Raw genomic sequence first — 227,121 nt, 5'->3', positions numbered from 1 at the left:
CGAGTCCTACCTGATCGGCCCGGCGGTCGACCTGGACATCCCCGGCTTCGACTACTTCCAGCTCAACACCTACCTGCGTACCACCGATGGCAGCCGCCCTGGCAGCAACGTCTGGCAGATCACCCCGGTGTGGAGCTACACCATCCCGGTAGGCGAATCGGACATTCTCATCGACGGTTTCATGGACTGGGTGGTGGACAACGACAGCAATCGCCGTGGCGACTACCACGCCAACCTGCACTTCAACCCACAGATCAAGTACGACCTGGGCAAGGCGCTGAAGTGGGGCGAGAAGCAGCTGTACGTGGGTATCGAGTACGACTACTGGAAGAACAAGTACGGTATCAAGGACGGCGGTTTCGTCAGCGACAACTTCGTCGGTTCGACCGACCAGAACACCGCCAGCCTGTTAGTCAAGGCACACTTCTGAGACGCGCCTGCGCGCTTACTGGCCAAGGTCGCAGCAACTTGCGACCTTCTGCCAATGCCATCGGGCAGCCTGACGTGATTAGCTGCCCAGCATCACCAGACCTTCACCCAAGGATGGACGATGCCACCGCGTATCCTGCTGCTTACCTGCCTCGCCATGCTGGCCTTCGCCGGCAACTCGCTACTGTGCCGCCTGGCGCTGCGTGAAACGGAAATCGACGCGGCCAGTTTCACGGCTATCCGCCTGCTCGCCGGCGCCCTGACGCTGTGGCTGCTGCTCAAGCTGAGGCAGACCGGGCAACCCATCGCCGGCAATTGGCCTGGCGCGCTGGCGCTGTTCACCTATGCGGCGGCCTTCTCCTTTGCTTACCTGCAACTGGATACCGGCGTCGGCGCCCTACTGCTGTTCGGCGCCGTGCAGTTGAGCATGCTGCTGTGGGGCTTGCTGCGTGGCGAGCGTCTGGGGCTGGGCACCAGTCTCGGTACGGCGCTGGCCACGGCCGGCCTGCTGGCGCTGCTGCTACCCGGTGCCAGTGCGCCCCCGCTGCTGGCGGCCTTGCTGATGCTGCTGGCCGGCGTGGCCTGGGGCGCGTACTCGCTGCTCGGGCGCGGCCAGGGTGATCCGCTGGCCGTGACCACCGGTAACTTTCTGCGTGCGGCACCGCTGGCCGTGCTGCTGGCGCTGGTGCTGTTGTCGCAACTGAACTGGGATGGGCCTGGCCTGTTCTACGCGGTGTTGTCCGGCGCCCTGACCTCGGGTGTCGGTTACGCCATCTGGTACAGCGCGCTGCCCGGCCTGCGCGCCAGTCAGGCCGCCACGGTGCAGTTGAGCGTGCCGATTCTCGCCGCGCTCGGCGGCAGCCTGCTGCTGAGCGAAGCGCTGTCTCTGCGCCTGACCTTGAGCGCCGTTGCCGTGCTCGGCGGTATCGCGCTGGTACTGGGCAGTCGGCAACGTGCCGGGAGCTAATGGCGCGTGCAGTGGTCTTCTATCCTGAACTCATAACGTCCAGGGAAGATCACCATGCACCGTCTGCTTCGTCTTTGCCTCGTTGCCCTACTTGCAGCAGGCCTGAGCGCCTGCGCCAGCCTGAGCAATCGTGATCCGCTACGGGTCGACCTGGTCGGCCTGGAACCGTTGCCCGGTCAGGGCCTGGAGGTACGCTTCGCGGTCAAGCTACGGGTGCAGAACCCCAATGACAGCGCGGTGAGTTTCAACGGCATGGCACTGGATCTGGATGTGAACGGCCAGCCGCTGGCCAGTGGCGTCAGCGACCAGAGCGGCAGCGTGCCACGTTTCGGCGAGACGGTATTGAGCGTACCGGTGAGCATTTCAGCGTTTTCAGTGATGCGTCAGGCGTGGGGCGTGGCCGGTTATCAACCTGGCCAGGAGGTGCCCTACATGCTGCGTGGCAAACTCGCCGACGGCCTGTTCGGCACCCGCCGCTTCAGTGACAGCGGTATCCTGAACTGGCCGCAACCGCCAAGCCCCTACTGAAGCAGGAGCCGGCGGTTACACGGCGATCAGGCCGCCTGACGACTGCTGCGCGAAGCTACTCGGCGGTGACAGGCGTCACCGAAGGCCTGGAAGATCTTCACCGAATCCGGGTTCTTCGCCGCCTGCCATTCCGGGTGCCACTGCACCGCGAACAGGAAGGGGGACAGGCTCGGCGCGTGGATCGCCTCGATCAGGCCATCCTCGGCGGTGGCCAGCACTTCCAGTCCCTTGCCCAGGTTGCGAATCGCCTGGCCGTGCAGGGAGTTGACCTGAATCTCGTCCTTGCCCATCAACTCGGCGAACCAGCTGCCAGCCACCGGACGCACGCTGTGGCTGGCTGCGTACTGCACCTCGACCGGATCATCGGGGTTTTCGCGATGGTCGTTGAAACCAGGCTCGGCGTAGACCTTCTGGTAGATGTCGCCGCCCAGCGCCACGTTGATTTCCTGCATGCCACGGCAGATGCCGAAGATCGGCAGACCGCGAGCGATGGCGGCACGAATCAGCGGTAGATCGAACAGGTCGCGGTCGCGATCCTGGCCCTTGTTCGGTGTTTCGTTCTCCTGACCATAGAGCGCCGGGTCGATGTTGCTGCCGGCACCGGTGAGGTAAACACCATCGGCCATATCCAGATACTGCTCGAGATCCTCGATGCCGCAGCAGGTGGGCACCAATACCGGCACGCAACCGGAGAACTCGACCAGAGGCTGGATGTATTTGTGAGTCATTACTTGATAGTCGTGGCCCTTGCGCTCTTGAGCGCCCATGGACATCAACACGACGGGCTTGCGGAGATTGTTCTTGCTAGGAGTGCTGCGGATCTTGTTGTCGGACATACGTCACCTTGGGACAGGCCGGGCCTATCGTTGCTGTGCAGACCGGTAGCCAGCAGAACACTCTGCTGTAGCACCTCCGGCCTGTTTGGCTAACCCCGTGCACCGAGACTCATCCTGAGCCTGAGTGCCGCCTTCCGACGGCGGCTCGAACCGGGTCAACTCCATCCAGAGAGGGGGCTGCAGCGACGCTGCCCGCTACCCGGTTCGGCAACGGAATCTGCAGCCAGTCTGCCCGAGCCGTAAAATATGTCAAACAAATCTGCTCAAGATTTTCTGGTAAGCCATTTATCGCACAACAAGTGAACGCCCATTAAAAGGCGCTCTAAGGGCAATCCAGGCAAACTACCGCCTGGCAAGAAGTCCAATATTTAAAACACCCGTATCTCAAGGGCTGCAGGTCCTAGAGCGACGCCAGCGAACAAAACCCTATATAATCTGCGGTTTCTCACTGCACCGAGGACACCCCTTGACCGCTCTGCCGCCCTGCCCCAAATGCAACTCCGAATACACCTACGAAGACGGCGATCAACTGGTCTGCCCCGAGTGCGCCCATGAGTGGAAAGCTGGCGAGAATACCGACGGCGGTGATGACGCGCGGGTGATCAAGGATTCGGTTGGCAACCTGCTGCAGGACGGCGACACCATCACCGTGATCAAGGACCTCAAGGTCAAGGGCTCGTCACTGGTGGTCAAGGTCGGCACCAAGGTGAAGAACATTCGCCTGGTCGACGGCGATCACGACATCGACTGCAAGATCGATGGCATCGGCGCGATGAAGCTCAAGTCCGAGTTCGTACGCAAGGTGTGACGCTCCGCCGCCGCTCGCAACGGGTGGCGGCCCGCTCACTGCACCGGCAGGAAATTCAGCAGAAACAGGCTCTGGGCGTAGTTGGCGCCCATCCGCCGGTAACGCTCTTCCAGCACATGGGTGAGCAGATCGAGACGCGCCACCATCTTGCCGAACTCCACTGCATAGCTGAGGTTGTTGCCTTGCTCGGAGAACTCGTTGGATAGCAGCATTGGCTGGCCCGTGGCGTCACGCCGTTGCGAGAGCATCCAGCCGGCCTTCTCCAGATTGCGCGCGGCGTTGTGGATGAACTGCGCATTGAAGCTGTCGGTCAGGTAGAACTCGGTGCGGCCACCGTGAGCCGTCACCAGCATGCTGCCAATGGCATAGGTGAAGGCTGCCACGCGGTCGCCCTGAAATGCCGGGCTCAGCGAATAATCCAGCGCAGCGACATCACGTCGGCCGCCCAAGGTTGGCCAGTCCTGGTTATGTTCGATGGCGTACTGGATAGCGCGCTCGGCAGCAGCGGCGTCGGGCAGGGAATTCTTGCGCCACTCGCGTGGGTTACGTTGATACAGCTTGTTCATCAGCCGATAGAGGCTGTTGAGGTTGTTACGCATGGCCAGGGTTGCCATGCGATCGACGTCCGTCTGCAGCACCTCGGTGGGTTTGAGCGGATTGCGCGTGTGCAGGATGGAATCGTTATCCAGACGACCACTGCAGCCGCTGAGCAGCAACAGCACAGCCAGCACCGGCAGCACTAACCGCTGCAAACATACCGAGTTGTTGATTGGCCTGCCGTGTGCAGCAGACGCTGGCCTCGCTCCCATGCAGAGGTTCCCTGGCTGGCACGCGCCCCAATGGCGCGTGCAACACTCAGAACCTCAGTAAAGCGCAAAAATTCCACGTTGCCTGTGCCCTGGCGCATAAATCGTGCCGATCAACGCACGACACGGCAGGAAAATGCGCCTGCTCAGGCTGGATTAGCGGCCCATTGCTCCAACCGCGTGACGCTTTCGCGATAGGGCTTGAGGCTCTTGGCCAGCAGGATGATCGACGTCGACACTGCCAGGGTGGTGATGATCAGCAGCGAATAGCGCAGCGCGGCGTCATCGGCGAAGACGAAGTCTGTGACTAGCGCCACGGCGGTCGGCCCCACTCCCAGGCCGATCAGGGTGATGACGAACAGATAGATGGCCGACGCCTGGCCGCGCATCGAATTGGGCATGATTTCCTGGATCGCCGCAGGCGCCACGCCGAACGGCATGCTCAGGCAAAACACCGTGGGGGCCATCAGCACACTGGCCCAGAATGCGCTGTCCATCAACGGATACAGCACCACCATGGGTAAGGCCCCCAGGGCCGCGTAAAGGCCGACACGCATATTGGCATCGCTGCGCCCGCGCTTGGCCATCCAGTCAGCCAGTCGCCCACCGAAGACGATCCCCAGGCAACCGAACACGGCGACGATACTGCCGTAGACAATGCCGACCTGGCCGGCATCCCAACCGTGGGTACGGATGAAGAAGGTCGGTATCCAGGCGGCGCTACCGTAACCGGCAAAGGCCAAACCGGCGAAGCCGAAGTTGTGCAGCAGCACGGTACGTCGATTGGCACGAATGTAGCGCCCCACTTCACTGAGCGGCACCGCCACCCCAGCACCGGCGCCACGCCGAGCAGGCTCCTTGACCGCGAACATCAACAACGTGAAGAGCACGCCGGCACCGCCAAGAATGAGGAAGATAAGCTGCCAGGGACGCACTTCACCCAGCACCGGCAACGTAACGTCGCCCTGCGCAGAGGCAAACTGAATGACTAGGCCGCCAACCAGAAAGGCCAGGCCCGAGCCGAGGTAGACGCCCATGGAATAGACGCTGATGGCCGTGGCCCGGCGCTCGGCGGGAAAGCTGTCGGCAATCAGCGAATAGGCGGCGGGCGACAACGCTGCCTCGCCCACACCCACGCCGATGCGGCACAGGAGGAACTGCCAGTACAGCTTGGCCATGCCGCAGGCGGCGGTAGCGGCGCTCCAGAACAGAATGCCGACAGCGATCAGCCCGCGCCGGCTGCGGGTGTCGGCCACACGGCCCAGCGGAATGCCGCACACGGTATAGAACAGAGCGAACGACAGGCCCATCAGCAGGCTCATCTGCGTGTCATTGATCGCCAGATCGCGGCGAATGGGCTCGACCAGCAAGTTGAGAATCTGCCGATCAACGAAGGACAGGACATACGCCACCATCAGGATGGCAACAGTGGTCCAGGCTCGGGCACTGGAGGGATAGCCGTTATTGTTGTTATGCACGGACGCTCTCCTCGGCACCGCAGAACGCGATGCGCGACGGTTGAAAGAAGCGCCAGCTTAGGACGATATAAACGGCAGTGAGTATCGCTCGAAGGTGTTATCAGGCCGACGAATGCTTCATACCTGCCGATACGAATGCTTTGGCACCGGGATTCAACAGCCGCGTCAAAGCACGATGCCTGTCAGTCAAGCGTGTAGGAGCCGGCCTGCCGGCGATGCTTTTTAGCGGATCGCCGGCAAGCCGGCTCCTATGGTTCAGTCTCTGAGCGGTGTTGGCTGCTGCACCTGTTCTACCTGAACAAGTACTCAGATCATCAACGGCGCGCGCTCGCACAACACCTTCAACGCCGCCGCCCAGTCAGGATGATCGTTCAGACAGGGCACCAGCTGCAGGCTTTCGCCACCGGCCTCGACGAACTGATCGCGGCCACGGTCGCCGATCTCCTCCAAGGTCTCGATGCAGTCGGCGACGAAGGCCGGGCACATCACCAGCAGCTTCTTCACGCCCTGCGCCGCCAGCTCGTCGAGACGCGTCTCGGTGTAGGGCTCGATCCACTTGGCGCGCCCCAGGCGCGACTGGAAGCTCACCGACCATTGTTCCGGGCGCAGGCCCATGCGCTGAGCGAACAACTCGGCGCTGCGCAGGCATTGCGCGCGGTAACAGTTGGCGAGTACCGCGGGCGAAGCGCTGCGGCAGCAGTCGTCGCCTTTCAGACAGTGACCGCTGGGATCGAGCTTGTGCAGGTGACGCTCCGGCAGGCCGTGGAAGCTCAGCAACAGGTGATCGAATTCCTGCTCCAGGTAAGGCTTGGCACTGGCCACCAGGGCGTCAAGATACTCCGGCTGATCGTAGAACGGCGGCAGCGTGGACAGACGCATCTTCAACCCACGCTCACGCACCACCCGCTTGACCTCCTCGATCACCGTGGTGGTGGTGCTGTCGGCAAACTGCGGATACAGCGGCGCCAGGGTCACCTCACGAATCCCCTGCGCGGCCAGACGCTGCAGGGTCGACTCGATGGAAGGCTCGCCATAACGCATGGCCAACTCCACCGGGCCCTGAGTCCAATGAGCCTTCATCGCTTCCTGCAAACGGCGACTGATCACCACCAGCGGCGAGCCATCGTCCCACCAGATCGAGGCATAGGCATGTGCCGATGCGGCAGGACGCTTGATCAGAATCAGCGACACCAGCAATCGACGCAGCGGCCAGGGCAGGTCGATCACGTAGGGATCCATCAGGAACTGATTGAGGTAACGGCGGACATCGGCTACTTCGGTGGACGCGGGCGAACCCAGGTTAACCAGCAACAATGCGTGATCGGTCATGCGAAATCCTAGTCATTGATGGCCCAGCAGATCCGCCAGGGCCACATCCAGATGGGTAAAACGAAAACTGAAACCCGCCTCCAGCAGGCGCGCCGGCACGGCACGCTGGCCGCCGAGCAGCAACTCGGACATCTCGCCGAGTGCAGCGCGCAGGACGAAGGCCGGCGCCGGGAAAATGGTCGGGCGGCTCAGCGCCTGGCCCAGCGCCTTGCTGAACTCGGCATTGCGCACGGGTAATGGCGCGCAGGCATTATAAGGACCGCGAGCGTCGCCCTGCTGCAAGAGAAAATCGATCAGGCCGATTTGATCGGCGATATGAATCCAGGGCATCCACTGCCGACCATCACCGATGCGACCACCCAGGCCGAGCTTGAACGGTAGCAACAGGCGTTTGAGCATGCCGCCATCCGGGCTCAGCACCAGGCCGGTGCGCACCAGCACCACGCGAATCCCCAGGTCCTCGGCGCGTTGTGCAGTTTCTTCCCAGGCCCCACACAGCTGCGCGGCGAAATCATCGGTGACCTGCGGCGTATCTTCACTCAGCTCACGTTCACCGCCGTTGCCGTACCAACCCACTGCCGAGCCCGACAGCAGCACTGCGGGGCGCTGCTGGCGCCGTTGCAGCCAGGTCAGCAACTGCTCGGTCAGACCGATCCGGCTCGACCACAGCAGCGCCTTGCGCTTGCTGCTCCAGGGACGGTCGGCGATGGGGGCACCGGCCAGGTTGATCACCGCGTCCAACGGCTCTTCAGCCAGCTCCTCGAGCCGGGCAATGCCTCGAACACTGGCCCCACAAAGGCGCGCGACCTTGCTTGGCTCACGGCTCCAGACGGTCAGGTGGTGGCCCTGCTCGGCCCAGTGTGCGCAAAGCGCTCGCCCGATCAGACCGGTACCGCCGGTCAGCAGGATATGCATGGCATCGTCCTCGCATGGCAATGGAAGAAACTTCACCTTTAGTCTGGTTCATGACGCGCACACGTGCCTTTATTGATTGCCGTGTTTGTCCTAAACCTAAAGCAAGGGAGCGCCACTTTCGGCGACATCTATACATGAAAACACTCTTGTATAGCTTTTGTCCAAGCCTTAGCCTGTAAAGCATTCAGCGCTGACGAGGTAACCATGAACGCACCCATCGCCATCATCGGCACCGGCATCGCAGGGCTATCCGCCGCCCAGGCCCTGCACGCCGCTGGCCGGGACATCGAACTGTTCGACAAGAGCCGTGGCAGTGGCGGGCGCATGGCAAGCAAGCGCAGCGACGCCGGCAGCCTGGATCTTGGCGCGCAATATTTCACCGCACGTGACCGCCGCTTCGTCGAGGCGGTACAGCAATGGCAGGCCCGCGGCTGGGTCGCCGAATGGCAGCCGAGCCTGTACAACGCCCAGGACGGCCAGCTCAGTGCCTCGCCGGATGAGCAAGTGCGCTGGGTCGGCTGCCCACGCATGAGCGCCATCACCCGCGCCATGCTCGGCGCGCTGCCGGTCAAATTCAGCTGCCGCATTACCGAAGTGTTCCGTGGCGACCGCTACTGGAGCCTGCTCGATGCCGAAGGCAACAGCCACGGCCCTTACAGCCACGTCATCGTTGCCACCCCCGCCCCACAAGCCAGCGCCCTGCTGGCGGCCGCACCGAAATTGGCTGGCGCCGCAGCGAGCGTGATCATGGACCCTACCTGGGCGGTCGCGCTGGGTTTCGACAGTCCCCTGGACACTCGCGTCGAGGGCTGCTTCGTGCAGGACAGCCCGCTCGACTGGCTGGCGCGCAACCCGAGCAAACCTGGCCGCGACACCCATCTCGACACCTGGGTGCTGCACGCCAGCAGCGTCTGGAGCCGGCAGAATCTCGATCTGCCCAAGGAAGCGGTGATCGAACAGTTGCACGGTGCCTTCGCCGAGCTGATCGGCTGCGCCGTGCCGCCGCCGAGCTTCACCCTCGCCCATCGCTGGCTGTATGCACGCCCGGCACAGGCGCATCAGTGGGGGGCACTGGCCGATGCCGATCTGGGCCTGTATGCCTGTGGCGACTGGTGCCTGTCGGGGCGAGTCGAAGGCGCCTGGCTCAGCGGCCAGGATGCTGCGCGTCGCCTGCTCGAGCACCTGCAATGAGCCAACCCAACAACAGGCCTGAAAAACGCCGCCTCAACCCGCGCAAACTGCTGCTGTCGAAATGGACAGCCGCGCAGCCGCAGAACCGCGAGCGTCATTTCCTGGTGACCGAACTGATCCGCGACGAGCAAGACAACATCCTCGGCGTCGAGCTTCAGGCGGTCCTCACGCAACGCAGCCAGCAACTCGACTGGCGCCAGTTGCAGGACAGCGAACGCTGGCTGCAAGGCTGGCGCTGACCCTCCCGTGATACCTGGCGGCAGCACCCTCGGCTGACGCCGCCTGCCTGCACAGCAAAACCAATACCAAACCTATACAAAGTATTTGACTTGTATAACTGCGCACCTATGATAGACACAAGTTGTACATGGATTACTTCATGTACAAGGTCTAATGAGGTCAGGTTATGCAAGCGAGCAAAGCCAAACTGGGCATCAGCGCCTGCCTGCTGGGCGCCGAAGTCCGCTACAACGGCGGCCACAAGCTGTCACGCCTGTGCAGCCGCAGCCTGACCGAACACTTCGATTTCATCCCGGTCTGTCCCGAAGTCGGCATCGGCATGTCGATCCCTCGGGAGCCGATTCGCCTGGTCGGCGATCCACAAGCGCCGCGCGCCGTCGGCACCGTCGACCGCTCGCGAGACGTCACCGATGCCCTGGCCGCTTATGGCGAACGCATGGCCACTGAACTGCAGGGCATCAGCGGCTACATCTTCATGCAGCAGTCACCGTCCTGCGGCCTGGAACGGGTCAAGGTGTATCAGGAAGGCGGACGCCCGAGCGAGCCGGGGCGCGGCATCTTCGCTGCTGCCTTCTGCGCGCGGCATCCGGATCTGCCGGTGGAAGAAGACGGCCGCCTCAATGATCCGGTGTTGCGCGAGAACTTCATCACCCGCGTCTATGCCCACGCCGAATGGCAGCGTCTGTTGCAGCAAGGCCTGACGCGTCGCGCGCTGATCGCCTTCCACTCGCGCTACAAGTACCTGCTGATGGCCACCGACCCGGTGCGCTACAAGACGCTCGGGCGCATGCTCGGCGACCTGAGCCAGCACGATCTCGGCGAGCTGGCGCCGCGCTATTTCAGCGAACTGATGAGCGCGCTGAAGAAATGCGCCACCCGTGGCACCCACAGCAACGTGCTGCAGCACCTGAGCGGCTACCTCAAACGCAGCCTGAGCCCTGAGGACAAGCAGGAGATGCAGCAACTGATCGGTCAATACCGCGAGGGCATCGTGCCGCTGGTGGTGCCGCTGACGCTGCTCAAACACCACTTCCGCCGTCACCCGGATCGCTACATCGCCGAGCAGGCGTATCTGCAGCCGCACCCCGAGCCACTCAGCCTGCGCAATGCACTGTGATGCCATGACCAGCGAAACCATCGCCGACGACGAAGTCGGCCACGACTACCGCCAGGCACTCGATGAGGGCTACCTGCCTATTCGCGAGGTGGCCCGCAGCACCGGCATCAACGCCGTGACCCTGCGCGCCTGGGAGCGCCGCTACGGGCTGATCGTGCCCTACCGCACACCCAAGGGACACCGCCTCTATTCACCAGCCAATCTCGCACGCATCAACGCCATTCTCGCCTGGCTGGCTCGCGGCGTTGCCGTCGGCCAGGTCAAGGCGCTGCTCGACCACGAGCAGGTGCCGCAAGCAACCCACACCGACAACTGGTCACGTCAGCGCAACGAGCTGCTCGGCTGCATCGTTCAGTTCAACGAGCGACGCCTGGATGATCGCTTCAACTCGGCACTGGCGCTCTACCCGGCCAGCACCCTGGTCGAACAACTGCTGTGGCCGCTGCTCGGTGATCTGCGCCAGCGCTGGCAAGGCCAGTTCGGCGCACGCGCCGAGCAGGTGTTCTTCCTCTCCTGGCTGCGCAGCAAGCTGGCCACGCGCATCTATCACTGCAATCGCCAGGTCGGCGGCGCACCACTGCTGCTGATCAACCTCGGTGAAGCGCCAATGGAGCCGGGCCTGTGGCTGTGCGCCTGGCTGGCCAGCGCCAGCGATTGTCCGGTGGAGGTCTTCGATTGGCCGCTGCCGCCCAATGAACTGCTGACGGCGCTGGAGCACATCGCCCCGCGCGCCGTGCTGTTGTATGCCGAAGAAGCGCTGGATGGCGCCCTGGTGCGCCGCCAGTTACCCCGTCTGGCCGAACAATGCCGGGTGCCGCTGCTGCTCGCCGGCCCCGCCGCTCACATTCACCGCGACTCGCTGACTGACCTGGAGTCGGCCAGCGACCCGCTAGCCGCGCACGCCTGGCTGCTGCGCCATGGCTTGCTCGGCACCCAAGAGGTAACCCCATGCAGCAACTGATGTGGTTTCGCAGCGACCTGCGCACCCAGGACAACACCGCCCTGAGCCGCGCCATGAGCAGCGGCGCGACCATCGCCCTGTATCTCGTCACGCCCGGCCAGTGGCAGCGCCATGACGATGCCGCGAGCAAGGTGGACTTCTGGCTGCGCAACCTGGCGGAGCTGAGCAAGGCCCTGGCGGCGCTCAATGTGCCGCTGCTGGTACGCCACTGCCACGACTGGAGCGAGGCGCCGGTGCAGGTCGCCGAGGTCTGCCATGAACACGACATCAGCGCCGTGCACGTCAATGAGGAGTACGGCGTTAACGAAAGCCTGCGCGATCAGCAGGTTTGCGCCTACCTCGGCCAGCAGGCTATCGCCTGGCACAGCCACCTCGATCAGCTGTTCTTCAAGCCTGGCAGCGTACTGACCCGCTCCGGCGGCTACTTCCAGGTCTACAGCCAGTTCCGCAAGGTTTGCTACGAGCGCCTGCACACGGCCCTGCCGGCATTGATCACCCCACCGAAGGCGCAAACGCCGCTGGCCATCGGCAGTGAGACGATACCCGAAACCGTAGAGGGTTTCGCCACACCCAGCGCCAGCCTGCGCCTGCTCTGGCCCGCCGGAGAGGAGGCGGCCCTGCAGCGCCTGCAGCGCTTTAGCGACGAGCAGATCACCTACTACAAGGACGAACGCGACTTCCCCGCCAAGCCTGGCACCAGCCAGTTGTCAGCCTACCTGGCCGCCGGCGTCGTATCGCCGCGCCAGTGCCTGCATGCCGCGCTCGCGGCCAATCAGGGCGAGTTCGACAGTGGTAACCCAGGCATCGTCACCTGGATCAACGAGCTGCTCTGGCGTGAGTTCTACAAGCACACACTGGTCGGCTACCCACGGGTATCGCGCCACCGTGCCTTCCGCCTGGAGACCGAGGCGGTGCCATGGCGCCACGCCCCGGAAGACCTGGCCGCCTGGCAAGAGGGCCGCACCGGCCTGCCGATCATCGATGCGGCCATGCGCCAACTGCTGGAAACCGGCTGGATGCACAACCGCCTGCGCATGATCGTCGCCATGTTCCTGACCAAGAACCTGCTGATCGACTGGCGCGAAGGCGAGCGCTTCTTCATGCGTCACCTGATCGATGGCGACCTGGCGGCGAACAATGGCGGCTGGCAGTGGAGCGCCTCCACCGGCACCGATGCGGCGCCGTACTTCCGCATTTTCAACCCGATCAGCCAGTCGCAGAAGTTCGATCCCGAAGGCCAGTTCATTCGCCAGTGGGTGCCAGAGCTGGCCGGGCTGAACAAGCGCGATATTCACGACCCATCCGCACTGGGCGGCCTGTTCGCGCCCGCCGGTTACCCACGCCCGATCGTCGATCTGTCGCGCTCGCGTGAACGCGCGTTGGCGGCGTTCAAGAACCTGTCTGCGCGGGAGGTTCCGGCATGAGTGCATTCCTTCACGACTTCGCCGAGCGCTTCGCCGCGCTGAACAAGGACAACCTCGATCTGCTCGGCGAGCTGTACAGCGACGACGTGCTGTTTCGTGACCCGCTGCATGAGGTGCACGGCCTGACGGCGGTACGCCGCTATTTCGCCGAGCTGTACGCCAATGTGGAAGCGCTGCATTTCGAATTTCACGGCTTCGATCAGGTCGCCGAAGGCGAAGGCTACCTGCGCTGGACCATGCGCTATCGCCATCCGCGCCTGCGCGGCGGCGCCGAGATCGCCGTCGAAGGCTGCTCGCACCTGCTCTGGCGCGAGCGCGTCTATCAACACCGTGATTATTTCGATGCCGGCGCACTGCTCTACGAACACCTGCCGCTGCTCGGTAGCGTGATCGCCTGGCTGAAACGGAGGCTGGCATGAAACGTATCTGGCTCACTGGCGCCAGCAGCGGCATCGGCGCCGCACTGGCCGAAGAACTACTAAAGGCCGGCCATCAGCTGGCACTGAGTGCGCGTAGCAGTGGCCCATTACAGGACTTCGCAGCGCGCTATGGCGATCAGGTGCTGGTCGCCCCAGGTGATCTGACCGACGCTGAGCAGGTACGCGCGATTGGCGAGCGCATCGCTCAAGAGTGGGGCGCGCTGGATTGCGTGATCCTCAACGCCGGCACCTGCGAATACGTCGATGTGCGCCAGTTCGAGGCGGCGATGATCGAACGTGTGGTCAGCGCCAACCTGTTTTCCGCCAGCTACTGCATCGAAGCAGCCCTGCCCCTGCTGCGCCAGGGCGAGCGCCCACACCTGGTCGGCGTTGGCAGCTCGGTGACCTTCATGCCGCTGCCGCGCGCCGAAGCCTATGGTGCCTCCAAGGCCGCCATGCGTTACCTGATGCAGGCACTGCGTATCGACCTGGCCAGCGAGGGCATCGACGTCACCCTGGTCAGCCCCGGTTTCGTCGACACCCCGCTGACGCAGAAGAACGACTTCCCGATGCCCATGCGCTGGCCGGTCGAACGCGCCGCCCGGCACATCGCCGAGCGCCTGGACAAGCGCCCGCACGAGATCGCCTTTCCCACTCCCTTCATCGCCGTGCTGAAACTGCTCGGCAGCCTGCCCAGCAGCCTGCAACTGGCCATAGGTCGCCGCCTGGCGCGCAACGAGGACAACGCATGAAAATCGCCATCGTCGGCAGCGGCATCGCCGGCCTGACCTGTGCCTACCTGCTCAATCGCCAGCACGACATTCAGGTGTTCGAAGCCAGCGACTGGATCGGCGGCCACACCCATACCGTCGACGTGCAGGTGGAGGGGCGCAGCTACGCCATCGATACCGGTTTCATCGTCTTCAACGACTGGACCTACCCCAATTTCATCCGCTTGCTGGAGCAGATCGGCGTCGGCTTCAAGCCCACCGAAATGAGCTTCTCGGTCAGCGACCCGGCCACCGGCGTGGAGTACAACGGCCACGACCTCAACACCCTGTTCGCCCAACGCAGCAACCTGCTGTCGCCGGCGTTCTGGGGCATGCTGCGCGACATCCTGCGTTTCAATCGCCAGTCGCTGGACGACCTGGCCAACAACCGCATCAGCGCCGACACCACGCTCGGCCAGTACCTCGACAACAACGGCTATGGCCGCCGCTTCATCGAGCATTACATTGTGCCGATGGGCTCGGCCATCTGGTCGATGTCCCTGGCCGACATGCTCGGCTTCCCGCTGCAGTTCTTCGTGCGCTTCTGCAAGAACCACGGCCTGCTCTCGGTCAGCGACCGGCCGACCTGGCAGGTGATCGAAGGCGGCTCGCGCAGCTACGTGGCGCCCTTGACCGCCAGCTTCGCCGAACGCATTCGCCTCAACTGCCCGGTCAGCCGCGTCGTGCGTGATCAGGATGGCGTCACCCTGCACAGCGCGGCCGGAGCGGAGCGCTTCGACAAGGTGATCTTCGCCTGCCACAGCGACCAGGCCCTGGCCCTGCTTGATCAAGCCAGCGAGAAGGAAAGTGAAATCCTCGGCGCAATGCCCTATGCCAACAACGACGTGGTACTGCATACAGACACGCGCCTGCTGCCCAAGCGCAAGCTGGCCTGGGCCAGCTGGAACTACCGCCTGGGTGGGCCAAGCGGGTCGCTGCAGAGCGTAGCGAGCGAAGGCCAGGCAAGGCGAAATCCGGCGAGGGAGCGCAGTTTACTGGGCGTAAATGAGCATCCCGAGCCGGATTTAAACGCAGCATGGCCGAGCGCAGTAGCTCTGCAGCGATCCGCCGATCAGATGGCGGCCGTGACCTACAACATGAACATCCTGCAGGGCATCGACAGCGATACCACCTTCTGCGTCAGCCTCAACCAGACGGCCGCCATCGACCCGAGCAAAATCCTCGCACGCTTCCAGTACGCCCACCCGCAGTACAGCCTGGCCGGCACGGCGGCGCAAGCGCGCTGGGAAGAGCTGCTCGGCGCGCAGCACACCTACTATTGCGGCGCCTACTGGGCCAACGGCTTTCATGAAGATGGCGTGGTCAGCGCACTGCGCGTAGCGCGTGCCTTCGGAGAGACGCTCTGATGCACAGCGCCCTGTACAGCGGCTGGGTGCAGCATCGCCGCTTCGCCCCGCGCGCCCATGCCTTTCGCTATCGCATGGGTCTGCTGTACCTCGACCTGAGTGAGCAGGCGCAGCTGTTCGCCCTGTCAAAGCTGGCCGGTTCCGGCCCAGAGTGTGTAAAAACGCCCCCGGTAAACCCTTGCTATAATTTCCAAGAGTCTCATCGCAAGGGATGCCCATGAAACGGTTTATCCAGGGTGAACACCGAGGTCAAAGCACCTTACTTCCCGAAAGCCTCGACGACTACGTCAGCGATACCAATCCGGTTCGGGTGGTTGACGTTTTCGTCGATGAACTCGACTTGGCCAAGCTAGGTTTTGATGGCGTCATTCCAGCCGAAACCGGCAGACCTGCTTACCATCCCGCTGTCCTGCTAAAGATCTATATCTACGGCTACCTGAACCGCATCCAATCGAGTCGCCGTCTTGAGCGAGAAGCTCAGCGCAACGTTGAACTGATGTGGCTGACCGGGCGCTTGACGCCCGATTTCAAGACCATCGCCAACTTCCGAAAAGACAACAGCAAGGCCATTCGCGGCGTCTGCCGCCAGTTCGTTTTGCTCTGCCAGCAGTTGGGGTTGTTTGACGAAAACCTGGTTGCCATCGACGGCAGCAAATTCAAGGCAGTGAACAACCGTGACCGCAATTTCACCAGCGCCAAACTGAAGCGGCGCATGGAAGAAATCGAGGCGAGCATCAGCCGTTATTTGGCTGCGCTCGATGCGGCTGATCGACAGATTCCTAGCGCCTCCGCGCCAGACATTGCCAGCCTGGAAGATAAAATCGCCAAGCTCAAATCGCAGATGAAAGAGCTTGAGGGGATCGAAACTCAGCTCAACGATTCCCCTGACAAACAGGTTTCGCTGACCGACCCGGATGCCCGTTCGATGATGACGCGCGGCAGCGGTATCGTTGGCTACAACGTGCAGACGGCTGTCGATACGCAGCACCATTTAATAGTTGCTCATGAGGTCACCAACAGCGGTTCAGACCGTGACCAACTCAGTTCAATGGCGAAGCAGGCTCGTGAAGCTGTCGGCGCAGAAACGCTGTCCGTGGTGGCTGACCGAGGCTACTTCAAGGGTGAAGAAATCCTTGCCTGTCACGACGCAAACATCACGGCCTACGTGCCTAAGCCAATGACTTCAAGCGCCAAGGCTGATGGCCGATTCAACAAAGATGCCTTCGTGTATGACTCGACGAAAAACGAATACACCTGCCCGGCGGGAGAGGCACTGATCTGGCGATTCTCCAGCGTTGAGAAAGGCATGAATATGCACTGCTACTGGAGTTCAAAGTGCCAGAGTTGCACGCTGAAAACCCAGTGCACGCCAAGCACAAATCGTCGAGTAAGGCGCTGGGAACATGAAGCTGTGCTGGAGGAAATGCAACGCCGGCTGAACCAAGCACCGGAGATGATGCGGGTTCGAAAGCGGACTGTTGAGCATCCATTCGGGACGCTCAAACAATGGATGGGGGCAACGCACTTCCTGACTCGAAAACTGAACGGGGTGAGCGCAGAAATGAGCTTGAATGTGCTCGCCTATAACTTGAAGCGGGTGATGAAAATCATCGGCACCGAAGGCTTGTTGAAGGCGATGGCGGCGTAAAAGCCCGGCTTTTACTGCCCCAAAGAGGTGCCAAAGCGCTTCATACGCGCTCTGAAGCGTTACCGGCGCTGATCCTGGTAAATAATCGGGAAGTCGCCACGCCCAGGAGCAATGGGCTGAAGCACGCACGATAAGAAAGAGTTTTTACACACTCTGGGCCGCTGGGCGCCATTCGCCTTTCGCGAGAGCGACTACCTACCCGAGTCCACCCGCCAGGGCGTGGCACTGCATGAGGCGGTGCGCGATCGCGTGGAGCAGGCACTGGGCACACGCCCGCAAGGTCGCATCTGCGTGCTGACGCAGCCGCGCAGCTGGGGCCTGGCCTTCAATCCAGTGAGCATCTTCTACTGCCATGACGCCGACCAGCGACTGATGGCGATTCTCTGTGAAGTCAGCAATACGCCGTGGCGTGAGCGTTATCACTACGTGCTGCCGGCAGAGGGTGAAGGCCGCCATCAAGTCAGCGTGGACAAGGCCTTTCACGTCTCGCCTTTCCTGCCGCGCGAGCTGGAATACCGCATGAGTTTCAGCGCCGTCGGCGAACGCCTTGGCGTGCACATGGCCGACTGGCAAGCCGATACCAAGATGTTCGATGCCAGCCTCAGCCTGCACCGCGAAGGCCTCAACCGCGCCAGCCTGCACCGCTATCTGCTCAGTTTCCCCTGGATGACCGGCAAAACCCTGGCCGCCATCTACTGGCAGGCGATGCGCCTGCTGTTCAAGCGCATCCCGATTTTCGACCACAAGCCCGCGGAAGGCAGCTTCCGTGTCGCCCGCCCGCAAGTGAAGGACATGCACCATGAAGAGCTCTAGCCTGAATCCCACCAGAAGTCTGGTACGCAGTGGCAACGGCATTGGCGCCGGTCTGTTGCGGCGCGCCGTGATACGCCAGTTGCAGAGCCTGCACCACGGCCTGCTGGTGATCCACGAGGCGGGTGACAGCCTGCACTTCGGTAACCCCCAGGCTCATCTGCGCGCCGAAATCACCGTGCATGACCCTGCGGTCTGGGGTCTGGTGGCGGGCAATGGCTCGATCGGCTCGGGTGAGGCCTACATACATGGCTACTGGAGCACGCCGGACCTGACGGCGGTGATCCGCATCTTCGTCGCCAACCTCGACGTGCTGGACGCCATGGAAGGCGGCCTGGCGCGCCTCGGCAGGCCGCTGATCCAGGGCCTGCACTGGCTCAATCGCAACACCCGCAAGGGCTCGCGCCGCAATATCGCCGCGCACTACGACCTGGGCAATGACCTGTTCGAACAATTCCTCGACCCTACCATGATGTATTCGGCAGCCATGTTCGCGAACGAGGACGACAGCCTGGAACAGGCGCAGCTCAACAAGCTCCAGCGCATCTGCCAGAAACTTGCACTGCAGCCTACGGACCACTTGCTGGAGATCGGTACCGGCTGGGGCAGCATGGCCATCTACGCCGCTACTCATTACGGCTGCCGGGTGACCACCACCACCTTGTCGCGCGAGCAGCACGCCCACACCGAGCGACGCATTCGCGAGCTGGGCCTGGAGGATCGCGTCACCCTGCTGCTGGAGGACTACCGCGACCTCGATGGCCAGTACGACAAGCTGGTCTCCATCGAGATGATCGAAGCCGTCGGCCATCGCTTCCTGCCCACCTATTTCGAGCAGTGCGCGCGCCTGCTCAAGCCCGACGGGCTGATGCTGCTGCAGGCCATCACCATCCGCGACCAACGCTACGAGCAGGCCTGCAAGTCGGTGGACTTCATCCAGCGCTACATCTTCCCCGGCGGCGCCCTGCCCTCGGTGCAGAAGATGCTCGACGTGGTCACCCGGCATACCGACTTCAACCTGCATCACATGGAAGATTTCGGCCTGCACTACGCGCGTACCCTGCGCCTGTGGCACGACAACCTGCGTCACGCGCGGCAGCGCCTGGAGCAGTTGGGCTACGACGATTACTTCTATCGCCTGTGGGAGTTCTACCTCTGCTATTGCGAAGGCGGCTTCCTCGAACGCACCATTGGCACCGCGCAATTGCTGCTGGCCAAACCGGCCGCACGCCCTGCGCCTCTGTTAGGAAACTTCGATGCCTAAGCTGATCGCCAATGCCCTCCTGTTCCAACTCGGCTGGCTGGTCTGCGTCTTTGCTGGCGACAGCCCCTGGCTGCTGGTGGTGGCAGTGATCATTGGCGTGCACCTGCTGTGGGTCAGCAGTTGGGCGGCCGAAGGCAAACTGCTGCTCAGCGTGTTTCTTGCCGGCAGTGCACTGGACAGTTTTCTGCTCAACCTCGGCGTGTTCGATTTCGGCGAGGAGCGCCAGCTGATCCCCCTGTGGCTGGCCTTGCTCTGGCTGTTGCTGGCCAGCACGCTCAATCACTGTCTGGCCTGGACTGCCCAGCCCTGGTGGCGAGCCAGCCTGCTCGGCGCGGTTGCGGCACCGCTGTCCTACTACGGCGGCGCCAAGATTGCCGGCGTCACCCTGCCACTGGGTACCTGGCCAACCCTGGCCATTCTGGCGCTGGTCTGGCCCATGGTGATGCCGGTGCTGCACGGCTTCGCCAAACTCTATCGTGCGCAATACGAGCAGAGCCTGCGCAGCCGCCGCTCGGCCTAGCCGATAGCCTCCGTAGGAGCGGCGCCTCGCCGCAAACCACTTCGGCTCGGGTTCGAAAAGCTTCGCCCCGGGGCGGGGCTCCTACAAAAAGCACAAATGCCCGCATGTGTAGGAGCGGCGCCCCGCCGCGAACCGCTTCGGCTCGGGTTCGAAAAGCTTCGCCCCGGGGCGGGGCTCCTACGAAAAGCGGCTTGCGGCCTGCTGAACTGACGGCACTGTCCGCTGCACCCTGTCAGCCCAAGCCCCGCGTATCCACTGCATGGCGTACACTGCCGCGCCATGAGCCAGACCATCCCCCATACCCAACTGCCAACCGAGCCCGAGATCAGTTGCAGCACCTGCGCGGCTTGCTGCTGCCAGCTGGAAGTCATGCTGTTCGGCGATGAAGGCGTGCCGCAACGCTTCATCGATACCGACCAGTGGGGCAGCGAAGTGATGCGTCGCCTGGACGACAACTGGTGCGCAGCGCTGGACCGCAACAGCATGCGCTGCACCATCTACGAGGTGCGCCCACTGATCTGCCGGGAGTTCGAGCTGGGTGCGGCCGAATGCCTGGAAGAGCGCCGGGGCATCGCTCAGGCCTATCGCTAGCGGAGCGCGCCGCGCAGGCCAGAGGCACAATGAAAAAGACCGGGGCTTGCCCGGTCTTTTTATTCAGAAGCTCATGCGGTAATGCACGGTGTAGGCTTCCGCGCCGTCATTGGGGTTCTTCAGGCCCGCGTTGGAATAGTGAATGGCACGCAGACCAATCTCCTGTCCCGCGAAACGCAGGCCGACGCCGATACGGTCTTCGAACTGAAACGACGAGCCCAGATCGTTGCTCTCCAGCTCGGTGCTGGAGAACGCCGCAACGCCGATGCCGGCTTCGATGTATGGACGCACGTTCTGCCCGGCGAACTCGTAAACGAATACCGGCGCGAAAGAAACGCTGTGGTTACTCGCCGTGTCGTCGCCATCCCAGTAGGTGTAACCGAGGTCCCAGTAACCAGTCAGACGTCCATAGCTGCTCTCCAGCCAGCTGTGGTTCCAGTCCCACTGCGCGCCCAAGCGATAAACCATGGTGGAGTCGCCACTCTGACCAATAGCCGCGGTTACGTCCGCAGCCTGCGCAGCACCCATGGTTCCAAACGTCAGGGCCGTAGCTGCGGCAAAGGCATATAACTTCTTCATGAGTCATTCCTTGTATAGCGGGAAGTTTTTATCAGGCTCGTTACAAAAATATAGAAGTATTCGATATCAGAGAAAGCCCAAACCGAAAAAAATTCACTATATCGAAAGCACTTCGGCCGTTTCACTCAACAAAATCGGCAATACTCGGCAAAGTTGCGCAGTGTTTCCGCTGCTCCAGTAGCGAGTGGCCCGAGTGGGCGCAGTTGCCAGCATGTCGTGCTGAGTGAGCAAACGCTGCAGCTGCCGCGCCACTGCCGCGCCGGTATCGATGAGGGTCACCGAAGGTGGCACCAGCTCGACCAGCAGCGGACGTAGGAAGGGATAGTGGGTGCAGCCGAGAATCAGCGTGTCACAGCCCTCGGCCAACAGCGGCGCCACATAACCTTGCAGCAGTTCGCGCGTGGCCGGTGCCTGCAGCTCGCCGGCCTCGATGCATTCCACCAACCCCGGACAGGGCTGGGTGATCACCCGCACATCATTGGCGAAGCGATCGAGCAGTGCAGCGAACCTGGCGCTCTTGAGCGTACCGGTGGTTGCCAGCACACCGACCACGCCACTGCGGGTCGCCGCCGCCGCCGGTTTTACCGCCGGCTCCATGCCGACGATGGGCAAATCCGGATAACGCTCGCGCAGCTCGGCGGCAGCTGCGGCCGTGGCGGTATTGCAGGCCAGCACCAGGGCCTTGGCACCCTGCGCCAGCAGGTGCTCGGTGATTAGCACGCAGCGTTCGCGAATGTATTCCGGGCTTTTCTCGCCGTAAGGCACGTGGCCGCTGTCAGCGACGTAAAGCAGCGACTCGTTCGGCAGCAACTGGCGAATCTCGCGCAGCACCGACAGGCCGCCGACGCCGGAGTCGAAAACGCCAATCGGCGCCTGCGACTGACTCATTTCAAATCATCCCCACGGCTACGCAGCCTATCGTTAGCGCCCACCGCACACCTCGCAAACCGGATCGCGCTTGACCCGCAGTTCGCGAAAGCGCGTGCCCAGCGCATCGATCAGCAGCAGGCGGCCTACCAGCGGCTCACCGAAACCGGTCAGCAGCTTGAGCGCCTCCAGCGCTTGCAGGCTGCCGACCAGCCCCACCAGCGGACCGACCACGCCGGCTTCGCTGCAGGTCAGCTCGGCTTCGCTGCCGTGGCCGTACAGGCAGTGGTAGCAGGGACTGGCGGCGTTGCGCGGATCGAACACCGACAACTGCCCTTCCAGGCGAATCGCCGCACCGGAGACCAGCGGCTTGCCCGCCGCGACGCAGGCGGCATTGACCGCTTCGCGGGTGGAGAAATTGTCCGAGCAGTCCAGCACTAGGTCGACGGCGCTCACGGCGGCGGCCAGCGAGTCGGCGTCCAGCGCCTGGCGATGCGGCACCAACGTGATATTCGGATTGATCGCCGCCAGCCGCGCCATGGCCGAATCCACCTTGGCCTGACCGATGCTGGCGGTGTCGTGGGCGATCTGCCGCTGCAGGTTGGTCAGGTCCACCGTATCGAAGTCCGCCAGGTGCAGCTCGCCGACGCCAGCGGCCGCCAGATACAGCGCCACCGGCGAGCCCAGACCGCCCATGCCGACGATCAATACACGGCCCTGTTTGAGCCGCAGTTGGCCTTGCACATCGATCTGTTTCAGCAGGATCTGCCGGCTGTAACGCAGCAGCTCATCATCGCTCAGCATCTGATCACTCACGGTCGAAACGTCCCAAACTGATGCGCTCATGACCACCCAGGTCACGCCGGCTATTGACCTCGACGAAGCCGCCCTCGCTGAGCAAGCTGCGCACGGCCTCGGCCTGATCGAAGCCATGCTCCAGCAGCAGCCAGCCACCGGACAGCAGGTGCTGCGGCGCGGCCTGGATGATCGCACGAATATCGTCCAGACCGTCGCTGCCGGCGATCAGAGCGCTGCTCGGCTCGAAGCGCACGTCGCCTTCGTTCAAGTGGCGGTCATCGGCGCGGATATAGGGCGGGTTGCTCAGGATCAGGCCATAACGTTGTCCGCTCAGGGCAGAGAACCAATGGCTATGCAAGAACGCTGCGTTATCCAGTTGCAGGCGCTGGCGATTGCGCTCGGCCAAGGCCACGGCGTCCTCGACACGATCCACGCCGGTCACCTGCCAGGTCGGACGTTCGCTGGCCAGAGCCAAGGCGATTGCACCAGTGCCGGTGCCCAGGTCGAGTACGGCCAACGGCGTGGCCGGCAGCAGCTCGAGGGCGGTCTCCACCAGCAGTTCGGTGTCAGGGCGAGGAATCAGGGTATGTGGCGCCACTTCCAGATCGAGGCTCCAGAAGCCCTGATGACCGAGGATATAAGCGACCGGCTCGCCCTGGCGACGGCGTTGCAGGTGGTTCTGAAACAGGGACAGTTGCTCGTCATCCAGCTCGCGCTCCGGCCAGGTACGCAGGTAACTGCGCGGCTTGTTCAGCGCGGCCGCCAGCAGCAGCTCGGCGTCCAGCCGTGGCGTGGGCGAGTCGGGCAGGTCAGCGGTGTCGAGCAGGGATTCGATGGTGGCCATGTCGTTCTCGTAGCCCGGATGCAATCCGGGAAATCGGTCCCCGGATTGCATCCGGGCTACGGTGCGCACGGCGCACCCTACGCGGCGCCAGCCATGCGCACCGCTGCAATCAATCGCCCAGCGCCGCCAACTGGTCGGCCTGGTACTCGGCCAGCAGCGGCTCGATGATGGCGTCGACGCCGCCGGCGATCACGTCGCTCAGCGAATACAGGGTCAGGTTGATGCGATGGTCGGTCACCCGGCCCTGCGGGAAGTTGTAGGTGCGGATGCGCTCGGAGCGGTCGCCCGAGCCCACCAGCAGCTTGCGCGTTTCGGAGATTTCCTTGTGCGCCGCCGCTTCCTGCTGGTCCTGCAGCTTGGCCGCCAACCAGGCCATGGCCTTGGCGCGGTTCTTGTGCTGCGAGCGTTCTTCCTGACATTCCACCACGGTGCCGGTGGGGATGTGGGTGATGCGGATCGCCGAGTCGGTGGTGTTGACGTGCTGACCACCGGCGCCGGAGCTGCGATAGGTATCGACGCGCAGGTCGGCCGGGTTGATCTCGATGGCCGCCTGTTCGTCCGGCTCAGGCAACACCGCCACGGTGCAGGCGGAGGTGTGGATACGCCCTTGGGATTCGGTTTCCGGCACGCGCTGCACGCGATGAGCGCCGGACTCGAACTTGAGCTTGGCGTAGACGTTGTCGCCCTCGACACGGGCGATCACTTCCTTGAAGCCGCCGTGCTCGCCCTCGTTGGCCGACAGCACCTCGACGCGCCAACCCTGCCTCTCGGCATAGCGCGAATACATGCGGAACAGGTCGCCGGAGAAGATCGCCGCCTCGTCACCGCCGGTGCCGGCGCGCACTTCCAGATAGACGTTGCGCCCGTCATTGGGGTCTTTCGGCAGCAGCATGCGCTGCAGCTTGTCTTCCAGGGTGACCAGCGCTTCCTTGGCCTGGGCCACTTCCTCTTCGGCCATCTCGCGCATGTCCGCGTCGCTGTCCTTGAGCAGCGCCTGAGCACCTTCGAGGTCGCTCTGCACCTTGCGCAGCTCGCGGAAGGTGGCGATCACCGGCTCGATCTCGGCATATTCCTTGGAATAGGCGCGAAACTGCGTCTGCTTGGAAATCACCTCGGCATCGCCGAGCAGCGCCGTCAGTTCCTCGAAGCGGTCGCTGAGGTTGTCCAGCTTGTTCAACAGTGAAGCTTTCATTGCAGACCTTTGTCCTGCGGCGCGCTCTCATCGAGGGCGAACAATTCCTGGGCCAGGCTGAGCGCGTCGACGCGCCCCTCGGCGGTAAGTTTCTTCATGCGCACGCTGGGCGCGTGCAGCAGCTTGTTGGTCAGGCCTCGCGCCAGTTGCGCCAGCACATCGTCGGGGTTGCCGCCGTTGGCCAGCATGCGCTGGGCCTTGGCCAGCTCATCGTCGCGCAGGCGCTCGGCCTGCTGACGGTAGGCCTTGAGCACGTCGACCGCGGCCAGCTCGCGCAGGCGCTGCATGAAGTCGTCGGTGCCGGCAGCCACCAGTTCCTCGGCAGCCTGCGCTGCGCCCTGGCGGCTCTTGAGGTTTTCCTCGATGACCTCATGCAGGTCATCGACGGTATAGAGGTAGACGTCCTCCAGCTCGCCCACCTGCGACTCGATGTCGCGCGGCACGGCGATGTCGACCATGAAGATCGGCTTGTGCCTGCGTTTTTTCAGCGCACTTTCCACTGCGCCCTTGCCGAGAATCGGCAGCTGGCTGGCGGTGGAGCTGATGACGATGTCGCTGTGCGCCAGCACGTCAGGGATGTCCGAGAGCAGCACGGCATGCGCGCCGAACTGCTCGGCCAGCTGACTGGCACGTTCCAGGGTCCGGTTGGCAACGACGATACGCTTGATGCCCTGATCGTGCAGATGGCGCGCCACCAGGCTGATGGTCTCGCCGGCGCCGATCAGCAGCGCCTGGCTGCGATGCAGGTCGGCGAAGATCTGTTTGGCCAGGCTGACCGCGGCGAAGGCCACTGACACCGGGTTCTCGCCGATGGCGGTATCGGTGCGCACGGTCTTGGCGGTGCTGAAGGTGGCCTGGAACAGACGGCCGAGCAACGGCCCGACGGTGCCGGCCTCACGCGCCACGGCGTAGGCGGACTTGAGCTGCCCGAGAATCTGCGGCTCGCCCAGCACCATCGAGTCGAGCCCGCAGGCGACGCGCATCATGTGCCGCACCGCGTCCTCCTCGCTGTGCACGTAGGCGCAGGCGCGCAATTCGTCGACGCTCAGGCGGTGATAGTCGGCCAGCCACTGCAGCACTTCATCGCTGCTCAGCTGATCCTGCTCCAGGTACAGCTCGCTGCGGTTGCAGGTAGAGAGGATCGCCGCCTCGCGGCTGGGCGTCAGCCGACACAGCTGCTGCAGCGCCTCGACCAGTTGCTCCGGGGTGAAAGCAACGCGCTCGCGCACCTCTACCGAGGCGGTCTTGTGGTTGATACCGAGGGCGATAAAGGCCATGCAGGGTCGCTGAGGGGCAATACGGGAGCCGGCAATTGTCCTACTTCGCCCCCGAGAGAACAACTCCCGCGACCTATTGTCCCAATAGACAGTTCGCCGCATCGTCCTGGCCAGTGGGCTTGCTCCAAGGCTTGTGTCATGATGCCGCGAACGTCGCAGGGCACGAGCCAGCACGGCCGTCGCCCCGGAATAACGCACGACAAGGCACTATGAACAGACCCCTCGCGTTGCTCACCGCATTCGCCTTCCTCAGCGGCTGCCAAACCTTCGCCCCCAGTGAGCCGGACGGTACGCCGCCGGTACAGGAAGCCGATCAGACCACCCAGCTGGAACCGAGCGAATACGGCTCGTTCAGCCAGGAAACCCTGTTCGCCCTGCTCACCGCCGAGCTGGCCGGGCAGCGCAATCGCTTCGACATCGCCCTCGGCAACTACGTGCAGCAGGCCAACGCCACCGGCGATGCCGGCGTCGCCGAACGCGCCTTCCGTATTGCCGAGTACCTCGGCGCCGAACAGGCCGCGCTCGACAGCGCACTGATCTGGGCCAGGAACGCGCCGAGCAACATCGACGCCCAACGCGCCGCCGCCGTGCAGCTGGCCCGCGCTGGCCGCTACGATGAATCCATGACCTATATGGAGCAGGTGCTGCAGCGCCAGGGCGATACCCACTTCGACTTCCTCGCCCTGTCTGCCGCAGAAACCGACCCGGATACTCGCGCCGGCCTGCTGCAGGGCTTCGATCGCCTGCTGAGCAAGAACCCGGACAACAGCCAGCTGCTGTTCGGCAAGGCCATCCTCCTGCAACAGGACGGCCGCGCCGAAGAGGCCCTGGAGCTGCTCGAAGACAGCGCAGCGAGCAGCAACGAGGTATCGCCGATCCTGCTGCGCGCCCGCCTGCTGCAGAGCCTCGGCCGTGACAAAGAGGCCATGCCGATCCTGCAGAAAGGCATCCGCAACAACCCCGACGACAAACGCCTGCGCCTGACCTACGCGCGCCTGCTGGTCGAGCAGGATCGCCTCGACGACGCCAAGGGCGAGTTCGCCAAGCTGGTGCAGGAAAACCCCAACGACGACGACCTGCGTTTCTCCCTGGCGCTGGTGTGCCTGGAAGCCGAAGCCTGGGAAGAAGCCATCGTCTACCTCGAAGAGCTGGTCGAACGCCGCAGTCATGTCGATGCCGCGCACTACAACCTCGGCCGCGCTTACGAGGCGCTGAGCGACAACGACAGCGCTCTGCAGGAATACGCCCTGGTCGGCCCAAGCAACGACTATCTGCCGGCCCAGCAACGCCAGGCCGAACTGCTGTTCGCCCAGCAGCGCAGTGAAGAAGCCAGCGCACGCCTGGCCCAGGCACGCAGCGCGCAGCCCGATTACGCCATCCAGCTGTACCTGATCGAAGCCGAAGGCCTGAGCAATCGCAGCCAGGTCGAGCCGGCCTGGAAGGTGATCAACGAGGGACTGGAGCAGTACCCCAACGACCTGAACCTGCTTTATACCCGCGCCATGCTCGCGGAAAAGCGCGATGACCTGGCCCAACTGGAAACCGACCTGCGCTATATCATCCAGCGCGAGCCGGAACACGCCATGGCGCTCAACGCCCTCGGCTACACCCTGGCCGACCGCACCACCCGCTATGAAGAAGCGCGCGAGCTGATCGAGAAAGCGCACCTGCTCAACCCGGATGACCCGGCGATTCTCGACAGCCTCGGCTGGGTCAACTATCGCCTGGGCAACCTCGACGAGGCCGAGCGCCTGCTGCGCCAGGCCCTGGAGAAATTCCCCGACCACGAAGTGGCCGCCCACCTCGGCGAAGTGCTCTGGGCCCAAGGCAAGCAGCGCGACGCCCGACGCGTCTGGCGCGACGCCCTCAGCGCAACGCCCGACAGCCCCATTCTGCGTGACACGCTGTTGCGCCTGACCGGTTCCGAGACTCTTTGATGCTTCGTCACCTACTCGTATTCAGCCTTATCGCCCTGCTCGCTGGCTGCGCCGGCCTCACCTCGCACGAAGCGCTGGAAGGCCAGGGCGACCCGGCCCAGTGGAAAGCCCACAAAGAGCAGATCACTCAGCTCGACGGCTGGCAGATCAACGGCAAGATCGGCATCCGCGCCCCGCAGGACTCCGGCAGCGCCACCCTGTTCTGGCTGCAGCGCCAGGATTACTACGACATTCGCCTGTCCGGCCCGCTGGGTGGCGGCGCCGCCCGCCTGACCGGCCGCCCGGGCGACATCCTGCTGGAAGTATCCAACCGCGGCCGTTTCCGCGCCGAATCGCCGGAAGCGCTTCTGCAAGAGCAACTGCGCCTGGACCTGCCGGTATCCAACCTGCTCTGGTGGATTCGCGGCCTGCCCGCCCCGGACAGCCGCAGCCGCATCACCCTCGATGGCCAAAGCCGCCTGGCGCAGCTGGAACAGGACGGCTGGAAGGTCGAATACCAGCGCTACACCGAGCAGAACGGCTACGCCCTGCCGGAGCGCCTGAAGCTCTACGGCCAGGACCTGGAAGTGACCCTGGTGATCAAGGACTGGCAACCGCGTCAGTTGGGGCAGTAAGCGGCCACATTCTCTGTGGGAGGGGCTTCAGTCGCGACAGCTTGTCCAGCGCCTTCCTCAGCACACAGCTGGTGGATGGAAAAGCGGCATCCCCAGCCACACCGAACTGATCCTGCCCGCCCCGGCCAAGCTCAACCCGATAAGCGCCAACCGCTTCGCGAGCAGAGCTCGCTCCTACAGGTTTCGCGCACGCAGCCGTAGCCCGGATGAAATCCGGGAAGCATCGTCACCACGCCCCGGATTGCATCCGGGCTACGAACTGCTCTGGTGGATTCGCGGCCTGCCCGCCCCGGAAAGCCGCAGCCGCATCACCCTCGATGGCCAAAGCCACCTGGCGCAGCTGGAACAGGACGGTTGGAAGGTCGAATACCAGCGCTACACCGAGCAGAACGGCTACGCCCTGCCGGAGCGTCTGAAGCTCTATGGCCAGGATCTGGAAGTGACTTTGGTGATCAAGGACTGGCAACCGCGTCAGTTGGGGCAGTAAGCGACCACATTCTCTGTGGGAGGGGCTTCAGCCGCGACAGCTTGTCCAGCGCCTTCCACAGCACACAGCTGGTGGATGGAAAAGCGGCATCCCCAACCACGCCGAACTGATCCTGCACGCCCCGGCCAAGCTCAACCTGATAAGCGCCAACCGCTTCGCGAGCAGAGCTCGCTCCTACAGGTTTCGCGCACGCAGCCGTAGCCCGGATGAAATCCGGGAAGCAGCGCCACCACGCCCCGGATTGCATCCAGGCTACGAACTGAGCATTTCGCGGCTAAAGCCGCTCCTACAGGGGAGGCAGCGTTTTTGTAGGAGCGGCTGGGCGGCATCCGTTTCAGCCGCGATGCTCCTCTAGACGCACCTGCCGATGCATTTCCCGAATACAATCGCCACATGCCTCACGACGATGCCCCTGCCCCGACCATGACCGCCATCCCCAGCCACGCCGAACTGATCCTGCCCGCCCCCGCCAAGCTCAACCTGATGCTGCATATCCTCGGCCGCCGCGCCGATGGCTATCACGAGCTGCAGACGCTGTTTCAGTTTCTCGACCACGGCGACGAGCTCGGCTTCAGCCTGCGTCAGGATGGCGAAATCCGTCTGCACACGCCCATCGACGGCGTGCCACATGACAGCAACCTGATCGTGCGCGCAGCCAAAAGGCTGCAGGAAGCCAGCGGCACCCAGCTCGGCGCCGATATCTGGCTGGACAAACGCCTGCCCATGGGCGGCGGCATCGGCGGTGGCAGCTCGGATGCCGCCACCACCCTGCTCGGCCTCGATCACCTGTGGCAAACCCAACTGGGCGAAGAGCGCCTGGCCAAACTGGGCCTGGCCCTGGGCGCCGATGTACCGGTATTCGTGCGCGGTCGCGCGGCCTTCGCCGAAGGCGTTGGCGAGCGCTTGACCCCAGTCGAACTCGACGAGCCCTGGTTCCTCGTCGCAGTACCGCAAGTCTTTGTCAGCACAGCAGAAGTTTTCGGCTCGCCCGAGTTGACACGCGATACGCCGCCCATTAAAGTTCGCAGCCTTCTTGCGGGGGGTGGTCGAAACGACTGCCAGCCGGTTGTAGAGAAGCGTTACCCTGAAGTTCGTAACGCTTTGATCTTGTTGAACAAATTTGTTTCAGCTAGATTGACCGGCACTGGAGCTTGCATATTTGGGAGCTTCCCAAATCGGGACGATGCTGATAAAGTCGCCCGCCAACTTCCAGGCACTCTGCCGAGCTTTGTCGCTCAAGGTCGCAACATTTCGATGCTGCACCGCAGGCTCCAAGCATTGGCCAAGAAGTGAATGCTCAGCATTCGGTTATACGATACAGGGGCGTCGCCAAGCGGTAAGGCACCAGGTTTTGATCCTGGCATGCGTTGGTTCGAATCCAGCCGCCCCTGCCATAACCTCCCTCGGGAGGCATCGAGAACCGAGTCAACAAGCATTCAACACAGAATATAGGGGCGTCGCCAAGCGGTAAGGCACCAGGTTTTGATCCTGGCATGCGTTGGTTCGAATCCAGCCGCCCCTGCCATTTTCCATACCCATCCAGGTATACCCCCAGCCGGCAGGTACTGCGCGTGTCCAAGATGATGGTCTTCACGGGGAACGCAAACCCCGATCTGGCGCGACGGATCGTTCGTCAGCTGCACATTCCCCTCGGCGATGCTTCAGTCGGTAAGTTCTCCGACGGCGAAGTCATGATCGAAATCAACGAGAACGTTCGCGGTAAGGACGTCTTCCTGATTCAGCCGACCTGTGCACCCACCAACGACAACCTGATGGAACTGGTAGTGATGGCCGACGCCTTCCGCCGTTCCTCGGCGACTCGCATCACTGCAGTCATCCCCTACTTCGGTTATGCCCGCCAGGATCGCCGTCCGCGTTCCGCGCGCGTGGCAATCAGCGCCAAAGTGGTTGCCGACATGCTCACCGTGGTCGGTATCGACCGCGTGCTAACCGTCGACCTGCACGCTGACCAGATCCAGGGCTTCTTCGACATTCCGGTGGACAACATCTACGGCTCCCCGGTCCTGGTCGATGACATCGAAGACCAGCGCTTCGACAACCTGATGATCGTCTCCCCCGATATCGGTGGCGTCGTACGTGCTCGCGCCGTGGCCAAGAGCCTGGGCGTCGACCTGGCGATCATCGACAAGCGTCGCGAGAAGGCCAACCAGTCCGAAGTGATGCACATCATCGGTGACGTCGAAGGCCGTACCTGCATCCTGGTCGACGACATGGTCGACACCGCCGGTACCCTCTGCCACGCCGCCAAAGCGCTGAAAGAGCGCGGCGCCGCCAAGGTCTACGCCTACTGCACCCACCCGGTGCTGTCCGGCCGCGCCATCGAGAACATCGAGAATTCCGTCCTGGACGAGCTGGTGGTCACCAACACCATCCCGCTGTCCGCTGCGGCGCAGTCCTGCTCGCGTATTCGCCAGCTCGACATCGCCCCGGTCGTCGCCGAAGCGGTTCGCCGCATCAGCAACGAAGAATCGATCAGCGCCATGTTCCGCTAAGCGGAACTGGCCAGATCACACTGCCCCGCCTCGTGCGGGGCTTTTTGCCCTACCGCCCGAGGCTGGTCGCAAGCCACAAGGCGGTTTGGTTATTTTGGAGAAGTGAAATGACTGTTGAATTTGCCCTGAATGCCGAAGTGCGTTCCGACCTGGGGAAAGGTGCGAGCCGCCGCCTGCGTCGTAACGTGTCCATGGTTCCTGCCGTGATCTACGGTGGCGACAAAGCCCCGCAATCGATCAGCCTGCTGGCCAAAGACCTGGCCAAGCTGCTGGAAAACGAAGCGGCTTTCAGCCACGTTCTGAGCCTGGACGTTGCCGGTACCAAAGAAAGCGTCGTGATCAAAGCCCTGCAGCGCCACCCGGCCAAAGGCTTCGTACTGCACGCTGACTTCCAGCGCGTCGTTGCCGGCCAGAAGCTGAGCGCTCACGTACCCCTGCACTTCATCAACGAAGCTACTTCCGTTGGCGTAAAGCAGCAAGGTGGCGAGATCTCCCACACCATCAGCGAAGTCGAAGTTTCCTGCCTGCCGAAAGACCTGCCGGAATTCATCGAAGTCGACATGGCTGCCGTAGAAGTTGGCCAGACTGTCCACATGTCCGACCTGAAGCTGCCGAAAGGCGTTGAGCTGGTTGCTCTGGCTCACGGTAACGACCTGGCTGTCTCCAACATCCACGCCAGCCGCGTTAAAGACGAAGAAGGCGCTGCCGAGTAATCACAGCGCGGAACCCGCCCGGCAGGCGATCACGCCGGGCGATTTCCTCAAAAGGGCTCCTGTATGACTGCCGTACAACTGATCGTTGGCCTGGGTAACCCCGGCCCCGAATACGACCAGACCCGGCACAATGCAGGGGCCCTTTTCGTTGAGCGCGTGGCCGAGAGCCAGCGCGTCAACCTCTCTGTCGATCGCAAGTATTTCGGCCTGGTGGGCAAGTTCGTTCACCAGGGGCGCGAAGTTCGCCTGCTCATCCCCACCACCTACATGAACCGCAGCGGCCAGTCCGTGGCGGCCTTGGCCAATTTCTTCAAGATCAAACCCGAAGAAATCCTGGTGGCCCACGACGAACTCGACATGCCACCCGGCGTCGCCAAGCTCAAACAGGGCGGCGGCCACGGCGGGCACAATGGCCTGCGCGACATCATCGCCCAGCTCGGCAACCAGAATAACTTCCATCGTCTGCGGCTCGGCATCGGCCATCCGGGGCACGCCAGCCTGGTCTCCGGCTACGTGCTCGGACGCGCCCCACGCAGCGAACAGGAACTGCTCGACAAGAGCATCGACTTCGCCTTGGACGTCCTGCCGGAAATACTCGCCGGCGACTGGACCGTGGCCATGCGCAAACTGCATAGCCAGAAGGCCACCAAGTAACCATCTTTTACCGAGGGACACATCATGGGATTCAACTGCGGCATCGTCGGCCTGCCCAACGTCGGCAAGTCCACCCTGTTCAACGCCCTCACCAAATCCGGCATCGCGGCGGAGAACTTCCCCTTCTGCACCATCGAGCCGAACAGCGGCATCGTGCCCATGCCCGACCCGCGCCTGGATGCCCTGGCCGAGATCGTCAAGCCCGAGAAGGTCATCCCCACCACCATGGAATTCGTCGACATCGCCGGCCTGGTCGCGGGCGCGTCGAAAGGTGAAGGCCTGGGCAACAAATTCCTCGCCAACATCCGCGAGACCGACGCCATCGCCCACGTGGTGCGCTGCTTCGAAGACGACAACGTCATCCACGTTGCCAACAGCGTCGACCCCAAGCGTGACATCGAGATCATCGACCTCGAACTGATCATGGCCGACCTCGACAGCTGCGAGAAGCAACTGCAGCGCGTTGCCCGTACCGCCAAGGGTGGCGACAAGGAATCCGTGGCGCAGAAAGCCCTGCTGGAAAAGCTCATCCCCCACCTCACCGAAGGCAAGCCGGCGCGCAGCCTGCTCAAGGACCTGGGTGACGACGAGAAGCGCCTGGCCAAGACCTTCCACCTGCTCACCACCAAGCCGGTGATGTACATCGCCAACGTCGCCGAAGACGGCTTCGAGAACAACCCGCACCTCGACGTGGTCAACGCCATCGCCGAAGCGGAAGGCGCCATCGTCGTGCCGGTGTGCAACAAGATCGAAGCCGAGATCGCCGAACTGGACGATCTCGAAGAAATGCAGATGTTCCTCGAAACCATGGGCATGGAAGAGCCGGGCCTGAACCGCGTGATCCGCGCTGGTTACTCGCTGCTCAACCTGCAGACCTACTTCACCGCTGGCGTGAAGGAAGTACGTGCCTGGACCGTCAAGGTCGGCGCCACCGCCCCGCAATCGGCTGCCGCGATCCACACCGACTTCGAAAAAGGCTTCATCCGCGCCGAAGTCATCGCCTACAACGACTTCATCCAGTACAAGGGCGAAGCCGGCGCCAAGGAAGCCGGCAAATGGCGCTTGGAAGGCAAGGACTACATCGTCAAGGACGGCGACGTGATGCACTTCCGCTTTAACGTTTGATCGTTGGCAGCAGCGCATAAACAAAACCCCGCTTCGGCGGGGTTTTGTTGTTTTTGGGGTTTGGAATTGTTGGGTTGGGGATGGTGCGGGTTGGGGATTATGAATCCGCTACGAACCGCCCCGCTGAGCCAGCCCCCCCATAAACCGAGGCTTTCAGCCCTCCCGCATACTGGCTACGCCAGTCCTTTCCAGAACATTCGACTAATGTAGTCCCCCAGCTATTTACGTCGAGCATGTATCGCGATAATTTAGACTCATATTTTTCTCCCTACCTTTATAAGCACTAGGTAACTATATGCGTTTTAGAAGCACACGGAAGTGGGATGACATTACAAGCTCCAAAGGCCTGCTCTACTTTGCTCAGTTGATTGATGAACTTCTTTTTGACTATACGATCGATGCGTATAAACCATCTGCAATGAATACTGCACTACTGGCTAGCGAAGCTTATTCTACTTTCAAAAAAGTAGAAGAAGGCATCATCATGAAACCTAATCTGGAGCATGTCACAAGAGAATTTTGTAGTAACCTGAGCCGCGACATGGTTGCTCAGTCCCTACTACATGTTGACGTAAAAGGTATTATTAACTCCCTTTCAAAGGCCCCCACTAGTCACGACTCATTTATCACGCTTGATCTTGTAAGAAAACAAATACCAATACATCTATACAAAAAACGAAATGAGGAAATGCTCATTTCCGAAATCACTGGAACGCAAAACCTTAGCGCCATCCGATCCTTAACCAGAAGCTACATTACCACACTTCTAAATTTCGGATATTCCTCCAAGTATATTGAAAGAGAATCCCAACAGTTTTTCTTCTACTCTTCCGACCGAATCTCCAACGGCGATGCTATAAGAGAATATCTTAAGATATTTTCCGGCACACTCAAGAAATACACGGCCTTCTATAAGACACCTGAATATTTTGCTGAGTTCTCAGAGGCTGCCAAACGCCTAGATATAGATATTTACAATGACAGCAGGGATTTCACTGAACTTCTCATAGACAATAATTTTGAACTCAAGAACGGACAGAATTTACTTCGTGTCAAGGCTATTGACTCACAAGACCCCTATTCTGCCAAGGTCGCGGCAGACAAAGGCATAGAGTTATTACAGACTCTTATTGGCTTGTATCACCACAAAGAACCTCCCAGACTTAGCTTTGAATGCTTAATTATTGAAGAAAATAGTAACAAGCCACTTAGATCAACAAAAAATCTTCACCCAATGCATAAATGCGTGGATCTAAAGCGAGGCCCCGCAGCCAAGAGACTAACTAAATTTGTTGCTGGCTTCTCAATGAAGAGAGAGTCCTTTAGAAAGTTTCATCGCAGCGCAGAGCTTCATGCGCTAGCTTTAAGCAGTGACTCTGTCGAAAATCAAATGATTAATTTATGGATTGCCCTGGAGTCTCTCATCCCAAGCAAAGGATCAGACAAGGCATCTATTGAGCACGTGGTTGATTCTGTAATCCCATTCCTAAACTCCTCCTACATAAAAAAACTTCTACTATCTCTATGCCGCGATCTATTCCGGTGGAATGGTCGTTTTATGAAAATTCTTTTAAAGGATATAGAGGGAAAAGATCTAGTTTCTCGACTGGCTGGTCTTTTATCTTTACAAAAGCACGAATCAGCTCGCAAGAGACTCGAATCTTCGTTTGGGGAATTTATACTTCTTTCAGAGCGATACAACTACATCAAGGGTTTTCTCAGCAGCCCAGACCTTGTAGCCGAAATACTTGATCGCCATAAAGAAAGAGTGTCCTGGCAAATTAGACGAATCTATCGAGCAAGAAACCTTATCGTACATGAGGGTACGACTCCGACTTTCGCCAAAGTACTTATTGAAAATATTCACGACTACCTAGATACCGTTGTAAACGCTTTAATGACAATGGCATCCGAAGGAAAAATCAATACAATTGAACAGGGATTCAAACATGTCGAGCTTAATTACACTGCCTATCATTCTGCTCTAAGGACCAAAGGCTTATCTTTTGACGAAGTCAATTTTGAGAAACTTTTATTTCCCCGTTAACGATGCCTTAATCGCTTCAAAAACCGATTAATCTACGTAACTCCCTGCCGAGGGTTCAAGCAGTATCCTCGGCACATACCTTTTCAAAATTTATGATTGCGGCATCAGCCCATATCCTAGTCCTTGCTGCTTATCCTTCGGGCGTACCAGAACAATAGGGGACAGACCCTGAGGAATCCCCCAAAATATCCATGCAGATCAGTCGAAACAATAGGGAAACAATAGGGGACAGACCACGATTAATTGTATGCGCCACCAAGCAACCACCACTCAAACTACTAATCCCTCACCCGTTTTCTACGCGCCGATACCGCTCCGGCGGTCGCAAAGATAGCTGTGCACGCGCCGATCAGTAGCTTGTGGCCTAGCTGAGGCACGTTGATGGTCATGAACCAAGCCACCGCAGCCACGATAGGCCAATCGAATAGATAGAGCTGCTTCACACCTAGCAGCGGATTCCAGTGCGTCGATACAAGGCTTAGCCAGATAGCTGAGACAAAACACGCGACGGAGAAAAAGCCAGCGTCGTTATTCTCGTAGAACCTCAGCCCTACATAAGCCAGGGCGCCTAAAGCGCCGCCAGCCCCCATTGAACAGGCCAGGGCTTTGCTGCGAGGGAGCTTTTCGAGGGCTTCGAGTGTGATCATTGCTTGCCATCCTTGAGCTGCTTGCGGGCGTCCCACCACTTAGCGGCATCCTGCGTAATCACTACCCGGCGTTTGGATTGGTGAGATCCCGGCTGGTCTATTCGCCGTCAGGACTGATCTCGCCATTGGCGGGATCGACCCGGCCCGTTCTCAGCCACAGAGAGTATTCAGGATAGCGCTCTGCCATCAAGTCCAGTTCGCTCGTCCTCAGGTTCGCTCTCTTATCGTAACAATAGGGGACAGACCACGATTAATTGTATGCCCCACCAAGCAACCACTACTCAAGCTACTAATCCCTCGCCCGCTTTCTACGGGCCGATACAACTGGGGCGGCCATACATACCGTCATCCACACACCGACCAGTATCTTGTGACCAGGCAGCATCACGCTATTGGTCATAAACCAAGCTATAGACGCTACCACCACCCAATCGAATATATAGGGCTGCCTTAGCCCTAGAAGCGGATTCCAGCGTTTTGACGAGAGGCTTAGCCAGATAATGGATGTGAAACACGTGAGGCAGTAGAAGCCCGTGTAGAGGCTTCCGTAAAAGCTGAACCCGATATAGAGCAAGCCGCTTAGAGCGCTGCCTGCCACGATTGAGAAGCCGAGGTTGTTACGCTTTTCGAGAGCTTCGAGTGTGATCATTGCTTGCCGTCCATGACCTGCTTACGGGCGTACCAGCGCCTAGCTACTTCCTGTGTGTTCGCTATCCCGCGTTTGGATTGGCCAAGTTTCAGTTGGCTTCGTCGAATTCGGGGCTGGTCTGGCCTATCTCTGGCGCAATCTTGGAAAAAGGGGACAGATTTATTTTCTGTCCTACCCTGCGTTTGAGCCACTCTGGTTTCGGTTGGCTTCGTCGTAATCAGGGCTCGTCTGGCCATGCTCCGGCATCGCTTCGCCAGTAAGCAACCACCACCTATAGCTAGGAAATACTCGCCCGAGAATCTCGATCTCGTTCGCCCCGATGCGGGCCTTGCCTCTCTTTATGTTCTGCCAGCGTACGTAGGCAGTGCTTCCGGCTTCAGCCAGGGCCTTGATGCTGGCAATTTCCAGCAATCTAAGACCTCTATCGGTAATCCCTTCGCTCATTAGAAAAAACCATAAATGTTCTATGTACATTTAGCGAGCGAAATGTATTATGCACACATGTACCTAGTACATTTAAAGCGCAGCGCTGTTGGTGGCCCGATTATAGGAGTAATCACATAGAACATGCCTGTTCTGGTGTGCCCTCGATTCTGGGCTATGTCCAGCCTGTAGCGGGTTTCCGCAAAGCGACACGCAGCAAGAATGCATGCCGGCTTAGCGCTTGGCATGGCACCAATCAGCGAAGACGCGAACCTGCCTGAATCCACGGAGGCCTTTATGGAAGAAAGCTATGTCCCCTTGCTGCTGATGCGCCACAACCGCCCGCTGCGTGGCGTGATGATCGACCGCCAGCCCTGGGTCTGCGCCAAGGAGTTCGGCCTGTTGATGGGGCACCGCCACCCGGAGCGGATCTGCCGGCTGATGGATGACGACCAGGTACGCACGGTGATCTTCCGCACTCACCAGGGCGATGCGGAGCCTGTGCAGGTGCTCAGCGAATCCGCGCTTTACCGCGCCCTGTGCCGTTTCAGCCATCCCGAGAATCGCCATCTGCGCCGCTGGCTAACTCATGAGGCACTGCCCGCCCTGCGCGACGCCTGGGAGCATCGCGCACAGGAACCCAAACGCACGCTGATGGCCTGGGATCGCCAGCGCATCAGCCTGTTGGAATGGCAAGGCGATCTGTGGATCGCCCTGCGCGATATGCCGCGCTTCGCCCCGCCGCCGGCAACCGGCGAACGTTCGTTGCGTGCTCTGCTCAATCGCTGGTGGCGTTGATGGCTAGCCTGACCATCCGCATGGACGACGACCTCAAACAACGCTTGCGCGCCCAAGCATCCCGCAATGGGCGCTCGATGGCATAGGAAGTGCGGCAAATCTTGCGGGATGCGCTCTTAAGCACTACCCAGCACGGCGCGCAGGTAACCTGCGCACGGCAGCATCGCTCGCTCAATTCCCCTTGTGCTATCCATCCCGGCGAACTGCTGCGCGAAGCATTTCTGAAGGAGCTCGGGATGACGCACTCCGCGCTTGCTCGTGCGCTGAATGTGTCAGCCTCGACCATCAGAGACATAGTGCGGGAGCGACGGAACATCACTGCTGTCATGGCCATACGGCTTGGCCGCTACTTCGGGACCTCAGCCCAGCTCTGGATGAATCTGCAGAGCGTGCACTCTCTGGCCAAGGCGTACGCTGAGTGCGGCGATGAGATTGAAAGGGAAATAAAGCCTTTTCGAATGACCAACCAATCTCCCCCCTGACGTGGAGCCGGATCGATAGCACCTCCGAGGCAACGCCAAGGCCTTCCAATGGCGAGCCTCGTCAGCCCTCACCACAAGCTTCATGTTCTCCCCTTGTGTGGACGACGCCTCGCATAAAGACACCTAAAAACACTTTTAAAGGCGTCTTTATAGGCGCTATTCTACGAACGCTTACCCCGTGTTCGCACAAATGACCTTATGAAGAAAAGACCTGAATAGAGATAGCTCGGCCCATAGCGAAAGAACCAAGATCAGCTCAGTGAAGCTTGAAGGTTCGGCCCTTTGAGATAGAGCTCAGGCACGATGAATTGCAGACAGCAGAGAACAGGTGGATATGGCGATGACTTATGCGGTTTTGGCTGACGTTGCCGCGTCAGTTACAGAACTCAAAAAAGATCCTATGGGAACCATCCGCGAAGGCGGCGGTGAAACGGTTGTGATCCTCAATCGAAACGAGCCTGCATTCTATGCTGTGCCCCCCGCACGCTATGAAGCCATGCTGGAGCTGATTGACGATCTACAACTGGCTGAAATCGTACGCGCTCGGGCTGGTGAACCTACTGTACGAGTAGATATCGATGACCTCATCGCGCAAGCCGGCGGAGCCGACTGAGTACGCCCTGGAGTTCAACGCCCAAGCACTCAAGGAGTGGGGCAAGCTGGGCAAAACCATACAGTTGCAGTTCGCCAAGAAGCTCAAGGAACGCCTTGAGAATCCTCGGATCGAGGCCGACAAGCTCCGGGATATGCCCAACTGCTACAAGATCAAGCTGCGCTCCATCGGTTATCGCTTGGTCTATGAAGTGATCGACAGCCGTCTGGTAGTTACCGTGATCGCCGTAGGTAAGCGCGAGCGCAGCAAGGTCTATGGCAGCGCCGCCAGCCGCTTGTAAGAAACCCGGCCGGATGCCTGTAAAAACGGGGCTTCCGTACATGAGGGTCATTGGCTAGTATCCATTGCATGTGTTGAGTCCTGCCCCCTTGGCCTGAAGCGTGGTGCTCCTGGGACTGCCAGCACGCCCTCCCCTGCATGGAAGCTGCCCGCGTGATCCGACTCATTCTTGCCCTGATCGCCATCCTGCCGCTGATCTGCTCTGCGGAAATCTACAAGTGGACGGATGAGAGTGGCCGCGTTCATTTTGGTGACAAGCCGAAGGACAAGGACCAAGCCGAGCAGCTCTCGCTCAAGATCAACTCCTACGAAAGCGTCAGCTACGAATCCTTCACGCCAGCCCAGGGCACGACATCGCGGCGCGTCGTCATGTACTCCGCTGCCTGGTGCGGCTACTGCAGGCAGGCCCGTCAGTATTTCCAGCAGAACGGTATCAGCTTCGTTGAATACGATATCGAGAAGGACCAGCGAGCCCGCAAAGCCTATGACTCGATTGGCGGCAATGGTGTGCCCGTCATACTGGTAGGAAACAAGCGCTTGAATGGATTTACCGTCGCGAGTTTCCAGAGCATCTACCCGTGACAGGCAGCAGAAAATTAATTCATCTCCTTTTCCTAAGCTGACCAATCCGGCACACGTAGACCTGAAGCAGGTTGGCTAACGGGCGTTCGCCTGATCGCTGAAACGATTGTCACCGTCGATAGAGATAGCGTCATGTCGCACCCATCTTTGCAGATCAAAAAGGCCTACTTTGCCAAGGTGCGTCGTTCCAACTTCGCCAGCCTGCGCTTGGCGGGTTTTCAGGTCACTCCTGCCGATGCGGAACGCCCATTACCTTCACGCGAAGCGGTATTGAACAAACTTCGGTCTAGGGAGGCCTGAAAAAAACAAAGGGGCGGATTGTTCCTGCCCTGGCACTCGCCCCCAGAACGCCATGGACAGCCTCAGTGCGAGCAATTAATCTGCCGGCCTTTCGCCATCAAGGATGAACCACGTGAAAACACTGCTACTGCTGATCGCCATCGCCGCCGGTGGCTATTACGTCTACAACGAGCACTTCTCCGTTACCGCCATCACGGTCGATAGCTACCAGGCTTTGCTGAAGAAGGCAGAGGCCACAAGCGTAAGCCTCGATGAGGTGAAAGTCGGCGCCAACAACCTTGCAGCCTTCATATGCAGCGACCCCAGCTACCAGGTTACAGGCGGCTCAACGCCTGCCAATTGCATGGCGCGTTACGAGAACTATCGGGAAATGTGCGAGAACCGCATCTTTGGCCAGTCCCCTCAGAGCTTTGCCAGCAAGGCCGAGGTGATCGCTATCGCCAAGCGCTACACCTCATGCGTGGGAGCGATCGGCAGCTAAGCGCAAAGGGCGCCCTTCAGGCGCCCTTTTTTACGCGCAAATAAAAAGGGGTTAGCTTCGCTAACCCCTTGAAATTTATGGTGGCTACACCGGGACTTGAACCTGGGACATCAGCATTATGAATGCTGCGCTCTAACCAACTGAGCTATGTAGCCAACGGCGCGCATTGTCCGCGTCTCGCCTACCGCTGTCAACCCCAGATCATCGATAAATTTACGTTTTATCAAGCGGTTAGGCTTCAGTGGTGGCGATGCGCTCAATCGCTGGTTTCTGAGCCTGCGGCTGACCTCTCAACCGCTCGGACGGTGCTTGCGGGGCTGTCAGGCGATGCCGGAAAATCCGCCTCCAGCAGGCTGCAGCGCCGCCGTGCGCTGGCCAACGAACCAGGAGAGCACCTTGAGAGCGAGAGACGATTTCGACGATCTGCGGGCGGAGCGTGATATGCCGACGCACTACCGCAACGAACCCAACCGCCATGCCGGGCTGTGGAAGCAGATCGCGATTGGCATCGTCGTCGGCTACAGCGTGCTGGGCATCATCAGTGCGGTTGCCTGGATGATCATTGCGCGCTTCATGCTGGGCGATCTGTCCATCACGCTGCCGTAACAGTCACATCTCTGCACCAGCGGGCGTGCTGACGATGAGGTTGGCACTTGCCATCCCCTGCCCGCCTCTTCATCCTGCCCCATTGTTTACCCAGCGAGCCCTGTCATGACGCCCATCCAGAATATCGGCCTGGCGCTATTCGTGTTGCTTTCCATTGGTTTCGCCATCGGCCACAAGACCGAATGCGGCGATGGCCGCGTGGTGGAGACCTATCTGGCCAAAGGGCTGGCCTCGCAGTTGCTGGGGCATGATCTTTGCCAGCAACCCTGAACACCCTTCATTAAGGAATGATGTGATGAAAAAGTTCGCCTTGCTTGTCAGCGTTGGTCTTCTCGGCGCCTGCGCCAACCTGGGCTCGCAGCCGCCAGTGCCGGTCACTTCGCCGGTGGTGCAGGCCTTTCGCGACATCTGCCTGCAGACGGCGCCGAGCTTTGCCGAGGCGCATCGCGTGGCGCGGCAGCATGGCGTCACCGAGATGACCGATATGGGCTTCGCCACCGTCGGTTTCAATGCGGACAAGAGCCTGAGCATTCAGGTCAAGGTCAGCCACGAATGCGTGGTAACCAGCGAGGCGCAGGAGGATGACAGCCTGACTCGCCAGTTGCTCAGCGCAGCGGCGATCAATGCCGGCACCACGGTGCCGCGCAAGGTGCCGGTGAGGATGATGATCGCCGGGCAGCCGTTCATCCTGATGCACGACCGAGAAGGCGGTGAAGCCTTCGTGATGTTGAAGCCGGAGTGAGGGGATCGCCGTAGGGCGGATGACGCCTTTTTCATCCGCCGGCGTTGAAAGGTGGATCGAGGCGTGGTCCACCCGCGGCTAACAAGCGGTACAGCCCTGCGTAGGAGCCCCGCCCCGGGGCGAAGCTTTTGCTTTCGCGGTGTTCATGCGATTCGCCGCGAGGCGCGGCTCCTACAGGGTGATGCAGTGCCTGCTGCGTTTGTGTAGCCCCGCCGCTCCTATAGTGTTTTGCCTGGCCGCGTGGCCAGCAGCAGGCCGCCGAAGATCATCGCGGCACCCAGCCAGTGATAGAGCTGCAGGCTCTCGTTCAGCAGTACCCACCCCAGCAACGCGGTGAATACCGGCATCAGGTAGTTGGTCAGCGCCGCCTTGGCCGCGCCGATCACGCGGATGCCGTGGTTCCAGGCCAGGTAGGCCAGCAGCGAGGCGAACACGGCGGTGTAGGCGACGGCCGAGAGGTTGGCAACGTTGATTGCCAGATGCGCGCCCTGGCTCAGTTCGTATAGATAGAACGGCAGAATCAGCGGTACGCCAAGCAGGATGAACACGCCCAGCAATGCCAGCGGCGGGATCGGCTGCAGGTACGCCGACCAGCGCCGCAGCAGCAGCGAGTACAGCGCCCAGTCGACCACGGCCAGCAGCATGATCAGGTCGCCCTGATTGAATGACAGGCTGGCCAGGCGGCTCCATTGCCCCTGGCTGATCAGCACCGCCAGGCCCATTACCGCCACCAGCATGCCCCACCAGGCGCGGCGTGCCGGCCACTCGTTGAGCAGCAGCCCGGCGCCGATGAAGGTCACCAGCGGCAGGCAGGTATTGACCAGCGAGATGTTGATGGCTGCCGTGGTCTGCGCCGCGCTGTAGAGCAGCGAGTTGTAGCCGGCGATGCCCAGGCCGCCGAGCACCAGCAGGCGCCAGCCGGCAGTGCGCACGGCCACGCGATGGCGCCACAACGGCATGGCAACGAAGGGCAGCAGCAGCGCCAGGGCCAGGCACCAGCGCCAGAACGACAGGGTGAACGGGGCGATCTCGCCAGCGAAGGCGCGCGCCACCAGGGCGTTGCCGGACCAGCAAAGGTTGGCCAGCAGCAAGCCGAACAGCGCCAGCGGGCGCGAATGATTGAGTGCGTTCATGAGGTGACGCGACATTTATCTGAGTGGAGGTTGGCCGGCTGTGCGCGGTCACCGAGCGAGCAGTGCTGAGCGATCATTGCGTAGCTTCCGAATCAGGCGGCTTTGCACCATACGGAGGCATTACAGGCTTGGCAAGGTGGCGGACCGTAGGGTGCGCCGTGCGCACCAACTCTGCAGTGACAGCATCATGGCTAAAGCCCCTCGAGCCAAACCGCGGGAGGCGCTTCAGCGGCGAGCGTTGCAGTATCTCGGCGTATTCGGTGCGCGCGGCGCACCCTACGGACGTTAACGCTGACTGCGGCGGCGCAGCGGGCGGCTCAGTAGCCAGAGAATCAGCAGCACGCCGGCCAGGATCACCGCACTTGCGCCCCACTGCATCGGCCCGGCCAGGCGGAACAGCTCGGCCGGGTGCAGGCTGGGCGCGCGGATCATGCGCGCTTCGGCAGCCGCACCGCTGGTGGGAATATCGGCCAGGCCGTCGCCATCGAGATCCGGCAGGCTGCGGATATGGTCGAGCAGCACCTGCCATTCCTTGAGTTCCTGCACGCCTTCCTTATCCGGGTCCTGGTCGATGATGGCATCTTCGATACGCGGCAGCGGGCGGCCCTCGGCATCCTTGGGGATGACGTTGAGCAGGCCCTTGGTCAGGTCCGGCACCAGCCAGGTGAAGCTGCCGACGTAGCTGGTGGCGCCGATGCTGTAGAGGCGCGTGTCGTTCAGATCCAGGTCACGGTAGCCGCCGTGCGGATCGCCGATTTCGATGCGGCTGACGCGGTCGAAAGGCACGCGCCACGGGTTGTAGGTGAAGCGCACGCCGGAAACCCGCGGGTAATAGCTCTGGCTGTCACGCAGTTGATAGGCGAGCAGCAGCACTTCCAGCAGTGACTTGATTTCGCGCGCGCTGATGTAGGCCTTGATCATCGGGTAGCCCGGTTCGTCGTCGAACTGGCCGATGCCCAGCGGGGCGATGCGAAACAGGTCGGAGACGTCCTGCACGCCATTGCGGCCCTTGAGCAGGTCATCGCGGATGGTGCCGTTGCCGGTGAAGGCCAGGTCGGCATCGACGGCATGACGCAGCGCATCGGTGACCAGGTTGGCCAGGGTCTGGTCGGTGAAATCACGGCCCAGGCTCTGGTCGACCTTGGCCAGCGGCTGGTCGAAGCGATAGCCCTTGGGCGTCAGCATGCGCTCGCTGACCACCTGCTTGAAGTCTTCGACCTTGGCGGTGATGGTCGCGTCGCCGACGATACTGTCGTTGACGGCGTGCAGGCGATAGTCGCGCACACGCGGCACGCCGTCGTCGCCCAGGCTCATGCGCAGTTCGCCGAGGTACTGGATCTCGGAACCAGCCTGCACCACCGGGGTACGCCCACCCACCAGCACCGGCTGCGGCAGCGCCACATGCGAATGGCCGCCGACGACGATATCGACGCCGGGCACCTGCTCGACCAGTTCCACTTCCTCGCCGCGCCAGCTGCCATCGGCCTGCTGGGTGACGCCCATGTGCGAGAGCAGGATGACCACCTCGGCGCCCTCCTCGCGCAGCTTGGCCACGGTTTCCCTGGCGGTGGCGACCGGGTCGGCGAAGGTCACCGGCTTGATCATCGGACTGACGGCCACGGCGTTGTTGCCGAGCAGGCCGAACAGGCCGAAACGGATGCCGCCGCGCTCGATCAACTTGTACGGCAGGATGCGCCCGGCTTCGACGTGCTCCTGCAGGCTGTCATCGGCCTTGCTCGCGGCATCGAAACGCATGTTGCTCGACAGTAGCGGCACCAGCGTGTCGCCCTTGGCCTTGTGCGCGGCGCTGATCATCGCGGCCAAGCCGGCCGGGCGGAAGTCGAATTCGTGGTTGCCGATCACCGCGGCGTCATAGCCCAGCTCACTCATCAGACGCAGCTCGCTGCCCATCTCGCGGGCAATGGTGTGAAACAGCGTGCCCATGGTGAAGTCGCCGCCATCTAGCAACAGCAGAGGTTCTTCACCGGCTGCTGCGCGGCGTTCATTCAATAATGTGGCAAGCCGGGCGACGCCGCCGACGGTGTCGTCATCGTTCACCGTCGCCGGGCTGTATTCATTGTTGGGGCCGAAGCCGAGCAGGCGCGACTGCCAGTCGTTGCTGTGCAGGATGGTGAAATGGCGCTCGGCGGCGACCAGCGGCGTCGCACTCAGCAGGCCGGCGAGCAGGAGAGAGAGGAACAGGCGCATGGACGATCCTTGACGATGACTGCACACAGTATGGAGCAGGCCATGACGCCAGGCAGCGACCGATCGAGACGCACGTTGTCGCCAATCGAGTCAGACTTTCATTGCCCCAGATCAGCCCCAACCCAGACGGCGGGACTAAGCTGTAATCAGGACTGCGAAGTGGAGAAGCGCCATGGACCACTATCACCTGATGTTGATACTGCTGATCGGTGGCTTTCTGCTGCTGGGAGTCGGCTTCAACTTTCGCGAACACGAATGGGGCGTACGCGTGCTGGGTTTGGGCGTACTGCTGATGCTGGTGCCGATTGCGTTGCGGGTGCATCTGGCGTTGGCGTGAAACCGCTCTTGTAGGAGCCAGCTTGCTGGCGATCCGCTTGAAGCATCGCTGGCAAGCCAGCTCCTACACGTGATGAGGCTTTCGCGGCCACTAAAGCTGGCAACGCAGAATACCGGCCTTCAGGCCGTGCGCCGCGTAATCCAACAAGCGGTTGATGGCGCCCCGCCGAAGGTGGGTCCAGGTAACAGCCCCAAGACTCCCTACTACTTCCAGCGCTCGGCGGCGCTCTGGTCGCTGCAGCGGCCTTCAACCCAGCGCGGGCCTTCGCTGGTGTCTTCCTTCTTCCAGAACGGCGCGCGGGTCTTCAGGTAATCCATGATGAAATTGCAGGCATCGAACGCGGCCTGGCGATGGGCGCTGTTGGTGCCGACGAAGACGATGGGCTCGCCCGGCTCCAGGCGGCCAATGCGGTGGATGATCTCGATGCCCAGCAGCGGCCAGCGCTCACGCGCCTCATCGGCGATCTTGCCCAGAGCCTTTTCGGTCATGCCGGGGAAGTGTTCAAGGAACATGCCGCCGACTTCGCGCCCCTCATTGAAGTCGCGCACGTAGCCGACGAAGGTAACCACCGCGCCGATGCCGAGGTTGGCGGCATGCAGGGCGTTGAGCTCGGTGCCGGGGTCGAAGGGTTGGGCTTGGACGCGGATGGTCATGGGAGTCTCGTTTAATGGGGCTGTGGCCGGGGCGGTTCGGTGGATTGATGGTGGGCTAAAGCCCACCCTACGCAGAGCGCAGCCCGACCCACCCTACGGTACCTGCGTCAACCACCGGTAACGGTGGGGAAGAAGGCGACTTCATCGCCCTCGGCCAGCGGTTCGTCGAGGCTGCACAGTTCCTGGTTGCGCGCGCACATCAGGTTCTGCTCACCCAGCACTTCCCATTCGCCGCCACGGGCGACCAGGTGCAGGCGCAAGTCGTCGAGGGTGGCGAAGTCGCCGCTGAGTTGTTCGTCGTCACGGCCCAGGGCTTCACGGTAGCGGGCGAAATATTGCACGCGGATCATGCTTGTTCCTCCAGCTTGTAGTGACCGCTCTTGCCGCCGAGTTTTTCCAGCAGGCGTACCTGCTCGATGACCATGCCGCGATCCACGGCCTTGCACATGTCATAGATGGTCAGCGCGGCGACGCTGGCGGCAGTCAGTGCTTCCATCTCGACACCGGTTTGCCCGGACAGTTTGCAACGCGCGGTGATATGCACCGTGTCGTCACCTTCGGCGCTGAGTTCGACCTTGACGCCGGTGAGCATCAGCGGGTGGCACAGGGGGATCAGATCGCTGGTTTTCTTCGCGGCCTGGATGCCGGCGATACGCGCCACGGCAAACACATCGCCCTTGGGATGCTCGCCGGCGACGATCATCTGCAGGGTGGCGGGCAGCATGCGCACGCGCGCTTCGGCGGTGGCTTCGCGGAAGGTGGTCGCCTTGTCGGTGACATCGACCATGTGCGCGCGGCCTTGGGAATCGAGGTGAGTCAGCACGGGAAAGCTCCAGACGGGAATCGACCGATTGTAAACCTGCAGGTCAGGATTTGCAGTCATCTTGTAGCCCGGATGAAATCCGGGGCCAGAGTGGCAAAAATCCCCGGATTTCATCCGGGCTACTGACTGTATCCGGCTACACGACTGTAGGAGCGGATTTATCCGCGATCATCGCGGCTGAAGCCGCTCCCACGGGACTTGTGCAGATTCATTAATGCAGACTAAAACGCCCCTGCTCTTGCGAGCAGGGGCGCGAGTGTTTAACAGCCCGAGGGTTACATATGGGTTTCCGCGTACTCCGCGAGGATCGAGCGCGGTACGCCTTGCAGGGTGATGTGCACGCCGTGCGGGAAGTCCTTGAAGCGTTCGGTGAGGTAGGTCAGACCCGAGCTGGGCGCTGACAGGTAGGGGGTGTCGATCTGCGCCAGGTTGCCCAGGCACACCACCTTCGAGCCGTTGCCGGCACGGGTGATGATGGTTTTCATCTGGTGCGGGGTGAGGTTCTGGCATTCGTCGATGAGGATCAGGCTCTGCTGGAAGCTGCGCCCGCGGATGTAGTTGAGGGATTTGAACTGCAGCGGCACCTTCTGCAGGATGTAGTCGACGCTGCCGTGAGTGCTCTCGTCCTCCATGTGCAGCGCTTCGAGGTTGTCGGTAATCGCGCCGAGCCAGGGCTCCATCTTCTCCGCCTCGGTACCGGGCAGAAAGCCGATTTCCTGATCCAGCCCCTGCACGCTGCGGGTGGCGATGATGCGCCGGTAGCGCTTGCTGACCATGGTCTGCTCGATGGCCGCGGCCAGCGCCAGGATGGTCTTGCCGGAGCCGGCAGCGCCGGACAGGTTGACCAGGTGGATGTCCGGGTCGAGCAAGGCGAACAGCGCCAGCGCCTGATGGATGTCGCGCGGTTTCAGGCCCCAGGCTTCCTGATGCAGCAGTGGCTCCTGGTGCATGTCGAGAATCACCAGCTCGTCGCCCTTGATCGCCTTGATCCAGCCGACGAAACCCTGTTCATCGAGGATGAACTCGTTGACGTGCACCGCCGGCAGGTTGTCGATGAGTTGTACGCGATGCCAGGTGCGCCCGTGGTCCTGACGGGTGTCGACCTTGCTCACACGATCCCAGAACGAGCCGGGCATGTCGTGATAACCCTTCGACAGCAGCGAGACGTCATCGACCAGTTGGTCGGTGTGGTAGTCCTCGGCGTCGATCCCGCAGGCGCGCGCCTTCAGGCGCATGTTGATGTCCTTGGTCACCAGCACCACGGACAGACCGGGGTTGCGCGACTTCAGCTCCACCAACTGGTTGATGATCTTGTTGTCGTTGAGGTTTTCCGGCAGCCAGGTCACCGGCGCCGCACTTTTACTCATAAGGATGGAAAGGCGACCGCAGGGGCCGCTCTTGCCGCGCTGGATGGGTACCCCGTACTCGACGTCCTCGGGCTCCGCCCCGGCGAGAATCTGGTCGATCAGGCGGATGGCCTGACGACATTCGGCGGCGACGCCGTGCTTGCCGGATTTCAGTTTGTCGAGTTCCTCCAACACCGTCATCGGGATGGCGACGTGGTGTTCTTCGAAGTTGAGCAAGGCGTTGGGATCGTGAATCAGGACGTTGGTGTCGAGAGCGTAGAGGGTTGGAGCGGTGGGCTTGGAGCGTCCGTGGTCATCCATACGTCGGTCACCTTCTTGTAGTAGCCAGGCGACGCAATACCAGAGGCGGTGCTGCGCCGGACAGAGACCGCCGACTTTTTTCAGGTCGGGGCCGAAAGGTGGCAAGCAAGGTGAGGGCCAATGGCCGCCACCTGTCTGCAGGTTTCGGCGGTCTTGCTTTTTTATTACTCCAATTCACATGACAGAAAAACGTTTTTTTATCGCCATGCAGGTTTATTTGCAGAGGCGACAGATAGTGCTTGGCGAGCCGCCAGCACCCCGTTAAAGTCCGAAGTCCTACCTGCTGTAACTCGCCTCCCTTACCCGCTCCCACTTGCAGCATGCCGCGCCAATCAGGTGCAGGGCGCTGTTCGTATCGCCTGACTATCTGCGCTCCTGTAGGAGCCGGCTTGCCGGCGATCAGTGCTGACGGGATCGCCAGCAAGCTGGCTCCTGCAAAGACATCAATGCGGTTCTTCTCAATCACCCCGATAGGTGGTCTTGCCGTCCCCTGACCTCTAGAATCGCCGTCACGCTTTCTGGAGACTCCGCACATGCTGATGGTGATTTCACCGGCCAAGACCCTCGACTACGAGACGCCGCCTGCCACCCCGCGCTTCACCCAACCCGAACACCTCGACCACGCCCAGGAGCTGATCGCCCAGCTGCGCGACTTCAGCCCGGCGCAGATCGCCGAGCTGATGCATCTGTCGGACAAACTCGCCGGCCTCAACGCCGCGCGTTTCGGCAGTTGGGAACGACCGTTCAATCCGTCCAACGCCAAGCAGGCGCTGCTGGCATTCAAGGGCGACGTGTACACCGGGCTGAACGCCGAGGATTTCTCCGAAGAAGATTTCGACTTCGCCCAGACTCACCTGCGCATGCTCTCCGGTCTCTACGGCGTACTGCGCCCGCTGGACCTGATGCAAGCCTATCGCCTGGAAATGGGCACCAAGCTGGCCAACGTGCGCGGCAAGGATCTGTATGCCTTCTGGGGCGAGCGCATCAGCGCCTGGCTGAACGAAGCGCTGGCCGCCCAGGGCGACGACGTGCTGCTCAACCTGGCCTCCAACGAGTACTTCGGCGCGGTCAAGCGCAAGGCGCTGAACGCACGCCTCATCGATACCGAGTTCAAGGACCTGAAGAACGGCCAGTACAAGATCATCAGTTTCTACGCCAAGAAGGCCCGTGGCCTGATGGCGCGCTACGTGATCAAGGAGCGCCTGACCAGCCCGGAAAGCCTGAAGGACTTCAACTACCAGGGCTACCGTTATTCCGCCGAGCACTCCAAGGCGGACAGCCTGGTTTTCCTGCGCGACCAGCCGCAGGACTGATAGTCACCCTCCCGCCCCCTGCGCCGCTCGTCGGTTCCTGCAGGGGGCTGGCCGCTACGCTTCCCTTCTCCCATCCCCGCCCGCCGAGCGCTTCGCTGCGCCGTGAGCGCTGCGCTTGGTAAAAATTCCCTCGGCGTTGCGTTTGATTCTCAAAAACCTGCCTAGCATCACAGTTTCAGCGCAATCGAACTTTCCACAGAACTTATTGCGTTACTTTGTTATCAGACAGTTTCGCTTTAGTTGGCCCGCTGCATGCCATCATGCATTTTGCAACTTGCCAGCATATTGCAATCAAATTAGTCATTCAGCTCCGGTTCAGCCTCAGGACGAACGGTAGGAACTATTCGAAAGGGCCACTACTCATACAGCCCGTGACTCATTTCAATACATAACTTTTCATCAACTGAAACTGCCTGTATGCGAATTAGCTTTCGCCGGACAGCCTCACCCCGAGAAAAGTTCATGTAGTTCAAAGGGAGATATAGCGACCCGCAAGAGTGCCGAGATAGAGGCCTCCACCAAGGCCAAAGCAGACAATATCAAAGGGCCATCCTTTATATAAGGCCCACACTAGGCGCCAACTCTGGTGCCACATTCTTCTTATGCCTGAATGAACTTGCTCGCACTTCAAAAGCAAGTTCACGGACTAGTTTTGGCTCAAAAGGCCAATATTTGAAATGCATCGAACGGACGAGGTGAATACCATGCGAATCAGTATCTTCGGTTTAGGTTATGTGGGTGCCGTTTGTGCCGGCTGTTTGTCGGCACGGGGTCACGACGTGATTGGCGTGGATATCTCCGCGAACAAGATCGACCTGATCAACAACGGCAAATCGCCCATCGTCGAGCCGGGCCTGGAAGAACTGCTACAACAGGGCCTGCGTCAGGGTCGTCTGCGTGGCACCACCGACGTCGCCGCTGCCGTTCTGGAGAGCGATGTGTCGTTCATCTGCGTCGGCACCCCGAGCAAGAAGAACGGCGACCTGGAGCTGAACTACATCGAAGGCGTGTGCCGCGAGATCGGCATGGCCATGCGCGACAAGAACGAGCGCCACACCGTGGTGGTACGCAGCACCGTGCTGCCGGGCACTGCCAAGAACGTCGTGCTGCCGATCCTCGAGGACTGCTCGGGCAAGAAGGCCGGTGTCGATTTCGGCCTGGCGGTGAACCCCGAGTTCCTGCGTGAAAGCACCGCGATCAAGGACTACGACTTCCCGCCGATGACCGTCATCGGTGAGCTGGACAAGGCCTCCGGCGATCTGCTGGAAAGCATCTACAGCGAGCTGGACGCGCCGATCATCCGCAAGGACATCGAAGTCGCCGAGATGATCAAGTACACCTGCAACGTCTGGCACGCAGCCAAGGTCACCTTCGCCAACGAAATCGGCAACATCGCCAAGGCAGTCGGCGTCGACGGCCGCGAGGTGATGGACGTGGTCTGCCAGGACCACAAGCTGAACCTGTCCAAGTACTACATGAAGCCTGGCTTCGCCTTCGGCGGCTCCTGCCTGCCCAAGGACGTGCGCGCGCTGAACTACCGCGCCAACAGCCTGGACGTGGAAGCGCCGCTGATCGGTTCGCTGATGCGCAGCAACGCCGCCCAGGTCCAGAAGGCCTTCGACATCATCGCCAGTCACGATTCGCGCAAGGTCGCCCTGCTCGGCCTGAGCTTCAAGGCCGGCACCGATGATCTGCGTGAAAGCCCACAGGTTGAACTGGCCGAGATGCTGATCGGCAAGGGCTTCGACCTGAGCATCTACGACCGCAACGTCGAGTACGCCCGCGTTCACGGCGCCAACAAGGACTACATCGAGTCGAAGATCCCGCACGTCTCCTCGCTGCTCAACAGCGATCTGGATGACGTAGTGGCGAAGGCCGACATCATCGTCCTGGGCAACAGCGACGAGCGCTTCGCCCAGCTGGCCAAGCAGGCGCCGAGCGGCAAGCGCGTGATCGACCTGGTCGGCTTCATGCCCCACGCCAGCAACGGCGTGGCCGAAGGCATCTGCTGGTAAGGCCCAGTCGTACCCGCGCGCCTGGCGCGCGGGTACCGAGAGACGCATATGGACAAGCTCAAGAACGGCCTCAACCAAGCCAGCGGCTGGATGCTCTATCTCAGCCTGCTGATGCTCCTGGCACTGGCGCTGCCCCGCTCGGTGTTCGACCCCGAGTCGCGGCACTTCCTGCTGCTGATCGGCATCGTCGGCATCTGGCGTTATTCCATGGGCGCCATGCACTTCGTGCGCGGCTGCCTGTTCCTTTACCTGGTGTACCCCTGGTACCGCCGCAAGGTTACAAAACTCGGCAAGGACGCCGACCCCTCTCATGTGTTCCTGCTGGTCACCAGCTTCCGCATCGACGCACTGACCACTGCCATGGTCTACCGCTCGGTGATTCGCGAAGCGATCGACTGCGGCTATCCCTGCACCGTGGTCTGCTCGATCGTCGAGCTCTCCGACGAGTTGCTGATCAAGAACCTCTGGGCCCAGGCCGAGCCGCCGGCGCATGTCACCCTGGACATCGTGCGCATTCCCGGCACCGGCAAGCGTGACGGCCTGGCCCACGGTTTCCGCGCCATCTCCCGGCAGATGCCGGACCGCGATGCGGTGGTGGCGGTGATCGACGGCGACACTGTGCTCGAGCCTGAAGTGGTACGTAAATGCGTGCCCTGGTTCAAGCTCTTCCCCAACGTCGGCGGGCTGACCACCAACGAGTTCTGCGAGGTACGCGGCAGCTACCTGATGAGCGAATGGCACAAGCTGCGCTTCGCCCAGCGCCACCTCAACATGTGCTCGATGGCCCTTTCCAAGCGCGTGCTGACTATGACCGGACGCATGTCGGTGTTCCGCGCCAGCGTGGTGACCGACCCCGAGTTCATCCGCGACGTGGAAAGCGATCACTTGGAGCACTGGCGCCTGGGTCGCTTCCAGTTCCTCACCGGTGACGACAAGTCCAGCTGGTACAGCCTGATGCGCCTGGGCTACGACACCTTCTACGTGCCGGATGCGGCGATCAATACGGTCGAGCACCCGCCGGAGAAGAGCTTCATCAAGGCCAGCCGCAAGCTGATGTTCCGCTGGTACGGCAACAACCTGCGGCAGAACTCGCGCGCCCTGCGTCTGGGCATGGGTCGCCTCGGCGCCTTCACCAGCCTGGTGCTGTTCGACCAGCGCGTGTCGATGTGGACCTGCCTGCTGGGCCTGTGCGTGGCGATCATCGCCAGCATCAAGTACAGCCTGATGTACCTGCTGATCTACCTGCTGTGGATCGGTAGCACGCGGCTGATCCTGACGCTGCTGCTGATGCTCTCCGGCCACCGCATCGGTCCGGCCTACCCGGCGCTGCTCTATTACAACCAGATCGTTGGCGCGATGGTGAAGATCTACGTGTTCTTCCGCCTCGACCAGCAATCCTGGACGCGCCAGAACACCAAGCTCAACCGCGGCCTGTCCAGCTTCGCCAACTGGTTCAACAGCTGGTCGTCGCGTGCCATGACCTTCTCTGCCTCCTGTGTCTTCATCGCCGCGCTGCTGGCGCTGGTGTGACCGTACTCGAATAGGAATTAGCCACCATGAACTCCGTCGCCAATCACAACGTCGTCCATGAGTCCGAGGCCCAGCGCCAGCATGCCCGTGTCAAGCTGCCAGGGCGCTTGCGATTCACCAATGCCAAGGGCGAACGCATCGACGCGCGCCTGCAGGATGTCTCTGCTGGCGGTTTCAGCTTCACCAACGAAAAGACCACGCACAAGGTCGGCGATTTCCATCGCGGCCAGTTGCAGTTCCAGCTCGACAGCCTGGTGCTGGGCCTGGACGTGGAGTTTCAGGTCAACTCGGTACAGCCGGAGCACAACCGCGTCGGCTGCCAGTTCCACGGACTTGGCGCACGAGAAGCCGCCGCCCTGCGCCACCTGATCAGCGCGCACCTGGCTGGTGAACTGGTCAATGTCGGCGAGGTGCTGCATATCCTCCAACGCGACAACTTCACCAAGGCGCGCAAGAACGGCGCAGGCGGTGGCATGGGCATGTTCGGCCGCCTGCGCGCCGTGACCTTCAGCGGCGCGATCTTCCTCATCGGTCTGGCTGCGTTCGGCTACATCGGCAAGTCGATCTACGGCCTGTACTTCGTCACCCACGCACAGTCGGCGCAGATCAGCCTGCCGGCGCTGCAGGTGACCATGCCACGTGAAGGCAGCGTGCAGAGCCTGGCGCAGCCCGATGGCATCGTCGAGAAAGGCGCGCCGATCGCCACCTTCACCACCAGCATGCTGGAAATGCTCAAGGGTCACCTGGGTGAAGACCAGCTCGAACCGAGCCAGATCGAAGCGCTGTTCGCCCGCGAGATGCAGGGCACCCTGACCAGTCCGTGCAACTGCAAGATCTCTCGCCAACTGGTGGCCGACGGTCAGTTCGCCAGCAAGGGCGACGTGATCTTCGAACTGGTGCCGCAGGACGGCATCGCCACCGTCAGCGCCAGCTTCCCCTACCGCCATCTGGAGCAGGCGCGCCCCGGCACGCCAGTGACCTTCAAGGTGGCCGGCGAAGACCAGGCGCGTCACGGCGAGATCGTCAGCAGCGCGCTGCATGATGGCGGTCTGAGCTCGGATATCCGCGTGGTGATCAAGCCGCAAGACACCCTGCCGGCCAGCCTCGCCGGCCAGCCGGTGGATGTGGTCATCGATCGTGGCCCGTCGCTGGGCTGGCTGGTCGACCGCGCCGTCGCGGCAGGTCGCTAAGGAGATCACGCCGTGAGCATGCCCCTTCTTCGCCCTGCTCTGCTCGGCCTCGCCGTCAGCGCCACGCTGGCCGGCTGCGCCGGCCTGCCGGATGAGCGTCTGGCCCGCGAAGCCCTGCAGAGCGGCGACCAGCAAACTGCCGAATGGCATTTCCGCCAGCTCGCCGAGATGGGCTACAGCGACGCGCAGATCGGCCTGGCCGACATCTACGCAGCGGGCGGCCAGACCCAGGATTTGGATGAGGCCGAGCGCATCTACCGCCAGGCCCTGGACGGTTCGCCACGGGCCAAGGCGCGCCTCGGCAAGCTGCTGGCGCGCAAGCCCGGTAGCACCCTGGCCGAGCGCCGCGAGGCCGCCGAACTGCTGGAAAGCGCAGCCCAGGCCCGCGAGCCCAGTGCGCTGCTGCCGCTGACCGAACTCTACCTGTTCTACCCACAGGACTTTCCCGCCATGAACCTCGCGCAACGTATCCAAGACTGGCGCCAGCAGGGCCTGCCGCAGGCAGAGCTGGCGCAGATTCTTCTGTATCGCACCGATGGCACCTACGACCAGCACCTGGGCGAGATCGAGCGCATCTGCCAGGCACGTCTGGCCAGCAACGACGCGTGCTACGCCGAACTGGCCACCGTGTACCAGAAGCAGAACCGCGAAGACGACCGCCAGACGCTGATCGACCAACTGTTGGCGGGCTACCGCGCCGGCAATGTTTCGCCCAACCAGGTCGAGTCCGTGGCTCAAGTCCTCAGCGACCCCGAGCTGGGCCAGCCGCAACCGCAGCAGGCGCAGGACCTGCTCGAGGCCATCGCGCCGAACTACCCGGCCGCCTGGGTCAGCCTGGCGCGCCTGCTCTACGACTATCCGGGCCAGGGCGATATCGACACCCTGCTCGGCTACCTGGAGAAGGGCCGCGAGGCCGCCCTGCCGCGTGCCGAGCTGTTGCTCGGACGCCTGTACTACGAAGGCAAGCTGCTGCCGCAACAGCCGAAGAAGGCCGAAGAGCACCTGCGCAAGGCCGCGCCCAGCGAGCCCAGCGCCAGTTACTACCTGGGGCAGATCTACCTGCGTGGCTACCTCGGCGAGGTCTACGCCCAGCAGGCGCTCGACCACCTGCTCAGCGCTGCGCGCGCCGGCCAGCTCAGCGCCGACTTCGCCCTGGCGCAGATGTTCAGCCAGGGTCGCGGGGTCAAGCCCAACCCGGTCAACGCCTACGTATTCAGCCAACTGGCCCTGCCGCGCAACACGCCGCCGACCTTCGAGCTGGCCCATGCAGTGGCGCAGAGCCTGACCCCGGCACAACTGGCCGAAGGCCAACGCCTGCTGCGCGAGGAGCGCGATGCCCGCGGCATCGTCCTGCAGCAGCAGGCCGCCCTGCAGGTCAGCCAGCCATGAACAAGGATGCACGCATGCAGCTAAACCGTATCGTCAGCCAGTTGGGCCTGAGCGCCAGCCTGCTGGCAGCCAGCGCCGCCTGGGCGGCGGATGCACCGAAGAATTTCGGCCTGGATGTGAAGATCACCGCGCAATCGGAAGACGACCGCGACCTCGGCACCCGCGAAGGTGGCGACGTCAGCGGTATCGGTCTCGACCTGCGCCCCTGGGCCTACGGCGAACGCGGCAACTGGAGCGCCTTCGCCATGGGCCAGGCAGTTACCGCCACCGACACCATCGAAACCGACCCGCTGCAGGACGACGGTGAAAACAGCACGCAGCGCAGCGACGCGCGCCAACCGGACAAGAGCTACCTGGCCATGCGCGAATTCTGGGTCGACTACGCCGGCCTCACCGCCTACCCTGGCGAGCACCTGCGCGTCGGCCGTCAGCGTCTGCGCAGTGACGAAGGCACCTGGTGGGACACCAACATCGAGGCGGTCAACTGGCGCTTCGATACCACCCTGCTGCAAGCCAACGTCGGCATTGCCGAGCGTTTCTCCGACTACCGTACCGACCTCGACGACCTGGCGCCCGAAGACGAAGACCGCCAGCACTTCTTCGCCGGCCTCGACTACCAGTGGACGCCCGGCCACCGCATCGGCACCAAGCTGCATCACAGCCGCGATGACGGCCGCCTGGCTAATCCCGGCGAACGCGTCGACGAGCTGAGCAAACGCTACACCGGCGACCTGACCTGGTTCGGCCTGCACGCCGACGGCGGCTTCTTCGAGCGCAACTCGCGCAATCGCCTCAACTACTGGGCGCAGATGACCTGGCTCAAGGGCGACACCGACCAGCTGCAGCAGCAAGTGGTCGGCAGCGACCGCATCGCCACCGGTTCGCGCAGCCAGGACGTCGACGCCTGGGCCATGGACCTGGGCCTGCGCTACAGCCTCGATGACAACTGGAAGATCGGCGCCGCCTATGCCCGTGGCAGCGGCGGTGGCGACGACGACAAGTCGCGCCAGTTCATGCAGACCGGCCTGCACAGCAACCGCGCCAATTTCACCGGCGTCGAATCGCGCCTGCATCGCTATGGCGAAGCCTTCCGCGGCGAGCTCTCCAACCTGCAGGTGGCCAGTGCCTTCAGCTCCTGGCAACTGGGTCAGGACTACGACGCCAGCGTCGTCTATCACCGCTTCTGGCGCGTCGATGGCGACCAGGACGTCGGCGACAGCGGTATCACCGCGCCACTGGTGGCTGGCGAGAAAGATATCGGCCAGGAAGTCGACCTGGTGCTGACCCGCTACTTCAAGCAGGGCCTGCTGCCGGCCACCGTCGCCGAACAACTGGAAGACCGTTCGGCCCTGGTACGCCTGCGCGCCGGCGTGTTCCTGCCGGGCGACGCCTACGGCAGCGGCACCGACTCGGTGATGCACCGCGCCTTCGTCGACTTCATCTGGCGCTTCTGAGGGATCGGATCATGCAACCCAACGGCTTAGCCCTACCCCTGCTGCTCGGCGCGCTGTGCCTCACGGTGCCACTGGCCCAGGCCAACCCGACGCAGCACCAGTTCGACTACCGCGTGCGTAGCGCACCGGCGGACGAACTGCATATGGAAGCACCCACGCTGCCGGACCTGTCCGGCTACACCAAGGAGGCCGTGCTGGCCAAGATTCCGCGTGAAAAACGCGGCCAGGTGGTGGTGCGGCGCATGCTGCGCCAGGACGCGCTGAAGGACTTCACCGGCGGCAACGAGCGCCTGCGCGAATGGATCAAGCGCCAGCAAGGCATGCCCCAGGCGATCTTCATCGAAGGTGGCCTGGTCACCGCCCAGGACATCGCCAAGGCGCTGCCCGACAGCCAGTTCGCCGAGCAGGAGCCGGGCGTGTACCTGGCCCGTCTGCCCATCGTCGTGGCAGAAGGCGCGGCGCTACACGTCGGCAAGGAAACCCGCGAACTGCGCTTGTCGCAGGAGCGCGGCTCGTTTCTGGTCAACGATGGCCTGATGTTCCTCACCGACACCCGCGTCACCGCCTGGCGCGAGGCCGACAACGGCCCGGCGAGCATGCGTGACAACGGCAAGGAGTTCCGCCCGTTCCTGGTGTCCTGGGGCGGCAGCGAGCTGTACATCGCCAGCAGCGTGATCACAAGCCTGGGCTACGACAACTCCAAGTCCTACGGGGTGTCGATCACCCAGTACACGCCGAACATGCACGAGCGCCTCAAGCGCGACGAGCCGACCGGCTGGCTAATCGACTCCGAGTTCGTCGACCACTGGTACGGCTTCTACTGCTACGAAGCGCAGAACGTGGTGATCAAGGGCAACACCTACCGCGACAACATCGTCTACGGCATCGACCCGCACGACCGTTCCCACGGCCTGATCATCGCCGAGAACACCGTGTTCGGCACCAAGAAGAAGCACGGCATCATCATCTCGCGCGAGGTCAACGACAGCTGGATCATCAACAACGAGAGCTACGACAACAAGCTCTCCGGCGTGGTCATCGACCGTAACAGCGAACGCAACCTGATCGCCTACAACCGCGTGCACGGCAATCACTCCGACGGCATCACCCTGTACGAGAGCGGCGACAACCTGCTGTGGGGCAACCATGTACTGGGCAACCAGCGCCACGGCATTCGCATCCGCAACAGCGAGAACATTCGCCTCTACGACAACGTCTCGGCGATGAACCAGCTCACCGGTGTGTACGGCCACATCAAGGACCTGTCCGACACCGACCGCGACCTGGACCTCGACCCGTTCGATACCAAGATCTCGATGATCATCGTCGGCGGCACCCTGGCCGGTAACGGCTCCAGCCCGATCAACATCGACTCGCCGCTATCGGTCGAGCTGTACCGCGTGAAAATGCTTGCCCCGCGCAAGAGCAGCGGCATCCAGCTCGCCGGCATCCTCGGCGAAAAACAGGACGAAATCCTCGACCTCATGGTGCGCCAGCGCCTACCCGTGCTGATCGATCCGATCGAGCCCGAGAAACTGACCAATTGATGAGGCCAACGATGATCCCATCACCCTTCAAGTCCCTTTCCCTGGCCGTGGCCTGTGCCCTGGCCAGCACCGCCCTGCAGGCGCAAGAGCGCCAGGCGCCGCAGTATCAGGTCGAAGACTGCTGCTCGCTGTGCCCGGCTGCGCACGACGCCAGCCGCTACACCACCAACTACATGAAGAACTTCGTCACTCTGCTCGATGCCGAGGAAGGCTGGCTGTTTCGCAGCGTCGAAGACCTGCGCACCGAGTTCGGCACCAGTGAAGTCGGCTACCAACGCCTCAAGGAGCTGCGTGACGGCCTCAAGCAACGCGGCGTGGAGCTGGTGGTGGTCTACCAACCGACCCGCGGCCTGGTCAATCGCAACAAGCTGTCGCCCGCCGACTACCAGCGCTTCGACTACGACAAGGCGCTGCGCAACTACCGCCAGGCGCTGAGCCGCTTCGAACAGCTGGGTATCTGGGTCCCGGACCTGACCCCGCTGACCGACGAGAACAGCGACAAGGAGTTCTATTTCCGCCGCGACCAGCACTGGACACCCTACGGTGCCGAGCGCACCGCACGGCTGGTGGCCGAGACGGTCAAGCGCATCCCCGGTTTCGAAGATATTCCGCAGAAGGAATTCGTCACCGAACGCATCGGCCTGATGGGCAAGACCGGCACCATGCAGAACGTCGCCAGCCAGCTGTGCGGCACCGGCTATGCGGTGCAATACGTCGACCAGTTCGTCACCGAGCCCAAGGACGCCAGTGATGGCGACGCGCTGTTCGGCGACGACAGCAGCCCGAAGATCACTCTGGTCGGCACCAGCCACAGCGGCAAGAACTACAACTTCGGCGGCTTCCTCGAACAATACCTGGGCACCGACGTGCTCAACGCGGCCTTCCCTGGTGGCGGCCTGGAGGGCGCGATGCTCGAGTACCTGGCCAGCGATGCCTTCCAGAACGACCCGCCGAAGGTGCTGATCTGGGAGTTCTCGCCGCTCTACGACCTGGCCTCGGACAAGATCCACCGCCAGTTGATGGCCAGCCTGAACAACGGCTGCAGCGGCCAGACCGAGCTGCTCGCCAGCGAGAAACGCCTGCATCCGGGCAGCAACGAGGTACTGGTCAATGGCGAGAACAAGCTGCTGACCCTGGCCGGCAATCGCCACCAGCTCGACCTGCGTTTCAGCGATCCGTCGGTCAAGCGCGTCGACGCCACCATCTGGTACCTCAACGGTCGTCGCGAACAGCTCAAGCTGGAGAAACCCAACACCGTCGATACCGACGGGCGCTTCGCCGTGGAACTGCGCGACGAGCCGGGCTGGGGTGATCAGAACTTCTTCGCCCTGGAAATCCAGAAGCCCGAGGACAGCGCCGACGACCTGAAAGTCCAGGCCAGCCTGTGCCAGCGCCCTAGCGGGCCCAGCCAGCAAGTCGCGCAGCACGACTGAGGAGGCCACCATGCCCAAACGACTCGTTCCACTCACTCTCATGGCGCTGCTGCTCAGCGGCCCGGCCTTCGCCGCGCTGCAGCCGCCAGCGGGTTACTACGCCGCCGTGGGCCAGCGCGAGGGCAAGGCGCCCGTCTGCCCTGCGGTTCCGCAGCCGTACACCGGTGAGCTGCAGTTCACCAGCAAGTACGAAGGCTCCGACAGTGCCCGCGCCACGCTCAACCGCAAGGCCGAGAAGAACTTCCGCGAGCAGACCTCGCACATCACCCGCCTGGAGAAGGAAGCCGGGCGGATGATCACCGGTTACATGCGCACCGGTCAGCCGGAGCGCCTGGAATGCGCCATCGAATGGCTGGATAAATGGGCCAGCGCCGATGCGCTGGAGTCCGAGCAGTTCAACCACACCGGCAAGTCGATGCGCAAATGGGCGCTGGGCAGCCTGGCCGGCGCCTGGCTGCGCCTGAAGTTCTCCGAGTCGCAGCCGCTGACTGCCTACCCGCAGCAGAGCGCACGCATCGAAGCCTGGTTCACCCGCCTGGCCGAATACACGGTGCGCGAGTGGAGCGACCTGCCGCTGCGCAAGATCAACAACCACAGCTACTGGGCGGCCTGGTCGGTGATGGCGGTCGCGGTGATCAGTGATCGCCGCGACCTGTTCGACTGGTCCGTGGGCCAGTTCCGCATCGCTGCCAATCAGGTCGACGACGAAGGCTACCTGGTCAACGAAATGCGCCGCAGCCAACGCGCCCTCGCCTACCACAACTATGCCCTGCCGCCGCTGGCGATGATCGCCGCGTTCGCCGAGGCCAATGAGGTCGACCTGCGCGGTGAGAACCATGGCGCCCTGCAGCGCCTGGCCGAACGCGTGCTGCAAGGGGCGCGCGACCCGGCTGCGTTCGCCCAGCGCACCGGTTCCAAACAGGACATGAGCGAGCTGCGCAAGGACTTCAAGTACGCCTGGCTGGCGCCCTACTGCAGCCTCTACGACTGCAGTGAAGAGACCCGAGAACTGAACCAGGAGATGGGGCCGTTCAACAGCTTCCGCCTCGGTGGCGAAGTGACCCAGGTGTTCGATAAACCGTAGGAGCGGCTGGGTGGCATTCCGCTTTAGCCGCGATTTTCGCGGATGAATCGGCCCCTACGGGATGTAACAAAACAAACCCTCCGCTCGCGGGGGGAAAGGGGGGCGCTGCCCCGGCTGTTCACGGAGAAGCACGGATGGTCTTTTCATCCAACGTCTTTTTGTTCCTGTTTCTGCCGATCTTTCTCGGCCTGTACTACCTGTGCCCGAATCGCGGGCGCAACCTGCTGATCCTGATTGGCAGCTACGCCTTCTATGCGTGGTGGCGGGTGGATTTCCTCCTGCTGTTCGCTGCCGTGACGCTGTGGAACTACGTCTTCGGCCTGCGTATCCAGGCGCACGCCGGCACAGAGGCGGCGCGGCGCTGGGTGGTCGCGGGGGTGGTCGGCAATCTGGCCACGCTGGGCTACTTCAAGTACGCCAACTTCGGTGTGGCCAATATCAACGCCGTGCTCGAATCGATGGGGATGGAACCCTTCGTCCTCACTGCGGTGATCCTGCCGATCGGTATCTCCTTCTACATCTTCCAGTCGATCAGCTACCTGATCGACGTGTACCGCCGCGATACCGAGCCGACGCGCAACCTGATCAACTTCGCCGCCTTCATCGCCCTGTTCCCGCAGCTGATCGCCGGCCCGGTGCTGCGTTACAAGGACCTGGCCGACCAGTTCACCGACCGTACCCACAGCCTCGACAAGTTCAGCGAAGGCGCCACACGCTTCATGCAGGGCTTCGTCAAGAAGGTGTTCATCGCCGACAGCCTGGCGCCGCTGGTGGACCACTGCTTCGCCCTGGAAAACCCCAGCACCGGCGACGCCTGGCTGGGCATGATCGCCTACACCGCGCAGCTGTATTTCGACTTCTCCGGCTATAGCGACATGGCCATCGGCCTCGGCCTGATGATGGGCTTTCGCTTCATGGAGAACTTCAACCAGCCCTATATCAGCCAGTCGATCACCGAGTTCTGGCGGCGCTGGCACATCAGCCTGTCCACCTGGCTGCGTGACTACCTCTACGTACCGCTGGGCGGCAATCGTCACGGCACCTTCAACACCTACCGCAACCTGTTCCTGACCATGCTGCTGGGCGGTTTCTGGCACGGCGCCAACTGGACCTTCCTGATCTGGGGCGCCTGGCACGGCGCCTGGCTGGCCATCGAACGAGCGCTCGGCGTGAAAGCCGCACCGATTGTGTTCAACCCGTTGAAATGGGCCTTCACCTTGCTGCTGGTGATGCTCGGCTGGGTGATCTTCCGCGCCGAGAACCTGGATGTGGCCGGGCGCATGTACGCCGCGCTGCTGCCCTTCGGTGACTGGCAGTTGAGCGAGCTGACCCTGGCGCACATCACCGGGCTGCAGATGGTCACCCTGGTGCTGGCCTGGGTGGTGATCGCCGTCAATGGTGCCCGCCAGTTCCTCGCCAGCCGCGGCCATGAACCGGGCCTGACCCTGGCCAGCGCCGGCGTCGCCCTGCAGACCATCGACCTGCGCATGGTGGCCCTGCGTGGCGCCCTGCTGGTGCTGTTCTGCGTGTCGCTGCTCAAGCTCTCCGCGCAGAGCTACTCCCCCTTCCTCTACTTCCAGTTCTGAGCGGAGGCCGAGAATGAATCGCTCCTTCAAGACCCTATACGTCGTGCTGTTCGCCCTGCTGCTGTTGCCGGCCAGCCTGCTCGCCCTGACCAGGCTCGCCGACTACCACATGCCGGCGCAGCCAAGCGTGCTCGACGGCGGCCTGGCAAAAAGCATCGAACGTCACTACGACGAGAACTTTCCGCTCAAGCAGGCGGGCATCAACCTCTGGGCGGCCGTGGAATACCTGCTCTTCGGAGAAGGACGCAGTGGCCTGGTGATCGGCGAGGACGGCTGGCTGTATTCGGACGAGGAGTTCGACCCGGTAGCCGACGGCCAGCGCCAGATGCGCGACAACCTGGCACTGATCCGCGGCGTGCAGCGCCAACTGGAAGAGCGCGATATCCAGCTGCTGCTGGCCATCGTCCCGGCCAAGACCCGCCTGTACCCGGAGCACATCGGCAACCATCGTCCCAGTGCCCTGCAGCGCAGCCTCTACCCGCGCTTTCACCGCGCGGTGCGCAATGCCGGGATCGCCGCGCCGGACCTGCTCGTACCGCTGCAAGCGGCCAAGAACCAGGCGCCGATGTTCCTGCGTACTGACACCCACTGGACCCCGGAGGGCGCCGACGTCACTGCCAAGGCGCTGAGCGAAGTGGTGCGCAGCGCCATGCAACTGCGTGGCGAGCCACAACAGTTCGTCACCGAGACCGTGGAAACCCGCACGCACGAAGGCGACCTGACTCGCTTTCTGCCGCTAGCGCCGCTGTTCGAAAACCTGATGCCGCAGGCCGACCGCTTGCAGCAGCGTGAGACCCAAGCCGCCGAAAGCAGTAGCGACGACCTGTTCGGCGACAGCGACCTGCCGGTGACGCTGGTCGGCACCAGCTACAGCGCCAACCCGGCCTGGAACTTCGCAGGCGCCCTGCGTGAGCACCTGCAACGCGACCTGGCCAACCACGCCGAGGAAGGCGGCGGCCCGCTGGTCCCGATGCTCAAGTACCTGCAAAGCGACGAGCTCGAGGACCACCCGCCACAGCTGGTGATCTGGGAATTCCCCGAGCGTTATTTGCCGATGGCCAGCGACTTCACCGATTTCGACCCGCAATGGCTCGCCGCACTCAAAGACGGCGGCGAGCGCCAGGGGCTGGCTGCTGCCAGTCACTGATTAATCCCCCAAGGAGGACTATCCGATGACAACTCAAACTACCCTACGCCGCTTCACCCTGGGCGCCTGCGCCCTGGCCCTGGGCCTCGGCATGTTCCAGGCACAGGCCGATGACGGCGCCCTTTACGGCCCCAAGGCACCGAAAGGCTCGGCCTTCGTTCGCGCCTACAACGCCAGCAGTGCCGAACTCGATGTCAGCGTTGGCCAGACCCAGCTCAAGCAGATCTCGCCGCTGGGCTCCAGCGACTTCAAGTTCCTTCCGGCCGGCAGCTATCAGGCCCAGGTCGGTAACGCGCAGATGGCGGTGGATCTAGAGGCCGCGCGTTACTACACCCTGGTCAGCCAGACCGGCGCCGAGCCGCGCCTGGTCGAGGAGCCGCCCTTCACCAGCCGCCAGAAAGCGCTGCTGCGTGTCCAGAACCTGACTGACAGCACCCTCAGCCTGAAGACCGCAGACGGCAAGACCGCCGTGGTCGCCGACGTCAAACCCGATGGCCGTGGTGACCGCGAGATCAACCCGGTGAAGGTTGGCCTGGCGCTGTTCGACGGCGAGCGCAAGGTCGCCGACCTGAAACCGGTCACCCTCGGGCGCGGCGAAGTCGTCAGCCTGTTCGTCACTGGCGGTCAGGGCAAGTTGTCGCCGGTATGGGTCAAGCGCCCCATCGACGGTTAAGGCAGTGCGTTTCTAGAACAAGGAAAACGGCGGGTACACGTCGCACCGACACGACACGGGCAAACCACTTGATCAATCGCTCAGGAGAGACACAACCATGACCCCCATCATCCTTTCCGGTGGCAGCGGCTCGCGACTCTGGCCTCTTTCGCGCAAGCTCTATCCCAAGCAGTTCCTCGCCCTGACCGGTGAGCAGACGCTGTTCCAGCAGACCCTGCAGCGCCTTTCCATCGAGGGCATGCAGCCACCCGTGCTGGTGGCCAACCAGGAGCACCGTTTCATCGTGCTCGAGCAGTTGGAGCAGATCGACCTGCAGGCACAAATGCTCCTGCTCGAACCCTTCGGCCGCAACACGGCACCGGCTGTGGCCATGGCGGCCCTGCAACTGATCGCCGAAGGCCGTGACGAGCTGATGCTGGTGCTGCCGGCCGACCATGTGCTGGACGATCAGCAAGCCTTCCGCCAGGCCTTGGCGCTGGCCACCGTGGCCGCCGAGAAAGGCGAGATGGTGCTGTTCGGCGTGCCGGCCGACCGTCCGGAAACCGGTTACGGCTACATCCGCGGCCAGGCCGACGGCACACTGCCCGACGGCGTTGCACGTGTCGCCAGCTTCGTCGAGAAACCCGACGCCCAGCGCGCCACCGAGTACGTGAAGAGCGGCGATTACTACTGGAACAGCGGCATGTTCCTGTTCCGCGCCAGCCGCTTCCTCGAGGAGCTCAAGCACCACGACGTGGATATCTACGACACCTGCCTGCTGGCCCTGGAACGCAGCAAGCGTGAAGGCACGCAGATCGCCATCGACCCGGCCACCTTCGCCTGCTGCCCGGACAACTCCATCGACTACGCCGTGATGGAGAAGACCAGCCGCGCCTGCGTGGTACCGCTGGCCGCCGGCTGGAACGACGTGGGCAGCTGGTCGTCGATCTGGGAAGTGCACGACAAGGACGAAGCCGGCAACGTGACCAAGGGCGACGTGGTGATCGAGGACAGCCGCAACTGCCTGATCCACGGCAATGGCAAGCTGGTCTCGGTGCTGGGCCTGGACGATATCGTCGTGGTGGAAACCAAGGACGCCATGATGGTGGCGCACAAGGACCGTGTGCAGGACGTCAAGAAGCTGGTTAGCAAGCTCGACGCACAAGGCCGCTGCGAGACCCAGAACCACTGCGAGGTGTACCGCCCGTGGGGCTCGTACGACTCGGTGGACATGGGTGGCCGCTTCCAGGTCAAGCACATCACCGTCAAGCCGGGCGCGCAGCTCTCCTTGCAGATGCACCACCACCGTGCCGAGCACTGGATCGTGGTGTCCGGCACGGCCAAGGTGACCTGCGACGACCGTGAGTTCCTGCTCACCGAGAACCAGTCCACCTACATCCCGATGACCTCGGTGCACCGCCTCTCCAACCCGGGCAAGATCCCGCTGGAGATCATCGAGGTGCAGTCCGGCACCTACCTCGGCGAGGACGATATCGAACGTCTGGAAGACGTGTACGGTCGTAGCGATGCAGTAGCCGCTGGCGCCACACACTGAGCTGTTCGTAGCCCGGATGTAATCCCCGGATTGCATCCGGGCTACGCCCCTCCCACCGCTCATGTCCGCTCCAAGCCTGTCACACCCTGCGACAGCCCACGCGGTTACCCTGACAAAGCACCTTGTGTAGGATGAGCGCAGACTTCGCAAAAAGGCTGCCCTCATGCTGTTCGGTGTCGTACTCGTCATCACCTGGCTGATTCTGCTGATCCGCTACCCGACCAAGGCGCTACCGGTGTCCATGGCCGCGCTGGTCGGTCTCGGCCTGGTGGCCACCTGGGTGATCTGGCAGGAAAGCCGCGACGAGCGCTACCTGGCCCATCTCGAACTGCGCCTGAGCTACGACCCGCAGCGCTGCCCTGCTGACCGCCCGCTGGCCATCGACCTGAAGAACGGCAGCGACGCCGCCTTGCTGGAACTGCGCTGGGAAGTCGCTGCCTACCGCCCAGGCAATGCCACCAACCTGGCCCAGCGCCTTTACGAATCGCCGCGCTACAGCGGCCCCGGTGAACTGCTGCCGGGCGCCAGCTGGAGCGACTGCATGCCCCTGCCCGACCTGCGCAGCGGCTATCGCCCGGCTACGCTGGAGTTTCGCGCCGAGCGCCTGCAAGGCAAGTTCATACGCTGATAACTGCTGCACGCCGAACGCAGCCTCGTAGCCCGGATGCAATCCGGGGATGCTGCCTATGGCGGTTCCCGGATTGCATCCGGCTACGGTATTAAGCGCGCAGGGCGGGCTAAGGAGCCTAGGCGAACAGTCCGCCATCACCTCAAGCCAAGCCTGCTAAGCTGCAGCCCCATTCGCGTCCCAGGGAGTCCCGCGCATGCCCCAACCCAGCGTCCTTATCACCGGCTGCTCCAGCGGCATCGGCCGTGCCCTGGCCGACGCCTTCAAGGCGGGTGGCTACGCCGTCTGGGCCACGGCGCGCAAGGAGAACGACCTCACTGCACTCGAGCAGGCCGGGTTCAACGCGGTGCAGCTCGACGTCAACGATGGCCAAGCGCTGCAACAGCTGAGCGCTCGCCTGAGCGAGAAGATCGGCGGCCTCGATGTGCTGATCAACAATGCGGGTTACGGCGCCATGGGCCCGCTGCTCGACGGTGGCGTGGAAGCCATGCAGCGGCAGTTCGAAACCAATGTCTTCTCCATCGTCGGCGTGACCCGCGCGTTCTTCCCGCTGCTGCGTCGCAGCCGTGGCCTGGTGGTGAATATCGGCAGCGTTTCCTCGGTACTGGTGACGCCCTTCGCTGGAGCCTACTGCGCCTCCAAGGCTGCCGTGCATGCCTTGAGCGACGCGCTGCGCATGGAGCTGGCGCCCTTCTCCATCGAGGTGATGGAAGTGCAGCCCGGCGCCATCGCTTCCAGCTTCGGCGCCAACGCCAGCCAGCAAGCCGAGGCGCTGATCCGTGAGGATTCGCCCTGGTGGCCGCTGCGCGAGGGCATCCGCGCCCGCGCCAATGCCTCGCAGGACAACCCGACCCCGGCCAACGAGTTCGCCGCGCAATTGCTGGCCGCCGTACAGCGTGACAAGCGCCCGCGCCTGTTGCGCCTGGGTAATGGCAGCCGCGCCCTGCCACTGCTTGCCACGCTGCTGCCCAAAGCCCTGTTGCAGCGGGTACTGAGCAAACGCTTCGGCCTGGTGCAGAGCCTGTGAGCCAGAACCTGCAACTGCGCTACTACGCGGCTGCGGGAGTAATCGCGGCCATCGTGCTGAACCTGCTGCTGCGCACCTTCGTGCGCCTCGGCGGCGTGTTCACCACATTGCTGATTGCCGCCGCCATCGCGGCCGGTTTGGCGCTGGTGTTTCACTGGCGCCAGGGTCGCGCGCCCAGCAGCACTGAGCGCTGGCGTTTCACCCTGCTCTATGGCGGCGTGCTCGGGCTGCTCTATCTCGGCCTGCTGGGCATGATGTACCTGCAGGACACGCCCAGCCCCATGGGCCTGTTTCTCTTCAGCCTGCATTACCTGTGCTACCCAGTGCTGGCCTGGCTGGCGTTTTCGCCACGCCATGGTCGCTGATCGTTTTGTCAGGATGACCCCCGCCATGCTGCACACCCTCGCCGTCGCCAACTACCGCTCGATCAACAGCCTGATCCTGCCATTGGGCCGCCTCAACCTGATCACTGGCGCCAACGGCAGCGGCAAGTCCAACCTCTACCGCGCGCTGCGCCTGCTAGCGGAAACCGCGCAAGGTGGCGTGGTCAACGCGCTGGCGCGCGAAGGTGGGCTGGAGTCGAGTTTCTGGGCCGGGCCAGAGAAGATTTCCCGGCGCATGCGCAGCGGCGAAGTGCCCGTACAGGGCGGCCCACGGCAGAACGTGATGCGTCTACGTCTGGGCTTTGCCGGCGAGGATTTCGGCTATGCCATCGCCCTGGGTCTACCCGAGCCAAGCAGTTCGGCCTTCGCCCTAGACCCGGAGATCAAGCGCGAATGCATCTGGGCCGGCGCCAGCTATCGCCCCGCCTCGCTGCTGGTGGATCGCGCCGGGCCCATGGTGCGCATGCGTGAAGGACGCAGTTGGCAGGTGCTGGCCCAGCACGTGCCGAACTACGACAGCCTGTTCGACCAGATCGGCAACGACCCGAATTGCCCGGAAGTCTTCCAGCTACGCGAAACCATCCGCCGCTGGCGCTTCTACGATCACTTTCGCAGCGATGCCGAGGCGCCCGCGCGCCAACCGCAACTGGGCACGCGTACACCAGTGCTGCATCACGATGGCCGCGACCTGGCCGCCGCGCTGCAGACCATCCGCGAGATAGGCGACCGCGCCGCACTGGACGCCGCCATCGACGACGCCTTTCCCGGCAGCCGTCTGCATATCGACTTTCAAGCGGGCGGGCGCTTCGCCGTGGAGCTGCGCCAGGAAGGCTTGCTGCGCCCGCTGAGCGCTGCAGAACTGTCCGACGGCACGTTGCGCTACCTGTTGCTGGTCGCCGCCCTGCTCACGCCACGGCCGCCCTCATTGATGGTGCTCAACGAGCCGGAAACCAGCCTGCACCCGGATCTTTTGCCGGCACTCGGTCGCCTGATCATCGCCGCCTCGAAGCAGACCCAGGTGTGGGTCGTCTCCCACGCCAGCCGTCTGATCGCCACGCTCAAGGAAAGCCCCGACTGCAACACCCTGGAGCTGGACAAGCAGCTCGGTCAGACCTGCATCCGCGGCCAGGGCATGCTCGACGAGCCGCCCTGGCAGTGGCCGGATTGAAATCTGCGGATTGATGCAAACAACCCGTAGGGTGCGCCGCGCGCACCGGCTTCTGATCGCTATCAGCTACGGTCCAGCAAAGCGCGGTGCGCACAGCGCACCCTACGTGTTCTCACAGCCCGTCGAGATAGCGCTCGACATCCAGCGCCGCCATGCAGCCAGCACCGGCCGAGGTGATCGCCTGGCGATAGACCGAGTCGGCGACGTCGCCAGCGGCGAACACGCCGGGAATGCTGGTCGCGGTGGCATTGCCCTCGCGCCCGCCATTGACCACCAGATAACCGTCCTTCAGCGCCAGCTGGCCTTCGAACAGGCTGGTATTGGGGGTATGACCGATGGCGACGAAAAGCCCTTCGACACTCAGCTCGCGGTAGGCGCCGCCGTATTGCTTCAGGCGCACGCCGGTAACGCCGCTGGCATCGCCCAGCACCTCGTCCACCTCCGCATTGAGTTGCAGCTCGATCTTGCCCTCGGCAATACGCGCGCGCAGCTTGTCCTGCAGGATCTTCTCGGCACGGAAGGTCTCGCGGCGGTGAATCAGCGTGACCTTGCTGGCGATGTTGGCCAGGTACAGCGCCTCTTCCACTGCCGTATTGCCGCCGCCGACCACCGCGACGTCGCGACCGCGATAGAAGAATCCGTCGCAGGTTGCGCACGCCGAAACGCCGCGCCCCATGAACGCCTCTTCACTGGGCAGCCCCAGGTAACGCGCGCTGGCACCAGTAGCGATGATCAGCGCGTCACAGCTATAGGTGCCGCTGTCGCCAACCAGGGTGAATGGCTTGCCGGCCAGATCCACGGCGTTGATATGGTCGAAGACGATCTCGGTTTCGAAGCGCTCGGCATGCTCCTGCATGCGCTGCATCAGCGCCGGGCCGGTCAGGCCGTGCGGGTCACCCGGCCAGTTGTCCACTTCGGTGGTAGTGGTCAGTTGGCCACCGGCCTGGATACCGGTGATCAGCAGCGGTTTCAGGTTGGCACGCGCGGCATACACCGCCGCGCTGTAACCGGCAGGGCCAGAACCCAGGATGATGACGCGGGCATGACGAACGGCGGACATCGCTAACTCCTCGCAGGCCCACAGGGCCGACAGGCCAGAATAAAAAGGGACTCTCGAAGCACTAGGGGAAGGCTTGGAAGAATGAGAGCCCCGCAAAAGCGAAACTGTGCGCAAGGCTATCCAGGCCGCCGGGCCAGCGGAAATATCCATTACCAATTCCGCGAATAGAATCCGACTATGGCTGCCAGGCGCCCGTCTGAACTTTCGCCTCGGCGGCGAAGTCGGTATGGTCGCGCGCATCAACCACTCAGGAGACCGCCATGCCCGCCGCTCCCGTCCTGTCCGGCCCGCAATACCTGCGAGAAGGCCTGAGGCTGGTACTCAGCCCCGGCCTGCGCCTTTTCGTGCTGCTGCCGCTGGCGGTCAATCTGATTCTGTTCGTCACCATGATCAGCTTTGCCGTGCAGCAATTCAGCGGTTGGGTCGACACCTTCATGCCCACCCTGCCGAGCTGGCTGAGCTTTCTGCAGTACATCCTCTGGCCGCTATTCGTGGTGCTGGTACTGCTGATGGTGTTCTTTACCTTCACCCTGCTGGCCAACATCATCGCCGCGCCCTTCAACGGTTTTCTTGCGGAGAAGGTCGAGGTGGTGGCGCGTGGCGAGGATCACTTCCCACCGTTCAGCTGGGCCGAGCTGGCGGCCATGGTGCCGCGTACCATGGGCCGCGAGATGCGCAAGCTGGGTTACTTTCTGCCACGCGCCATCGGTCTGCTGATCCTCAGCTTCATCCCGGTGGTTAACCTGGTCGCCGCGCCACTTTGGCTGCTGTTCGGCGTGTGGATGATGGCCGTGCAGTACATCGACTACCCGGCGGACAATAACAAGATGAGCTGGCAGGACATGCTCGCCTGGCTGCGCGAGAAACGCTGGCAAAGCCTGAGTTTCGGCGGCATCACCTACGCCGCGCTGCTGGTGCCGGGGCTGAATATCCTGATGATGCCGGCTGCCGTGGCCGGCGCCACGCTGTTCTGGGTGCGCGAGCGCGGCGAGCAGGCGCTAGGTTCGCGCAAGGATATCGTGTAACGCCTGCATCGACGCCTGCGACTCGCGCTCGATGCGCCTGCGCATGAACAGGCCATTGGCCAGGCGCATCGGCCAGCCGGCGAAACCGTATTCGAGGGTGCGCACGAACTCGCAGCCGCCCTCCACCGCCACGCACTCGTAGGTCAGCAGCAAATGCAGGCCATGCTCGCCCTGGGCGCTGGCCTGCCAACGCTGGGCCGGCTGATAGTCGAGCACGTCCCAGCGTAGATGCCCGGCGCGACCACCGGCATGAATGTCCTCCTCGAAACGCTCGCCCGCAAGCAAGGCCCCCTCGCGCCCATAGATGCGCAGTGACGACGGGTGCCACTGCGGCCAGTGGCTTGGCGCGGCGGCGTAGGCCAGCACGTGCTCGGCAGGCTGGGCGATAGTGATTCGGTGCTGCTGGCGGTTCTGCTGATGAATCGCCTCCGGCTCCCAGTGCAGAGTCCCGTACAGCCAGTCCATCAGCGGATGGACGATGCCGAAGTTGCGTGAATGCATCAGTTCACGGCGATGGTGCAGCGCATGCAGGCGGCGCATCTGGCGAATCCACGGCAAGCGCGACACCGGGTGCTCGGCCGGCAGGTGCTCGCAGGCATGCACCACTTCGTAAGTCATGTAACCCAGCAGCATGCTGCCGGCGAACAGTGCGGCGAAGTTGCCGTCGAGCTGAGACAGCAGCCACCAGGCGGCGAACGTAGGCAGGCTGAACAGAACGATAAGCCAGGCCGGGAACAGGATCACCCGCCAGTCGCGCGTCGTCTCGTAGGGCATCAGCGCCTCGACGAAGAAGCTGTGGTGATCGCCGGTATGGCGCTTGTAGAAGAGTTTGCCGAAGCGCGTCTTGTTGTGACCGAGGCGCTTGTGCACCTGGTATTCACCCCAACTGAAGAACACCAGCGTCGCCGGCACCAGCAGCCACTGCCAGGGAGCCACAGCCTCCAGCGTACTCCCGAGCCAGCCGATGCAGAGCAGCCCGTAGGCCAGCACGAAGGCGGCGTGCAGCCAGGGGTTGTACCGCGGATGGATGGCAGCCCGGTAGTCGCTGCGAAAAGCCTGGGCATTGTCGTTGTTGTAGGCCATGGCGCTCTCCTGTGGATTGACAGCAGTCTAGGCCCGGCCAAATCATTCGAATAATGGATATTTGAAAAGAGCATTATCCGTGATAACGAATTTGCGCCAGCTCGACCTCAACCTGCTGCTGGTCTTCGATGCCCTGATGCAGGAGGGCAATCTGACCCGCGCGGCCCAGCGTCTGCACCTGAGCCAGTCGACGGTCAGCAACGCCCTCGCCCGTCTGCGTCAGCAACTGGGCGAGGAGTTGTTCCAGCGCACCGCGCGCGGCATGACGCCGACCGCGCGCGCTCTGGCGCTTTACCCACCCGTGCGTCAGGCGCTGCACTTGCTGCAGGCCGGCCTCGGCCCGGCAGAGCCTTTCGATGTGCAGGCGCCACACGTGTTCAGCCTGTCGCTCAACGACTACGCCCAGGCCGCGCTGCTGCCGATGCTGCAGGCGCATCTGGCCCGTGTCGCGCCACAGGTTGAGGTTGTCGCGCACAGCGACGACGCCGACAACCTGCTGCCGCGCCTGGAGAGCGGTGCCCTGGACCTGGCCATCGATTATCTGCATGTCGATTCGCCCGACCTGCATTACGCGCCCCTGCGCGAGGAGGCGTTGGTGGTGATCGGGCGCAAGGATCATCCAGCCTTCGTCGGCGGCCTGAACCTTAAGGATTACCAACAGGCTCGCCACGTGATCGTGACGCCGCGAGCAGGACGTGGCTCACCACTGGAAATCGTCCTGGGCTCGGCCAAAGTTCGGCGTCAGGCTGCGCTGCACCTGCCCAACTACCTGCCGATTCCGGCCATCGTCGCCCACACAGACCTACTCGGCACCATACCCGCGCGCCTGGCCGACGCCTTCGCGCCGCTCTTCGCCCTACAGGTCGCGCCGCTGCCTTTCGACATGCCCGCCGTGCAGATCAGTCTGATCTGGCATCGCGAGCAGCACCACGACCCGGCACATGCCTGGCTACGCGAACAACTGCACGGCCTGCTCGCCTGACACATAACCGCAATCGAAACGTCATGTGCACTACATGACCCGGGCAGAGACTGGGCCTATGAACGCACCGTCTCTGCATATCGCGCTGATCAGCGAAACCTTCCCGCCGGAAATCAACGGCGTGGCCAACACCCTCGGTCGCCTGGTCGACGGCCTGCGTAGCCGTGGCCACCGCGTGCAACTGATACGGCCGCGCCAGGACATCGACCTCACGCAAGACTCCGACGATGACCTGCTGCTGACCCGCGGCTGGCCGTTACCTGGCTACCCCGGCCTGCAATGGGGTCAGTCATCCCTGCACAAGCTGCTCAGGCGCTGGCAACGGCAGCGACCGGACGTGCTCTACATCGCCACCGAAGGCCCGCTTGGCCTGTCCGCCTTGCGCGCGGCCAGGCGCCTGGCGATCCCAGTGGTCAGCGGTTTTCACACCAATTTCCAGCAGTACACCGGGCACTACGGCATCGGCCTGCTGACCCGGGCCATGACCAACTACCTGCGCTGGTTTCACAACCGCACGCAGCTGACGCTGGTGCCGAGCATCGGCCAGAAGGTCGACCTCGAACGCCGCGACTTCGAACGCCTGGCCCTGCTCGCCCGTGGTGTCGACAGCCAGCTGTTCCACCCACGCCGACGCAGCGACGCCCTGCGCGAAAGCTGGGGCCTGGGGCCGGATGATCTGGCCGTGCTGCATGTAGGTCGCCTGGCGGCAGAGAAGAACCTTGGCCTGCTGGTAAAAGCCTTCCACGCCCTGCAGACAGCTCATCCGCAGCGCCGCATGCGGTTGATTTTGGTCGGCGACGGGCCGCTGCGCGCCAACCTCCAGGCGCAACTACCAGACGCGCTATTCTGCGGCCTGCAGCGCGGTGAAGCGTTGGCCACGCACTACGCCTCGGGCGATCTGTTCCTGTTTCCCAGCCTCTCGGAAACCTTCGGCAACGTGGTGCTGGAAGCCCTGGTATCGAGCCTCGGCGTGGTGGCGTTCGACCAGGCTGCGGCCGCCCAGCATATCCATCACGGGCACAACGGCATGCTCGCCCGCCCCGGTGACGAGGCAGGCTTCTGCGAAGCCGCCTGTGAGCTGCTGGAAGAGGCGGAAGTGTTGCGGCGCATCCGCCTCAATGCCCGCCGACATGCCAGCCACCTCAGTTGGGATGGCATCGTCGCGCTGTTCGAACAGCACCTGCGCAGCGCCATGCAGCCAGCGCACCTCTGCGTCAGCACGGAGCTTGCCCGTAGGCCGGGTGAAACCCGCCACTGAGACAATCTGGCGGGTTGCACCCGCCCTACGTGATCACATCCACTCAAAACATGCAGATGTAAAAAAGCCCCGATGTGCCGGGGCTGAAAATGGGGCGCCGGATCGCGGCGCCCGATAGAAACGGACTCAGACCAGCGTGGTCAGCGCATCACGGCTGAACGGCAGGATGTCCTGCTCGCGGCCTTCACGCACCTTCAGCGCCCAATCCGGGTCGACCAGCAGCGCGCGGCCCACGGCGACGAGATCAAACTCCTCCTTGTTCAGGCGCTCGAGCAGATTCTCGAGACTGGCCGGCTCGGCCACCTTGTCGGTCTTGACCATGAACTGCAGGAACTCGCCATCCAGGCCGACACTGCCGACAGTGATGGTCGGCTTGCCGGTGAGCTTGCGCGTCCAGCCGGCCAGGTTGAGGTCGCTGCCTTCGAACTCCGGCTCCCAGAAGCGGCGCGTCGAGCAATGGAAGATGTCCACGCCGGCATCGGACAGCGGCTTGAGGAAGGCCTCCAGCTGCTCCGGAGTCTGCACCAGGCGCGCGGTGTAATCCTGCTGCTTCCACTGCGAGTAACGCAGGATGATCGGGAAGTCCGGGCCGACCGCAGCGCGCACGGCCTGGATCAGCTCGATGGCGAAACGCGAACGCGCCGCCAGGTCACCACCATAGCCGTCGGTACGCTGGTTGCTGCCCTCCCAGAAGAACTGGTCGATCAGGTAGCCGTGGGCACCGTGGATCTCCACACCGTCCATGCCGATGGCCTGGGCATCGCGCGCGGCCTGGGCGAAGGCGGCGATCACTTCGTCGATATCGGCCTGGGTCATGCCATGCACGACCACCTGGCCGTCCTTGACCTTCTCCATCGGGCCATAGCCGGGCACGCTGGCATCCGGCTCGGTGCCCAGCTTGCGCACGTTACCCACGTGCCAGAGCTGCGGGACGATCTTGCCGCCTTCGGCATGCACCGCGTCGACCACCTGCTTCCAGCCGGCCAGGGCGTCTTCGCCATAGAAACGCGGCACGTGCGGGTAGCCGTTGGCCGCCTTGTGCCCGACCGTGGTGCCTTCGGTGACGATCAGGCCGACACCCGCCGCAGCACGGCGGCGGTAGTACTCGATGACCTTGGCGTTGGGCACGCCACCGGGCGAGAAGGAGCGGGTCATCGGCGCCATGACCACACGGGTCGGCAACTCCAGGTTACCGAGGCGGAACGGGGCGAACAGGGCTTGAACGGGAGCGCTCATCATCTTTCCTCTGGGGTTGAACGGTAATCAGGCCTGCAGCAAACGCTCCAGGCGGTTGACGAAAGCTTCCAGCGGCTGCAGGTTGCGGCCCACCTTGAGCCGCGCCAGCACACCCTGCCAGGCGTCGCTGATGAAGGTGGCGAGGTTGCCGCAGTCCTCGTCAGCCGGAAGTTCGCTGGCGGCCTGCGCCTGCTCCAGGCAGTCGCGCAGGATGTCCACCGAGGCCTGCTGAATGGCCGCGACCTCGGCGCCGATCGCCGGCAGCATCTCGCTCATCTCGAAACTCAGGCTGCCGATGAAGCAGTGGTACTGCGGCGTCTCCTGCCGAGCGAAGTGCGCCAGCAGGTCAAGGTAATAAGCGAGGATGCGTGCACGCGGGCTCAGCGCCGGATCATTCAGCGCCTGGCCATAACGCGCCAGCCGCGGCCGATAGATGAAGGCCAGCGCCTGCAGGGCGAAGTCTTCCTTGCTGGCGAAGTAGTGATAGAAGCTGCCCTTGGGAATCCCGGCGGCCTGGACGATTTCCAGTACGCCGGTGCCGTGATAACCGCGCCGCGTCATCACCGCCGAGCCTTTGCTCAGGATCAAGTCGCGCTTGTCGAGTCGAATGCTGTTCATGGCGCCAAGCATATGACCGGTCGTCTCGCTCGCGACAGCACTATTGATATTGGTGATTAAGGATTAGAAAACGTAGGGCGGGTGCAACCCGCCAGCCATGCGTGCGGCGGGTTTCACCCGCCCTCAAGCTCAAGGCTGCAGCCAGATCAGCGAAGCGAAACGCCCGGTGCGCGCACTGCGGCGATAGGAGTAGAAACGCGGGTCGTTGTAGGTGCACAGCCCACCACCGCTGACCGCGGTCACGCCGATGGCGGCCAGGCGAATGCGCGCCAGTTGGTAGATATCAGCCATGAACTTGCCAGCGTTGGCGCCGGGCACAAACGCCGCAGCAGCCTCGGCATGCTGTTGCACGAAGGCCTCGCGCACTTCAGCCCCAACTTCGAACGCAGTCGGGCCGATGGCCGGGCCGAGCCAGACCAGCAGCTCTTGCGGCGCGACATCCAGGGCTTTGACTGTCGCCTCCAGCACACCACCAGCCAGCCCACGCCAACCGGCATGGGCCGCTGCCACGCGGGTACCGGCGCGGTCACAGAACAGCGCTGGCAGGCAGTCGGCGGTCATCGCCGTGCAGGCGATACTCGGCGTAGCAGTCCAGTTGCCATCGGCTTCGATGACCCTCGCCGGATCGGCCTCTGCCACCACGATGCCGTGCACCTGGCGCAGCCAGGCAGGCTGGCAGCCGAGCGTATCGACCAGATGCTGACGGTTGCTCGCTACTGCGGCCGGATCGTCCTCGACATGATCACCGAGGTTGAAGGTATCGAACGGCGCGATGCTAACGCCGCCGCTGCGCGTGGTAACACAGGCGCGCACATTGGCTGGCGCAGGCCAGTCGGGCGTCAGCCAGTCGTGGGCACTCACCCGACGAACGCCTCGCGATCCTGACGCAGCAGGGTCAGCAGCCAGACCAGATCACCCGGCAGTTCCGACTCCCACTTCATGCGCTGGCCGGTGGCTGGATGATCCAGTTCGAGGAAACGCGCATGCAGGGCCTGACGCGGAAACTCCTTGAGGCTCTGCACCAGGGTCGGGCTGGAGGCTGGCGGAATGCGGAAACGCCCGGCATAGACCGGATCGCCCACCAGCGGATAGCCAACGTGGCTCATGTGCACACGAATCTGGTGCGTGCGCCCGGTTTCCAGCTTGACCCGCACATGGGTGTGCGAACGGTAGCGCTCGAGCACGCGGTAGTGACTGATCGCTGGCTTGCCGCCATCGGTCACCGCCATGCGCTGGCGCTGGCTGGAGCTGCGACCAATGGGCGCATCGATGGTGCCGCCGGCGGTGATCATGCCGATGCAGATGCATTCATAGATGCGGCTGACGGTACGCTTCTGCAGTTGCTCGACCAGGTTGGTCTGCGCCTGCAGAGTCTTGGCCACCACCATCAGGCCGGTGGTGTCCTTGTCCAGGCGATGGACGATACCGGCACGCGGCACATTGACGATATCCGGTACGTGGTGCAGCAACGCGTTGAGCAGGGTGCCGTCGGCATGCCCGGCAGCCGGATGCACCACCAGCCCCGCTGGCTTGTCGATCACCAGCAGGTGTTCGTCTTCATAGACGATGTTCAGTTCGATGTCCTGCGCGACCCACTCGCCCTGCGCTTCCTGCTCGGCATCGAGTACCAGGGTCGAGCCGGCATGCACGGTGTCGCGCGGGCGTGCCACGGTGCCATCGACAGTCAGGCGACCTTCCTTGATCCAGGTGGAAAGGCGCGAACGGGAGAACTCGCCAAACAGCTGCGCAGCCACCTGGTCGAGGCGTTGACCGCCTTGTTCAAAGGGAACGACGGCCTGGAGTTGAATTAGCTGTTTGTTTATAGAAGTCATCTTAGGCAACGGCGGGAGCCAGGCCTTTGGTTTCGGCGACAGGCTTGTGGTTAAATACTGCGTCTTTGCCCCAGGGGTTCCGGGGGCGCTCATCATAACAGGACGGCCGCGCGGCCGTCACAGGGACGCAAGCCGCCATGCAAGTGAAACACCTGCTGCTGATCGCCATCCTCGCCCTTACCGCCGCCTGCTCATCCAAGCAGCCGGAGGTCGATGAAAACCTCAGCGAGGTGGAGCTGTACCAGCAGGCCCAGGCCGACCTGGACAACCGCAGCTACACCCAGGCCATCGCCAAACTCAAGGCGCTGGAGTCGCGCTACCCGTTCGGCCGCTACGCCGAGCAGGCGCAGCTGGAACTGATCTACGCCTACTACAAGAACGCCGAGCCGGAGGCCGCCAAGTCGTCTGCCGAGCGCTTCATCCGCCTGCACCCGCAGCACGCCAACGTCGACTACGCCTATTACCTCAAGGGTCTGGCCTCCTTCGACCAGGACCGCGGCCTGCTGGCGCGCTTCCTGCCGCTGGACATGACCAAGCGTGACCCGGGCGCCGCGCGCGACTCCTACAACGAGTTCGCCCAGCTCACCAGCCGTTACCCGACCAGTCGCTACGCGCCGGATGCCAAGCAGCGCATGATCTACCTGCGCAACCTGTTGGCTGCCTACGAAATCCACGTTGGCCACTATTACCTCACCCGCCAGGCTTACGTCGCCGCCGCCAACCGTGGCCGCTACGTAGTGGAGAACTTCCAGGAAACCCCGTCGGTCGGTGACGGCCTGGCGATCATGACCGAGGCCTACCAGCGCCTGTCGCTGGACGATCTGGCAGCCACCAGCCTGGAAACCCTCAAGCTCAACTACCCCGATCACCCGAGCCTGGAGAACGGCCAGTTCGTCCCGCGCGAAGAAGAAGCCGACAACCGATCCTGGCTAGCCAAGGCCACCCTGGGTCTGATCGAAACCGAAACGCCGCTGCCACCGGGCGAAACCCGCGCCAGCCAGGACGTCATCCGCCAGTATGAAGACGCCGCACAGCAGATCCCGCGTGAACTGCAGCAGGACGCCAAAACCGGCGAAACGGCGAAGAAGCGCTCGATCTGGAGCTACCTGACCTTCGGCCTGTTCGACTGAGCGCAGCGTGACTGAACGAGGGAGGCTACGGCCTAATGTCTGTCAGTTAAGCGTCGACGCTGCCAATGGGTAGGAGCGGCGCCCCGCCGCGAACCAGGGCGATACGCGATTGAAAAGCTTCGCCCCGGGGCGGGGCTCCTACGAAAGACCGCTTCGGCAAGCTTATCTGATCGACATTGGGCTACGGCCTCCCTTTTTCATGGCTCTTCGCGTTATCGCGGGGAAGATACGCTTGACACCGGACTGGCAACTACGTGTTAGCTGTCGATGACCTGGCATTATCCATTAGCACGCCGCCTGACCTGATGGGTTTCGCCCCTTACGGGCGAGTCACTTTCTCTTGCTTGTCCAAGAGAAAGTGACCAAAGAGAAGGGCACCCCACCATCCGAGCTAGGCGCCCCCGCCCTGCTGCGCCGGGGTTCCCTCGCTCCATCACCGCTCCAGGGGCACGCCACGAAGGGCCATCCCTGGCCCATCGCAGCTCTCGCGACATCCATGTCGCTCAACCCTTTCCACGGCGATTCCACTCGGCCTCCTGAAGGGGACTTGGGCGTCGTCTGTGAGATCGTGCATCAAGAGCAAAAGCCAAACGCTACCGACTTTGATCTTCCAGAGATGTCGCAAGCTCGCGACCTGGTCCCCTTCAGGAGGCCGAGTGGAGGTGTTGCGCAGGGGGACGAGCCGCATGGATGCGGCGAGATACCGATGGCGGCCCCGCTTAAAGGGCCAGGGACGTCCCTTGTAAGCCGGCCCCCAGAGCAGCGCCGGAGCGAGGGAAGTTTCGCGTAGCGAAACCCGGATGTCGGGGTGCCCTTCTTTGGCACCCCAAACGTTCAGTGCACGCGGTAATGGATAGTGCTAAGTCAGTAAGCGCTACGCACACAAACTTGCCAGTCCAGTATCAACCCGCACTTTCCCCAAAATATGCGAAGAACCTTTTTCATGCCCGGTATTTCAGGCCTGCAAGCATCAACCGCCCTGCCGCGAGGAAACAGCTCACACGCTGCCTTCGCTGCACTGTGCCAATGCACTCGGCTTGGCTAAACTGCCGACTTTCAACGAACAAAAGAGCACGATATGGGTCTTTTCCGCCTGCTGTTCTGGGTCGCCATCATCTTTGCCGCGATCTGGATCTGGCGCCGTTTCATCAGCCAGCCCAAACGTACGCGCGCAGCCGAGGACGCCGCCGCGCCCATGGTTCGCTGCGCGCATTGTGGCGTGCACATCCCCAAGGCCCAGGCACTGAGCCAGGATCAGCAGTGGTACTGCAGCCAGGCTCACCTCGAACAAGGCCCACACACAGGTGAACGCTGAGCTCAGCACACCAAGCCGAACCCAGGGACGGCGCATTCTCAGGCTTTACCATCTTTATCGCCTGAGTATCGGCCTGGCCCTGGTTCTGCTGATTTCCAGCAACTTCGACGAGCAGTTTTTCGATGTCGTGCATATCGAGCTGTTTCGTACAGGCAGTTGGGTCTACCTGATCCTCAACATCTTCATCGCCGTGCTGGTGCAAAAGCCCAAGCACCTGGTGCAGCTGTTCAGCCTGGCGCTGGTCGACGTGATATTCCTCTCGGCCCTGTTCTACGCAGCCGGCGGCACGCCCAGCGGCATCGGCAACCTGCTGGTGGTCGCCGTGGCCATCGCCAATATCCTGCTGCGCGGCCGCATCGGCCTGCTGATCGCCGCCATTGCCGCGATGGCGCTGATCTACCTGACCTTCTACCTCAGCCTCAGCCGCCCCGCTGCTGCCGCACAATACGTCCAGGCCGGTGCCCTCGGCGCGCTGTGCTTCGCCGGCGCCCTGTTCATCCAGGGCATCACCCGCCGCCTGCAGGTCAGCGAAAGCCTGGCCGAACAACGCGCAGCGGATGTCGCCAGCCTGGAAGAACTCAACGAGCAGATCCTGCAGCGCATGCGCACCGGCATTCTGGTGCTCGACACCCAACATCGCGTACTGCTGGCAAACCAGGGCGCGACGCAGCTGCTCGGGCGAGGTGAACTCAGCGGCAAGATCATCGATCCGCACTGCCCAGAACTGGTCAAACGCCTCCAACAATGGCTGCATAACCCAACCCTACGCCCGGACAGCCTGCAGGCACAGGTCGACGGGCCGGTACTACAGCCCAGTTTCATCTCCCTGCAACGCGGCGATCAGCAACATACCCTGGTGTTTCTCGACGACATATCGCAGATCGCCCAGCAGGCGCAGCAACTCAAGCTGGCCTCGCTCGGCCGCCTTACCGCCGGCATCGCCCACGAAATTCGCAACCCGCTCGGCGCCATCAGCCATGCCGCGCAATTGCTGCAGGAGTCGGAGGATCTGCACGGCCCGGACCAGCGCCTGGCACAGATCATTCAGGATCACTCCAAGCGCATGAACCTGGTGATCGAGAACGTTCTGCAACTGTCACGTAGGCGCCAGGCCGAACCGCAACTGCTCGACCTGAAGTACTGGCTACACCGCTTCGCCAGCGAGTTTCGCAGCTCGGCACCAGCTAACCGACAGATCCACCTGGAGACCCAGGGCGGCAGCCTGCAGACACGCATGGACCCGCACCAGCTGACCCAGGTGCTGACCAATCTGGTGCAGAACGGCCTACGCTATAGTGCCAAGCAGCACAAGATCGGTCAGGTCTGGCTGCGCCTTTTCCGTGACGAGAACAGCGACCTGCCGGTGCTGGAAATCCTCGACGACGGCCCCGGCGTGCCGCCCGAGCAGGAGCAGCACATCTTCGAGCCCTTCTACACCACCGACAACAAGGGCACCGGCCTCGGCCTGTATATTTCTCGCGAGCTGTGCCAGGGCAACCAGGCCCGCCTCGACTATAAACCTCGTGAAGGGGGCGGCAGTTGCTTCCGCATCACCTTCGCCCATCCGCGCAAACTGAGCTGAGCATGAACCGTCAGAGAGCCCTGATCGTCGACGACGAACCCGATATCCGCGAGCTGCTGGAAATCACCCTCGGACGCATGAAGCTGGACACCCGTAGCGCCCGCAACGTCAAGGAAGCGCGCGAGTGGCTGGCACGCGAGCCGTTCGACCTGTGCCTGACCGATATGCGCCTGCCCGATGGCACCGGCCTGGATCTGGTGCAACACATCCAGCAACGCCACCCGCAGGTTCCCGTGGCGATGATCACCGCCTACGGCAGCCTGGACACCGCGATCAACTCGCTCAAGGCCGGGGCCTTCGACTTTCTCACCAAACCGGTGGACCTCGGTCGCCTGCGCGAACTGGTCGCCACTGCCCTGCGCATTCGCTCCCCCGAAGGCGAGGAAACCCCGGTCGACAGCCGCCTGCTCGGCGACTCGCCACCGATGAAGTCGCTGCGCAAGCAGATCCAGAAACTCTCGCGCAGCCAGGCGCCGGTCTACATCAGCGGCGAATCGGGCAGCGGCAAGGAACTGGTGGCGCGCCTGATTCACGAGCAGGGGCCGCGCGTCGAACAGCCCTTCGTTCCGGTCAACTGTGGCGCGATACCCTCGGAGCTGATGGAAAGCGAGTTCTTCGGCCACAAGAAAGGCAGCTTCACCGGCGCCATCGAAGACAAACAGGGCCTGTTCCAGGCGGCCAATGGCGGCACCCTGTTTCTCGATGAGGTCGCCGATCTGCCACTGCCGATGCAGGTCAAACTGCTGCGCGCCATTCAGGAAAAGGCCGTGCGCGCCGTCGGCGGCCAACAGGAAGTGGTGGTCGATGTGCGCATCCTCTGCGCCACCCACAAGGACCTTGCTGCCGAAGTCGCTGCTGGCCGCTTCCGTCAGGACCTCTACTACCGCCTCAACGTCATCGAGTTGCGCGTACCGCCGCTGCGTGAACGTCGCGAAGATATCGCCCAGCTGGCTGACTTGATGCTCGCGCGCCTGGCCGATGGCACTGGCCTGGCCGCCGCCAAGTTGCACCCCGACGCCCTGGAAAAGCTCAAGAACTACCGCTTCCCCGGCAACGTGCGCGAGCTGGAAAACATGCTCGAACGCGCCTACACGCTCTGCGACGATGATCAGATCACGCCCAGCGACCTGCGCCTGGCCGACGCCAGTGGCCCCAGCAACGAAGGAGGCGAAGCCAGCCTGGCGCAGATCGACAACCTCGAGGACTACCTCGAGGACATCGAACGCAAACTGATCATGCAGGCACTGGAAGAAACCCGCTGGAACCGCACGGCGGCCGCGCAACGCCTGGGCCTGACCTTCCGCTCGATGCGCTATCGCCTGAAGAAGCTGGGTATCGACTGAACCCCGAGATCACGCTTGTGTAGGAGTCGGCTTGCCGGCGATCAAGACCGCCTGCGCCGTCCCCTGCAAGCGTTGACGAGCGACTATTAAAAACGCCCCGCCGGCGCATAAGGTGCCGGATCGATGATCGGCTCACGCCCGAGCATCAGATCAGCCAGCAACTGGCAGGATGCCGGCGCCAGCACCAGCCCATTGCGGAAATGCCCGCAGTTCAGCCATAACCCCGGGTGCTCAGGCAGCTCGCCGATGAACGGAATGCCCTCGGGCGAGCCAGGCCGCAAACCTGCCCAATGCCCGACCACCTCGGCATCCTTGAGTGCAGGCAACAGCTCTTCGGCCGATGCTTTCAGGCTTTCCAGCGCATTATCGGTCGGCGTCTTGTCGAAGCCGGCGTATTCCAGCGTGCTGCCAATCAGGATATGCCCATCACGCCGCGGGATCGCATAGCGCCCCTTGGCCAATACCATGCTTGGCAGAAAATCCTCGGCGCACTTGTAGAGGATCATCTGCCCTTTCACCGGCTCGACCGGCAACTCCAGACCAAGCGTTCTGAGCAGCTCGCCGCTCCAGGCGCCAGCAGCGAGCACCACGCGATCAGCACGAATCTCGCCGTCGGCCGTAGTCACTCCGCGAATCCGCCCGCCGTCCTGAACAAACCCGGTGACTGGACAATGCTCACGCAGCTCCACGTTGGGCATGGCCGTCAAGGCCGCCCGCAGCGCTTTGACCAACCTAGGGTTACGCACATTGGCCACACCCGGCATATGAATGGCGCGCTGGAAACCACCACCCAGAACAGGCACCTGCTGATACGCCTCAGCGATATCCACCGGAAACAACTCGCGCCCCTGACGCCGAGCCCAGGCCAGCGCCTCGGCCTCATCATCGAGGTCCAGCCAGTACAGCCCGGTGACATGCACCTCGGGATCGACGCCGGTGTCTTCCAGCAACAGCCGAGCTAACCCCGGATAGAAATCCTGCGACCAATGCGCCAACGCCGTGACCGCAGCGCTGTAACGCCACGGATAGAGCGGCGACACGATGCCACCACCGGCCCAGGAGGATTCGCGGCCCAGAGCCCGCCCCTCAAGCAAACACACATCTGCCCCACTTCGCGCAAGCAATAGCGTTGAGAGCATGCCAATAGCACCACCCCCCACAATCAGAAACTTTTCCGACATCAAGACTCCACCTTGCCCTTTTCATACGGAAGGTCTAAACCTTTCAACACCAGGACGGTAAACATACATACAAGGATGCAAAGATGCGCCATTCTCAACAATGGGCCTTTAGCCTGCCCGAGCTCCTCACGACCCTCGCCATACTCGCCATTCTGGCGACCATTGCAGTTCCCCACACGACTCGGTTGATCGAAAAAAACCGACAACAGGCTTCGGGGGACCTGCTATTACGCAATCTGCAAATTGCCAGAACCAAAGCAATTGCGGAAAACAGAGCGGTGCTGCTCTGCCCCTCATCCGATGTCGAGTGCATGGACGATTGGAATGAGGGCTGGATCCTGAAGTCACCGACGACCGACGAAATACTGAGTCGAGACAAGCTATCAGGGCTTGACGGCATACTGCACTGGACGGGATATCGGAAAGAAATTCTATTCAGGAGCGACGGCACCAGCCCCACAGGTAACGGCCGTTTTTTCCTTTGCACCCAGCACGGCTTGGCATGGCAGCTGATCATTAGCCGGCAGGGTCGTGTTCGAAGGTCTGACGCCAAGGAAGATATCAAGGACGCCTACCGTTGCAACTGATTCACGCCGCTACAGCCAGCGTGAACTGGAGCACACAACTGCGAAGCAGATAACCGACCGTCATCCCAAAGAAACCAACCGTCCCGCTGCGCAGGACTTCCCTGGTCCCTATCGGCAATCATCCACTCAAAGTTATGAGTGGAGTCAGTCATGCCAGGCAAAACGGGAACCAGTGGATTCACCCTGGTCGAGTTGATGATCGTCATCGCGCTGCTCGCTATCGTTGCGCTGATCGCAGCGCCGAGCTTTACCGACATGATCGAACGCAATCGCCTGCAGAGTCAGGCAGAAGAACTCAGGTCTTTTCTCCTCTACGCCCGGGGCGAGGCTGTAACCTTGAGGTCAACCATTACGGTCGAGACGGATGACGAAGAAGCGTGGGTTATCGAGCGAGGCGGTACCACTATTCGCCAGTTCGAGCACAACCCTGAGCTAGTAACGATACGCTCGAGTGCAGAGACCATTACCTTCAGAAGCAATGGCACGGCAACCGCAGCGACTTTCACTGTCTGCCACGACGACGACGCCGCTCGTGGGTACTTCCTGGAAATCCAATCCAGCGGCGCAACCAGCCTATACCTGCCAGGGAAAAAGGATGCCAGTAACACAGCTCTCGACAGTTGCACCTTGTGAGGATGCCTATGAGCAATAACAAAGGATTCAGCCTCATCGAGGTACTTGTAGCTCTCCTGCTGACCACCATTGGTGTGCTCGGTATGGTTGCCTTGCAAGGACGCAGCATTCAGTACACACAGGATTCGGTGCAACGCAACACGGCCGTTTCGCTGGCCAATGAGCTGATTGAAATAGCCCGAGCAAATCCGCAAGCGCTTTACAACTCGTCGGTCCCGAAATTCCCGATTAATAGTGGAATGAAAGAGGACTCTCTCTTTTACAAGGCGAAAGGCGACGACTTCGCGGACCGCGACGCGTGCGTCACCACCACAACGCGTCTTGCCGAAACCCCAAAGGAGCAACGCGACTGCTGGGCCGACAAGGTTGAAGCAATGCTTCCTGGCGGAGCCGCTGTATTCGAAAGCGATGTCAGCATCTGTCGCAGTTCGAGCCCTGGCGATTGTGACGGAGCAGGCTCGATGCTCGAAATCCGCCTTGCCTGGCAGGTCCGCGAGGGCGCATGCCTAGATGCTGACGACCCAGATGCCACCGTATGCACCTACACCGTTCGGGTAGAACCATGAATACAGTTAAACGCCAGTTCGGCCTTTCGCTTATCGAACTGTTGATTGCCTTGGCTATCAGCAGTCTGTTGATCCTTGGTATTACGCAGGTCTACATCGACAACAAGCGTAACTACGTTTTCCAGCAGAATCAGGCCGGGAATCTGGAGAACGGCCGCTTTGCCAGCTTGATGCTGAACGAATATCTAGGCAAGGCGGGATACAGACGAGACCCTGTGATATTGGTTGAAGAAGCTTTCCCTAGCAGAAGTGCCAGTGGTGATTGCCAAGCATTCGGTGCAGGCCACTCCATTACCGGGCTTGACCCAGCTGAGGGCCGAGGCTTTTGCATACGCTATCAACCGAAAACAAGCGGTGAGCTGGATTGCCAAGGCGCAGCCAGCGCGAGCTTTAATGACGAGGTAGCCTTTTCATCGCCTCCGACATCGAGCCTCATAGTACTGGCGTTCAAGTATGATCCCAGTCCCGACAATGATCTTCCCAAAGGTCGCCTGCTCTGCAAGAGCCTGAACGTTTCTTCCCCCCAGTATGGAGAGTTGCTTCGCGGAGTTGCCGACATGCGCCTGGATTTTGGGGTTGGTAACTCTGACGTTCTGGGAAAAGAAGTTTCCAGCTACGTTCCCCAAGCAGACTGGACGCCCGCAAGCGGCTCAATTCGAAGCGTACGTTACTCCCTGCTGATGGCCAGTCGAAGCAGCCAACGCGATAGTGATGATTCAAAAATTCTCGACGACTGGCTGGCAACTGCGACCGAGGATGAGAAGACACGCTTGCAGACAGCGGATAGCCGCCGCCTATATCAAGTAACAAGTAGCACGCAGACAGTCAGGAACCTCATGCCATGAGAGCCATCACCTATCAAAAACAAAGAGGTGCAGTTCTGTTCATCGCCCTCATCATGCTGCTTGTACTGACATTACTTGCGATCAACAGCATGCGCGGGGTGACCCTGGAAACACGCATCACTGCCAATCGCGCTCAGGAGACAAAACTTATCAACGTCGCCGACGCCGCTTTGCGTGAGGCCGAGTTTCGTTACTACGGGCCGGGTAATATTCGCGACAAACTGGAACCAAAAGCCGCCAACTGCAGTACGAACAACACACTGAACGTCAATGGCATCAATAAACCATGCCTTCTTGCCATACAAAACAGCAACCTCCTCGACTTCGTTAACAACCCGAAAGAGGCAAATGAAGACTACCTCGGCGACAGCTCATCAGGGGGCCTGCTCTGGATGCCTTATCGCGGCACCGACGCCGAAAACAGTACACAAGCGAGCGCCCAGGCAGACGCCCACTGGAACAGCATCCGAGCTGGCGAAGCCGGTAACGCAGCAGTCAACGCCGAGTACGGCATGGTTGCCGAAGGCCAGGGCACCTATTTCTATCTGAACAATGGCAGGGCTGGAGAAGTCCTGTACCTGCAATCGACAAACGCCAATATCTATCTTGGCCTTAACAATTGAGAGCCGACATCATGCACTCTTTCCGTCTCCACTCTCGCGCCAAGACTCTCTCGTACGCAGCCTTTGGCATCGCCTTGCTGAGCGCCGCCGATGCCTATGCCACTGTATCGCAAAGCCCACTGAGCCTGACCATTGGCGTGCCGCCAAACCTGATCCTGACTCTGGACGAATCGGGCAGTATGTCCTGGGGCTACGTCCCAGATAGCGTATTGGGTAGCGTCATCAGCGGCTCCAACATCACCCGCCTGTATGCTGCCAATGCGTACAACCCGATGTACTACAACCCGAACACCGACTATGTCATCCCGCCGTTCTTCGACGTAAACGGCGAAGAAATCACCCTTTCAACCCAATTCAGCGCAGCGCCTATCAATGGCTTTAGACCCGAAGACGGCACGCTTGACCTGTCCAGTTATTATCGGCCTACGGGTAGGGAGTACCGCATGCCCCTGGGCAATCACAATCGGCTCAACGGGCCAGCAGGCGATTTCCAGGTAACCAAAACAACCTCAAACAATCAGCAACCGGATGATGTAGAAAGCGAGGCCGGTATCGTCTTTAGACTGACCCGCCCAGACGGCACTCGTACCTGTGTCATCCAGGAGGCCGGCCCGGTGCTGGACAATACCCATTTCACCTGCAGCAGAGACGGCAACACCTATACCGCCCGTACGCCAGCCTACTATTACAGTTACGACGATTCGCTTACCGGCTGCTCCGACTCCACTGCGGATGCCAGTTGCTACAAGCTGGTCTTTGTCGAAGAGGAAGAAGAAGAAAACTTCGCCATCTGGTACTCCTTCTACAGAACCCGCGCCCTGGCAACCCTGTCCGCCACAAGCCTCGCATTCGCCCAATTATCGCCCGCAGTACGCTTGAGCTGGCAGGATCTTGCACGCTGCACCACCCTCAATGGCGGTAGCGCCTCACGCTGCAAGGACAACAAGTTCCGCCAGTATGACTCTCTGCATAAGGGACAATTCTATAGCTGGCTCAAAGACATTTACTTCGATAGCGGAACCCCCCTGCCCGCCGCAATGAAAAGAGCGGGTGAATTCCTCAAGGAAGATGTCGCCTGGCATAAGTATCCAAACAGCCGGAACAGCTCCGACAGGAACACAACAGCAAACACCTATGCCTGCCGCGCCAGCTACCATATCTTGATGACTGATGGTATGTGGAACGCCAACGCCAGCGCCCCCAGCGATTTCCGTCACGATGCCGCCACGTTCGACCTGCCGGATGGCCGCAGCTACAGCCAGCGCCGTCCCTACTACGACACAACTGAAAAGACCCTAGCCGATTTGGCCATGCACTATTGGGCCACCGACCTCAATACCAGCCTGGACAACGATGTGCCGGCCTACATCCCGTTCAAGAGTGGCGATACCACCACTGACTATTGGGACGCGCGCAACGACCCGGCCACTTGGCAACATATGACTAACTTCATCATGGGCCTGGGTCTGACCAGTTCCCTGAATAGCCCTGGCATTCCCTGGTCAGGCAGCACCCATAAGGGCGCGGGCTATGAAGCTCTGGTGGCAGGAACAAAAGACTGGCCGGAAGCATCCAGCAGCAGCGCCAATAATGTCTACGACCTGTGGCATGCCGCGATCAACTCACGCGGTGAGTTCTTCAGCGTGGACAGCCCCGAGGCTATGGTTCAGGCGTTTGATGACATCCTCTCGCGTATCGCCGACCGCAAATCCACTGCAGCCCGACCGGCGATCAACTCTGGACAGATCAGCACGGATGAGGATGACAACGGAATCGTCAGGACGGTTTCTTATCAGACTTCCTACGCCAGCGACGATAATTGGTCTGGGGACGTGAAGCGCTTTGAGAAGGGATGGAACTCGCAGACCAATACCTTTGAAACACGGGAAATCTGGAGTGCCAAAAACCAGGTGCCCGGAGCAGCGAGCCGAAGAATAAAAATTGCAGGCAACGACAACAACGGTCTGGCAGTCTTCACTTGGGCAAATGCGGGGGCAAGCGGAACCGTAGGCACGTTGGCCTATTTCCTGAGCCGTGACCCGGAAAACGGCAACGTCGTGGATAGCAAAGGCTCGCTACGCCTCGATTATTTGCGTGGTGACCGTACGGGTGAAGGCACGACGTTCCGCCAACGCAGTGGCGTGCTGGGCGACTTCTATTCCTCCACGCCTGCGGTCGTTTCCGGCCCACGTTATCTGATCAATTTCTCCAACCGTTTGGAAGGCAACACCGCTTACAGCGACTTTGCCGAAAGAATTGCCCAACGACAGCCTCGGGTATATGTCGGAGGTAACGACGGCATGCTGCATGGCTTCAATGCCAACACAGGTGCTGAAGAGTTCGCATTCATCCCGACTGCCGTGTTTCCCAAGTTGAACAAGCTTACCGGCACCAATTACAGCCATGAGTTCTATGTCGATGGTCCGCCCACTGTTGCGGACGTGTTCGATGGTACCGAATGGCGCACTATTCTGGTCGGCACGCTCAAGGCCGGCGGCAAATCCATATTCGCTCTTGATGTAACGACCCCTGGACAGGAGAAACTGCTCTGGGAATTTGATGACAATGATCTTCCAGACGAGGCACTAGCCAGAATGGGCTACAGCTTCTCTCAGCCAACCATTGCTCGTCTGCACACTGGCACTTGGGCTGTTGTGTTCGGAAACGGTTATGAAAGCGCTAATAACACCAATGGCAAGGCAGCGCTATTTATTGTCGACGCCATGGAAGGGACTCTTCTCAAGAGCCTTGAAGTTTCTGGTGTAGAAGGCGTAGCCAATGGTCTGTCCACACCCAAGCTCGGTGATTACAACGGCGACGGTGTAGCCGATTACGCCTATGCAGGCGACCTGCAAGGCAACGTCTGGCGTTTCGATCTGCTACGAAACGGCCGCACTGACAGCGCCCCGTTCACCCGTGAGGATGACGGGGAGAACGCTATCGATGATTTCGAAGTTGCCTATGGCGGTGAGCCGTTGTTCAGCGCTATTTCCAGCAACAACGGCAGCCGTCAACCCATCACCTCCGCCCCAAGCCTGGTTCGCCACCCAACCGGTGTTGGATACCTGGTGATCTTTGGCACGGGCAAGTTCTTCGAAACCAATGACAAGGACGGCGACAAAACGATGCCCCAGACCGTTTACGGCATCTGGGATAAGCAGACCCTTGGTGAAGAAGCCAGTAACCCAAACATCAGCCGTTCCAGCCTGCAAGAACAGGAAATTACCAATCAGGTAACGGTGGCAGCCGATGGCTCGACCCGGCAAGGCTTGGTCATCAGCAATAACGCTGTGGATTGGTACGGCTCAGATACCCAGAGCGCGCAAAATGGCTGGTGGCTCGATCTTCGCCAGAGCGAGGGCGAAATGGTGGTAGAGAACATGTCGCAACTGGGCCGCACGGTTTTCTTCCAGACCCTGATCCCCAATGACGACCCATGCGGTGACGGCGCGACCAACTGGACCTTCGCCATCAACCCATTCACGGGCGGTAGAACCCCCCATAACGCGTTCGACTACACCCCGACATCAGACGTCGGCACCAACAATATCTCGGCTATTCGTCAGGACGGTGAAGGTGGTGGCACGCTGTCGCAGAACTCTGACAACTCGTTCCAGTACTGCACCGGACAGGAATGCACCAATATCTATCCGGATCCATCCAGTATTGGACGTCAAAGCTGGCGCCGCATCGAGCTAGAGTGAAGAAGAATAAACAGCTATGGAGTATTCGATGAAACCTGCTCAAACCGGCTTCACCCTGATTGAAGTCATGATAGTGGTCGTGGTCATAGCCATTCTGGCCTCGATCGCCTACCCGAGCTATACGGAGTACGTGCAACGAGCAAACCGAAGCGAAGGCCAGGCTCTGCTGGCCGACGCTTCGGCTCGCCAGGAACGCTACTTTGCGCAGAATAATGTCTATGTCACCAGCAATAGCGACTTGGGCAAACTGGGGCTCGGCGGAAACACCTCCGAAACGGGCAAGTACACGCTTTCCGTCGCCAGCGCAAATGGGGACGGCGGTTATACATTGACGGCCACCAATACGTTCAACGATACAAAGTGCGGTAACTTGACACTCAACGCCATGGGTGAAAAAGGTGTTACCGCTTCTGGCGCTTCCGTAAGTAACTGCTGGAAATAGTGCCTGCAGTAAATTAAAGCCCCCGCCAGATCGCTCTGACGGGGGCTTTTTTCTATAATGCCTTAACCCTCAACTCCTTCGGCATCGAGAACGTCACATTCTCTGGCCGACCATCAAGTTCCGTCTCCCCTTCCGCCCCCCAAGCGCGCAGTTGATCAACCACCCCCCGCACCAGCACCTCAGGCGCCGAAGCCCCCGCCGTGATGCCGATACCCTTCACGCCATCGAACCACTTACGCTTGAGATCCTCTGCTCCATCGATCAGATAGGCCGGAGTACCCATGCGCTCGGCCAGTTCCCGTAGGCGGTTGGAGTTGGAGCTGTTGGGGCTGCCGACGACGAGCAGCACGTCGCACTCGCTGGCCAGTTGCTTGACCGCATCCTGGCGATTCTGGGTGGCGTAGCAGATGTCATCCTTGCGTGGGCCGCCGATAGCCGGGAACTTGGCGCGCAGGGCATCGATCACCTTGCTGGTATCGTCCATCGACAGGGTGGTCTGGGTCACGAACGCCAGGTTTTCGGGATTACGCACCTGCAGCTCGGCGACGTCCGCCTCGTCTTCCACCAGGTAGATGGCGCCGCCGTTGCTGGCGTCGTACTGGCCCATGGTGCCTTCGACTTCCGGGTGACCTTCGTGGCCGATGAGAATGCACTCACGGCCTTCACGGCTGTAGCGCACCACTTCCATATGCACCTTGGTCACCAGCGGGCAGGTGGCGTCGAATACCTTGAGGCCACGACGCGCCGCTTCATCGCGCACGGCCTTGGAGACGCCGTGAGCACTGAAGATAACGATGACGTCATCCGGCACCTGATCCAGCTCTTCGACGAATACCGCGCCACGGGCGCGCAGGTCCTCGACCACGAACTTGTTGTGCACCACTTCATGGCGCACGTAGATCGGCGGGCCGAAGACTTCCAGCGCGCGGTTGACGATTTCGATGGCGCGATCGACGCCGGCGCAGAAGCCACGGGGGTTGGCGAGTTTGATATGCATGCTGGCTGTCTCGGTATTGATCGGGGATCGCACGACGCGAGGGGTCGATCCCGGAAGATACAGCCTGCGCGGGATAAGCGCAGGCTGCAACAAGAGCTTCGCGGCTGAAGCCGCTCCTACAAAAGCGGCAGCGCAGGCTAGAGCGCCTTGACCTCGATGATTTCCACATCGAATTGCAGCACCTTGCCAGCCAGCGGGTGGTTGAAGTCGATGGTCACCTGCTGCTCGTCGAAAGCTTTGACCACCCCCGGCAGCTCGGCATTGGCGGCGTCGTTGAAGATCACCAGCAGGCCTTCGGAGAGCTCCATGCCGTCGAACTGGCTGCGCGGCATGATCTGCACGTTCTGTGTGTTGGGCTGGCCGAAGCCCTGCTCCGGCTGCACCTGCACGCTGCGCTTGTCGCCGGCCTTGAAGCCGTACAGCGCCTGCTCGAAACCGGGCAGCAGGTTGCCGTCACCGACCTTGAAGGTCGCCGGTTGCTTGTCGAAGGTACTGTCGACCACATCGCCGTTTTCCAGCTTGAGGGCGAAATGCAGGGTCACTTCCCTGTCCGGCCCGATGCGTACGTCTGTCATTGCGCAGCCTCCTTCGCGGACTTGTCGCTCTTGAACATATCCAGCGCCAGCAGGATGGCGCCGATGGTGATGAAGGTGTCAGCCAGGTTGAACGCCGGGAAGAACCAGCGGCTCTGCCAGTGCACCAGGATGAAGTCGACCACATGGCCGAGCACCACGCGGTCGTACAGGTTGCCCAGCGCGCCACCCAGCACCATGGCCAGGGCCACGGCCAGCAGGGTCTCATGACGCTTGAGGCGCTTGAGCCAGATCACCAGCACGACGCTGACGACGATGGCGATGGCGGCGAAAAACCAGCGCTGCCAGCCGGAGGCATCGGCCAGGAAACTGAAAGCGGCGCCGGTGTTGTAGGCCAGGGTCCAGTCGAAGTAGCCCGGAATGACTTCGATGCGCTGGTACATGCTCAGGCTGCCTTCGAAGAATTCCTTGGTCACGCGGTCGACGACCAGGATCAGCACACTCAACACCAACCAGGGCAGATGCCCGAAACGCGAGACGTTAGGCATGCTTGCGCACCTCCCCTTTACCTTCGATATTGCTGACACAGCGGTCGCACAGCTCCGGATGCGCAGCATGGCTGCCGACATCGGCTCGGAAGTGCCAGCAACGACCACATTTGGCATGGGCGGACTTGAGAATCTTTAACTTCAGGCCTTCGACTTCGGTCACAACCGCATCAGCCGGAGCCTCGGACAGCGGCGCCGTCTGCGCGGCCGAGGTGATCAGGGCGAAACGCAGCTCGTCTCCCAGCTTGGCCAGGTCGGCCTGCTTGGCTTCATCGCAGAACAGGGTCACTTCGGCCTGCAGGCTGGCACCGATAGCCTTGGTCGTACGCAGGTTCTCCAGCTCTTTGTTGACTGCCGCCTTGACCGCCATGACGCGATCCCAGTAGGCACGATCCAGCTCGAAGCCTTCCGGCAGGCGCTCCAGGCCGGCGTACCAGGTATTGAGCATGACGGACTCGTTGCGCTCGCCCGGCAGGAACTGCCAGATTTCCTCGGCGGTGAAGGCCAGGATCGGTGCGATCCAGCGCACCAGCGCCTCGCTGATGTGGAACAGTGCGCTCTGGCAGGAGCGACGCGCCACGCTATCAGCGGCGGTGGTGTACTGGCGATCCTTGATGATGTCCAGGTAGAAGCCGCCCAGCTCTTGCACGCAGAAGTTGTGCACCTTGGAGTAGACGTTCCAGAACCGGTAATCGCCGTACGCCTCGATGATTTCTTCCTGCAAACGCAGGGCGGCGTCCACGGCCCAGCGGTCGAGATCAAGCATCTGCTCGGGCTGCAGCAGGTCCCTGGCCGGATCGAAACCGTTGAGGTTGGCCAACATGAAGCGCGCGGTGTTGCGGATACGGCGATAGGCATCGGCACTGCGCTGGAGGATCACCTTGGACACAGCCATCTCACCGGAGTAGTCGGTGGACGCAACCCACAGGCGCATGATGTCGGCGCCCAGGCTGTCGTTGACCTCTTGCGGGGCGACCACGTTGCCGAGCGACTTGGACATCTTGCGGCCGTTCTCGTCGACCACGAAGCCGTGAGTCAGCAGTGCCTTGTATGGCGCGTGGCCGTCGATGGCGCTGCCGGTCAGCAGGGACGAGTGGAACCAGCCACGGTGTTGATCCGAACCTTCGAGGTACAGATCGGCGCGTGGGCCATCGGTGTGACCCATGTCGTGGGAGCCGCGCAGCACGTGCCAGTGTGTAGTACCGGAGTCGAACCACACATCGAGGGTGTCGTTGATCTTGTCGTAGTCAGCTGCTTCAGCGCCAAGCAGCTCGGTGCCGTCGAGTTTGAACCAGGCTTCGATGCCCTCTTGCTCGACGCGCTTGGCGACCTCTTCCATCAGCTCGACGGTGCGCGGGTGCAGCTCGCCAGTGGCCTTGTGCAGGAAGAACGGGATCGGCACGCCCCAGTTGCGCTGACGCGAGATGCACCAGTCGGGACGACCGGCGATCATGCTGTGCAGGCGCGCCTGGCCCCAGGCCGGGACGAACTGAGTCTGCTCGATGGCTGCCAGCGCACGCTCACGCAGAGGCGCACCTTGCTTCGGCTGGGTATCCATGCCGACGAACCATTGTGCGGTGGCGCGGTAGATGAGCGGCGTCTTGTGGCGCCAGCAGTGCATGTAGCTGTGCTGGATCGGCTGGTGCTTGAGCAGCGCACCGACTTCGGCCAGCTTCTCGACGATGGCCGGGTTGGCCTTCCAGATGAACTGACCGCCGAAGAACGGCAGGTCCGGGGTGTAGACGCCATTGCTCTGCACCGGGCTGAGAATGTCATCGTTGCTCATGCCATAGGCTTTGCAGGTGCGGAAGTCGTCCTCACCGTAAGCCGGCGCCGAGTGGACGATACCGGTACCGGCGCCCAGCTCGACGTATTCGGCCAGGTACACCGGCGAGAAACGCTCGTAGAACGGATGACGGAAACGGATCAGATCCAGTGCGGCGCCCTGCGCTGTCGCGATTACCTGACCTTGCAGGCCGTAACGCTGCAGGCAGGACTCGACCAACTCCTCGGCCAGCAGCAAGAGACGCTCACCGGTGTCGACCAAGGCGTAGGTGAACTCCGGATGCACGTTGAGCGCCTGGTTGGCCGGGATGGTCCAGGGCGTAGTGGTCCAGATGACGATGGCGGCCGGCTTGCTCAGCTCGCTCAGGCCGAAGGCGGCGGCCAGCTTGTCTGCATCTTCGATGGGGAAGGCGACGTCGATGGCATCGGACTTCTTGTCCTGATACTCCACCTCGGCTTCGGCCAGCGCCGAGCCGCAGTCGAAGCACCAGTTCACCGGCTTCAGGCCCTTGAACACGAAGCCCTGCTTGACCATCTCGGCCAGGGCGCGAATCTCGCCGGCCTCGTTGGCGAAATCCATGGTCTTGTAAGGGTTGTCCCAGTCGCCGAGCACGCCGAGGCGGATGAAGTCGGCCTTCTGCCCTTCGATCTGCTCGCCGGCATAGGTGCGGCAACGCTCGCGGGTCAGATCCGCCGGCTGATTCTTGCCGAAGGTGGTTTCGACCTTGTGCTCGATCGGCAGGCCATGGCAGTCCCAGCCCGGCACGTAGGGCGCGTCGAAACCGGCCAGGGTCTTGGAGCGGGTGATGATGTCCTTGAGGATCTTGTTCACCGCATGACCGATGTGGATGCTGCCGTTGGCATAGGGCGGGCCGTCGTGCAGGACGAACTTCGGCCGATCTTCGCCAATCTTGCGCAGCTTGCTATACAGACCAATCTCGTTCCAGCGCTGCAGGGTCTGCGGCTCGCGTTGCGGCAGGCCGGCCTTCATCGGGAACTGGGTATCGGGCAGGTTCAGCGTAGCTTTGTAGTCGGTCATTTCGGGCTCTTCATCAGCGGGTGGCTCTGCCAATATTCACGGGCAGCGGCGATATCAGCGGCAATCGCCGCCTTCAGGGCCTCCAGCGAGGCGAAACGCTGCTCATCACGCAGCTTGTGGTGGAAAGCCACCGAGAGACGCCGGCCATACAGATCGCCGGCAAAATCCAGAAGATGCACTTCCAGATGGGCGCTGCCGTCACCGGCAACACTGGGGCGCACGCCGATATTGGCGACGCCCGGTTGAATCACGCCATCAATTTCACAGCTCACCAGATAAACCCCGGTCAGCGGCACCTTGCGTCGCTTGAGCTGAATGTTGGCAGTCGGCGCATTGAGCTGGCGACCGAGCTTCTGCCCATGCAACACCCGCCCGGCGATACGGAACGGCCGCCCGAGCAAGGCTTCGGCCAGTTCGAAATCGCCATCGGCCAGGGCCTGGCGCACGCGCGTGCTGCTGACCCGGCCGCCCAGCACTTCCACAGTCGTAGACGCATCGACGCTGAAGCCGTAACGCTGGCCGGCGGCCTTGAGAAATTCGAAATCGCCGGCGCGGTCGCAGCCGAAGCGGAAATCATCGCCGATCTCCAGATCCTTCACGCCCAGGCCTTCGACCAGCACACGCTGGACGAACTCGGCGGCCGACAACTCGCGCAGGCGGCGGTTGAAGGCCAGGCACAGCACCATGTCGACGCCCTCGGCAGCCAACAGGGCAAGCTTGTCACGCAGGCGGGTCAGACGCGCCGGCGCGGTGTCCGGACCGAAGAATTCACGCGGCTGCGGCTCGAAGATCACCACACAACTGGGCACGGCCAATTCCGCGGCACGCTCGCGCAAGCGCGCCAGGATGGCCTGGTGCCCACGATGAACGCCGTCGAAATTACCGATGGTGACCACACAGCCCCGCGCCTGGGGCTGCAGGTTATGAAGACCTCGAACCAGCTGCATAGCACGCTTCTTGTTCACAAAGTGGCCGATTATACGCACAGCACGCCATGCACAACAGGCATCGCGATGGGTGAAACCGCTACAACGCCCGCCGGGCAAAATCACGCGGACGGAAGCCCAATATGAGCAGCATGCCGAAGTAGGCAATCAGCCCAGCGGCCACCAGCGCACAGAGACGCAACAGGCGCACGAGCATCTCCCCTTCTGCCCAGGCAGGCATGACCTGCAGCAGCCCCAGCAGCACAGCGACCATCACCGCCACCGCCACCACCAGCTTGAGCAGGAACAGTCCCCAGCCCGGCAGCGGCTGGAAGATATCGGCACGGCGCAGTTGCCAGTACAACAGGCCGGCATTCAGGCAGGCAGCCAGGCTGATCGCCAGCGCCAGGCCGACGTGCGCCATCTCCAGGCCAAACACGAACAGCGCATTCATCACCTGGGTGGCCAGTAGGCTGATGATGGCAATGCGCACCGGCGTCTTGATGTTCTGCTGGGCATAAAAGCCTGGCGCTAGAATCTTGATCAGAATCAATGCCAGCAGACCGATCGAGTAAGCCACCAACGCGCGCTGGGTCATCAGCGCGTCCTCTGCACCGAACTTGCCGTACTGGAACAGCGACACCACCAGCGGCTCGGCGAGAATCGCCAGCGCCAGGGTGCAGGGCAGCACCAGCAGAAAGCACAGACGTAGCCCCCAATCGAGCAGGCGGCGGTACTCGTCGCGATTCTTGCTGGCATAGGTCTTGGAGAGTGCGGGTAGCAGGATGGTGCCCAGCGCCACGCCCAGCACACCCGAGGGCAGCTCCATCAGGCGATCGGCGTAATACATCCAGGACACCGAGCCGGCCACCAGGAAAGAGGCGAAGATGGTGTTGATGATCAGCGAAATCTGGCTCACCGAGACGCCGAAGATCGCCGGCCCCATCTGTTTGAGCACGCGCCAGACGCCCAGATCACCGAAACTCACACGCGGCAGCACCAGCATGCCGATCTTTTTAAGGTGCGGCAGTTGCCAGAGCAGTTGAGCCAGACCGCCGACCAGCACCGCCCAGCCCAGCGCCATGATCGGCGGGTCGAAATAGGGCGTCAGAAACAGCGCGAAGACGATCATGCTGACGTTGAGCAGCGTCGGCACGAACGCCGGCACCGAAAAACGATTCCAGGTGTTGAGGATGGCACCCGCCAGCGATGACAGGGAGATCAGCAATATATAAGGAAAGGTCACCCGCAGCAGATCGACCGTCAGCTCGAAGCGCTCGGCCTCATCGGCAAAACCCGGCGCCGTGGCCCAGACGATCCAGGGCGCGGCCAGCACGCCAATGGCCGTGACCAGCGCCAGCACCAGAGTCAGCAAACCCGAGACATAGGCAATGAAGGTGCGCGTAGCCTCCTCGCCCTGCTGCATCTTGTACTCGGCCAGAATCGGTACGAAGGCCTGGGAGAACGCCCCTTCGGCAAAAATACGGCGCAGCAGGTTGGGCAGCTTGAAGGCCACCACGAAGGCGTCCGACGCCACTCCGGCCCCGAAGGTGCGGGCGATGATGGTGTCGCGCACGAACCCCAGCACGCGCGAAACCATGGTCAGTGAACTGACGGCAGCCAGGGACTTGAGCAGATTCATGGGGTATTTCGGCTTCCATTAAGAGGTGCAGTAGCGGACAATCCGCCGCCCAACGAAGGCGTCGAGTGTAGCGAGCCACCACTGGTCAGGCCAGCACAGGAAAACGTCATCAGACTTGACAGCAGGCAGATGGATCGGCATGATTCGCGGCCTTATTTGTCGTAACCCCCCAGTTTTCGAGGAGCTTGACGGTGGCCAACTCACCTTCTGCCAAAAAACGCGCCAAACAGGCTGAGAAGCGCCGTAGCCATAACGCCAGCCTGCGCTCGATGGTTCGTACCTACATCAAGAACGTGGTCAAGGCTATTGCTGCCAAGGATCTCGAGCTTGCCAAAACCGCTTACACTGCAGCCGTTCCGGTCATCGACCGCATGGCTGACAAAGGCATCATCCACAAGAACAAAGCCGCTCGTCACAAGAGCCGCCTGAATGCGCACATCAAGGCGCTGGGCGAAGCTGCTGCCGCTTAATCGCGACAGGTTCTTGAAAAACCGGTCCTAGAGGCCGGTTTTTTATTGCCCTAAATTCAAGTCCGCAGCCGTGCAGCCATGAAAATGCCCGCCTCCTTGCGGAATGCGGGCATTTCTCGAAAACAGCAAAGATCAGCCGCGAGCAGCCTTGATCACTTCGATGTAAGGCTCGGCATTGCGCTGATCCTGAATCAGCGCGATGAAATCATTGCCCTGTGCATCGGTGGCCGAGAGATCGTAGCCTTCAGCGACGAAGAAACCCACGAAACGCTCGAAGTCATCGATACGCAGACCGCGATAAGCCTTGACCAGCTTGTGCAGCGAAGGCGGCGTGGCGTCCGCTGGTTCCACCGCAAGGAACAGCTTGATCGAGTCGTCGCTGATTTCTTCGCCAATCACCTGCTTCTTGTCTTTACGCATCGCCCGCTCCCGCCAGCATTACAGAGGGCCGGCAGTGTACCGCCGAGCCGCGCGCGGCTCAACGCGCAGCCGAGCAGGCTAACACGCGATCAATCGACACAATAGCCGACCTAGGTCATGCCGCGCCCGACGAACTGGCTCCTATAATGCGCCAAGCCATTAGGGAGCCAGCATGTCACGTCTATCGTTGCCGCTGTTCGCCGCCTGGCGCCAGACCCTGCGCGCGGGCTACTCCTGGAAGGCCCTGCGCGGCGACCTGAGCGCCGGGCTGACGGTGGGCATCATTGCCATTCCATTGGCCATGGCACTGGCCATCGCCGTGGGCGTGGCGCCGCAGCATGGCCTCTATACCGTGCTGATCGCCGCACCGCTGATCGCCCTGTGCGGCGGCTCGCGTTTCAATATTTCCGGCCCCACCGCCGCCTTCGTGGTGATCCTGCTGCCTATCACCCAGCAGTACGGTCTCGGCGGCTTGCTGCTGTGTACGCTGATGGCTGGCGTGATCCTGATCACTCTGGGGCTGCTACGCGCCGGACGCCTGATCGAATTCGTGCCTTATCCGGTAACATTGGGCTTTACCGCCGGCATCGGCATCGTCATTGCCGTTCTGCAGGTCAAGGACCTGTTCGGCCTGCACCTGGCCGGCACACCCCAGCATCTTCTGGAGCAGGTAAATCTGCTGATCCGTGCCCTACCCAGCCTGCAACTCGGCGACAGCCTGGTGGGCGCCGCGTGCCTGGCGACACTGCTGATCTGGCCCCGCCTGGTACCGAAGATTCCTGCACACCTGGTCGCCCTGGCGATTGGCGCGTTGCTGGCCCTGGCCCTGGAGCGCCTGGGGCTGCCCGTGGCGACATTGGGCGAGCGCTTCAGCTATCAGCTCGACGGCGTCGAATATCCCGGCATCCCACCTTTCCTGCCGGACCTGGCGTTACCCTGGAACCTGCCGGGTGCCGACGGCCAGCCACTGGTGCTTTCATTCGAACTGATCCGCCAACTGCTGGCGCCGGCATTCGCTATCGCCATGCTCGGCGCCATCGAGTCACTGCTGTGCGCGGTAGTGGCCGACGGCATGACCGGCAGCAAGCATGACCCTAATGCCGAACTGATCGGCCAGGGCCTCGGCAACCTGGCCGCGCCGTTCTTTGGCGGCATCACCGCTACCGCTGCCATCGCCCGCACCGCCGCCAACGTCCGCGCCGGCGCCTTTTCACCGCTGGCAGCATTGATTCACGCGGGCGTGGTGCTAGCGGCAATTCTGTTGCTGGCGCCGCTATTCAGCTATCTGCCCATGGCCGCCCTGGCAGCGCTGCTGCTGATGGTCGCGTTGAACATGAGCGAGCCCCACCACGTCGCCCACACCCTGCGCATTGCCCCGCGCAGCGATGTGCTGGTGCTGCTGACCTGCCTGGTGCTGACGGTGCTGTTCGACATGGTGCTGGCCGTCGGCGTCGGCCTGCTGCTGGCGGCTGGGCTGTTCATCAAGCGCATGAGCGAGCTGACCGATACCGCGGCACTGAGCCGACAACAACGTCAGGCCTTGCTGGATCTGCCCGAGCACGTGTTGGCTTACGCCATTCGCGGCCCGCTGTTCTTCGGCGCGGCAGAAAAGGCGTTGAGCGTGCTGCGGCGTTTCACGCCGGGGGTGAAGATAGTCATCGTCGACATCAGCGCCGTGCCACTGCTGGACATGACGGCCATTGCCGCGCTGGACAACGTGCTGCGCGACTACCGCCAGCAGGGTGTGGCACTGATCCTCAGCGGGCCGACGGCGCAGGTGCGCTTACAACTGCGTCGCGCCGGCATGCAACGCCGCGAGGGCCAGCTGGCCTATGTGCAGGACCTGCCGCAAGCACGGGAAAAGGCGTTGCGCTGGCTGGGAGAGAACCTGAAGCCGTGACCGGATTTCATCCGGGCTTCGCGCCCGATGGCGATCTGTAGGAGCGGCGCCCCGCCGCGAAGCTGGGCGACACCCGCTCGAAAAGCTTCGCCCCGAGGCGGGGCTCCTACGAACAGCAGGTGCGTGAATCTGGTATCCGGCTTACAGCCCCTTGACCGCGAAAATGCCTGCGGCATTGCGCCAGTAGCCCTTGTAGTCCATGCCGTAACCGAAGATGTAACGGTCGATGCACTGCAAGCCGACATAGTTGGCCTTCAGATCAGGACGCGCCTTGCGCTCGTGTTCCTTGTCGATCAGCACTGCGGTGTGCACGGCGCGCGCGCCGGCATGGCGGCAGAAATCGATGATCGCGCCCAGGGTGTGCCCTTCGTCGAGGATGTCATCGATGATCAGCACATCACGGTCGATGAACGAGACTTCCGGCTTGGCCTTCCAGAACAGCTCGCCACCGCTGGTTTCGTTGCGATAACGGGTGGCGTGCAGGTAAGACGCTTCCAACGGGAAATTCAGTTTGGTCAGCAGCTTGCCGGAGAAGATCAGGCCGCCATTCATCACGCAGAACACCACCGGGTTGCGCTCAGCCAGCTCGGCGTTGATCTGGCTGGCGACCTTGTCGATGGCCGCTTCCACCTCAGCTTCGGTGAACAGGCAGTCGGCTTCCGCCATGATTTGGCGAATGTGCGCGAGATCGGCGGACATGATGGGACTCTCTCTTGATCGGACTGATGAATGGCGGCGAACAGCCTGAAAGCTGATCGAACCGTCAAATAAAAGCGGGCAAAGGTACAGACCCTGGCAACGCTTGCCAAGTATCGACTGACCAGCGTAGCCGATGCACGGCGCGGGGTGGCGTGACTCATCAGTCACCCACCACTTGGCATGAGCAATGCTTTAATCTAACGCGATTTTTCCCAGAGCCCCGTTGGAGATCCCAGCCCATGCCCACTCGCGAGATTCGCCACCCGCTGATCCGTCACAAGATCGGCCTGATGCGCCGCGCCGATATCAGCACCAAGAATTTCCGTGAGCTGGCCCAGGAAGTGGGCGCCCTGCTGACTTATGAAGCCACCAACGACCTGCCGCTGGAAGCCTACGACATCGAAGGCTGGGCGGGCACCGTGCAGGTCGAGAAGATCGCCGGCAAGAAAATCACCGTGGTTCCGATCCTGCGCGCCGGCATCGGCATGCTCGACGGCGTGCTCAGCCTGATTCCCGGTGCCAAGGTCAGCGCCGTGGGCGTGGCACGCAATGAGGAAACCCTGGAAGCGCATACCTACCTGGAAAAGCTCGCGCCGGAAATCGACTCGCGCCTGGCGCTGATCATCGACCCGATGCTGGCCACCGGCGGCTCGATGGTCGCCACCATCGACCTGCTGAAGAAAGCTGGCTGCAAGGACATCCGCGCCATGGTCCTGGTTGCTGCCCCCGAGGGCATTCAGGCGGTCGAGCAGGCGCACCCGGACGTGACCATCTTCACCGCCTCCATCGATCAGCGCCTGAACGAGCATGGTTACATCATCCCAGGCCTGGGCGATGCCGGTGACAAGATCTTCGGCACCAAGCAGAAGGACGCCTGACATGTCGCAAACGGAATTCAACGATCCGCTCTGGCGCCAGGGCATTTCCGGCGCGCAGATGCTGTTCGTGGCCTTCGGCGCCCTGGTGCTGATGCCGCTGATCACTGGCATGGACCCCAACGTCGCGCTGTTCACCGCCGGCATCGGCACCCTGCTGTTCCAACTGGTGACCAAACGCCAGGTGCCGGTGTTCCTGGCTTCGAGTTTCGCCTTCATCGCGCCGATTCTGGCAGCCAAGGGCGAGTTCGGCCTGCCGGCAGTGATGGGTGGAGTGATCGCCGCCGGCCTGGTCTACGTCCTGCTCTCGGCGCTGGTCAAACTGCGCGGTCCGAGCTTCATCGACCGCCTGCTGCCACCGGTGGTGATCGCCCCGGTGATCATCTCCATCGGCCTGGCGCTGTCACCGGTGGCGGTGAACATGGCCATGGGCAAGGCCGGTGATGGCAGCGTCGAACTGGTGCCGTACAGCACGGCGATGATGATTTCGATGCCGGCGCTGATCACCACCCTGCTGGTGGCAGTGCTGGGCCGCGGCATCTTCCGCCTGGTGCCGATCCTCGCCGGCATCGCCGTTGGCTGCGCCATCGCCGCGGTGCTCGGGGTGATCGACACCAGCGCCGTCGATCAGGCAGCCTGGCTCGCCGTACCCAACTTCGTCACCCCGGAACTGCACTGGGGCGCCATTCTGTACATGGTGCCGGTCGCCCTGGCGCCAGCCATCGAGCATATCGGCGGTGTGGTGGCGATCGGCAACGTCACCGGCAAGAACTTCGTCAAGAAGCCAGGCCTGCACCGCACCCTGCTCGGTGACGGCCTCGCCACCTCGGCAGCCGGCCTGTTCGGTGGCCCGCCCAACACCACCTACGCCGAAGTCACCGGCGCAGTGATGCTGACCAAGAGCTACAACCCGAAGATCATGACCTGGGCTGCAGTTTTCGCCATCGCCCTGGCCTTCATCGGCAAGTTCGGCGTGGCCCTGCAGAGCATTCCGGTACCGGTAATGGGCGGTATTCTGTGCCTGCTGTTCGGCTCGATCGCCGTGGTCGGCCTCAACACACTGATTCGTCACCAGGTCGACCTGTCCGAAGCGCGCAACCTGATCATCGTCTCGGTGACCCTGGTATTCGGCATCGGCGGCATGGTGATTGGCGGCAAGGAATTTGCCCTGTCGGGTATTTCCCTGTGCGCCATCAGCGCCCTGCTGCTCAACCTGGTACTGCCAGGCGGCGCCGGCTGGAAGAAAAAGGACGGGCAAGAGGCCTAATGTCTGTCAGTTAAGCGTCGACGCTGCCAATGGGTAGGAGCGGCGCCCCGCCGCGAACCAGGGCGATACGCGATTGAAAAGCTTCGCCCCGGGGCGGGGCTCCTACGAAAGACCGCTTTGGCAAGCTTATCTGATCGGCATTGGGCAAGAGGCCTGATTCTCTCGCCCAAGAAAAAGCCCGCGATTGATTCGCGGGCTTTTTCTTGACGCTGGCGAACGTTACCAGCCGACACCAAAGCCAAGGGTGTAGCGGGTTTCATCCAGATCCCCTTCGGCACCGCTGACCATGTCCTTCTCGGCCTTCATGTTCAACGACGCCCAGTCGGTGACCTTGTAGCGCAGGCCGATCTCGGCATCCAGGCTATAGTCGGCGGCGCTGCTGAGCGGGCGCACCACTTCACCGACGCTGAACAGCTCGACGGTCTTGCCGATCAGATAGCGGTTGTAGTCCCACTTCACGCTCATGGCATAGAAACGGTCCTGTTCACCGTTGCTATACAGGTAGTCACTGCGGTTGGCCAGGGTGGCGAGGGAGAACGCCCCCAGCTCGTCATCCCAGAACTGGTAACCCGGACCGGTACCCAGGGTGCGCTGACGCTCGACTTCTTCGATACGGTCGCGCTTGTACTCGAAGCGCCCCTGCCAGAACCATTTCTCCGTGAGGAAACGGTCAAGGGCATATTCGGCGTTCCAGTTGTCGGTGCTGACGACGTCGTTTTTCAGCTCGCGGTTGTAATCGGCCAGCGCGTTATGCCGCCACAGGCCATGACGGGCCTGGGTCTTGATGCCGACATCGTAGTCGTCGGAGTCGCGCTCACCGCGCTTGTAGTCCAGACCGAGGTCGACATTGCCCTTCCAGGTGAAGTCCTCGACCAGCGGCTTGGGCTTCATGATCTGTTCGATCTGCGCCAGCTCGATGGTTTTCGGCGAGTCACCATTGGCCAGTGTCACCTTGCCCGGCTCGGCGGCCAGCAGCGATTTGGCACGCTCGCCATCCACAGGGCCAAGTTTGACCAGCAGCTCATGGTCGCTTTGCAGGGTGGCGATTTTCTTCCAGCTCAGCGGGATGGAGCCGCCGTAGTCGGTTTCCAGCAGCAGTTTGCTGCCGTCGAAGAAACGAATGGTGCCGGTCAGGCGGTCACCGTTGGTCAGCCAGACGGTGTCGGCAAAAGTGGCGGAGCTGAGCAGGGCAAGGCTCAGACCAAGCAGCGAGAAGGATGATGGACGCGACATGGCAGGTCAGTAAGGCTCTGATGGGCGAAAAAGCCGGGCATTATCCGCAAGCCCGACACTTGAGCAAGAGCTGACCGACAGCCTGCCGTAGAGTTCAGCGTATTTGGTCGGCCAACCCTGCGCAGGACGCTGCTGCCTGCTGCATGATTGGCCTTGCAGGCTCACCAACCGATGCCGACACCGATCAGGTAATGTCGGTCAGAAACCCTCTGACCCTGGGCCGCCAGCTGATTGAGCTCATACAGCAGCAACAGCCGCGCCACTGGTTGAGGCGGTAGCGCAGGCCGAATTCGCTATCGAGCACGTAGTCGATTTCTTCGATATGCGGGATCTGCAACTGGGCATTGGCATAGAACTCCAGCCGCGTACCCCACAGCAGGCGCTTGTAATCCAGCTCCAGCGAAGTGGTATTGAACGCCAGATCAGCAACATCCGACTCCAGACGCACGCGATTGAACTGCCCGATCAGGTCGAAGCGACCCAGTTCGTCATCCCAGAAGCGATAACCGGGGCCGGTGCCGACGATACGCTGACGGTCGACGATCTCGAATTCATCCTCGCCCTGCTGCACGCCCGCACGCCAGAACCAATGCTCGGTCAGAAAGCGGTCGAGGTCGTATTCCAGCTCCCAGTTGTCTTCGACCTTGCGATCATTCTTAATTTCACGCTCCAGTTCGCCGCTGAGCAGATGGCGCCAACGACCATGCTCGACGCGGGTATTGCCCTTGAGCTTCCACTCGTCGACATCGTTCTCGTTGCGCTTCATGTCCAGTTTGGCATCAAGGTTGCCCTCCCAGAGACGATCCTCCAGCAACGGCCGTGGCGGCACCAGGCGCTTGATCTGCGCCAGCGGCAAGGTGTACTCGCGCTCACCCTGCACGCGAACCATGCCCGCGCCGGCGGCGGCCAACCTTTCGCTGCGCTCGTTGTCGAAACCGCTGCGCCGCACCAGCAGGGGCTTGTCGGAGCTGAGGGTATCGATATCCTTCCAGTCGATCAGCACCTGGCCGGCATATCGGGTCTTGAGCGCCAGCTTGCCGCCATCGAGCAGGATGATCTCACCGCTCAGACGATCGCCGTTGTTCAACCAGACGGTATCGGCCCAAAGCGGTGCAGCCAGGATTGAAAGACACCAGGCAATCAGTACACGCATGATAAGGACGCACCCCATGGGCAGGATTAAACCCGCAGAGTCTGCATGGCCGGCCTCGCCACCGGCAAGCGCAGAGGCACGCCGCGAAGCGCTGTACCTGGTATTGGCACAGGTGCCGGCCGGTAAGGTCGTCAATTACGGCGAGCTGGCGCAGTTGGCCGGCCTGGGCCGCGCCGCACGCTGGGTCGGTCGTACCCTGGGCCAACTCCCCGATGGCACCACCCTGCCCTGGCATCGCGTCATTGCCGCAGGCGGCCGTCTCAGCCTGAGCGCTGGCAGCCCGGCGGGCGCCGAACAACGGGCGCGCCTGCGGGCGGAGGGCATCAGCATCCTGAACGAACGTGTGGATATGCGTCGTCACGGCTGGCGCCCGATGGAGCACAGCAGTTAGAGTGCGCCCTACGAACCACCCCTCCAGCCCAAATTCGAGCCTGATGCCACGCAAATCCTGGCGAGAAGCCCTCGCCACCTACGCCAACCCCGCCACACTGGCGCTGCTGCTTCTGGGCTTCGCCGCCGGCCTGCCCTACATGCTGGTGTTCTCGACCCTGTCGGTCTGGCTGCGCGAAGCCGGCGTAGCACGCGAGACCATCGGTTTTGCCAGCCTCATCGGCCTGGCGTATGCCTTCAAATGGGTCTGGGCCCCGATGCTCGACCAGTGGCGCCTGCCAGTGTTGGGCAAGCTTGGCCGGCGCCGCTCCTGGCTGGTGCTGTCACAGGGCCTGGTTGCCATCGGCCTGATCGGCATGGCGCATTACGACCCGCAAACGCACCTCTCGACGCTGATCGCCCTGGCCGTGCTGGTCGCCTTCGCTTCGGCCACCCAGGACATCGCCGTCGATGCCTACCGTCTGGAAATCCTCGGCGATGAGCATCAGGCTGCGCTGGCCGCCGCCTACATGACCGGCTACCGCGTCGCCGCGCTGCTGGCCACCGCCGGCGCGCTGTATTTCGCCGAAGGCTTCGGCTCGACCGCCAAGGACTACCAGTTCAGCGCCTGGACCGGCACCTACATGGTCTTCGCCCTGCTGATGCTGCCTGGCTTGCTCACCTCCATCTGGATGCGCGAGCCGCCAGCACCTCCGCACATCAATGTCGCGCCACCCAAGCATGGCTTTTTCCACCAACTGCTGGCGATCAGCGCGGTGATCGTGCTGATCATCGCCGTGCCGACCATGTTCATCCAGTTCTATCAGAGCGATCTGATGCCAATGCTGCTCGGCGACGTCAGCATGCAGGAGCTGCTCTACAACGACCGCGCCTTCCTGCGTGCGCTGCTCTACAGCACCCTGGCCTGCGTGTGCGCCTCCGGGCTGTTCTGGGGTGGGCTGGCGCCGGTGCTGAAAACGGCAGCGGCAAGGTATGGATTCTTCCATCAGCTGCTGTCCGTGCTGCTGCTGATCATCCTGCTGATCGCCATCCCGGCCATGGTCACCCAGTTCTACGAAAGTGACCTGATGCTGGTGTTCCAGGGCCAGATAAGCCTGCAGGAGCTGCTCTACTACGACCGCGCCTTCCTGCGTGCACTGCTCTATACCCTGCTCACCGGCCTGTCCATCTCCAGCCTGTTCTGGGGCGGCATGGCCCCGGTGCTGACGCCGATCAACGACTTCATCGTGCGCTATCGCTGGCAGGCGCTGCTCTTGCTGAGCCTGATTGCCACCTATCGCCTGTCCGACACCGTAATGGGGGTGATGGCCAACGTCTTCTATATCGACCAGGGCTTCACCAAGGAGCAGATCGCCAGTGTCAGCAAGATTTTCGGCCTGGTGATGACCCTGCTCGGCGCCGGGGTCGGCGGGCTGCTGATCGTGCGTTTCGGCATCATGCCGATTCTGCTGATCGGTGCCACCGCATCGGCGGCCACCAACCTGATGTTCATGCTGCTGGTGGGCATGGGCCCACACCTGAACATGCTGATCGTCACCATCAGTTGCGACAACTTCAGCGCCGGCCTGGCCACCTCGGCGTTCGTCGCCTACCTGTCGAGCCTGACCAACCTGAAATTCTCGGCCACCCAGTACGCCCTGCTCAGCTCCATCATGCTGCTGCTGCCGCGCCTGATCGGTGGTTATTCCGGCGTGATGGTGGAAAGCCTCGGCTACGCCCACTTCTTCCTCGCCACGGCGCTGATGGGGATACCGACACTGCTGCTTATCATCATTCAGTGGCGCCGCGACAAACGCCAAGCGCGGCCTGAGACGACACCGTCTGCTGTCGAGCAAGCCTGACACCAGGCAGAAAAAAGCCCCGGATCGACCGGGGCTTTTTTGTGGTGAGTGTCAATCAGCCTTGGCCAGATGCACCACCCGCTGCGGGAACGGAATACCAATACCCGCCTCGGTCAGACGCTCCTTGGCCAGTTCGGTGAACTCGAAGGTCACCGGCCAGAAATCACCAGTCGCCACCCATACGCGCAGCGAGATGTTCACCGCACTGTCACCCAGCCCGGTCACGAACACAACCGGCGCAGGATCGACATGTACACGCGGGTCCTGGGCGATTTCCAGCAGCACCTCGCGCGCTTTTTTGATATCGCTGGAGTAGTCGATGCCGATATTGATGTCGGCGCGCCGACGCGGCTCACGCGAGTAGTTGGTGATGTGGCCGTTGGACAGGCTGCCATTGGGCACGATGACGACCTTGTTATCGCCGGTCTTCAGCGTGGTATGGAAGATCTGGATGCTGTCGACGCTACCGGAGACACCCTGTGCCTCGATCCAATCACCAGCCCGGAACGGACGGAACAGCATGATCAGCACGCCACCGGCGAAGTTGGCCAGGCTGCCCTGCAACGCCAGGCCGATGGCCAGACCCGCGGCACCGATCATGGCGATGAACGAAGTGGTCTCCACACCGATCATCGAAGCCACGCTGATCAGCAGCAGAATACGCAGCACGATGCTGACCAGGCTGCCAATGAAGCTGCTCAACGCGCGGTCCACCTTACGCGCTGCGAGCATGCTCTCGATGCTCGACGTCAGCCGGCTGATCAGCCACCAGCCGATCAGCAGAGTGATCACTGCCAGGGTCAGCTTGCCGCTGTACTCCAACACCACCGGCAGCCAGGCCTCGGACATCTTCACCAGTTCCTCGACGTTCATCTCCATAGGGTGCTCCTGTTTTCCCGTACATGAAACGAAACCGCCATGGCAAGCCATGGCGGTCAGAATGCTATCTGCCTAGCCTGCGACGACTCAGCATCACAAAGGTTCAATCGCGGAAGTTGTTGTACTGCAGCGGCATGCCGAACTCGTGACCCAGCAGCAGGGCGATTGCTTCCTGCAGGTCGTCACGCTTCTTGCCGGTAACGCGTACCTGCTCACCCTGGATGGCGGCCTGCACCTTGAGCTTGGCGTCCTTGATGTGAGCGACGATCTTCTTCGCCAGCTCCTTGTCGATGCCCTCGCGGAAGGTGACTTCCTGCTTCATCACCTTGCCCGAGGCATAGGGCTCCTTGGTTTCCAGGCATTGGCAGTCGATCTTGCGTTTGACCAGGCTGCTGCGCACGATATCGAGCATCTGCTCGAGCATGAACTCGGCCTCAGCGGTCAAGGTCAGCGCCTTGTCCTTGCTCTCGATGCTGCATTTGCCACGCAGGTCGAACCGACGGTCGAGCTCCTTGATGGCATTGTCGACCGCATTGGTCAGTTCGTGTTTGTCCAGTTCAGACACGATGTCGAACGAAGGCATGAGTGGGCTCCTGATGGACGGCGCGATCCTCTTCACGGAGTGAACGCGCCTGACTTGACGATAACTATGGCGAGCCCATTATATCCAGACTGATACGCGCCGTTTGGCGTCCTTCCTCTCTGTCTGCGAGCCAGCCACATGCCCAACCCCCATCTCAGCATCCTGGTGGTGGATGACGCCAAGTTCTCCAGCGCCATGATCGGCCGTGCACTGAGCCAGGCCGGCTATCAGGATGTGCGCTTCGCCAGCAGCGCCAGCGAAGCCTTGCAGTTGCTCGAGCAGCGCCCTGCCAGCGTGCTGCTGGCCGACTGGCTGATGCCCGAGATCGACGGCCTGGAGCTGACCGCCAGGGTGCGTCAACTGGACGAAACCGCCGATCACTACACCTACATCATCCTGCTGACCGGCAAGGAAGGCGAAAACGTTTTGAGCGAAGCCTTCGACCGCGGCGTAGATGACTTCATCAGCAAGGCGGCGATGAACGAGCAACTGGTGCCCCGTGTGTACGCCGCTGATCGCCTGTGCAACACCTTGCAGCGCCTGCTACACGAAAACCGCATGCTCACGCATAACATCGCCAGCCTGGAGCGGCGTAACCTGGTCGATCCGCTCACCGGTCTGGGCAACCCGCGCTATCTGCAGCAGAAGCTCACCGACAGCCTGCGTCAGATCGAATCGCGCGGCGGTGCCGTGTGCTACCTGCTGATCGGCTTGCAGGACGCCAGTCAGTTGCGCAGCCAATACGGCGACCGTTTCTTCAACGAGCTGCTACATGGCGTCGCACGACGCCTGCAACAGCTCGTCAGACCACTGGACGTGCTGACCCGCCTGGATGACAACCACTTCGGCCTGATCACTCTGCTCGAAGACCTGCACGAGTGCTCGCCTAGCAGCTTCAAGCGCCTGCACGAAGGGCTCAACTTCAAGGCCTTCAAGACCAGCGAAGGGTTCATTACGCTGAAAGCCGGCATCAGCCTGGTCGGCCTGGACGCCAAGGCGCTGCCCACCACCCCAGAACAACTGATTCAGCATGCGCAAAATCTGCTGCCAGAGTCTTATGTCAGCGGCCGGGTCGCTGCCATGCGCCTGCCTCTGCCGTGACCTGGCACATCCTCGGCGCCGGTAGCCTCGGCAGCCTTTGGGCCACACGTCTGGCCCGTGCCGGCCTGTCGGTCAGGCTGATTCTGCGCAACCGGCAACGCCTCGCGGCCTACCAGCAGGCTGGCGGCCTGACTCTGATCGAAGCAGGCCAGGCCCAGCAGTACGCCATTGCCGCAGAGTTGCCACAAGCCGACGCCCCCATCCATCGCCTGCTGCTGGCTTGCAAGGCCTATGACGCGCAAAGCGCGGTGGCGACCATCGCCGAGCGTCTGGCGCCGGGCGCCGAACTGCTGCTGTTACAGAACGGCCTGGGCAGCCAGGATGAAGTAGCCCAACGCCTACCCAGACAGCGTTGCCTGTTCGTCTCTAGTACTGAAGGGGCCTTTCGCCCTGCCGACTTTCAGGTGGTGTTCGCCGGCAACGGCTACAACTGGCTGGGCGACCCGAACGATCCCCAGCCGCCAGCCTGGCTGGACGAGCTGCAGCACGCGGGCATCGCTCACCAGTGGAGCCCGGATATCCTCACGCGCCTGTGGCGCAAGCTGGCGCTGAACTGCGCAATCAACCCGCTCAGCGTATTACACGACTGCCGCAATGGAGGCCTGAGCGAACATCCGGCCGAAGTTGCCACCCTGTGCGCCGAGCTCGGCGAACTGCTACAGCGCTGCGGCCAACCAGCGGCGGCGGAGAATCTGCATGAGGAAGTCCAGCGCGTGATTCTCGCCACCGCGGCTAACTACTCGTCCATGCACCAGGACGTAGCGCAGGGACGTCGTACCGAGATCAGCTACCTGCTTGGCTATGCCTGCGCCGCCGCACAGCGTCATCAACTGCATGTGCCGCACCTGCAGCATCTGCAACAGCGCCTGCTGAGCCACCTGCGTGAACGGGGTTTGCCTCTCGCTTGAGTACGCAGGGCGGGTGCAACCCATCACTCGCAGCTTGGCGGGTTGCACCCGCCCTACACTGGCAGTAGGCAATGGCCTGACAGCCGCGCTAACCTGCCGTCCTCACTCGTCACAACGATACCCTCATGAGACTGCGTCAGCGCCTCGAAAACCTGCCAGTGGGCCGCAAACTGCTCGCCGCACTGCTGGTGTTGCTCGCCGCCGTGATGCTGGTGGCCAATCTGGCTTTCATCAGTGCAGCCTACTGGATCACCCAGGAGAGCATGGCGCCACAGGCCCTGCACACCCTCGGCCGGCTTATCGCCAGCCCGACGCTGAGCAAGGAAGCCTTGCACTCGTCCGCCTCGGCCGAAGCCCTGCTCAAACGCCTGGACGATTACGCGCCCCTGCGTGCAGCGGTTATCTACGACAGCAATGGCAACAGCCTGGCACAACTGCAACGCGGCGAAAAACTGCAGCTACCGCAGCAACTGAGCCATCTGCAGAACTGGCGCGAAACGGCCTTTCGCACCAACCTGCTGGTCGACCTGCCGCACCCCAGCGGTCGCCCCGGCGCCCTGCTGCTGGTGGCTTCCAGCGAATTGCCTGGTGCCTTCTATACCGGCACCCTGACCGCGAGCCTGGTGATTCTGGCGTTCAGCGTGCTGCTGTGGATGCTGGTGGCCAGGCAGATCAAACGCCTGGTGACCAAACCCATTCGCCGCCTGGAAGAACTATCACGCCAGGTCACCCGCGAAGAGAACTATGCGCTGCGCGCCAATCGCGGCAATCAGGACGAGATCGGCAGCCTGGCCGATGCGTTCAATACCATGCTGATGCGCATGGAGGCCCGCGAGCAGCAGCTCAAGCGTGCCCGCGACGACGCCCAGCAGGCCTTCGATCAGGCGCAGAGCCTGGCCGAGGAAACCCGCCACTCCAACCGCAAGCTGGAATTGGAGGTGCAGGTGCGCAGCAAGATCGAGAAGAAACTCACCGGCTTTCAGAACTACCTCAACAGCATCATCGACTCCATGCCTTCGGCGCTGATCGCCCTCGACGAACAGCTCTACGTGACGCAGTGGAATCAGGAAGCCAGCGCCCTGTCCGGTACGCGCCTGGAAGAAGCGCTGAACCAGCCGGTGTTTCTCGCCTTCCCGCCACTCAAACCCTTTCTTGCGCAGCTCAAACGCACCGCCGAGCAACATCGTGTGGAGAAGATCGAGCGTGTCACCTGGCACAAGGATGAAGAGCCCCACCACTACGCCCTGACCTTCTACCCGCTGATGGGCAGCGCCGGACGGGGCGTGGTGATCCGTATCGACGACATCACCCAGCGCCTGGCCCTGGAGGAAATGATGGTGCAGTCGGAGAAGATGCTCTCCGTCGGCGGCCTGGCGGCGGGCATGGCACACGAAATCAACAACCCGCTCGGCGCCATTCTGCATAACGTGCAGAACATCCGCCGGCGCCTGTCGCCGGGTCTGGAAAAGAATGTCGAACAGGCCGAGCAGGCCGGCGTCAGCCTGCCTGCCATTGAGCACTATATGGAGGCCCGTGAGGTACCGCGCCTGCTCGACGGCATCCAGCAGGCCGGCCAGCGCGCCGCCAAGATCGTCAGCCACATGCTCAGCTTCAGCCGCCGCAGCGACCGCCAGCTATCGCCCTGCGATCTGCCGGCGCTGATCGACCAAGCCCTGGAGATCGCCGGTAACGACTTCGACCTGACCGACAGTTTCGACTTCAAGACCCTGGAGATCGTGCACCAGTTCGATCCGCTACTGGGCCCGGTAGCCGGCACCGCCAACGAACTGGAGCAGGTGCTGCTCAACCTGCTGAAGAACGCTGCCCAGGCCATTCACCAGCGCGACGAGGATACCGAGCCCGGCCGCATCATCCTGCGCACTCGACAGGCCGGTAGTTGGGCGGAGGTCCAGGTGGAAGACAACGGCACCGGCATGAGCGAGGCGGTGCGCAAACGCATCTTCGAACCCTTCTTCACCACCAAGGAGGTGGGTCAGGGCACCGGACTCGGCCTGGCGGTCTCCTACTTCATCATCACCAACAATCATAAAGGGCAGATGGAAGTGCACTCGACGCCCGGCCAGGGCACCTGTTTCACCCTGCGCCTGCCGCTGGCCTCGCTGCCCGATCACACAGGACTCTGAGACATGGGCTTTCGCCTCTCGAAGATCTACACCCGCACTGGCGACAAAGGCGAAACCGGGTTGGCCGACGGCCGCCGGGTCGGCAAAGACCACCCACGCATCGAAGCCATAGGCGAGTTGGACACGCTCAACAGCCAGCTCGGCCTGCTGCTTGCCGAACTGGATGATGCCGCCACGACCTGGCCGGCACTCAAGGAGATCAGCGAGGTGCTGAGCCCCTGCCAGCACCGTCTGTTCGATCTCGGGGGCGAACTGGCAATGCCCGAGTACCAGGCCTTGCAGCAGGTAGAAGTGCAGCGCCTGGAGACGGCCATCGACAACTGGAACGAAGAGGTCGGGCCACTGGAAAACTTCATCCTGCCTGGCGGCTCCAGGCTGATCGCCCAAGCCCACGTGTGCCGCAGCCTCGCGCGCAGCAGCGAGCGCCGCTGCCAGCACCTCAACGCCGTGGAACCGCTACGCGGTGAGGGCCTGGCCTACGTCAACCGCCTCTCCGACCTACTGTTCGTCGCGGCCCGCCTGATCGCCAAGCGCCAGGGCATTGCCGAGGTGCTGTGGAAGGCGGCAGACAAACCGTAGCTCGCGACCTCACATGTAGACGGAGGGTAGGAGCGAGGGGGACGCCTAGTTCTCTGCTCGCAAAGCTTCTTAGACTCGCCGATGTTCGCGAGCAGAGCTCGCTCCTACAGAAATACGGCGTCCCACAAGGGATAATTGGCCAGTTGCGTTACCAGGCCGCTCCGCAGCGGGTTGGCGATGATATAACGAGCGATGTCACGTACATCATCCTCCCGGCGTAAAGCCCGGTCATGGTAGCCGGACTGCCAGACCTTACCGCTGCGTTGCAAGCGCTGATTGATTGCCTTGGCGCTGCGCGACTTAACCTGCTGCAACAGCTTCTCCAAGTCGCACTGCCCCAGTTGAAGCAACCAGTGAAAGTGATCCGGCATCACAACCCAGCACAATGAGGTGGCGAGGTCTTGCTCCTCAGCAAGACGTAATTCGTCGATCAGCAGCCGTCCCACAAAAAAGTCGTGAAATCAAGGTTGTCTACAGTGGGTAACGGCTGTAATCGAATAAATGCGGCCAGATTCAGAAAAGCGACCGCTGCGCAGATGAGACGTATGGTAATGGGCATTCCTTGCCTCCTGCCTGCATGCAACCTCAGGTATAGACTGTAGGAGCGAGCTCTGCTCGCGAAGCTTCTTAGACTCGCCGATGTTCGCGAGCAGAGCTCGCTCCTACAAGGCGCTGTCCGGCCAGAACGCGCGGATACCGGCCACGCCCTGGGCGCCAACCTGCCAGGCGCGTTCGATATCGGCCGGGCCGACACCGCCCAACAGGTAAGCCGGCAGGTTGAAATGGATCAGCATCTCGCTTGCTGCCTCCCAACCCAGCGGCAGTGCTTCGGGATGCGTTGCGGTCGCCTGCACTGGCGACAGGGTGACGAAATCCACACCCATCTGCGCTGCCAACGCCAGCTCTTCGGCACTGTGGCAGGACGCTGCCAGCCAGCGATGCTCAGGGAAAGGTCGGCCGCCAGTGGCATGCTTGCGCAGCTGCTCGGCAGTCAGGTGCCAGCCTGCCGCCGGAAAGTCGCCCAGCCACTCCAGCGGTCCCTTGAGCATCAGTTGCGCCTTGCCGGCGCACAGGCCCTGCACGTCGACTGCCAGGTCCCGATACTGCGGATCGAACATGTTCGGCGCACGCAGCTGGATCAACCGGACACCCTGCGCCAGGGCACTGCGGATGCCGGCCAGCAGCTCGCTCGGTTCCAGGCCGTCCGGGGTGATCAGATAACGATCAGGCAACCTCGCGGCGGCGACGATGGGTTTGTTGGCAGCGGGAAACTCGTACTCCAGCAGTTGCCGCTCGCTGACCCAGGCTAGCGGCTGGCCTTCTGCGCCATGCGGCTCACCGCTGAAGGTCGAGACTTCCCAGACGTCCAGCAACACCTGCTTGTCCGGGTAATCGTGGCGAATCTGAATCAGCGCACGCGCCGCTTGCGGACGGATGCCAAGCTCCTCCTGCAACTCACGGTCGAGGGCGACGCGCACTGCCTCGCCCTCTTCCACCTTGCCGCCGGGAAACTCCCACAGACCACCCTGGTGCTTATCCTGCGGGCGCTTGGCAATCAGGATGCGTCCATCGACACCCCGAATCACCGCTGCGGCGACATGAATACGCTTCACTCCTTCACCTCCTGCAATGCTGCCTGATACCAGCGTTGGAACGCCGGCCAACGATAGATGGTTTCGACATAGGCCGCTGCCGCTGTCGGTAGCGCCACACGATAGCTGCGCAGTCGCGCGGCGACCGGCGCGTAGAAGGCATCGGCGATGCTGGCCTGGCCGAACAGATAGTTGCCGGTACTGGCGTAACGCTCACGGCAGCCAGCCCAGATCGCGCAGATGCGATCGATATCGGCCTGCGCCTCGTCAGGCAGTTCGGCCAGCGCCTTGTCCCGCGCCAGGTCCATCGGCAGATGACTGCGCAGCGCCGTGAAGCCGCTGTGCATCTCCGCACAGATACTGCGCGCCAGCGCGCGAGCCTGCTGCTCCTGCGGCCACAGCTGCGATTCTGGATAGCACTCGGCCAGGTACTCGGCAATCGCGAGGGAGTCCCACACCGCACCCTGCTCGGTCAGCAGAACCGGCACCTTGCCGGTGGGCGAATAGCGCAACAGTTGTGCGCGACTGTCTGGCTGAAACAAACGCACCCGCAGCTCTTCGCAGTCGGCACCGGCCAGATCGACCGCCAGCGCCGCACGCAGAGACCAGGAGGAATAGTTCTTGTCGCCAATCACCAGTTGCAGTGCCATCTTGCGTGTCCTCGCCTACGTTCCTGGGAATACCCGAAGTCGCTCGACGTTAAAAGCCCGCCCCCCGAATAGCAAATTCCCGCGCGTCATGGGGTCATGAGGCGCGGGAATAATGGACGGCCGGGACTGATCAGGTGCGATATTCGGCGTTGATCTTGACGTACTCGTGGGACAGGTCGGTGGTCCAGATGGTCTCGCTGCAGTTGCCGCGACCCAGCTCGATGCGGATGGTGATCTCCTCACGCGCCATCACCGCTGCGCCCTGCTCTTCGGTATAGGTGGTCGCACGGCAACCCTTGCTGGCAATGCAGACTTCGCCAAGGAACACATCGATCTTGCTCACGTCCAGCTGTGGCACGCCGGCATAGCCGACAGCCGCGAGGATACGCCCCCAGTTGGGATCGGAGGCGAACAGCGCGGTCTTGATCAGCGGCGAATGAGCCACGGCATAAGCCACGTCCAGGCACTCCTGATGAGTGCCACCGCCGTTGACCTGCACGGTGACGAACTTGGTCGCACCTTCACCGTCACGGACGATGGCCTGCGCCACTTCCATGAACACTTCGAACACCGCCTGCCTGAGCTTGGCGAACAGCTCACCGGAGGCGTCACTGATCTCAGGCAGTGCGGCCTGGCCGGTGGCGATCAGCATGCAGCAATCGTTGGTGGAGGTGTCACCGTCGATGGTGATGCGGTTGAACGACTTGTTCGCCGCATCGCGCACCAGATCCTGCAGCACGCCCTGCGCGACCTTGGCGTCGGTGGCGATGTAGCCAAGCATGGTGGCCATGTTCGGGCGGATCATACCGGCGCCCTTGGAGATGCCGGTCACGGTGATGGTCACGCCATCGTGCTGAAACTGACGGCTGGCGCCCTTGGGCAGGGTGTCGGTGGTCATGATGCCGGTGGCGGCAGCTTCCCAGTTGTCAGCCTTGAGGTCATCCAGCGCGGCCTGCAACGCGGACTCGATCTTCTCGACCGGCAGCGGCTCGCCGATCACACCGGTGGAAAACGGCAGCACGGCGCTTTCGGTAACACCGGTCAGTTCAGCCAGGCGCGCACAGGAGCGACGCGCACGGGCCAGGCCATCAGCGCCGGTACCCGCGTTGGCATTGCCGGTATTGGTCAGCAGGTAACGCACTTCGCCGCCCAGACGCTCGCGCGTGATCAGTACAGGGGCCGCGCAGAAGGCGTTGGTGGTGGTCACCCCGGCGATACGCGAGCCTTCGGCACAGCGCATCACCACCACATCCTTGCGCCCTGGACGCTTGATGCCGGCCGAGGCGATACCCAGCTCGAAACCAGGAACCGGGTGCAGGGTAGACAGCGGGCCAAGACCAACAGCCATGAGATGCGCTCCTTCAGATATACGGTGATCGCTTCGGCGACCGAATGAGATGGTAAAACGCCGCGAGCGGCTGGGCCGTTCGCGGCGTTGTCAGGGCGCTGGCAGCATAGCCGAAGCGCCCGCTACTGCAAGCGATCCGATCAGCCGATCTGACCGTGGCAGTGCTTGTACTTCTTACCCGAACCGCAAGGGCACGGCTCGTTACGGCCAACCTTCTGCTCGGCACGTACCGGAGCGGCGGCCATGGCAACGTCTCCTTCTGCGCCATCGCTCTCTTCAGCCGCCAGTGCCGAGGCGTCTGCGTGCTGGAACTGCATACGCTCGGCCATGGCTTCGGCTTCGCGGCGCAGACGAGCTTCTTCTTCGGCCGGATCTTCGCGACGCACCTGAACGTGGCTGAGCACGCGGATGGCATCGCGTTTGATCGACTCCAACAGTTCCTGGAACAGGGCGAAGGACTCGCGCTTGTATTCCTGCTTGGGGTTCTTCTGCGCGTAGCCACGCAGGTGAATCCCGTGACGCAGGTGATCCATGGTCGACAGGTGGTCTTTCCACAGATCGTCCAGCACACGCAGCAGAATCTGCTTCTCGAAGGTACGCAGAGCCTCGGCGCTGGCCTGGGTTTCCTTCTCGTTGTAGGCAGCCAGCAGCTCGGCAAGGATGCGCTCACGCAGGGTTTCTTCGTACAGCTTGTCGTCTTCATCCAGCCACTGCTGGATCGGCAGCTTGATGCCAAAATCGCTCTGCAGGGTGGACTCCAGACCGGCGACATCCCACTGCTCCGGCATCGACTGCGGCGGAATATGGTTGTTGACTGCGGTGGTCAGCACTTCCTCGCGGAACTCGGCGATGGTGTCGCCAACGCTCTCGGCAGCCAGCAGGCTGTTGCGCATGTGGTAGATCACCTTGCGCTGCTCGTTGGCCACGTCGTCGAATTCGAGCAGTTGCTTACGCATGTCGAAGTTACGCCCCTCGACCTTGCGCTGAGCCTTCTCGATGGCATTGGTGACCATGCGGTGCTCGATGGCCTCGCCGGACTGCATGCCGAGGGCCTTCATGAAATTCTTCACCCGATCCGAGGCGAAGATGCGCATCAAGTTGTCTTCCAGCGACAGGTAGAAGCGGCTGGAGCCCGGGTCACCCTGACGACCAGCACGACCACGCAACTGGTTGTCGATACGACGCGATTCGTGGCGCTCGGAGGCAATCACGTGCAAGCCGCCGGCTTCGATCACCTGCTGGTGACGCTTCTGCCACTCGCTCTTGATCTGCGCGATTTGCTCGTCGGTGGGGTTTTCCAGCGCTGCCACTTCCACTTCCCAGTTACCGCCGAGAAGAATGTCGGTACCACGACCCGCCATGTTGGTGGCAATGGTCAACGCCCCCGGACGACCGGCCTGGGCGATGATCTCAGCTTCCTTGTCGTGGAACTTGGCGTTGAGAACCTTGTGCTCGATGCCTGCCTGATTCAGCAACTGACTGACGTACTCGGAGGTCTCGATGGTGGCGGTACCCACCAGGATCGGCCGGCCCTGGGCCTGGCAATCCTTGATATCGGCGATGATCGCCTGGTACTTCTCTTCCTGGGTCAGATAGACCAGGTCGTTGAAGTCCTTGCGCGCAATCGGCTTGTTGGTCGGGATGACCATCACGTCCAGACCGTAGATCTGACGGAACTCGAAGGCCTCGGTATCGGCGGTACCGGTCATGCCGGACAGCTTGTTGTAAAGGCGGAAGTAGTTCTGGAAGGTGGTCGAGGCCAGAGTCTGACTCTCGGCCTGGATGTTCACCCCTTCCTTCGCCTCGATGGCCTGGTGCAGGCCCTCGGAGAGGCGACGACCGGCCATGGTACGACCGGTGTGCTCGTCGATCAGGATCACCTGACCGTTCTGCACGATGTACTCGACGTTGCGGTTGAACAGCTTGTGCGCACGCAGGCCGGCGTAAACATGGGTCAGCAAGCCAAGGTTGTGCGCGGAATAGAGGCTCTCGCCTTCAGTCAGCAGGCCGGCCGCGGTAAGCATCTCTTCGACATACTGGTGACCAGCCTCGTTGAGCTCGACCTGGCGGGTTTTCTCGTCGACCTTGTAGTGACCTTCCTGAGTCACCACGCCTTCCTCTTCCTCGATGTGCTGCTTGAGGCGCGGGATCAGCTTGTTGATCTCGATGTACAGCTTGGAGCTGTCTTCAGCCTGACCAGAGATGATCAGCGGGGTACGGGCTTCGTCGATGAGGATGGAGTCGACTTCGTCGATCACGGCGAAATTCAGCTCGCGCTGGAATTTGTCTTCCAGGCTGAAGGCCATGTTGTCACGCAGATAGTCGAAACCGAATTCGTTGTTGGTGCCATAGGTGATGTCGGCGGCGTAAGCAGCGCGCTTCTCTTCCGGCGGCTGGAAGGGGGTAACGATGCCCACCGACAAGCCCAGGAATTCATACAGCGGACGCATCCAGTTGGCGTCGCGGCGGGCCAGGTATTCGTTGACCGTGACCACGTGCACGCCCTTGCCGGACAGCGCGTTGAGGTAGACCGCCAGGGTACCTACCAGGGTCTTGCCCTCACCGGTACGCATCTCGGCAATCTTGCCTTCATGCAGGGCCATACCGCCGATCAGCTGCACATCGAAGTGGCGCATGCCCATCACTCGCTTACCGGCCTCACGGGCCACAGTGAAGGCTTCGGGAAGCAGCTTGTCGAGGGTTTCGCCCTGAGCCAGACGGCCCTTGAACTCTTCGGTCTTGCTACGCAGTTGCTCGTCCGACAGGGCAATCATCTGCTCTTCGAGGACGTTGACGGACTGCACCGCCTTGACCAAGCGTTTGACTTCACGCTCATTCTTGCTTCCGAAAAGTTTTTTAAACAGAGGCGCAAACATATCGACAGGATCTTCCGGCGAATGGATGGAGGTCGGCGCAAATCGCGACCTGGCAGCCAGCATGGCTGCGGGCGAAGGGGGCATTCTACCCGGAAAACTCAGGGAGGAAAGTGACGTTGTCAGCCCGTTGCTGCCGCATAATGGCGCAGGCCACGCATCCCCGGTCAGCCAGGGGCGCGGCGTGAAACTTTATATGGGGATGAATGCTGGCAATTCAAGGTCAGCCTGTTGCCCCGACTCACTCGACGCCGTTGGCGCGCGCGATATAAAGGGCAGGATTGACCTGTCGGCCATTCTTGCTGACTTCGAAATGCACGTGATAACCGGTGGAGCGACCACTACGGCCGACCTTGGCGATGGTCTCGCCGCGCTGCACCAGATCACCGATCTGCACAGTGTTGCTCTGGTTGTGGGCATAGAGGGTGACGTAGCCATCGGCGTGACTGATCTCAACCACGTTGCCATAACCGTTCTTCTTACCGGAGAAGGTAACGATACCCGCCGCCACCGACACCACATCGCTCCCCGGTTTGGAGGCGAAGTCGACGCCCTTGTGGACACTTACGCGACCGGTCAGCGGGTGCACGCGACGCCCGAAAGGCGACGACACATAACCTTGCAAAACCGGGCGACCAGAAAGTGTTTCAGCTTCACTCAGGCGACGCTCGCCAAGCAGTTGCTCCAGCACTTCCAACTGCTGCTCGCGGCTTTCCACTCGCAGCGCCAGGCTGTCAAGCGCACTCATGAAAGGTGGCGGTGCATAGGCCGAAGCGCCCAGTGCATCTTCCGCGCCGCCCTGCCCGACACTGAGGGAAAAATCGAATTCGCCTGCGTCCAGCTCCGCCAATTCGGTCAGGCGCTCGCCCAGAGCATCGAGCCGCGTGAGGCGCGCCTGCAGTTCCGCGACATGCACGGCAAAGGCGTCGAGCTGACGTTGTGCGTCCTGGCGTACCACGCCAACCTGTTCACGCTGCAGATCGAGTGCTTCGGCCAGCGAGGTGTCGACCACCGGCTCGGAGGTCAACCACTTGGCGCCCATTGCTGCACCGGCACCCAGGCTCAGGACCAGCAGCAGGACAACCGAGAGCAACAACCAGCGCAGGTCCAGATTGATCGTTCGCGCCGAACCGTGACGGCTATTGAGCAAGATGATATGCATGGCTTCCCCTTTTCGCAGAGCACAGGCCGGCAGCACGCTCTGCTACCATGACGGCTCTGCAACTTAAGGCTTCCTGCCATGACGTTTCGTCCCTTGCCGGCTCAGGCACCCGCTAAGCTGTTACGCGAAGCCAAGCCCCTGAAAGCGCTGTTCGGTCAGGCGCAACGCCTTACTCACCTACAGCGTCTTGTCGATAGCCAGCTACAGCCTGCCGTCCGGGAACACTGTCATGTAGCGTCCTGGCGAGACGGCTGCTTGCTATTGATAGTGACCGATGGCCACTGGGCAACACGCCTGCGTTATCAGCAAAGAAGACTGCAACGACAACTACAGGCACTCGAAGAATTCGCGACCTTAACGAAAATCATGTTCAAGGTGCAACCTCAAGGCGGCCAGAATCGTGGAACCGGTCGCACCCTGCACCTGTCCAATAGCGCCGCACAAAGCATCCAGGCGACAGCCGAAGGCATCAGCGACCCCAGGCTACGCGCCGCGCTTGAGCGCCTGGCCAGCCATACGCAGAAAGACGAATGACCCCTCATTCCGTTCGTCGGTAAACGTCTTTTTTGCCGCTTTCGCCAGATGATTGGCGCCATGAATCGTTGCAGCACTCACCACCGACTCAACCACGCGCCATAAAAAAGGCCACCCGAAGGTGGCCTCAATTGAAGCTGGAAAGAGAGTGTGTTTACACCGCCGCAACCGGGCGCATGTAAGAGATCGGTGCGAGTTTGGCGTCCTCGAAGGTCACCATTTCCCAGGCATCGGTCTGTTCGATCAACGTGCGCAGCAAACGATTGTTGAGCGCGTGACCAGACTTGAAGCCCTTGAACTCGCCGATCAGGCTGTTACCCAGCAGGTACAGGTCACCGATGGCATCGAGAATCTTGTGCTTGACGAATTCGTCCTCGTAACGCAGGCCGTCTTCATTGAGCACACGATGTTCGTCGACCACGATGGCGTTCTCCACACTGCCACCGAGCGCCAGGTTCTGCGAACGCAGGAACTCGATGTCACGCATGAAACCGAAGGTGCGGGCCCGGCTGACTTCCTTGACGAAAGACGTGCTGGAGAAATCCACACTGGCGCTCTGCGTGCGATTGCGGAACACGGGGTGATCGAAGTCGATCTCGAAGCTCACCTTGAAACCGTCGAAAGGTACGAAGGTGGCGCGCTTGTCGCCCTCCTCCACAGTGACCTCACGCAGGATGCGGATGAACTTCTTCGGCGCTTCCTGCTCCTGCAGGCCAGCGGATTGAATCAGGAACACAAAGGGACCAGCACTGCCATCCATGATCGGTACTTCGGACGCGGAGAGCTCGACGTAGGCGTTATCGATGCCCAGGCCTGCCATGGCCGAAAGCAGATGCTCTACCGTATCCACCTTGACATCACCATTGATCAACGTGGTCGACATGGTGGTTTCACCGACATTCCCGGCCAGCGCGCGGATTTCCACCACGGGGTCGAGGTCGGTACGACGAAACACGATACCAGTATCCACCGGAGCCGGCTTCAGGGTCAGGTAAACCTTCTCCCCCGAATGCAGGCCAACGCCGGTGGCACGGATGATGTTTTTCAGGGTGCGTTGTCTGATCATGGCTTGGCCGCTATATCGCTAGTTGCGAATTGTTTTCAACAATGGTCGGGAATAATAGCAGAACCGACCTTTGCTGAACACCAATCACCCATATGCTCCTGATAAATTCCATCAATCAGCCTGGCGACGCAGGAAAGCCGGGATATCCAGATAATCGAGATCATCCTGGGTATTGAGCTTGGCTGCAGTGGCCGCACCGCTGTGGCTCTGACGCTGCACGGTCGGGCGCTCGTAGTCCTTGTAATTGACCGACTGCTCGCTGCGCGGCTGCGCGGCAGGCTGCTGGGCAACCGGCTGGCTGACGGCGACCTGAACGGTGTTGTCGACCACCTTGACCGGCTTCTCCATGCGCGCGCCGAGGCCGGTAGCGACCACGGTGACGTGCAGTTCGTCGCGCATGTCGGCGTCGATCACGGTGCCGACCTTGACGGTGGCGTGCTCGGAAGCGAACTGTTCGATGATGTTACCCACATCGGAGTACTCACCCAGCGACAGGTCCGGACCGGCAGTGATATTCACCAGAATGCCGCGCGCGCCCTGCAGGTTGACGTCTTCGAGCAGCGGGTTGCGGATGGCCGCTTCGGTTGCTTCACGCGCACGGTTCGGACCGCTGGCGCAGCCAGTGCCCATCATCGCCATGCCCATTTCGCTCATCACGGTTTTCACGTCGGCGAAGTCGACGTTGATCATGCCCGGACGCTTGATGATGTCGGAAATACCGCGCACGGCACCAGCCAGCACATCGTCAGCCTTGGCGAAGGCGGACAGCAGGCTGGCATCCTTGCCGAGGATGGTCAGCAGTTTTTCGTTGGGGATGGTGATCAGCGAGTCGACGCTCTCGGACAGCGCGCGGATGCCTTCATCGGCGATGACCATGCGCTTCTTGCCTTCGAACGGGAACGGGCGGGTGACCACGGCCACGGTGAGGATGCCCAGTTCCTTGGCCACCTCGGCGATGACCGGTGCAGCGCCGGTGCCAGTACCGCCACCCATACCAGTGGTGATGAACACCATGTCGGTGCCTTGCAGCACTTCAGCGATGCGCTCGCGATCTTCCAGCGCGGCCTGACGACCGACTTCCGGATTGGCGCCAGCGCCCAGGCCTTTGGTCACGCCCGGGCCGAGCTGCAGCACGGTACGTGCGCCGATGTTCTTCAGCGCCTGCGCATCGGTGTTGGCGCAGATGAACTCGACGCCCTCGATGTTGCTGACCGCCATGTGATTGACTGCGTTACCGCCGCCACCACCGACACCGATTACTTTGATAACCGCGCTTTGCGGAATGTTATCTACTAGTTCGAACATGATCCCTCTCCTTCCTTTCTAGTTGTAACGCCTACTGCAAATTTAGAAATTGCCTTGCACCCAACGCTTGATGCGTTCGAGTACCGGGGTTTTGTTTTCGTCCTGGTAAGGACTGCCTACCGACATGGAAATGCCGTCGTTCTGCTTCTGCAGCCCGTACAACAGCAAGCCCACACCGGTGGAATAAATCGGGTTGCGCACCACGTCGCCCATGCCCTTGACGCTGTGCGGTACGCCCAGTCGAACCGGCATGTGGAAAATTTCCTCGGCCAGCTCCACCGCGCCTTCCATCTTCGCCGTGCCGCCAGTCATGACGATGCCGGCGGGAATCAGGTCTTCGTAGCCGCTGCGGCGCAGCTCGGCCTGCACCAGGGTGAACAGCTCGTCGTAACGCGGCTCGACCACTTCAGCCAGGGACTGACGCGAGAGGTCACGCGGCGGACGATCACCGACGCTCGGCACCTTGATGGTTTCGCCAGCACCGGCCAGCTTGGCCAGGGCGCAGGCGTAGCGAATCTTGATTTCTTCGGCGTACTGGGTCGGCGTACGCAGGGCCATGGCGATGTCGTTGGTAACCTGGTCACCAGCAATCGGAATCACCGCGGTATGACGAATCGCGCCTTCGGTGAAGATGGCGATATCGGTGGTGCCACCGCCGATATCCACCAGGCACACGCCCAGCTCCTTCTCGTCTTCGGTCAGTACCGAATACGCGGATGCCAGCTGTTCGAGGATGATGTCGTCGACTTCCAGACCGCAGCGACGCACGCACTTCTCGATGTTCTGTGCGGCATTCACGGCGCAGGTGACGACGTGCACCTTGGCCTCCAGGCGCACGCCGGACATGCCCAGCGGCTCGCGCACGCCTTCCTGGTTATCGATCACGTAATCCTGGGCCAGGGTGTGCAGCACGCGCTGATCCGCCGGAATGGCCACGGCCTGCGCGGCATCGAGCACGCGCTCGATATCGGCCGGGCTCACTTCGCGATCACGGATGGCAACGATGCCGTGGCTGTTCAGGCTACGGATGTGATTGCCAGCCACACCGACGAACGCCGAGTGGATACGGCAGCCCGCCATCAGTTGCGCCTCTTCCACGGCGCGCTGAATCGAGGCCACGGTGGACTCGATATTGACCACCACACCCTTCTTCAGCCCGCGCGAGGGATGAGTGCCGATACCGACGATTTCCAGCTGGCCGTCGGCCGTCACCTCGCCCACCAGCGCCACCACCTTGGAGGTGCCGATGTCCAGGCCAACGATCATCTTGCCGCTCTGCGCGCTATTCATTAGTCCTGCCTCTCCTCAATTCACTTTCTGCTCGGCCGCAGCCGGCTCCACCGGCTCACGCCAGGCCACGGCCAGGCCGTTGGCATAACGCAGGTCGATGCGCGCGATGTTCGCGCTCTGTTCTTTCAGTTCCCGCTCATAGATGGCGGCGAACCGACGCATTTTTTCCACCACGTGATCACGTCCCAGCAGGATGTCGATACGCTGCCCGCTGGCGTTCTCGGTGGCCGAGAGGAACCAGCTGCCGCGCTCGCGCAATTGCAGCCCGACCACGGTGAAGCCCATCGGCCGCAGCAATTGGCTGAGCATCTGATACTGCTGCATCACCTTCGGCTGCGCCCGCTTCGGGCCGGACAGCTGCGGCAGGTGCTGGTAGTTGTCCAGTTCCTGCGGCGCGAACGCCTGGCCCTGATTGTTGAGCAGCGCTTCGTCACCCCAACGGGCGATAGGCAGCTGCTCTTCGAGGCGCACGTCGATCTGATCCGGCCAGACGCGACGCACTTCGGCATGAGCGATCCAGGGCATGCGTTCGAGTTCTTCACGCATGCCGCGCAGGTCAGCGCTGAAGAAGTTCGCCTCGATGAACGGCGCGATCCGCCGCTGTACCGCCTGCTGGCTGACGTAAGCCAGATCGCCCTGCACGCTGATGCGCGCGATCGGGCGATCGGCGTAGGGCAGCAGACGCTGTGCACCTTCGTAGGCAGCAAAACCGAGACCGACCAGCGCCAGCGGCCAGAGCAAGCGGCCCACCCAGGAGAAGTCCGGCTTGGGCAGACGCAGGCGCATCGGCTCCTTGGTCACCAGACGGCTGGCGCCACGCGGCGCGGGCTTGCCGCGTTGCGGAGCCCTCAGCGAGTCTTGATGGCGCAGAGCGATGCTCATCGCTTAACCCCTCGCCTCGACGCTGTCAGCCAGGATCGCCAGCACCAGTTGCTGGAAATCCAGGCCGGCAGCACGCGCGGCCATTGGCACCAGGCTGTGATCGGTCATGCCCGGTACGGTGTTCACTTCCAGCAGCCAGAACTGGCCGTTGGCATCCTGCATCACATCGGCGCGCGCCCAGCCCTGAGTGCCCACTGCCTCGCAGGCACGCGCCGTCAGTTCTTTCAGTTCCGCCTCTTTCTCGGCCGAGAGGCCGCAGGGAATGCGGTACTGGGTGTCATCGGCCAGGTACTTGGCGTCGTAGTCGTAGAAGGTGTGCGGCGTACCCAGGCCAATGGGCGGCAGCACTTCGCCACGCAGCACGGCGATGGTGTATTCGGGGCCGGCGATCCACTGCTCGACCAGCACCTGGCTGTCGTAGCGCGCGGCGTCCTGCCAGGCCGCGATCAGCGCCTCGACGCTGTCGACCTTGGCCATACCGATACTGGAACCTTCATGCGCCGGTTTGACGATCAGCGGGAAGCCCAGTTCGGTGGCAGCAGCCTCGCAGTCAGCCCGCGAGGTCAGCACGGCGTGGCGCGGCGTCGGCAGGCCGAGGCTGTGCCAGACCTGCTTGGTACGCAGCTTGTCCATCGCCAGCGCAGAGGCCAGGATGCCGCTGCCGGTGTAGGGGATGCCGGCGCACTCGAGCAGGCCCTGCATGGAGCCGTCCTCGCCACCGCGACCGTGCAGCACGATAAAGGCGCGATCGATCTTCTCGCTGGCAAGGCGCTGCAGGAAATCGTCCCCCACGTCGATGCCGAAGGCATCCACACCGCCCGCTTGCAGGGCGCTGAGCACCGCGTTGCCGGATTTCAGCGACACCTCGCGCTCGGCGCTCTTGCCGCCGAACAGCACGGCGACGCGGCCGAAGTCCTTGGGATCGAGGGTACTGTGCAAACTCATTTCGACTCCCCCACGAACAGCGGGTGTTTGATCAGTTGCGGTGCCACTGCGCCGATATCGCCCGCGCCCTGGCACAGCAGGATGTCGCCGGCACGCAGCAGCGGTTTGAGCAGCGGCGCCAGGTCGGCGCCACGCTCGACATAGATCGGATCGAGCTGGCCACGCTGACGGATGCTGTGGCACAGCTGGCGGCTGTCAGCTCCCGGGATCGGCTCTTCGCCAGCCGGGTAGACCTCTACCAGCAGCAGCACGTTGGCTTCGCCGAGCACCTGCACGAAGTCGTCGTACAGATCGCGGGTACGGCTGTAGCGGTGCGGCTGATAGACCATCACCAGACGACGCTCCGGCCAGCCGCCACGCACGGCCTTGACCACTGCGGCCACTTCACGCGGGTGATGGCCATAGTCGTCGACCAGCATCACGCTGCCACCGTCCACCGGCAGCTCGCCGTAGACCTGGAAGCGTCGGCCGACACCCTGGAAACCCGACAGCCCGGCGACGATGGCGGCATCGTCGATGCCTTCGTCGGTGGCGATGGCGATGGTGGCCAAAGCATTGAGGACGTTGTGGTTGCCCGGCATGTTCACCGACACGTCGAGCGGCTCGCAGTCCGGGCGCAGCACGGTGAAGTAGGTACGCATGCCTTCCTGACGCACGTTGATCGCGCGCACGTCGGCGTCTTCGGCAAAGCCGTAGGTCACGGTCGGGCGGCCGACCTGCGGCAGCAGCTCGCGCACCACCGGATCATCCACGCAGAGCACGGCCAGACCGTAGAACGGCAGGTTGTGGAGGAACTCGATGAAGGTTTTCTTCAGCCTGTTGAAGTCGCCGCCATAGGTGCTCATATGGTCGGCGTCGATGTTGGTGACTACCGAAACCATCGGCTGCAGATGCAGGAAGCTGGCGTCGCTCTCGTCGGCTTCGGCGATCAGGAAGCGGCTGGAACCGAGCTGGGCATTAGTGCCGGCGGCGTTCAGGCGGCCACCGATGACGAAGGTCGGATCGAGACCGCCAGCGGCGAACACCGAGGCCAGCAGGCTTGTGGTGGTGGTCTTGCCGTGGGTGCCGGCCACGGCGATGCCGTGGCGGTAGCGCATCAGCTCGGCGAGCATCTCGGCACGCGGCACCACCGGAATGCGGCGCTCCAGGGCGGTGGCGACCTCCGGATTGCTGGTGTTGACGGCGCTGGACACCACCAGTACGTCAGCCTGCTCGGCGTTCTCGGCAGCATGACCGATGAAGATCTTCGCACCGAAGCTTTCCAGGCGCTCGGTCACCGCCGAGGCCTTGAGATCGGAGCCAGATACTTCATAACCCAGGTTCAGCAGCACCTCGGCGATGCCGCACATGCCCACGCCGCCGATACCGACGAAGTGAATGCGGCGGATACGGCGCATGCGCCGCACTTCGGCCTTGACCGCAGCGGGAGACTTAGCCACGCATCACCTCCTGGCAGATATCGACCACCGTGCGGGTGGCATCGGGCTTGGCCAGGCGACGCGCGGTAGCGCCCATGACATTGAGTTTTTCCAGGTGCATCAGAACCTCGATGAGCTGCGCGGCAAGCGTGGCCGCGTCAGTGGCATGTTGCGGGAGAAGGACGGCGGCGCCCTCCTTCGCCAGATATTCGGCATTGCGGCTCTGGTGGTCGTCGATGGCGTGCGGCAAGGGCACGAGAAACGACGGCAGCCCCGCTGCGGCCAGCTCACTGACGGTCAGCGCGCCGGCGCGGCAAACCACCAGATCAGCCCAGCCATAAGCACGAGCCATGTCCTTGATGAAAGGCGCGACCTCGGCTTCGACCGCGGCATCGCGATAACGCTCCGCAGTGATGTCGGCATGTTGTTTACCGGCCTGGTGGAACACCTGCGGACGTACATCGGCAGGGATTTTCTCCAGCGCGGCCGGCAGCAATTTGTTCAGCGGCTCGGCGCCCAGGCTGCCGCCCAGCACCAGCAATTTCGGTTTGCGCCCGGCCAGCGGCTCACGCGGCGTTTCCAGGAACAGCTCTTCACGCACCGGGTTACCGGTGGTGCGCCGTTTGTCAGACGCTGCAAAGGTGTTCGGGAAGGCCTCGCAGATACGATTGGCGATACGCGACAACAGACGATTGGCGGTACCGGCCACGGCGTTCTGCTCGTGAATCACCAGCGGCACGCCGGCCATACGCGCGGCCAGACCGCCGGGACCAGTGACATATCCGCCCATGCCAAGCACGCACACCGGCTGCAGTTCACGCACGATACGACGCGCCTGCAGCAGCGAACGCAGCAACTGGAACGGCGCCTTGAGCAGGGACAGCTTGCCCTTGCCACGCAGGCCGCTGACATTGATCAGGTGCAACGGCAGGCCTGCCTGGGGAACCAGCTCGTTCTCGATACCACGCGGCGTGCCCAGCCAGTGCACGGCGTAACCACGGGCCTGGAACTCGCGCGCGCAGGCCAGCGCCGGGAATACGTGACCACCGGTGCCGCCGGCCATGATCAGCACATTACCGCGCATGGCTGACCTCCTCGGCAAAATCCGCTTCGGTGAAATCCACGTCCTCGTTACCCAGGATGTTGCGCCGCTCCCACTCGATACGCAGCAGCAGCGCCAGACTCACACAGCAGATCACCAGCGACGAGCCGCCGTAGCTGAGGAACGGCAGGGTCAGCCCCTTGGTCGGCAACAGACCGGTGTTCACGCCGATATTGATCAGGAACTGACCGATCCACAGGAAAGCCAGACCGTAGGCGACATAGGCGGAGAAGAACTGCTTGGCCCTCTCGGCCCACAGACCGACGTACAGCGCACGTACGCTGACGAAGACGAACAGCGCCAGGGTCGCCAGCGCGCCGACGAAGCCCAGTTCCTCTGCCAGTACCGAAAAGACGAAGTCGGTGTGCGCTTCCGGCAGGTAGAACTGCTTCTGAATGCTGTTACCCAGACCGACACCGAACCACTCGCCGCGGCCGAAGGCGATCAGCGCCTGGGTCAGCTGATAACCGGAGCCATACTGATCGGCCCAGGGATCGGTAAAGGTGATCAAACGCTGCAGGCGGTACTCCTGGGTCTGCACCAGGACGAACACCGCGCCAACCGCCAGCGCCACCATCAAGCCGAAGCGCAGCATGCCGACGCCGCCGAGGAACAGCATGGCCATGGCCGAACCCATCATCACCACGGTGGCGCCGAAGTCAGGCTCCAGCAGCAACAGGCCAGCCATTGGCAGCAGCACGACGAACGGCTTGAAGAAACCGGCCCAGCTCTCGCGCACCTCTTCCTGACGCCGCACCAAGTAACCGGCCAGGTAGACCACCACGAACACCTTGGCGATCTCCGACGGCTGCACGTTGAAGGCACCGAAGCCGATCCAGCGCCGCGCACCGTTGACCTCGCGGCCGATGCCTGGCACCAATACCAGCACCAACAGGGCGAAAGCCGCCAGCAGCATGATCCAGCCGTAACGCTGCCAGATGTTCATCGGCACCATCAGCACCACGCCAGCGGCACCGAGACCGATCACCAGGTAAATCAGATGGCGAATCATGTGATAGAGCGGGCTACCGGTCTGCGCCGCGGCCACTTCCGAAGACGCCGAAGCGATCATCACCAGGCCGAGGCCGAGCAGGCCCAGGCAACCGGCCAGCAGCGGGAAGTCCAGATCGAGGCCACGACCCAGTAGCGGCGAGGGACGAATCTGCAGGAAGGACAGCATCAGACGAGCCCCTCCACAGCCCGGGCGAACAGGCGCCCGCGCTCTTCGAAGTTCTTGAACATGTCCAGGCTGGCGCAGGCTGGCGACAGCAGCACGGCATCACCGGCCTCGGCCAATTCGCTGCAGCGCTGCACGGCTTCTTCCAGGCTCGCTACTCGCACCTGCGGTACGGCGTCACCCAGGGTGTCTGCCAGACGCTGAGCATCACGACCGAGCAGCACCACTGCACGGCAGAAACGTGCGACCGGAGCCTTTAGTGCGGAGAAGTCTGCGCCCTTGCCATCGCCACCGGCGATCAGCACCAGCTTGCCGGCGATATCGGCACCGAGGCCTTCGATGGCCGCCAGCGCGGCACCGACGTTGGTGGCCTTGGAGTCGTCGTAGTAACTCACCCCGGCACGCTCGCCAACCCACTGGCAGCGGTGCGGCAAACCGGCGAACTGACGCAACGTGGCGAGCATGGCCTCCATCGGCAGGCCCACGGCATGACCGAGCGCCAGCGCCGCCAGGGCGTTGGACTGGTTGTGCGCGCCACGAATCTTCAGCTCACTCACCGGCAGCAGCGCTTCGAAGCGAAACGCCAGGGATTTCTCGCCATTCTCGTCGAGCAGGCCAAAGCGCTTGAAGTCCGGCTTGCCCAGACCGAATTCCCAGCAGCTCACCTGGTCGGCGATCAGCGGGCGCGACAGGGCATCGTCGCGGTTGATCACCACCTGACGGGCACCACGGAAGATCCGATGCTTGGCCAGGTGATAGGCCGGCAGACCGCTGTAACGGTCCATGTGGTCTTCACTGATGTTCAGGCAGGTGGCCACTTCGGCATTGAGCTGATCGGTGGTCTCCAGTTGGAAACTGGACAGCTCCAGCACGTACAGCTCGACATCGTCGGCCAACAGATCCAGCGCCGGCGTACCCAGGTTGCCGCCGACGGCGACGCGCTTGCCAGCCGCAGCCGCCATCTCGCCGACCAAAGTGGTGACGGTGCTCTTGGCGTTGGAGCCGGTGATGGCGACGATCGGCGCCTTGGCGTGGCGGGCGAACAGGTCGATATCGCCAGACAGTTTCACCCCGCGCGCAGCCGCTGCGGCCAACGCTGGAGTCGCCACCGCCAGGCCCGGGCTCACGTACAGTTCCGAGGCGCGGCAGAGGAAGTCCACGTCCAGCTCGCCGCAACGTACTTCCACCTGCGGGTAGTCACGCTTGAGCGTCTCCAGCTCCGGCGGGTTCGCGCGCGTATCGGCCACGGCAAAGCGCACGCCCTGCTGCGCCAGGAAGCGCACCAGGGACATGCCGCTCTTGCCGAGGCCGACAACGATGCGGAACTGGTCGGAAGCGATCAATGACACGCTCTATTACCTCAGTTTCAGGGTGGCCAGGCCGATCAGCACGAGAATCACGGTGATGATCCAGAAACGGACGATCACGCGCGGCTCAGGCCAGCCCTTGAGTTCGAAATGGTGGTGAATCGGCGCCATGCGGAACACGCGCTTGCCGGTCAGCTTGAAGCTGGCGACCTGGATGATCACCGACAGGGTTTCCATCACGAACACCCCGCCCATGATGAACAGCACGACTTCCTGGCGAACGATCACGGCGATGGTGCCCAGTGCGGCGCCGAGCGCCAGCGCGCCGACGTCACCCATGAACACCTGCGCCGGGTAAGTGTTGAACCACAGAAAGCCCAGGCCGGCGCCCACCAGCGCGGCGCAGAACACGATCAGCTCACCGGCGCCCGGCACGTAGGGAATCAGCAGGTACTCGGCGAAGTTCACGTTGCCCGACAGGTAGCAGAAGATCGCCAGCGCACCGGCCACCATCACGGTTGGTAGGATGGCCAGGCCGTCGAGACCGTCGGTGAGGTTCACCGCATTGCTAGTGCCGACGATGACGAAGTAGGTCAGCACCACGAAGCCGGCACCCAGAGGAATGGCGACGTCCTTCAGCAACGGCAGGATCAGGGTGGTCTCCACCGGGCTCTGCGCAGTCATATAAAGGAAGACGGCGGCAGCGAGGCCGAACACCGACTGCCAGAAATACTTCCAGCGGCTCGGCAGACCTCGCGAGTTCTTCTCGATCACCTTGCGGTAGTCATCGACCCAACCGATGGCGCCGAACAGCAGCGTCACGGCCAGCACCACCCAGACGTAGCGGTTGGACAGGTCGGCCCAGAGCAAGGTGCTCACGGTGATGGCGCTGAGGATCAGCGCACCGCCCATGGTCGGCGTGCCTTTCTTCGACAGGTGCGATTGCGGGCCATCGTGGCGCACCGCCTGGCCGATCTGCCGCACCTGCAGGGTACGGATCATCCACGGGCCGAGCCACAGCGACAGCGCCAGGGCGGTGAGCACGCCGAGGATGCCGCGCAGGGTCAGGTACTGAAAGACCGCGAAGCCCTTGTGGAACTGTTGCAGGTACTCCGCCAGCAGCAGCAGCATTTAGTGAATCTCCCCAGATACGCCACACAGCGCCGCCACGACCTTGTCCATGGCTGCGCTGCGTGAACCCTTGATTAGTAGTGTGCTGCCGGCCTGTTCGGCGCGAAGCGCTTCGATCAGTTCGGCTTGATCGACGAAGTGACGGCCTTTTGAGCCAAACTCCTCGACCGCAAAACGCATCAGCGGGCCAACGGCATACAGCACATCGACCTTGCCCGCGGCATGGCGGCCGACGTCGCGATGGCCCTGTTCAGCCCACTCGCCCAGCTCGCCCATGTCTCCCAGCACCAGGACGGTGCGACCGGAGAAGGCGGCGAGTATATCCACCGCCGCACACATGGACACCGGGTTGGCGTTATAACTGTCATCGATGACTCGCACGCCGTTCGGCGCCAGCTGCGCTACGGCGCGGCCCTTGACCGGTTGCAGGCTTTCCAGCCCTTCGACCATGGCGACCAACGGCATGCCCAGGGCATGAGCGGCAGCACAGGCCGCCAGTGCATTGGCCACGTTGTGCTCACCGAGCAGGTTGAGCTGAATGCGCGCGCTACCGACCGGGCTGCGCAGGGTAAAGCCCTGGCAGCCACGCTCGTCGCGGGCCAGATCGCTGCCGTGGAAGTCGGCGCGGGTGTCGCGCAAGGCAAAGCTCAGCACCTTGCGTCCGGCAGCGCGGCGCTGCCAGGTGATGAACGCCTTGTCATCCAGATTGAGCAGGGCCACACCATCGTTCGGCAGGCCTTCGAGAATCTCGCCCTTGGCCTCGACAATCTTTTCCGGACCGCCAAACTCACCCACATGGGCATTGCCGGCATTGGTGATGATCGCCACCTGCGGCTGGGTGAGGCTGACGGTGTAGGCGATCTCGCCGACATGGTTGGCGCCCAGTTCGATCACCCCGGCGCGATGCTCAGGCGCCAGCTCCAGCAGGGTCAGTGGCGCACCGAGGTCGTTATTGAGATTGCCACGAGTGGCCAGTACCGCGCCGCCGAGGCCGGCACGCAGAATGGACGCGAGCATTTCCTTGACGCTGGTCTTGCCACTGGAACCGGTCACGGCAGCCAGCGGGCCGGTAAAGGCCTGGCGGTTCAGCGCACCCAGTTGACCGAGTGCCAGACGCGTGTCGGCCACCAGCAATTGCGGCAACGGCGCATTCGCCACCTCACGCTCGACCAACGCGGCGACTGCCCCCTTGGCGGCGACGTCGACCAGATAATCATGACCGTCGAAGCGTGGGCCGGTCAGCGCCACGAAAAGCTGACCCGCAGCGATGGTGCGGCTGTCGGTGCCAACGGCGGAGAACGCCACATCGGCGCCAATCACGCGAGCGTTCAGATCGGCGGCGACGTCGCTGAGCAACCAGGGCTTAAGCATGCGCTACCTCCCAGGCCGCCAGGGCCTTGTTCGCTTCGATCAGATCGGAGAACGGCTGACGCACGCCCATGATTTCCTGGTAATCCTCGTGGCCCTTGCCAGCCAGTACCAGCACATCGGCGGCTTCAGCCTGGGCAATCAGCCGCGCGATGGCATCGCCACGGCCATGAATGAACTGCACCTGCTCCGGCGCTTTGAAGCCTGCGCGGATATCGGCAACGATCTGTGCCGGCTCTTCCGTACGCGGATTGTCATCGGTCACCCACACCGCATCGGCCAGCCGCTCGGCAACCGCGGCCATCAGCGGGCGCTTGCCGCGGTCACGATCGCCGCCGCAACCGAACAGGCAGACCAGACGCCCTTCGACGTGTGGACGCATGGCTTCGAGAACTTTCTCCAGCGCATCCGGGGTGTGCGCGTAGTCGACCACCACCAGCGGCTTGTCGCCGCCACCGAGACGCTGCATGCGGCCCGCTGGCCCCTGCAGTTGCGGCAGGACCTTGAGAATCTCGTCGAGGCCGTAGTCCATGCCCAGCAGCGCACCGACCACCGCCAGCAGGTTGCTCAGGTTGAAACGACCGAGCAGATTGCTGCGCAGCATGCCTTCGCCGCGCGGTGTCACCAGGCGCGCACGCACGCCGTGATCGTCGAAGTGCGCTTCGCTGCAATAAAGGAAGGCGCTGGCATCGCTGAGGCTATAGCCGATCAGGCGTGACTCGTGCGTTTGCGCGGCGAGCTCACAACCAAAGGCGTCATCGAGGTTGATCACTCGGCAACGCAGGTTCGGCCAGGCGAACAACTTGGCCTTGGCTGCACCATAGGCCTCCATGCTGCCGTGGTAATCGAGGTGATCGCGCGACAGGTTGGTGAACACCGCCACGTCGAACTCCAGCGCCGCGACGCGGCCCTGATCCAGACCATGGGAGGAAACCTCCATCGCCACGGCGCGGGCACCGGCCTGCTTGAGCGAGGCCAGGGTGGCCTGCACCCCGACAGGATCGGGGGTGGTGTGCTTGCCCTGCTCCAGCGCGCCATGGAAACCAGTGCCCAGGGTACCGACGATGCCACAACGCTGACCGAGCAGATCCAGTGCCTGAGCCAGCAACTGGCTGACGCTGGTCTTGCCGTTGGTACCCGTAACACCGATCAGGTGCAAAGCGCGGCTCGGCTCACCGTAGAAGCGCCCGGCAATGGCCGAAAGCTGGCCGGCCAGACCCTTGACCGGCACCAGCACAGCACTTTCAGCATGCATGGGTGCAGCGCCTTCGGCCTCGAAGGCCACTGCCGCAGCGCCGCGCGCAATGGCATCGGCGATATGCACGCGGCCATCCTGCTGGGTACCCGGCACGGCCAGGAACAGATCCCCCGGACGCACCTTGCGGCTGTCCAGGGTCAGTTCACGAATCAGTACGCTGCTTTCGGCAGCTGGCAACAGTTGATTGAGTGGCATGGGCATCAGTTACGCCCTCCCTGGCCAACGGCGGCCATCTTCTGCTCGGGCGGCGGCAGATTGTCTGGCGCAATGTTCATCAAGCGCAGCGAACCTGCCATCACCCGGCTGAACACCGGTGCGGAAATCAGGCCGCCGTAGTAGGCACCCTTGCCTGGCTCGTCGATCACCACGACCAGCGCAATTCGCGGGTCCTGCGCCGGGGCGAAACCGGCAAACAGAGACCGGTAGGAGTTGGTCTGGTAGCCCTTGGCGCCAGCATTGGTCTTGCGCGCGGTGCCACTCTTGCCGGCGACGTGGTAACCCGGAACCTGGGCGCGGAACACGCCTCGCGGCGCCTCGACCACCTGCTGCAACATGCCCTGCAGGGTCTTGGCCACGTCGGGCGACATGACCTGCATGGCGCCTGGCTTGCTGTCCACGCGAATCATCGACAGCGGCGTCATGCCGCCGCCGTTGGCCAGTGCTGCATAGGCATGCGCCAGCTGCACGGCGGTCACCGACAGGCCATAGCCGTAGGACAACGTGGCCGTTTCCGCCTGACGCCACTGACGGTGATTGGGTAGATTGCCGACCCGCTCACCTGGGAAACCCAGGCCGGTGTCACGGCCGAAGCCAAGGTTGCTCAGTACGTGATGGATGTTCTCTCCGCCTACGTCGAAGGCGATCTTGCTCATGCCGACGTTACTGGAGTTGATCAGGATGCCGGTCAGATCCAGCGCCGGACCTTGAGTACGGGAAACGTCGCGAATGCTGTAGCGACCGATCTGCAGGGTGCCATTGCCGACCTGGACGATATCGCTGGGCTTCCAGCGGCCGGACTCCAGGGCAGCGGCCATCGACAGCGGCTTGATGGTAGAGCCGGGTTCGAACACGTCGATCATGGCGCGGTTGCGCATGGCGGCCGGTGTCAGGCTGCGGCGGTTGTTCGGGTTGTAGGTCGGATGGTTGACCATCGCCAGCACTTCGCCAGTTTTCACGTCGACCATCACCAGGCTGCCGGCCTTGGCATCGTTTTCCAGCAGCGCATTGCGCAGCTCGCGATGGGCGAGGTACTGCAGGCGCAGGTCGATGGACAACGCCAGGGCCTTGCCAGCCTTGGCGTTCTGCGCGACCTGTACATCCTTGATCAGCTTGCCGCGACGGTCCTTGAGCACCTGGCGCTTGCCCGGCACACCGGCCAGCCAGTCTTCGTAGGCCAGCTCCATACCCTCGCGACCACGATCGTCGATGTCGGTGAAGCCGACGACATGTGCGGCAACTTCGCCTGCAGGGTAGAAACGGCGGAATTCTTCGATGGCATAGACGCCCGGCACTTTCAGGTCCAGCACGCGCTGACCGTTCTCCGGGGTCAGGCCGCGCACCAGGTACATGAACTCGCGTTCCTTGTTCTGCTCCAGGCGCGCGGCGAAGTTGGCCGGGTCCTGACCCAGGGCCGCAGCCAGCGCCGGCCACTGCTCACGACCGACCTGAAGCTCCTTGCCATTTGCCCACAAGGTGGTCACCGGCGTACTGACCGCCAGCGGCTCCCCGTTGCGGTCGGTGATCAGGCCGCGGTGGGCAGGAATCGGGATATGCCGAACACTACGGGCATCGCCATGAGCCTTGAGGAAATCATGGTCGAGCACCTGCAGATCGAGCATGCGCCAGGCGATGGCACCGACCATCAGTGCCAGCAGCACCAGCACCAGGCGGAAACGCCAGGGATAGAGTGCGCCTTCGAGACCGATCATGGACGCACCATGCGCACGGCGGCAGGGTCGGGAATGTGCATTTTCAGCTGTTCGCTGGCCAAAGCCTCGATGCGATTGTGCGCAGTCCAGGTGCTTTGCTCGAGAATCAGCCGGCCCCACTCGGCCTGGGTTTTGTCGCGCACGCTCAGCTCGCCATACAGCTCGTTGAGCAATACGCGATTCCAGTGCGCGCTGTAGGCCACGGCCACGGCAGAAACCAGAATGGCGACGAACAACAGCAGCATCAGAAAGCTGCCATTGGGCATGGATTTGATCAGCCGGCGGCTCACCGCAACTTCTCCGCGATGCGCATCACCGCGCTGCGCGAGCGCGGGTTGGCCTTGAGTTCGGCTTCGGCGGCATAGACCGGCTTGCCGATCAGCTTCAGACGCGGCTCGAAGGCTTTCGGGATGATCGGCAGGTCGCGCGGCAGTTTGTCCGCTTCGCCCTTGGCCTGGCGTTTCATGAACTGCTTGACGATACGGTCTTCCAGCGAATGGAAGCTGATCACCACCAGACGGCCGCCCACCTCCAGCGTTTCCAGCGCAGCCTCGAGCCCGCGCTCGAGATCGCCGAGCTCGTTGTTGACGTGAATGCGGATACCCTGAAAAGCGCGAGTCGCCGGGTTCTTGCCCTTTTCCCAGGCGGGATTGGCATCGGTCAGGACTTTCGCCAAATCAGCGGTGCGGGTGAACGGCTGCTCGGCACGGCGCTGCACCACAGCGCGCGCCATGCGCTTGGCAAAACGCTCCTCGCCGTAGTCCTTCATCACGCGGGCGATTTCGTCTTCATCCGCCGTGGCGATCCAGTCAGCGGCACTCACGCCGGCATCCGGATTCATGCGCATGTCCAGCGGGCCGTCATTGAGAAAGCTGAAGCCGCGTTCCGGGTCATCCAGTTGCGGCGAGGACACACCGAGGTCCAGAAGGATGCCGGAGACCTGACCGCGAAGATCGCGGACAACAGCTTCGTCGCCGAGTTCCGCAAAACTGCGCTGCACAACGACAAAGCGGCCGTCTTCGGCCGCCAATGCTTCCCCGGTGGCTATCGCCAGGGGATCCTTGTCGAACCCCAGTAGCCGCCCTCCCGGCCCGAGCTTCTGCAGGATCAGCCGGCTATGCCCCCCTCGTCCGAAGGTGCCATCCATATAGCAACCATCAGCGCGCACGGCGAGCCCCTCGACGGCTTCGTCGAGCAGCACGGTGATATGGCGGAAGTTGCTGTCGGTCATGGTCACAGGATCAGGCTACGCAGTTCATCGGAAAGGGCTCCCGGCAGCTTGATGGCGGCCAGGTCGTTTGCAGCTTGGGCATTCCAGGTTTCTTCATCCCACAACTGGAACTTGTTCAGGTGGCCGACCAGCATTGCGTGCTTGTCCAGCTTGACGTGCTCACGCAGGCGCGGCGGGATCAGGATGCGCGCACTGCCGTCCATTTCGAGATCTACCGCGTTCCCCACCAGCAGGCGCTGCAGGATCCGGTTCTTCTCATCCAGAGAGGCCAGCACGCTGAGCTTTTCCTCGATCCGCTCCCACTCGACCAGGGGATAGATGTTCAGGCAGGGGTCATTGATGTCGATGGTTACGATGAGCTGGCCTGCACAACGCGAAACGAGCTCGTCACGATACCGACTCGGCATCGCGAGGCGCCCTTTGGCGTCGAGACTGATGGCGTTAGCTCCGCGAAACACGGCTGCGCTTCCCCTGTAATTAGCTTTCCTTGCCCATAAAAACCCACTTCATGCCACTTTTCACCACTTGCGCACACTATAGGAACGCGCACGCCCCACCGTCAAGGCGCTCCAGAAGGGAAAAATCCTTACAGGACGGAGATTTAGCGAACAAAAGCGAGGGGAAAAGGGATGCCGGAACCGGCTTTGGACAGATAAATCTCAACCATTCCAGCCAGCTGAAATTCGAACTTAAAGTAATTTGTTAAGAGTAAGAATTTTTCGGTATCAGACGGGAGGGAGATAGAAGCACAACGCGAGAAAGGAAGGAGGAGAGTCGATCTGTAAGCCGGGTTCTGTCGAGGACAGTCATTCCTCTACGGCGTACATCACTGCACGCCTTTAGCAACCTACCCGGTTCCAGCGCGGGCCACGCCGATGGAACCCTATTTGGTCTTGCTCCGAGTGGGGTTTACCTAGCCACGGACTGTTGCCAGCCGTGCGGTGCGCTCTTACCGCACCTTTTCACCCTTACCGGCGCCGAGACGCTTAGGCGGTTATTTTCTGTGGCACTTTCCGTAGGCTCACGCCTCCCAGGCGTTACCTGGCACTCCGCCCTATGGAGCCCGGACTTTCCTCCCCCTTCTTGCGAAGGCAGCGACTGTCCGATCGACTCTCCGCCGGCAAGGGTACCGGGCGTGATGGCAAGCTGCAAGCCAGACCGACAGAGAATGCCCTAGGCCTTGCGCTCCAAGGCGACTTGGTAAAGCAGATTCTTGCGCACCCCGGTAATCTCCGCCGCCAGCGCCGCTGCGCGCTTGAGCGGCATTTCCGCCATCAATAGATCGAGCACGCGCAGGGCGTCGGCACTGACTGCGTCCTCGCCTTCCGGCGCCTGCCAGCCTGCCACCAGCACCACGCACTCGCCGCGCTGCTGATTGCTGTCTGCGCCCACCCACTCGCACAGTTCGGCCAGCGGCAGCCCCTGCAGAGTCTCGAAGGTCTTGGTCAGCTCACGCGCCAGCAATGCCGGGCGATCCCCGCCAAAGACTTCGCGCATGTCCTCCAGGCACTCGAGAATACGGTGTGGCGCCTCATAGAAGATCAGCGTGCGTGGCTCTTCTCGCACCTGCTCCAGACGCGCACGGCGTCCCGCCGCCTTGGCCGGCAGAAAACCTTCGAAGATGAAACGATCCGAGGGCAGACCGGCAGCCGACAGCGCGGCGATCAGGGCACAGGCGCCCGGCACCGGCACCACCGCAATCCCCGCGGCGCGTGCCTGGCGCACCAGGTGGTAACCCGGGTCGGAAATCAGCGGCGTGCCCGCATCGGAAATCAGCGCAACATCCTCACCGGCCTGAAGGCGCGCCAGAAAGCGCCCGCCCTGATCGCGCTCATTGTGTTCGTGACAGGCAGCCAGCGGCGTCTCGATTCCAAAATGCTGTAGCAGGCGCACCGAATGCCTGGTGTCTTCAGCAGCGATCAGCGCCACCTCGCGCAAGATTCGCAACGCCCGCGCGCTGATGTCATCCAGGTTGCCAATGGGCGTGGCGACCACATACAGGCTGCCTGGCTGGACGCTTGAGACGGCGGGCTGACTCACTGGAAACACCTCGTTAATTGAAAGAGCGCTCATTCTAGCCGGTTCCGCCCCAGCGGCATCGCACGGATGTCGCCCCTTGGGTACAATCGCCGCTCGTTTTGCTCAAGTATCAGGATGACCCGATGATCGCTAGCCTGCGCCCTCTTTCTGCTCTTTTCCTGGCCGGCCTGCTCGCCGCCTGCGCCAGCTCGCCCTCCAACAACCTGGGCCAGCTGCCGCGCACGCCACAAGCCAGCATCGAGCAGATGCTCCAGCAAGCTGACGAGAGCAAGCCGGAACAGGCTGCCCTGCTGCGCCTGTCCGCTGCCGACCAGAGCTATCAGCAGAACGATGTGGCCCGCGCCACCCGCATTCTCGAGCAGATCGACATTGCCAGCCTGCAACCCGCGCAACAGATCTTCGCCAGCACCCTGAAGGCCGAGCTGGCAATGGCCCGCAAGCAACCCAAGAGCGCCCTGAAAGCGTTGCAACACCCCAGCTTCGAGCGCCTGGCTGAGCTGCCGGTGGAGCAGCAGATCCGCACCCAACTGGTCCGCGCGCGCGCCCTGGAAGCTGACGGCCAGACCCTGGCCGCCGCCCGCGAGCGCGTATTCATCGCACCGCTGCTGAGCGGCCAGGCCGCCGCCGACAACCACGAGAACATCTGGGAGCTGGTCTCCAGCCTGCCGCCACAAACCTCTGCCGGCGCCGACAGCGACCTGGCCGGCTGGCTGGAATTGGCTCGAGCGACCAAAAGCGGTGCCACCCTCGAACAGCAGCAAGCAGCCATCGACCAGTGGGTCGCACAGAATCCGCAACACCCGGCCGCCGAGCAGTTGCCCGAAGCACTGGGAAAACTGCGCGAACTGGCCAGCCAGCCGCTGACCCGCGTCGCCCTGCTGCTCCCCCAGGAAGGCCAGCTGGCCAGTGTCGCCCGCGCCCTGCGTGACGGCTTCCTCGCCGCCCATTACGAAGCTCAGCAGGCCGGGCAGAACCCACCGGAAATCAAGCTCTACGACAGCTCCCGGATTGGCTCGCTGGATGCCTTCTACCAACAGGCACAAGCCGATGGCGTACAACTGGTGGTCGGTCCGCTGGAAAAACCGCTGGTCAAGCAGCTCAGCGACCGCGAACAACTGCCAATCACCACCCTCGCCCTGAATTACAGCGACGCAGGCCAGGAAGGCCCGGCGCAACTGTTCCAGTTCGGCCTGGCCGCCGAGGACGAAGCCCGCGAAGTGGCTCGCCGCGCCTGGAATGACGGCATGCGCCGCGCCGTGGCACTGGTACCGCGTGGCGACTGGGGCGACCGCGTACTGGATGCCTTCCGTCAGAGCTGGCAGGCCCAGGGCGGTACCCTGATCGCCGCCGAACATGTCGACCAGCCGGTGGAACTGGCCCGGCAGATCGCCGATCTGTTCCAACTGCGCGAAAGTGAAGCTCGTGCGCGCCGCCTGCAGAACACCCTGGGCACCAGCCTGGATGCCCAACCGGCGCGCCGTCAGGACATCGACTTCATCTTCCTTGCGGCCACCCCGCAACAGGCCCAGCAGATCAAACCGACCCTGGCCTTCCAGTACGCCGGCGACGTGCCGGTCTACGCCACCTCGCACCTGTTCACCGGTGCCCATAGCCAGGCCCAGTACCAGGACCTGGAAGGCATCCGCTTCTGCGAAACGCCCTGGCTGCTCGACGCCCACGCGCCATTGCGCCAGGAAGTCAGCAATCAGTGGCCGCAGGCCGGCGGCAGCCTCGGCCGCCTGTATGCCATGGGAGTCGACGCCTACCGCCTGGCGCCACGCCTGGGCCAGCTCAAGGCCCTGCCGGACTCGCGCATCGACGGCCTGTCCGGCAGCCTCAGCCTCAATGCCACGCAGCGGATCGAGCGCCAACTGCCCTGGGCCGAGTTCCGTGGCGGCCAGGTTCAGCGCCTTCCTGACAGCATCAATTGAGCGCACACAACGATCTGGGGCGAGCCGCCGAACAGGCGGCTCGCCAGCATCTGGAACGTAACGGCCTGCGCCTGATCGAACAGAACTGGAGCTGTCGCCGTGGCGAGCTCGATCTGGTCATGCTCGACGGCGATACAGTAGTATTCGTCGAGGTCCGCGCCCGTCGCCACAGTGCCTGGGGCGGCGCCCTGGAGAGCATCGATGCGCGCAAGCGTGGCAAGTTGGTCATCGCCGCAGAACTCTTCCTTCAGCAACATTCACGCTGGGCCCGCTACCCCTGCCGCTTCGACGTGGTCGCCATCAGTACCGACGGTGCCACTCGCCTCGACTGGATCAAGAACGCCTTCGATGCCTGACGGCCGTAAATTCAAGGTTTAACCGATGGACATGCAATCCCGAATCCGCCAGCTCTTCCAAGCCAGCATCGACACCAAGCAGCAGGCCATGGAGGTTCTGACTCCATACATCGAGCACGCCAGCCTGGTGATGGTCCAGGCCCTGCTCAACGAGGGCAAGATTCTTTCCTGCGGCAACGGCGGCTCCGCCGGCGATGCCCAGCATTTCTCCTCCGAGCTGCTCAACCGTTTCGAGCGCGAGCGCCCCAGCTTGCCGGCCATCGCCCTGACCACCGACAGCTCGACCATTACCTCCATCGCCAACGACTACAGCTACAACGAGATCTTCTCCAAGCAGATTCGCGCACTCGGCCAACCGGGCGATGTACTGTTGGCGATTTCCACCAGCGGCAACTCCGCGAATGTCATCCAGGCCATTCAAGCTGCACATGATCGTGAGATGACCGTCGTCGCCCTCACCGGCCGCGACGGCGGCGGCATGGCCTCGCTGCTGCTGCCGGAAGACGTCGAAATCCGCGTTCCAGCCAAAGTCACCGCACGCATTCAGGAAGTCCATCTGCTGACTATCCACTGCCTCTGCGACCTGATCGACAGTCAATTGTTTGGGAGTGAAGAATGAAGCGTTCCGCCCTGATTCTGGCCGCCCTGGCCGTTACCCTGACCCTGGCAGGCTGTGGCAGCCGCAGCATCGGCAACAAGATCGATGACCAGTTCCTGGGTCCGGAGGTCGCGTCGCGCATCAGCAATGCACACGCCGACCTGTCCAGCCCGACCTCGCGCATCGTGGTCACCAGCTATAACGGCGTGGTGCTGCTCGCCGGACAAACCCCGCGCAGCGAGCTCAAGGATCGCGCCGCTCAGACCGCCCGTGGCGTACAGGGCGTGAAGAAGGTCTACAACGAGCTGCAGGTGCAGCAACCTGCATCCCTGCTGGCACGCAGCAACGATTCGCTGCTGACCACCAAGATCAAGACGCAGATGCTGGCCGACAGCAGCGTACCGAGCGCGCGGGTCAAGGTCGTGACCGAGAACGGCATCGTCTACATGCTCGGCCTGGTCACGCGCGAAGAAGCCAACGCCGCTACCCGCGTGGTACAGAGCGTATCGGGTGTGCAGCGGGTTGTGCGCCTGTTCGAATACACCAACTGATTCGAATGCAGAAACGACAAGGGCGCCCATGGGCGCCCTTTTCATTGCTCACTTGACCACTTTCAGACTTGGCCGGCCGCTGGGACGCGACGGCTCGCCGCCGGAAGGCCCATCATCATCCGGCTCTGGCTCTTCTGGACCACCCGCAACCGACGGCTCCATATCGAAGACCATACCTTGACCGTTCTCCCGCGCGTAGATCGCCAGGATCGCCGCGGCCGGAATGTACAGGCTGTGCGCAACGCCACCGAAGCGCCCTTCGAAGCTCACCGCCTGATTGTCCATATGCAGGTGCCGCACAGCGCTGGGCGAGGCATTGAGCACGATCTGGCCATCACTGGCGAAGCCTGGTGGCACCTGCACGCCCGGGTACTCGGCACTGACCAGCAAATGTGGCGTGCAATCGTTATCGACGATCCATTCGTAGAGGGCGCGAACCAGATAGGGGCGACTGGAATTCATGGTTTCCTCCTTCTCAGCGCATCGCGCGCTCGGCAGCAGAAAGACTGGCCTGAAAGGCCTCACGGACGAACTGACGCTCCATATAGTCGAGCAGCGGCTTGGCCGGACGCGGCAACTCGATACCCAGAACCGGCAAACGCCAGAGAATGGGCAGCAGGCAGCAATCCACCAGACTCAGCTCGTCACTGAGGAAGAATGCCTTGTCCGCGAACAGCGGCGATACACCGGTCAGGCTCTCGCGCAGCTCCTTGCGCGCCAGTTGGCGCTCGGCCTCCTTGCTGCGCTTGTCGAGAATACGATCGACCAGCACGCACCAGTCACGCTGGATACGGTGCATCAGCAGACGACTGTTGGCGCGAGCAACCGGATAGACCGGCAGCAGCGGTGGATGCGGGTAACGCTCGTCCAGATACTCCATCACCACGGACGATTCGTACAGCGCCAGGTCACGATCGACCAGCGTTGGCACACTGCCATAGGGATTGACCTCGGCAAGCTTGGGCGGACAACGGCCCTGCTCGACATCGATGATCTCGACGCTGACACCTTTCTCGGCGAGCACCAGACGCACGCGATGGGAATAGTGGTCGGCGGGGTCGGAGTAGCAGGTCAACCTATTGGTCACCGCCATGGCGATCCTCCTCGCTTTTTTTGATTTTGCAGAAACACGAAGAATTGCCCAAGGCAATTCTTGAAGTTGCAAGTGACGACACCGCAAGGTGGCCACCTGGAATGGCAGAGCATAAAAGCCTGCGCGCCCATAAGGGCGCGCAGGTGTATGCAGAGAACTGCAACGGCTTAATGCACGTCCTTCCAGTACTCACGCTTGAGCAGGTAGGCGAACACGAAGAAGAACGCCAGGTACAACAGCACATAGGTGCCGATGCGCTGGGACTTCAGCTTGACCGGGTTGGCCGAGTAAGCCAGGAAGGTCACCAGGTTCTTGATCTTCTCATCGAACTCGGCCTCGCTCAGCTTGCCGGTATTCGGCTCTACGGTCAGCTGATCGCAGGCTTCGTGAGTGATCGGTGCGCCAGTCAGCGGGTCGAACTGCTTCTTGCCATCAGTGACGACCTGAACCTGCTTGCAGCCGATCACCTGCTTGCCCTGCAGACTGACCAGCACGTTCGGCATACCGACGTTCGGGAACACCTTGTTGTTGGCGCCCAGCGGACGGGATGGGTCGTCGTAGAAGGTACGCAGGTAGGTGTACAGCCAGTCGTTGCCACGCACACGAGCGACCAGAGTCAGATCAGGCGGCGCCGCACCGAACCAGGCTTTGGCGTCGTCCGGCTTCATGCCGATCTTCATGTGGTCACCGATCTTGGCGTCGTTGAACACCAGATTGTCGAGCATGATTTCGTGCGGGATGCCGAGGTCATCGGCAACACGCTCGTAACGCTGGTACTGGGCGGCATGGCAGCCCATGCAGTAGTTGGCGAACGTACGCGCGCCGTCCTGCAGAGCAGCCTGGTCGCGCAGATCGATGTCCACCTTGTCCAGCGGATAGTTACTGGCAGCGCCCATGGCCAGAGCCGGCAGCGCAGCGAAAACAAATGCAGCGAAGAGCTTTTTCATCAGCCAGTCACCCTTTCCGGAACCGGTTTGGTCTTCTCCATCCTGGTGTAGAACGGCATCAGGATGAAGTACGCGAAGTACAGGAAGGTGCACACCTGCGACAGCAGGGTACGACCCGGAGTCGGAGCCAGCACGCCCAGCACGCCGAGGATGACGAAGGAGATGCAGAACACCAGCAGCCAGATCTTGCTCATCCAACCCTTGTAGCGCATGGATTTGACCGGGCTACGGTCGAGCCAGGGCAGCACGAACAGAACGGCGATGGCTGCACCCATGGCGATGACGCCGAGCAGCTTGTCCGGCACCGCACGCAGAATCGCGTAGAACGGCGTGAAGTACCAAACCGGGGCGATGTGCTCAGGGGTCTTGAACGGGTTCGCCGCTTCGAAGTTCGGCTTCTCGAGGAAGTAACCGCCCATTTCCGGGAAGAAGAACACCACGAAGCAGAACACGAACAGGAACACCACTACGCCGACGATATCTTTCACGGTGTAGTAAGGATGGAAGGCGATGCCATCGAGCGGCACACCGTTCTCGTCCTTGAGCTTCTTGATGTCGACGCCATCCGGGTTGTTCGAACCGACTTCGTGCAACGCCAGGATGTGCAGTACGACCAGGCCAAGCAGAACGATCGGCAGTGCGATCACGTGCAGGGCGAAGAAGCGGTTCAGGGTGATGCCGGAGATCAGGTAGTCACCACGGATCCACTGGGTCAGGTCGTCGCCGATGACCGGAATGGCACCGAACAGCGAGATGATCACCTGGGCGCCCCAGTAGGACATCTGGCCCCAGGGCAGCAGGTAGCCCATGAAGGCCTCGGCCATCAGCACCAGGTAGATCAGCATGCCGAAGATCCACACCAGCTCGCGCGGCTTCTGGTAGGAGCCGTAGAGCAGACCGCGGAACATGTGCAGGTAGACCACCACGAAGAACGCCGAGGCGCCGGTGGAGTGCAGGTAGCGCAGGATCCAGCCGTACTCGACGTCACGCATGATGTATTCGACGGAGGCGAACGCGCCTTCAGCCGAAGGTTCGAAGCTCATGGTCAGCCAGATACCGGTAACGATCTGGTTGACCAGCACCAGCAGAGCCAGCGAGCCGAAGAAATAGAAGAAGTTGAAGTTCTTCGGGGCGTAATACTTGGAGAGATGGTCTTCCCACATCTTGGTGGCGGGGAAGCGCGCATCCACCCATTCCATGAATTTGCTCATCACGCGTTCTCCTGGTCCACACCGATGATGATCACATCATCCGTTTCGTAGGTGTGCGGCGGCACTGGCAGGTTCAGCGGTGCAGGCTGCGCCTTGTACACGCGACCGGCGAGGTCGTAACGCGAACCGTGGCAAGGGCAGAAATAACCACCCACCCAATCCGGGCCCAAGTCTGCCGGGGCTACTTCCGGGCGGAAGGACGGCGCACAACCCAGGTGGGTGCACAGGCCTACCAGAATCAGCAGCTCTGGTTTGATCGAGCGGGTTTTCTTGTCCACGTACTCCGGCTGCACGGAGGCAGCGGACTCGGGATCGGCGACGCTGCCTTCGATCTTGGTCAGATTGGCCAGGATCTCCTCGGTACGGCGCACGATGAACACCGGCTGACCGCGCCACTCAGCAACCATCTGCTGACCTGCCTCGATCTTGCTGACGTTCACCTTCACCGGTGCACCGGCCGCCTTGGCCTTGGCACTGGGGAACCATGACCCCACGAACGGAGTCGCAGCACCTACCGCTCCTGCTGCACCCACCACGGAGGTGGCTGCAACCAGGAAGCGACGCCGGCCTGCATTCACGCCGTCATTGCTCATTCAGTCGTCTCCCATCAGCTTTGTGGCCTGTTGTTCAGGCCTCTACTAAGTAAAAATCGGGCCGCGCAAAAAATTCGCCAAATGGTAAAGAAAAGCCCCTTTTCTGACAAGGTAATTACCCCCGAAGAGACTGGCGAAAGCCTTGACGCGTGCGGCTTGCGCGTCTGCGGCACGTTGTCGCAGCACTTTGCCACGCCCATAAAAAACGCCCAGCTCCGTAAGGAAACTGGGCGCTTTTGGAAGCGTAGTCGCGATTAACGCTTCGAGTACTGCGGACGCTTACGCGCTTTACGCAGACCGACTTTCTTACGCTCGACTTCACGGGCGTCGCGAGTGACGTAACCAGCTTTACGCAGCGGGCTGCGCAGGGTTTCGTCGTACTCAATCAGAGCGCGGGTGATGCCGTGACGGATGGCACCAGCTTGACCACTGACACCACCACCAGCAACGGTGACGAAGATGTCGAACTTCTCGACGGTCTCGGTCAGCTCCAGCGGCTGACGTACGACCATGCGAGCAGTTTCGCGACCGAAGAAGGTATCCAGGGTGCGATTGTTGATCGAGATGTTACCAGTACCCGGACGCAGGAAAACGCGCGCGGTTGCGGTCTTGCGACGGCCAGTGCCGTAGTTTTGAGTCGCCGACATAATGAACTATTCCGTTAAATCTTCAGTTCTTGGGGCTGCTGAGCAGTGTGCGGGTGAACTGCACCCTTGTACACCTTCAGCTTACGGTACATGTCGCGACCCAGCGGGTTCTTCGGCAGCATGCCTTTGACCGCAGTCTCGATCACGCGCTCAGGAGCACGAGCGATCAGCTTCTCGAAGTTGATCTCTTTGATGCCGCCCGGGAAACCGGAGTGGGAGTAGTACTTCTTGTCGCTGGCTTTGGCACCAGTTACACGCACCTGCTCGGCATTGATCACGACGATGTAGTCGCCGGTATCAACGTGCGGGGTGTACTCAGGCTTGTGCTTGCCACGCAGACGGCTCGCGATTTCGGTGGCCAGACGACCCAGGGTCTTGCCAGCAGCATCAACGACGAACCAGTCGCGTTTTACTGTTTCCGGTTTAGCAGTAAAAGTTTTCATTCTTTATAGCCTCAGGGGCCGCCCAGCAAAAATAGACGGCGGATCTTACTGGATAGTGCGTACTTTGACAAGTCAAAGGCAGCCGCATACGGACGCTATCGGGGGCTCGGGTCAGCGCGTCCACAATACGGCAAGATTCTTCGGCAGGCGGCGCATCACTTCCACCGCAGAAAGAGGTGCCGGATTATCCTGATTGCGAAAAAAATTTCAACCTGCTTGTATGACTCTTTTGCCAAAGGAGTACTCCATGGAATACCGCAAGCTGGGCCGAACCGATCTCGATGTCAGCGCACTGTGCCTGGGCACCATGACCTGGGGCGAGCAGAACAGCGAGAGCGAAGGCCATGCTCAGATCGAACGAGCCAAGGCCAGCGGCATCAACTTCATCGATACCGCCGAGATGTACCCGGTGCCGCCGCGCGCCGAAACCTACAGCAAGACCGAGCAGATCATCGGCAGCTATTTCAAGCAGCGCGGCGACCGCGCTGACTGGATTCTGGCCAGCAAGATCGCCGGCCCCGGCAACGGCATCAGCCATATCCGCGACGGCCAGCTGAAATTCAATCGCCAGCACATCGTCGCCGCCCTGGATGCCAGCCTCAAGCGCCTGCAAACCGACTGGATCGACCTGTACCAACTGCACTGGCCGGAGCGCCCGACCAACTTCTTCGGCCAGCTCGACTACAAGCACAAGGACGTTGATTTCACGCCGCTGGAAGAAACCCTGGAAGTGCTCGACGAGCAGGTCAAGGTCGGCAAGATCCGCCATATCGGCCTGTCCAACGAAACCCCGTGGGGCACCATGAAATTCCTGCAGTTGGCCGAAAGCCGTGGCTGGCCGCGCGCAGTGTCGATCCAGAACCCTTACAACCTGCTCAACCGCAGCTTCGAAGTGGGTCTGGCGGAAGTGGCGATTCGCGAGCAGTGCGGCCTGCTGGCCTACTCACCGCTGGCCTTCGGCATGCTCAGCGGCAAATACGAAGGTGGTGCCCGTCCGGCTGGCGCACGCATCAGCCTGTTCAGCCGCTTCGCCCGCTACACCAACCCGCAGTCGGAAGCGGCCTGCTCACGTTACGTGGCTCTGGCCCGCGAGCACGGCCTGGACCCTGCGCAGATGGCCCTGGCCTTCGTCACCGCGCAGCCCTTCGTGACCAGCAACATCATCGGCGCCACCAGCCTGACGCAACTGGATAGCAACCTGGCCAGTGCCGAGCTGAAGCTCTCTGAAGAAGTGCTCGCGGCTATCGAAGCGATCCACAAGGCGCAACCCAACCCCGCACCTTAAAAGAGAGAAGGCTGATCGCGCCTGGCATCGCGTCGCGAAGCCAGGCGATCGGCCAGGCGAGTCAGTTCGGGCAGGCGGTGGCGCCTGACACAGGCCATGACCAGCTCCGGGGCACGTTCGAGGCTGACCCGGTTGCCCGGCGAGATGATCAGCGGCCGTACGCGGTCTTTACTGCGCAGCACCCAGCCAATTTGCTCGCCCAGCCTGTTCAGCAGCTCGACACGAGCCCCGCGCGCCTCGGCCAGCTCGGCGTGATGCCCCGTGAGAATCTTCTTGGCCACACCAATGGTCGGCAAGCCGCTGACCACGCCCAAATGCGCGGCGATGCCCAGGCCGCGCGGGTGGGCGATGCCATGGCCGTCGACGAAGATCAGATCCGGCTCCTGCGGCAAGCCAGCCAAGGCCTGCAGCAAGGCCGGCAGTTCGCGAAAGGACAGCAGCCCTGGCACGTAGGGCATGCTGGTGGGGATGCGCGCCACGCATTCGGCCAGCGGTTCCAGAGTATCGGCGTCCAATAGCACCGCGGCAGCGCGAGTGATGGCGCCGCCCTCCTCGAAGCCGACATCCACGCCCGCCAGGTGACGTAGCGGCGGATAATCGTCTTCCAGTCGCACTTGCCGGGCCAGTTGCGTCTGCAACTCGCGCGCAGCCGCCGGGCTGCCGTCCCAGTCCGCGAACGGGAATGCAGCCAGATCGCTCAATGGGGTCATGAAGCTCTCCAGACATTTCTGCCTTGGAGCCGCAGGACGACGCCTGAGTTCGCCCCGCGAATTACACCAGCGAGCGGGAAATGATCTCCTTCATGATCTCGTTGGTACCGGCGTAGATGCGCTGCACCCGCGCATCGGCCCAAGCGCGCGCCACCGGATATTCCCACATGTAGCCGTAGCCGCCGTGCAGCTGCACGCACTCGTCGAGCACCTTGCACTGCAAATCGGTGGTCCAGTACTTGAGCATCGCCGCCGTCGGCACATCGAGCTTGCCTTGCAGGTGCAGCTCCAGACAGCGGTCGATGAACACCCGACCGACCTGAATCTCCGTCGCCATCTCGGCGAGCTTGAAGCGGGTGTTCTGGAAGTCCGCCACGGCCTTGCCGAATGCCTTGCGCTCACGGGTGTAATCCAACGTCCACTGCAGCGCGGCCTCCGCCGAAGCCAGGGCACCGATGCCGACGGTCAGGCGCTCCTGCGGCAGCTCCTGCATGAGGTAGGCGAAGCCCATGCCTGGCTGCCCCAGCAGATTCTCCTTGGGCACGCGCACATCCTGGAAGAACAGCTCGGAGGTGTCCTGCGCCTTCATGCCGACCTTCTCCAGGCGCTTGCCCTTGGAGAAGCCCGGCGTGCTGGCTTCTACCAGGAACAGGCTGGTGCCCTTGGCACCCGCCTTGGGGTCGGTCTTGGCCACGACGATAACCAGATCGGCCAGCCAGCCATTGGTGATGAAGGTCTTCGAGCCGTTGATGACGTATTCGTCACCATCGAGCACGGCGGTGGTCTTCACGCCCTGCAGGTCGGAGCCGGCGCCCGGTTCGGTCATGGCGATGGCCGTGACCATTTCACCGCTGACCAGCTTGGGCAGGTAGTGCTGCTTCTGCGCCTCGCTGCCGTAATGCAGGATGTAGGGCGCGACGATGTCCGAATGCAGCGAGAAACCGATACCGGTCAGCCCCAGGCGCCCGATCTCTTCGATCACCACGGTGCTGTAGAGAAAGTCGGCCGCCATGCCGCCGTACTCTTCGGGGATATGCGAACACAACATTCCCGCCTCGCCTGCCTTGTTCCATAGCGCGCGGTCGATATGCCCGTCCTTTTCCCACTGATGGTGATAAGGCACGGCTTCCTGCTCGAGAAACTTGCGCACGCTGTCGCGAAACAGTTCATGGTCGGAGCTGAATAGAGTTCTGGGAATCATGGCGCTACCTGTGTCTGGGGCGGGAGGAAAAGCATGGCCTCGACTTTAGCCAAGCAAACGCTTGGTCGCACTGGACACAAGCGCCAAAAAATAAGACGATCCAGCCGCTACATGACCACTTAGCCTTGAACAAGAATAAATACTTATGGTTATTCCAGAGCCGCGCACGGCGTTGCGCCGTGTCAGCATTCTCGCCACCGACGGCGTCTTCGCCTCCACCCTGATGCAAGCCAAGGACTTCTTCCACATGGCTGGCATTCGCTATGCCAAGCAGCAGGGCCTGGGCTTTGAGCCACCGTTCGACATCCATCTGGTCAGCCCGGATGGACTGCCCGTAAACAGCTTCAGCAAGGTCAAGGTGCCGGTAGACGGCGGTCTGGACAGCTGCGACGTGATCATCCTGCCTGCCTTCTGGGACGATTTCGACGCACTCAGTCGTCGTTATCCACAGGTACTGGACTGGCTCAAACGCCAACATGCCAGCGGTACGGCGATCTGCGGCGAGGCCAGCGGGGTGTTCTGGATGGCCGAAGCGGGACTGCTAGACGGCAAGGAGGCGACCACTTACTGGCGCTTCTTCCGCGAGTTTGCCGAGCGCTTCCCCAAGGTGTTGCTCAATCAGGATAAGCACCTGTCCGATGCCGACAACCTGTACTGCGCAGGCGGCGTCACCTCGGCCTGCGACCTCTATATCTATCTGATCGAGCGTTATTGCGGCGCCGGCGTGGCCCAGGGCGTGGCACGCGACATTCTCTACGAGGTACAGCGCAGCTATACGCCGGGGCGCATCGGCTTCGGCGGGCAGAAACTGCACCAGGACGTCACCGTGCTGCAGATCCAGCATTGGCTGGAGGAGCACTATGCCGACAAGTTCCGTTTCGAGGACGTGGCCCGCGAGCACGGCATGAGCATCCGCAATTTCATGCGTCGCTTCCAGAGCGCCACCGGCGACAAGCCCCTGCACTACCTGCAGCGCCTGCGCATCGAAACCGCCAAGAGCCTGCTGTCCTCCACCCGCAAGAGCATCAAGACCGTCAGCTACGAGATCGGCTACGACGATGCCAGCTTCTTCGCACGCCTGTTCCGCCAGCACACGGGGCTGTCCCCCAACCACTACCGCCGTCAGTTCCAGCAGCAGCCCCAGTGAAATCGCGCAGGCGCCGTTCGCCGCGCCTGCGGCGATTCGGTAACGCCTTGCACTAGACGATCTGTCTACCAACCCGCCACACCCACCAGAAGATTGGGTATCAGCCCAACCCGCTGCCAGTAGAGTGCTTACGTGGTCGGCCCGCCTACGCGTGGCAGACACGCAAGACCGTGCGCTGGATGCGCCTCTACAACAACAATAACGATGGAGAACGCCATGGGAATCTCTCGTGCGCTGCGCCTGTGCGCCATTGCATCGCTGGTGCTACTGACAGCCTGCACCCCGATCAAACGCTTCGGCGCCAACCAATCGCTGCGTTTCATGGAAAACAACCTGGTCGGCCCCATGCTCGAAAGCCATGACGCCGACATGGCCTGTTATTCCGGCGCGTCCGTCGCCCCCCTCATCCAGTCCACCAGCGGCATGGGTGCCGACAACCAGCAGTTGCTGACCCTGCTCTACCTCACCGCCGCTACCTGTGCCGAGCAGACCGCCTTCGAGCAGGAGCTGCGCTACCTGCGCGCCTCACGCAGCAAGCAGGTCGAAGAGGCACAGGATGCACGCATCACCCAGAAGCGCTATGCCGAGCTGGCAGCACGCCGCCAATACCAGTCGTACCGGAACTTCGCCAACTACTACGAGCAGCGCTTCGACATCCGCATCGGCGACAGCTGCCCGACTTTCGACCAGGACATCGACGAACTGATCTACCTGCTGGGCCTGATCCAGGGCCTGCAAGCCATTCAGAACGACATCAACTCGCAGAACGCCGTCGGCGTGCCCAAGGACATCGCGGCCAAGACCGAGCGTGCCATGACCTGCCTGGACAACGAGAAGTGGTGGGGTGCCCCGATGGCGGCGCGCGCCCTGGTCTGGAACATGCTGCCGGGCAGCGGTGAGGGGCAGAATCCCTGGCAGGTGCTCGAGCAGTCGCGACAGATCGGCGAGCGTCGCGGCGTACGCCTGGCCCACGCCCTCTACGTGATCTCCGCCACGGCGAAGAACGATGAGCAGCACCTGCGCAGCGCGCTGAGGGCCTTCGGCTCGACCCAGGCGGGGAACAGCAGCTTCACCCTCAACGAGTCGTATGCCCAGGTCGATGCCATCAGCAGCAGCACCGTCATGAACAATGCCGATCGCTACTGGACGACCAATGCCGGCACACGCACGCCAATCGGTGGCCTGCTGCGTTTCTGGGACGAGAAGCAGCAGCCGGTCGATACCGGCATCGAGATCGACGACCTGCTCTAGTCAGCTCGTTACAAGCCTTCCTGCCTCAGCGGCATGACCCGGAGTATCCGCCATGAAGTGTTCCAACCTAGCCGCCACTGCTCTGCTCAGCCTGACGCTGGGCGCCGCCCCCCAGGCCTTCGCCCAGAGGATCTGCGTGTTCGACATCCTTGGCGCCCAGGGCGACATCTACAGCCTGATGAAGGACTACCAACTGGCTGCCAACAATTTCGGCGCCAGCCTCGAACTCAAGCCCTACACCGACGAGAAAATCGCTGCAGAAGACTTCAAGGCCGGGCAATGCGATGGCGTGATGATCATGGGCTTGCGCGCCCGTCAGTTCAACGGTTTTACCGGCAGCCTGGAAGCACTGGGCGCCCTGCCCAGCTACCAGGCCCTGGAAACGGTGATCACCACCCTGAGCTCGCCCCGGGCCAGCAAGTTCATGACCAGCGGCCCCTACGAAGTGGCAGGCATCGTGCCCATGGGCGCGGCCTACCTGTTCGTCAACGACCGCACCATCGACAACATCAGCAAACTGTCGGGCAAGAAGTTCGCGATCATGGACTACGACAATGCACAGGCGAAGATGGTGCAACGCATCGGCGCCCAGCCAGTCGCCTCCGATGTCACCAACTTCGCCGGCAAATTCAATAACGGCTCGGTGGATGTGGTCGGCGCACCGGCGGCGGCCTACAAACCGCTGGAACTGCAGAAGGGCATGGGTGAACGCGGCGGCGTGGCGCGCTTCCCGGTGCTGCAACTGACCTACCAACTGGTCATCCGTCCTGAGCGATTCCCCGAAGGCTTCGGGCAGCAATCACGCGAGTTCGCCCTCAGCCAGTACAGCCGCGCCATGGACATCATCACGCAATCGGAAAGCGAGATCGACGGTCACTACTGGATCGACATTCCGCCCGAGGACATGGAGAAGTACACCGTGATGCTGCGTGAGGCGCGCATTTCGCTGACCGAGGAAGGCATCTATGACAAACGCATGATGGCGGTGATGAAGCGCGTGCGCTGCCAGATCGACTCAGCCGATGCCGAGTGCGCCCAGAGCCTCGAATAACAATAACGAAACGGGGAGCGTGCACGCCCCCCCGGCCTCCGCCCTGACCGTAGAGCCTGCCATGCCTATTGCCTCGACCATGACCAGCGCTGATCAGCCTGCACCAGCCCAGACGTTCAAACGCCCTCTGTTTGGCCGATGGCTTGCAACCCTGCCGGTCTTCCTCCTGCTGACCCTCACTCTGGTCATCGGCACCGGGGAAATGCTGCATGGCCAACTTCTGCGCATGGGCGAGCGTCTGTTCGGTGACCCGGCTGCCGGCGTGCAGTACTTCATGCTGCGCGCCGACCCGGTGACCCCGACCTGCGACCCCGCCCCCGACATCGATGCGCTGCTGGCCAGGCAACCGGCCCAGGCCAGCAGCGATATCGACGACCTGTTCGATGCTGCCGAGGTCGATCCGCAAGCGCAGCGCAGCGCCCTGGAGCGTGCCGCTCAACTCTGCGCGCAGCGGCATACGCTGCACGCGGCCGTCGTCGCGCACATGACGCCTGAACTGAAACTGTTCCGCAGCCTGGAGACCTCGTTCTTCGGCATCTTCCGCTTTGGCACCGACAACCGCGCCCTGCTCCTGTTGCTGCTCATAAGCATCGCCGGCGTCACCACCACCCTGCGCCGTCATCACATCTCGCTGCGCCCCGCCAAGACCCGGCTCGATCATCGCGTCTCGGCTGCCGGTATGGTCATCGCCAACGCCTTGCTGGTGTTTTCCTGCAGCCATTACCTGCATACCCTGCTCAACGCCGACCTGCCACTGAGCAGGCCCTATCTCAATGGCTTGTGGATCGCGCTGTTCAGTTGCCTGTGCCTGATCAGCGCCTACCACCTGCTGAAACCACCGGCAGACGCCAAACCTGGCGGCAACCTGGGGCTGGCACTGCTCGCCACACCGCTCTACGCCATCATGGCGATCAGCTCCTTCACCTCGTTCTCGCTGCAGGGTCACTATGGCGGCATCGCCATCTACCTGGGCCAGCTCGTCGAGCTTTCGGGCATCTTCCTCAACCTGGCCCTGTTCATCTGGGCCGGCATGCTGCTCAAGCAGACCAATGTGGTCGACCGCTTCCTCGATCTGGTCCGCCCCTGGCGTCTGTCGCCGGAGCTGCTGACCTGGATCCTGCTGATCTGCGCCGCCGTGCCGACCGCCTACACGGGCGCCTCGGGCATCTTTGTCATCGCCGCCGGGGCCATCATCTACCGCGAAGTGCTGCTCTCCGGGGGCCGCCGTCAATTCGCCCTGGCCGTCTCGGCGATGTCCGGCTCGCTCGGCGTGGTACTGCGCCCCTGCCTGCTGATCGTGGTGGTCGCAGCACTGAACAAGCAGGTGACCACGGCCGAACTGTACAACTGGGGGATCGCCATTTTCGTCCTGACCTCGTCGCTGTTCTTCACCGCCTCGCAGGTGCTGCGCCAGCAACCAATCAACATCGCCCACCCACGTGACGCCATACCCGCCATGGCCCGCGCTGTGGTGCCGGTGGCACCCTACATTCTCATCGCCATCGGGGTGGTCTGGGTCTACAGCTACCTGCTCGACACCCGCCTGAACGAGTTCACCGCACCGGTGATGCTGCCGGTCATCCTGCTGGTGGTGCTGATCTTCGACAAGCTGCGCGGCGAGTCACTGGTGGAAGCTCCGAGCGCCCGCCCCCTCGAGAACGATCAAGGCAACAGCCAGCGCAACTTCACCCAGGCCGTGGGCGCCGCCACTTACGACACCGTCGGCCATATCGGCGCACTGACTCTGCTGATGGCCTTGTCGGTATCCACTGGCGGAGTGATCGAACGCTCCGGTCTCATGGAGCTGATCCCGCAGGACTTCCAGAGCATCTGGCTGGCACTGACCGCCTTGATGGTGGTGCTGTTCCTGATCGGCATGGTGATGGACGCCTTTGGCGTGGTGATCCTGGTATCGGCCACCATTGCGCCGATCGCCTATGCCAACGGCATTCACCCGGTGCATTTCTGGATGATCGCCCTGACCGCCATGGAACTGGCCTACCTGTCCCCGCCCGTGGCGCTGAACCACCTGCTAGCCAGACAGGTAGTGGGCGAGGCGGAAATCGCCGCCGCCAACGAGGAGGTGCGCGACAAGGGTTTCTACTACCGCTATGAGCGCTGGATCCTGCCGATGACGGTGATGATCGTGGCGCTGCTGATCGTCACCTATGGCGGTGAACTGATCGTCGAGCACGGTGCGCAGACGCTGGAGCTGTGGCGTAGCTGGCTGCCACAGTGATCGCACAGCGCCCGTCCCGGACAGGGCGGGCGCTGGTTTTCAGGGCCGGTGTGGGCGCGAAAGGAATTCGTGCGACTGCATTTCCAGCAGACGACTAAGCGTGCGCTGGAACTCGAAGCTCAAGCGGCCGCCGGTGTAGAGATCCTTGAGCTCCACCTCGGCAGAGATGATCAGCTTGACGTTACGGTCGTAGAACTCATCCACCAGGTTGATGAAGCGGCGTGCCATGTCGTCCTTGGCCACGCTCATCTGCTCGACATTGGCCAGGATCACCGCATGGAAGATCTTGCCCAGCTCGATGTAGTCGTTCTGGCTGCGCGGGCCGTCGCAGAGCTCGCGGAACTCGAACCAGGCCACGTCCTCGCACACCCGCACGGCGTGGATCGCGCGGTTCTCGATCATCAGCGCCTCGTTCTCCACCATATGAGTGCAGTCCGGCAGCAGGCTCTGGAAGCTCTTGCGCAGGCTGTCTTCAGCTGCCTGGCCAAGCGGGAAGTGGAACAGCTCGGCCTGCTCCAGCGCGCGCAGGCGATAGTCGACGCCGCTGTCGACGTTGACGATATCGGTGTGCTCCTTGAGTAGGGCGATGGCCGGCAGGAAGCGCGCGCGCTGCAGGCCGTCCTTGTACAGGCCATCCGGCACGATGTTGGAGGTGGCCACCAGAGAAACACCGTTCTTGAACAGCTCTTCCATCAGCGTGGCGAGAATCATGGCATCGGTGATATCGCTGACGAAGAACTCATCGAAGCAGATCACCCGCGCCTCGTCGGCGAAGCGCTTGCCGATGATCGTCAGCGGGTTCTTCTCGCCCTTGAGGGTCTTCATTTCCTCGTGCACGCGCTTCATGAAGCGGTGGAAGTGGGTGCGCATCTTCTGCTCGAACGGCAGCGCATCGAAGAAGGTGTCAACCAGATAGGTCTTGCCGCGCCCGACACCACCCCAGAAATACAGGCCCTTGACCGGCCCCTGCGGCTTCTTGCCGAACAGCTTGCCCATCAGCCCGGATTTGCCCTGGTCACGCGCGATCAGATCGTCGTACAGACGCTGCAGATGGCGGACGGCATTTTCCTGGGCCGCATCATGGAAGAAGTCGGGCCGCTTGAGATCGGCCTGATAACGCTCGAGAGGAGTCATGATTCGTTAGAGCCTGTTCAAAGTCTGCTGCGCGTCGGGCCTGCTGCGTTAGAAACAGGCTCGGAATGCTCATGTACACCAGTACACTCTGCTTCCTCGCCTGTCTCTGCCTTGCATGCCTCTAGCTCGCGAGCCTTTCAACAGGCTCTCGGCCGGCAAGTAAAAACGGGGGCGTCACTTTAGCGACGCCCCCGTTGATTGGCAATCATGGCCGTAGCCCGGATGCAATCCGGGGGATACTGGCGGTGCTCGCCCCGGATTGCATCCGGGCTACTTCATTCCTGCGGCGCCAGCGCCTCACGCAGACGGGCGATGGCATCTTCCAGCGCCTGGCCATCGGCGAACTCTGGACTGCTCGCCACGCTTTCACCGTCGACCCAGACCGAGAACACCTGGCCTTCGGCGCGCACATCCAGCGGCTCGCCGGATTGCAGGCGCTTGTTGATCATGCCGGCCGACTTGCCATCGGCGAAGGATTTCGACAGCAGCAGTTGCTCGCCATCGGCATCCAGCAGACGGAAGCGGAAGCTACCGTCTTCATCGCGGAAGCTGACGAAGCGCGCGCTCTTGGCGGCTTTCTTCTTCTCGCCAGTAGCAACCTGCACCTGTTCACGGAACGAGCGCAGGCCCACGGCCTCGCGTAACTCGCCGAGGAACGGCGTGGCGATCTTGCGTGCCTTGGCTGCACCAGCGAGGAGAATGTCTTCCAGGTCGGCCGGCCGAGCGATCAGCGCGTTGTAGCGCTCACGCGCCTCGCCCAGGGTGTCTTCGAGCAACTGGTACAGTCGATTCTTCGCCTCGCCCCAGGCCAGGCCACCTTCCAGCTCGGCACGGAACTCGGTCTGCTGCGCGTGGCTGGCGAAGGCCTGGTACAGGGTGAACAGGTGCGAACCCTCGGCATCCTTGGGCTCACCCGGCAGTCTGGAGTCGGTAACGATGCGCGCCACGGCGTCCTTGAGCTGCTTGGCGCTGCCAAACAGCGGGATGGTGTTGTCGTAGCTCTTGCTCATCTTGCGCCCGTCGAGGCCAGGCAGCGTGGCCACTTCCTCCTCGATCACCACCTCGGGCAGCACGAACATATCCTTGCCCTTGCCGAACAGATGGTTGAAGCGCTGGCCGATATCGCGCGCCATCTCCACGTGCTGGATCTGGTCACGACCGACCGGCACCTTCTGCGCGTTGAACATCAGGATGTCCGCCGCCATCAACACCGGATAGCTGAACAGGCCCATGGTCACGCCGGCATCCGGGTCTTCGCCCTGTTCGACGTTCTTGTCCACCGAAGCCTTGTAGGCGTGGGCACGGTTGAGCAGGCCCTTGCCGGCGACGCAGGTGAGCAGCCAGCACAGCTCGGGAATCTCGGGGATGTCGGACTGGCGGTAGAAGGTCGCCTTGTCGGTATCCAGGCCCAGCGCCAGCCAGGTGGCTGCGATTTCCAGGCGCGAGCGCTGAATGCGCGCCGGATCATCGCACTTGATCAGCGCGTGGTAGTCGGCGAGGAAGTAGAAGGAGTCCATCTGCGGGTCGCGACTGGCAACGATGGCCGGGCGGATGGCGCCAGCGTAGTTGCCCAGGTGCGGTGTGCCGGTGGTGGTGATACCGGTAAGGATACGGGTGGTCATAACGTTCGCTTAGAAATGGCTGAAAGGCTTACAGGCGAGGCAACAGCAGATCCTTCAGATCCGTCAGCTTGCCGTGAAAAAAGTGACCGCATTCTGCCACTTTCAGCAGCTCATGGGCACGCCCGAGATTGGCCGACCAGTCATATACGGCCTGTGGCTCGACCACTTCGTCGGCATCAGGCTGGATCACCACCAGCGGGCACTGGCTGGCCGGCGGCGTCTCGGCGGTCAGGCGATGCACCGCCGGCGCCACCATGAACAGCTTGCTCGGCACCTGGCCTTGCGCTTCCAGGCGCGCACCCAGCGCCGCGGCGACGAAGCCGCCGAAAGAAAAGCCGAGCAAGGTGATGGGCAGATTCGGGTACTCCTCCTTGAGCCAAGCAGCCACCGCTTCGGCGTCGTCCACCTCGCCGGTACCCATATCGTGGCTGCCGGCACTGGCGCCGACACCGCGATAATTGAAACGCAATGTGTGATATCCACAGTCACGCGCGGTGCGCTGCAAGGTGCTCACCACCTTGTTGAGCATGGTGCCACCCTGTACCGGGTTGGGATGACAGACCAGCGCCACGCCTCGGGCGTCCGCTACTTCCAGCAGAAGGGCTTCGAGTTGACCCACCGGGCCTTGAATGAAAAGAGGGGTTTCGCGACTGAGCAACACTGAACTCCGTGACCCCGCAACGGGTCGACTCGTCTAGCAAACTGCCTGCGAGGTAAACGTATACAGCGCAGGTTCGAGCCGCTAACGTAAAGCAAAGCCGTTTTGAGAGGAAGGACTCGTGGAACAGACCGTTACAGCCTGGTTGATACCCGCCCTGACCCTGGTGGTCGGCATCGCCGTGGGCTTTCTGCTCGCCCGCCTGGCCCCCAATGCTGCACCGGGCCGTACGCAGCGGCAGATGGATGAAATGCAGGCACGCTTCGAGGCCTACCAGAACGAAGTGGTGACCCACTTCAACACCACCGCCAGCCTGGTGAAGAAACTCACCCAGAGCTACCAGGACGTGCAGGAGCACCTGTCCGACGGTGCCAACCGCCTGGCCCTGGATGAGCTGACCCGTCAGCGCCTGCTAGCCACCCTGAACAGCACAGAAGCCGGCGAAAAGCGCGAGCGCCTGACTCCGCCGAAGAACCACGAGATGCCCAAGGACTACGCGCCGAAAAGCGACGGCCCCGGCATGCTCGACGAGAGCTACGGGCTGAAGAAGTAACCCGCCAGCCAGAAATACCGAGCCCCGCGATTGCGGGGCTTTTTATTGGGCAAACATTGCAGGAGCGAGCGGTCGGCGCCTTGCCTGGCCGGGAATGAAAAAGCCCCGCTAATAAGCGGGGCTCATCATGCTGCATCGCGAATCTTAGATCGCGCCGCGGCTGCGCAGCAGATCCAGCACCGCCTTGACGCCCTCGTCGACCGACTGCGACTGGGTGTCGATCACCAGATCTGCATCCAGCGGCACGTCGTAAGGGAAGCCCTCGCCAGGGATGTTGTCACCACCGGCCGCGTACAGCCCCTGCGGATCACGTTCGGCGCAAATCTGCGGCGACGCCTGCACATAAACGGTCAGCGCACGCTCGCGACCGATCAGCACCTTGGCCTGCTCGCGACCTTCGGCATCCGGAGCGACAAAGGCGGCCAGGGCGATCATGCCGGCCTCGTTGAACTGACGCGCCACATGTGCCGCGCGGCGCCAATTCTCGGCACGCCCGGCGCGATCCTGCGGCAGGCCCTTGTTCAGGTCATGACGCAGGTTCTGGCCATCGAGCACATATACGGCACGGCCCATGTCGAACAGCTTGCGCTCCACGGCATAAGCCAGGGTGCTCTTGCCTGCACCGGACAGGCCCGTGAACAGCACGGTGGCCGGTTGCTGGCCGAAGCGCGAAGCACGCTCCTCGGTCGACACGTGCGCCAGACGGCCATGCTGACCGCCGCCATGGGCCACCGGGTCGGCGATGATCATGCCGGCACCGACGGTACCGTTGGTCAGGCGGTCGATGATGATGAAGGCACCCGTGGTGCGGTTGTATTCGTAACCATCCAGGGCGATCGGTGCATCCAGCGCCACCTTGACCCGGCCGATTTCGTTGAGTTTCAGTTCGCTGGCCGCGCCCTGCTCCAGGGTGTTCACGTCGACGCGATGAACAATGCTGGGAATAGAGCCCGGCACGTAGCTGGTGGCGCGCTTGATGTCGTACTTCTTGCCCGGCAGCATCGGCTCTTCGCCCATCCATACCAGCATGGCCTCGAAGCTGTCGGTGACCTGCGGACGGTTGTCGGCATGCACCAGCATGTCGCCGCGCGACACGTCGATCTCGTCTTCCAGGGTCAGGGTGATCGCCTGGCCCGGGCCGGCGTGCTCCAGCTCGCCCTCGAAGGTGACGATGGATTTGACCCGGCTGCTCTTGCCCGACGGCAAAGCCAGCACTTCGTCGCCCTTGCGCACGATGCCGCTGGCCAGGGTACCGGCGAAGCCACGGAAGTTCAGGTTCGGTCGGTTGACGTACTGCACCGGGAAGCGCAGGTCATCGAAGTTGCGGTCGCCAGCGACTTCGACAGTCTCGAGAATCTCCATCAGCGACTGCCCGGTGTACCAGGGCGAGCGCTCGGACTTGTTGACCACGTTGTCGCCCTTGAGCGCCGACATCGGCACGAACTCGAGGGTGGTCGGACGCAGGTTGATCTTCTCGGCGAAGGCCAGGTAGTCGGCCTTGATCTGCTCGAACACACCTTGATCGAAGTCCTTCAGATCCATCTTGTTGACGGCGACGACGATGTGCTTGATGCCCAACAGGGAGGCGATGAAGCTGTGGCGCTTGGTCTGGGTCTGCACGCCGTAGCGGGCATCGATCAGGATGATCGCCAAGTCGCAGGTCGAAGCGCCAGTGGCCATGTTGCGCGTGTACTGCTCATGGCCGGGGGTGTCGGCGATAATGAACTTGCGCTTGGCGGTGGAGAAATAGCGGTAGGCCACATCGATGGTGATGCCCTGCTCGCGCTCGGCCTGCAGGCCGTCGACCAGCAGTGCCAGGTCGATGTCATCGCCGGTGGTGCCGACTTTCTTCGAGTCCTTGGTGATGGCCTCCAGGTGATCTTCGTAGATCATCTTGGAGTCGTGCAGCAGACGGCCGATCAGCGTGCTCTTGCCGTCGTCGACGTTGCCGCAGGTAAGAAAGCGCAGCAGTTCCTTGCGCTCGTGCTGGGCCAGGTAAGCGAGAATGTCCTGGCCGATCAAATCGGATTGGTGACTCATGGTGCGCGATCCTCAGAAATAGCCCTGACGTTTCTTTTCTTCCATCGACCCGGCGGCATCGTGATCGATCACGCGGCCTTGGCGCTCGGAAGTACGGGTCAGGAGCATCTCCTGGATGATTTCAGGCAGGGTCAGCGCCGTGGACTCCACCGCGCCGGTCAGCGGGTAGCAGCCGAGGGTACGGAAACGCACCATCTTCTTGGTGATGCGCGCCTTCTCTTCATCGGACAGGTGCTCGAGGATGCGCTCGTCGTCGATCATGATCAGCGTGCCATTCTTCTCGATCACTTCGCGCTCGGCAGCGAAGTACAGCGGCACGATTGGAATCTGCTCCAGGTAGATGTATTGCCAGATGTCCAGCTCGGTCCAGTTCGACAGCGGGAAGACGCGGATCGACTCGCCCTTCTTGACCTTGCCGTTGTACACGTTCCACAGCTCCGGGCGCTGGTTCTTCGGGTCCCAGCGGTGCTTGCTGTCGCGGAAGGAATACACGCGCTCCTTGGCGCGCGACTTCTCTTCGTCGCGGCGCGCACCACCGAAGGCGGCGTCGAAGCCGTACTTGTCCAGTGCCTGCTTGAGGCCTTCGGTCTTCATCACGTCGGTGTGCTTGGCACTACCGTAGGTGAAGGGGTTCATGTCCTGCGCCACACCATCGGGGTTGATGTGGGTCAGCAGTTCCAGGCCATATTCACTGACCATCTTCTCGCGAAAGCGATACATCTCCTGGAACTTCCAGCGGGTATCGACGTGCAGCACCGGGAACGGCAACTTGCCAGGGAAGAATGCCTTGCGGGCCAGGTGCAGCATCACGGCTGAATCCTTGCCGATGGAATAGAGCATCACCGGGTTGTCGAATTCGGCGGCCACTTCACGAATGATGTGGATGCTTTCCGCCTCCAGCTGCTTCAGATGGGTCAATTTGTCGAGCATGGCTACTCACGGATTGCTGTTATGGGGCCGGCGGGCCGTGGACGAGCGCGCACTCTACCACAGCACCTGCTTATACTCAGGACGCCGGTTAGACCGAAACGATCTAGCATTATGCCTGCCCGTACGGGCGATTCAGATCGGGTTGGGGCAGTCGATGAACAGGTGTTCGAGGGCAAAACGCCGAGCCAGATAGTCCCCCAGCGCCTGTACGCCATAGCGTTCGGTGGCGTGATGGCCGGCGGCGATGAAGCTCACGCCATTCTCGCGAGCGCTGTGGAACGTCTGCTCGGAGGCTTCGCCGGTCAGGTAAAGATCGACACCGGCAGCAATCGCCTGATCGATATAGCCCTGCCCGCCCCCCGTGCACCAGCCGACGCGACGGATCAGCCCTTCGCCTTCGACCAGCAGCGGCTCACGCCCCAAGGTCTGCTGCACGTGCCGGGCGAAGTCGGCCGCGCTCATCGGCTCCCCCAGCGAGCCAACGAGGCCAACGGTGCGCGGATTCTCCGGTTCGAGCGGGCCCTCGACGACGATGCCCAACTGCCGTGCGAGCTGCACGTTGTTGCCCACCTCGGGGTGCACATCCAGCGGCAGGTGATAGGCCAGCAGGCTGATGTCGTTGGTCAGCAGCGCTTTCAGGCGACGCTGTTTCATGCCGGTGACACAGGGGTTCTCGCCCTTCCAGAAATAGCCGTGATGCACCAGCAGCACATCAGCCTCGGCCTCGATGGCCGCTTCGATCAGCGCCTGACTCGCGGTGACGCCGCTGACGATGCGGCTGACCTGCGGACGACCCTCGACCTGCAGGCCATTGGGGCAGTAATCATTGATACGCGACGCGTTAAGAAAAGCGTCAGCTTCTTCCACTAGCGTGGACAGGGCAATGGCCATGAAGATTCCTCACAAGCTGTTGCGGGCCGCTGCCTAATTGGCGAGCACCTCACTATAATGCGCCACCTTAAGGGCCGAATTTGGCCCCCGCAACCCTCAGGATTGTCTCGATGCCCCAGGCACTGCGTTTTCTCGGTTGGCCCCTGCTGGTCGGTGTGTTGCTCGCACTGCTGCTGATCCAGCGCTACCCGGAATGGGTCGGCTTGCCACGCCAGGAAGTGCAGCTGGTACAGGCACCGCTCTACAGCCGCCTGCAGGAAGGCCCGGTGTCCTACTCCGAGGCAGTCGATACCGCATCGCCAGCAGTGGCCAACCTGTACACCACCAAACTGGTGAGCAAACCGGCTCATCCGCTGTTCGAAGATCCGACCTTCCGCCGTTTCTTCGGCGACAACCTGCCACGCCAGCAGCGCATGGAGTCGAGCCTCGGCTCGGCCGTACTGCTGAGCCGTGAAGGCTATCTGCTGACCAACAATCACGTGGTCAGCGGCGCCGACCAGATCGTCGTCGCCCTCAAGGACGGCCGCGAAACCCTGGCACGAGTGATCGGCAGCGACCCGGAAACCGACCTGGCAGTATTGAAGATCGACCTGCCCAATCTCCCGGCGATCACCCTGGGGCGCTCCGACAGCATTCGCATCGGTGATGTGACCCTGGCCATCGGCAACCCTTTCGGCGTCGGCCAGACCGTGACCATGGGCATCATCAGCGCCACCGGGCGCAACCAGCTGGGTCTCAACACCTACGAAGACTTCATCCAGACCGATGCGGCGATCAACCCGGGCAACTCCGGCGGCGCGCTGGTCGATGCGCACGGCAACCTGGTGGGCATCAACACGGCGATCTTTTCCAAGTCCGGCGGCTCGCAGGGCATCGGCTTCGCCATCCCGGTGAAACTGGCCATGGAAGTGATGCAGGCGATCATCGAGCACGGCCAGGTGATTCGCGGCTACCTCGGTGTCGAGGTGCAACCGCTGACGCCAGAGCTGGCCGAGTCCTTCGGCCTCGATGGTCGCCCCGGCATCGTTGTCGCCGGTGTCTATCGCGACGGCCCGGCGCAGAAAGCCGGCCTGCAGCCTGGCGACCTGATTCTCAGCATCGATGGCGAGCCGGCCAGCGACGGTCGCCGCTCGATGAATCAGGTTGCGCGTACCAAACCGGGCGACAAGATCCGCATCGACGTGTTACGCAACGGCAAACCGCTGCAGCTGACCGCCGAGATCGGTATTCGCCCTCCCGTTAACGGCAACTGATCGGCGAGCAATTTCAAGTGGGAACTTTTCTCGATTGAGTTTATTGTAATGTTATTACATTAATCACAATCATCCGGAGACTTCCCCCTTGCGCGTCACTACCGCCTTGCTTGCCGGCAGCCTGTTAACACCCTGCGCTCTTGCCGCCGAATCTCCGGCCCAACTGGCTGACAGCATCATCAGTGCCCCCAGCGAACAAGCCGATGGGCCGGTGCAGGGCTACCGCGCCAAACGCTCATCCAGCGCCACCCGCACCGACACGCCGATCAGCGAAATTCCCCAGGCCATCAGCGTGGTCCCCGCCCAGGTGCTGGACGATCTCGGCAGTAGCCGTATCGACCGCGCCCTGGATTTCGCTGGCGGCGTCTCGCGGCAGAACAACTTCGGCGGCCTGACCTTCCTCAACTACAGCGTGCGCGGGTTCACCACCGGCGAGCTGTACCGCAATGGTTTTGCCATCAACCGCGGCAGCTACAGCTCGCCGGACGCAGCGGCCATCGAGCGCCTGGAAGTGCTCAAGGGGCCGGCGGCAGCCCTCTACGGCCGCGGCGATCCAGGCGGGCTGGTCAATATCGTCACCAAGCGCCCGCAACTGGAGCCCTTTACCCAGTTCAAGGCCAGCGCCGGACGCTGGGATCGCTACCGCAGCAGCCTCGACGTCAATACGCCGCTGAACGAGGATGGCACCCTGCTTTCGCGGGTCAACCTGGCAGTCGAAGACAACGGCAGCTTTCGCGATCACGTCGGCAACCAGCGGCAGATCGTCAACCCGACCGTCAGTTGGCAGCTGTCGCCCGACACCCTGCTGATAATCGACAGCGAGTTCTCGCGCACCGACTCGGTGTTCGACCGTGGCATTCCCGCGGTGGATGGAAAGATGGGCGCGGTCAAGCGCTCGACCTTTCTCGGCGAGCCCAACGACGGCAAGATCCGCAACGACAACCAACTGCTGCAGGTCAGCCTCGAGCACTACCTGAACGACGCCTGGAAACTGCGCCTGGCCAGCCATTACAGCCAGGGCACGCTGGATGGCAACAGCTCCGAGCCTTCGCGCCTGATTGGCGACCAGGTCACGCGCTTCTATCGTGAGCGCAGCTTCGAATGGAACGACAGCATCACCCAGGCCGAGCTGCATGGGCAGTTCGAGCTGGCCGGCTGGCAGCACCACACGCTGCTGGGCCTGGAGTACGAGAACTACCGCAACAGCCAGAAGTATCCGCAAAGCGTCACCGGGCTGGGCTATGGCCAGGACATCTATAACCCGATCTATGGTCAGCCCAAGCCCCCCATCGTCAATCCCAACGACTTCCACGAGCACACCGAAAGCTACGCCCTCAACCTGCAGGATCAGATCAGCTTCAATGACCGCTGGAGCGGCCTGCTCGGCGTGCGCCTGGAGCGTTTCGAGCAGACCGCACTGAACCGCAGTAGCCGCGTCAGCAACGAGCAAAGCAAGGATGTCGCCACCCCGCGCGCGGGCGTGCTCTATCAGCTGACGCCAGAGGTCGGCGTGTTCGCCAATGCCTCGATGTCGTTCAAACCCAATGCCATCGGCGCCCAGGGGCAGGTGTTCAAACCGGAGAAGGGCCTCGGCTACGAAACCGGCCTCAAGCTCGACCTGCTCGATAGCCGCCTCGGCGCCACTGTGGCTCTGTTCCATATCGACAAGGAAAACGTGCTGACCGCCGACCCGAACAATCCGGGCGACAGCATCGCCGCCGGCAAGGCGCGCAGCCAGGGCCTGGACCTGCAGGTCAGCGGCCAGCTCACCGATGCCCTACGGGTGATCGGCGCCTACGCCTACATCGACGCCGAGGTAACCAAGGACAACAGCATCCCCGAGGGCAGCGATCTACTCGGCATCGCCCGCAACAGCGCCAGTTTGATGAGCGTCTACCAGTTCCAGGGTGGCTCGCTGCAGGGCTCGGAACTCGGCGCCGCAGTCAACTACGTCGGCGACCGTTCCGGGCAGACCGGCAGCAACTTCGAGCTGCCGGCCTACACCACGGTCGATCTGCTGGCGCGCTGGCAAGCCACCAAGGACCTGAACCTGGGCCTGAACCTCAACAACCTGTTCAACCGCAAGTACTACGAGCGCTCGTTCAACAACGTCTGGGTAATGCCCGGCGACCCTCGCAATCTCAGCGTCAGCCTGACCCTCAACCTTTGAATCGGAGATTCATATGCGTATTCCTGCCTACCTGCTTCTCGCCGGCCTGTTCGCCAGCAGCAGCGCTCTCGCCCACGGCCTCTGGACCGAAGAGCGCCGCGGCAATATCGAAGTCGTCTACGGCCACGGCGCCGAGGACGACGCCTTCAAGGCGGAGAAGATCAGTGGCGCCTGGGCCTATGACGCGGCAGGTCGAATGATTCCGGTGACGGTCGAACGCCTGTCTGACCATGCCCGCCTGCAACCTTTGAAGAAACCCGCGGTGCTCGGCGTGGCCCTGGACAATGGCGCCTGGTCGAAGACCCCGGAAGGCCAATGGATCAACCAGGGCCGCAGCCAGGTGACGAACTCGACCCAGTCGCTGCACACCTACAAGTACAGCCTGGCGATCTACAACGAGGGCGCCAAGCTGCCCGACCTCGAGCCGCTGAAACTGGTCATCGTTCCGCAAGTCGATCCGCTCAAGGTCGGCCCCGGCAAGCCGCTGCCGGTGCGCGTACTGGTGGACGGCAAGCCGATGGCAGGCGTGGAGCTGGTCGGCGACTATCGCGGCGCACCGCATCAGGTCAGCGCGGTAACCGATGCCGAGGGCCGCGCCCAGGTAACGGTGCGCAACGAGGCACTGAACATCATCAGCGCCTCGGTCTACGTACCGGTGGAGAACGACCCGAATATCGAGAGCCGCGGCCTGTTCACCTCGCTGACCTTCCTTGGCCAGCCGCACCACGAGTAATCCCCCTCTGTGCCATGAAAAAAGCCGGTGACGCTGACGCGCCACCGGCTCTCTTCACAGTCGCCTGGATCAAAGGCCTTGCAGGGCGTCCAGCAGGGCCTGGTTCTGCTCCGGGGTACCGATGGTGATACGCAGGAACTGGGCGATGCGCTGTTGCTTGAAGTGACGCACGATCACCCCCTGCTCGCGCAGCCCGGCTGCCAGAGTCGCGGCATCCTTGTCCGGATGACGGGCGAAGACGAAGTTCGCCGCCGAAGGCAGCACCTCGAAGCCCAGCCCCTGTAGACCGGCGATAACTGCCTCACGACTGTCGATCACCTGCTGGCAGGTTTTCTCGAAATAAGCGCGATCCTCGAACGCCGCCGCAGCACCCGCGATGGCCATGCGATCGAGCGGATAGGAGTTGAAGCTGTTCTTGATCCGCTCCAGCGCCTCGATCAGGTCGGGATGACCGACCGCGATGCCTACGCGCAAGCCCGCCAGAGAGCGCGACTTGGACAGGGTCTGGGTGACCAGCAGGTTCGGATACTTGTCGACCAGGGCGATGGCCGTCTGGCCGCCGAAGTCGATATACGCCTCGTCTACCAGCACCACGCTGTCCGGGCTGTTCTGCAGCAGACGCTCGATGGCCTCGAGCGGCAGCAGGCAGCCGGTCGGCGCATTGGGGTTGGGGAAGATGATGCCGCCATTGGGCCGGGCATAGTCCTCGACGCGAATCTGGAACTGCTCGTCCAGCGCCACCTGCTGGTAATCGATGCCGTACAGGCCGCAATAGACCGGATAGAAGCTGTAGCTGATATCCGGGAACAGCAGCGGCGCCTCATGCTGGAACAGTCCATGGAAAGCGTGCGCCAACACCTCGTCGGAGCCATTGCCGACGAACACCTGGCTGGTCTTCACGCCATAGTAGTCAGCCACCGCCTGTTTCAGGCGGTCGCTGTTAGGGTCCGGGTACAAACGCAAGTTGTCGTTGACCTCGGCCTGCATGGCGGCGATGGCCTTGGGCGACGGGCCGTAGGGGTTCTCGTTGGTGTTGAGCTTGACCAGCTTGCTCAGCTTGGGCTGCTCACCCGGCACGTAAGGCACCAGGTCCTTGACGAAGGGGCTCCAGAATTTGCTCATCTGCCCTTCTCTCCTCGAAATGGTTCGATCTGCTTGATGTAGGAGCCGGCTTGCCGGCGATGCTTTCAGGCACGGCTCGCCAGCCGAGCTGGCTCCTACAGGTTCGGACTGGCCTATGGCTTGATGCGGTACTCGGCGCTGCGCGCATGCGCGGTCAGCGACTCGCCACGGGCCAGCACCGAGGCGCTCTTGCCCAGCTCCGACGCGCCATCCGGCGAGCAGAAGATGATCGACGAGCGCTTCTGGAAGTCGTACACCCCCAGCGGCGAAGAAAAACGCGCGGTACCGGAGGTCGGCAGCACGTGATTCGGGCCAGCCACGTAATCGCCCAGGGCTTCTGCGGTGTAACGGCCCATGAAGATCGCGCCGGCGTGGCGAATCTCGGGCAACCAGGCCTCCGGGTCGGCCACCGACAGCTCCAGGTGCTCCGGCGCGATGCGGTTGGCAACGATGATGGCCTGCGCCATGTCGGCCACCTGGATCAGCGCGCCACGGCCTTCCAGCGAGGTGCGGATGATCTCGGCACGCTCCATGGTCGGCAGCAACTTGGCGATGCTCTCGGCGACGCGGTCGAGGAAGGCGGCATCCGGGCTGACCAGAATCGACTGGGCGTCCTCGTCGTGCTCGGCCTGGGAGAACAGGTCCATGGCGATCCAGTCCGGATCGGTCTGGCCATCGCACACAACCAGAATTTCGGACGGGCCAGCGATCATATCAATGCCGACCTTGCCGAACACGTGGCGCTTGGCGGTGGCCACGTAGATGTTGCCGGGGCCGACGATCTTGTCCACTGGCGGCACGCTCTCGGTGCCATAGGCCAGGGCAGCGACTGCCTGGGCGCCACCAATGGTGAACACGCGGTCGACCCCGGCGATGGCGGCAGCGGCCAGCACCAGTTCGTTGATCTCGCCACGCGGGGTCGGCACCACCATCACCACTTCGGGCACACCGGCGACCTTGGCCGGGATAGCGTTCATCAAGACCGACGATGGATAAGAGGCCTTACCACCCGGCACGTAGAGGCCGGCACGATCCAGCGGAGTGACCTTCTGCCCCAGCACGGTGCCGTCGGCTTCGGTGTAGCGCCAGGAATCCTGCTTCTGCTTCTCGTGGTAGCTGCGCACGCGCTCGGCAGCGACTTCGAGAGCCTGACGCTGCTCGGCGCTGATACGGGTCAGGGCCAGTTCCAGACGCTCGCGCGGCAGGATCAGGTCAGCCATGCTGGCGACCTCCAGGCCATCGAAGCGCTGGGTGTACTCGACCAGGGCGGCATCGCCACGCTCGCGCACGGCCTGGATGATTTCCAGCACGCGCTGGTTGACGCCATCGTCGGACACACTCTCCCAGCTCAGCAGATGATCCAGGTGTCGGGCGAAGTCCTGGTCAGCGGCGTTGAGTCGGCGAACAGCAATGGGAGCGGTCATGGCAAAGCCTCGTGTAAGGGTAAATCTCAGGCGCCGCAAGCGGACGGTTGAAAACTACCTGCGTTGCCGGTGCGTCGTTAAAAACAGGCTCGTGCGCGAGTCCGATCAGAATGCTCATTTACAGCTCGTAAACTCCGCTTCCTCGCCTGTTTTTGCCTAGCACCGACTGCCTCGGCTACGTTTTTCAACGGTCCGCTAGAGTAGCAAGCCCACCGTGCGGGCACCTGAGAATTTGGCTATGACACGGATAGGCTGCCGCGACCAGACGTCGCGGTGAGGAATCAGCCTTGGTGTCGCGCCTCGATGGCGCCACGCAGGGTATCGATCAAGGACTGGATGCGCGCATGCTGCATCTTCATCGAGGCCTTGTTGACGATCAGGCGCGAGCTGATGGTGGCGATCAGCTCCTGCGGTTCCAGGCCGTTGGCACGCAGGGTGTTGCCGGTGTCGACCACATCGATGATCTTGTCAGCCAGGCCCACCAGCGGCGCCAGTTCCATCGAGCCGTACAGCTTGATGATGTCGACCTGACGGCCCTGCTCGGCATAGTAGCGCTTGGCGACGTTGACGAACTTGGTGGCCACGCGCAGGCGCCCTTTCGGCTCCGGCGCACCGACCTTGCCAGCCGTCATCAGCTTGCACTTGGCAATCTGCAGATCCAGCGGCTCGTAGATGCCCTGGCCGCCGTACTCCATCAGTACGTCCTTGCCCGCTACACCGAGGTCGGCCGCGCCATGCTCGACATAGGTCGGCACGTCGGTGGCACGCACGATCAGCAGGCGCACGTCATCCTGAGTGGTCGGGATGATCAGCTTGCGGCTCTTGTCCGGGTTCTCGGTCGGCTCGATGCCCGCCGCCGCCAGCAACGGCAGGGTGTCATCGAGAATGCGGCCTTTGGACAGGGCGATGGTCAGCATGAAACGGTTTCCTTGAACGGAAGCGGCCGCTCCGACAGGGAGCGGCCCTACGACAACGGCGGCTTAGCCCGGTACGCGGCGGATCTTGGCGCCGAGCAGTTGCAGCTTCTCTTCGATGCACTCGTACCCACGGTCGATGTGGTAGATGCGGTCGATCAGCGTATCGCCCTCGGCCACCAGCGCGGCCAGCACCAGGCTCGCCGATGCACGCAGGTCGGTGGCCATCACTGGCGCGCCCTTGAGCTTGTCGACACCGGTAACCACGGCCGTGTTGCCTTCGACCAGGATGCTGGCGCCCATGCGCAGCATCTCGTAGACGTGCATGAAGCGGTTTTCGAACACGGTTTCGATGATGGTGCCGGTGCCTTCGGCTACCGCGTTCAGGGCGATGAACTGCGCCTGCATGTCAGTGGGGAACGCCGGGTATGGAGCGGTGCGCAGGTTGACCGCCTTGGGGCGCTTGCCCTTCATGTCCAGCTCGATCCAGTCCGGACCGGTGGTGATTTCAGCACCCGCTTCCTGCAGCTTGGCCAGCACGGCCTCCAAAGTCGAAGGATCGGCGTCCTTGACCTTGACCCGACCACCGGTAACGGCAGCCGCCACCAGGTAGGTGCCGGTCTCGATACGGTCGGGCATGACGTTGAAGCGCGCGCCATGCAGGCGCTCGACGCCGTCGATGATGATGGTGTCGGTACCGGCGCCCTGGATCTTCGCGCCCATGGCGATCAGGCAGTTGGCCAGGTCGACCACCTCAGGCTCACGCGCGGCGTTTTCCAGCACGCTGCGGCCCTTGGCCAGGGTCGCGGCCATCATGATGTTCTCGGTGCCGGTCACGCTGACCACATCGAAGAAGAAGTGCGCGCCACGCAGGCCACCTTCCGGCGCCTTGGCCTTGATGTAGCCGCCTTCGACATCGATGATCGCGCCCATGGCCTCGAGGCCACGGATGTGCAGATCGACCGGACGCGAACCAATGGCGCAGCCGCCCGGCAGCGCCACTTCGGCCTCACCGAAACGCGCGACCATGGGGCCGAGCACCAAAATCGAGGCGCGCATGGTTTTCACCAGCTCGTAAGGCGCGACCAGGGTCTTGATGGCGCGGGCGTCAACTTCCACCGACAGCTTCTCGTCGATCACCGGCTCGATGCCCATGCGACCGAACAGCTCGATCATGGTGGTGATGTCGTGCAGGTGCGGCAGGTTGCAGATGGTGACAGGCTCATCGCCCAGCAGGGTCGCTGCGAGAATCGGCAGAGCAGAGTTCTTCGCACCGGAAATGCGGATTTCGCCATCGAGGCGAGCGCCGCCGGTAATGATCAGTTTATCCATAGGAATCTCGTCGCCCGCAGGCTCAGGAACGCGCGGCCCAATCGGCCTGGCTGAAGAATTTCATGGTCACGGCGTGGATGCTGCCATCAGCGATCCAGGCATTGAGGTGGGCATAGATCTGCTGCTGACGCTTGACCGGGCTGAGGGCGGCCAGGTCGTCGCTGATCAGGTTGAGCTGGAAGTTGCAGCCTTCGCCTTCGACTTCCACCTGGGTATTCGGGAGTTTTTCCTCTAGGAGGCTTTTTACTTCTGCAGCCTGCATGCTCGACCTCGACTGACGCATTCGGGCTACCAGCGCCCGCGGGTCGGCCATCATACAAAAAAGCCTCCCGCCTGCGAACCCCGCATGCAGCGCTGCTGACGGAACGAAGGCTGGGTGCAGCGCCGCTATTCCAGCGGCAGCAACTCCAGCAGCCCGCTGACCTGGGCGATCTGCCGCATGTCCTCGGGCAGGCCGGTGATCACCAGCTCGCGCCCGGCCTTGCGCGCATCGCGGACGAATGCCAGCAGCAGGGCCAGACCGACACTGCTGGACTTCTCAACCGCGCCGCAGTCGAGCGACAGACGCGCCGCACTGCTGGCGGCGATCCGGCGCGCGCCCTGCTCGCGCAACAGCGGGCCGGTGCTGTAGTCGAGCACGCCGGAAAGCTGTAGCTGCCCCGGCGCGCTTTCGCTGATGCTCGCCTGACTCACGACTCGCCCCGTGCCTGACGTGCCCTGGCCACGGTGTCGGCCCAGGTGTCGATGACCTTGTCCAGGTCGTTGCGGTTGTTCTGCATCGACTGGGCGAACTGATCACGGAACAGCTTGCCGACGTTGATGCCGTTGATGATCACGTTGCGCAGCTTCCAGGTCCCGTCCATCGCCACCATGGTGTAGGACAGCGGATAGACCGCGCCCTTGGCATCACGGATCTCCATGCCCACCGAGGTGCGTTCGGCATCCTGCTTGCCGGCCGGCAGCACGCGGATGTCCTGGTTGTCGTACTCGAGCAGGGCGTTGCCGTAGAACTGCATCAGGCTGCGCTTGAAGTTCTCCTGAAAGCGGCTCATCTGCTCCGGCGAAGCCTGGCGCGAATAACGCACGGTCATCACCCCACGGGAGATGCCGTCGACATCCACCACCGGGCCGAGAATCTGGTTGAGCGAATCGTAGAAGGCAGCGGGATTGCTGCGGTACTGCTCCTTGTTGGCCTTGAGATCGGCCAGCAGGGTGTCGGTGGTCTGCTGCACCACCTCGTGGGCGCTCGGCGCAGCCAGGGCCAGCAGCGGCATGGCGGCCAGCAGCGCGAACAGGGAATTACGCAAGGTCTTCAGCATCTGGGGAGCCCTCATCAATTGGCTTCATCTTTATTGACCGAATTGAGCAGGAATTTGCCAATCAGGTCTTCCAGCACCAGCGAGGACTGCGTGTCGTGGATGGTGCTGCCGTCCTTGAGCACCTCCTCGTCACCACCAACGCTGATACCGATGTATTTCTCGCCGAGCAGCCCCGCGGTCAGGATCGACGCAGTGGAATCCTCAGGCAGGTTATTGACGCCGCCATCGAGCTCCAGGGTCACCCGGCCCATGTAACTGTCACGATCCAGATCGATCGCAGTGACCTTGCCGATGCTCACGCCGGCCATGGTGACCTTGGCGCGCACGGTCAGCCCGGCGATGTTGTCGAAGTAGGCGTAGACCTTGTAGGTATCGCCAGCGCTACCGACGCTCAGGCCGCTGACGCGCAGGGCCAGCAGCAGCAGGGCCAGCACACCAGCCATGAGGAACAGGCCGACACCAATCTCCAGCGTGCGGTTTTGCATCAGAAATCTCCAAACATCAAAGCGGTCAGAATGAAATCCAGGCCAAGTACGGCCAGCGAGGCGTACACCACGGTGCGCGTGGTCGCACGGCTGATGCCTTCGGAAGTGGGTTCACAGTCGTAGCCCTGGAACACGGCGATCCAGGTCACCACGAAGGCGAAGACGATGCTCTTGATCACGCCATTGAGCACGTCGTCATAAAAGGAAACACTGTTCTGCATGTTGGCCCAGAACGAGCCCTCGTAGACGCCCAGCCAATCCACGGCGACCATCGCCGCCCCCCAGATACCGACCACGCAGAAGATCATCGCCAGCAGCGGCATGGAGATGAAGCCGGCCCACAGCCGCGGTGCGACGATGTACTTGAGCGGGTCGACGCCGATCATCTCCAGACTGGAGAGCTGCTCGGTGGACTTCATGTTGCCGATTTCGGCGGTCAACGCGGAACCGGCGCGACCGGCGAACAGCAGCGCGGTGACCACCGGGCCCAGTTCACGCAGCAGGGTCAGGGCGACCATCTGCCCCACAGCCTGCTCCGAGCCATAGCTGACCAGAATGTTGTAGCCCTGCAGGGCCAACACCATACCGATGAAAATGCCGGACACGACGATGATCGCCAGCGACATCACGCCAATCGCGAACAGTTGCTTGATCAACAGTTGAAAAGGCTTGCCAGCGCGGCTGCGCCCGAACAGAGCGTTGACCAGAAACAGGACAGAGCGCCCCAGGGTCGCGACCACATCGATACCCGCACGACCGAACAGGCGCAGCCGTTCGAGCGGTGAAATTCTGCGCATCAACCTCTCCCCAACAGATCTTCGCGGTAGTCCGGCGCTGGAAAATGAAACGGCACCGGACCATCCGGGATGCCCTTCATGAACTGGCGAATGCGCGGGTTATCCGACTCCATCAACTCGGCCGGTGTGCCCTGCCCCAGCACCTGTGCATCACCGACGACATAGATGTAGTCGGCGATACTGGCGGTTTCTGCAAGATCGTGAGAAACCACCACACTGGTGATCCCCAGCGCATCGTTGAGCAGGCGGATCAGGCGCACCAGGACGCCCATGGCGATGGGGTCCTGACCGACGAAAGGCTCGTCATACAGCAGAATCTGCGGATCGAGTGCAATGGCTCGGGCCAGCGCGACACGGCGCTTCATGCCCCCAGACAACTCGTCCGGCATCAGCTCCAGCGCTCCGCGCAGGCCAACGGCCTGCAACTTCATCAGGACGATGTCGCGGATCATTTCTTCCGGCAGTTGGGTATGCACACGCAGTGGAAAGGCCACGTTCTCGAACACATCGAGGTCGGTGAACAGTGCACCGCTCTGAAACAGCACGCCCATCTGCTTGCGCATGTCGAACAGCTCGTCGCGCGACAGCTTCGGCAGGCTGACGCCCGCTACACGAACATCACCGGCCGAAGGACGCAGCTCGGCCGCGATCAGACGCAGCAGCGTGGTCTTGCCGCAGCCGGACGGCCCCATGATGCCGGTCACCTTGCCGCGCGGTATGCGGATATCGACCTTGTCGAAAATCGACCGCGCGCCGCGCTGAAAGCTCACGCCCTGCAACTCGATCGCGTACTCGTGCTCGGCGCTCATCTGAACTCCTTGAAAATCAGGCCTTCCTGGCAGACGCCGCCTCCAGAAGCGAGGACACGCGCCAGCCAGAGGGGGCCAAAATGGCCGCGAACTATAGCATTTGCCGAACATCTCGCCCAATAGCACCACGGCGCAGCGTTCAGACTCGCGACAGCTTCGGCACTTCCCTGCATACGGCAAAGGTGAGCACGACAAGCTTTTCCCGTTATAATCCTCGTCTTTTTCCGCCCGACAGCCTTGCCTAGCATGAACCAGACCCGCGACCTGATTGATTCCGCACAGCGCACCATCCGCCTCGAACTTGAAGCGGTACAGGAGCTATTGCCCCGCATCGATGCCGATTTCATCAAGGCCTGCGAGCTGATTCTCAGCTGCAAGGGACGCGTGGTTGTGGTCGGCATGGGCAAGTCCGGACATATCGGCAACAAGATCGCTGCGACCCTGGCCAGCACCGGCACCACCTCTTTCTTCGTCCACCCGGCAGAAGCCAGCCATGGCGACATGGGCATGATCACCAAGGACGACATCGTCCTGGCGCTGTCGAACTCGGGCTCGACCGCCGAGATCGTCACCCTGCTGCCACTGATCAAACGCCTCGGCATCCGCCTGATCAGCATGACCGGCAACCCGGACTCTCCATTGGCCAAGGCCGCCGAGGTCAATCTCGATGCTCGCGTCACCCAGGAAGCCTGCCCACTGAACCTGGCGCCGACCTCCTCGACCACCGCCAGCCTGGTACTGGGCGACGCACTGGCCATCGCCCTGCTGGAAGCGCGCGGCTTCACCGCCGAAGACTTCGCCTTCTCCCATCCGGGCGGCGCCCTTGGCCGGCGCCTGCTGCTCAAGGTAGAGAACGTCATGCACGCAGGCGATGCCCTGCCACGTGTACGCCGCGGCACCAGCCTGCGCGACGCCCTGCTGGAAATGACCCAGAAAGGCCTGGGCATGACCGTGGTGCTGGAAGAAGACGGCCGCCTCGCCGGCATCTTCACCGACGGCGACCTGCGCCGCACCCTGGACAAGGGTATCGACGTGCGCCAGGCATTGATCGACGAAGTCATGACCCCGCACGGCAAGACCGCCCGCGCCGAGATGCTCGCGGCCGAGGCCCTGAAGATCATGGAAGACCACAAGATCAATGCGCTGGTGGTAGTCGACGACCTGGACAACCCGGTCGGCGCCCTCAACATGCATGACCTGCTGCGCGCTGGAGTGATGTGATGAACGACCTGCTGCAACGCGCCCGCGCCATCAAACTGGCGATCTTCGACGTCGACGGCGTGCTGACCGACGGCCGCCTGTACTTCCTCGAAGACGGCAGTGAGTTCAAGACCTTCAACACGCTCGACGGCCACGGCATCAAGATGCTGATCAACTCGGGCGTGCGCACCGCCATCATCAGCGGGCGCAAGACCCCGGTGGTGGAGCGCCGCGCCAACAACCTGGGCATCCAGCACCTGTTCCAGGGCCGCGAGGACAAACTCGTGGTACTCGACGGCCTGCTCGCCGAACTCGGCCTAAGCTATGAACAGGTTGCTTATCTTGGCGACGACTTGCCGGACCTTCCGGTCATTCGCCGTGTCGGATTGGGCATGGCCGTGGCCAGCGCCGACAGCTTCGTCCGCCAGCACGCCCATGGCGTAACCCAGGCACGCGGCGGCGACGGTGCGGCACGGGAATTCTGCGAACTGATCATGCGTGCCCAGGGCACACTGGATGCGGCCCAGGCCGCCTACCTGTAGAGAACAGCATGCCGCGTAAAATCCTCAACACCCTGATCTTTGCTCTGATTGCAGTCGTCGTGGCCGCACTCGGTTACTGGAACCTTGCCCCGGACAGCACACGCCAAGCCCAGCGGGCCAGCGACGACAACGTCGTTGACTTCTATGCAGTGGGCGCGCGCACCGTGCAGTTCCAGGATGACGGCAAACTGCACTACCGCATGACCGCGGACAAGCTCGAGCACATCAAAAGCACCGACATCACCCTGATCGACGCCCCCAAGCTGGAGCTCTATCGCGGCACCGAGCTGCCCTGGGAAGTCACCAGCCAGCGTGCCGAAGTCTCGCCTGGCGGCGTCGAGGTAGAACTGATCGACGACGTGCGCATCGCCCGCACCGACGCCAAGAACCGCCCCACCGTTATCACCAGCAGCCGCATGACGGTTATTCCTGACAAGGAATATGCGCAGACCGAGCAAGCCGTTAGAATCGTCGCGGCCAATGGGGTGACCACGGCACAAGGAATGAAAGCGTACTTGAATGACGGCAGGATGCTCCTGCAGTCCAACGTAAGAGGCCAGCATGAGGTTCGTTAATACCCTCCCCCTGATTCTCAGCCTCGGCGCCGTATTGGGAAGCGCGGCTGCCTGGGCACTGCCATCGGATCGTGATCAACCGATCCGCATCCAGGCCGACAGCGCCGAACTGGATGACCGACAAGGTGTAGCCGTCTACCGCGGCGACGTGATCATCACTCAGGGCACCCTGAAGATCACGGGTGACACCGTCACCATCACCCAGACCGCCAGCGGCGATATCGACGTCTTCACCTCGGTGGGCAACCTGGCTTATTACGAGCAGAAGCCTGCCGTGGACAAGGACATCGTCAAGGCCTACGGCAAGACCATCCAGTACTTCGCCAGCAATGAGCGCATCGTACTGATCGACCAGGCCAAGGTGATTCAGGAAGGCAATACCTTCGAAGGCGAGAAGATCGTCTATGACACCCGCCGCCAGATCGTCAACGCCGGCCGCGCAACAGGCGGCAACGTCAGCACGCCGCGCCCGCGTATCGACATGGTCATCCAACCGAAGAACAAACCCGCGGATCAGCAGCAGTAATGGCCATTCTCAAAGCCCAACACCTGGCGAAAAGCTACAAGAGCCGCCAGGTCGTGCGTGACGTCAGCCTGAGCATCGAAAGCGGTCAGATCGTCGGTCTGCTCGGCCCCAACGGCGCAGGCAAGACCACCTGCTTCTACATGATCGTCGGCCTGGTACGCGCCGACCAGGGCCGCGTGCTGATCGACGACCTCGACGTCAGTCACCAGCCCATGCACGGTCGCGCGCGCGCCGGCATCGGCTACCTGCCGCAGGAAGCCTCGATCTTCCGCAAGCTGTCGGTGACCGACAACATCATGGCCATCCTCGAAACGCGCAAGGACCTGGACCGCGCCGGGCGCCAGGCGGAACTGGAAAGCCTGCTGCAGGAATTCCATATCCACCATATCGCCGACAGCCTCGGCATGAGCCTGTCCGGCGGTGAGCGACGCCGCGTGGAGATTGCTCGCGCTCTGGCCACCAACCCCAAGTTCATCCTGCTCGACGAACCCTTTGCCGGGGTCGACCCGATCTCCGTGGGCGACATCAAGCAGATCATCCATCACCTCAAGACCAAGGGCATCGGCATCCTGATCACCGATCACAACGTGCGCGAAACCCTGGACATCTGCGAGACCGCCTACATCGTCAACGATGGACAGCTGATCGCCGAAGGTGACGCCGAGACCATCCTCGCCAACCAGACGGTGAAAGAGGTTTACCTGGGCCACGAATTCCGCCTGTAGCAGGCTGCGTGAAAACTACTGCACTCGGTGATGCTGCGTTAAAAACAGGCTAAAAATGCTCATTTACAGTCGTAAACTGCGCTTTCTCGCCTGTTTTTGCGGGGCCGCCATCGGTATTGCCTCACCTTCGCTCGCTACGCTTTCACACAACCTGTAGGTCGCTCACTATTTCGCTACATAAATATTGCAACCCCTAGGCAAAAACGAGAAATTCAGGCATATAATTTGCTTCCTGGCGGCGCTTCGGCGCCCTGATGTGGAAGGCGTAACTCGCCAGTAAATTAAGGTCTGCAATGAAACCATCGCTAGTCCTCAAGATGGGCCAGCAGCTGACGATGACCCCGCAGCTGCAACAGGCTATCCGCCTCCTCCAACTGTCTACCCTGGACCTGCAACAGGAAATCCAGGAGGCACTGGAATCCAATCCCATGCTCGAGCGCCAGGAAGACGGCGACGACTTCGACAACAGCGATCCGATGGCTGATGGCGCCGAAAGCGCCACCCCAGCCCCAAGCAAGGAAGACAGCTACCAGGAAACCACCCCCACGGTGGACAACCTGGAAGAAGGCGAGTGGGGCGAGCGCATTCCCAACGAGTTGCCAGTCGACACGGCCTGGGAAGACATCTACCAGACCAGCGCCAGCAGCCTGCCCAGCAACGATGATGACGAGTGGGATTTCACCACTCGCACTTCCAGCGGCGAGAGCCTGCACAGCCACCTGCTCTGGCAACTGAACCTGGCGCCCATGTCGGACAAGGATCGCCTGATCGCAGCGACTCTGATCGACTGCATCAACAACGACGGCTACCTCGAAGAAACGCTCGAGGAAGTGACCGAATCCTTCGACCCCGAGCTGGATGTCGAACTGGACGAAGTGGAGGTGGTGCTGCACCGCATCCAGCAGTTCGAACCGGCCGGTATCGGCGCCCGCGACCTGCGCGAGTGCCTGCTGCTGCAACTGCGTCAGTTGCCTGCCAACACCCCCTGGCTGAACGAAACCCAGCGCGTGGTTGGCGACTACCTGGAACTGCTCGGCAGCCGCGATTACGCCCAGCTGATGCGCCGCACCAAGCTCAAGGAAGACGAACTGCGCCAGGTCATCGACCTGATCCAGCGCCTGAATCCGCGTCCGGGTTCGCAGATCGAGTCCAGCGAACCGGAATACGTCGTGCCCGACGTTATCGTGCGCAAGCACAACGAACGCTGGCTGGTGGAGCTGAACCAGGAAGCCATGCCGCGCCTGAGGGTCAACCCGCAGTATGCCGGCTTCGTCAAACGCGCCGATTCCAGCGCCGATAACACCTTCATGCGCAACCAGTTGCAGGAGGCCCGCTGGTTCATCAAGAGCCTGCAGAGCCGCAACGAAACGCTGATGAAGGTGGCCACGCAGATCGTCGAGCACCAGCGTGGCTTCCTCGACTACGGCGACGAGGCGATGAAGCCTCTGGTGCTGCACGACATCGCCGAAGCCGTGGGTATGCACGAGTCGACGATTTCACGCGTTACCACGCAGAAATTCATGCACACCCCGCGTGGCATTTACGAACTGAAATATTTCTTCTCCAGCCACGTCAGCACCTCCGAAGGCGGCGAATGCTCGTCCACCGCTATCCGCGCGATCATCAAAAAACTGGTTGCAGCAGAAAACGCGAAAAAGCCGTTGAGCGACAGCAAGATCGCTGGTTTACTGGAGGCACAAGGCATCCAAGTCGCCCGTCGGACGGTCGCCAAGTATCGCGAGTCCCTCGGCATAGCGCCCTCGAGTGAGCGCAAGCGACTGATGTAGGCCAGATTGACTGAAGGCCTCAGGCCTTCAGGCCAAAGTGTTCCGGCGGTGGGTCGAACCAGACCCGCCTCTTACACAAGCCAGTGAGGAGAAAGCGGTATGCAAGTCAACATCAGTGGACATCAGCTGGATGTGACCGACGCCCTGCGTGACTATATCGGCGAGAAACTGGGCCGACTGGAACGCCACTTCGACAAGATCACCAACGTACAGGTGACCATGGAGGTCGAGAAACTCAAACAGAAGATCGAAGCCACCCTGCACATCGCCGGCGGCGAAGTCGTCGCCAACGCCGAACACCAGGATATGTACGCTGCCATCGACCTGTTGGCCGATAAACTCGACCGTCAACTCATCAAGCACAAGGAAAAGCAGCTCGAACGCCTGCAAGGCGCCACGGCCCGCTAACATTCCCTATCCATGATCCGACTTGAAAATATCCTGACCCCCGGCCGTTCCCTGGTGAACGTGCCGGGCGGCAGCAAGAAACGCGTGCTAGAACAGATCGCCAACCTGGTTGCGCGTGATCTACCCGACCTGGATGCCCAGGACATATTCGAAAGCCTCATCGCCCGCGAGAAGCTCGGCTCTACCGGCTTCGGCAACGGCATTGCCATTCCCCACTGCCGCCTGGCTGGCTGCAGTGCCCCGATCAGTGCAGTCCTGCATCTGGAGACGGCAGTCGACTTCGACGCCATCGACGGCGTGCCGGTCGATCTGCTGTTCGTGCTGCTGGTGCCGGAGGCGGCCACCGATGCCCACCTCGACCTGCTGCGCCAGATCGCCAGCATGCTTGATCGCCAGGATGTACGTGAACGTCTGCGCCAGGCCAAGAGCGGCGAAGATCTCTATCAGGTCGTCGTGGACATTCAGAACGGTCAATAAACATGCGCCTGATCATCGTCAGCGGTCGCTCGGGCTCGGGCAAGAGCACCGCCCTCGATGTACTTGAGGACAACGGTTTCTACTGCATCGACAACCTGCCGGCCGGCCTGCTGCCGGATCTTGCCGAGCGTTTCCTGCCGCATAGCGACATGCTGCTGCCGCAGGTGGCCGTCTCCATCGATGCACGCAACCTGCTGAGCCAGCTCAAGCGTTTCCCGGAACTGCTCGACGAAGTGCGCAAGCGCAACATCCGCTGCGACGTGCTGTATCTCGACGCCGAAGACGAAACCCTGCTCAAACGCTTTTCCGAAACCCGCAGACGCCACCCGCTGACCAACGACAACCGCTCGCTGGCCGAGGCCATCGCTTACGAAAGCCAGCTGCTGGCACCGATCACTGACCGGGCCGATCTGAAGATCGACACCACCCGCCTGAATCTCTACCAGCTGCGCGACACGCTCAAACTACGCCTGCTGGGCCAGACGCAGACCGGTACCGCCTTTCTCGTCGAATCCTTCGGTTTCAAACGTGGCATGCCGGTGGACGCCGACCTGGTGTTCGATGCGCGCTGCCTGCCCAATCCCTACTGGAAGCCGGAACTGCGCGACCACTCCGGGCTGGATCAACCGGTGATCGACTACCTGGCCGCGCAACCGGAGGTCGAGGAGATGTATCAGGACATCCTCGCCTACCTGGAAAAATGGCTGCCACGCTTCGCCGCCAGCAACCGCGCCTATGTCACCATCGCCATTGGCTGCACCGGTGGCCACCACCGCTCGGTGTACCTGGCCAACCGCCTGAGCCAGGCACTCAAAGACTCGCTGAAGAACGTCCAGGTGCGTCACCGCGACCTCAGCTAAGGAATCCTGCCGCGATGCCAGCACGTGAAATCACCATCATCAACAAACTTGGTCTGCATGCCCGTGCTGCTGCCAAGTTCGTCGGTGTAGCGAGCACCTACCCCTGCCAGGTGCGCATCGGCCGCAGCGCCGAAAGCCTGGTAGACGGCAAGAGCATCATGGCGGTAATGATGCTGGCTGCCGGCAAGGGCACCAATGTGCACCTGCTGACCGAAGGCGAGCAGGATCACGAGGCGCTCGCTGCACTGGTCGGCCTGATCGAGAATTACTTCGACGAAGGTGAGTAGAAAGCCTTGGAGGGCCGTGTGCACGTCTCCCGCTACGCCAAGGCCGTATCCAGCACCATCATCAGACAGAAGCCCAGCACCAGCGCCAGACTGGCATCGCCTGCATGACCACTGCCATGTGCTTCGGGAATGATTTCGTGGATCACCGCGAACAGCATCGCCCCCGCAGCCAGCGCCAGCCCCCAGGGCAACAGCATGTGCGAAACCCCGACCAGCCAGGCGCAGAGCACCGCGAACAGCGGTTCGACCAGGCCTGACGCCGCACCGATCATTACCGCCTTGCCGCGTCCCATCCCGGCACTGGCCAGCACCAGGGCGACGATCAGGCCTTCCGGTACGTCCTGCAGGGCGATGCCGATCGCCAGGCCATCGGCGCCACTCAAGCCCGCTCCCGCTGCCACGCCAACCGCCATGCCCTCGGGTACGTTGTGCAACATGATGGCGATGACGAACAGCAGTGTGCCAGGCGTCAGAGCGCCCCGTTGCAGTTCGGCCGCGCCGACGCTCTGCCGTTGCGCCAGCACGCGGCCCAACCCCAGCAGGGCGGCGGCGCCCAGCAGCAGGCCAATACTGGCCAGAGCCCCGGCGCCCCAGGCCGTGAAACCCTGCTCACCGGCCACCTCGAGCGCCGGTACCAGCAGGGAGAACACTGTCGCGGCCAGCATCACACCGCCACCGAAGCCCAGCAGCCTGTCGCGCCAGCGCCCAGACAGCTCGCCCATGAACAGCACCGGCAAGGCACCGACCGCCGTGCCGGTGGCGCACAGCAAGCCGCCCTGCAACGCCCGTAGCAATTGTGGCTGAACCGTCTGGTCGATCAGCACGGCAACCTGGATGAACAGCAGCAGACTGCCACACAGCACAATCACGCCGCCGAACAGATAGCGCAAAGCCCGGCCATTGAGGCCGGGCAAGGAAGTGAGCAAGGTTCGCATCGTGTTCGCTATCCGCCTGTTCAGCTCAGGGCCTGTCGGTATCGGCGCGCCACTTCGTCCCAGTCGATGACGTTGTAGAAGGCGCCGATGTATTCCGGCCGGCGGTTCTGGTAGCGCAGGTAGTAGGCATGCTCCCAGACGTCCAGCCCCAGGATCGGTGTGTTGCCATGCATCAATGGGCTGTCCTGGTTGGCGCTGCTTTCCACTACCAATGTCCTCTGCGGCGTCACGCTGAGCCATGCCCAGCCGCTGCCGAAACGGCTCAGCGCGGCTTTGGTAAAGGCCTCCTTGAACGCCGCAAAACCACCCAGCTCGGCCTCGATCGCCACTGCCAGTTCGCCAGCGGGCTCGCCCCCTCCGGAAGGCGACATGACCGTCCAGAACAGTGTGTGGTTGGCGTGTCCCCCACCCTGGTTGATCAATGCCGCGTGCAGGCTTGGCGGCATCTCGTCCAGGCGGATCAGCAGGTCTTCCACCGGTACTTCTGCATAAGACGTTCCCTCCAGTGCCGTGTTCAGATTGTTTATGTAAGTCTGATGGTGCTTGCTGTAGTGGATTTCCATGGTCTGCGCATCGATATGCGGTTCCAGGGCATCGTAGGCGTAAGGCAGTGGCGGCAGGCGATGAGGCATGAGCGTTCTCCTTCAGTGATAGTAGCGGCCATGACCGGCTGGATTGACGGTGGGTCGTTGCCAGGCATGGCGCTGCGAAGCGCCAAGCAAGCGGTCGGTGCGCGGGAAAGCACCGTGCTCGCTGATGAACTGCAACAGCTCCACGTAGGTACGGCGGCTGTGGTGCAGGGCGATCTCGCGCAGCGCCTGCGGCCGCTGGCTGTCGGCCAGGGTCTGGAGCAGGCGCTCGTGGCTGGCGCAGAGGTTTTCCGCGGCTTCCTCCGGTTGCCCCAGCGCCAGGTGCAGATCGGCCAGGTTGTGATGAGAAATCACAAAGGCCGCCACCGCCATGTTGTGATCAGGCCAGCGCCCGAACATCACCTGAGCCTCTGCCAGCGCCTGCAGGTAGAGCTCACGAGCCCGTACCCAGTCGCCCTCGGAGAAACAGCGGTTACCGGCTTCGATGGTGGTTTTCCAGTGCTCCATGACAGACCTCCTGATGAGAGCCTTTCCACGCTCTGCCGCCTCGACCTGCGCGTGCCAATGACGTGCACGGACTGCATGGCCGAACCTGGCGCGTGAACAGACACCGAAAAGAAAGCGGCTCAGAGGCCGCCTTCGGTGAGTTTTTCCGGATTGAGCAGTTGCTCGAGTTGCGCTCGCGACAGATCGGTGTGCTCCAGCGCCACCTCGATGATCGGCCGGCCCTCGCGGTAGGCCTGCTTGGCGATGTCGGCGGCCTTGAGATAGCCGATCAGCGGATTCAGCGCCGTGACCAGGATCGGATTGCGCTCCAGCGCCTCCCTGAGCTTGGGCTGGTTGACCTTGAAGCTGGCGATGGCGCGGTCGGCCAACAGGTGACTGACATTGCTCAGCAGTTGCATGCTGTAGAGCAGGTTGTCGGCGATCAGCGGCAGCATCACGTTCAGTTCGAAGTTGCCGGACTGCCCGGCGATGGCGATGGCCGCGTCGTTGCCGATCACCTGCGCCGCGACCATGGCCGCCGCCTCGGGGATCACCGGATTGACCTTGCCCGGCATGATCGAGGAGCCAGGCTGGAGGGCCTCCAGTTCGATCTCCGCCAGCCCCGCCAGCGGCCCCGAGTTCATCCAGCGCAGGTCGTTGGCGATCTTCATCAGCGAAACAGCCGTGGTCTTGAGCTGACCAGAGACGGCCACAGCGGTGTCCTGCGAGCCGATCAGCGCGAAGAAGTTGCCCGCGGTGGTGAAGTTCACGCCGGTCAGGCCGCCCAGTTCACGGCAGAACTGCTCAGCGAAGCGAGGATGGGCGTTGACTCCGGTACCCACCGCGGTGCCGCCCTGGGCCAGCGCCTGGAGGCTCGGCTGCAGCGCGCGCAGGTGCTCGATATTGGCCTGAATCTGCTGCCCCCAACCGTCCAGCACCTGGCTCATGCGCACCGGCATGGCATCCATCAGGTGCGTGCGGCCGGTCTTGATGTAGGGCTGAACCTCCAGCGACTTGTCGCACAGCACCTTGAGCAGATGACCGAGCGCCGGCAGCAGACGTTCATGCAACTCGATGGCGGCACTGACGTGGATGGTGGTGGGGATGATGTCATTGCTGCTCTGGCCGCAATTGACATGATCGTTGGCGCTGACCTGATCGCCAAGGATGCGGCTGGCCAGGGTGGCGATCACCTCGTTGGCGTTCATGTTGGAACTGGTACCGGAGCCGGTCTGGAACACATCCACCGGGAAATGCGCCATGAAGTCGCCTTCGAGCAACTGCTGGCAGGCCGCAACGATGGCATCGCCCATGGCTGGGTCGAGTTGCTGCAACTCGACGTTGGCCCGCGCGGCAGCCGCCTTGGCCAAAATCAGCGCGCGGATGAAGGGCGCCGGCATGCGCTGCCCGGACACCGGGAAGTTGTTGACCGCGCGCTGGGTCTGCGCACCATAGAGCGCCGTGCTCGGCACCTGCAGTTCGCCCATGCTGTCACGCTCGATACGGAAGTCACCGCGGGTGTCACTCATAGGAATGTCCTTGTGCCGATTCATGGAATGAGAGGGAGGGTTGCAGGCGCAGGGTCGCCAGACGATTGAGCAGGAGGTTCAGGCTGCGCTGACGAGGAAGATCGTTGGCCTGTTGCTGCATGACCCGCAGGGGCCGGTAGGCACGATCCAGGCAGAGGGCACGCCAATGCCAGGGCAATGCCGGGTCACAGGCGGTGTCGAGTAGCAGTTCCAACGTGATGCGCGAGACCCGCCAGGCGTCCAGCCGGCCGCGCTCCACCAGTTGCCGCCCGTGCCATTCGTGGAAATCGAGCAGGCGGGGTTCATCGGGCCGTAGAGCGCAGCGCACGAGAAAGCCCTGCCAATGCCAGCAGTTCAAGCAAGGTGTGAAGAAGGGATAGAACATGGGCGTCCACCTATCAATGAAATGATATTTATTCTCTTTTGAGAAAAATAATCAATACACAGAGTATGTGGACTTTCAGACAGAAACTGCTCCGCCCTCGCCTGAGGCAGGCCGCAGCTTGCGGGATACGCGCGGCCCGCAAGGCCGCGCGTTACTTACTGTCAGAGCATGGCGGCACTCAGCTACCGGCGACGGTCATCTTCTCGATCAGCACCGAGCCGGTGCAGATATTGCCGCGACGCTCGAGGTCACGACCGACTGCAACGACCTGACGGAACATGTCGCGCAGATTGCCGGCGATGGTTACCTCCTGCACCGGGAACTGGATCTCGCCGTTCTCGACCCAGAAGCCCGCCGCGCCACGCGAGTAATCGCCCGTCACCAGATTCAGCCCCTGGCCCATCAGCTCGGTAACCAGCAAACCGCGGCCCATGCGACGAATCAGCGCCTGCTGATCCTCATCGCCATGGGTGACGAACAGGTTGTGCACTCCGCCGGAGTTGGCGGTGCTCGGCAAACCCAGCTTGCGCCCGGAATAGGTGCCGAGCACGTAGGACACCAGCTCGCCCTTTTCCACGAACGGTTTGGCGTAGGTGGCCAGGCCGTCACCATCGAAGGTGGCACTGCCCAGTGCGCGCGGCAGATGCGGACGTTCGTCGAGGCTCAGCCACTCGGGGAACAAGCGCTGGCCGAGGGCACCTTCGAGGAAGGAGGACTGGCGATACAGGTTGCCACCCGAAATCGCCGCCAGCAGGTGGCTGAACAGCCCACCGGCCAGCTCGGCGGCGAACAGCACCGGCACCTCGCAGGTCGGTACCGGGCGCGCACCAAGACGGCTGACCGCACGCTCGGCGGCGCGCTGGCCGATACCCTTGGCATCAGCCAGCAGTTCGCCTTGACGATTGACGTCATACCAGTAGTCGCGCTGCATCTGCCCTTCACCCTCGGCAATCATCACGCAGCTCAGGCTATGGCGAGTGCTGGCGTAACCGCCGACGAAGCCGTGGCTGTTGCCGTATACGCGGCAGCCTTGGTGGGTATTGAGGCTGGTGCCATCGGCGTTCTTGATCCGCTGGTCAGCCGCGAAAGCCGCAGCTTCACAGGCCAGCGCCTGCTCCACCGCCTGCTCCGGGGTGATCGACCAGGGGTGATAGAGATCGAGTTCAGGCAGCTCGCGGGCCATCAGCGCGGCATCGGCCAGGCCGGCGCACTCGTCCTCGCTGGTATGTTTGGCAATCGCCAGGGCTGCCGCCACGGTCTCGCGAATGGCCTCGCTACCGGTGGCCGAGGTGCTGGCCGAGCCCTTGCGCTGGCCCACATACAGGGTGATGCCGAAACCCTGGTCGCGATTGAATTCGACGGTCTCCACTTCGCCTTGGCGCACCGTGGTGGACAGCCCCTGACCAGCCGATACCGCCACCTCGCAGGCACTGGCACCCTGGCGCCTGGCTTCGGCAAGAATGGCCTCGACCTGCTCTTGCAGCACAGGCAAGGCCTGCGGCCCGATGCGTTCTACTTCACTCATAACCACTCCCGATTCTCTTGGCGCAGGCACTCTTTGAACGAAACCCAAGGCCTGCTCTCGACTGCCCGCCCGCGGGCCGGCAGTCACGGTTACTGCTATCATGGCGGCGTTTCCCTCTGGACCCACCCCATGTCTGATTCCTACGACGACTTCTCCCTGGAGAAGAGCAAATCCCAGGTCAAACGCGAACTGCATGCCCTGCAGGATCTTGGCGAGCGACTGACCACGCTCAAGGCGGATCTGCTGGCCAAGATGCCACTGACCGATGCCCTACGCCGCGCGCTCGCCGAAGCGCCGAAACATACCGCCAATGCCGCGCGCAAACGCCACATCCAGTTCATCGGCAAGCTGATGCGCGAACAGGATGTCGACGCGATCGTCGCCATGCTCGACCAGGTGGACAGCTCCACCCGCGAGTACAACGAACGCTTCCATGCCCTCGAACGCTGGCGTGACCGCCTGATCGCCGAAGGCGACAGCGCGCTGGAAAGCTTCGTCGAGCTCTACCCCGAGGCTGACGTCCAGCACCTGCGCGGCCTGGTCCGTCACGCTCAGCACGAAGCCGCGCGCAACAAACCGCCAACCGCCGCGCGCAAGGTGTTCAAGTACATCCGCGAGCTCGACGAAATCCACCGCGGCCTGCGCTGACCCTAGGGTGCGCCATGCGCACCGACTCTTCGCCAGCCGCTGGTGCGCACGGCGCACCCTACTGTTGTCGGCCCTACGCACCAGTGCCGCCGACAGTGATCGCGTCGATCTTCAGCGTCGGCTGACCGACACCGACCGGCACCGACTGACCGTCTTTGCCGCAGGTGCCGACGCCGCTATCCAGCGCCAGATCATTGCCGACCATGGACACCCGGCTCATGGCCTCCGGGCCATTGCCGATCAGGGTGGCGCCCTTGACCGGCGCAGTGATCTTGCCATCCTCGATCAGGTAGGCCTCACTGGTGGAAAAGACGAACTTGCCACTGGTGATGTCCACCTGGCCGCCGCCAAGATTGGCGCAGTAGATGCCCTTCTTCACCGAACGGATGATTTCTTCCGGGTCGCTCTCGCCGGCCAACATGTAGGTGTTGGTCATGCGCGGCATCGGCAGATGCGCATAGGATTCACGACGACCGTTGCCGGTAGCGGCCACACCCATCAGGCGGGCATTTAGCTTGTCCTGCATGTAGCCCTTGAGTACGCCATTCTCGATCAGCGTGGTGCACTGGGTCGGCGTGCCTTCGTCGTCGACGCTGAGCGAACCACGCCGCCCGGCCAGGGTGCCGTCGTCGACGATGGTGCACAGGCTGGACGCGACCTTCTGCCCGACCTGGCCGCTGTAGGCTGAACTGCCTTTGCGGTTGAAGTCGCCTTCCAGGCCGTGACCGACCGCTTCATGCAGCAGCACGCCGGACCAGCCGGCGCCCATCACCACCGGCATGCTGCCAGCGGGTGCAGCGATGGCCTCGAGGTTGACCAGCGCCTGGCGCAACGCCTCGCGGGCATAGCCCATGGCGCGGTCTTCATCGAGAAAATAGCGGTAGTCGGTACGTCCGCCGCCGCCATGGCCACCGCGCTCGCGGCGCCCGTTCTGTTCGACGATGACGCTGACATTGAAGCGCACCAGCGGGCGGATATCGGCGCTGAGGCTGCCGTCGTGGGCCGCCACCAGAATGCGATCCCAGACCCCGGCCAGGCTCACGGTAACCTGCTTGATGCGCGGATCCAGCGCGCGCGTGGCACGGTCGATACGCTGCAGCAATTCAACCTTCTCGGCGCGGCCCATGACGTCCAGTGGGTTGCCTTCGGCATACAACTGGGTCACCTGCGGGCTGACGAAAGCCTGCACACGGCCCTGTTGGCCAGCGCGCGAGATCGAACGCGCGGCCTGGGCAGCTTGCGTCAGGGCATCGAGGCTGATGGCGTTGCTGTAGGCGAAACCGGTTTTCTCGCCAGACTGGGCACGCACACCGACGCCCTGATCGAGATTGAAACTGCCTTCCTTGACGATGCCATCCTCCAGCACCCAGGTTTCCGAAACCTGGCTTTGAAAGTACAGGTCGGCGGCATCGATACCTGGGCCTGCGACTTCACCCAGCACGCTGCTGAGGCTGTCGAACGTCAGGTTGCCGGGCGCAAGCAGGTGCTCGCTGACGGATTGCAACATCGTATTCATGGTCACTCCACAACGATCGGACGCGGTACGTCCGATGAAAAGAATCGGCGGTGCTGCTGCACCGGCATGCGCTGGCGAATGTTCGCCTGCTCGGCGGCATCACGGGGAGCCAGCAAGGCCCCCTCCCCCTGATCCTGCTCGACCAGCACCTGACCCCAGGGGTCGATGATCGCCGAGTGGCCGAACGTCAGACGCTGACCGGGGTGCTCTCCGCCCTGCCCGGCCGCCAGTACATAGCACTGGGTTTCGATGGCGCGGGCACGGGTCAAGACCTGCCAGTGCGCGGCACCGGTCACCGCAGTGAACGCCGCCGGCACGCTGATCAGCTCGGCGCCGGCTTCGCGCAGCGCACCGAACAGCTCAGGGAAGCGCAGGTCGTAGCATACCGTCAGCCCCAGGCGCCCCACCGGTGTATCGGCCACCACGACGCGTTGGCCATGGGCAAAATCATCGGACTCGCGATAACGGCCACGGTTGTCGGCCACGTCGACATCGAACAGGTGCAGCTTGTCGTAACGGGCCACACGCTCACCCTGATCGTCGATCAGCAGTGAGCAGGCGTGCGGTTTGCCGTCAGCATCATCGTCTGGAGGCAGCGGCAAGGTGCCGGCCACTATCCATAAACTGAGGTCACGAGCAGCGCGTTTCAACCAGGGCAGGATCGGCCCCTCGCCCAACGCCTCGGCGCGACCGATGGCAGCCAGGTCGCGGCGGCCCATGGCAGCGAAATTCTCGGGCAGCACGACGAGGCGCGCACCACCCTGTGCGGCACGCTCCAGCATACGGCGAGCCAGACGCAGATTGGTTTGCACGTCGTCCTGGCTGACCATCTGGATTACAGCGAGATTCATGGCAGTACTCATCGGTTCCCGGTGTAACAGCGTACGCCAAGAGGCCACGTCATTGCGGTTTTTCGAAGGGCTTGTCGAAGCTGATCTCCGGGTCCTGCATCGGGCCCTTGACGTCGTACTGCACACTGGCAAAGCGGGCGACCTTGTCACCGAGCAATTTGTCCACCACGAACAGCGCCCCACCAATCGCCGGGGCGCCGACGATCAGCGCCGCCAGCGGCAGGTTGTTGGTCACCGGCAGGGTCACCAGCAGCTTGGCGTCGATGCGCTCGTTGCGCATGTCCAGATTGCCATTGAGCTCCAGGTTGCTCGAAGGCCCGCTTAGGGTGATCGGCTCATGCGTCACGAACAAGCCATTGGTCGCCTGCAGGTTGCCCTTGACCCGATCGTAACTCAGCCCCTTGCCCAGCAGGTCGGAGAAGTCCAGACGCAGGCGGCGGCCAATGGAGTTGAAGTTGAGCAGGCCGAACACGCGTAACGCCTGAGCCGAGCCCTGCACTTCGACGAACTGACCTTTGCGCAGCGAGGCGTCGAGATTGCCGGAGAAGCGCTTGAGCGAGAACCAGGCCGGCGAACCGGGCCAATTGCCGTCGGCGTCCACCCGGAAACTTTCACTGGTGACGCTGGGGGCGAAATCCCAAGCCTTGAGAACATCGCTGAGATCCTTGCCTTGCAGGCGCCCCTTGTACCAACTGCTGGTGTTGCCCGGCGTACCACGCCAACCGGCACTACCGCCGATCTTCAGCCCCTGCAGGTCGAGGTCGAGTTCCTCGAAGCGCACGCCCTGTTCCTCCGGGCGCACCTTGAGCGACCAGGCGCCCAGCACCTTGTCACCGCGCTGCACACGCGCGATGGCGATATCCAGCGCGGGCATCTGCCGAGGGTCGATATCGGCCAGAGGATCAGGAGCATCGCTGGTCTTGGCCGCCTCAGGATCCGGCGCCGGCAGCCGCACGTGCTGCAGATCGATGCGAATAGGCACACCCTCGGCATCAGCCAGCAGCACACGCCCCGCCGCCAGCTCGCTGTCGAGCTGCAAGGCCCAGCCCTGAGTTTCTCGCTCCAGGCCAAGCGTCAACTGCTCGACCTCCTGACCAAAGCCGCGGAAACGCCCGATATCCAGCCGCGCACTACGCAGCAGGCGCTGGCTGTCGGCGTCCACCTTGACCGGATGTTGGGTGCCCAGCTGCTTCCAGGCATCCAGGTCCAGCTCATCCAGACGCCCGCGCACTCGCAGCCCCTGGCCGGGCGGCAGGCCGGCCGCGCCGCCGCCAAGCACCAGTTCACCGCGGCCATCTGCCAGCGCCCCCGGGGGCGCGGCCAGACTCAGGCTGGCCAGCTCGCCATAATTCGCCCAGTAACGACGCTCGCGCCCGGCAAGGGTCATGCGCCAATCGGTATCACGCTCCTGCTGCGCCGTCTTGCCGAAGGGCGCCGGCAGATCGATCGCCACACCGCGCAGGTTGGAATCGACGCGCAGCTTGCTGTCATCGCCATCCAGGGTCAGGCGCAGGCGATAAGGCAGCAGTCCGCTGGCCGGCAGCTTCTGCGGCCCGCCCAGCCACTGGCTGAGGGTATCTACCTGGACCTGTCCACGCAGATCGAACAACGTACGCGCCTGCCCATGTGCGCCCTCGGCGCGGATATTGCCGCGCACCTGGCGCCCGAAGACCTCGGCGCGAACATCCGGCGCGCTGAGCCCGGCTGCGCTGTCGAAGCGAAACGCCCCCTGCACCTTGCTCAGTTGCAGGTCGGGATTAGCCAGTTTGAGGCTGGCGCCCTCGGCGGCGAAGTCCACCACCACACCGGGCGGCTGTCCTTTCTGCAACGGAATATCCAACTGCAAGCGCCCGGCCAGAGGCCCTTCGCCCTGCCAGCCGTCGAAGATTTCCGCTGTTCCCAGTGGTGCCTCCTGCAACAGCTTGATGGCATCACTCAGGCTGCTCTGCACCTCACCATCGAGCTGCAGGCGCGGCGGCTTGCCGTCGTGCAACAGCGGAATATTGGCCACAACATTACTGACTGTGCTTTCCTGCAAGCGCCCGCTCTGCAGACGCACGCGCACTGCATCATCCTCGATCAGCACCTCACCCACGCCCTCGCGCAGCGACGGCCAACCGGGCTGGAAGGCCAGCTCGGCATCCTTGACCTTGAAGAACAGGCTGAGGCTGCGTGCGCCCAGCGAGGCCCCCTTGTTCAGCGAGCCCTGATACTGGAAGTAGCCTTCTTCGACGTGCCCCGCGCGGATCGCCGTTTTCAGCCAATGATCGAGCTCGGCGCTCATGCCGGGCGCGCGGCTCGGCAAGTACTTCTCGGTGTAGGACGCGTCGCCGTCGCGCATACCGACGCGCAAGTCCATGTAGTCCTCAGCCTCGGGATCGCGCAGCAGGCGGATCAGCATGTCACCGGCGACCTGGCCCTCCTCGCCGTCGACGCGCATGTAGGGGCTGTACAAGGTCAGGCCGGTTTCACTCCAGTCCCAGCTCAAGCGCGCCTGGGCATGGCGATAGCGCCAGGGCTTGGGGAACAGTTGATCCAGATGCAGGGCGAAATTCTCGCTGTTCAGGCGCAGCTCACCCTGGAACATATTGCCCGAGGCACTGCCACTGACGTTCTCGGCAGCCGGCGCACCGTGATAGGCCTGAATGCCCACCCTGTCCAGATTGGCGGCGAACTGCAGGCGCTCGGCGCCTTCACGTTGCGGGTAATAGTCGAGCAGCAGGTTGTTGACCGCGCCCACCGGAGCCAGCGCGACCAGGACATCGCGTGCAGCATCGGGCATCGGCACCAATGCCTGCACCAACGGCGCCCAGGCAGCGAGGTCGAGGCGATCGGCGCTCAGCGCCCAACGCTCGTCAGCCTCGCCCACGTCCTTCTGATTCAGGTTCAGGTGTAGCTCGCCGATGCGCTGCTCACCATGGGTCAAGGCCAGGGAGTCGATCTGCGCACGCACGCCCTGCTTGTCTTGAATGAAGAAGGCGTTGAAGGCCAGGTCCTTGAGCGTCACTGCTTCATGCTTGGCCTGGCCGCCGGCCAGCTCGGGGGCATGCAGACGCAAGGCGCCCTTGTCCAGGACCAGACCACGACCCTCCAGCCACAGCTCACCGCCAGCCTGCAGACGCTGTAGCTGCCAGTCACCGAGCAGCGATCTCGGCAGCCAGGCAGCCCAGTCGCTCTGCGGCAAGCTCAAATAGAGTTCGGACTCGGCCTCGCGCCAACTCTCAGGCTGCATCCGTGTGCGCAAGCGCAGCGCCACCGGTTGACCGTCGGGCAGCAGCAAGCGGCCGTCGAGGCGCTGGCTGTTACTGCCGTAACGCAAGCTCAGATTGACGTAGCTGAGCAACAGCGGCGCCTGATCGAGCGGCTGCAGCACCACACGACTGTCGAGCAGACTGATGCGGTGCACGATCTGCAACTGCTCCAGTAGCTGTTCGACATTCAACTCGGGACCGCTGCGTTGTGGCATCCCTTGCAACTGCCAGCCACCTTCAGCGTTCTGCTGCACGTTCAGCTGCAGACCATCGAACTGCAGGTGGGCGATGCGCGGTTGGCGTGCCAGCAGGCTGCCGCCGACGTCCGGCACCAGTCGCACGCGCTCCAGGCTCAGACCTTCCCCCTCGCTACCCAGACGCACATCATGCGCCTCCAGCACCGGGGCAAACCCATGCCAGCGCCCCTCGAGACGGCCGATACGCACCGGCACGCCCAACTGCGCACTGGCGCGATCCTCCAGCTCGAGGCGGTATTCGGCCACCAGCGGTACCAGTTCACGACCCAGGCTGACGTACAGCGCCGCCAGCACCAGCAAGGCGGCGCACAGCCCCAGCCCCCAGCGCAGCAGCGCCGAGAACAGGCGCGCCAGGGTATTCACCCGGGTGCTGGCGGTGCTCAGAGCAGCACCACGTCGTACTGTTCCTGGGAATACATGGTTTCCACCTGGAACTTGATGGTACGCCCAATGAATGCTTCCAGATCGGCGACGTTGCCCGACTCTTCATCGAGCAGGCGATCGACCACCTTCTGGTTGGCCAGCACGCGATAGCTTTCCGCCTGGTAGGCGCGGGCTTCGCGCAGAATCTCGCGGAAGATCTCGTAGCAGATGGTCTCCGGCGTCTTCAACTTGCCGCGCCCCTGACAGGCACTGCACGGCTCGCAGAGAATCTGCTCGAGGCTCTCGCGTGTGCGCTTGCGGGTCATCTGCACCAGACCAAGCTCGGTGATGCCGATGATGTTGGTCTTGGCATGATCGCGTTCGAGCTGCTTTTCCAGGGTGCGCAGTACCTGGCGCTGGTGCTCTTCGTCTTCCATGTCGATGAAGTCGATGATGATGATGCCGCCCAGGTTGCGCAGACGTAGCTGGCGGGCAATGGCCGTGGCTGCCTCGAGGTTGGTCTTGAAGATGGTTTCTTCGAGGGTGCGATGGCCGACGAAGGCGCCGGTGTTGACGTCGATGGTGCTCATCGCCTCGGCGGGGTCGACCACCAGATAACCGCCGGACTTCAGCGGCACCTTACGCTCCAGTGCGCGCTGGATTTCGTCCTCGACACCGTACAGGTCGAAGATCGGCCGCTCGCCAGGATAGTGCTCGAGACGATCGGCGATCTCCGGCATCAATTCGGCGACGAACTGCGTGATTTTCTGGAAGGTTTCCCGCGAGTCCACGCGAATCTTCTCGGTCCGCGGGCTGACCAGGTCACGCAGGGTACGCAGCGCCAGGGACAGATCCTCGTAGATCACCGTGGGCGCCTTGCAGTTCTGGATCTGCGCACCGATCTGGTCCCAGAGGCGGCGCAGGTAGCGGATGTCGATCAGAATTTCATCAGCGCCTGCGCCCTCGGCAGCGGTGCGCAGGATGAAGCCGCCGGCCTCCTCGATGCCTTCGGCGGCGACGCAATCGGCGACCACCTGCTTGAGGCGCTCGCGCTCTGCTTCGTCTTCGATCTTCAGGGAAATACCGACATGACTGGTGCGTGGCATGTACACCAGATAACGCGAAGGGATCGACAACTGAGTGGTCAGACGCGCCCCCTTGCTGCCGATAGGGTCCTTGGTGACCTGCACCACCAGGCTCTGCCCTTCGTGCACCAGGGCGCTGATCGGCTCCACCGCAGTGCCCTCGCGAGTGGAAATCTCGGAAGCATGAATGAAGGCCGCACGCTCCAGGCCAATATCGACAAAGGCTGCCTGCATACCTGGCAGCACACGCACCACCTTGCCTTTGTAGATGTTGCCGACGATGCCGCGCTTCTGCGTGCGCTCGACGTGCACTTCCTGCAGCACGCCGTTTTCCACCACCGCCACGCGCGACTCCATCGGCGTGATATTGATCAGAATCTCTTCGCTCATGCATCCATCCTGGTGATCATGCCGGCCGGGCTACTGCACCGCCCCGCGGACTCAAGCTTTCGGGCACGTCCAAAAAACTACCTATGCTGCCACCGCCTGGGGTCTTAGCGCGGCCCTTGCGCCGGCAACTGCCAGCAGGCAATACCAAATTCGCCAAGCAGCTCTGCAGTTTCGCACAGCGGTAGACCGACCACTGCCGAATAGCTGCCCTGCAAGCCGCTGACGAACACGGCTGCCAACCCCTGGATACCATAACTGCCCGCTTTGTCACATGGCTCGCCGCTGGCCCAGTAGGCCTCGATTTCCGCCTCGCTGATAGGACGAAAGCTCACGTCGCTGCTGACCACTCGCGCCGCCTCGCGGCCACCACCGACCAACGCCACGGCTGTCAGCACCTGATGGCTGCGCCCGGACAGGGCCTGCAGCATGGCGCGCGACTCATTGAGGTCCGCCGGTTTGCCAAGAATGCGTCCATCGAGCACCACAGCGGTGTCGGCGCCCAACACCACGGCATCGACACGCCCGCCCAAGGCGAGCAGACCGGCGCGCGCTTTGTCACGCGCCAGACGCTCTACATAGGCTGCTGGCGGCTCATCTGGCAATGGGGTTTCGTCTATCGAAGCGATTTGCGTGACGCAAGGCACAGCGATCTGAGCCAGCAATTCACGGCGACGGGGCGAGGCGGAGGCCAGAAACAGCTCGGCCATGCGGGTATCTCCCTTGCGAACCGCGGCCAGCCGTGCGGCAGGCCGCGTTCAGTTGACGTTGAGGCGCAGGTGCAGACCGCGCAGGATGGCGCAGATCCAGGGCCACAGCAGAGCGCTGACCAGTGCCGGCAGGACGAAGGCCAGGGTTGGCGGACGACTACCGGTCAGGGCGTTGAGCCACAACTGAACCAGCTGGGCGAGACCGAACACCACCATCAGCACCATGCTCTGCTGCCACATGGGGAACATGCGCAGGCGCTGGTGCAGACTCAGCACCAGAAAGGTGATCAGGGTGAGGATCAAGGCGTTCTGCCCAAGCAGGGTGCCGAACAGCACGTCCTGCGCCAAGCCAAGAATCCAGGCGGTGGTCATGCCGACGCGATGCGGCAGGGCCAGTACCCAATAGGTGAGAATCAAGGCGACCCACAGCGGGCGACCGATCTGCATGAACTCGGGCAACGGCGAAACACTGAGCAACAAACCGAGCGCCAGGCTCAGCCAGATCACCCAGCCGTTACGGGGCTGTACGCCAGCCATCAGTTGCTCTCCTGTGCGGGGGCGTCAGCGGCCGGTGCGTCAGCTGCGGGCTCGCCATTGCGCGCCTGCTCGGCTTCGCGGTCGGCGGCTTCCTGAGCCTCGGCGGAATCGTTGGCGCGCTCCTCGGGCGTGCGCCGGTCGGAGAACACCAGCAGCAGATAACGGCTGCGATTGAGCGCAGCGGTCGGTACGGCACGGACGATGGCGAAAGGCTGGCCGGAGTCATGAATCACTTCCTTGACCGTGGCCACCGGGTAGCCGGCCGGGAAGCGCTGGCCCATGCCGGAACTGACCAGCAGATCACCCTCCTTGATATCGGCGGTATCGGCGACGTGACGCAGCTCCAGGCGCTCCGGATTGCCGGTGCCGACGGCGATGGCACGCAGGCCGTTGCGGTTGACCTGTACCGGGATGCTGTGGGTGTTGTCGGTGAGCAACAGCACGCGCGAGGTGTAAGGCATGATCTCGACCACCTGGCCCATCAGCCCGCGCGCATCGAGCACCGGCTGCCCGAGGAACACGCCATCCTTCTCGCCCTTGTCGATCAGGATGCGGTGGGTATAGGGATTGGGATCGACGCCGATCAGCTCACCGACCAGCACTTCTTCGTCCACCAGCGCGGCGGAGTTGAGCAGTTCGCGCAGACGCACGTTCTGCTCGGTCAGCGCTGCCAGCTTCTGCAGGCGACGCTGCAGCAGCAGAGCCTCGGCCTTGAGCTTCTCGTTCTCGGCCATCAGTTCGCTGCGCGAGGAAATCTGCTGAGTTGCCCCATCCCAGACGCGTACGGGCACATCGGCCAGCCAATAGAAAGGCGTGAGCACCAGCCCCATCTGGCTGCGCAGCGGCTTGAGCGTCTCGAAGCGGGCATCGACCACCATCAGCACCGCCGACAGTACGGCAAATACCAGCAGACGAATGCCCAGCGAGGGACCTTTGGCGAAGAGCGGCTTAATGACCTGCTCCTCGTGCGCCACAGGGGCGAAAAGCGCGCGAATTCATGCGAAAGGCAAACCGGTCAGGCGGAGGTTGGGCCGAGTGTACTGCAATGCTCGAATATGCGCGTGCCGCCCGAAGGCGGCACGACAGCGAGCCACTAGCGAACCCCTTACTCGGTGGAGAGCAGGTCCATGGCGTGGCGATCCATCATTTCCAGGGCCTTGCCGCCGCCACGGGCGACGCAAGTCAGCGGGTCTTCGGCGACGATCACCGGCAGACCGGTTTCCTGGGAGAGCAGCTTATCCAGGTCGCGCAGCAGCGCGCCACCACCGGTCAGCACCAGGCCGCGCTCGGCGATGTCCGAGGCCAGCTCGGGCGGCGATTGCTCCAGCGCACTCTTGACCGCCTGGACGATGGTCGCCAGGGATTCCTGCAGCGCTTCGAGCACTTCGTTGGAGTTGAGGGTGAAGCTGCGCGGTACGCCTTCAGCCAGGTTGCGGCCGCGTACGTCGACTTCACGGATCTCGCCGCCCGGATAGGCGGTGCCGATTTCCTGCTTGATGCGCTCAGCGGTACCTTCACCGATCAGCGAACCGTAGTTGCGGCGTACGTAGGTGATGATGGCTTCGTCGAAACGGTCGCCACCGACACGGACGGATTCGGCATAGACCACGCCGTTCAGGGAAATCAGGGCGATCTCGGTGGTACCACCGCCGATATCGACGACCATCGAGCCACGGGCTTCCTCGACCGGCAAGCCGGCACCGATGGCAGCGGCCATCGGTTCTTCGATCAGGAACACTTCGCGTGCACCGGCGCCGAGCGCCGATTCACGAATGGCGCGACGCTCGACCTGAGTCGACTTGCACGGCACGCAGATCAGCACGCGCGGCGACGGCTGCAGGAAGCTGTTCTCGTGAACCTTGTTGATGAAGTACTGCAGCATCTTTTCGCAGACGCTGAAGTCGGCAATCACACCGTCTTTCATCGGGCGGATGGCGGAGATATTGCCAGGCGTACGACCGAGCATGCGCTTGGCATCGGTGCCGACAGCCACGACACTTTTCTGATTGCCATGGGTACGAATCGCGACCACAGACGGCTCGTTCAGGACGATACCGCGCTCGCGCACATAAATAAGGGTATTGGCAGTGCCCAGATCGATCGACAGATCGCTGGAAAACATGCCACGCAGTTTCTTGAACATTAGGAAGGGACCCTAGGCAACGCGTGGGTGAAGGCCAGGCGCGCAAAACGCGCAGGTAAAAAGTGCGGCAAACTCTAACAACGGCAGGGATTTTGAGCAAGGCGGCAATATGGTAGATTGCCTGTTTTTCCGGGCCTTGTAGCTGCACATCGCGGCCTTTGACCGCTGGCTCGCGACATCCGTTCCCTGCAGCCCTTCTGTCACACTTCCACTGGAGAACCCCCGATGGCGCTTGAACGCTCCGAGGTGGAAAAAATCGCCCACCTGGCCCGCCTGGGTCTGAATGACGGCGATATTCCGCAAACCACCGAGACCCTGAACAGTATTCTCGGCCTGATCGATCAGATGCAGGCGGTCGATACCCAGGGCGTCGAACCCCTGGCCCACCCGCTGGAAGCGACCCAGCGCCTGCGTGCCGACGTGGTCACCGAGCGCAACCAGCGCGACGCCTACCAGGCCATCGCCCCGGCCGTGGAAAGCGGCCTGTACCTGGTTCCCAAAGTCATCGAGTAAGGAAAGCCTTCCGCCATGCATCAATTGACCCTGGCCGAGATCGCCCGCGCGCTCGCCGACAAGCAATTCTCCGCTGAAGAGCTGACTCAGAGCCTGCTGGCGCGCATCAATCAGCTCGACCCACAGCTCAACAGCTTCATCACCGTCACTGAAAATCTGGCCATCGCACAGGCCAAGGCCGCTGACGCCCGCCGCGCTGCCGGCGAAAACAGCCCGCTGCTCGGCGCCCCGATCGCCCACAAGGACCTGTTCTGCACCGAAGGCGTGCTGACCAGTTGCGCCTCGAAGATCCTCACCGGCTTCAAGGCGCCCTACGACGCCACCGTAGTGGAAAAACTCAAGGCCGCCGGCACCGTCACCCTCGGCAAGCTGAATATGGACGAGTTCGCCATGGGCTCGGCCAACGAATCCAGCCACTACGGCCCAGTGAAAAATCCCTGGGATCTGACCCGTGTACCGGGCGGCTCGTCGGGTGGCTCGGCTGCTGCTGTAGCCGCACGCCTGTTGCCAGCGGCCACCGGCACCGACACCGGCGGTTCGATTCGCCAGCCGGCTGCACTGACCAACCTCACCGGCATCAAGCCCACCTACGGTCGCGTCTCGCGCTGGGGCATGATCGCCTACGCCTCCAGCCTCGATCAGGGTGGCCCGCTGGCCCGCACCGCCGAGGACTGCGCCCTGCTGCTCGGCGCCATGGCCGGGTTCGACGCCAAGGATTCGACCAGCGTCGACCAGCCGGTCGATGATTACCTGGCAGCGCTGAACAAGCCGCTTGCCGGCCTGCGCATTGGCTTGCCGAAAGAATACTTTGCTAAAGGTATCCCCATCGCTGAGGAAGCAATCGATGCATTAGGTCTTCATTACGGCGACCTTCAAGCCGGCCTGGATGCACGCATCGGTGAGAAGGTGATGGCCGTGGTCGAAGAGCTGAAAAAGCTCGGCGCTACCGTCAAGGACATCTCACTGCCGAACATGCAGCACGCGATCCCGGCCTATTACGTGATCGCGCCAGCAGAAGCCAGCTCCAACCTGTCGCGCTTCGACGGCGTGCGCTTCGGCTATCGCTGCGAAAACCCGAAAGACCTGCAGGATCTGTACAAGCGCTCGCGCGGCGAAGGCTTCGGCGCCGAGGTCAAACGCCGGATCATGGTCGGCACCTACGCGCTGTCCGCCGGTTACTACGATGCCTACTACATCAAGGCCCAGCAGATTCGCCGGCTGATCAAGAACGACTTCGTCGCCGCCTTCAAGGAGGTCGACGTGATCCTCGGCCCGACCACGCCGAACCTGGCCTGGAAGCTCGGCGAGAAGAACGCCGACCCAGTGTCCGCCTACCTGGAAGACATCTACACCATCACCGCCAACCTGGCCGGCATCCCCGGCCTGTCGATGCCGGCCGGCTTCGTCGATGGCCTGCCGGTGGGCGTACAGTTGCTCGGCAACTATTTCCAGGAAGGTCGTCTGCTCAACGTCGCGCACCAGTACCAGCAGGTCAGCGACTGGCATAAACACGCACCCAAAGACTTCTGAGCCATGGCGTAGCCATGCGCCCCATTCCCCTCTCCCGCCGGGAGAGGGTGGCGCGAAGCGCCGGGTGAGGGCCGCACCGCACAGACCGTACGCCATACAGGATTGAGGAACAGTAAAGATGCAATGGGAAACCGTGATCGGGCTCGAGATTCACGCTCAGCTCAGCACCCAGTCGAAGATTTTCTCGGCCAGCGCCACCACCTTTGGCGCCGAGCCCAACACCCAGGCCAGCCTGGTCGACCTCGGCATGCCCGGCACCCTGCCGGTGCTGAATGCCGAAGCCGTGCGCATGGCCTGCCAGTTCGGCCTGGCGATCAACGCCGAGATTGCCGAACGCAACGTCTTCGCGCGCAAGAACTACTTCTACCCGGACCTGCCCAAGGGCTACCAGACCAGCCAGATGGATCACCCCATCGTCGGCAAGGGCTTCCTCGACATCACCCTCGAAGACGGCACCGTCAAGCGCATCGGCATCACCCGTGCGCACCTGGAAGAGGACGCTGGCAAGAGCCTGCACGAAGACTTCCACGGCATGAGTGGCATCGACTTGAACCGCGCCGGCACGCCGCTGCTGGAGATCGTTTCCGAGCCGGACATCCGTTCGGCCAAGGAAGCCGTGGCCTATGTGAAGGCCATTCACGCACTCGTCCGTTACCTGGGCATCTGCGACGGCAACATGGCCGAAGGCTCGCTGCGCTGCGACTGCAACGTGTCGGTGCGCCCGAAGGGCCAGGCCGAATTCGGCACCCGCGCCGAGATCAAGAACGTCAACTCCTTCCGCTTCATCGAGAAAGCCATCAACCATGAAGTGCAGCGCCAGATCGAGCTGATCGAGGACGGCGGCAAGGTGGTGCAGGAAACCCGCCTGTACGATCCCAACAAGGATCAGACCCGCTCCATGCGCAGCAAGGAAGAAGCCAACGACTACCGTTACTTCCCCTGCCCGGACCTGCTGCCGGTGGTGATCGAGCGCAGCTTCCTCGACGAACTGCACGCCGGCCTGCCCGAGCTGCCGCCGCAAAAGCGCGAGCGCTTCGAAAGCCAGTTCGGCCTGTCCAGCTACGACGCCAGTGTGCTCAGCGCCAGCCGTGAGCTGGCCGATTACTTCGAGGCAGTGGAGAAGACCTGCGGCGATGCCAAGCTGTCGGCCAACTGGGTGATGGGCGAGCTGTCCAGCCTGCTCAACAAGGAAGGCCTGGAGATCGAGCAGTCGCCGGTGTCCGCCGAGCAACTGGGCGGCATGATCCTGCGCATCAAGGACAACACCATCAGCGGCAAGATCGCCAAGATGGTTTTCGAAGCCCTGGCGGCCGGTGAAGGCGCCAGCGCCGACGAGATCATCGAGAAAAAGGGCCTCAAGCAGGTCACCGATTCCGGCGCCATCGAGGCGATGCTCGACGAAGTGCTGGCCGCCAACGCAGAGCAGGTCGAACAGTACCGCGCCAGCGATGAAGCCAAGCGCGGCAAGATGTTCGGCTTCTTCGTCGGCCAGGCCATGAAAGCCTCCAAGGGCAAGGCCAACCCGGGGCAAGTGAACGAACTGCTGAAGAAGAAGCTCGAAGGCTGAGCCAGGCCGGCTCGCTTACGCTAGCTGCAATGACGCCGGGCCCGCCCGGCGTTTTTCATGGAGACCGCGAATATGACGATGCGTAGCCCGGATGCAATCCGGGAACCTTCACTGCCCCGGATTGCATCCGGGCTACAGACATGGGCACTGCTCGGTGCACTCGCCCTGCTCGGCGGCTGCTCTACCTTCGGCGGCGGCACAGGCAGCAGCGAAACCGGCAAGGCCTCCTATTACGGTGACCGCCACCACGGCCAGCGCACCGCCAGCGGCGAACGCTTCGATCAGAACGCGCTGACCGCCGCGCATCGCACCCTGCCGTTCGGCACGCGGGTACGGGTAACCAACCTCAACAACGAGCGCAGCGTGGTGCTGCGCATCAACGACCGCGGCCCCTTCGTGCGCGGTCGCGTCATCGACGTTTCCCGCGCCGCTGCCGTGCGCCTCGACATGCTGCGCGCAGGCGTGGTGCCGGTCAGGGTCGAGACGCTGGACTGAGGAACAATTGGCAACAAAATCTTTCTGCCGCCCCTGGCGGCCAATAATGCCATCGCTACACTAGCCGCACTTTTTTCGGAGCTACCCTGCAATGACCCTGATGACCTATGTCTACCTGATCGCCGGCCTGGTGCTGCTGGTTGCCGGCGCCGAGGTATTGGTACGTGGCGCCGCCAAGCTGGCCGCACAGTTCGGCATTCCGCCACTGGTAATCGGCCTGACCGTGGTGGCCTTCGGCACCAGCGCGCCGGAAACCGCAGTCAGCGTGCAGTCGGCACTCAATGGCAGCGGCGATCTGGCCATCGGTAACGTGGTCGGCAGCAACATCGCCAACGTGCTGTTGATTCTGGGCGTGACCGCCCTGGTCGCACCGCTGGTCGTCTCACGCCAGCTCATTCGCCTTGATGTGCCCATCATGATCGGCGCCAGCCTGGTCACCTTCGGCCTGGCCTGGGATGGTGAACTGAGCCGTTTCGATGGTGCCTTGCTGTTCGCCGGCGTGCTGGCATACACCGGTTTCCTGATCTACAGCGCGCGCAAGGACAAGGGTGGCGACGATGACGAGTTCGCCAAGGAATTCGGTCTCAACGAGGCACCCAAGCCCTATGCCTGGGCGATCAACCTGGGCCTGATCATCGCCGGTCTGGTACTGCTGGTGGTGGGATCCAACTTCCTGGTCGAAGGCGCCGTGACGCTTGCACGAGCACTGGGGATTTCGGAACTGGTCATCGGCTTGACGGTTGTCGCTGTCGGCACGTCGCTGCCGGAATTGGCCACTTCGATCCTGGCTGCCATCAAAGGCGAGCGCGATATCGCCGTGGGCAATATCGTCGGCAGCAACATCTTCAACCTGCTCTGCGTGCTGGGCCTGGCCTCGATGGTTGCGCCAGCCGCCATCGCAGTATCGCCCAACGCCCTGGCCTTCGATTTCCCGGTGATGATCGCTGTAGCCATCGCCTGCCTGCCGATCTTCTTCAGCGGCTACCGCATCAACCGTTGGGAAGGCTTGCTGTTCCTGGGCTACTACGTGGCCTACACCCTGTATCTGGTGATGTTCAGCACGGGCCGACCGCTGGCTCAGACCTTCGGTGACGCGATGATCGGCTACGCACTGCCGCTTACCGCCATCACCCTGGTGATCATCGCCGCGCGTGCCTGGCACAGACAACGCGGCGAACAGGTGTGAGCATGAGCGACAACCATGATCGTGGCGTGCAGGTGCGCCGTGAGGTGATGGGCGACGCGTTCGTCGACCGCGCCCTGGGCAACGCCACCGAGTTCACCCAGCCGCTGCAGGATTTCGTCAACGAGCATGCCTGGGGCGGCGTGTGGACGCGCAGCGGCCTGCCGCGCGCGACCCGCAGCCTGATCACCCTGGCTGCGTTGACCGCGCTGAAATGCCCGCAGGAACTCAAGGGCCACGTGCGCGGCGCGCTGAACAACGGCTGCACCGTCGAAGAAATCCGCGAAACCCTGCTGCACTGTGCGGTGTATGCCGGCGTGCCGGCCAGCATCGACGCCTTCCGCGCGGCACAGGAAGTGATCGACGAGTACCAGGGCAACGCCTCGTAGGAGCTGGCTTGCCGGCGATCCGTTAATCGCCGGCAAACCGAACCCAGCTAGCAGGCCGCTGAAAAACGTAGGCGAGGCAGCCAGTGCAATACCGATGGCGGCCCCGCAAAAACAGCCGAAAAACGACCGGGGTCGCGTCCGACTTTACGTGTTGTAAATGAGCATTTTGATCGGACTCGCGCACGAGCCTGTTTTTAACGCAGCAATGGCAACGCAGGTAGTTTTTCAACAGCCTGCTAGATCCAGCCACCCCACTGCAGCAACAGCAGGCCAATATTGGTGGTGACCACCGCCGCCAGGGTGGTGATGACGATGATGGCCGCCGCCAGCTCGTGGTTGGCGCCCACCGCGCGAGCCATGACGAAGCTGGCCGCCGCCGTCGGGCTGGCGAAATAGAGAAACAGGATCGCCAGATCAGCACCGCGAAAGCCCAACAGCCAGGCGCCGAAGGTGCTCAGCAGCGGCAACCAGACCATCTTCATCATGCCCGAGCCGATGGCCGTGCCGCTGCTGCGGCGCAACGATGCCAGGCTCAGGGTGCCGCCAATGCAGATCAGCGCCAGCGGCAGGGTCATCTGCGCGAAATACTCGGCCGAGGTCAGGAACCACTGCGGCAACGGGATTTTCCAGTAGGCAATCGGTACCGCCAGCAGCACGCCAATGATCATCGGGTTGGTCACGATGCTGCGCGCGATGGCCTTGGCACCGGGTTTCACGCCCGGGCTGTAGATGGCCAGAACCACCGCCGAGAGCGCGTTGTAGCAGAGGATCACCAGTGCGGCGAGCAACGAGCCGACTGACAGGCCATAGTCACCGTACATGCTGGTGGCCAGTGCCAGGCCGACGATACCGTTGTTACCGCGGAAGGCCCCCTGGGTATAGATGCCACGATCCTCGAACGGCACCCGCCAGATCGCCCAGGCCCAGGCGACGAAGAACGACGCCACGGTGGCCAGGAAGAAGTAGGACAGCAGTTGCGGCTGCATGGCCGCATCCAGGTCCGCCTTGACCACACCGAGAAACAGCAGGGTCGGCATGGTGCCGCGAAACACCAGGCTCGAAGCGGTATCGATGAAGGGCGTATCGATCCAGCGCAGGCGTTTGAGTGCCACGCCGAGAAACAGCATGGCGAACACGGGCGCGGTGATGGCAAGGGTTTGTGCAGCGACGGCGAGCATGGCGACACCAGCAGGTTGTCTGACGACCTATGTTAGCTGGCTAAGCATTTATCTGCCACGGGCAAAAGCCGCGCAGTTGTAGGATGGGCCGGGCGGCGATCCGCTTTAGCCCACGCGAACCCGCGTTGATGAGCTCAAGCCCATCTTGCGGCCTGCCCCCCTGGTGGGCTGAAGCCCACCCTACGATACTGAAGCGGATCGCCGCCCGGCCCACCCTACGAGTCCAGGCATACCAAGGCTTAGCGCCGCACCGGGCGCTTCTGCAACTTGCGCTGCAGGGTGCGGCGGTGCATGCCCAGGGCACGGGCGGTGGCGGAGATGTTGCCCTCGTGTTCGGCCAGCACGCGCTGGATGTGCTCCCACTGCAGACGGTCCACCGACATCGGGTTTTCCGGCACCAGGCTGTCGAGGTCGGCATGCTCGGAAAGCAGCGCGGTGAGCACATCGTCGGCATCGGCCGGTTTGCACAGGTAGTTGGCCGCACCACGCTTGATCGCCTCCACCGCGGTGGCGATGCTGGAATAGCCGGTGAGGATCACCACACGCATCTCGGCGTCCAGCTCCAGCAGCTTGGGCAGCAGCACCAGACCGGAGTCGCCTTCCATCTTCAGGTCGACCACGGCGTAATCCGGCAGGTCGTCCTTGGCCAGGGCCAGGCCTTCTTCGGCGCTGGAGGCGGTGGATACGCGCAGACCGCGGCGGCTCATGGCACGCGCCATCACGCGGGTAAAGGTGGGGTCGTCATCGACCAGCAGCAGATGGGGCTGCTCTTCACCTTCGAACAGGGATTCGTCGCTCATGCTGGGTTTTCCTTGTCAGGCCACGCCATAGGCTCGCGGCAACTTCAATTCGGTGAGGGTGCCGCCTTCTTCATGGTTATACAACTTAACCGTGCCACCAGCACGGGTCACGCTGGCCTGGCTGAGGAACAGCCCCAGGCCGAACCCCTTGCCCTTGGTGGTGAAGAAGGGCCGCCCAAGCTGCTCGGCGATGGCCAGCGGCACGCCGGCGCCGTGATCGCGGATGCTCAGGCGCAGCCACTGGTGGTCCCAGTCCAGGCGAATGTCGAGTTTGTCCGGGCAGGCGTCGGCGGCGTTGTTGAGCAGGTTGAGCAGCGCCTGGGTGAGATCGGCCGGTGGCATGATGCGCGGTGGCGTGCCGCGGCCCAGGCATTGATAGCGGTAGCTGGCCTCGGGACGCATCAGGTGCCAGCGATTCAGCGTGGTTTCCAGCCATTCGACACAGGACTGCTCCACCACTGCCTGACGCCGATCGTTCTCGGCGGCGCGCACCAGTTGCTGCAGGGTGTACTTGCACAGCTTGACCTGCTCCTGCAGCAGGGCCAGATCATCCTGCAGCGCCGGCTTGTCGCGATACTCCTGGCGCAGCTCCTTGAGCAGCACGCTCATGGTACCCAGCGGCGTACCCAGTTCATGGGCGGCGCCAGCGGCCTGAGTGGCAACGGCCAGCAGTTGCTGGTCACGCAGGCTTTCCTCACGCCGTTCGGCGCGCAGCTCGTCCTGGCGGCGCAGCTCCTCGGCCATCTTGGCAACGAAGAACGTGATCAGCGCCGCAGACAGGGCAAAGCTCAGCCACATGCCATAAACCAGCAGGCTCTCACGTGCCGCGGGCAGCTCGAGCGGATGGGTCCACACCAACAGCAGGGTGTAACCGGCCAACGCCAGGCCTGCCAGGACGATGGTGAACATCCACGGCAGCGTTGCCGCGGCGATGGTCAGCGGCACCAGATAATAGGAAACGAAGGGGTTGGTCGAACCACCCGAGTAATACAGCAGCACGCTGTGGATGATCAGGTCGCAGCCCAGCTGCACGGCGTACTCGACTTCGGTCACCGGCCAGGGGCCACGCAAGCGCATGGCAGTACCCAGGCACAGCAGCAGAGAAACGCCGAGGGTGACCGACAATTGCAACCAGGGTAGCGGTAGCATGCCCGACTTGTAGGCGAGACCGACCGAGCCAGCCTGAGCGGCCAGCACCAGAATACGGATAAGGGTCAGACGCCAGAGATTCTGGCGACTGGCGGAGAGTAACTGCAAGGGTTCGAGCATGGCGACTCCATTGGTTGCGCCGAGTATAACCAAGCCTGGCGTGGCCTTCCGCCGCTGCGGCAACCGGACGCACACCTCACCAACGCCCTGGATGAAAAAAGTTGTAGCGGCGTTAACCCGGATCGCGACTCGCCTTCGTCTAACCTCGGGAACGGGCTTGCCGCGAGCGGCCTCCCGAATAATGAAAGCACGCAGCATGCCCTCCCTCATCCGGCGCTTCGCGCCACCTTGATCCACAGGGATGTGGTGAATGCAGAACTCCCGCCGGGAGCGGGAGCTGCCTCCCGGAGGGAGAAGGGCAGCAATGAGGGCGTCGCTACGCGACTTTCACGCTAAACGGCCAAAAGGCCATCGAAAAAGGAACCGCACCATGCGCACCATGACCCGTATCGCCACCGGCCTCGCTTTCACCGCTGCCAGCCTGGCCAGCACCGGCCTGCTGGCCGCCGAAGCGCGCTACAACCAGATCGCCCTGCGCGCCGAGGTCAATCAGGAAGTGGCACACGATCTGATGCACGTCACCCTCTATACCGAAGCGCAGCACAGCGACCCGGCCAAACTGGCCGCCGAGATCACCAACACCCTCAACAAGACGCTGGAGCAGGTGCGCCAGGTCCGTGGTGTTTCGGTCAAGCTCGGCAGCCGCCACAACTACCCGGTTTATTCTGAAAACAAGGGCGACGACAAGGGCCAGCAGATCAGCGCCTGGCGCGAGCGCGCCGAGGTGCGCCTGGAAAGCGCCGACTTCGTCCGGCTTTCCGCATTGACCGGTGAATTGCTGCAATCGATGAAGATGGCCGGCATGGATTTCAGCATCGCCACCGACACCCGCAAGAGCCGCGAAGATGCCCTGCTCAAGGACGCCGTGAATGCCTTCAGGGCACGCGCCCAGCTGGCCACCGAAGCGCTTGGCGGCAAGGGCTACAAGCTGGTCAGCCTGAACCTCAACACCGGTGGTTTCCAGCCGCCAATGGCCATGCGCAACTTCGAAGCCAAGGGCATGGCGATGATGGACGCAGCCCCCACGCCGCAAATCGAAGCCGGCACCAGCCAGGTCACGGTCAGCGCCGACGGCGTCATCGAAGTGCAGATGCCCTGAATCACGCTCCGCAACAAAGCAGCGCCGTTATCGGCAGATAACGGCTTTTTGCCATCTTTTCCCTGCAACTTTTTTCATAAATGCGGCAGCAAGTTAGAACACTGTAGCGCTAACCATTTTGCGCATGATGTAACGCTTGCCTCGGGCACAAGGCCTGCATAGTTTCGGCGGTGGTCTTCACAAGAGGCTCCTCAGGGATCAAAACCACAACAACGATGAGGTCATGATGCGCAAGAACGCCACTATCCAGGCTTTGCTTACCGCTGGGCTGATCGCCAGCGCCCCCCTCGCCAGCGCCACCAACCTGGCGTTCTGTTCCGAGGGCAGTCCTGCGGGCTTCGACCCCGGCCTGTACACCACCGGTACCGATTTCGACGCCGCTGCGGAAACCATCTTCAACCGCCTGACCCAGTTCGAGCGCGGCGGTACCAAGGTCGAACCTGGCCTGGCGCAAAGCTGGGAGGTCTCCGATGACGGCCTGGTCTACACCTTCAAGCTGCGCCCCGGGGTGAAGTTCCACGCCACCGAGTACTTCACGCCCAGCCGCACCTTCAACGCCGACGACGTGCTGTTCACCTTCGGCCGCATGATCGACAAGGATCACCCGTTCCGCAAGGCTTACCCCAGCGAGTTTCCCTACTTCACCGACATGGGCATGGACAGCAACATCGCCAAGCTGGAGAAGCTCGATGACCTGACCGTGCGTTTCACCCTCAACGAGGTGGACGCCGCCTTCGTGCAGAACCTGGCGATGAGCTTTGCCTCGATCCAGTCCGCCGAGTACGCAGACCAGTTGCTCAAAGCTGGCAAAGCCGCTGACATCAACCAAAAGCCCATCGGCACCGGCCCCTTCGTGTTCAGCCGCTACCAGAAGGACGCGGTGATCCGCTACAAGGGCAACCCGGACTACTGGAAGCCCGAAGACGTGAAGATCGACAACCTGATCTTCTCCATCAACACCGACGCCTCGGTGCGCATGCAGAAACTCAAGGCCGGCGAATGCCACGTGACCCTGTTCCCGCGCCCGGCCGACATCGCCTCGCTAAAGCAGGATGCCAAGCTGCAGGTGCCCGAGCAGGCCGGCTTCAACGTCGGCTACATCGCCTACAACGTCACCCACCCGCCGTTCGACAAACTGAAAGTGCGCCAGGCGCTGGACATGGCGGTGAACAAGCAGGCGATTCTCGACGCCGTTTACCAGAATGCCGGGCAGCTCGCGGTCAACGGCATGCCGCCGACCCAGTGGTCGTATAACGAAGACATCAAGGACCCGGCCTTCGACCCGGAAAAGGCCAAGGAGCTGCTCAAGGCTGCAGGCGTCAAGGAAGGTACCGAGATCACCCTGTGGGCCATGCCGGTACAGCGCCCATACAACCCCAACGCCAGGCAGATCGCTGAAATGCTGCAGGCCGACTGGGCCAAGATCGGCATCAAGGCACGCATCGTCAGCTACGAATGGGGCGAGTACCTCAAGCGCGCCAAGGCCGGCGAACACGACGCCATGCTGATCGGCTGGAGCGGTGACAACGGTGACCCGGACAACTGGCTCGGCACCCTCTATGGCTGCGACGCGGTCGACGGCAACAACTTCTCCAAATGGTGCTTCGAGGACTACGACAAACTGGTCAAGGCCGCCAAGCGCACCACCGACGTGGCCGAACGCACCGAGCTGTACAAGCAGGCGCAGGTGATCCTCAAGCGTGAGGTGCCGATCACCCCGCTGGCCCACTCCACCGTGTACCAGCCGATGCGCAAGGAAGTGCAGGACTTCCGCATCAGCCCGTTCGGCATCAACTCGTTCTATGGTGTAGGTATCGGCAAGTAACAAGCTGCATCGGCGCCCTGAAAGGGGCGCCGATTGCAGGACATTCAACCAGGAGTCACCATGCCTACCTTGCCCCTACTGCGCGGCAGTCTGCTGTTTGCCGCGCTGCTCGCTGCTCAGGCCCAGGCGGCCAACCTGGTGGTCTGCAGTGAAGCCAGCCCGGAAGGGTTCGACATCGTTCAATACACCGCAGCCACCACCGCCGATGCCACGGCGGAAACCCTGTTCGAACGCCTGGTGGCCTTCGCCCCTGGCAGCACCGAAATCGTCCCGGCATTGGCAGAAAGCTGGGAAATAGCCGATGACGGCCTGAGCTACACCTTCACCTTGCGCAAGGGGGTGAAATTCCACGCTAACAAGGATTTCACGCCAAGCCGCACATTCAACGCCGACGACGTGCTGTGGAGCTTCCAGCGCCAGCTCGATCCGGTTCACCCCTGGCACAAGCTGTCGCTGCGCGGTTTCCCCTATGCCGAGGCCATGGGCCTGGCGCAGTTGATCGAGCGCGTGGAAAAGCTCGACGAACACCGCGTGCGCTTCGTCCTCAAACATCCGGAGGCGCCCTTTCTGGCCAACCTGGCCATGGGCTTCGCCTCCATTTATTCGGCCGAATACGCCGACCATCTGCTCGCGGCAGGTACCCCGGAGCGGCTGAACAACGTGCCCATCGGCACCGGCCCTTTCATCTTCGAGCGTTACGCCAAGGACGCCCAGGTACGCTTTCGCGGCAACCCGGATTACTGGGGCGGCGCGCCGAAGGTCGAGCGCCTGATACTGGCCATCACCCCCGAGCCCAACGTGCGCCAGCAACGGCTCAAGGCCGGCGACTGTCAGATCGCCCTCTACCCACGCCCAGTGGACATCCCGGCGCTCAAGACCGACCCGCAACTGCAGATACTGGAGCTGGATTCGCTGCTGACCGCCTATATCGGCATCAACACCCGCCACCCACCGCTGGACGACGTACGCGTGCGCCAGGCGCTGAACCTGGCGTTCGACAAGGCCGCCTACATCCGTGCGCAATATGGCGAAGGCAACGCCACGCCGGCGGTGGCGCCCTACCCGGTTACCCTGTGGGGCCATGACGAAACGCTGCAGGACTGGCCGCACGATCCCGAGCGGGCGCGCCAGCTGCTGACCGAGGCCGGTCACGCCGATGGCTTCGCCCTGTCGATCTGGACACGCCCCGGTGGCGGGCCGACCAACCCCAACCCCGGTATCGGCGCGCAGATGCTGCAGGCCGATCTCGCCGCCATCGGCATTCGCAGCGACATTCGCGTGTTCGAGTGGGGTGAGTTGATCAAGCGTGCCAAAAACGGCGAGCACGACCTGGTGTTCATGGGCTGGGCCGGCGACAATGGCGACCCGGACAACTTCCTCACCCCCAACCTGTCCTGCGCCGCCGCCGAAAGCGGCGAGAACCAGGCGGGCTGGTGCGACAAGGCCTTCGATGCTCTGATTACCCAGGCCCGCCGCGAGCCCGAGCAGAGCAAACGCGCCGCGCTGTATCGCCAGGCCCTGGCGATCTTCCATGAGCAGGCGCCGTGGATTGCCCTCGCCCACCCCAAGCAGTTCGCAGCGCTGCGCAAGGGCGTCGAAGGCTTCGTGCTCAGCCCGATGGGCTCGAACAACTATTCCAGGGTGAACGCGCCATGAACGACCACGGTTCGATCCCTGATGGACAGCGCGTCCTAGTCAGACTTGGGCGCGGTTAGGCGCCCAGACCGAAGGGGTCGTCCACCGAATGACTGGGCTGGGTAAACCAGCGCGGGCCGTCGGCGCTCATGTAGAAGTGATCCTCGAGACGGATACCAAACTCGCCCGGCACACAGATCATCGGCTCATTGCTGAAGCACATGCCCTCGGCCAGCGGGGTGTCATCGCCGCCGACCAGATAGGGCCCTTCGTGAATGTCCAGGCCGATGCCGTGCCCCGTACGATGCGGCAAGCCAGGCAAGCTGTAACCAGGCCCAAGCCCTGCAGCCTCCAGGCTACGCCGCGCCGCCGCGTCCACCGACGAACAGGGCGCCCCCAGGATGGCTGCCTCGAACGCCGCCTGCTGCGCGGCTTTTTCCTTGTTCCAGAAGTCGCGCTGGCGCGCGCTGGGCGTGCCGAAAACGTAGCTGCGGGTGATGTCAGATAGGTAACTGTGCACCTTGCAGCCGGTGTCGATCAGCACCATGTCGCCGTCCTTGAGCCGCTGCGCGTGCTTGACCCCATGCGGAAAGGCACTGGCGGCACCGAACAGCACGATGCAGAAGATCGAGCCAGGCGCACCGACACGGCGATGCGCCTGGTGGATGAACTCGGCAACTTCGGTGGTGCTGATACCTTCATGGAGGATGCTCGCAGCCGCCTTGTGCACTTCCAGGGTCATGTCCTTGGCACGCTGCATCAGGGCGATTTCGGCTGGCGATTTGGATTGGCGACAGGCGGTGGTGATGCCCCCGGCATCGACGAAGCGATAACCGCTGGTCAGCTGGCGAATGCCTTCAAACATGAAAAAAGGCAAAGAAGAACAAAGACCTACCTTCGGCTGCGCACCATCATTGGGCAATATTCCCAGGCGTTTCAGGCAATCCAGAAGCAGCACATAGGGGCTTTCGTGCTCCTGCCAGGTATTGATCACGCCGGGCACCACCTGAAAGTCGCGCACCGTGCCTTCCTCGAACGCCGGAGCCAGATACTCCAGTGCGCCGCTGGCCGGCAGAATCGCACCGACCATACGTTCGCTGGCATGCCACTGCACACCGGTGAAGTACTGCAGGTTGCTGCCGGCAGCCAGAAACAGCGCGGCGATATCCTGCTCGCGCATCAACGCCTGAGCGCGGGCGATGCGCGTCTGGAATTCAGACTCAGTGATCGGCTGCGCGCCGGCCATCATGTTCTGCAGGCGCGCCAAGGCCTGCTCCGGCGTGCTGCCGCCCACTCCCAATGTCATCTGCGCATCCTCGTCTGGCGCCCACGACGAACATCGTCACCGGGCAATTCGTTGCGGCAAAATTTAAGTGCAACTTAAATTTCGGTCAAAGCTTTTTTCAGCTGGACTTAAAAAGCCCGCCCGCATCGGGCTGAAGTCCTGGCACCTCATGGGTATACTGCGCTGACCCGAACAGCGAGCCACCTCCATGACCGCAGATCGCATTGGCGAACGCTTGCGCCGCTACCGGCGGGCCGCCGGCAAGACCCTCAATCAGGTAGCCGCAGACGCCGGCCTGACCGCCAGCTTCCTGTCCCAGGCAGAACGCAACCTGACCGGCGTATCGCTATCGTCGCTAGCGAGCATCGCCAAGTCGCTCGATGTACCGCTCAACGTGTTGTTCGATCAGCCCACCCAGGCGCAGCCGGATTCTCATGTCAACGAGCGGGTGCGCTACACCGTAGGCGGCCAGCTGCTGGCCTACGAGCGCCTGTCCAGTTCATTTCCCGGTAACTCGATCAACGCGGTGAAGATGAACATTCCGGTGGGCTATCAGTCTGAACTGATCGCGCATGAAGGTGTGGAATTCTCCTACGTGCTCAGCGGGCAGATCGTCTACACCATCGAGGGGCGCGACTACCCCCTCGGCCCCGGCGACTCGGTGCATTTCGATGCCGGCAAGCTGCATCGCCTGGCCAATACCGCCGATGCCCCGGCCGAAGTACTGACCATGACCACCATGGCGCTTTTCGGCGATCACCCCGCCAGCGAGTGATTTTTTGCCCCAATTCAGGGCGAATATGCGCAATGTTAGTGCTGCTTAATTTTTGTTGACCGCAATTTCAGCATGACTTAATTTCGAGCCCGACCCGGTGGGCTACCCGCCTTCACCGCATACCGAGCTCGCGCTGCACCGAGGCGCGAACAAAAAGAAAAAAGAGGTTCGCATGCGTATGTCTCCCCTGTGCAAGGCCCTGCTTACCGCAGGACTGCTCACCAGTGCTTCGTTCGCCCACGCCAGCAACCTGGTGTATTGCTCCGAAGGCAGCCCGGGTGGTTTCGACCCCGGCCAGTACACCACCGGTACCGACTTCGATGCGGCCTCGGAAACCATCTTCAACCGCCTCGCCGAATTCGAGCGCGGCGGCACCAAGGCGCAACCGTCTCTGGCCACCTCCTGGGACATCAGCGAAGACGGCCTGACCTACACCTTCCACTTGCGCGAAGGGGTCAAGTTCCACACCACCGACTACTTCAAGCCGACTCGCGACTTCAACGCCGACGATGTGCTGTTCACCTATCAGCGCATGCTCGATCGCAACCACCCGTTCCGCCAGGCCTACCCCAGCGAGTTTCCCTACTTCACCGATATGGGCCTGGACAAGAACATCGCCAAGATCGAGAAGACCGACGACATGACCGTGGTCTTCACCCTCAACGCCGTCGACGCCGCATTCGTGCAGAACCTGGCGATGAGCTTTGCCGCGATACACTCGGCCGAATACGCCGACCAGTTGCTCAAGGCCGGCAAGGCCGCCGAGATCAACCAGAAGCCCGTCGGCACCGGCCCGTTCGTGTTCAGCCGCTATCAGAAGGACGCGGTGATCCGCTTCAAGGGCAACACCCAGTACTGGGCCCCGGAGCAGGTGAAGATCGACAACCTGATCTTCTCCATCAACACCGACGCCTCGGTGCGCGCCCAGAAGCTGCGCGCCGGTGAATGCCACGTCACCCTCAACCCGCGCCCTGCCGACCTGCAGAGTCTGCAGGCCGACAAGAATCTCAATGTACCGACCGAGCCTGGCTACAACGTCGGCTACATCGCCTACAACGTCACCCGCGCGCCGTTCGACAAACGCGAAGTGCGTCAGGCGCTGGACATGGCCGTGAACAAGGCGGCGATCATCGACGCCGTGTACCAGGGTGCCGGCCAACTGGCCGTGAACGGCATGCCACCGACCCAGTGGTCCTACGACGAGTCGATCAAGGATGCCGCCTACGACCCGGAGAAAGCCAAGGAGCTGCTCAAGGCCGCTGGCGTGAAGGAAGGCACCGAGATCACCCTGTGGGCCATGCCTGTGCAGCGGCCCTACAACCCCAATGCGCGGCTGATGGCCGAGATGCTGCAAAATGACTGGGCCAAGGTCGGCATCAAGGCGCGCATCGTCAGCTACGAGTGGGGCGAATACATCAAACGCGCCCATGCCGGTGAACACGACGCCATGCTGATCGGCTGGACCGGCGACAACGGTGACCCGGACAACTGGCTCGGCACCCTGTACGGCTGCGCCTCGGTAGACGGCAACAACTTCTCCAAGTGGTGCGACAGCGAATACGACAAGCTGGTGGTCGCCGCCAAGCGCGTCACCGACCAGGAGCAACGCAGCGAGCTGTATCGTCAGGCCCAGGTCGTTCTCAAGCGCGAAGTGCCGATCACGCCGATCGCTCACTCCACGGTCTACCAACCGATGCGCAGCAGCGTCGAAGGCTTCCAGATCAGTCCCTTCGGGCGCAACAGCTTCATCGGTGTCAGCAACAACTGATCGCCCGCTGCGCGACCGCCGTTGCGTGACCGCCCTTGAACGACGCCCCGGGCAAACGCCCGGGGCACGTCGTGATCGAACAGCTAACCTGCAACATGCGCGAAGGAATCGCCAGATTTCCAGGCTGCTCGATACCGTTCTGATTAGGAGTTACCCACCGCCATGCTGAGCTTCATTTCACGCCGCCTGGGCTTGCTGATCCCCACCTTCTTCGGCGTCACCCTGCTGACCTTCGCCCTGATCCGCCTGATCCCCGGTGACCCGGTGGAGGTGATGATGGGCGAGCGTCGCGTCGATCCGGAAATGCACGCTCAGGCCATGGAGCGCCTGGGGCTGAACAAGCCCCTGTATGCGCAGTATTTCGACTACATCGGTCAGCTCGCCAGCGGCAATCTGGGCGAGTCACTGCGCTCGCGTGAAAGCGTGTGGAAAGAGTTTCTCACCCTGTTTCCCGCCACCGTCGAACTGGCATTGGCCGCCCTGCTGTTCGCCGGCACTCTGGGGGTGATCGCCGGGGTAATCGCTGCACTCAAGCGCGGCTCGCTGTTCGACCACGGGGTGATGGGCATCTCGCTGGCCGGCTATTCGATGCCGATCTTCTGGTGGGGCCTGCTGCTGATCATGTTCTTCTCGGTTGGCCTGGGCTGGACGCCAGTATCCGGGCGTATCGACCTGCTCTACGACATTCCGCCGGTTACCGGCTTTATGCTGATCGACACCTTACTTAGTGACGAGCAAGGTGCCTTCGTCGACGCACTGCGCCACCTGATCCTGCCGGCCATCGTGCTCGGCACCATCCCCCTGGCGGTGATCGCGCGGATGACCCGCTCGGCCATGCTCGAAGTGCTGCGCGAGGACTACATCCGCACCGCGCGCGCCAAGGGCCTGTCGCCGACGCGGGTGGTCTTCGTGCATGGCCTGCGCAATGCCTTGATCCCGGTGCTGACCGTGTTCGGCCTGCAGGTCGGCGCCCTGCTGGCAGGCGCAGTGCTGACCGAAACCATCTTCTCCTGGCCGGGCATCGGCAAGTGGCTGATCGAAGCCATCGGCGCCCGCGACTATCCGGTGGTGCAGAACGGCATCCTGCTGATCGCCTGCCTGGTGATCCTGGTCAACTTCACCGTGGACATCCTCTATGGCCTGGCCAATCCACGTATTCGCCATCAGAAGTAAGGAAGGCGTGATGAATCGACAGACCCTAGGGTGTCGCGGAGCCGCCCAGGCCGTGCGCCCCAATAGCGGCGACCAACCATCGGTGCGCACAGCGCACCCTACCCAGGGGGTATGCCCATGACTGCAGCCACCAGCCTCGACCAGAGCCTGCTCTACCCCTCGCCGCTGAAAGAATTCTGGCAGGCCTTCAGCCACAACAAGGGCGCCGTCTGTGGCCTCGGCTTCATGCTGCTGATGGTGTTCTGCGCGCTGTTCGCCCCCTGGGTCGCGCCGCATCATCCCAGCGAGCAGTATCGCGATTTCCTGCTCACCCCGCCGGTCTGGCTGGATGGTGGTCAGTGGCGCTTCCTGCTCGGCACCGACGAGCTGGGCCGCGACCTGCTCTCGCGCCTGATCCACGGTGCACGCCTGTCGCTGCTGATCGGCCTGGCTTCGGTGGTGCTGTCGCTGATTCCCGGCATCCTGCTGGGCCTGGTTGCCGGTTTTTTCCCGCGTCTGCTCGGCCCCGGCATCATGCGCCTGATGGACATCATGCTGGCGCTGCCATCGCTGCTGCTGGCGGTGGCCATCGTCGCCATCCTCGGCCCAGGGCTGATCAACACCATTTTCGCCATCGCCATCGTCTCGCTGCCCTCCTACGTACGCCTGACCCGCGCGGCCGTGATGGGCGAGCTGAACCGCGACTACGTCACCGCTGCGCAACTGGCCGGCGCCAGCCTGCCCCGGCTGATGTTCTTCACCGTGCTGCCCAACTGCATGGCGCCGCTGATCGTGCAGGCCACCCTGAGCTTTTCCTCGGCGATTCTCGACGCCGCCGCGCTAGGCTTTCTCGGCCTCGGCGTACAACCGCCGACACCCGAGTGGGGCACCATGCTGGCCTCGGCGCGCGACTACATCGAACGCGCTTGGTGGGTGGTGACCCTGCCTGGCCTGGCGATTCTGCTCAGCGTGCTGGCGATCAACCTGATGGGTGACGGCCTGCGCGATGCCCTCGATCCGAAACTGAAGAACGCCATCTGAGGAGGCCCATATGCACAAGATGATCTCGGTGCGCATGGCGCACCACAGCTGCGCAGCGTGGACGGGAGAAGCATCGTCCATCCTACGCACGGAGGGCACCCGATGAGTCTGCTGGATATCCGCAACCTCTCCGTACGTTTCGGCGCGGCCGACGCCGTGCCGGTGGTCGACGGGCTCGATCTGAGTGTGGAAAAAGGTGAAGTGCTGGCCATCGTCGGCGAGTCCGGCTCTGGCAAGTCGGTGACCATGATGGCGCTGATGGGCCTGATCGACGCACCCGGCATCGTCCAGGCCGATTGCATGCAGTTCGACAGCACCGACATGCTGCGTCTGAAAGGTCGGCAGCGTCGGCGTATCGTCGGCAAGGACCTGTCCATGGTCTTCCAGGACCCGATGACCGCGCTCAACCCCAGCTACACCGTAGGCTTCCAGATCGAGG

At 62.5% G+C, this 227,121-nt stretch carries 217 protein-coding genes, 3 tRNA genes, 1 other RNA gene and 6 pseudogenes (2 of these 227 only partly in view); 122 read left to right on the top strand and 105 right to left on the bottom strand.

The window, feature by feature from the left end:
* From BLT86_RS24915 to BLT86_RS24905, 3 genes are all read left to right on the top strand, one after another.
* Positions 1–430, top strand: partial view of an outer membrane protein OmpK gene (locus BLT86_RS24915; RefSeq protein ID WP_059390592.1) — the 3' portion only. Its footprint begins 377 nt before the window's first position; the window shows 430 of its 807 coding nt (coding positions 378–807); its start codon lies beyond the left edge, outside the window; its stop codon occupies positions 428–430.
* Between the two features lie 120 nt (positions 431–550).
* Positions 551–1,396, top strand: a complete 846-nt coding sequence (locus BLT86_RS24910; protein WP_090336416.1) for an EamA family transporter — start codon at positions 551–553, stop codon at positions 1,394–1,396.
* Between the two features lie 54 nt (positions 1,397–1,450).
* A complete protein-coding gene (locus BLT86_RS24905; RefSeq protein ID WP_017678122.1) occupies positions 1,451–1,924 on the top strand; it encodes an LEA type 2 family protein in 474 nt (157 codons plus the stop codon).
* Positions 1,925–1,950: 26 nt separating this feature from the next.
* On the opposite strand, the gene BLT86_RS24900 is transcribed toward BLT86_RS24905, so the two are convergent.
* Entirely contained in the window at positions 1,951–2,760 is an 810-nt protein-coding gene (locus BLT86_RS24900) for a gamma-glutamyl-gamma-aminobutyrate hydrolase family protein (RefSeq protein WP_045734244.1), read from the bottom strand.
* A gap of 466 nt (positions 2,761–3,226) precedes the next feature.
* On the opposite strand from BLT86_RS24900, the gene BLT86_RS24895 reads away from it, so the two are divergent.
* Positions 3,227–3,568 (top strand): zinc ribbon domain-containing protein YjdM, encoded by a 342-nt coding sequence (locus BLT86_RS24895; RefSeq protein WP_090336418.1) that lies wholly within the window; start codon positions 3,227–3,229, stop codon positions 3,566–3,568.
* A gap of 35 nt (positions 3,569–3,603) precedes the next feature.
* On the opposite strand, the gene BLT86_RS24890 is transcribed toward BLT86_RS24895, so the two are convergent.
* From BLT86_RS24890 to BLT86_RS24875, 4 genes are all read right to left on the bottom strand, one after another.
* On the bottom strand, positions 3,604–4,377 hold the full coding sequence (locus tag BLT86_RS24890; RefSeq protein WP_231976562.1) for a hypothetical protein: 774 nt from the start codon (positions 4,375–4,377) through the stop codon (positions 3,604–3,606).
* Positions 4,378–4,520: 143 nt separating this feature from the next.
* Positions 4,521–5,852 carry a spinster family MFS transporter gene (locus tag BLT86_RS24885; protein WP_092380201.1) on the bottom strand — a complete coding sequence of 444 codons (1,332 nt, stop codon included), beginning with the start codon at positions 5,850–5,852 and terminating at the stop codon, positions 4,521–4,523.
* A gap of 306 nt (positions 5,853–6,158) precedes the next feature.
* Positions 6,159–7,181 carry a ferrochelatase gene (hemH, locus tag BLT86_RS24880; protein WP_092380197.1) on the bottom strand — a complete coding sequence of 341 codons (1,023 nt, stop codon included), beginning with the start codon at positions 7,179–7,181 and terminating at the stop codon, positions 6,159–6,161.
* Positions 7,182–7,193: 12 nt separating this feature from the next.
* A complete protein-coding gene (locus tag BLT86_RS24875; protein WP_092380195.1) occupies positions 7,194–8,096 on the bottom strand; it encodes a TIGR01777 family oxidoreductase in 903 nt (300 codons plus the stop codon).
* 204 nt (positions 8,097–8,300) lie between these two features.
* Between BLT86_RS24875 and BLT86_RS24870 the strand changes: the two genes are divergently transcribed.
* The 14 genes and pseudogenes from BLT86_RS24870 (at position 8,301) to BLT86_RS24800 (ending at position 20,418) form a co-directional block, all read left to right on the top strand.
* Entirely contained in the window at positions 8,301–9,287 is a 987-nt protein-coding gene (locus tag BLT86_RS24870) for an NAD(P)/FAD-dependent oxidoreductase (protein WP_059390588.1), read from the top strand.
* The gene (locus BLT86_RS24865; protein ID WP_003459532.1) at positions 9,284–9,526 is read left to right on the top strand and encodes a TIGR02450 family Trp-rich protein; all 243 of its coding nucleotides are present in this window, start codon (positions 9,284–9,286) and stop codon (positions 9,524–9,526) included. The genes BLT86_RS24870 and BLT86_RS24865 overlap by 4 nt, the downstream gene beginning before the upstream one ends.
* A 167-nt stretch (positions 9,527–9,693) precedes the next feature.
* The gene (locus tag BLT86_RS24860) at positions 9,694–10,644 is read left to right on the top strand and encodes a YbgA family protein (protein ID WP_017678128.1); all 951 of its coding nucleotides are present in this window, start codon (positions 9,694–9,696) and stop codon (positions 10,642–10,644) included.
* Between the two features lie 4 nt (positions 10,645–10,648).
* The gene (locus BLT86_RS24855) at positions 10,649–11,605 is read left to right on the top strand and encodes a MerR family transcriptional regulator (protein ID WP_017678129.1); all 957 of its coding nucleotides are present in this window, start codon (positions 10,649–10,651) and stop codon (positions 11,603–11,605) included.
* Positions 11,593–13,029 carry a deoxyribodipyrimidine photo-lyase gene (gene phrB, locus BLT86_RS24850; protein WP_092380193.1) on the top strand — a complete coding sequence of 479 codons (1,437 nt, stop codon included), beginning with the start codon at positions 11,593–11,595 and terminating at the stop codon, positions 13,027–13,029. Before BLT86_RS24855 ends, phrB begins: the two co-directional genes overlap by 13 nt.
* Positions 13,026–13,448, top strand: coding sequence for a nuclear transport factor 2 family protein (locus BLT86_RS24845; protein ID WP_021488182.1), 423 nt, complete (start codon positions 13,026–13,028; stop codon positions 13,446–13,448). The genes phrB and BLT86_RS24845 overlap by 4 nt, the downstream gene beginning before the upstream one ends.
* Positions 13,445–14,200 (top strand): SDR family NAD(P)-dependent oxidoreductase, encoded by a 756-nt coding sequence (locus BLT86_RS24840; protein ID WP_092380191.1) that lies wholly within the window; start codon positions 13,445–13,447, stop codon positions 14,198–14,200. Before BLT86_RS24845 ends, BLT86_RS24840 begins: the two co-directional genes overlap by 4 nt.
* Entirely contained in the window at positions 14,197–15,585 is a 1,389-nt protein-coding gene (locus tag BLT86_RS24835; protein ID WP_231976561.1) for an NAD(P)/FAD-dependent oxidoreductase, read from the top strand. The genes BLT86_RS24840 and BLT86_RS24835 overlap by 4 nt, the downstream gene beginning before the upstream one ends.
* Positions 15,585–15,731: pseudogene (locus tag BLT86_RS24825) on the top strand (DUF1365 family protein); the annotation flags it as partial. The gene BLT86_RS24835 and the pseudogene BLT86_RS24825, both read left to right, overlap by 1 nt.
* Before the next feature lie 71 nt (positions 15,732–15,802).
* A complete protein-coding gene (locus BLT86_RS24820; protein ID WP_023108662.1) occupies positions 15,803–17,233 on the top strand; it encodes an IS1182 family transposase in 1,431 nt (476 codons plus the stop codon).
* Positions 17,234–17,380: 147 nt separating this feature from the next.
* Positions 17,381–18,046: pseudogene (locus BLT86_RS24815) on the top strand (DUF1365 domain-containing protein); the annotation flags it as partial.
* Complete coding sequence (locus tag BLT86_RS24810; RefSeq protein ID WP_092380189.1) at positions 18,033–19,307, top strand: SAM-dependent methyltransferase; 1,275 nt, start codon at positions 18,033–18,035, stop codon at positions 19,305–19,307. The pseudogene BLT86_RS24815 and the gene BLT86_RS24810, both read left to right, overlap by 14 nt.
* A complete protein-coding gene (locus tag BLT86_RS24805; protein WP_092380187.1) occupies positions 19,300–19,827 on the top strand; it encodes a DUF2878 domain-containing protein in 528 nt (175 codons plus the stop codon). Before BLT86_RS24810 ends, BLT86_RS24805 begins: the two co-directional genes overlap by 8 nt.
* 279 nt (positions 19,828–20,106) lie before the next feature.
* Positions 20,107–20,418 (top strand): YkgJ family cysteine cluster protein, encoded by a 312-nt coding sequence (locus BLT86_RS24800; protein WP_017678137.1) that lies wholly within the window; start codon positions 20,107–20,109, stop codon positions 20,416–20,418.
* A gap of 63 nt (positions 20,419–20,481) precedes the next feature.
* Here BLT86_RS24800 and BLT86_RS24795 read toward each other — a convergent pair whose 3' ends face one another.
* The 6 genes from BLT86_RS24795 to hemA all read right to left on the bottom strand — a co-directional run bounded on the left by BLT86_RS24795 (position 20,482) and on the right by hemA (position 25,975).
* Positions 20,482–20,997, bottom strand: a complete 516-nt coding sequence (locus tag BLT86_RS24795) for an acyloxyacyl hydrolase (protein ID WP_017678138.1) — start codon at positions 20,995–20,997, stop codon at positions 20,482–20,484.
* Between the two features lie 96 nt (positions 20,998–21,093).
* Positions 21,094–21,885, bottom strand: a complete 792-nt coding sequence (murI, locus tag BLT86_RS24790) for a glutamate racemase (RefSeq protein WP_017678139.1) — start codon at positions 21,883–21,885, stop codon at positions 21,094–21,096.
* Between the two features lie 33 nt (positions 21,886–21,918).
* The gene (locus BLT86_RS24785; protein WP_026088691.1) at positions 21,919–22,668 is read right to left on the bottom strand and encodes a molybdopterin-synthase adenylyltransferase MoeB; all 750 of its coding nucleotides are present in this window, start codon (positions 22,666–22,668) and stop codon (positions 21,919–21,921) included.
* 4 nt (positions 22,669–22,672) lie between these two features.
* Entirely contained in the window at positions 22,673–23,506 is an 834-nt protein-coding gene (prmC, locus tag BLT86_RS24780; RefSeq protein ID WP_017678141.1) for a peptide chain release factor N(5)-glutamine methyltransferase, read from the bottom strand.
* A gap of 109 nt (positions 23,507–23,615) precedes the next feature.
* Positions 23,616–24,698: a peptide chain release factor 1 gene (prfA, locus tag BLT86_RS24775; RefSeq protein WP_017678142.1), complete on the bottom strand. Its 1,083-nt coding sequence runs from the start codon at positions 24,696–24,698 to the stop codon at positions 23,616–23,618.
* Positions 24,695–25,975: a glutamyl-tRNA reductase gene (gene hemA / locus BLT86_RS24770; RefSeq protein ID WP_017678143.1), complete on the bottom strand. Its 1,281-nt coding sequence runs from the start codon at positions 25,973–25,975 to the stop codon at positions 24,695–24,697. The genes prfA and hemA overlap by 4 nt, the downstream gene beginning before the upstream one ends.
* A gap of 209 nt (positions 25,976–26,184) precedes the next feature.
* On the opposite strand from hemA, the gene BLT86_RS24765 reads away from it, so the two are divergent.
* From BLT86_RS24765 to BLT86_RS25860, 11 genes and pseudogenes are all read left to right on the top strand, one after another.
* Entirely contained in the window at positions 26,185–27,912 is a 1,728-nt protein-coding gene (locus BLT86_RS24765; RefSeq protein ID WP_017678144.1) for a tetratricopeptide repeat protein, read from the top strand.
* A complete protein-coding gene (gene lolB, locus BLT86_RS24760; protein ID WP_026088692.1) occupies positions 27,909–28,526 on the top strand; it encodes a lipoprotein insertase outer membrane protein LolB in 618 nt (205 codons plus the stop codon). Before BLT86_RS24765 ends, lolB (BLT86_RS24760) begins: the two co-directional genes overlap by 4 nt.
* 247 nt (positions 28,527–28,773) lie before the next feature.
* Positions 28,774–29,013: pseudogene (lolB, locus tag BLT86_RS24755) on the top strand (lipoprotein insertase outer membrane protein LolB); the annotation flags it as partial.
* A 423-nt stretch (positions 29,014–29,436) separates the two neighbouring features.
* Positions 29,437–30,306: a 4-(cytidine 5'-diphospho)-2-C-methyl-D-erythritol kinase gene (ispE, locus tag BLT86_RS24750; RefSeq protein ID WP_026088693.1), complete on the top strand. Its 870-nt coding sequence runs from the start codon at positions 29,437–29,439 to the stop codon at positions 30,304–30,306.
* Positions 30,307–30,332: 26 nt separating this feature from the next.
* Positions 30,333–30,407 (top strand) — tRNA-Gln (locus BLT86_RS24745).
* Between the two features lie 56 nt (positions 30,408–30,463).
* Positions 30,464–30,538, top strand: a tRNA-Gln gene (locus BLT86_RS24740).
* 46 nt (positions 30,539–30,584) lie between these two features.
* Complete coding sequence (locus BLT86_RS24735; RefSeq protein ID WP_003244667.1) at positions 30,585–31,526, top strand: ribose-phosphate pyrophosphokinase; 942 nt, start codon at positions 30,585–30,587, stop codon at positions 31,524–31,526.
* A 107-nt stretch (positions 31,527–31,633) separates the two neighbouring features.
* Positions 31,634–32,239, top strand: coding sequence for a 50S ribosomal protein L25/general stress protein Ctc (locus tag BLT86_RS24730; protein WP_017678148.1), 606 nt, complete (start codon positions 31,634–31,636; stop codon positions 32,237–32,239).
* Between the two features lie 63 nt (positions 32,240–32,302).
* Positions 32,303–32,893 carry an aminoacyl-tRNA hydrolase gene (gene pth / locus BLT86_RS24725; protein WP_021488174.1) on the top strand — a complete coding sequence of 197 codons (591 nt, stop codon included), beginning with the start codon at positions 32,303–32,305 and terminating at the stop codon, positions 32,891–32,893.
* 24 nt (positions 32,894–32,917) lie between these two features.
* Positions 32,918–34,018: a redox-regulated ATPase YchF gene (ychF, locus tag BLT86_RS24720; RefSeq protein WP_017678150.1), complete on the top strand. Its 1,101-nt coding sequence runs from the start codon at positions 32,918–32,920 to the stop codon at positions 34,016–34,018.
* A 295-nt stretch (positions 34,019–34,313) separates the two neighbouring features.
* Positions 34,314–36,065, top strand: coding sequence for a HEPN domain-containing protein (locus BLT86_RS25860; protein WP_157719689.1), 1,752 nt, complete (start codon positions 34,314–34,316; stop codon positions 36,063–36,065).
* A 278-nt stretch (positions 36,066–36,343) separates the two neighbouring features.
* On the opposite strand, the gene BLT86_RS24715 is transcribed toward BLT86_RS25860, so the two are convergent.
* Positions 36,344–36,712: a hypothetical protein gene (locus tag BLT86_RS24715; RefSeq protein ID WP_017678151.1), complete on the bottom strand. Its 369-nt coding sequence runs from the start codon at positions 36,710–36,712 to the stop codon at positions 36,344–36,346.
* Positions 36,713–38,081: 1,369 nt separating this feature from the next.
* On the opposite strand from BLT86_RS24715, the gene BLT86_RS24700 reads away from it, so the two are divergent.
* From BLT86_RS24700 to BLT86_RS24670, 8 genes are all read left to right on the top strand, one after another.
* Entirely contained in the window at positions 38,082–38,582 is a 501-nt protein-coding gene (locus tag BLT86_RS24700; RefSeq protein ID WP_017678154.1) for a BRO-N domain-containing protein, read from the top strand.
* Positions 38,582–38,668, top strand: a complete 87-nt coding sequence (locus tag BLT86_RS26525) for a FitA-like ribbon-helix-helix domain-containing protein (protein ID WP_408003035.1) — start codon at positions 38,582–38,584, stop codon at positions 38,666–38,668. Before BLT86_RS24700 ends, BLT86_RS26525 begins: the two co-directional genes overlap by 1 nt.
* Positions 38,669–38,671: 3 nt before the next feature.
* Complete coding sequence (locus BLT86_RS26270) at positions 38,672–39,064, top strand: HigA family addiction module antitoxin (protein ID WP_269458107.1); 393 nt, start codon at positions 38,672–38,674, stop codon at positions 39,062–39,064.
* Between the two features lie 340 nt (positions 39,065–39,404).
* Positions 39,405–39,677, top strand: coding sequence for a type II toxin-antitoxin system Phd/YefM family antitoxin (locus tag BLT86_RS24690; RefSeq protein ID WP_017678156.1), 273 nt, complete (start codon positions 39,405–39,407; stop codon positions 39,675–39,677).
* The gene (locus BLT86_RS24685) at positions 39,643–39,957 is read left to right on the top strand and encodes a type II toxin-antitoxin system RelE family toxin (protein ID WP_017678157.1); all 315 of its coding nucleotides are present in this window, start codon (positions 39,643–39,645) and stop codon (positions 39,955–39,957) included. Before BLT86_RS24690 ends, BLT86_RS24685 begins: the two co-directional genes overlap by 35 nt.
* A gap of 137 nt (positions 39,958–40,094) precedes the next feature.
* Positions 40,095–40,538, top strand: a complete 444-nt coding sequence (locus BLT86_RS24680) for a glutaredoxin domain-containing protein (RefSeq protein ID WP_026088697.1) — start codon at positions 40,095–40,097, stop codon at positions 40,536–40,538.
* Positions 40,539–40,670: 132 nt separating this feature from the next.
* Entirely contained in the window at positions 40,671–40,838 is a 168-nt protein-coding gene (locus BLT86_RS24675) for a YhfG family protein (RefSeq protein WP_086005925.1), read from the top strand.
* A 112-nt stretch (positions 40,839–40,950) separates the two neighbouring features.
* Entirely contained in the window at positions 40,951–41,319 is a 369-nt protein-coding gene (locus BLT86_RS24670) for a hypothetical protein (protein WP_017678159.1), read from the top strand.
* A 78-nt stretch (positions 41,320–41,397) separates the two neighbouring features.
* Here BLT86_RS24670 and BLT86_RS24665 read toward each other — a convergent pair.
* Positions 41,398–41,474, bottom strand: a tRNA-Met gene (locus tag BLT86_RS24665).
* A gap of 241 nt (positions 41,475–41,715) precedes the next feature.
* On the opposite strand from BLT86_RS24665, the gene BLT86_RS25855 reads away from it, so the two are divergent.
* The 3 genes from BLT86_RS25855 (at position 41,716) to BLT86_RS24655 (ending at position 42,667) form a co-directional block, all read left to right on the top strand.
* Positions 41,716–41,925, top strand: a complete 210-nt coding sequence (locus tag BLT86_RS25855; RefSeq protein ID WP_033377562.1) for a hypothetical protein — start codon at positions 41,716–41,718, stop codon at positions 41,923–41,925.
* A gap of 105 nt (positions 41,926–42,030) precedes the next feature.
* Complete coding sequence (locus BLT86_RS25980) at positions 42,031–42,195, top strand: hypothetical protein (protein ID WP_017678161.1); 165 nt, start codon at positions 42,031–42,033, stop codon at positions 42,193–42,195.
* Positions 42,196–42,220: 25 nt separating this feature from the next.
* Positions 42,221–42,667: a hypothetical protein gene (locus BLT86_RS24655; RefSeq protein ID WP_017678162.1), complete on the top strand. Its 447-nt coding sequence runs from the start codon at positions 42,221–42,223 to the stop codon at positions 42,665–42,667.
* A gap of 218 nt (positions 42,668–42,885) precedes the next feature.
* Here the strand turns inward: BLT86_RS24655 and BLT86_RS24650 are convergent, their stop codons facing one another.
* Positions 42,886–43,800 (bottom strand): DMT family transporter, encoded by a 915-nt coding sequence (locus BLT86_RS24650; RefSeq protein WP_017678163.1) that lies wholly within the window; start codon positions 43,798–43,800, stop codon positions 42,886–42,888.
* A 285-nt stretch (positions 43,801–44,085) separates the two neighbouring features.
* A complete protein-coding gene (locus BLT86_RS24645; RefSeq protein ID WP_017678164.1) occupies positions 44,086–46,008 on the bottom strand; it encodes a bifunctional metallophosphatase/5'-nucleotidase in 1,923 nt (640 codons plus the stop codon).
* A 172-nt stretch (positions 46,009–46,180) separates the two neighbouring features.
* Between BLT86_RS24645 and BLT86_RS25975 the strand changes: the two genes are divergently transcribed.
* Positions 46,181–46,345 (top strand): hypothetical protein, encoded by a 165-nt coding sequence (locus tag BLT86_RS25975; protein WP_017678165.1) that lies wholly within the window; start codon positions 46,181–46,183, stop codon positions 46,343–46,345.
* 203 nt (positions 46,346–46,548) lie between these two features.
* On the opposite strand, the gene moaE is transcribed toward BLT86_RS25975, so the two are convergent.
* The 4 genes from moaE to BLT86_RS24625 form a co-directional block, all read right to left on the bottom strand.
* Positions 46,549–46,998: a molybdopterin synthase catalytic subunit MoaE gene (gene moaE / locus BLT86_RS24640; protein WP_017678166.1), complete on the bottom strand. Its 450-nt coding sequence runs from the start codon at positions 46,996–46,998 to the stop codon at positions 46,549–46,551.
* A gap of 107 nt (positions 46,999–47,105) precedes the next feature.
* A complete protein-coding gene (locus BLT86_RS24635) occupies positions 47,106–47,348 on the bottom strand; it encodes a MoaD/ThiS family protein (RefSeq protein ID WP_003459467.1) in 243 nt (80 codons plus the stop codon).
* On the bottom strand, positions 47,345–47,821 hold the full coding sequence (gene moaC / locus BLT86_RS24630) for a cyclic pyranopterin monophosphate synthase MoaC (protein ID WP_013714224.1): 477 nt from the start codon (positions 47,819–47,821) through the stop codon (positions 47,345–47,347). Before moaC ends, BLT86_RS24635 begins: the two co-directional genes overlap by 4 nt.
* A gap of 275 nt (positions 47,822–48,096) precedes the next feature.
* Positions 48,097–49,488: a PhoH family protein gene (locus BLT86_RS24625; protein ID WP_017678167.1), complete on the bottom strand. Its 1,392-nt coding sequence runs from the start codon at positions 49,486–49,488 to the stop codon at positions 48,097–48,099.
* Between the two features lie 120 nt (positions 49,489–49,608).
* On the opposite strand from BLT86_RS24625, the gene BLT86_RS25970 reads away from it, so the two are divergent.
* From BLT86_RS25970 to BLT86_RS24540, 18 genes are all read left to right on the top strand, one after another.
* The gene (locus BLT86_RS25970; protein WP_152664998.1) at positions 49,609–49,851 is read left to right on the top strand and encodes a hypothetical protein; all 243 of its coding nucleotides are present in this window, start codon (positions 49,609–49,611) and stop codon (positions 49,849–49,851) included.
* Between the two features lie 170 nt (positions 49,852–50,021).
* Complete coding sequence (yaaA, locus tag BLT86_RS24620) at positions 50,022–50,801, top strand: peroxide stress protein YaaA (RefSeq protein ID WP_092380183.1); 780 nt, start codon at positions 50,022–50,024, stop codon at positions 50,799–50,801.
* Between the two features lie 704 nt (positions 50,802–51,505).
* On the top strand, positions 51,506–52,816 hold the full coding sequence (algD, locus tag BLT86_RS24615) for a GDP-mannose 6-dehydrogenase (RefSeq protein WP_092380181.1): 1,311 nt from the start codon (positions 51,506–51,508) through the stop codon (positions 52,814–52,816).
* A gap of 48 nt (positions 52,817–52,864) precedes the next feature.
* Positions 52,865–54,346 carry a glycosyltransferase family 2 protein gene (locus tag BLT86_RS24610; RefSeq protein WP_092380179.1) on the top strand — a complete coding sequence of 494 codons (1,482 nt, stop codon included), beginning with the start codon at positions 52,865–52,867 and terminating at the stop codon, positions 54,344–54,346.
* Positions 54,347–54,372: 26 nt separating this feature from the next.
* Entirely contained in the window at positions 54,373–55,536 is a 1,164-nt protein-coding gene (locus tag BLT86_RS24605; protein WP_017678171.1) for an alginate biosynthesis protein Alg44, read from the top strand.
* Between the two features lie 12 nt (positions 55,537–55,548).
* Complete coding sequence (gene algK, locus BLT86_RS24600) at positions 55,549–56,925, top strand: alginate biosynthesis TPR repeat lipoprotein AlgK (RefSeq protein WP_017678172.1); 1,377 nt, start codon at positions 55,549–55,551, stop codon at positions 56,923–56,925.
* Between the two features lie 14 nt (positions 56,926–56,939).
* On the top strand, positions 56,940–58,379 hold the full coding sequence (locus tag BLT86_RS24595; protein WP_017678173.1) for an alginate export family protein: 1,440 nt from the start codon (positions 56,940–56,942) through the stop codon (positions 58,377–58,379).
* An 11-nt stretch (positions 58,380–58,390) separates the two neighbouring features.
* Positions 58,391–59,926 (top strand): mannuronan 5-epimerase AlgG, encoded by a 1,536-nt coding sequence (gene algG / locus BLT86_RS24590; RefSeq protein WP_090337003.1) that lies wholly within the window; start codon positions 58,391–58,393, stop codon positions 59,924–59,926.
* Positions 59,927–59,937: 11 nt separating this feature from the next.
* Positions 59,938–61,359, top strand: a complete 1,422-nt coding sequence (locus BLT86_RS24585) for an alginate O-acetyltransferase (protein WP_090337001.1) — start codon at positions 59,938–59,940, stop codon at positions 61,357–61,359.
* Between the two features lie 10 nt (positions 61,360–61,369).
* Positions 61,370–62,443, top strand: a complete 1,074-nt coding sequence (locus BLT86_RS24580; RefSeq protein WP_090337000.1) for a mannuronate-specific alginate lyase — start codon at positions 61,370–61,372, stop codon at positions 62,441–62,443.
* Between the two features lie 134 nt (positions 62,444–62,577).
* The gene (locus BLT86_RS24575; RefSeq protein WP_090336999.1) at positions 62,578–64,029 is read left to right on the top strand and encodes an MBOAT family O-acyltransferase; all 1,452 of its coding nucleotides are present in this window, start codon (positions 62,578–62,580) and stop codon (positions 64,027–64,029) included.
* A 13-nt stretch (positions 64,030–64,042) separates the two neighbouring features.
* The gene (locus tag BLT86_RS24570; protein ID WP_090336997.1) at positions 64,043–65,176 is read left to right on the top strand and encodes an alginate O-acetyltransferase; all 1,134 of its coding nucleotides are present in this window, start codon (positions 64,043–64,045) and stop codon (positions 65,174–65,176) included.
* Positions 65,177–65,201: 25 nt separating this feature from the next.
* Entirely contained in the window at positions 65,202–65,849 is a 648-nt protein-coding gene (locus tag BLT86_RS24565) for an alginate O-acetyltransferase AlgF (protein WP_092380177.1), read from the top strand.
* 97 nt (positions 65,850–65,946) lie between these two features.
* Positions 65,947–67,383: a mannose-1-phosphate guanylyltransferase/mannose-6-phosphate isomerase gene (locus tag BLT86_RS24560; protein WP_045734195.1), complete on the top strand. Its 1,437-nt coding sequence runs from the start codon at positions 65,947–65,949 to the stop codon at positions 67,381–67,383.
* 163 nt (positions 67,384–67,546) lie between these two features.
* Positions 67,547–68,011, top strand: coding sequence for a hypothetical protein (locus BLT86_RS24555; RefSeq protein WP_021488157.1), 465 nt, complete (start codon positions 67,547–67,549; stop codon positions 68,009–68,011).
* Between the two features lie 196 nt (positions 68,012–68,207).
* A complete protein-coding gene (locus BLT86_RS24550; protein WP_021488156.1) occupies positions 68,208–69,038 on the top strand; it encodes an SDR family oxidoreductase in 831 nt (276 codons plus the stop codon).
* Positions 69,035–69,403, top strand: coding sequence for a hypothetical protein (locus BLT86_RS24545; RefSeq protein ID WP_017678183.1), 369 nt, complete (start codon positions 69,035–69,037; stop codon positions 69,401–69,403). Before BLT86_RS24550 ends, BLT86_RS24545 begins: the two co-directional genes overlap by 4 nt.
* Positions 69,404–69,428: 25 nt before the next feature.
* A complete protein-coding gene (locus BLT86_RS24540) occupies positions 69,429–70,589 on the top strand; it encodes an AAA family ATPase (protein WP_092380175.1) in 1,161 nt (386 codons plus the stop codon).
* A 112-nt stretch (positions 70,590–70,701) separates the two neighbouring features.
* Here BLT86_RS24540 and trxB read toward each other — a convergent pair whose 3' ends face one another.
* Positions 70,702–71,649: a thioredoxin-disulfide reductase gene (gene trxB, locus BLT86_RS24535; protein ID WP_092380173.1), complete on the bottom strand. Its 948-nt coding sequence runs from the start codon at positions 71,647–71,649 to the stop codon at positions 70,702–70,704.
* A gap of 260 nt (positions 71,650–71,909) precedes the next feature.
* Here trxB and cysZ point away from each other — a divergent pair, with 260 nt between their 5' ends.
* The gene (cysZ, locus tag BLT86_RS24530) at positions 71,910–72,674 is read left to right on the top strand and encodes a sulfate transporter CysZ (RefSeq protein ID WP_092380171.1); all 765 of its coding nucleotides are present in this window, start codon (positions 71,910–71,912) and stop codon (positions 72,672–72,674) included.
* Here cysZ and BLT86_RS24525 read toward each other — a convergent pair.
* Positions 72,648–73,757, bottom strand: a complete 1,110-nt coding sequence (locus BLT86_RS24525) for an SRPBCC family protein (RefSeq protein WP_092380169.1) — start codon at positions 73,755–73,757, stop codon at positions 72,648–72,650. The genes cysZ and BLT86_RS24525 overlap by 27 nt on opposite strands.
* Positions 73,758–73,836: 79 nt before the next feature.
* On the opposite strand from BLT86_RS24525, the gene bsrA reads away from it, so the two are divergent.
* Both bsrA and BLT86_RS24515 read left to right on the top strand, forming a co-directional pair.
* Positions 73,837–74,739: a LysR family transcriptional regulator BsrA gene (bsrA, locus tag BLT86_RS24520; protein ID WP_092380167.1), complete on the top strand. Its 903-nt coding sequence runs from the start codon at positions 73,837–73,839 to the stop codon at positions 74,737–74,739.
* A 34-nt stretch (positions 74,740–74,773) separates the two neighbouring features.
* Positions 74,774–75,997 carry a glycosyltransferase family 4 protein gene (locus BLT86_RS24515; protein ID WP_408003010.1) on the top strand — a complete coding sequence of 408 codons (1,224 nt, stop codon included), beginning with the start codon at positions 74,774–74,776 and terminating at the stop codon, positions 75,995–75,997.
* Between the two features lie 126 nt (positions 75,998–76,123).
* Here BLT86_RS24515 and BLT86_RS24510 read toward each other — a convergent pair whose 3' ends face one another.
* The 4 genes from BLT86_RS24510 to rluD form a co-directional block, all read right to left on the bottom strand.
* Entirely contained in the window at positions 76,124–77,233 is a 1,110-nt protein-coding gene (locus BLT86_RS24510; protein ID WP_092380163.1) for an NADH:flavin oxidoreductase, read from the bottom strand.
* A 27-nt stretch (positions 77,234–77,260) separates the two neighbouring features.
* A complete protein-coding gene (locus BLT86_RS24505) occupies positions 77,261–77,851 on the bottom strand; it encodes a TetR/AcrR family transcriptional regulator (RefSeq protein WP_231976560.1) in 591 nt (196 codons plus the stop codon).
* Between the two features lie 129 nt (positions 77,852–77,980).
* Positions 77,981–78,712, bottom strand: a complete 732-nt coding sequence (gene pgeF, locus BLT86_RS24500; RefSeq protein WP_092380159.1) for a peptidoglycan editing factor PgeF — start codon at positions 78,710–78,712, stop codon at positions 77,981–77,983.
* Entirely contained in the window at positions 78,709–79,683 is a 975-nt protein-coding gene (rluD, locus tag BLT86_RS24495; RefSeq protein ID WP_092380157.1) for a 23S rRNA pseudouridine(1911/1915/1917) synthase RluD, read from the bottom strand. The genes pgeF and rluD overlap by 4 nt, the downstream gene beginning before the upstream one ends.
* 137 nt (positions 79,684–79,820) lie before the next feature.
* Between rluD and BLT86_RS24490 the strand changes: the two genes are divergently transcribed.
* From BLT86_RS24490 to BLT86_RS24475, 4 genes are all read left to right on the top strand, one after another.
* The gene (locus tag BLT86_RS24490) at positions 79,821–80,813 is read left to right on the top strand and encodes an outer membrane protein assembly factor BamD (RefSeq protein WP_092380155.1); all 993 of its coding nucleotides are present in this window, start codon (positions 79,821–79,823) and stop codon (positions 80,811–80,813) included.
* Between the two features lie 1,078 nt (positions 80,814–81,891).
* Entirely contained in the window at positions 81,892–82,128 is a 237-nt protein-coding gene (locus BLT86_RS24485; RefSeq protein ID WP_092380152.1) for a PP0621 family protein, read from the top strand.
* On the top strand, positions 82,118–83,710 hold the full coding sequence (locus BLT86_RS24480; protein WP_092380150.1) for a sensor histidine kinase: 1,593 nt from the start codon (positions 82,118–82,120) through the stop codon (positions 83,708–83,710). The genes BLT86_RS24485 and BLT86_RS24480 overlap by 11 nt, the downstream gene beginning before the upstream one ends.
* A 2-nt stretch (positions 83,711–83,712) precedes the next feature.
* Positions 83,713–85,053, top strand: coding sequence for a sigma-54-dependent transcriptional regulator (locus tag BLT86_RS24475; RefSeq protein WP_092380148.1), 1,341 nt, complete (start codon positions 83,713–83,715; stop codon positions 85,051–85,053).
* 86 nt (positions 85,054–85,139) lie between these two features.
* Here BLT86_RS24475 and thiO read toward each other — a convergent pair whose 3' ends face one another.
* Complete coding sequence (gene thiO / locus BLT86_RS24470; RefSeq protein WP_092380146.1) at positions 85,140–86,234, bottom strand: glycine oxidase ThiO; 1,095 nt, start codon at positions 86,232–86,234, stop codon at positions 85,140–85,142.
* An 83-nt stretch (positions 86,235–86,317) separates the two neighbouring features.
* Here thiO and BLT86_RS24465 point away from each other — a divergent pair, with 83 nt between their 5' ends.
* The 7 genes from BLT86_RS24465 (at position 86,318) to BLT86_RS24435 (ending at position 93,634) form a co-directional block, all read left to right on the top strand.
* A complete protein-coding gene (locus BLT86_RS24465; RefSeq protein WP_092380143.1) occupies positions 86,318–86,821 on the top strand; it encodes a GspH/FimT family pseudopilin in 504 nt (167 codons plus the stop codon).
* 150 nt (positions 86,822–86,971) lie between these two features.
* Positions 86,972–87,454 carry a GspH/FimT family pseudopilin gene (locus tag BLT86_RS24460; protein ID WP_092380141.1) on the top strand — a complete coding sequence of 161 codons (483 nt, stop codon included), beginning with the start codon at positions 86,972–86,974 and terminating at the stop codon, positions 87,452–87,454.
* An 8-nt stretch (positions 87,455–87,462) separates the two neighbouring features.
* Positions 87,463–88,020 (top strand): type IV pilus modification protein PilV, encoded by a 558-nt coding sequence (gene pilV, locus BLT86_RS24455; protein WP_092380525.1) that lies wholly within the window; start codon positions 87,463–87,465, stop codon positions 88,018–88,020.
* Positions 88,017–88,865 carry a PilW family protein gene (locus tag BLT86_RS24450; protein WP_092380138.1) on the top strand — a complete coding sequence of 283 codons (849 nt, stop codon included), beginning with the start codon at positions 88,017–88,019 and terminating at the stop codon, positions 88,863–88,865. Before pilV ends, BLT86_RS24450 begins: the two co-directional genes overlap by 4 nt.
* A complete protein-coding gene (locus BLT86_RS24445; protein ID WP_092380136.1) occupies positions 88,862–89,488 on the top strand; it encodes a pilus assembly PilX family protein in 627 nt (208 codons plus the stop codon). Before BLT86_RS24450 ends, BLT86_RS24445 begins: the two co-directional genes overlap by 4 nt.
* Positions 89,489–89,499: 11 nt before the next feature.
* Positions 89,500–93,192 carry a pilus assembly protein gene (locus BLT86_RS24440; RefSeq protein WP_197676085.1) on the top strand — a complete coding sequence of 1,231 codons (3,693 nt, stop codon included), beginning with the start codon at positions 89,500–89,502 and terminating at the stop codon, positions 93,190–93,192.
* Positions 93,193–93,220: 28 nt separating this feature from the next.
* Positions 93,221–93,634 carry a type IV pilin protein gene (locus tag BLT86_RS24435; protein ID WP_092380134.1) on the top strand — a complete coding sequence of 138 codons (414 nt, stop codon included), beginning with the start codon at positions 93,221–93,223 and terminating at the stop codon, positions 93,632–93,634.
* A gap of 52 nt (positions 93,635–93,686) precedes the next feature.
* Here the strand turns inward: BLT86_RS24435 and ispH are convergent, their stop codons facing one another.
* The 6 genes from ispH to murJ all read right to left on the bottom strand — a co-directional run bounded on the left by ispH (position 93,687) and on the right by murJ (position 101,104).
* A complete protein-coding gene (gene ispH, locus BLT86_RS24430; protein ID WP_092380132.1) occupies positions 93,687–94,631 on the bottom strand; it encodes a 4-hydroxy-3-methylbut-2-enyl diphosphate reductase in 945 nt (314 codons plus the stop codon).
* 137 nt (positions 94,632–94,768) lie between these two features.
* A complete protein-coding gene (locus tag BLT86_RS24425; protein WP_092380130.1) occupies positions 94,769–95,206 on the bottom strand; it encodes an FKBP-type peptidyl-prolyl cis-trans isomerase in 438 nt (145 codons plus the stop codon).
* Positions 95,203–95,712 (bottom strand): signal peptidase II, encoded by a 510-nt coding sequence (gene lspA, locus BLT86_RS24420; protein ID WP_092380128.1) that lies wholly within the window; start codon positions 95,710–95,712, stop codon positions 95,203–95,205. Before lspA ends, BLT86_RS24425 begins: the two co-directional genes overlap by 4 nt.
* Positions 95,705–98,536: an isoleucine--tRNA ligase gene (ileS, locus tag BLT86_RS24415; RefSeq protein WP_092380126.1), complete on the bottom strand. Its 2,832-nt coding sequence runs from the start codon at positions 98,534–98,536 to the stop codon at positions 95,705–95,707. Before ileS ends, lspA begins: the two co-directional genes overlap by 8 nt.
* Positions 98,533–99,483: a bifunctional riboflavin kinase/FAD synthetase gene (ribF, locus tag BLT86_RS24410; protein WP_092380124.1), complete on the bottom strand. Its 951-nt coding sequence runs from the start codon at positions 99,481–99,483 to the stop codon at positions 98,533–98,535. Before ribF ends, ileS begins: the two co-directional genes overlap by 4 nt.
* Before the next feature lie 79 nt (positions 99,484–99,562).
* Positions 99,563–101,104, bottom strand: a complete 1,542-nt coding sequence (murJ, locus tag BLT86_RS24405; protein ID WP_092380122.1) for a murein biosynthesis integral membrane protein MurJ — start codon at positions 101,102–101,104, stop codon at positions 99,563–99,565.
* A gap of 191 nt (positions 101,105–101,295) precedes the next feature.
* Here murJ and rpsT point away from each other — a divergent pair, with 191 nt between their 5' ends.
* Positions 101,296–101,574: a 30S ribosomal protein S20 gene (rpsT, locus tag BLT86_RS24400; protein ID WP_003243036.1), complete on the top strand. Its 279-nt coding sequence runs from the start codon at positions 101,296–101,298 to the stop codon at positions 101,572–101,574.
* Positions 101,575–101,706: 132 nt separating this feature from the next.
* Here the strand turns inward: rpsT and BLT86_RS24395 are convergent, their stop codons facing one another.
* Positions 101,707–101,994, bottom strand: a complete 288-nt coding sequence (locus BLT86_RS24395) for a PA4642 family protein (RefSeq protein ID WP_092380120.1) — start codon at positions 101,992–101,994, stop codon at positions 101,707–101,709.
* 172 nt (positions 101,995–102,166) lie between these two features.
* Here BLT86_RS24395 and dauA point away from each other — a divergent pair, with 172 nt between their 5' ends.
* On the top strand, positions 102,167–103,894 hold the full coding sequence (gene dauA / locus BLT86_RS24390) for a C4-dicarboxylic acid transporter DauA (protein WP_092380118.1): 1,728 nt from the start codon (positions 102,167–102,169) through the stop codon (positions 103,892–103,894).
* Positions 103,895–104,035: 141 nt separating this feature from the next.
* On the opposite strand, the gene BLT86_RS24385 is transcribed toward dauA, so the two are convergent.
* On the bottom strand, positions 104,036–104,593 hold the full coding sequence (locus BLT86_RS24385; protein ID WP_092380116.1) for a hypoxanthine-guanine phosphoribosyltransferase: 558 nt from the start codon (positions 104,591–104,593) through the stop codon (positions 104,036–104,038).
* Positions 104,594–104,832: 239 nt separating this feature from the next.
* Between BLT86_RS24385 and upp the strand changes: the two genes are divergently transcribed.
* Together upp and BLT86_RS24375 are read left to right on the top strand one after the other, a co-directional pair.
* Positions 104,833–105,471: a uracil phosphoribosyltransferase gene (gene upp / locus BLT86_RS24380; protein WP_003459386.1), complete on the top strand. Its 639-nt coding sequence runs from the start codon at positions 104,833–104,835 to the stop codon at positions 105,469–105,471.
* Position 105,472: 1 nt separating this feature from the next.
* Positions 105,473–106,735: a uracil-xanthine permease family protein gene (locus BLT86_RS24375; protein ID WP_092380115.1), complete on the top strand. Its 1,263-nt coding sequence runs from the start codon at positions 105,473–105,475 to the stop codon at positions 106,733–106,735.
* A gap of 219 nt (positions 106,736–106,954) precedes the next feature.
* Here the strand turns inward: BLT86_RS24375 and BLT86_RS24370 are convergent, their stop codons facing one another.
* Positions 106,955–107,968 (bottom strand): DUF481 domain-containing protein, encoded by a 1,014-nt coding sequence (locus BLT86_RS24370; RefSeq protein ID WP_090336945.1) that lies wholly within the window; start codon positions 107,966–107,968, stop codon positions 106,955–106,957.
* Positions 107,969–108,129: 161 nt separating this feature from the next.
* Positions 108,130–109,121, bottom strand: a pseudogene (locus tag BLT86_RS24365) (DUF481 domain-containing protein).
* Positions 109,122–109,137: 16 nt separating this feature from the next.
* Here BLT86_RS24365 and BLT86_RS24360 point away from each other — a divergent pair.
* Both BLT86_RS24360 and BLT86_RS24355 read left to right on the top strand, forming a co-directional pair.
* Positions 109,138–109,512 carry an MGMT family protein gene (locus BLT86_RS24360; RefSeq protein ID WP_090336942.1) on the top strand — a complete coding sequence of 125 codons (375 nt, stop codon included), beginning with the start codon at positions 109,138–109,140 and terminating at the stop codon, positions 109,510–109,512.
* Positions 109,513–109,555: 43 nt separating this feature from the next.
* On the top strand, positions 109,556–111,352 hold the full coding sequence (locus BLT86_RS24355; RefSeq protein ID WP_090336941.1) for an AmpG family muropeptide MFS transporter: 1,797 nt from the start codon (positions 109,556–109,558) through the stop codon (positions 111,350–111,352).
* Positions 111,353–111,403: 51 nt separating this feature from the next.
* Here the strand turns inward: BLT86_RS24355 and BLT86_RS24350 are convergent, their stop codons facing one another.
* Together BLT86_RS24350 and BLT86_RS24345 are read right to left on the bottom strand one after the other, a co-directional pair.
* On the bottom strand, positions 111,404–112,231 hold the full coding sequence (locus BLT86_RS24350) for a mechanosensitive ion channel family protein (protein ID WP_092380113.1): 828 nt from the start codon (positions 112,229–112,231) through the stop codon (positions 111,404–111,406).
* Positions 112,232–112,334: 103 nt separating this feature from the next.
* Positions 112,335–112,814, bottom strand: coding sequence for a YajQ family cyclic di-GMP-binding protein (locus BLT86_RS24345; protein ID WP_092380111.1), 480 nt, complete (start codon positions 112,812–112,814; stop codon positions 112,335–112,337).
* 135 nt (positions 112,815–112,949) lie between these two features.
* Between BLT86_RS24345 and BLT86_RS24340 the strand changes: the two are divergent.
* From BLT86_RS24340 to BLT86_RS24325, 4 genes and pseudogenes are all read left to right on the top strand, one after another.
* Positions 112,950–113,915, top strand: a pseudogene (locus BLT86_RS24340) (response regulator); the annotation flags it as partial.
* A complete protein-coding gene (locus tag BLT86_RS24335) occupies positions 113,912–114,823 on the top strand; it encodes a putative 2-dehydropantoate 2-reductase (RefSeq protein WP_092380106.1) in 912 nt (303 codons plus the stop codon). The pseudogene BLT86_RS24340 and the gene BLT86_RS24335, both read left to right, overlap by 4 nt.
* Before the next feature lie 125 nt (positions 114,824–114,948).
* On the top strand, positions 114,949–116,967 hold the full coding sequence (locus BLT86_RS24330) for an ATP-binding protein (protein ID WP_090336934.1): 2,019 nt from the start codon (positions 114,949–114,951) through the stop codon (positions 116,965–116,967).
* A 3-nt stretch (positions 116,968–116,970) separates the two neighbouring features.
* Positions 116,971–117,546 (top strand): cob(I)yrinic acid a,c-diamide adenosyltransferase, encoded by a 576-nt coding sequence (locus BLT86_RS24325; protein WP_003459361.1) that lies wholly within the window; start codon positions 116,971–116,973, stop codon positions 117,544–117,546.
* A gap of 104 nt (positions 117,547–117,650) precedes the next feature.
* Here the strand turns inward: BLT86_RS24325 and BLT86_RS24320 are convergent.
* The 6 genes and pseudogenes from BLT86_RS24320 to BLT86_RS24295 all read right to left on the bottom strand — a co-directional run bounded on the left by BLT86_RS24320 (position 117,651) and on the right by BLT86_RS24295 (position 125,171).
* Positions 117,651–118,139 (bottom strand): annotated as a pseudogene (locus tag BLT86_RS24320) (REP-associated tyrosine transposase).
* Positions 118,140–118,208: 69 nt separating this feature from the next.
* A complete protein-coding gene (locus BLT86_RS24315; RefSeq protein ID WP_092380104.1) occupies positions 118,209–119,159 on the bottom strand; it encodes a Nudix family hydrolase in 951 nt (316 codons plus the stop codon).
* On the bottom strand, positions 119,156–119,788 hold the full coding sequence (locus BLT86_RS24310; protein ID WP_092380103.1) for a glutathione S-transferase family protein: 633 nt from the start codon (positions 119,786–119,788) through the stop codon (positions 119,156–119,158). The genes BLT86_RS24315 and BLT86_RS24310 overlap by 4 nt, the downstream gene beginning before the upstream one ends.
* A 130-nt stretch (positions 119,789–119,918) precedes the next feature.
* Entirely contained in the window at positions 119,919–121,136 is a 1,218-nt protein-coding gene (gene argJ / locus BLT86_RS24305; RefSeq protein ID WP_092380101.1) for a bifunctional glutamate N-acetyltransferase/amino-acid acetyltransferase ArgJ, read from the bottom strand.
* Between the two features lie 140 nt (positions 121,137–121,276).
* The gene (secA, locus tag BLT86_RS24300) at positions 121,277–124,012 is read right to left on the bottom strand and encodes a preprotein translocase subunit SecA (protein WP_092380099.1); all 2,736 of its coding nucleotides are present in this window, start codon (positions 124,010–124,012) and stop codon (positions 121,277–121,279) included.
* A gap of 238 nt (positions 124,013–124,250) precedes the next feature.
* Positions 124,251–125,171 carry a M23 family metallopeptidase gene (locus BLT86_RS24295; protein ID WP_092380097.1) on the bottom strand — a complete coding sequence of 307 codons (921 nt, stop codon included), beginning with the start codon at positions 125,169–125,171 and terminating at the stop codon, positions 124,251–124,253.
* Between the two features lie 78 nt (positions 125,172–125,249).
* Here BLT86_RS24295 and BLT86_RS24290 point away from each other — a divergent pair, with 78 nt between their 5' ends.
* Positions 125,250–125,705, top strand: a complete 456-nt coding sequence (locus BLT86_RS24290) for a DUF721 domain-containing protein (RefSeq protein ID WP_092380095.1) — start codon at positions 125,250–125,252, stop codon at positions 125,703–125,705.
* A gap of 154 nt (positions 125,706–125,859) precedes the next feature.
* Here the strand turns inward: BLT86_RS24290 and lpxC are convergent, their stop codons facing one another.
* The 18 genes from lpxC to rsmI all read right to left on the bottom strand — a co-directional run bounded on the left by lpxC (position 125,860) and on the right by rsmI (position 145,186).
* Positions 125,860–126,771 carry a UDP-3-O-acyl-N-acetylglucosamine deacetylase gene (gene lpxC / locus BLT86_RS24285; protein ID WP_092380093.1) on the bottom strand — a complete coding sequence of 304 codons (912 nt, stop codon included), beginning with the start codon at positions 126,769–126,771 and terminating at the stop codon, positions 125,860–125,862.
* A gap of 111 nt (positions 126,772–126,882) precedes the next feature.
* Positions 126,883–128,076, bottom strand: a complete 1,194-nt coding sequence (ftsZ, locus tag BLT86_RS24280; protein WP_092380091.1) for a cell division protein FtsZ — start codon at positions 128,074–128,076, stop codon at positions 126,883–126,885.
* A gap of 42 nt (positions 128,077–128,118) precedes the next feature.
* The gene (gene ftsA, locus BLT86_RS24275; protein ID WP_017678973.1) at positions 128,119–129,366 is read right to left on the bottom strand and encodes a cell division protein FtsA; all 1,248 of its coding nucleotides are present in this window, start codon (positions 129,364–129,366) and stop codon (positions 128,119–128,121) included.
* Positions 129,367–129,381: 15 nt separating this feature from the next.
* Entirely contained in the window at positions 129,382–130,248 is an 867-nt protein-coding gene (locus BLT86_RS24270; RefSeq protein ID WP_092380089.1) for a cell division protein FtsQ/DivIB, read from the bottom strand.
* Between the two features lie 3 nt (positions 130,249–130,251).
* The gene (locus BLT86_RS24265; protein WP_092380087.1) at positions 130,252–131,193 is read right to left on the bottom strand and encodes a D-alanine--D-alanine ligase; all 942 of its coding nucleotides are present in this window, start codon (positions 131,191–131,193) and stop codon (positions 130,252–130,254) included.
* Entirely contained in the window at positions 131,190–132,590 is a 1,401-nt protein-coding gene (gene murC / locus BLT86_RS24260) for a UDP-N-acetylmuramate--L-alanine ligase (RefSeq protein WP_178112491.1), read from the bottom strand. The genes BLT86_RS24265 and murC overlap by 4 nt, the downstream gene beginning before the upstream one ends.
* 34 nt (positions 132,591–132,624) lie before the next feature.
* Positions 132,625–133,695 carry an undecaprenyldiphospho-muramoylpentapeptide beta-N-acetylglucosaminyltransferase gene (gene murG / locus BLT86_RS24255; RefSeq protein ID WP_092380085.1) on the bottom strand — a complete coding sequence of 357 codons (1,071 nt, stop codon included), beginning with the start codon at positions 133,693–133,695 and terminating at the stop codon, positions 132,625–132,627.
* Positions 133,685–134,893, bottom strand: a complete 1,209-nt coding sequence (ftsW, locus tag BLT86_RS24250; protein ID WP_021488106.1) for a putative lipid II flippase FtsW — start codon at positions 134,891–134,893, stop codon at positions 133,685–133,687. The genes murG and ftsW overlap by 11 nt, the downstream gene beginning before the upstream one ends.
* Positions 134,893–136,239, bottom strand: a complete 1,347-nt coding sequence (gene murD, locus BLT86_RS24245) for a UDP-N-acetylmuramoyl-L-alanine--D-glutamate ligase (RefSeq protein ID WP_092380083.1) — start codon at positions 136,237–136,239, stop codon at positions 134,893–134,895. Before murD ends, ftsW begins: the two co-directional genes overlap by 1 nt.
* Before the next feature lie 6 nt (positions 136,240–136,245).
* Complete coding sequence (gene mraY, locus BLT86_RS24240; RefSeq protein ID WP_017678966.1) at positions 136,246–137,328, bottom strand: phospho-N-acetylmuramoyl-pentapeptide-transferase; 1,083 nt, start codon at positions 137,326–137,328, stop codon at positions 136,246–136,248.
* Positions 137,329–138,699: a UDP-N-acetylmuramoyl-tripeptide--D-alanyl-D-alanine ligase gene (locus BLT86_RS24235; RefSeq protein ID WP_090336917.1), complete on the bottom strand. Its 1,371-nt coding sequence runs from the start codon at positions 138,697–138,699 to the stop codon at positions 137,329–137,331.
* Positions 138,692–140,155 (bottom strand): UDP-N-acetylmuramoyl-L-alanyl-D-glutamate--2,6-diaminopimelate ligase, encoded by a 1,464-nt coding sequence (locus tag BLT86_RS24230; protein ID WP_092380081.1) that lies wholly within the window; start codon positions 140,153–140,155, stop codon positions 138,692–138,694. The genes BLT86_RS24235 and BLT86_RS24230 overlap by 8 nt, the downstream gene beginning before the upstream one ends.
* A complete protein-coding gene (locus BLT86_RS24225; protein ID WP_092380079.1) occupies positions 140,155–141,882 on the bottom strand; it encodes a peptidoglycan D,D-transpeptidase FtsI family protein in 1,728 nt (575 codons plus the stop codon). Before BLT86_RS24225 ends, BLT86_RS24230 begins: the two co-directional genes overlap by 1 nt.
* Positions 141,879–142,172 carry a cell division protein FtsL gene (gene ftsL / locus BLT86_RS24220; protein ID WP_092380077.1) on the bottom strand — a complete coding sequence of 98 codons (294 nt, stop codon included), beginning with the start codon at positions 142,170–142,172 and terminating at the stop codon, positions 141,879–141,881. The genes BLT86_RS24225 and ftsL overlap by 4 nt, the downstream gene beginning before the upstream one ends.
* A complete protein-coding gene (rsmH, locus tag BLT86_RS24215) occupies positions 142,169–143,113 on the bottom strand; it encodes a 16S rRNA (cytosine(1402)-N(4))-methyltransferase RsmH (RefSeq protein WP_092380075.1) in 945 nt (314 codons plus the stop codon). Before rsmH ends, ftsL begins: the two co-directional genes overlap by 4 nt.
* Positions 143,114–143,115: 2 nt before the next feature.
* Complete coding sequence (gene mraZ / locus BLT86_RS24210; RefSeq protein ID WP_092380073.1) at positions 143,116–143,571, bottom strand: division/cell wall cluster transcriptional repressor MraZ; 456 nt, start codon at positions 143,569–143,571, stop codon at positions 143,116–143,118.
* A gap of 308 nt (positions 143,572–143,879) precedes the next feature.
* Positions 143,880–144,227: RNase P RNA component class A (gene rnpB, locus BLT86_RS24205), an RNA gene on the bottom strand.
* 59 nt (positions 144,228–144,286) lie between these two features.
* Positions 144,287–145,186, bottom strand: a complete 900-nt coding sequence (rsmI, locus tag BLT86_RS24200; RefSeq protein WP_021488099.1) for a 16S rRNA (cytidine(1402)-2'-O)-methyltransferase — start codon at positions 145,184–145,186, stop codon at positions 144,287–144,289.
* Between the two features lie 89 nt (positions 145,187–145,275).
* On the opposite strand from rsmI, the gene BLT86_RS24195 reads away from it, so the two are divergent.
* Genes BLT86_RS24195 through BLT86_RS24180 form a run of 4 tightly spaced genes read left to right on the top strand, consistent with a single transcriptional unit; the run spans position 145,276 to position 148,589 of the window.
* Positions 145,276–147,084 carry a penicillin-binding protein activator gene (locus BLT86_RS24195; protein WP_092380071.1) on the top strand — a complete coding sequence of 603 codons (1,809 nt, stop codon included), beginning with the start codon at positions 145,276–145,278 and terminating at the stop codon, positions 147,082–147,084.
* Positions 147,081–147,440 (top strand): YraN family protein, encoded by a 360-nt coding sequence (locus BLT86_RS24190; RefSeq protein ID WP_017678958.1) that lies wholly within the window; start codon positions 147,081–147,083, stop codon positions 147,438–147,440. Before BLT86_RS24195 ends, BLT86_RS24190 begins: the two co-directional genes overlap by 4 nt.
* Positions 147,441–147,465: 25 nt before the next feature.
* Complete coding sequence (locus BLT86_RS24185; protein WP_017678957.1) at positions 147,466–148,059, top strand: phosphoheptose isomerase; 594 nt, start codon at positions 147,466–147,468, stop codon at positions 148,057–148,059.
* On the top strand, positions 148,056–148,589 hold the full coding sequence (locus BLT86_RS24180) for a BON domain-containing protein (protein WP_021488097.1): 534 nt from the start codon (positions 148,056–148,058) through the stop codon (positions 148,587–148,589). The genes BLT86_RS24185 and BLT86_RS24180 overlap by 4 nt, the downstream gene beginning before the upstream one ends.
* 48 nt (positions 148,590–148,637) lie before the next feature.
* Here the strand turns inward: BLT86_RS24180 and BLT86_RS24175 are convergent, their stop codons facing one another.
* From BLT86_RS24175 to rplM, 7 genes are all read right to left on the bottom strand, one after another.
* Entirely contained in the window at positions 148,638–149,051 is a 414-nt protein-coding gene (locus tag BLT86_RS24175) for a ClpXP protease specificity-enhancing factor (protein WP_017678955.1), read from the bottom strand.
* A 13-nt stretch (positions 149,052–149,064) separates the two neighbouring features.
* Positions 149,065–149,682 (bottom strand): glutathione S-transferase N-terminal domain-containing protein, encoded by a 618-nt coding sequence (locus BLT86_RS24170; protein WP_021488096.1) that lies wholly within the window; start codon positions 149,680–149,682, stop codon positions 149,065–149,067.
* Between the two features lie 167 nt (positions 149,683–149,849).
* Positions 149,850–150,629 (bottom strand): cytochrome c1, encoded by a 780-nt coding sequence (locus tag BLT86_RS24165; RefSeq protein ID WP_021488095.1) that lies wholly within the window; start codon positions 150,627–150,629, stop codon positions 149,850–149,852.
* Positions 150,629–151,840, bottom strand: coding sequence for a cytochrome b (locus BLT86_RS24160; RefSeq protein WP_021488094.1), 1,212 nt, complete (start codon positions 151,838–151,840; stop codon positions 150,629–150,631). Before BLT86_RS24160 ends, BLT86_RS24165 begins: the two co-directional genes overlap by 1 nt.
* Positions 151,840–152,433: a ubiquinol-cytochrome c reductase iron-sulfur subunit gene (gene petA, locus BLT86_RS24155; protein WP_021488093.1), complete on the bottom strand. Its 594-nt coding sequence runs from the start codon at positions 152,431–152,433 to the stop codon at positions 151,840–151,842. The genes BLT86_RS24160 and petA overlap by 1 nt, the downstream gene beginning before the upstream one ends.
* Before the next feature lie 254 nt (positions 152,434–152,687).
* Positions 152,688–153,080, bottom strand: coding sequence for a 30S ribosomal protein S9 (gene rpsI, locus BLT86_RS24150; protein WP_003459292.1), 393 nt, complete (start codon positions 153,078–153,080; stop codon positions 152,688–152,690).
* A 14-nt stretch (positions 153,081–153,094) separates the two neighbouring features.
* Complete coding sequence (gene rplM, locus BLT86_RS24145) at positions 153,095–153,523, bottom strand: 50S ribosomal protein L13 (protein ID WP_017678951.1); 429 nt, start codon at positions 153,521–153,523, stop codon at positions 153,095–153,097.
* A gap of 247 nt (positions 153,524–153,770) precedes the next feature.
* Between rplM and BLT86_RS24140 the strand changes: the two genes are divergently transcribed.
* On the top strand, positions 153,771–154,808 hold the full coding sequence (locus BLT86_RS24140; protein ID WP_092380069.1) for an NADP(H)-dependent aldo-keto reductase: 1,038 nt from the start codon (positions 153,771–153,773) through the stop codon (positions 154,806–154,808).
* Here the strand turns inward: BLT86_RS24140 and nfi are convergent.
* Entirely contained in the window at positions 154,805–155,518 is a 714-nt protein-coding gene (gene nfi, locus BLT86_RS24135; RefSeq protein ID WP_017678949.1) for a deoxyribonuclease V, read from the bottom strand. The genes BLT86_RS24140 and nfi overlap by 4 nt on opposite strands.
* Before the next feature lie 61 nt (positions 155,519–155,579).
* Complete coding sequence (locus BLT86_RS24130) at positions 155,580–156,719, bottom strand: acyl-CoA dehydrogenase family protein (protein ID WP_017678948.1); 1,140 nt, start codon at positions 156,717–156,719, stop codon at positions 155,580–155,582.
* Between the two features lie 247 nt (positions 156,720–156,966).
* Between BLT86_RS24130 and BLT86_RS24125 the strand changes: the two genes are divergently transcribed.
* From BLT86_RS24125 to BLT86_RS24110, 4 genes are all read left to right on the top strand, one after another.
* Positions 156,967–157,866: a GlxA family transcriptional regulator gene (locus tag BLT86_RS24125; protein ID WP_162237608.1), complete on the top strand. Its 900-nt coding sequence runs from the start codon at positions 156,967–156,969 to the stop codon at positions 157,864–157,866.
* A gap of 216 nt (positions 157,867–158,082) precedes the next feature.
* Positions 158,083–159,117: a hypothetical protein gene (locus tag BLT86_RS24120; RefSeq protein ID WP_017678946.1), complete on the top strand. Its 1,035-nt coding sequence runs from the start codon at positions 158,083–158,085 to the stop codon at positions 159,115–159,117.
* A 52-nt stretch (positions 159,118–159,169) separates the two neighbouring features.
* Entirely contained in the window at positions 159,170–160,168 is a 999-nt protein-coding gene (locus tag BLT86_RS24115) for a putative solute-binding protein (protein WP_092380067.1), read from the top strand.
* 61 nt (positions 160,169–160,229) lie between these two features.
* Positions 160,230–162,407 (top strand): TRAP transporter large permease subunit, encoded by a 2,178-nt coding sequence (locus BLT86_RS24110; protein ID WP_017678944.1) that lies wholly within the window; start codon positions 160,230–160,232, stop codon positions 162,405–162,407.
* A 39-nt stretch (positions 162,408–162,446) separates the two neighbouring features.
* Here BLT86_RS24110 and zapE read toward each other — a convergent pair whose 3' ends face one another.
* From zapE to BLT86_RS24095, 3 genes are all read right to left on the bottom strand, one after another.
* Entirely contained in the window at positions 162,447–163,541 is a 1,095-nt protein-coding gene (gene zapE, locus BLT86_RS24105; protein WP_017678943.1) for a cell division protein ZapE, read from the bottom strand.
* Between the two features lie 275 nt (positions 163,542–163,816).
* Positions 163,817–165,163 carry a tryptophan--tRNA ligase gene (locus tag BLT86_RS24100; RefSeq protein ID WP_017678942.1) on the bottom strand — a complete coding sequence of 449 codons (1,347 nt, stop codon included), beginning with the start codon at positions 165,161–165,163 and terminating at the stop codon, positions 163,817–163,819.
* A 28-nt stretch (positions 165,164–165,191) separates the two neighbouring features.
* Positions 165,192–165,821, bottom strand: a complete 630-nt coding sequence (locus tag BLT86_RS24095) for an alpha/beta hydrolase (protein WP_017678941.1) — start codon at positions 165,819–165,821, stop codon at positions 165,192–165,194.
* A 121-nt stretch (positions 165,822–165,942) separates the two neighbouring features.
* Here BLT86_RS24095 and BLT86_RS24090 point away from each other — a divergent pair, with 121 nt between their 5' ends.
* Positions 165,943–166,374, top strand: a complete 432-nt coding sequence (locus BLT86_RS24090) for a YhcB family protein (RefSeq protein WP_003459282.1) — start codon at positions 165,943–165,945, stop codon at positions 166,372–166,374.
* Between the two features lie 144 nt (positions 166,375–166,518).
* On the opposite strand, the gene cysN is transcribed toward BLT86_RS24090, so the two are convergent.
* The 3 genes from cysN to BLT86_RS24075 all read right to left on the bottom strand — a co-directional run bounded on the left by cysN (position 166,519) and on the right by BLT86_RS24075 (position 170,235).
* Positions 166,519–168,414, bottom strand: a complete 1,896-nt coding sequence (gene cysN / locus BLT86_RS24085) for a sulfate adenylyltransferase subunit CysN (protein WP_092380065.1) — start codon at positions 168,412–168,414, stop codon at positions 166,519–166,521.
* Positions 168,415–168,426: 12 nt separating this feature from the next.
* Entirely contained in the window at positions 168,427–169,344 is a 918-nt protein-coding gene (cysD, locus tag BLT86_RS24080) for a sulfate adenylyltransferase subunit CysD (RefSeq protein ID WP_017678939.1), read from the bottom strand.
* Between the two features lie 132 nt (positions 169,345–169,476).
* Positions 169,477–170,235 (bottom strand): Nif3-like dinuclear metal center hexameric protein, encoded by a 759-nt coding sequence (locus BLT86_RS24075; RefSeq protein WP_092380063.1) that lies wholly within the window; start codon positions 170,233–170,235, stop codon positions 169,477–169,479.
* Positions 170,236–170,345: 110 nt separating this feature from the next.
* On the opposite strand from BLT86_RS24075, the gene algW reads away from it, so the two are divergent.
* From algW to BLT86_RS24060, 3 genes are all read left to right on the top strand, one after another.
* Positions 170,346–171,488: a Do family serine endopeptidase AlgW gene (algW, locus tag BLT86_RS24070; RefSeq protein ID WP_092380061.1), complete on the top strand. Its 1,143-nt coding sequence runs from the start codon at positions 170,346–170,348 to the stop codon at positions 171,486–171,488.
* Between the two features lie 88 nt (positions 171,489–171,576).
* A complete protein-coding gene (locus BLT86_RS24065; protein WP_092380059.1) occupies positions 171,577–173,658 on the top strand; it encodes a TonB-dependent siderophore receptor in 2,082 nt (693 codons plus the stop codon).
* Positions 173,659–173,671: 13 nt separating this feature from the next.
* Positions 173,672–174,391: a DUF4198 domain-containing protein gene (locus BLT86_RS24060; protein ID WP_092380056.1), complete on the top strand. Its 720-nt coding sequence runs from the start codon at positions 173,672–173,674 to the stop codon at positions 174,389–174,391.
* Between the two features lie 69 nt (positions 174,392–174,460).
* Here the strand turns inward: BLT86_RS24060 and hisC are convergent, their stop codons facing one another.
* The 10 genes from hisC to BLT86_RS24010 form a co-directional block, all read right to left on the bottom strand.
* Positions 174,461–175,513 (bottom strand): histidinol-phosphate transaminase, encoded by a 1,053-nt coding sequence (gene hisC / locus BLT86_RS24055; RefSeq protein ID WP_092380054.1) that lies wholly within the window; start codon positions 175,511–175,513, stop codon positions 174,461–174,463.
* 113 nt (positions 175,514–175,626) lie between these two features.
* Positions 175,627–176,937 (bottom strand): histidinol dehydrogenase, encoded by a 1,311-nt coding sequence (hisD, locus tag BLT86_RS24050; protein ID WP_017678933.1) that lies wholly within the window; start codon positions 176,935–176,937, stop codon positions 175,627–175,629.
* 281 nt (positions 176,938–177,218) lie between these two features.
* A complete protein-coding gene (gene hisG / locus BLT86_RS24045) occupies positions 177,219–177,854 on the bottom strand; it encodes an ATP phosphoribosyltransferase (protein WP_017678932.1) in 636 nt (211 codons plus the stop codon).
* A gap of 63 nt (positions 177,855–177,917) precedes the next feature.
* A complete protein-coding gene (gene murA, locus BLT86_RS24040; protein WP_017678931.1) occupies positions 177,918–179,183 on the bottom strand; it encodes a UDP-N-acetylglucosamine 1-carboxyvinyltransferase in 1,266 nt (421 codons plus the stop codon).
* 22 nt (positions 179,184–179,205) lie between these two features.
* Positions 179,206–179,445 (bottom strand): BolA family protein, encoded by a 240-nt coding sequence (locus tag BLT86_RS24035; protein ID WP_017678930.1) that lies wholly within the window; start codon positions 179,443–179,445, stop codon positions 179,206–179,208.
* 125 nt (positions 179,446–179,570) lie between these two features.
* Positions 179,571–179,876, bottom strand: a complete 306-nt coding sequence (locus tag BLT86_RS24030; protein ID WP_011921008.1) for an STAS domain-containing protein — start codon at positions 179,874–179,876, stop codon at positions 179,571–179,573.
* Positions 179,873–180,502 carry an MlaC/ttg2D family ABC transporter substrate-binding protein gene (locus BLT86_RS24025; RefSeq protein WP_003242907.1) on the bottom strand — a complete coding sequence of 210 codons (630 nt, stop codon included), beginning with the start codon at positions 180,500–180,502 and terminating at the stop codon, positions 179,873–179,875. Before BLT86_RS24025 ends, BLT86_RS24030 begins: the two co-directional genes overlap by 4 nt.
* A 14-nt stretch (positions 180,503–180,516) precedes the next feature.
* A complete protein-coding gene (gene mlaD, locus BLT86_RS24020) occupies positions 180,517–180,987 on the bottom strand; it encodes an outer membrane lipid asymmetry maintenance protein MlaD (RefSeq protein ID WP_017678927.1) in 471 nt (156 codons plus the stop codon).
* Entirely contained in the window at positions 180,987–181,784 is a 798-nt protein-coding gene (mlaE, locus tag BLT86_RS24015; RefSeq protein ID WP_074855441.1) for a lipid asymmetry maintenance ABC transporter permease subunit MlaE, read from the bottom strand. Before mlaE ends, mlaD begins: the two co-directional genes overlap by 1 nt.
* The gene (locus BLT86_RS24010) at positions 181,784–182,593 is read right to left on the bottom strand and encodes an ATP-binding cassette domain-containing protein (protein ID WP_021488074.1); all 810 of its coding nucleotides are present in this window, start codon (positions 182,591–182,593) and stop codon (positions 181,784–181,786) included. Before BLT86_RS24010 ends, mlaE begins: the two co-directional genes overlap by 1 nt.
* 246 nt (positions 182,594–182,839) lie before the next feature.
* Here BLT86_RS24010 and BLT86_RS24005 point away from each other — a divergent pair, with 246 nt between their 5' ends.
* The 10 genes from BLT86_RS24005 (at position 182,840) to BLT86_RS23960 (ending at position 189,980) form a co-directional block, all read left to right on the top strand.
* Positions 182,840–183,814: a KpsF/GutQ family sugar-phosphate isomerase gene (locus tag BLT86_RS24005; RefSeq protein WP_092380052.1), complete on the top strand. Its 975-nt coding sequence runs from the start codon at positions 182,840–182,842 to the stop codon at positions 183,812–183,814.
* Complete coding sequence (locus BLT86_RS24000) at positions 183,814–184,335, top strand: KdsC family phosphatase (protein ID WP_021488072.1); 522 nt, start codon at positions 183,814–183,816, stop codon at positions 184,333–184,335. The genes BLT86_RS24005 and BLT86_RS24000 overlap by 1 nt, the downstream gene beginning before the upstream one ends.
* An 8-nt stretch (positions 184,336–184,343) precedes the next feature.
* A complete protein-coding gene (lptC, locus tag BLT86_RS23995; RefSeq protein ID WP_075745592.1) occupies positions 184,344–184,910 on the top strand; it encodes an LPS export ABC transporter periplasmic protein LptC in 567 nt (188 codons plus the stop codon).
* Positions 184,897–185,436: a lipopolysaccharide transport periplasmic protein LptA gene (gene lptA / locus BLT86_RS23990; RefSeq protein WP_092380050.1), complete on the top strand. Its 540-nt coding sequence runs from the start codon at positions 184,897–184,899 to the stop codon at positions 185,434–185,436. The genes lptC and lptA overlap by 14 nt, the downstream gene beginning before the upstream one ends.
* Positions 185,436–186,161, top strand: coding sequence for an LPS export ABC transporter ATP-binding protein (gene lptB / locus BLT86_RS23985; protein WP_003459236.1), 726 nt, complete (start codon positions 185,436–185,438; stop codon positions 186,159–186,161). The genes lptA and lptB overlap by 1 nt, the downstream gene beginning before the upstream one ends.
* 293 nt (positions 186,162–186,454) lie before the next feature.
* Positions 186,455–187,948 carry an RNA polymerase factor sigma-54 gene (locus tag BLT86_RS23980; protein WP_092380048.1) on the top strand — a complete coding sequence of 498 codons (1,494 nt, stop codon included), beginning with the start codon at positions 186,455–186,457 and terminating at the stop codon, positions 187,946–187,948.
* Between the two features lie 99 nt (positions 187,949–188,047).
* A complete protein-coding gene (hpf, locus tag BLT86_RS23975; protein WP_003459233.1) occupies positions 188,048–188,356 on the top strand; it encodes a ribosome hibernation-promoting factor, HPF/YfiA family in 309 nt (102 codons plus the stop codon).
* Positions 188,357–188,368: 12 nt separating this feature from the next.
* Positions 188,369–188,833: a PTS IIA-like nitrogen regulatory protein PtsN gene (gene ptsN, locus BLT86_RS23970; RefSeq protein ID WP_003459232.1), complete on the top strand. Its 465-nt coding sequence runs from the start codon at positions 188,369–188,371 to the stop codon at positions 188,831–188,833.
* Between the two features lie 2 nt (positions 188,834–188,835).
* Positions 188,836–189,693 carry an RNase adapter RapZ gene (rapZ, locus tag BLT86_RS23965; protein WP_017678919.1) on the top strand — a complete coding sequence of 286 codons (858 nt, stop codon included), beginning with the start codon at positions 188,836–188,838 and terminating at the stop codon, positions 189,691–189,693.
* Positions 189,694–189,707: 14 nt separating this feature from the next.
* Positions 189,708–189,980, top strand: coding sequence for an HPr family phosphocarrier protein (locus tag BLT86_RS23960; protein ID WP_021488067.1), 273 nt, complete (start codon positions 189,708–189,710; stop codon positions 189,978–189,980).
* A gap of 32 nt (positions 189,981–190,012) precedes the next feature.
* Here the strand turns inward: BLT86_RS23960 and BLT86_RS23955 are convergent, their stop codons facing one another.
* From BLT86_RS23955 to pmbA, 6 genes are all read right to left on the bottom strand, one after another.
* Entirely contained in the window at positions 190,013–190,915 is a 903-nt protein-coding gene (locus BLT86_RS23955; protein ID WP_092380046.1) for a ZIP family metal transporter, read from the bottom strand.
* A 20-nt stretch (positions 190,916–190,935) separates the two neighbouring features.
* The gene (locus tag BLT86_RS23950; RefSeq protein ID WP_021488065.1) at positions 190,936–191,547 is read right to left on the bottom strand and encodes a superoxide dismutase; all 612 of its coding nucleotides are present in this window, start codon (positions 191,545–191,547) and stop codon (positions 190,936–190,938) included.
* 12 nt (positions 191,548–191,559) lie between these two features.
* Positions 191,560–192,012 (bottom strand): tetratricopeptide repeat protein, encoded by a 453-nt coding sequence (locus BLT86_RS23945; RefSeq protein ID WP_045734130.1) that lies wholly within the window; start codon positions 192,010–192,012, stop codon positions 191,560–191,562.
* A 119-nt stretch (positions 192,013–192,131) separates the two neighbouring features.
* Complete coding sequence (locus BLT86_RS23940) at positions 192,132–193,520, bottom strand: class II fumarate hydratase (RefSeq protein WP_092380044.1); 1,389 nt, start codon at positions 193,518–193,520, stop codon at positions 192,132–192,134.
* On the bottom strand, positions 193,513–193,905 hold the full coding sequence (locus BLT86_RS23935; RefSeq protein ID WP_045734129.1) for a hypothetical protein: 393 nt from the start codon (positions 193,903–193,905) through the stop codon (positions 193,513–193,515). Before BLT86_RS23935 ends, BLT86_RS23940 begins: the two co-directional genes overlap by 8 nt.
* A 178-nt stretch (positions 193,906–194,083) precedes the next feature.
* Positions 194,084–195,430, bottom strand: coding sequence for a metalloprotease PmbA (pmbA, locus tag BLT86_RS23930; protein WP_092380041.1), 1,347 nt, complete (start codon positions 195,428–195,430; stop codon positions 194,084–194,086).
* Between the two features lie 129 nt (positions 195,431–195,559).
* On the opposite strand from pmbA, the gene yjgA reads away from it, so the two are divergent.
* Positions 195,560–196,078, top strand: coding sequence for a ribosome biogenesis factor YjgA (gene yjgA / locus BLT86_RS23925; RefSeq protein ID WP_045734127.1), 519 nt, complete (start codon positions 195,560–195,562; stop codon positions 196,076–196,078).
* A gap of 73 nt (positions 196,079–196,151) precedes the next feature.
* Here the strand turns inward: yjgA and tldD are convergent, their stop codons facing one another.
* The 8 genes from tldD to mreB all read right to left on the bottom strand — a co-directional run bounded on the left by tldD (position 196,152) and on the right by mreB (position 207,178).
* Positions 196,152–197,594, bottom strand: coding sequence for a metalloprotease TldD (tldD, locus tag BLT86_RS23920; RefSeq protein ID WP_021488060.1), 1,443 nt, complete (start codon positions 197,592–197,594; stop codon positions 196,152–196,154).
* 2 nt (positions 197,595–197,596) lie between these two features.
* Entirely contained in the window at positions 197,597–198,445 is an 849-nt protein-coding gene (locus tag BLT86_RS23915; protein ID WP_004424798.1) for a carbon-nitrogen hydrolase family protein, read from the bottom strand.
* 49 nt (positions 198,446–198,494) lie between these two features.
* Positions 198,495–202,316: a YhdP family protein gene (locus BLT86_RS23910; protein WP_092380038.1), complete on the bottom strand. Its 3,822-nt coding sequence runs from the start codon at positions 202,314–202,316 to the stop codon at positions 198,495–198,497.
* A 17-nt stretch (positions 202,317–202,333) separates the two neighbouring features.
* The gene (gene rng / locus BLT86_RS23905) at positions 202,334–203,791 is read right to left on the bottom strand and encodes a ribonuclease G (protein ID WP_021488057.1); all 1,458 of its coding nucleotides are present in this window, start codon (positions 203,789–203,791) and stop codon (positions 202,334–202,336) included.
* A 104-nt stretch (positions 203,792–203,895) separates the two neighbouring features.
* Positions 203,896–204,498 carry a Maf family protein gene (locus tag BLT86_RS23900; RefSeq protein WP_045734125.1) on the bottom strand — a complete coding sequence of 201 codons (603 nt, stop codon included), beginning with the start codon at positions 204,496–204,498 and terminating at the stop codon, positions 203,896–203,898.
* A gap of 48 nt (positions 204,499–204,546) precedes the next feature.
* Positions 204,547–205,035, bottom strand: coding sequence for a rod shape-determining protein MreD (gene mreD, locus BLT86_RS23895; RefSeq protein WP_004424808.1), 489 nt, complete (start codon positions 205,033–205,035; stop codon positions 204,547–204,549).
* A complete protein-coding gene (gene mreC / locus BLT86_RS23890; RefSeq protein WP_164092092.1) occupies positions 205,035–205,988 on the bottom strand; it encodes a rod shape-determining protein MreC in 954 nt (317 codons plus the stop codon). Before mreC ends, mreD begins: the two co-directional genes overlap by 1 nt.
* Before the next feature lie 152 nt (positions 205,989–206,140).
* Complete coding sequence (gene mreB / locus BLT86_RS23885; RefSeq protein WP_045734124.1) at positions 206,141–207,178, bottom strand: rod shape-determining protein MreB; 1,038 nt, start codon at positions 207,176–207,178, stop codon at positions 206,141–206,143.
* A 225-nt stretch (positions 207,179–207,403) separates the two neighbouring features.
* On the opposite strand from mreB, the gene gatC reads away from it, so the two are divergent.
* From gatC to BLT86_RS23855, 6 genes are all read left to right on the top strand, one after another.
* Entirely contained in the window at positions 207,404–207,691 is a 288-nt protein-coding gene (gatC, locus tag BLT86_RS23880; RefSeq protein ID WP_045734123.1) for an Asp-tRNA(Asn)/Glu-tRNA(Gln) amidotransferase subunit GatC, read from the top strand.
* A gap of 15 nt (positions 207,692–207,706) precedes the next feature.
* A complete protein-coding gene (locus tag BLT86_RS23875; RefSeq protein WP_092380035.1) occupies positions 207,707–209,221 on the top strand; it encodes an amidase in 1,515 nt (504 codons plus the stop codon).
* A gap of 118 nt (positions 209,222–209,339) precedes the next feature.
* Positions 209,340–210,788, top strand: a complete 1,449-nt coding sequence (gene gatB / locus BLT86_RS23870) for an Asp-tRNA(Asn)/Glu-tRNA(Gln) amidotransferase subunit GatB (RefSeq protein ID WP_092380034.1) — start codon at positions 209,340–209,342, stop codon at positions 210,786–210,788.
* Between the two features lie 72 nt (positions 210,789–210,860).
* Complete coding sequence (locus BLT86_RS23865; RefSeq protein ID WP_092380031.1) at positions 210,861–211,283, top strand: septal ring lytic transglycosylase RlpA family protein; 423 nt, start codon at positions 210,861–210,863, stop codon at positions 211,281–211,283.
* Between the two features lie 91 nt (positions 211,284–211,374).
* Positions 211,375–212,469 (top strand): calcium/sodium antiporter, encoded by a 1,095-nt coding sequence (locus tag BLT86_RS23860; RefSeq protein ID WP_092380029.1) that lies wholly within the window; start codon positions 211,375–211,377, stop codon positions 212,467–212,469.
* 2 nt (positions 212,470–212,471) lie between these two features.
* Positions 212,472–212,855, top strand: coding sequence for a carboxymuconolactone decarboxylase family protein (locus BLT86_RS23855; protein WP_092380026.1), 384 nt, complete (start codon positions 212,472–212,474; stop codon positions 212,853–212,855).
* 236 nt (positions 212,856–213,091) lie between these two features.
* Here the strand turns inward: BLT86_RS23855 and BLT86_RS23850 are convergent, their stop codons facing one another.
* The 3 genes from BLT86_RS23850 to BLT86_RS23840 form a co-directional block, all read right to left on the bottom strand.
* The gene (locus BLT86_RS23850) at positions 213,092–214,033 is read right to left on the bottom strand and encodes an AEC family transporter (RefSeq protein ID WP_092380024.1); all 942 of its coding nucleotides are present in this window, start codon (positions 214,031–214,033) and stop codon (positions 213,092–213,094) included.
* Between the two features lie 239 nt (positions 214,034–214,272).
* A complete protein-coding gene (locus tag BLT86_RS23845) occupies positions 214,273–214,833 on the bottom strand; it encodes a response regulator transcription factor (RefSeq protein WP_004424835.1) in 561 nt (186 codons plus the stop codon).
* A 15-nt stretch (positions 214,834–214,848) separates the two neighbouring features.
* Positions 214,849–216,102, bottom strand: coding sequence for an ATP-binding protein (locus BLT86_RS23840; protein WP_092380022.1), 1,254 nt, complete (start codon positions 216,100–216,102; stop codon positions 214,849–214,851).
* 370 nt (positions 216,103–216,472) lie between these two features.
* On the opposite strand from BLT86_RS23840, the gene BLT86_RS23835 reads away from it, so the two are divergent.
* The 3 genes from BLT86_RS23835 (at position 216,473) to BLT86_RS23825 (ending at position 220,682) form a co-directional block, all read left to right on the top strand.
* Entirely contained in the window at positions 216,473–217,201 is a 729-nt protein-coding gene (locus BLT86_RS23835; RefSeq protein WP_092380020.1) for an SIMPL domain-containing protein, read from the top strand.
* A 226-nt stretch (positions 217,202–217,427) separates the two neighbouring features.
* Positions 217,428–219,026 (top strand): ABC transporter substrate-binding protein, encoded by a 1,599-nt coding sequence (locus tag BLT86_RS23830; RefSeq protein WP_092380519.1) that lies wholly within the window; start codon positions 217,428–217,430, stop codon positions 219,024–219,026.
* Positions 219,027–219,086: 60 nt separating this feature from the next.
* Positions 219,087–220,682 (top strand): ABC transporter substrate-binding protein, encoded by a 1,596-nt coding sequence (locus BLT86_RS23825; RefSeq protein ID WP_092380018.1) that lies wholly within the window; start codon positions 219,087–219,089, stop codon positions 220,680–220,682.
* Positions 220,683–220,737: 55 nt separating this feature from the next.
* Here the strand turns inward: BLT86_RS23825 and BLT86_RS23820 are convergent, their stop codons facing one another.
* Positions 220,738–221,967: a M24 family metallopeptidase gene (locus tag BLT86_RS23820; protein ID WP_092380016.1), complete on the bottom strand. Its 1,230-nt coding sequence runs from the start codon at positions 221,965–221,967 to the stop codon at positions 220,738–220,740.
* 187 nt (positions 221,968–222,154) lie between these two features.
* Between BLT86_RS23820 and BLT86_RS23815 the strand changes: the two genes are divergently transcribed.
* The 5 genes from BLT86_RS23815 to BLT86_RS23795 form a co-directional block, all read left to right on the top strand.
* Positions 222,155–222,721 (top strand): cupin domain-containing protein, encoded by a 567-nt coding sequence (locus BLT86_RS23815; RefSeq protein ID WP_021488045.1) that lies wholly within the window; start codon positions 222,155–222,157, stop codon positions 222,719–222,721.
* A 178-nt stretch (positions 222,722–222,899) separates the two neighbouring features.
* A complete protein-coding gene (locus BLT86_RS23810) occupies positions 222,900–224,489 on the top strand; it encodes an ABC transporter substrate-binding protein (RefSeq protein WP_376738808.1) in 1,590 nt (529 codons plus the stop codon).
* A gap of 162 nt (positions 224,490–224,651) precedes the next feature.
* A complete protein-coding gene (locus BLT86_RS23805) occupies positions 224,652–225,662 on the top strand; it encodes an ABC transporter permease subunit (RefSeq protein WP_017678895.1) in 1,011 nt (336 codons plus the stop codon).
* Between the two features lie 117 nt (positions 225,663–225,779).
* Entirely contained in the window at positions 225,780–226,682 is a 903-nt protein-coding gene (locus BLT86_RS23800; protein WP_004424851.1) for an ABC transporter permease subunit, read from the top strand.
* Positions 226,683–226,784: 102 nt separating this feature from the next.
* Positions 226,785–227,121, top strand: the 5' end (the start) of a protein-coding gene (locus tag BLT86_RS23795) for an ABC transporter ATP-binding protein (RefSeq protein WP_017678894.1). It continues 638 nt past the right edge of the window; the window shows 337 of its 975 coding nt (coding positions 1–337); its start codon is at positions 226,785–226,787; the stop codon falls past the right edge of the window.

Origin of the sequence: Pseudomonas sihuiensis (assembly GCF_900106015.1) — a bacterium.
Classification (GTDB): Bacteria; Pseudomonadota; Gammaproteobacteria; order Pseudomonadales; family Pseudomonadaceae; genus Aquipseudomonas; species Aquipseudomonas sihuiensis.
This window is presented reverse-complemented; position numbering and strand designations above follow the sequence as displayed.

Excerpts from the sequence above, each read along its gene's own strand:
- algD (WP_092380181.1), top strand. The coding sequence starts at position 51,506 with ATGCGAATCAGTATCTTCGGTTTAGGTTATGTGGGTGCCGTTTGTGCC.
- BLT86_RS24185 (WP_017678957.1), top strand. The coding sequence starts at position 147,466 with ATGGACATGCAATCCCGAATCCGCCAGCTCTTCCAAGCCAGCATCGAC.
- BLT86_RS24810 (WP_092380189.1), top strand. The coding sequence starts at position 18,033 with ATGAAGAGCTCTAGCCTGAATCCCACCAGAAGTCTGGTACGCAGTGGC.
- cysZ (WP_092380171.1), top strand. The coding sequence starts at position 71,910 with ATGCCCGCCGCTCCCGTCCTGTCCGGCCCGCAATACCTGCGAGAAGGC.
- gatC (WP_045734123.1), top strand. The coding sequence starts at position 207,404 with ATGGCGCTTGAACGCTCCGAGGTGGAAAAAATCGCCCACCTGGCCCGC.
- BLT86_RS24645 (WP_017678164.1), bottom strand. The coding sequence starts at position 46,008 with ATGCGCCTGTTCCTCTCTCTCCTGCTCGCCGGCCTGCTGAGTGCGACG.
- rpsI (WP_003459292.1), bottom strand. The coding sequence starts at position 153,080 with ATGTCGGCGACTCAAAACTACGGCACTGGCCGTCGCAAGACCGCAACC.
- hemH (WP_092380197.1), bottom strand. The coding sequence starts at position 7,181 with ATGACCGATCACGCATTGTTGCTGGTTAACCTGGGTTCGCCCGCGTCC.
- BLT86_RS24325 (WP_003459361.1), top strand. The coding sequence starts at position 116,971 with ATGGGCTTTCGCCTCTCGAAGATCTACACCCGCACTGGCGACAAAGGC.
- mlaE (WP_074855441.1), bottom strand. The coding sequence starts at position 181,784 with ATGCGCAGAATTTCACCGCTCGAACGGCTGCGCCTGTTCGGTCGTGCG.
- BLT86_RS24785 (WP_026088691.1), bottom strand. The coding sequence starts at position 22,668 with ATGCTGAGCGATGATGAGCTGCTGCGTTACAGCCGGCAGATCCTGCTG.
- thiO (WP_092380146.1), bottom strand. The coding sequence starts at position 86,234 with ATGTCGGAAAAGTTTCTGATTGTGGGGGGTGGTGCTATTGGCATGCTC.
- hisC (WP_092380054.1), bottom strand. The coding sequence starts at position 175,513 with ATGAGCAAATTCTGGAGCCCCTTCGTCAAGGACCTGGTGCCTTACGTG.
- BLT86_RS24265 (WP_092380087.1), bottom strand. The coding sequence starts at position 131,193 with ATGAGTTTGCACAGTACCCTCGATCCCAAGGACTTCGGCCGCGTCGCC.
- BLT86_RS24350 (WP_092380113.1), bottom strand. The coding sequence starts at position 112,231 with ATGGAGATGAACGTCGAGGAACTGGTGAAGATGTCCGAGGCCTGGCTG.
- BLT86_RS24180 (WP_021488097.1), top strand. The coding sequence starts at position 148,056 with ATGAAGCGTTCCGCCCTGATTCTGGCCGCCCTGGCCGTTACCCTGACC.
- ychF (WP_017678150.1), top strand. The coding sequence starts at position 32,918 with ATGGGATTCAACTGCGGCATCGTCGGCCTGCCCAACGTCGGCAAGTCC.
- BLT86_RS24195 (WP_092380071.1), top strand. The coding sequence starts at position 145,276 with ATGATCGCTAGCCTGCGCCCTCTTTCTGCTCTTTTCCTGGCCGGCCTG.
- petA (WP_021488093.1), bottom strand. The coding sequence starts at position 152,433 with ATGAGCAATGACGGCGTGAATGCAGGCCGGCGTCGCTTCCTGGTTGCA.
- BLT86_RS24360 (WP_090336942.1), top strand. The coding sequence starts at position 109,138 with ATGGGCAGGATTAAACCCGCAGAGTCTGCATGGCCGGCCTCGCCACCG.
- BLT86_RS24855 (WP_017678129.1), top strand. The coding sequence starts at position 10,649 with ATGACCAGCGAAACCATCGCCGACGACGAAGTCGGCCACGACTACCGC.
- BLT86_RS24505 (WP_231976560.1), bottom strand. The coding sequence starts at position 77,851 with ATGAACAGCATTCGACTCGACAAGCGCGACTTGATCCTGAGCAAAGGC.
- BLT86_RS24685 (WP_017678157.1), top strand. The coding sequence starts at position 39,643 with ATGACCTCATCGCGCAAGCCGGCGGAGCCGACTGAGTACGCCCTGGAG.
- BLT86_RS24435 (WP_092380134.1), top strand. The coding sequence starts at position 93,221 with ATGAAACCTGCTCAAACCGGCTTCACCCTGATTGAAGTCATGATAGTG.
- lptA (WP_092380050.1), top strand. The coding sequence starts at position 184,897 with ATGAGGTTCGTTAATACCCTCCCCCTGATTCTCAGCCTCGGCGCCGTA.
- BLT86_RS24570 (WP_090336997.1), top strand. The coding sequence starts at position 64,043 with ATGAATCGCTCCTTCAAGACCCTATACGTCGTGCTGTTCGCCCTGCTG.
- BLT86_RS24840 (WP_092380191.1), top strand. The coding sequence starts at position 13,445 with ATGAAACGTATCTGGCTCACTGGCGCCAGCAGCGGCATCGGCGCCGCA.
- BLT86_RS23815 (WP_021488045.1), top strand. The coding sequence starts at position 222,155 with ATGACCGCAGATCGCATTGGCGAACGCTTGCGCCGCTACCGGCGGGCC.
- BLT86_RS24605 (WP_017678171.1), top strand. The coding sequence starts at position 54,373 with ATGAACTCCGTCGCCAATCACAACGTCGTCCATGAGTCCGAGGCCCAG.
- BLT86_RS23860 (WP_092380029.1), top strand. The coding sequence starts at position 211,375 with ATGACCCTGATGACCTATGTCTACCTGATCGCCGGCCTGGTGCTGCTG.
- lpxC (WP_092380093.1), bottom strand. The coding sequence starts at position 126,771 with ATGATCAGACAACGCACCCTGAAAAACATCATCCGTGCCACCGGCGTT.
- BLT86_RS24585 (WP_090337001.1), top strand. The coding sequence starts at position 59,938 with ATGATCCCATCACCCTTCAAGTCCCTTTCCCTGGCCGTGGCCTGTGCC.
- ftsZ (WP_092380091.1), bottom strand. The coding sequence starts at position 128,076 with ATGTTCGAACTAGTAGATAACATTCCGCAAAGCGCGGTTATCAAAGTA.
- mlaD (WP_017678927.1), bottom strand. The coding sequence starts at position 180,987 with ATGCAAAACCGCACGCTGGAGATTGGTGTCGGCCTGTTCCTCATGGCT.
- ptsN (WP_003459232.1), top strand. The coding sequence starts at position 188,369 with ATGATCCGACTTGAAAATATCCTGACCCCCGGCCGTTCCCTGGTGAAC.
- BLT86_RS23980 (WP_092380048.1), top strand. The coding sequence starts at position 186,455 with ATGAAACCATCGCTAGTCCTCAAGATGGGCCAGCAGCTGACGATGACC.
- BLT86_RS24910 (WP_090336416.1), top strand. The coding sequence starts at position 551 with ATGCCACCGCGTATCCTGCTGCTTACCTGCCTCGCCATGCTGGCCTTC.
- BLT86_RS24765 (WP_017678144.1), top strand. The coding sequence starts at position 26,185 with ATGAACAGACCCCTCGCGTTGCTCACCGCATTCGCCTTCCTCAGCGGC.
- BLT86_RS24270 (WP_092380089.1), bottom strand. The coding sequence starts at position 130,248 with ATGAGCATCGCTCTGCGCCATCAAGACTCGCTGAGGGCTCCGCAACGC.
- BLT86_RS24395 (WP_092380120.1), bottom strand. The coding sequence starts at position 101,994 with ATGCGTAAAGACAAGAAGCAGGTGATTGGCGAAGAAATCAGCGACGAC.
- prfA (WP_017678142.1), bottom strand. The coding sequence starts at position 24,698 with ATGAAAGCTTCACTGTTGAACAAGCTGGACAACCTCAGCGACCGCTTC.
- BLT86_RS23945 (WP_045734130.1), bottom strand. The coding sequence starts at position 192,012 with ATGGAGCACTGGAAAACCACCATCGAAGCCGGTAACCGCTGTTTCTCC.
- BLT86_RS24425 (WP_092380130.1), bottom strand. The coding sequence starts at position 95,206 with ATGACAGACGTACGCATCGGGCCGGACAGGGAAGTGACCCTGCATTTC.
- BLT86_RS24625 (WP_017678167.1), bottom strand. The coding sequence starts at position 49,488 with ATGGATGACCACGGACGCTCCAAGCCCACCGCTCCAACCCTCTACGCT.
- BLT86_RS23900 (WP_045734125.1), bottom strand. The coding sequence starts at position 204,498 with ATGGCCGAGCTGTTTCTGGCCTCCGCCTCGCCCCGTCGCCGTGAATTG.
- BLT86_RS24060 (WP_092380056.1), top strand. The coding sequence starts at position 173,672 with ATGCGTATTCCTGCCTACCTGCTTCTCGCCGGCCTGTTCGCCAGCAGC.
- BLT86_RS24715 (WP_017678151.1), bottom strand. The coding sequence starts at position 36,712 with ATGATCACACTCGAAGCCCTCGAAAAGCTCCCTCGCAGCAAAGCCCTG.
- lptB (WP_003459236.1), top strand. The coding sequence starts at position 185,436 with ATGGCCATTCTCAAAGCCCAACACCTGGCGAAAAGCTACAAGAGCCGC.
- BLT86_RS23810 (WP_376738808.1), top strand. The coding sequence starts at position 222,900 with ATGTCTCCCCTGTGCAAGGCCCTGCTTACCGCAGGACTGCTCACCAGT.
- BLT86_RS24005 (WP_092380052.1), top strand. The coding sequence starts at position 182,840 with ATGAACCAGACCCGCGACCTGATTGATTCCGCACAGCGCACCATCCGC.
- BLT86_RS24375 (WP_092380115.1), top strand. The coding sequence starts at position 105,473 with ATGTCGCAAACGGAATTCAACGATCCGCTCTGGCGCCAGGGCATTTCC.
- phrB (WP_092380193.1), top strand. The coding sequence starts at position 11,593 with ATGCAGCAACTGATGTGGTTTCGCAGCGACCTGCGCACCCAGGACAAC.
- ispE (WP_026088693.1), top strand. The coding sequence starts at position 29,437 with ATGACCGCCATCCCCAGCCACGCCGAACTGATCCTGCCCGCCCCCGCC.
- BLT86_RS24100 (WP_017678942.1), bottom strand. The coding sequence starts at position 165,163 with ATGACCACCCGTATCCTTACCGGTATCACCACCACCGGCACACCGCAC.
- BLT86_RS24345 (WP_092380111.1), bottom strand. The coding sequence starts at position 112,814 with ATGCCTTCGTTCGACATCGTGTCTGAACTGGACAAACACGAACTGACC.
- BLT86_RS24465 (WP_092380143.1), top strand. The coding sequence starts at position 86,318 with ATGCGCCATTCTCAACAATGGGCCTTTAGCCTGCCCGAGCTCCTCACG.
- pmbA (WP_092380041.1), bottom strand. The coding sequence starts at position 195,430 with ATGAGTGAAGTAGAACGCATCGGGCCGCAGGCCTTGCCTGTGCTGCAA.
- BLT86_RS23830 (WP_092380519.1), top strand. The coding sequence starts at position 217,428 with ATGCGCAAGAACGCCACTATCCAGGCTTTGCTTACCGCTGGGCTGATC.
- murI (WP_017678139.1), bottom strand. The coding sequence starts at position 21,885 with ATGAGTCAGTCGCAGGCGCCGATTGGCGTTTTCGACTCCGGCGTCGGC.
- lptC (WP_075745592.1), top strand. The coding sequence starts at position 184,344 with ATGCCGCGTAAAATCCTCAACACCCTGATCTTTGCTCTGATTGCAGTC.
- BLT86_RS23875 (WP_092380035.1), top strand. The coding sequence starts at position 207,707 with ATGCATCAATTGACCCTGGCCGAGATCGCCCGCGCGCTCGCCGACAAG.
- BLT86_RS24820 (WP_023108662.1), top strand. The coding sequence starts at position 15,803 with ATGAAACGGTTTATCCAGGGTGAACACCGAGGTCAAAGCACCTTACTT.
- BLT86_RS24690 (WP_017678156.1), top strand. The coding sequence starts at position 39,405 with ATGACTTATGCGGTTTTGGCTGACGTTGCCGCGTCAGTTACAGAACTC.
- BLT86_RS24595 (WP_017678173.1), top strand. The coding sequence starts at position 56,940 with ATGCAGCTAAACCGTATCGTCAGCCAGTTGGGCCTGAGCGCCAGCCTG.
- BLT86_RS23935 (WP_045734129.1), bottom strand. The coding sequence starts at position 193,905 with ATGTTCTATCCCTTCTTCACACCTTGCTTGAACTGCTGGCATTGGCAG.
- ribF (WP_092380124.1), bottom strand. The coding sequence starts at position 99,483 with ATGCAGCTGGTTCGAGGTCTTCATAACCTGCAGCCCCAGGCGCGGGGC.
- BLT86_RS24845 (WP_021488182.1), top strand. The coding sequence starts at position 13,026 with ATGAGTGCATTCCTTCACGACTTCGCCGAGCGCTTCGCCGCGCTGAAC.
- BLT86_RS24225 (WP_092380079.1), bottom strand. The coding sequence starts at position 141,882 with ATGATCGGTCTCGAAGGCGCACTCTATCCCTGGCGTTTCCGCCTGGTG.
- BLT86_RS24000 (WP_021488072.1), top strand. The coding sequence starts at position 183,814 with ATGAACGACCTGCTGCAACGCGCCCGCGCCATCAAACTGGCGATCTTC.
- pth (WP_021488174.1), top strand. The coding sequence starts at position 32,303 with ATGACTGCCGTACAACTGATCGTTGGCCTGGGTAACCCCGGCCCCGAA.
- BLT86_RS24730 (WP_017678148.1), top strand. The coding sequence starts at position 31,634 with ATGACTGTTGAATTTGCCCTGAATGCCGAAGTGCGTTCCGACCTGGGG.
- rluD (WP_092380157.1), bottom strand. The coding sequence starts at position 79,683 with ATGACTTCTATAAACAAACAGCTAATTCAACTCCAGGCCGTCGTTCCC.
- BLT86_RS24035 (WP_017678930.1), bottom strand. The coding sequence starts at position 179,445 with ATGCAGGCTGCAGAAGTAAAAAGCCTCCTAGAGGAAAAACTCCCGAAT.
- murG (WP_092380085.1), bottom strand. The coding sequence starts at position 133,695 with ATGCGCGGTAATGTGCTGATCATGGCCGGCGGCACCGGTGGTCACGTA.
- BLT86_RS23955 (WP_092380046.1), bottom strand. The coding sequence starts at position 190,915 with ATGCGAACCTTGCTCACTTCCTTGCCCGGCCTCAATGGCCGGGCTTTG.
- BLT86_RS24010 (WP_021488074.1), bottom strand. The coding sequence starts at position 182,593 with ATGAGCGCCGAGCACGAGTACGCGATCGAGTTGCAGGGCGTGAGCTTT.
- yaaA (WP_092380183.1), top strand. The coding sequence starts at position 50,022 with ATGCTGATGGTGATTTCACCGGCCAAGACCCTCGACTACGAGACGCCG.
- BLT86_RS24140 (WP_092380069.1), top strand. The coding sequence starts at position 153,771 with ATGGAATACCGCAAGCTGGGCCGAACCGATCTCGATGTCAGCGCACTG.
- rplM (WP_017678951.1), bottom strand. The coding sequence starts at position 153,523 with ATGAAAACTTTTACTGCTAAACCGGAAACAGTAAAACGCGACTGGTTC.
- algG (WP_090337003.1), top strand. The coding sequence starts at position 58,391 with ATGCAACCCAACGGCTTAGCCCTACCCCTGCTGCTCGGCGCGCTGTGC.
- ftsW (WP_021488106.1), bottom strand. The coding sequence starts at position 134,893 with ATGCTGTCCTTCCTGCAGATTCGTCCCTCGCCGCTACTGGGTCGTGGC.
- gatB (WP_092380034.1), top strand. The coding sequence starts at position 209,340 with ATGCAATGGGAAACCGTGATCGGGCTCGAGATTCACGCTCAGCTCAGC.
- BLT86_RS24900 (WP_045734244.1), bottom strand. The coding sequence starts at position 2,760 with ATGTCCGACAACAAGATCCGCAGCACTCCTAGCAAGAACAATCTCCGC.
- hpf (WP_003459233.1), top strand. The coding sequence starts at position 188,048 with ATGCAAGTCAACATCAGTGGACATCAGCTGGATGTGACCGACGCCCTG.
- BLT86_RS23800 (WP_004424851.1), top strand. The coding sequence starts at position 225,780 with ATGACTGCAGCCACCAGCCTCGACCAGAGCCTGCTCTACCCCTCGCCG.
- trxB (WP_092380173.1), bottom strand. The coding sequence starts at position 71,649 with ATGTCCGCCGTTCGTCATGCCCGCGTCATCATCCTGGGTTCTGGCCCT.
- BLT86_RS23960 (WP_021488067.1), top strand. The coding sequence starts at position 189,708 with ATGCCAGCACGTGAAATCACCATCATCAACAAACTTGGTCTGCATGCC.
- ileS (WP_092380126.1), bottom strand. The coding sequence starts at position 98,536 with ATGACCGACTACAAAGCTACGCTGAACCTGCCCGATACCCAGTTCCCG.
- BLT86_RS24165 (WP_021488095.1), bottom strand. The coding sequence starts at position 150,629 with ATGAAAAAGCTCTTCGCTGCATTTGTTTTCGCTGCGCTGCCGGCTCTG.
- hisG (WP_017678932.1), bottom strand. The coding sequence starts at position 177,854 with ATGCTGACCATCGCCCTGTCCAAAGGCCGCATTCTCGATGACACCCTG.
- cysD (WP_017678939.1), bottom strand. The coding sequence starts at position 169,344 with ATGCTCGACAAATTGACCCATCTGAAGCAGCTGGAGGCGGAAAGCATC.
- BLT86_RS25975 (WP_017678165.1), top strand. The coding sequence starts at position 46,181 with ATGGACCACTATCACCTGATGTTGATACTGCTGATCGGTGGCTTTCTG.
- ftsA (WP_017678973.1), bottom strand. The coding sequence starts at position 129,366 with ATGAATAGCGCGCAGAGCGGCAAGATGATCGTTGGCCTGGACATCGGC.
- BLT86_RS24125 (WP_162237608.1), top strand. The coding sequence starts at position 156,967 with ATGGCTGGCATTCGCTATGCCAAGCAGCAGGGCCTGGGCTTTGAGCCA.
- murJ (WP_092380122.1), bottom strand. The coding sequence starts at position 101,104 with ATGAATCTGCTCAAGTCCCTGGCTGCCGTCAGTTCACTGACCATGGTT.
- BLT86_RS24560 (WP_045734195.1), top strand. The coding sequence starts at position 65,947 with ATGACCCCCATCATCCTTTCCGGTGGCAGCGGCTCGCGACTCTGGCCT.
- rsmH (WP_092380075.1), bottom strand. The coding sequence starts at position 143,113 with ATGACCGACAGCAACTTCCGCCATATCACCGTGCTGCTCGACGAAGCC.
- BLT86_RS24510 (WP_092380163.1), bottom strand. The coding sequence starts at position 77,233 with ATGAGCGCTCCCGTTCAAGCCCTGTTCGCCCCGTTCCGCCTCGGTAAC.
- BLT86_RS24485 (WP_092380152.1), top strand. The coding sequence starts at position 81,892 with ATGGGTCTTTTCCGCCTGCTGTTCTGGGTCGCCATCATCTTTGCCGCG.
- nfi (WP_017678949.1), bottom strand. The coding sequence starts at position 155,518 with ATGACCCCATTGAGCGATCTGGCTGCATTCCCGTTCGCGGACTGGGAC.
- BLT86_RS23805 (WP_017678895.1), top strand. The coding sequence starts at position 224,652 with ATGCTGAGCTTCATTTCACGCCGCCTGGGCTTGCTGATCCCCACCTTC.
- BLT86_RS24230 (WP_092380081.1), bottom strand. The coding sequence starts at position 140,155 with ATGCCCATGCCACTCAATCAACTGTTGCCAGCTGCCGAAAGCAGCGTA.
- BLT86_RS23840 (WP_092380022.1), bottom strand. The coding sequence starts at position 216,102 with ATGCTCGAACCCTTGCAGTTACTCTCCGCCAGTCGCCAGAATCTCTGG.
- BLT86_RS24115 (WP_092380067.1), top strand. The coding sequence starts at position 159,170 with ATGAAGTGTTCCAACCTAGCCGCCACTGCTCTGCTCAGCCTGACGCTG.
- BLT86_RS24565 (WP_092380177.1), top strand. The coding sequence starts at position 65,202 with ATGACAACTCAAACTACCCTACGCCGCTTCACCCTGGGCGCCTGCGCC.
- BLT86_RS24890 (WP_231976562.1), bottom strand. The coding sequence starts at position 4,377 with ATGGGAGCGAGGCCAGCGTCTGCTGCACACGGCAGGCCAATCAACAAC.
- zapE (WP_017678943.1), bottom strand. The coding sequence starts at position 163,541 with ATGACTCCTCTCGAGCGTTATCAGGCCGATCTCAAGCGGCCCGACTTC.
- BLT86_RS25980 (WP_017678161.1), top strand. The coding sequence starts at position 42,031 with ATGACGCCCATCCAGAATATCGGCCTGGCGCTATTCGTGTTGCTTTCC.
- BLT86_RS24370 (WP_090336945.1), bottom strand. The coding sequence starts at position 107,968 with ATGTCGCGTCCATCATCCTTCTCGCTGCTTGGTCTGAGCCTTGCCCTG.
- hisD (WP_017678933.1), bottom strand. The coding sequence starts at position 176,937 with ATGACCGCTCCCATTGCTGTTCGCCGACTCAACGCCGCTGACCAGGAC.
- BLT86_RS24170 (WP_021488096.1), bottom strand. The coding sequence starts at position 149,682 with ATGGCGGTGACCAATAGGTTGACCTGCTACTCCGACCCCGCCGACCAC.
- argJ (WP_092380101.1), bottom strand. The coding sequence starts at position 121,136 with ATGGCTGTTGGTCTTGGCCCGCTGTCTACCCTGCACCCGGTTCCTGGT.
- mreB (WP_045734124.1), bottom strand. The coding sequence starts at position 207,178 with ATGTTCAAGAAACTGCGTGGCATGTTTTCCAGCGATCTGTCGATCGAT.
- BLT86_RS24680 (WP_026088697.1), top strand. The coding sequence starts at position 40,095 with ATGGAAGCTGCCCGCGTGATCCGACTCATTCTTGCCCTGATCGCCATC.
- BLT86_RS23850 (WP_092380024.1), bottom strand. The coding sequence starts at position 214,033 with ATGCTCGCCGTCGCTGCACAAACCCTTGCCATCACCGCGCCCGTGTTC.
- BLT86_RS24130 (WP_017678948.1), bottom strand. The coding sequence starts at position 156,719 with ATGATTCCCAGAACTCTATTCAGCTCCGACCATGAACTGTTTCGCGAC.
- BLT86_RS24865 (WP_003459532.1), top strand. The coding sequence starts at position 9,284 with ATGAGCCAACCCAACAACAGGCCTGAAAAACGCCGCCTCAACCCGCGC.
- secA (WP_092380099.1), bottom strand. The coding sequence starts at position 124,012 with ATGTTTGCGCCTCTGTTTAAAAAACTTTTCGGAAGCAAGAATGAGCGT.
- BLT86_RS23845 (WP_004424835.1), bottom strand. The coding sequence starts at position 214,833 with ATGAGCGACGAATCCCTGTTCGAAGGTGAAGAGCAGCCCCATCTGCTG.
- BLT86_RS25970 (WP_152664998.1), top strand. The coding sequence starts at position 49,609 with ATGGCCGCCACCTGTCTGCAGGTTTCGGCGGTCTTGCTTTTTTATTAC.
- BLT86_RS24310 (WP_092380103.1), bottom strand. The coding sequence starts at position 119,788 with ATGGCACTGCAACTGGTGATTGGCGACAAGAACTATTCCTCCTGGTCT.
- BLT86_RS24385 (WP_092380116.1), bottom strand. The coding sequence starts at position 104,593 with ATGTCCGCCGATCTCGCGCACATTCGCCAAATCATGGCGGAAGCCGAC.
- BLT86_RS24650 (WP_017678163.1), bottom strand. The coding sequence starts at position 43,800 with ATGAACGCACTCAATCATTCGCGCCCGCTGGCGCTGTTCGGCTTGCTG.
- BLT86_RS23915 (WP_004424798.1), bottom strand. The coding sequence starts at position 198,445 with ATGAATCTCGCTGTAATCCAGATGGTCAGCCAGGACGACGTGCAAACC.
- BLT86_RS24700 (WP_017678154.1), top strand. The coding sequence starts at position 38,082 with ATGGAAGAAAGCTATGTCCCCTTGCTGCTGATGCGCCACAACCGCCCG.
- BLT86_RS24075 (WP_092380063.1), bottom strand. The coding sequence starts at position 170,235 with ATGGCCATTGCCCTGTCCACGCTAGTGGAAGAAGCTGACGCTTTTCTT.
- hemA (WP_017678143.1), bottom strand. The coding sequence starts at position 25,975 with ATGGCCTTTATCGCCCTCGGTATCAACCACAAGACCGCCTCGGTAGAG.
- BLT86_RS23820 (WP_092380016.1), bottom strand. The coding sequence starts at position 221,967 with ATGACATTGGGAGTGGGCGGCAGCACGCCGGAGCAGGCCTTGGCGCGC.
- BLT86_RS24160 (WP_021488094.1), bottom strand. The coding sequence starts at position 151,840 with ATGAGCAAATTCATGGAATGGGTGGATGCGCGCTTCCCCGCCACCAAG.
- BLT86_RS23825 (WP_092380018.1), top strand. The coding sequence starts at position 219,087 with ATGCCTACCTTGCCCCTACTGCGCGGCAGTCTGCTGTTTGCCGCGCTG.
- BLT86_RS24460 (WP_092380141.1), top strand. The coding sequence starts at position 86,972 with ATGCCAGGCAAAACGGGAACCAGTGGATTCACCCTGGTCGAGTTGATG.
- BLT86_RS24445 (WP_092380136.1), top strand. The coding sequence starts at position 88,862 with ATGAGAGCCATCACCTATCAAAAACAAAGAGGTGCAGTTCTGTTCATC.
- BLT86_RS24860 (WP_017678128.1), top strand. The coding sequence starts at position 9,694 with ATGCAAGCGAGCAAAGCCAAACTGGGCATCAGCGCCTGCCTGCTGGGC.
- BLT86_RS26525 (WP_408003035.1), top strand. The coding sequence starts at position 38,582 with ATGGCTAGCCTGACCATCCGCATGGACGACGACCTCAAACAACGCTTG.
- BLT86_RS24635 (WP_003459467.1), bottom strand. The coding sequence starts at position 47,348 with ATGATCCGCGTGCAATATTTCGCCCGCTACCGTGAAGCCCTGGGCCGT.
- BLT86_RS23940 (WP_092380044.1), bottom strand. The coding sequence starts at position 193,520 with ATGAGTGACACCCGCGGTGACTTCCGTATCGAGCGTGACAGCATGGGC.
- BLT86_RS24525 (WP_092380169.1), bottom strand. The coding sequence starts at position 73,757 with ATGGCCTACAACAACGACAATGCCCAGGCTTTTCGCAGCGACTACCGG.
- BLT86_RS23855 (WP_092380026.1), top strand. The coding sequence starts at position 212,472 with ATGAGCGACAACCATGATCGTGGCGTGCAGGTGCGCCGTGAGGTGATG.
- BLT86_RS24440 (WP_197676085.1), top strand. The coding sequence starts at position 89,500 with ATGCACTCTTTCCGTCTCCACTCTCGCGCCAAGACTCTCTCGTACGCA.
- upp (WP_003459386.1), top strand. The coding sequence starts at position 104,833 with ATGCCCACTCGCGAGATTCGCCACCCGCTGATCCGTCACAAGATCGGC.
- BLT86_RS24175 (WP_017678955.1), bottom strand. The coding sequence starts at position 149,051 with ATGAATTCCAGTCGCCCCTATCTGGTTCGCGCCCTCTACGAATGGATC.
- BLT86_RS23950 (WP_021488065.1), bottom strand. The coding sequence starts at position 191,547 with ATGCCTCATCGCCTGCCGCCACTGCCTTACGCCTACGATGCCCTGGAA.
- prmC (WP_017678141.1), bottom strand. The coding sequence starts at position 23,506 with ATGGCCACCATCGAATCCCTGCTCGACACCGCTGACCTGCCCGACTCG.
- BLT86_RS24675 (WP_086005925.1), top strand. The coding sequence starts at position 40,671 with ATGTCGCACCCATCTTTGCAGATCAAAAAGGCCTACTTTGCCAAGGTG.
- moaE (WP_017678166.1), bottom strand. The coding sequence starts at position 46,998 with ATGACCATCCGCGTCCAAGCCCAACCCTTCGACCCCGGCACCGAGCTC.
- BLT86_RS24795 (WP_017678138.1), bottom strand. The coding sequence starts at position 20,997 with ATGAAGAAGTTATATGCCTTTGCCGCAGCTACGGCCCTGACGTTTGGA.
- pilV (WP_092380525.1), top strand. The coding sequence starts at position 87,463 with ATGAGCAATAACAAAGGATTCAGCCTCATCGAGGTACTTGTAGCTCTC.
- BLT86_RS24655 (WP_017678162.1), top strand. The coding sequence starts at position 42,221 with ATGAAAAAGTTCGCCTTGCTTGTCAGCGTTGGTCTTCTCGGCGCCTGC.
- yjgA (WP_045734127.1), top strand. The coding sequence starts at position 195,560 with ATGTCTGATTCCTACGACGACTTCTCCCTGGAGAAGAGCAAATCCCAG.
- BLT86_RS24875 (WP_092380195.1), bottom strand. The coding sequence starts at position 8,096 with ATGCATATCCTGCTGACCGGCGGTACCGGTCTGATCGGGCGAGCGCTT.
- BLT86_RS23835 (WP_092380020.1), top strand. The coding sequence starts at position 216,473 with ATGCGCACCATGACCCGTATCGCCACCGGCCTCGCTTTCACCGCTGCC.
- murC (WP_178112491.1), bottom strand. The coding sequence starts at position 132,590 with ATGCGCCGTATCCGCCGCATTCACTTCGTCGGTATCGGCGGCGTGGGC.
- ispH (WP_092380132.1), bottom strand. The coding sequence starts at position 94,631 with ATGCATATCAAACTCGCCAACCCCCGTGGCTTCTGCGCCGGCGTCGAT.
- BLT86_RS24110 (WP_017678944.1), top strand. The coding sequence starts at position 160,230 with ATGCCTATTGCCTCGACCATGACCAGCGCTGATCAGCCTGCACCAGCC.
- tldD (WP_021488060.1), bottom strand. The coding sequence starts at position 197,594 with ATGAATACGATGTTGCAATCCGTCAGCGAGCACCTGCTTGCGCCCGGC.
- BLT86_RS24450 (WP_092380138.1), top strand. The coding sequence starts at position 88,017 with ATGAATACAGTTAAACGCCAGTTCGGCCTTTCGCTTATCGAACTGTTG.
- BLT86_RS24120 (WP_017678946.1), top strand. The coding sequence starts at position 158,083 with ATGGGAATCTCTCGTGCGCTGCGCCTGTGCGCCATTGCATCGCTGGTG.
- BLT86_RS24355 (WP_090336941.1), top strand. The coding sequence starts at position 109,556 with ATGCCACGCAAATCCTGGCGAGAAGCCCTCGCCACCTACGCCAACCCC.
- rapZ (WP_017678919.1), top strand. The coding sequence starts at position 188,836 with ATGCGCCTGATCATCGTCAGCGGTCGCTCGGGCTCGGGCAAGAGCACC.
- rsmI (WP_021488099.1), bottom strand. The coding sequence starts at position 145,186 with ATGAGCGCTCTTTCAATTAACGAGGTGTTTCCAGTGAGTCAGCCCGCC.
- dauA (WP_092380118.1), top strand. The coding sequence starts at position 102,167 with ATGTCACGTCTATCGTTGCCGCTGTTCGCCGCCTGGCGCCAGACCCTG.
- BLT86_RS24330 (WP_090336934.1), top strand. The coding sequence starts at position 114,949 with ATGAGACTGCGTCAGCGCCTCGAAAACCTGCCAGTGGGCCGCAAACTG.
- rng (WP_021488057.1), bottom strand. The coding sequence starts at position 203,791 with ATGAGCGAAGAGATTCTGATCAATATCACGCCGATGGAGTCGCGCGTG.
- BLT86_RS24235 (WP_090336917.1), bottom strand. The coding sequence starts at position 138,699 with ATGCTTAAGCCCTGGTTGCTCAGCGACGTCGCCGCCGATCTGAACGCT.
- BLT86_RS24555 (WP_021488157.1), top strand. The coding sequence starts at position 67,547 with ATGCTGTTCGGTGTCGTACTCGTCATCACCTGGCTGATTCTGCTGATC.
- BLT86_RS24550 (WP_021488156.1), top strand. The coding sequence starts at position 68,208 with ATGCCCCAACCCAGCGTCCTTATCACCGGCTGCTCCAGCGGCATCGGC.
- BLT86_RS24835 (WP_231976561.1), top strand. The coding sequence starts at position 14,197 with ATGAAAATCGCCATCGTCGGCAGCGGCATCGCCGGCCTGACCTGTGCC.
- BLT86_RS24290 (WP_092380095.1), top strand. The coding sequence starts at position 125,250 with ATGACGTTTCGTCCCTTGCCGGCTCAGGCACCCGCTAAGCTGTTACGC.
- BLT86_RS24025 (WP_003242907.1), bottom strand. The coding sequence starts at position 180,502 with ATGCTGAAGACCTTGCGTAATTCCCTGTTCGCGCTGCTGGCCGCCATG.
- BLT86_RS24800 (WP_017678137.1), top strand. The coding sequence starts at position 20,107 with ATGAGCCAGACCATCCCCCATACCCAACTGCCAACCGAGCCCGAGATC.
- BLT86_RS24580 (WP_090337000.1), top strand. The coding sequence starts at position 61,370 with ATGCCCAAACGACTCGTTCCACTCACTCTCATGGCGCTGCTGCTCAGC.
- BLT86_RS24475 (WP_092380148.1), top strand. The coding sequence starts at position 83,713 with ATGAACCGTCAGAGAGCCCTGATCGTCGACGACGAACCCGATATCCGC.
- BLT86_RS24575 (WP_090336999.1), top strand. The coding sequence starts at position 62,578 with ATGGTCTTTTCATCCAACGTCTTTTTGTTCCTGTTTCTGCCGATCTTT.
- BLT86_RS24490 (WP_092380155.1), top strand. The coding sequence starts at position 79,821 with ATGCAAGTGAAACACCTGCTGCTGATCGCCATCCTCGCCCTTACCGCC.
- BLT86_RS24295 (WP_092380097.1), bottom strand. The coding sequence starts at position 125,171 with ATGCATATCATCTTGCTCAATAGCCGTCACGGTTCGGCGCGAACGATC.
- BLT86_RS23865 (WP_092380031.1), top strand. The coding sequence starts at position 210,861 with ATGACGATGCGTAGCCCGGATGCAATCCGGGAACCTTCACTGCCCCGG.
- cysN (WP_092380065.1), bottom strand. The coding sequence starts at position 168,414 with ATGAGTCACCAATCCGATTTGATCGGCCAGGACATTCTCGCTTACCTG.
- BLT86_RS24515 (WP_408003010.1), top strand. The coding sequence starts at position 74,774 with ATGACCCGGGCAGAGACTGGGCCTATGAACGCACCGTCTCTGCATATC.
- algW (WP_092380061.1), top strand. The coding sequence starts at position 170,346 with ATGCCCCAGGCACTGCGTTTTCTCGGTTGGCCCCTGCTGGTCGGTGTG.
- BLT86_RS24905 (WP_017678122.1), top strand. The coding sequence starts at position 1,451 with ATGCACCGTCTGCTTCGTCTTTGCCTCGTTGCCCTACTTGCAGCAGGC.
- BLT86_RS24540 (WP_092380175.1), top strand. The coding sequence starts at position 69,429 with ATGCTGCACACCCTCGCCGTCGCCAACTACCGCTCGATCAACAGCCTG.
- BLT86_RS24610 (WP_092380179.1), top strand. The coding sequence starts at position 52,865 with ATGGACAAGCTCAAGAACGGCCTCAACCAAGCCAGCGGCTGGATGCTC.
- murA (WP_017678931.1), bottom strand. The coding sequence starts at position 179,183 with ATGGATAAACTGATCATTACCGGCGGCGCTCGCCTCGATGGCGAAATC.
- mraY (WP_017678966.1), bottom strand. The coding sequence starts at position 137,328 with ATGCTGCTGCTGCTGGCGGAGTACCTGCAACAGTTCCACAAGGGCTTC.
- mreD (WP_004424808.1), bottom strand. The coding sequence starts at position 205,035 with ATGGCTGGCGTACAGCCCCGTAACGGCTGGGTGATCTGGCTGAGCCTG.
- BLT86_RS25860 (WP_157719689.1), top strand. The coding sequence starts at position 34,314 with ATGCGTTTTAGAAGCACACGGAAGTGGGATGACATTACAAGCTCCAAA.
- BLT86_RS24870 (WP_059390588.1), top strand. The coding sequence starts at position 8,301 with ATGAACGCACCCATCGCCATCATCGGCACCGGCATCGCAGGGCTATCC.
- lspA (WP_092380128.1), bottom strand. The coding sequence starts at position 95,712 with ATGCCTAACGTCTCGCGTTTCGGGCATCTGCCCTGGTTGGTGTTGAGT.
- BLT86_RS24805 (WP_092380187.1), top strand. The coding sequence starts at position 19,300 with ATGCCTAAGCTGATCGCCAATGCCCTCCTGTTCCAACTCGGCTGGCTG.